This is a genomic window from Halobellus sp. LT62 (assembly GCF_037031285.1).
Classification (GTDB): Archaea; Halobacteriota; Halobacteria; order Halobacteriales; family Haloferacaceae; genus Haloquadratum; species Haloquadratum salinisoli.
On the sequence record NZ_JAYEZO010000001.1, the window covers coordinates 840,692 to 1,071,377 of the forward strand.

General features: G+C 60.1%; 212 protein-coding genes, 2 tRNA genes and 3 pseudogenes (2 of these 217 cut by a window edge). 113 read left to right on the forward strand and 104 right to left on the reverse strand.

Going from position 1 to position 230,686, the window contains the following annotated elements; genetic code table 11:
- Window positions 1-1,452 carry the 5' portion of an AAA family ATPase gene (locus U5919_RS04275; protein WP_336022377.1) on the reverse strand. 759 nt of this gene lie to the left of the window's left edge, so only the first 1,452 of its 2,211 coding nucleotides appear in the window; the start codon lies at window positions 1,450-1,452; its stop codon lies beyond the left edge, outside the window.
- Between the two features lie 103 nt (window positions 1,453-1,555).
- On the opposite strand from U5919_RS04275, the gene U5919_RS04280 reads away from it, so the two are divergent.
- On the forward strand, window positions 1,556-1,690 hold the full coding sequence (locus tag U5919_RS04280) for a DUF7128 family protein (protein WP_336022379.1): 135 nt from the start codon (window positions 1,556-1,558) through the stop codon (window positions 1,688-1,690).
- 12 nt (window positions 1,691-1,702) lie between these two features.
- On the opposite strand, the gene U5919_RS04285 is transcribed toward U5919_RS04280, so the two are convergent.
- From U5919_RS04285 to U5919_RS04295, 3 genes are all read right to left on the reverse strand, one after another.
- Entirely contained in the window at window positions 1,703-2,470 is a 768-nt protein-coding gene (locus U5919_RS04285) for a DUF7524 family protein (RefSeq protein WP_336022380.1), read from the reverse strand.
- A 64-nt stretch (window positions 2,471-2,534) separates the two neighbouring features.
- Window positions 2,535-2,723, reverse strand: a complete 189-nt coding sequence (locus U5919_RS04290) for a methytransferase partner Trm112 (RefSeq protein WP_336022381.1) — start codon at window positions 2,721-2,723, stop codon at window positions 2,535-2,537.
- 93 nt (window positions 2,724-2,816) lie between these two features.
- A complete protein-coding gene (locus U5919_RS04295; RefSeq protein WP_336022383.1) occupies window positions 2,817-4,142 on the reverse strand; it encodes an adenylosuccinate synthase in 1,326 nt (441 codons plus the stop codon).
- Between the two features lie 272 nt (window positions 4,143-4,414).
- On the opposite strand from U5919_RS04295, the gene U5919_RS04300 reads away from it, so the two are divergent.
- Window positions 4,415-4,720 (forward strand): hypothetical protein, encoded by a 306-nt coding sequence (locus U5919_RS04300; protein ID WP_049985358.1) that lies wholly within the window; start codon window positions 4,415-4,417, stop codon window positions 4,718-4,720.
- Between the two features lie 131 nt (window positions 4,721-4,851).
- On the opposite strand, the gene U5919_RS04305 is transcribed toward U5919_RS04300, so the two are convergent.
- Together U5919_RS04305 and U5919_RS04310 are read right to left on the reverse strand one after the other, a co-directional pair.
- Window positions 4,852-7,098, reverse strand: coding sequence for a DUF7527 domain-containing protein (locus tag U5919_RS04305; protein WP_336022384.1), 2,247 nt, complete (start codon window positions 7,096-7,098; stop codon window positions 4,852-4,854).
- A gap of 109 nt (window positions 7,099-7,207) precedes the next feature.
- A complete protein-coding gene (locus tag U5919_RS04310; RefSeq protein ID WP_336022386.1) occupies window positions 7,208-8,476 on the reverse strand; it encodes an amidohydrolase in 1,269 nt (422 codons plus the stop codon).
- Between the two features lie 161 nt (window positions 8,477-8,637).
- Here U5919_RS04310 and U5919_RS04315 point away from each other — a divergent pair, with 161 nt between their 5' ends.
- Window positions 8,638-10,158: a Na+/H+ antiporter NhaC family protein gene (locus U5919_RS04315; protein ID WP_336022387.1), complete on the forward strand. Its 1,521-nt coding sequence runs from the start codon at window positions 8,638-8,640 to the stop codon at window positions 10,156-10,158.
- A complete protein-coding gene (locus tag U5919_RS04320; RefSeq protein WP_336022389.1) occupies window positions 10,155-10,418 on the forward strand; it encodes a DUF7513 family protein in 264 nt (87 codons plus the stop codon). The genes U5919_RS04315 and U5919_RS04320 overlap by 4 nt, the downstream gene beginning before the upstream one ends.
- 98 nt (window positions 10,419-10,516) lie before the next feature.
- Here U5919_RS04320 and U5919_RS04325 read toward each other — a convergent pair whose 3' ends face one another.
- A complete protein-coding gene (locus U5919_RS04325) occupies window positions 10,517-10,849 on the reverse strand; it encodes a 30S ribosomal protein S10 (protein ID WP_336022391.1) in 333 nt (110 codons plus the stop codon).
- 170 nt (window positions 10,850-11,019) lie between these two features.
- On the opposite strand from U5919_RS04325, the gene U5919_RS04330 reads away from it, so the two are divergent.
- Both U5919_RS04330 and U5919_RS04335 read left to right on the forward strand, forming a co-directional pair.
- Window positions 11,020-11,481 carry a bis(5'-nucleosyl)-tetraphosphatase gene (locus U5919_RS04330; RefSeq protein ID WP_336022392.1) on the forward strand — a complete coding sequence of 154 codons (462 nt, stop codon included), beginning with the start codon at window positions 11,020-11,022 and terminating at the stop codon, window positions 11,479-11,481.
- A gap of 17 nt (window positions 11,482-11,498) precedes the next feature.
- Window positions 11,499-12,584, forward strand: coding sequence for a DUF5787 family protein (locus tag U5919_RS04335; protein WP_336022394.1), 1,086 nt, complete (start codon window positions 11,499-11,501; stop codon window positions 12,582-12,584).
- Window positions 12,585-12,637: 53 nt separating this feature from the next.
- Here the strand turns inward: U5919_RS04335 and U5919_RS04340 are convergent, their stop codons facing one another.
- Window positions 12,638-13,159: a DUF5797 family protein gene (locus tag U5919_RS04340; RefSeq protein ID WP_336022395.1), complete on the reverse strand. Its 522-nt coding sequence runs from the start codon at window positions 13,157-13,159 to the stop codon at window positions 12,638-12,640.
- A gap of 122 nt (window positions 13,160-13,281) precedes the next feature.
- On the opposite strand from U5919_RS04340, the gene U5919_RS04345 reads away from it, so the two are divergent.
- Window positions 13,282-13,605 (forward strand): transcription factor S, encoded by a 324-nt coding sequence (locus U5919_RS04345; RefSeq protein WP_336022397.1) that lies wholly within the window; start codon window positions 13,282-13,284, stop codon window positions 13,603-13,605.
- A gap of 37 nt (window positions 13,606-13,642) precedes the next feature.
- On the opposite strand, the gene U5919_RS04350 is transcribed toward U5919_RS04345, so the two are convergent.
- Window positions 13,643-14,803: a lycopene cyclase domain-containing protein gene (locus U5919_RS04350; RefSeq protein WP_336022399.1), complete on the reverse strand. Its 1,161-nt coding sequence runs from the start codon at window positions 14,801-14,803 to the stop codon at window positions 13,643-13,645.
- 148 nt (window positions 14,804-14,951) lie between these two features.
- Between U5919_RS04350 and U5919_RS04355 the strand changes: the two genes are divergently transcribed.
- Entirely contained in the window at window positions 14,952-15,560 is a 609-nt protein-coding gene (locus U5919_RS04355) for a DUF6517 family protein (protein ID WP_336022401.1), read from the forward strand.
- A gap of 35 nt (window positions 15,561-15,595) precedes the next feature.
- Here the strand turns inward: U5919_RS04355 and U5919_RS04360 are convergent, their stop codons facing one another.
- From U5919_RS04360 to U5919_RS04370, 3 genes are all read right to left on the reverse strand, one after another.
- Window positions 15,596-16,330, reverse strand: coding sequence for a methyltransferase domain-containing protein (locus U5919_RS04360; protein ID WP_336022402.1), 735 nt, complete (start codon window positions 16,328-16,330; stop codon window positions 15,596-15,598).
- Window positions 16,327-16,734, reverse strand: a complete 408-nt coding sequence (locus U5919_RS04365; RefSeq protein ID WP_336022403.1) for a nascent polypeptide-associated complex protein — start codon at window positions 16,732-16,734, stop codon at window positions 16,327-16,329. Before U5919_RS04365 ends, U5919_RS04360 begins: the two co-directional genes overlap by 4 nt.
- Window positions 16,735-16,862: 128 nt before the next feature.
- Entirely contained in the window at window positions 16,863-17,330 is a 468-nt protein-coding gene (locus tag U5919_RS04370; RefSeq protein ID WP_336022404.1) for a pyridoxamine 5'-phosphate oxidase family protein, read from the reverse strand.
- 203 nt (window positions 17,331-17,533) lie between these two features.
- On the opposite strand from U5919_RS04370, the gene U5919_RS04375 reads away from it, so the two are divergent.
- The 5 genes from U5919_RS04375 (at window position 17,534) to U5919_RS04395 (ending at window position 23,018) form a co-directional block, all read left to right on the forward strand.
- The gene (locus U5919_RS04375) at window positions 17,534-19,210 is read left to right on the forward strand and encodes an acyl-CoA mutase large subunit family protein (RefSeq protein ID WP_336022405.1); all 1,677 of its coding nucleotides are present in this window, start codon (window positions 17,534-17,536) and stop codon (window positions 19,208-19,210) included.
- Between the two features lie 60 nt (window positions 19,211-19,270).
- Complete coding sequence (gene mce, locus U5919_RS04380; protein WP_336023862.1) at window positions 19,271-19,660, forward strand: methylmalonyl-CoA epimerase; 390 nt, start codon at window positions 19,271-19,273, stop codon at window positions 19,658-19,660.
- Between the two features lie 95 nt (window positions 19,661-19,755).
- Complete coding sequence (gene menE / locus U5919_RS04385; protein WP_336022406.1) at window positions 19,756-21,453, forward strand: o-succinylbenzoate--CoA ligase; 1,698 nt, start codon at window positions 19,756-19,758, stop codon at window positions 21,451-21,453.
- A 69-nt stretch (window positions 21,454-21,522) separates the two neighbouring features.
- Window positions 21,523-22,674 carry an acyl-CoA dehydrogenase family protein gene (locus tag U5919_RS04390; RefSeq protein WP_336022407.1) on the forward strand — a complete coding sequence of 384 codons (1,152 nt, stop codon included), beginning with the start codon at window positions 21,523-21,525 and terminating at the stop codon, window positions 22,672-22,674.
- A gap of 143 nt (window positions 22,675-22,817) precedes the next feature.
- Window positions 22,818-23,018, forward strand: coding sequence for a DUF7835 family putative zinc beta-ribbon protein (locus U5919_RS04395; RefSeq protein WP_336022409.1), 201 nt, complete (start codon window positions 22,818-22,820; stop codon window positions 23,016-23,018).
- Window positions 23,019-23,065: 47 nt separating this feature from the next.
- Here U5919_RS04395 and U5919_RS04400 read toward each other — a convergent pair whose 3' ends face one another.
- Window positions 23,066-24,919 carry a bacterio-opsin activator domain-containing protein gene (locus U5919_RS04400; RefSeq protein WP_336022411.1) on the reverse strand — a complete coding sequence of 618 codons (1,854 nt, stop codon included), beginning with the start codon at window positions 24,917-24,919 and terminating at the stop codon, window positions 23,066-23,068.
- Window positions 24,920-25,086: 167 nt separating this feature from the next.
- Here U5919_RS04400 and U5919_RS04405 point away from each other — a divergent pair, with 167 nt between their 5' ends.
- The 3 genes from U5919_RS04405 to U5919_RS04415 all read left to right on the forward strand — a co-directional run bounded on the left by U5919_RS04405 (window position 25,087) and on the right by U5919_RS04415 (window position 27,896).
- On the forward strand, window positions 25,087-25,251 hold the full coding sequence (locus U5919_RS04405) for a DUF7563 family protein (RefSeq protein ID WP_336022412.1): 165 nt from the start codon (window positions 25,087-25,089) through the stop codon (window positions 25,249-25,251).
- A gap of 213 nt (window positions 25,252-25,464) precedes the next feature.
- On the forward strand, window positions 25,465-27,207 hold the full coding sequence (locus U5919_RS04410; protein ID WP_336022413.1) for a DNA mismatch repair protein: 1,743 nt from the start codon (window positions 25,465-25,467) through the stop codon (window positions 27,205-27,207).
- Between the two features lie 257 nt (window positions 27,208-27,464).
- Window positions 27,465-27,896 carry a hypothetical protein gene (locus U5919_RS04415; protein WP_336022414.1) on the forward strand — a complete coding sequence of 144 codons (432 nt, stop codon included), beginning with the start codon at window positions 27,465-27,467 and terminating at the stop codon, window positions 27,894-27,896.
- A 43-nt stretch (window positions 27,897-27,939) separates the two neighbouring features.
- Here the strand turns inward: U5919_RS04415 and U5919_RS04420 are convergent, their stop codons facing one another.
- From U5919_RS04420 to cheB, 4 genes are read right to left on the reverse strand one after another with little or no spacing between them, the layout of a single operon-like run.
- Window positions 27,940-28,827 carry a CheF family chemotaxis protein gene (locus U5919_RS04420; protein ID WP_336022415.1) on the reverse strand — a complete coding sequence of 296 codons (888 nt, stop codon included), beginning with the start codon at window positions 28,825-28,827 and terminating at the stop codon, window positions 27,940-27,942.
- Window positions 28,828-28,833: 6 nt separating this feature from the next.
- A complete protein-coding gene (locus U5919_RS04425; protein ID WP_336022416.1) occupies window positions 28,834-29,700 on the reverse strand; it encodes a CheR family methyltransferase in 867 nt (288 codons plus the stop codon).
- A complete protein-coding gene (locus U5919_RS04430) occupies window positions 29,700-32,228 on the reverse strand; it encodes a chemotaxis protein CheW (protein ID WP_336022417.1) in 2,529 nt (842 codons plus the stop codon). The genes U5919_RS04425 and U5919_RS04430 overlap by 1 nt, the downstream gene beginning before the upstream one ends.
- A 2-nt stretch (window positions 32,229-32,230) precedes the next feature.
- Window positions 32,231-33,502 (reverse strand): chemotaxis-specific protein-glutamate methyltransferase CheB, encoded by a 1,272-nt coding sequence (gene cheB / locus U5919_RS04435; protein ID WP_336022418.1) that lies wholly within the window; start codon window positions 33,500-33,502, stop codon window positions 32,231-32,233.
- Between the two features lie 283 nt (window positions 33,503-33,785).
- Here cheB and U5919_RS04440 point away from each other — a divergent pair, with 283 nt between their 5' ends.
- Window positions 33,786-34,202, forward strand: a complete 417-nt coding sequence (locus U5919_RS04440; protein WP_425604207.1) for a chemotaxis protein CheW — start codon at window positions 33,786-33,788, stop codon at window positions 34,200-34,202.
- Between the two features lie 86 nt (window positions 34,203-34,288).
- On the opposite strand, the gene U5919_RS04445 is transcribed toward U5919_RS04440, so the two are convergent.
- The 3 genes from U5919_RS04445 to U5919_RS04455 form a co-directional block, all read right to left on the reverse strand.
- Window positions 34,289-35,761: an MFS transporter gene (locus tag U5919_RS04445; protein WP_336022421.1), complete on the reverse strand. Its 1,473-nt coding sequence runs from the start codon at window positions 35,759-35,761 to the stop codon at window positions 34,289-34,291.
- Between the two features lie 102 nt (window positions 35,762-35,863).
- Window positions 35,864-36,184, reverse strand: a complete 321-nt coding sequence (locus U5919_RS04450; RefSeq protein ID WP_336022423.1) for a hypothetical protein — start codon at window positions 36,182-36,184, stop codon at window positions 35,864-35,866.
- Window positions 36,185-36,234: 50 nt separating this feature from the next.
- The gene (locus tag U5919_RS04455) at window positions 36,235-37,482 is read right to left on the reverse strand and encodes a hypothetical protein (protein ID WP_336022424.1); all 1,248 of its coding nucleotides are present in this window, start codon (window positions 37,480-37,482) and stop codon (window positions 36,235-36,237) included.
- Window positions 37,483-37,611: 129 nt separating this feature from the next.
- Here U5919_RS04455 and thyA point away from each other — a divergent pair, with 129 nt between their 5' ends.
- From thyA to U5919_RS04485, 6 genes are all read left to right on the forward strand, one after another.
- Complete coding sequence (gene thyA / locus U5919_RS04460) at window positions 37,612-38,610, forward strand: thymidylate synthase (protein ID WP_336022425.1); 999 nt, start codon at window positions 37,612-37,614, stop codon at window positions 38,608-38,610.
- On the forward strand, window positions 38,610-39,164 hold the full coding sequence (locus U5919_RS04465) for a dihydrofolate reductase (protein ID WP_336022427.1): 555 nt from the start codon (window positions 38,610-38,612) through the stop codon (window positions 39,162-39,164). The genes thyA and U5919_RS04465 overlap by 1 nt, the downstream gene beginning before the upstream one ends.
- 147 nt (window positions 39,165-39,311) lie before the next feature.
- A complete protein-coding gene (locus U5919_RS04470) occupies window positions 39,312-39,497 on the forward strand; it encodes an HVO_2922 family protein (protein ID WP_336022428.1) in 186 nt (61 codons plus the stop codon).
- Between the two features lie 107 nt (window positions 39,498-39,604).
- Window positions 39,605-40,351 (forward strand): archaeal proteasome endopeptidase complex subunit alpha, encoded by a 747-nt coding sequence (gene psmA, locus U5919_RS04475; protein ID WP_336022430.1) that lies wholly within the window; start codon window positions 39,605-39,607, stop codon window positions 40,349-40,351.
- A 110-nt stretch (window positions 40,352-40,461) separates the two neighbouring features.
- A tRNA-Glu gene (locus tag U5919_RS04480) sits at window positions 40,462-40,536 on the forward strand.
- Window positions 40,537-40,757: 221 nt separating this feature from the next.
- Window positions 40,758-41,885, forward strand: coding sequence for a tyrosine-type recombinase/integrase (locus U5919_RS04485; protein ID WP_336022432.1), 1,128 nt, complete (start codon window positions 40,758-40,760; stop codon window positions 41,883-41,885).
- Here the strand turns inward: U5919_RS04485 and U5919_RS04490 are convergent, their stop codons facing one another.
- The 3 genes from U5919_RS04490 to U5919_RS04500 all read right to left on the reverse strand — a co-directional run bounded on the left by U5919_RS04490 (window position 41,886) and on the right by U5919_RS04500 (window position 45,223).
- The gene (locus tag U5919_RS04490) at window positions 41,886-43,262 is read right to left on the reverse strand and encodes a tyrosine-type recombinase/integrase (protein ID WP_336022433.1); all 1,377 of its coding nucleotides are present in this window, start codon (window positions 43,260-43,262) and stop codon (window positions 41,886-41,888) included. It lies immediately after the preceding gene.
- Window positions 43,263-43,490: 228 nt separating this feature from the next.
- Window positions 43,491-44,609 (reverse strand): ATP-binding protein, encoded by a 1,119-nt coding sequence (locus tag U5919_RS04495; protein WP_336022434.1) that lies wholly within the window; start codon window positions 44,607-44,609, stop codon window positions 43,491-43,493.
- Between the two features lie 35 nt (window positions 44,610-44,644).
- Window positions 44,645-45,223, reverse strand: coding sequence for a hypothetical protein (locus U5919_RS04500; RefSeq protein WP_336022436.1), 579 nt, complete (start codon window positions 45,221-45,223; stop codon window positions 44,645-44,647).
- A gap of 598 nt (window positions 45,224-45,821) precedes the next feature.
- Here U5919_RS04500 and U5919_RS04505 point away from each other — a divergent pair.
- Entirely contained in the window at window positions 45,822-47,246 is a 1,425-nt protein-coding gene (locus U5919_RS04505; RefSeq protein ID WP_336022438.1) for a hypothetical protein, read from the forward strand.
- A 76-nt stretch (window positions 47,247-47,322) separates the two neighbouring features.
- On the opposite strand, the gene U5919_RS04510 is transcribed toward U5919_RS04505, so the two are convergent.
- The gene (locus U5919_RS04510) at window positions 47,323-48,291 is read right to left on the reverse strand and encodes a hypothetical protein (protein ID WP_336022440.1); all 969 of its coding nucleotides are present in this window, start codon (window positions 48,289-48,291) and stop codon (window positions 47,323-47,325) included.
- A 392-nt stretch (window positions 48,292-48,683) separates the two neighbouring features.
- Here U5919_RS04510 and U5919_RS04515 point away from each other — a divergent pair, with 392 nt between their 5' ends.
- From U5919_RS04515 to U5919_RS04530, 4 genes are all read left to right on the forward strand, one after another.
- Entirely contained in the window at window positions 48,684-49,913 is a 1,230-nt protein-coding gene (locus tag U5919_RS04515; RefSeq protein WP_336022441.1) for an AAA family ATPase, read from the forward strand.
- Window positions 49,913-51,679, forward strand: a complete 1,767-nt coding sequence (locus U5919_RS04520; RefSeq protein ID WP_336022443.1) for a 5-methylcytosine restriction system specificity protein McrC — start codon at window positions 49,913-49,915, stop codon at window positions 51,677-51,679. Before U5919_RS04515 ends, U5919_RS04520 begins: the two co-directional genes overlap by 1 nt.
- 172 nt (window positions 51,680-51,851) lie before the next feature.
- Window positions 51,852-53,303, forward strand: coding sequence for a PIN domain-containing protein (locus U5919_RS04525; protein ID WP_336022445.1), 1,452 nt, complete (start codon window positions 51,852-51,854; stop codon window positions 53,301-53,303).
- On the forward strand, window positions 53,272-53,718 hold the full coding sequence (locus U5919_RS04530; protein ID WP_336022446.1) for an ASCH domain-containing protein: 447 nt from the start codon (window positions 53,272-53,274) through the stop codon (window positions 53,716-53,718). The genes U5919_RS04525 and U5919_RS04530 overlap by 32 nt, the downstream gene beginning before the upstream one ends.
- 4 nt (window positions 53,719-53,722) lie before the next feature.
- On the opposite strand, the gene U5919_RS04535 is transcribed toward U5919_RS04530, so the two are convergent.
- The 7 genes from U5919_RS04535 to U5919_RS04565 form a co-directional block, all read right to left on the reverse strand.
- Window positions 53,723-54,106 (reverse strand): DUF8076 family protein, encoded by a 384-nt coding sequence (locus tag U5919_RS04535; protein ID WP_336022447.1) that lies wholly within the window; start codon window positions 54,104-54,106, stop codon window positions 53,723-53,725.
- 43 nt (window positions 54,107-54,149) lie between these two features.
- Window positions 54,150-54,623 (reverse strand): hypothetical protein, encoded by a 474-nt coding sequence (locus U5919_RS04540; RefSeq protein ID WP_336022449.1) that lies wholly within the window; start codon window positions 54,621-54,623, stop codon window positions 54,150-54,152.
- Window positions 54,620-56,335 carry an AAA family ATPase gene (locus U5919_RS04545; protein ID WP_336022450.1) on the reverse strand — a complete coding sequence of 572 codons (1,716 nt, stop codon included), beginning with the start codon at window positions 56,333-56,335 and terminating at the stop codon, window positions 54,620-54,622. Before U5919_RS04545 ends, U5919_RS04540 begins: the two co-directional genes overlap by 4 nt.
- A complete protein-coding gene (locus tag U5919_RS04550; RefSeq protein WP_336022452.1) occupies window positions 56,322-56,849 on the reverse strand; it encodes a hypothetical protein in 528 nt (175 codons plus the stop codon). Before U5919_RS04550 ends, U5919_RS04545 begins: the two co-directional genes overlap by 14 nt.
- 166 nt (window positions 56,850-57,015) lie before the next feature.
- Entirely contained in the window at window positions 57,016-57,318 is a 303-nt protein-coding gene (locus U5919_RS04555; RefSeq protein WP_336022453.1) for a hypothetical protein, read from the reverse strand.
- Between the two features lie 91 nt (window positions 57,319-57,409).
- Entirely contained in the window at window positions 57,410-60,058 is a 2,649-nt protein-coding gene (locus U5919_RS04560) for a DUF1156 domain-containing protein (protein WP_336022454.1), read from the reverse strand.
- A gap of 185 nt (window positions 60,059-60,243) precedes the next feature.
- On the reverse strand, window positions 60,244-60,879 hold the full coding sequence (locus U5919_RS04565; protein ID WP_336022455.1) for a hypothetical protein: 636 nt from the start codon (window positions 60,877-60,879) through the stop codon (window positions 60,244-60,246).
- A 194-nt stretch (window positions 60,880-61,073) separates the two neighbouring features.
- Here U5919_RS04565 and U5919_RS04570 point away from each other — a divergent pair, with 194 nt between their 5' ends.
- The 3 genes from U5919_RS04570 (at window position 61,074) to U5919_RS04580 (ending at window position 64,968) form a co-directional block, all read left to right on the forward strand.
- Entirely contained in the window at window positions 61,074-62,789 is a 1,716-nt protein-coding gene (locus U5919_RS04570; RefSeq protein ID WP_336022457.1) for a DUF262 domain-containing protein, read from the forward strand.
- A 472-nt stretch (window positions 62,790-63,261) separates the two neighbouring features.
- Window positions 63,262-64,089, forward strand: a complete 828-nt coding sequence (locus U5919_RS04575) for a hypothetical protein (RefSeq protein WP_336022459.1) — start codon at window positions 63,262-63,264, stop codon at window positions 64,087-64,089.
- Window positions 64,090-64,968: a hypothetical protein gene (locus tag U5919_RS04580; RefSeq protein WP_336022462.1), complete on the forward strand. Its 879-nt coding sequence runs from the start codon at window positions 64,090-64,092 to the stop codon at window positions 64,966-64,968.
- A gap of 48 nt (window positions 64,969-65,016) precedes the next feature.
- On the opposite strand, the gene U5919_RS04585 is transcribed toward U5919_RS04580, so the two are convergent.
- Both U5919_RS04585 and U5919_RS04590 read right to left on the reverse strand, forming a co-directional pair.
- Window positions 65,017-65,943, reverse strand: a complete 927-nt coding sequence (locus U5919_RS04585) for a helix-turn-helix domain-containing protein (protein ID WP_336022464.1) — start codon at window positions 65,941-65,943, stop codon at window positions 65,017-65,019.
- 136 nt (window positions 65,944-66,079) lie between these two features.
- Window positions 66,080-69,286, reverse strand: a complete 3,207-nt coding sequence (locus tag U5919_RS04590) for a DUF499 family protein (protein ID WP_336022466.1) — start codon at window positions 69,284-69,286, stop codon at window positions 66,080-66,082.
- 154 nt (window positions 69,287-69,440) lie between these two features.
- Between U5919_RS04590 and U5919_RS04595 the strand changes: the two genes are divergently transcribed.
- Window positions 69,441-69,938: a hypothetical protein gene (locus U5919_RS04595; protein ID WP_336022468.1), complete on the forward strand. Its 498-nt coding sequence runs from the start codon at window positions 69,441-69,443 to the stop codon at window positions 69,936-69,938.
- A gap of 165 nt (window positions 69,939-70,103) precedes the next feature.
- On the opposite strand, the gene U5919_RS04600 is transcribed toward U5919_RS04595, so the two are convergent.
- On the reverse strand, window positions 70,104-71,093 hold the full coding sequence (locus U5919_RS04600) for a hypothetical protein (RefSeq protein ID WP_336022470.1): 990 nt from the start codon (window positions 71,091-71,093) through the stop codon (window positions 70,104-70,106).
- 271 nt (window positions 71,094-71,364) lie between these two features.
- Here U5919_RS04600 and U5919_RS04605 point away from each other — a divergent pair, with 271 nt between their 5' ends.
- The 5 genes from U5919_RS04605 (at window position 71,365) to U5919_RS04625 (ending at window position 76,577) form a co-directional block, all read left to right on the forward strand.
- Window positions 71,365-73,116: a DEAD/DEAH box helicase gene (locus U5919_RS04605; protein WP_336022472.1), complete on the forward strand. Its 1,752-nt coding sequence runs from the start codon at window positions 71,365-71,367 to the stop codon at window positions 73,114-73,116.
- On the forward strand, window positions 73,109-74,269 hold the full coding sequence (locus tag U5919_RS04610; protein WP_336022474.1) for a hypothetical protein: 1,161 nt from the start codon (window positions 73,109-73,111) through the stop codon (window positions 74,267-74,269). Before U5919_RS04605 ends, U5919_RS04610 begins: the two co-directional genes overlap by 8 nt.
- A 309-nt stretch (window positions 74,270-74,578) precedes the next feature.
- Entirely contained in the window at window positions 74,579-74,890 is a 312-nt protein-coding gene (locus U5919_RS04615) for a hypothetical protein (RefSeq protein ID WP_336022476.1), read from the forward strand.
- Window positions 74,891-75,445: 555 nt separating this feature from the next.
- Entirely contained in the window at window positions 75,446-75,652 is a 207-nt protein-coding gene (locus U5919_RS04620; protein ID WP_336022479.1) for a HalOD1 output domain-containing protein, read from the forward strand.
- Between the two features lies 1 nt (window position 75,653).
- Window positions 75,654-76,577, forward strand: coding sequence for a hypothetical protein (locus tag U5919_RS04625; protein ID WP_336022481.1), 924 nt, complete (start codon window positions 75,654-75,656; stop codon window positions 76,575-76,577).
- A gap of 1,137 nt (window positions 76,578-77,714) precedes the next feature.
- Here the strand turns inward: U5919_RS04625 and U5919_RS15870 are convergent.
- On the reverse strand, window positions 77,715-78,065 hold the full coding sequence (locus U5919_RS15870; RefSeq protein WP_425604195.1) for a PGF-CTERM sorting domain-containing protein: 351 nt from the start codon (window positions 78,063-78,065) through the stop codon (window positions 77,715-77,717).
- A 6-nt stretch (window positions 78,066-78,071) separates the two neighbouring features.
- On the reverse strand, window positions 78,072-78,401 hold the full coding sequence (locus U5919_RS04630; protein ID WP_336022484.1) for a hypothetical protein: 330 nt from the start codon (window positions 78,399-78,401) through the stop codon (window positions 78,072-78,074).
- Between the two features lie 235 nt (window positions 78,402-78,636).
- On the opposite strand from U5919_RS04630, the gene U5919_RS04635 reads away from it, so the two are divergent.
- From U5919_RS04635 to U5919_RS04645, 3 genes are all read left to right on the forward strand, one after another.
- A complete protein-coding gene (locus U5919_RS04635) occupies window positions 78,637-78,855 on the forward strand; it encodes a hypothetical protein (protein WP_336022486.1) in 219 nt (72 codons plus the stop codon).
- Between the two features lie 14 nt (window positions 78,856-78,869).
- Entirely contained in the window at window positions 78,870-79,586 is a 717-nt protein-coding gene (locus U5919_RS04640; protein WP_336022488.1) for a DUF6338 family protein, read from the forward strand.
- Window positions 79,587-80,168: 582 nt separating this feature from the next.
- Complete coding sequence (locus U5919_RS04645) at window positions 80,169-80,324, forward strand: hypothetical protein (protein WP_336022489.1); 156 nt, start codon at window positions 80,169-80,171, stop codon at window positions 80,322-80,324.
- Window positions 80,325-80,559: 235 nt separating this feature from the next.
- Here the strand turns inward: U5919_RS04645 and U5919_RS04650 are convergent, their stop codons facing one another.
- The gene (locus U5919_RS04650; protein WP_336022490.1) at window positions 80,560-82,146 is read right to left on the reverse strand and encodes a hypothetical protein; all 1,587 of its coding nucleotides are present in this window, start codon (window positions 82,144-82,146) and stop codon (window positions 80,560-80,562) included.
- A gap of 1,570 nt (window positions 82,147-83,716) precedes the next feature.
- Between U5919_RS04650 and U5919_RS04655 the strand changes: the two genes are divergently transcribed.
- Window positions 83,717-84,601 (forward strand): serine/threonine protein kinase, encoded by an 885-nt coding sequence (locus U5919_RS04655; RefSeq protein ID WP_336022492.1) that lies wholly within the window; start codon window positions 83,717-83,719, stop codon window positions 84,599-84,601.
- Between the two features lie 3 nt (window positions 84,602-84,604).
- Here U5919_RS04655 and U5919_RS04660 read toward each other — a convergent pair whose 3' ends face one another.
- The 5 genes from U5919_RS04660 to U5919_RS04680 are packed head-to-tail and all read right to left on the reverse strand — an operon-like array spanning window position 84,605 to window position 88,350.
- A complete protein-coding gene (locus U5919_RS04660; RefSeq protein WP_336022494.1) occupies window positions 84,605-85,405 on the reverse strand; it encodes a Stp1/IreP family PP2C-type Ser/Thr phosphatase in 801 nt (266 codons plus the stop codon).
- Window positions 85,406-85,412: 7 nt separating this feature from the next.
- On the reverse strand, window positions 85,413-86,147 hold the full coding sequence (locus tag U5919_RS04665) for a hypothetical protein (protein WP_336022496.1): 735 nt from the start codon (window positions 86,145-86,147) through the stop codon (window positions 85,413-85,415).
- Window position 86,148: 1 nt separating this feature from the next.
- A complete protein-coding gene (locus U5919_RS04670; protein ID WP_336022500.1) occupies window positions 86,149-87,327 on the reverse strand; it encodes an ATP-binding protein in 1,179 nt (392 codons plus the stop codon).
- Window positions 87,328-87,345: 18 nt separating this feature from the next.
- On the reverse strand, window positions 87,346-88,029 hold the full coding sequence (locus U5919_RS04675) for a hypothetical protein (protein ID WP_336022502.1): 684 nt from the start codon (window positions 88,027-88,029) through the stop codon (window positions 87,346-87,348).
- A 39-nt stretch (window positions 88,030-88,068) separates the two neighbouring features.
- Window positions 88,069-88,350 (reverse strand): hypothetical protein, encoded by a 282-nt coding sequence (locus U5919_RS04680; protein ID WP_336022505.1) that lies wholly within the window; start codon window positions 88,348-88,350, stop codon window positions 88,069-88,071.
- Window positions 88,351-88,828: 478 nt separating this feature from the next.
- On the opposite strand from U5919_RS04680, the gene U5919_RS04685 reads away from it, so the two are divergent.
- From U5919_RS04685 to U5919_RS04700, 4 genes are all read left to right on the forward strand, one after another.
- Window positions 88,829-90,826, forward strand: a complete 1,998-nt coding sequence (locus tag U5919_RS04685) for a coiled-coil domain-containing protein (protein ID WP_336022507.1) — start codon at window positions 88,829-88,831, stop codon at window positions 90,824-90,826.
- A 144-nt stretch (window positions 90,827-90,970) separates the two neighbouring features.
- A complete protein-coding gene (locus tag U5919_RS04690) occupies window positions 90,971-91,768 on the forward strand; it encodes a hypothetical protein (RefSeq protein ID WP_336022510.1) in 798 nt (265 codons plus the stop codon).
- Window positions 91,769-91,805: 37 nt separating this feature from the next.
- Window positions 91,806-94,187 carry an outer membrane protein assembly factor BamB family protein gene (locus U5919_RS04695; RefSeq protein ID WP_336022512.1) on the forward strand — a complete coding sequence of 794 codons (2,382 nt, stop codon included), beginning with the start codon at window positions 91,806-91,808 and terminating at the stop codon, window positions 94,185-94,187.
- A complete protein-coding gene (locus U5919_RS04700) occupies window positions 94,184-96,463 on the forward strand; it encodes a beta-alanine-activating enzyme beta-propeller domain-containing protein (protein WP_336022514.1) in 2,280 nt (759 codons plus the stop codon). The genes U5919_RS04695 and U5919_RS04700 overlap by 4 nt, the downstream gene beginning before the upstream one ends.
- A 153-nt stretch (window positions 96,464-96,616) precedes the next feature.
- Here the strand turns inward: U5919_RS04700 and U5919_RS04705 are convergent, their stop codons facing one another.
- Complete coding sequence (locus U5919_RS04705) at window positions 96,617-97,276, reverse strand: hypothetical protein (RefSeq protein WP_336022516.1); 660 nt, start codon at window positions 97,274-97,276, stop codon at window positions 96,617-96,619.
- A gap of 160 nt (window positions 97,277-97,436) precedes the next feature.
- Between U5919_RS04705 and U5919_RS04710 the strand changes: the two genes are divergently transcribed.
- Complete coding sequence (locus U5919_RS04710) at window positions 97,437-97,661, forward strand: hypothetical protein (RefSeq protein WP_336022518.1); 225 nt, start codon at window positions 97,437-97,439, stop codon at window positions 97,659-97,661.
- 113 nt (window positions 97,662-97,774) lie between these two features.
- Here the strand turns inward: U5919_RS04710 and U5919_RS04715 are convergent.
- The 4 genes from U5919_RS04715 to U5919_RS15975 all read right to left on the reverse strand — a co-directional run bounded on the left by U5919_RS04715 (window position 97,775) and on the right by U5919_RS15975 (window position 99,651).
- Window positions 97,775-97,953: transfer RNA gene (locus tag U5919_RS04715), tRNA-Trp, on the reverse strand.
- An 87-nt stretch (window positions 97,954-98,040) separates the two neighbouring features.
- A complete protein-coding gene (locus U5919_RS04720) occupies window positions 98,041-98,262 on the reverse strand; it encodes a DUF5795 family protein (protein WP_336022520.1) in 222 nt (73 codons plus the stop codon).
- Between the two features lie 183 nt (window positions 98,263-98,445).
- Complete coding sequence (locus tag U5919_RS04725) at window positions 98,446-99,417, reverse strand: DUF5794 domain-containing protein (RefSeq protein WP_336022523.1); 972 nt, start codon at window positions 99,415-99,417, stop codon at window positions 98,446-98,448.
- Window positions 99,418-99,423: 6 nt separating this feature from the next.
- Window positions 99,424-99,651: a DUF8099 family protein gene (locus U5919_RS15975; protein WP_486617186.1), complete on the reverse strand. Its 228-nt coding sequence runs from the start codon at window positions 99,649-99,651 to the stop codon at window positions 99,424-99,426.
- Between the two features lie 455 nt (window positions 99,652-100,106).
- Here U5919_RS15975 and guaB point away from each other — a divergent pair, with 455 nt between their 5' ends.
- The 3 genes from guaB (at window position 100,107) to U5919_RS04740 (ending at window position 102,742) form a co-directional block, all read left to right on the forward strand.
- Window positions 100,107-101,609, forward strand: coding sequence for an IMP dehydrogenase (gene guaB / locus U5919_RS04730; protein WP_336022524.1), 1,503 nt, complete (start codon window positions 100,107-100,109; stop codon window positions 101,607-101,609).
- Between the two features lie 201 nt (window positions 101,610-101,810).
- Complete coding sequence (locus U5919_RS04735) at window positions 101,811-102,410, forward strand: HalX domain-containing protein (RefSeq protein ID WP_336022526.1); 600 nt, start codon at window positions 101,811-101,813, stop codon at window positions 102,408-102,410.
- 188 nt (window positions 102,411-102,598) lie between these two features.
- The gene (locus U5919_RS04740) at window positions 102,599-102,742 is read left to right on the forward strand and encodes a DUF7503 family protein (RefSeq protein ID WP_336022529.1); all 144 of its coding nucleotides are present in this window, start codon (window positions 102,599-102,601) and stop codon (window positions 102,740-102,742) included.
- 4 nt (window positions 102,743-102,746) lie between these two features.
- Here the strand turns inward: U5919_RS04740 and U5919_RS04745 are convergent, their stop codons facing one another.
- The 4 genes from U5919_RS04745 to U5919_RS04760 all read right to left on the reverse strand — a co-directional run bounded on the left by U5919_RS04745 (window position 102,747) and on the right by U5919_RS04760 (window position 107,587).
- Window positions 102,747-104,942: a hypothetical protein gene (locus tag U5919_RS04745; protein WP_336022531.1), complete on the reverse strand. Its 2,196-nt coding sequence runs from the start codon at window positions 104,940-104,942 to the stop codon at window positions 102,747-102,749.
- 53 nt (window positions 104,943-104,995) lie between these two features.
- Window positions 104,996-105,805: a DUF7504 family protein gene (locus U5919_RS04750; RefSeq protein ID WP_336022534.1), complete on the reverse strand. Its 810-nt coding sequence runs from the start codon at window positions 105,803-105,805 to the stop codon at window positions 104,996-104,998.
- Between the two features lie 124 nt (window positions 105,806-105,929).
- Complete coding sequence (locus U5919_RS04755) at window positions 105,930-107,102, reverse strand: pyridoxal phosphate-dependent aminotransferase (RefSeq protein ID WP_336022535.1); 1,173 nt, start codon at window positions 107,100-107,102, stop codon at window positions 105,930-105,932.
- Entirely contained in the window at window positions 107,099-107,587 is a 489-nt protein-coding gene (locus U5919_RS04760; protein WP_336022537.1) for an Lrp/AsnC family transcriptional regulator, read from the reverse strand. The genes U5919_RS04755 and U5919_RS04760 overlap by 4 nt, the downstream gene beginning before the upstream one ends.
- Before the next feature lie 164 nt (window positions 107,588-107,751).
- Between U5919_RS04760 and U5919_RS04765 the strand changes: the two genes are divergently transcribed.
- The 9 genes from U5919_RS04765 (at window position 107,752) to U5919_RS04805 (ending at window position 117,582) form a co-directional block, all read left to right on the forward strand.
- Window positions 107,752-109,560 carry a DUF7408 domain-containing protein gene (locus tag U5919_RS04765; RefSeq protein ID WP_336022539.1) on the forward strand — a complete coding sequence of 603 codons (1,809 nt, stop codon included), beginning with the start codon at window positions 107,752-107,754 and terminating at the stop codon, window positions 109,558-109,560.
- Window positions 109,560-111,956 (forward strand): VWA domain-containing protein, encoded by a 2,397-nt coding sequence (locus tag U5919_RS04770; RefSeq protein ID WP_336022541.1) that lies wholly within the window; start codon window positions 109,560-109,562, stop codon window positions 111,954-111,956. Before U5919_RS04765 ends, U5919_RS04770 begins: the two co-directional genes overlap by 1 nt.
- Window positions 111,953-112,309: an Atg14 domain-containing protein gene (locus U5919_RS04775; protein WP_336022543.1), complete on the forward strand. Its 357-nt coding sequence runs from the start codon at window positions 111,953-111,955 to the stop codon at window positions 112,307-112,309. The genes U5919_RS04770 and U5919_RS04775 overlap by 4 nt, the downstream gene beginning before the upstream one ends.
- On the forward strand, window positions 112,302-113,327 hold the full coding sequence (locus U5919_RS04780) for a DUF7502 family protein (RefSeq protein WP_336022544.1): 1,026 nt from the start codon (window positions 112,302-112,304) through the stop codon (window positions 113,325-113,327). The genes U5919_RS04775 and U5919_RS04780 overlap by 8 nt, the downstream gene beginning before the upstream one ends.
- A gap of 3 nt (window positions 113,328-113,330) precedes the next feature.
- Entirely contained in the window at window positions 113,331-114,269 is a 939-nt protein-coding gene (locus tag U5919_RS04785) for an AAA family ATPase (protein ID WP_336022545.1), read from the forward strand.
- Window position 114,270: 1 nt separating this feature from the next.
- Window positions 114,271-115,167: a DUF58 domain-containing protein gene (locus tag U5919_RS04790; protein WP_336022547.1), complete on the forward strand. Its 897-nt coding sequence runs from the start codon at window positions 114,271-114,273 to the stop codon at window positions 115,165-115,167.
- 25 nt (window positions 115,168-115,192) lie between these two features.
- The gene (locus tag U5919_RS04795) at window positions 115,193-116,443 is read left to right on the forward strand and encodes an MFS transporter (protein WP_336022548.1); all 1,251 of its coding nucleotides are present in this window, start codon (window positions 115,193-115,195) and stop codon (window positions 116,441-116,443) included.
- 75 nt (window positions 116,444-116,518) lie between these two features.
- Window positions 116,519-116,944 carry an EamA family transporter gene (locus U5919_RS04800; RefSeq protein ID WP_336022549.1) on the forward strand — a complete coding sequence of 142 codons (426 nt, stop codon included), beginning with the start codon at window positions 116,519-116,521 and terminating at the stop codon, window positions 116,942-116,944.
- Window positions 116,945-117,018: 74 nt separating this feature from the next.
- Entirely contained in the window at window positions 117,019-117,582 is a 564-nt protein-coding gene (locus U5919_RS04805; RefSeq protein ID WP_336022550.1) for a thioredoxin family protein, read from the forward strand.
- A gap of 201 nt (window positions 117,583-117,783) precedes the next feature.
- On the opposite strand, the gene U5919_RS04810 is transcribed toward U5919_RS04805, so the two are convergent.
- Both U5919_RS04810 and U5919_RS04815 read right to left on the reverse strand, forming a co-directional pair.
- On the reverse strand, window positions 117,784-118,233 hold the full coding sequence (locus tag U5919_RS04810) for an RNA-binding protein (protein WP_336022551.1): 450 nt from the start codon (window positions 118,231-118,233) through the stop codon (window positions 117,784-117,786).
- 35 nt (window positions 118,234-118,268) lie between these two features.
- Entirely contained in the window at window positions 118,269-118,466 is a 198-nt protein-coding gene (locus U5919_RS04815) for a DUF1918 domain-containing protein (RefSeq protein ID WP_336022552.1), read from the reverse strand.
- A 171-nt stretch (window positions 118,467-118,637) separates the two neighbouring features.
- Here U5919_RS04815 and U5919_RS04820 point away from each other — a divergent pair, with 171 nt between their 5' ends.
- The gene (locus tag U5919_RS04820; RefSeq protein ID WP_336022553.1) at window positions 118,638-119,306 is read left to right on the forward strand and encodes a DsbA family protein; all 669 of its coding nucleotides are present in this window, start codon (window positions 118,638-118,640) and stop codon (window positions 119,304-119,306) included.
- Between the two features lie 36 nt (window positions 119,307-119,342).
- Here the strand turns inward: U5919_RS04820 and U5919_RS04825 are convergent, their stop codons facing one another.
- Window positions 119,343-120,644 (reverse strand): DUF7405 family protein, encoded by a 1,302-nt coding sequence (locus U5919_RS04825; RefSeq protein ID WP_336022555.1) that lies wholly within the window; start codon window positions 120,642-120,644, stop codon window positions 119,343-119,345.
- Window positions 120,645-120,728: 84 nt separating this feature from the next.
- Between U5919_RS04825 and U5919_RS04830 the strand changes: the two genes are divergently transcribed.
- Window positions 120,729-121,907, forward strand: a complete 1,179-nt coding sequence (locus tag U5919_RS04830; protein WP_425604208.1) for an MFS transporter — start codon at window positions 120,729-120,731, stop codon at window positions 121,905-121,907.
- Here the strand turns inward: U5919_RS04830 and U5919_RS04835 are convergent.
- Window positions 121,898-122,875, reverse strand: coding sequence for an aldo/keto reductase (locus U5919_RS04835; RefSeq protein WP_336022559.1), 978 nt, complete (start codon window positions 122,873-122,875; stop codon window positions 121,898-121,900). The two genes, U5919_RS04830 and U5919_RS04835, sit on opposite strands and share 10 nt — an antisense overlap.
- A gap of 99 nt (window positions 122,876-122,974) precedes the next feature.
- Between U5919_RS04835 and U5919_RS04840 the strand changes: the two genes are divergently transcribed.
- A complete protein-coding gene (locus U5919_RS04840; RefSeq protein ID WP_336022560.1) occupies window positions 122,975-123,781 on the forward strand; it encodes a creatininase family protein in 807 nt (268 codons plus the stop codon).
- Between the two features lie 63 nt (window positions 123,782-123,844).
- On the opposite strand, the gene U5919_RS04845 is transcribed toward U5919_RS04840, so the two are convergent.
- The 3 genes from U5919_RS04845 to U5919_RS04855 all read right to left on the reverse strand — a co-directional run bounded on the left by U5919_RS04845 (window position 123,845) and on the right by U5919_RS04855 (window position 125,554).
- Complete coding sequence (locus U5919_RS04845) at window positions 123,845-124,480, reverse strand: response regulator (protein ID WP_336022561.1); 636 nt, start codon at window positions 124,478-124,480, stop codon at window positions 123,845-123,847.
- Between the two features lie 210 nt (window positions 124,481-124,690).
- Window positions 124,691-124,885, reverse strand: coding sequence for a cold-shock protein (locus U5919_RS04850; protein ID WP_144901135.1), 195 nt, complete (start codon window positions 124,883-124,885; stop codon window positions 124,691-124,693).
- Between the two features lie 153 nt (window positions 124,886-125,038).
- Complete coding sequence (locus U5919_RS04855) at window positions 125,039-125,554, reverse strand: metal-dependent hydrolase (protein ID WP_336022563.1); 516 nt, start codon at window positions 125,552-125,554, stop codon at window positions 125,039-125,041.
- A 150-nt stretch (window positions 125,555-125,704) separates the two neighbouring features.
- Here U5919_RS04855 and U5919_RS04860 point away from each other — a divergent pair, with 150 nt between their 5' ends.
- The gene (locus tag U5919_RS04860) at window positions 125,705-126,283 is read left to right on the forward strand and encodes an MBL fold metallo-hydrolase (protein ID WP_336022565.1); all 579 of its coding nucleotides are present in this window, start codon (window positions 125,705-125,707) and stop codon (window positions 126,281-126,283) included.
- 51 nt (window positions 126,284-126,334) lie between these two features.
- Here U5919_RS04860 and U5919_RS04865 read toward each other — a convergent pair whose 3' ends face one another.
- Window positions 126,335-127,231, reverse strand: a complete 897-nt coding sequence (locus U5919_RS04865; protein WP_336022566.1) for a DUF8054 domain-containing protein — start codon at window positions 127,229-127,231, stop codon at window positions 126,335-126,337.
- 101 nt (window positions 127,232-127,332) lie between these two features.
- On the opposite strand from U5919_RS04865, the gene U5919_RS04870 reads away from it, so the two are divergent.
- On the forward strand, window positions 127,333-128,565 hold the full coding sequence (locus tag U5919_RS04870) for a mandelate racemase/muconate lactonizing enzyme family protein (RefSeq protein WP_336022567.1): 1,233 nt from the start codon (window positions 127,333-127,335) through the stop codon (window positions 128,563-128,565).
- 79 nt (window positions 128,566-128,644) lie between these two features.
- Here U5919_RS04870 and U5919_RS04875 read toward each other — a convergent pair whose 3' ends face one another.
- The gene (locus U5919_RS04875; protein ID WP_336022568.1) at window positions 128,645-129,328 is read right to left on the reverse strand and encodes a rubrerythrin family protein; all 684 of its coding nucleotides are present in this window, start codon (window positions 129,326-129,328) and stop codon (window positions 128,645-128,647) included.
- Between the two features lie 138 nt (window positions 129,329-129,466).
- Between U5919_RS04875 and U5919_RS04880 the strand changes: the two genes are divergently transcribed.
- Entirely contained in the window at window positions 129,467-131,371 is a 1,905-nt protein-coding gene (locus U5919_RS04880; RefSeq protein WP_336022569.1) for a globin-coupled sensor protein, read from the forward strand.
- 23 nt (window positions 131,372-131,394) lie between these two features.
- Here the strand turns inward: U5919_RS04880 and U5919_RS04885 are convergent, their stop codons facing one another.
- The 3 genes from U5919_RS04885 to U5919_RS04895 form a co-directional block, all read right to left on the reverse strand.
- A complete protein-coding gene (locus U5919_RS04885) occupies window positions 131,395-131,721 on the reverse strand; it encodes a 2Fe-2S iron-sulfur cluster-binding protein (RefSeq protein WP_336022570.1) in 327 nt (108 codons plus the stop codon).
- Between the two features lie 81 nt (window positions 131,722-131,802).
- Window positions 131,803-132,246 (reverse strand): universal stress protein, encoded by a 444-nt coding sequence (locus U5919_RS04890; RefSeq protein ID WP_336022571.1) that lies wholly within the window; start codon window positions 132,244-132,246, stop codon window positions 131,803-131,805.
- Window positions 132,247-132,351: 105 nt separating this feature from the next.
- The gene (locus tag U5919_RS04895) at window positions 132,352-132,729 is read right to left on the reverse strand and encodes a DUF7964 domain-containing protein (RefSeq protein WP_336022572.1); all 378 of its coding nucleotides are present in this window, start codon (window positions 132,727-132,729) and stop codon (window positions 132,352-132,354) included.
- 167 nt (window positions 132,730-132,896) lie between these two features.
- Between U5919_RS04895 and U5919_RS04900 the strand changes: the two genes are divergently transcribed.
- Window positions 132,897-134,678 (forward strand): flippase activity-associated protein Agl23, encoded by a 1,782-nt coding sequence (locus U5919_RS04900; RefSeq protein WP_336022573.1) that lies wholly within the window; start codon window positions 132,897-132,899, stop codon window positions 134,676-134,678.
- 113 nt (window positions 134,679-134,791) lie between these two features.
- Here U5919_RS04900 and U5919_RS04905 read toward each other — a convergent pair whose 3' ends face one another.
- On the reverse strand, window positions 134,792-135,745 hold the full coding sequence (locus U5919_RS04905; RefSeq protein WP_336022574.1) for a transcription initiation factor IIB: 954 nt from the start codon (window positions 135,743-135,745) through the stop codon (window positions 134,792-134,794).
- 108 nt (window positions 135,746-135,853) lie between these two features.
- Here U5919_RS04905 and U5919_RS04910 point away from each other — a divergent pair, with 108 nt between their 5' ends.
- The 3 genes from U5919_RS04910 to U5919_RS04920 all read left to right on the forward strand — a co-directional run bounded on the left by U5919_RS04910 (window position 135,854) and on the right by U5919_RS04920 (window position 138,045).
- Window positions 135,854-136,849: a lamin tail domain-containing protein gene (locus tag U5919_RS04910; RefSeq protein ID WP_336022575.1), complete on the forward strand. Its 996-nt coding sequence runs from the start codon at window positions 135,854-135,856 to the stop codon at window positions 136,847-136,849.
- A gap of 88 nt (window positions 136,850-136,937) precedes the next feature.
- Window positions 136,938-137,261 carry a quaternary ammonium compound efflux SMR transporter SugE gene (gene sugE / locus U5919_RS04915; protein WP_336022576.1) on the forward strand — a complete coding sequence of 108 codons (324 nt, stop codon included), beginning with the start codon at window positions 136,938-136,940 and terminating at the stop codon, window positions 137,259-137,261.
- 148 nt (window positions 137,262-137,409) lie between these two features.
- Complete coding sequence (locus U5919_RS04920; protein ID WP_336022577.1) at window positions 137,410-138,045, forward strand: METTL5 family protein; 636 nt, start codon at window positions 137,410-137,412, stop codon at window positions 138,043-138,045.
- A gap of 81 nt (window positions 138,046-138,126) precedes the next feature.
- Here the strand turns inward: U5919_RS04920 and U5919_RS04925 are convergent, their stop codons facing one another.
- From U5919_RS04925 to U5919_RS04935, 3 genes are all read right to left on the reverse strand, one after another.
- Window positions 138,127-139,779 (reverse strand): rhomboid family intramembrane serine protease, encoded by a 1,653-nt coding sequence (locus U5919_RS04925; RefSeq protein WP_336022578.1) that lies wholly within the window; start codon window positions 139,777-139,779, stop codon window positions 138,127-138,129.
- A 92-nt stretch (window positions 139,780-139,871) separates the two neighbouring features.
- Window positions 139,872-140,150 carry a UPF0058 family protein gene (locus U5919_RS04930; RefSeq protein WP_336022579.1) on the reverse strand — a complete coding sequence of 93 codons (279 nt, stop codon included), beginning with the start codon at window positions 140,148-140,150 and terminating at the stop codon, window positions 139,872-139,874.
- Between the two features lie 54 nt (window positions 140,151-140,204).
- Window positions 140,205-140,414, reverse strand: coding sequence for a ribbon-helix-helix domain-containing protein (locus tag U5919_RS04935; protein WP_336022580.1), 210 nt, complete (start codon window positions 140,412-140,414; stop codon window positions 140,205-140,207).
- A 308-nt stretch (window positions 140,415-140,722) separates the two neighbouring features.
- On the opposite strand from U5919_RS04935, the gene U5919_RS04940 reads away from it, so the two are divergent.
- The 4 genes from U5919_RS04940 (at window position 140,723) to U5919_RS04955 (ending at window position 145,509) form a co-directional block, all read left to right on the forward strand.
- Window positions 140,723-141,313, forward strand: coding sequence for a sulfite oxidase-like oxidoreductase (locus U5919_RS04940; protein ID WP_336022581.1), 591 nt, complete (start codon window positions 140,723-140,725; stop codon window positions 141,311-141,313).
- A gap of 90 nt (window positions 141,314-141,403) precedes the next feature.
- Complete coding sequence (locus U5919_RS04945; RefSeq protein ID WP_336022582.1) at window positions 141,404-142,759, forward strand: isochorismate synthase; 1,356 nt, start codon at window positions 141,404-141,406, stop codon at window positions 142,757-142,759.
- Window positions 142,756-144,528, forward strand: coding sequence for a 2-succinyl-5-enolpyruvyl-6-hydroxy-3-cyclohexene-1-carboxylic-acid synthase (gene menD / locus U5919_RS04950; protein ID WP_336022583.1), 1,773 nt, complete (start codon window positions 142,756-142,758; stop codon window positions 144,526-144,528). The genes U5919_RS04945 and menD overlap by 4 nt, the downstream gene beginning before the upstream one ends.
- A 63-nt stretch (window positions 144,529-144,591) precedes the next feature.
- Complete coding sequence (locus U5919_RS04955) at window positions 144,592-145,509, forward strand: 1,4-dihydroxy-2-naphthoyl-CoA synthase (protein WP_336022584.1); 918 nt, start codon at window positions 144,592-144,594, stop codon at window positions 145,507-145,509.
- Window positions 145,510-145,700: 191 nt separating this feature from the next.
- Here U5919_RS04955 and U5919_RS04960 read toward each other — a convergent pair whose 3' ends face one another.
- Window positions 145,701-146,147 carry a universal stress protein gene (locus U5919_RS04960; RefSeq protein ID WP_336022585.1) on the reverse strand — a complete coding sequence of 149 codons (447 nt, stop codon included), beginning with the start codon at window positions 146,145-146,147 and terminating at the stop codon, window positions 145,701-145,703.
- A gap of 677 nt (window positions 146,148-146,824) precedes the next feature.
- Between U5919_RS04960 and U5919_RS04965 the strand changes: the two genes are divergently transcribed.
- The 4 genes from U5919_RS04965 to U5919_RS04980 all read left to right on the forward strand — a co-directional run bounded on the left by U5919_RS04965 (window position 146,825) and on the right by U5919_RS04980 (window position 150,840).
- A complete protein-coding gene (locus U5919_RS04965) occupies window positions 146,825-148,069 on the forward strand; it encodes an RNA-guided endonuclease InsQ/TnpB family protein (protein ID WP_336022586.1) in 1,245 nt (414 codons plus the stop codon).
- A 214-nt stretch (window positions 148,070-148,283) separates the two neighbouring features.
- Window positions 148,284-148,520: a DUF4242 domain-containing protein gene (locus tag U5919_RS04970; protein ID WP_336022587.1), complete on the forward strand. Its 237-nt coding sequence runs from the start codon at window positions 148,284-148,286 to the stop codon at window positions 148,518-148,520.
- A gap of 380 nt (window positions 148,521-148,900) precedes the next feature.
- Window positions 148,901-149,812: a 1,4-dihydroxy-2-naphthoate polyprenyltransferase gene (locus U5919_RS04975; RefSeq protein ID WP_425604209.1), complete on the forward strand. Its 912-nt coding sequence runs from the start codon at window positions 148,901-148,903 to the stop codon at window positions 149,810-149,812.
- The gene (locus U5919_RS04980) at window positions 149,812-150,840 is read left to right on the forward strand and encodes a mandelate racemase/muconate lactonizing enzyme family protein (protein WP_336022589.1); all 1,029 of its coding nucleotides are present in this window, start codon (window positions 149,812-149,814) and stop codon (window positions 150,838-150,840) included. Before U5919_RS04975 ends, U5919_RS04980 begins: the two co-directional genes overlap by 1 nt.
- Window positions 150,841-151,123: 283 nt before the next feature.
- Here the strand turns inward: U5919_RS04980 and U5919_RS04985 are convergent, their stop codons facing one another.
- The 4 genes from U5919_RS04985 to U5919_RS05000 form a co-directional block, all read right to left on the reverse strand.
- Window positions 151,124-151,963 carry a hypothetical protein gene (locus tag U5919_RS04985; RefSeq protein WP_336022590.1) on the reverse strand — a complete coding sequence of 280 codons (840 nt, stop codon included), beginning with the start codon at window positions 151,961-151,963 and terminating at the stop codon, window positions 151,124-151,126.
- Between the two features lie 333 nt (window positions 151,964-152,296).
- The gene (gene pyrI, locus U5919_RS04990) at window positions 152,297-152,767 is read right to left on the reverse strand and encodes an aspartate carbamoyltransferase regulatory subunit (RefSeq protein ID WP_336022591.1); all 471 of its coding nucleotides are present in this window, start codon (window positions 152,765-152,767) and stop codon (window positions 152,297-152,299) included.
- Entirely contained in the window at window positions 152,764-153,684 is a 921-nt protein-coding gene (gene pyrB / locus U5919_RS04995) for an aspartate carbamoyltransferase (protein WP_336022592.1), read from the reverse strand. The genes pyrI and pyrB overlap by 4 nt, the downstream gene beginning before the upstream one ends.
- Window positions 153,685-153,854: 170 nt before the next feature.
- A complete protein-coding gene (locus U5919_RS05000) occupies window positions 153,855-155,105 on the reverse strand; it encodes a Glu/Leu/Phe/Val family dehydrogenase (protein ID WP_336022593.1) in 1,251 nt (416 codons plus the stop codon).
- A 286-nt stretch (window positions 155,106-155,391) separates the two neighbouring features.
- On the opposite strand from U5919_RS05000, the gene U5919_RS05005 reads away from it, so the two are divergent.
- Window positions 155,392-156,159, forward strand: coding sequence for an IclR family transcriptional regulator (locus U5919_RS05005; protein WP_336022594.1), 768 nt, complete (start codon window positions 155,392-155,394; stop codon window positions 156,157-156,159).
- 79 nt (window positions 156,160-156,238) lie between these two features.
- Window positions 156,239-157,216, forward strand: coding sequence for an amidohydrolase family protein (locus U5919_RS05010; protein ID WP_336022595.1), 978 nt, complete (start codon window positions 156,239-156,241; stop codon window positions 157,214-157,216).
- Window positions 157,217-157,411: 195 nt separating this feature from the next.
- Here the strand turns inward: U5919_RS05010 and U5919_RS05015 are convergent, their stop codons facing one another.
- Window positions 157,412-158,197, reverse strand: a complete 786-nt coding sequence (locus U5919_RS05015) for a 2-keto-4-pentenoate hydratase (RefSeq protein WP_336022596.1) — start codon at window positions 158,195-158,197, stop codon at window positions 157,412-157,414.
- A 176-nt stretch (window positions 158,198-158,373) separates the two neighbouring features.
- Here U5919_RS05015 and U5919_RS05020 point away from each other — a divergent pair, with 176 nt between their 5' ends.
- The 3 genes from U5919_RS05020 to dmpG all read left to right on the forward strand — a co-directional run bounded on the left by U5919_RS05020 (window position 158,374) and on the right by dmpG (window position 161,968).
- Entirely contained in the window at window positions 158,374-159,858 is a 1,485-nt protein-coding gene (locus U5919_RS05020; RefSeq protein WP_336022597.1) for an aldehyde dehydrogenase family protein, read from the forward strand.
- Window positions 159,859-159,981: 123 nt separating this feature from the next.
- Window positions 159,982-160,926, forward strand: coding sequence for an acetaldehyde dehydrogenase (acetylating) (locus tag U5919_RS05025; protein WP_336022598.1), 945 nt, complete (start codon window positions 159,982-159,984; stop codon window positions 160,924-160,926).
- Window positions 160,919-161,968, forward strand: a complete 1,050-nt coding sequence (dmpG, locus tag U5919_RS05030) for a 4-hydroxy-2-oxovalerate aldolase (RefSeq protein WP_336022599.1) — start codon at window positions 160,919-160,921, stop codon at window positions 161,966-161,968. Before U5919_RS05025 ends, dmpG begins: the two co-directional genes overlap by 8 nt.
- A 24-nt stretch (window positions 161,969-161,992) precedes the next feature.
- Here the strand turns inward: dmpG and U5919_RS05035 are convergent, their stop codons facing one another.
- A complete protein-coding gene (locus tag U5919_RS05035; protein WP_336022600.1) occupies window positions 161,993-162,379 on the reverse strand; it encodes a VOC family protein in 387 nt (128 codons plus the stop codon).
- A gap of 162 nt (window positions 162,380-162,541) precedes the next feature.
- Between U5919_RS05035 and U5919_RS05040 the strand changes: the two genes are divergently transcribed.
- A complete protein-coding gene (locus U5919_RS05040; RefSeq protein ID WP_336022601.1) occupies window positions 162,542-163,324 on the forward strand; it encodes a 2-keto-4-pentenoate hydratase in 783 nt (260 codons plus the stop codon).
- Between the two features lie 154 nt (window positions 163,325-163,478).
- Here the strand turns inward: U5919_RS05040 and U5919_RS05045 are convergent, their stop codons facing one another.
- The 5 genes from U5919_RS05045 to U5919_RS05065 form a co-directional block, all read right to left on the reverse strand.
- Window positions 163,479-164,423: a VOC family protein gene (locus U5919_RS05045; RefSeq protein ID WP_336022602.1), complete on the reverse strand. Its 945-nt coding sequence runs from the start codon at window positions 164,421-164,423 to the stop codon at window positions 163,479-163,481.
- Window positions 164,424-164,597: 174 nt separating this feature from the next.
- A complete protein-coding gene (locus tag U5919_RS05050; protein WP_336022603.1) occupies window positions 164,598-166,268 on the reverse strand; it encodes an aldehyde ferredoxin oxidoreductase family protein in 1,671 nt (556 codons plus the stop codon).
- A 131-nt stretch (window positions 166,269-166,399) separates the two neighbouring features.
- On the reverse strand, window positions 166,400-167,794 hold the full coding sequence (locus U5919_RS05055; protein ID WP_336022604.1) for an SLC13 family permease: 1,395 nt from the start codon (window positions 167,792-167,794) through the stop codon (window positions 166,400-166,402).
- Window positions 167,795-168,396: 602 nt separating this feature from the next.
- The gene (locus U5919_RS05060) at window positions 168,397-169,185 is read right to left on the reverse strand and encodes an ABC transporter permease (protein WP_336022605.1); all 789 of its coding nucleotides are present in this window, start codon (window positions 169,183-169,185) and stop codon (window positions 168,397-168,399) included.
- 1 nt (window position 169,186) lies between these two features.
- Window positions 169,187-169,990 carry an ABC transporter ATP-binding protein gene (locus U5919_RS05065; RefSeq protein ID WP_336022606.1) on the reverse strand — a complete coding sequence of 268 codons (804 nt, stop codon included), beginning with the start codon at window positions 169,988-169,990 and terminating at the stop codon, window positions 169,187-169,189.
- A 206-nt stretch (window positions 169,991-170,196) separates the two neighbouring features.
- Here U5919_RS05065 and U5919_RS05070 point away from each other — a divergent pair, with 206 nt between their 5' ends.
- From U5919_RS05070 to U5919_RS05080, 3 genes are all read left to right on the forward strand, one after another.
- On the forward strand, window positions 170,197-171,288 hold the full coding sequence (locus U5919_RS05070) for an ABC transporter substrate-binding protein (protein ID WP_336022607.1): 1,092 nt from the start codon (window positions 170,197-170,199) through the stop codon (window positions 171,286-171,288).
- A gap of 26 nt (window positions 171,289-171,314) precedes the next feature.
- Window positions 171,315-172,076, forward strand: a complete 762-nt coding sequence (locus U5919_RS05075; RefSeq protein ID WP_336022608.1) for an ABC transporter permease — start codon at window positions 171,315-171,317, stop codon at window positions 172,074-172,076.
- A gap of 176 nt (window positions 172,077-172,252) precedes the next feature.
- Window positions 172,253-173,161 (forward strand): EamA family transporter, encoded by a 909-nt coding sequence (locus U5919_RS05080; RefSeq protein WP_336022609.1) that lies wholly within the window; start codon window positions 172,253-172,255, stop codon window positions 173,159-173,161.
- A gap of 33 nt (window positions 173,162-173,194) precedes the next feature.
- Here the strand turns inward: U5919_RS05080 and U5919_RS05085 are convergent, their stop codons facing one another.
- From U5919_RS05085 to U5919_RS05100, 4 genes are all read right to left on the reverse strand, one after another.
- Window positions 173,195-173,920, reverse strand: coding sequence for an SDR family NAD(P)-dependent oxidoreductase (locus tag U5919_RS05085; RefSeq protein WP_336022610.1), 726 nt, complete (start codon window positions 173,918-173,920; stop codon window positions 173,195-173,197).
- A gap of 185 nt (window positions 173,921-174,105) precedes the next feature.
- Window positions 174,106-174,624 carry a universal stress protein gene (locus U5919_RS05090; RefSeq protein WP_336022611.1) on the reverse strand — a complete coding sequence of 173 codons (519 nt, stop codon included), beginning with the start codon at window positions 174,622-174,624 and terminating at the stop codon, window positions 174,106-174,108.
- Between the two features lie 172 nt (window positions 174,625-174,796).
- Window positions 174,797-175,606 carry an ABC transporter permease gene (locus U5919_RS05095; RefSeq protein WP_336022612.1) on the reverse strand — a complete coding sequence of 270 codons (810 nt, stop codon included), beginning with the start codon at window positions 175,604-175,606 and terminating at the stop codon, window positions 174,797-174,799.
- Window positions 175,607-175,770: 164 nt separating this feature from the next.
- The gene (locus tag U5919_RS05100; RefSeq protein WP_336022614.1) at window positions 175,771-176,568 is read right to left on the reverse strand and encodes an ABC transporter ATP-binding protein; all 798 of its coding nucleotides are present in this window, start codon (window positions 176,566-176,568) and stop codon (window positions 175,771-175,773) included.
- 454 nt (window positions 176,569-177,022) lie between these two features.
- Here U5919_RS05100 and U5919_RS05105 point away from each other — a divergent pair, with 454 nt between their 5' ends.
- The 3 genes from U5919_RS05105 to U5919_RS05115 all read left to right on the forward strand — a co-directional run bounded on the left by U5919_RS05105 (window position 177,023) and on the right by U5919_RS05115 (window position 180,945).
- Entirely contained in the window at window positions 177,023-178,267 is a 1,245-nt protein-coding gene (locus U5919_RS05105) for a twin-arginine translocation signal domain-containing protein (RefSeq protein ID WP_336022615.1), read from the forward strand.
- 6 nt (window positions 178,268-178,273) lie between these two features.
- The gene (locus U5919_RS05110; RefSeq protein WP_336022616.1) at window positions 178,274-179,095 is read left to right on the forward strand and encodes an ABC transporter permease; all 822 of its coding nucleotides are present in this window, start codon (window positions 178,274-178,276) and stop codon (window positions 179,093-179,095) included.
- Between the two features lie 125 nt (window positions 179,096-179,220).
- Window positions 179,221-180,945, forward strand: coding sequence for a thiamine pyrophosphate-requiring protein (locus U5919_RS05115; protein ID WP_336022617.1), 1,725 nt, complete (start codon window positions 179,221-179,223; stop codon window positions 180,943-180,945).
- Window positions 180,946-181,013: 68 nt separating this feature from the next.
- On the opposite strand, the gene U5919_RS05120 is transcribed toward U5919_RS05115, so the two are convergent.
- Window positions 181,014-182,453 carry an aldehyde dehydrogenase family protein gene (locus U5919_RS05120; RefSeq protein ID WP_336022619.1) on the reverse strand — a complete coding sequence of 480 codons (1,440 nt, stop codon included), beginning with the start codon at window positions 182,451-182,453 and terminating at the stop codon, window positions 181,014-181,016.
- Window positions 182,454-182,625: 172 nt separating this feature from the next.
- Between U5919_RS05120 and U5919_RS05125 the strand changes: the two genes are divergently transcribed.
- The 3 genes from U5919_RS05125 to U5919_RS05135 all read left to right on the forward strand — a co-directional run bounded on the left by U5919_RS05125 (window position 182,626) and on the right by U5919_RS05135 (window position 186,342).
- Window positions 182,626-183,615, forward strand: a complete 990-nt coding sequence (locus U5919_RS05125) for an amidohydrolase family protein (RefSeq protein ID WP_336022621.1) — start codon at window positions 182,626-182,628, stop codon at window positions 183,613-183,615.
- Between the two features lie 157 nt (window positions 183,616-183,772).
- Window positions 183,773-185,116, forward strand: coding sequence for a hypothetical protein (locus U5919_RS05130; protein WP_336022623.1), 1,344 nt, complete (start codon window positions 183,773-183,775; stop codon window positions 185,114-185,116).
- Window positions 185,117-185,577: 461 nt separating this feature from the next.
- Window positions 185,578-186,342: an IclR family transcriptional regulator gene (locus U5919_RS05135; RefSeq protein WP_336022625.1), complete on the forward strand. Its 765-nt coding sequence runs from the start codon at window positions 185,578-185,580 to the stop codon at window positions 186,340-186,342.
- A 134-nt stretch (window positions 186,343-186,476) separates the two neighbouring features.
- Here the strand turns inward: U5919_RS05135 and rdfA are convergent, their stop codons facing one another.
- Window positions 186,477-187,094, reverse strand: coding sequence for a rod-determining factor RdfA (rdfA, locus tag U5919_RS05140; protein WP_336022626.1), 618 nt, complete (start codon window positions 187,092-187,094; stop codon window positions 186,477-186,479).
- A 75-nt stretch (window positions 187,095-187,169) separates the two neighbouring features.
- Window positions 187,170-189,119 (reverse strand): archaea-specific SMC-related protein, encoded by a 1,950-nt coding sequence (locus U5919_RS05145; RefSeq protein WP_336022627.1) that lies wholly within the window; start codon window positions 189,117-189,119, stop codon window positions 187,170-187,172.
- Between the two features lie 2,180 nt (window positions 189,120-191,299).
- Here U5919_RS05145 and U5919_RS15875 point away from each other — a divergent pair.
- Window positions 191,300-191,503 (forward strand): annotated as a pseudogene (locus tag U5919_RS15875) (3'-5' exonuclease); the annotation flags it as partial.
- Here U5919_RS15875 and U5919_RS05155 read toward each other — a convergent pair.
- Window positions 191,434-191,613, reverse strand: coding sequence for a hypothetical protein (locus U5919_RS05155; RefSeq protein ID WP_336022629.1), 180 nt, complete (start codon window positions 191,611-191,613; stop codon window positions 191,434-191,436). The pseudogene U5919_RS15875 and the gene U5919_RS05155 overlap by 70 nt on opposite strands.
- 72 nt (window positions 191,614-191,685) lie before the next feature.
- On the opposite strand from U5919_RS05155, the gene U5919_RS05160 reads away from it, so the two are divergent.
- Window positions 191,686-192,087: a hypothetical protein gene (locus tag U5919_RS05160; protein ID WP_425604196.1), complete on the forward strand. Its 402-nt coding sequence runs from the start codon at window positions 191,686-191,688 to the stop codon at window positions 192,085-192,087.
- Window positions 192,088-192,313: 226 nt separating this feature from the next.
- Here U5919_RS05160 and U5919_RS05165 read toward each other — a convergent pair whose 3' ends face one another.
- The 3 genes from U5919_RS05165 to U5919_RS05175 form a co-directional block, all read right to left on the reverse strand.
- Entirely contained in the window at window positions 192,314-192,961 is a 648-nt protein-coding gene (locus U5919_RS05165) for a hypothetical protein (protein ID WP_336022630.1), read from the reverse strand.
- Between the two features lie 213 nt (window positions 192,962-193,174).
- Window positions 193,175-193,678 carry a VOC family protein gene (locus U5919_RS05170; RefSeq protein ID WP_336022632.1) on the reverse strand — a complete coding sequence of 168 codons (504 nt, stop codon included), beginning with the start codon at window positions 193,676-193,678 and terminating at the stop codon, window positions 193,175-193,177.
- Between the two features lie 666 nt (window positions 193,679-194,344).
- Window positions 194,345-195,709 carry a hypothetical protein gene (locus U5919_RS05175; RefSeq protein WP_336022633.1) on the reverse strand — a complete coding sequence of 455 codons (1,365 nt, stop codon included), beginning with the start codon at window positions 195,707-195,709 and terminating at the stop codon, window positions 194,345-194,347.
- A gap of 281 nt (window positions 195,710-195,990) precedes the next feature.
- Between U5919_RS05175 and U5919_RS05180 the strand changes: the two genes are divergently transcribed.
- The 3 genes from U5919_RS05180 (at window position 195,991) to U5919_RS05190 (ending at window position 200,085) form a co-directional block, all read left to right on the forward strand.
- Window positions 195,991-197,022 (forward strand): ABC transporter substrate-binding protein, encoded by a 1,032-nt coding sequence (locus U5919_RS05180; RefSeq protein WP_336022635.1) that lies wholly within the window; start codon window positions 195,991-195,993, stop codon window positions 197,020-197,022.
- A 157-nt stretch (window positions 197,023-197,179) separates the two neighbouring features.
- Complete coding sequence (locus tag U5919_RS05185; RefSeq protein ID WP_336022636.1) at window positions 197,180-198,880, forward strand: thiamine pyrophosphate-binding protein; 1,701 nt, start codon at window positions 197,180-197,182, stop codon at window positions 198,878-198,880.
- A 428-nt stretch (window positions 198,881-199,308) separates the two neighbouring features.
- Window positions 199,309-200,085 carry an IclR family transcriptional regulator gene (locus U5919_RS05190; protein WP_336022638.1) on the forward strand — a complete coding sequence of 259 codons (777 nt, stop codon included), beginning with the start codon at window positions 199,309-199,311 and terminating at the stop codon, window positions 200,083-200,085.
- Between the two features lie 148 nt (window positions 200,086-200,233).
- On the opposite strand, the gene U5919_RS05195 is transcribed toward U5919_RS05190, so the two are convergent.
- A complete protein-coding gene (locus U5919_RS05195; protein ID WP_336022639.1) occupies window positions 200,234-201,217 on the reverse strand; it encodes a malate dehydrogenase in 984 nt (327 codons plus the stop codon).
- A 149-nt stretch (window positions 201,218-201,366) separates the two neighbouring features.
- On the opposite strand from U5919_RS05195, the gene U5919_RS05200 reads away from it, so the two are divergent.
- From U5919_RS05200 to U5919_RS05220, 5 genes are all read left to right on the forward strand, one after another.
- Complete coding sequence (locus tag U5919_RS05200; RefSeq protein ID WP_336022640.1) at window positions 201,367-202,389, forward strand: Bug family tripartite tricarboxylate transporter substrate binding protein; 1,023 nt, start codon at window positions 201,367-201,369, stop codon at window positions 202,387-202,389.
- Window positions 202,390-202,480: 91 nt separating this feature from the next.
- Complete coding sequence (locus tag U5919_RS05205) at window positions 202,481-202,984, forward strand: tripartite tricarboxylate transporter TctB family protein (protein WP_336023865.1); 504 nt, start codon at window positions 202,481-202,483, stop codon at window positions 202,982-202,984.
- The gene (locus U5919_RS05210) at window positions 202,977-204,461 is read left to right on the forward strand and encodes a tripartite tricarboxylate transporter permease (protein WP_336022642.1); all 1,485 of its coding nucleotides are present in this window, start codon (window positions 202,977-202,979) and stop codon (window positions 204,459-204,461) included. The genes U5919_RS05205 and U5919_RS05210 overlap by 8 nt, the downstream gene beginning before the upstream one ends.
- A gap of 217 nt (window positions 204,462-204,678) precedes the next feature.
- Window positions 204,679-205,755: a mandelate racemase/muconate lactonizing enzyme family protein gene (locus U5919_RS05215; RefSeq protein WP_336023867.1), complete on the forward strand. Its 1,077-nt coding sequence runs from the start codon at window positions 204,679-204,681 to the stop codon at window positions 205,753-205,755.
- Window positions 205,756-206,985: 1,230 nt separating this feature from the next.
- A complete protein-coding gene (locus tag U5919_RS05220; protein ID WP_336022643.1) occupies window positions 206,986-207,366 on the forward strand; it encodes a DUF8030 family protein in 381 nt (126 codons plus the stop codon).
- A 151-nt stretch (window positions 207,367-207,517) separates the two neighbouring features.
- On the opposite strand, the gene U5919_RS05225 is transcribed toward U5919_RS05220, so the two are convergent.
- A complete protein-coding gene (locus U5919_RS05225; RefSeq protein ID WP_336022644.1) occupies window positions 207,518-208,786 on the reverse strand; it encodes an AAA family ATPase in 1,269 nt (422 codons plus the stop codon).
- Window positions 208,787-208,885: 99 nt separating this feature from the next.
- Here U5919_RS05225 and U5919_RS05230 point away from each other — a divergent pair, with 99 nt between their 5' ends.
- From U5919_RS05230 to U5919_RS05245, 4 genes are all read left to right on the forward strand, one after another.
- Window positions 208,886-209,203, forward strand: a complete 318-nt coding sequence (locus U5919_RS05230; RefSeq protein WP_336022646.1) for a hypothetical protein — start codon at window positions 208,886-208,888, stop codon at window positions 209,201-209,203.
- A 314-nt stretch (window positions 209,204-209,517) separates the two neighbouring features.
- Window positions 209,518-209,643, forward strand: coding sequence for a hypothetical protein (locus tag U5919_RS05235; protein WP_336022648.1), 126 nt, complete (start codon window positions 209,518-209,520; stop codon window positions 209,641-209,643).
- Window positions 209,630-210,352: a DUF429 domain-containing protein gene (locus U5919_RS05240; RefSeq protein WP_336022649.1), complete on the forward strand. Its 723-nt coding sequence runs from the start codon at window positions 209,630-209,632 to the stop codon at window positions 210,350-210,352. Before U5919_RS05235 ends, U5919_RS05240 begins: the two co-directional genes overlap by 14 nt.
- A complete protein-coding gene (locus U5919_RS05245; RefSeq protein ID WP_336022650.1) occupies window positions 210,349-210,822 on the forward strand; it encodes a hypothetical protein in 474 nt (157 codons plus the stop codon). The genes U5919_RS05240 and U5919_RS05245 overlap by 4 nt, the downstream gene beginning before the upstream one ends.
- A gap of 128 nt (window positions 210,823-210,950) precedes the next feature.
- Here U5919_RS05245 and U5919_RS05250 read toward each other — a convergent pair whose 3' ends face one another.
- The gene (locus tag U5919_RS05250) at window positions 210,951-211,400 is read right to left on the reverse strand and encodes a universal stress protein (RefSeq protein ID WP_336022652.1); all 450 of its coding nucleotides are present in this window, start codon (window positions 211,398-211,400) and stop codon (window positions 210,951-210,953) included.
- Between the two features lie 238 nt (window positions 211,401-211,638).
- Between U5919_RS05250 and U5919_RS15980 the strand changes: the two are divergent.
- A pseudogene (locus U5919_RS15980) lies at window positions 211,639-211,725 on the forward strand (TraC-like domain-containing protein); the annotation flags it as partial.
- Here U5919_RS15980 and U5919_RS05255 read toward each other — a convergent pair.
- Window positions 211,724-211,819 (reverse strand): annotated as a pseudogene (locus tag U5919_RS05255) (IS5/IS1182 family transposase); the annotation flags it as partial. The pseudogenes U5919_RS15980 and U5919_RS05255 overlap by 2 nt on opposite strands.
- Window positions 211,820-211,918: 99 nt before the next feature.
- On the opposite strand from U5919_RS05255, the gene U5919_RS05260 reads away from it, so the two are divergent.
- The gene (locus U5919_RS05260; RefSeq protein WP_336022653.1) at window positions 211,919-212,437 is read left to right on the forward strand and encodes a VOC family protein; all 519 of its coding nucleotides are present in this window, start codon (window positions 211,919-211,921) and stop codon (window positions 212,435-212,437) included.
- A gap of 285 nt (window positions 212,438-212,722) precedes the next feature.
- Window positions 212,723-213,784: a zinc-dependent alcohol dehydrogenase gene (locus U5919_RS05265; RefSeq protein WP_336022654.1), complete on the forward strand. Its 1,062-nt coding sequence runs from the start codon at window positions 212,723-212,725 to the stop codon at window positions 213,782-213,784.
- A gap of 507 nt (window positions 213,785-214,291) precedes the next feature.
- Here the strand turns inward: U5919_RS05265 and U5919_RS05270 are convergent.
- From U5919_RS05270 to U5919_RS05295, 6 genes are all read right to left on the reverse strand, one after another.
- Complete coding sequence (locus U5919_RS05270) at window positions 214,292-215,281, reverse strand: ABC transporter permease (RefSeq protein WP_336022656.1); 990 nt, start codon at window positions 215,279-215,281, stop codon at window positions 214,292-214,294.
- An 82-nt stretch (window positions 215,282-215,363) separates the two neighbouring features.
- On the reverse strand, window positions 215,364-216,401 hold the full coding sequence (locus U5919_RS05275; protein ID WP_336022657.1) for an ABC transporter ATP-binding protein: 1,038 nt from the start codon (window positions 216,399-216,401) through the stop codon (window positions 215,364-215,366).
- Window positions 216,401-217,438, reverse strand: coding sequence for an ABC transporter ATP-binding protein (locus U5919_RS05280; protein WP_336022658.1), 1,038 nt, complete (start codon window positions 217,436-217,438; stop codon window positions 216,401-216,403). Before U5919_RS05280 ends, U5919_RS05275 begins: the two co-directional genes overlap by 1 nt.
- A 5-nt stretch (window positions 217,439-217,443) precedes the next feature.
- Window positions 217,444-218,349, reverse strand: a complete 906-nt coding sequence (locus U5919_RS05285) for an ABC transporter permease (protein WP_336022659.1) — start codon at window positions 218,347-218,349, stop codon at window positions 217,444-217,446.
- Between the two features lie 546 nt (window positions 218,350-218,895).
- Window positions 218,896-220,737, reverse strand: a complete 1,842-nt coding sequence (locus U5919_RS05290; RefSeq protein WP_336022660.1) for an ABC transporter substrate-binding protein — start codon at window positions 220,735-220,737, stop codon at window positions 218,896-218,898.
- A 314-nt stretch (window positions 220,738-221,051) separates the two neighbouring features.
- The gene (locus U5919_RS05295; protein ID WP_336022661.1) at window positions 221,052-222,608 is read right to left on the reverse strand and encodes a class I adenylate-forming enzyme family protein; all 1,557 of its coding nucleotides are present in this window, start codon (window positions 222,606-222,608) and stop codon (window positions 221,052-221,054) included.
- A gap of 287 nt (window positions 222,609-222,895) precedes the next feature.
- On the opposite strand from U5919_RS05295, the gene U5919_RS05300 reads away from it, so the two are divergent.
- A complete protein-coding gene (locus U5919_RS05300) occupies window positions 222,896-223,684 on the forward strand; it encodes an enoyl-CoA hydratase/isomerase family protein (protein WP_336022662.1) in 789 nt (262 codons plus the stop codon).
- Between the two features lie 108 nt (window positions 223,685-223,792).
- Here U5919_RS05300 and U5919_RS05305 read toward each other — a convergent pair whose 3' ends face one another.
- The 3 genes from U5919_RS05305 to U5919_RS05315 all read right to left on the reverse strand — a co-directional run bounded on the left by U5919_RS05305 (window position 223,793) and on the right by U5919_RS05315 (window position 226,687).
- The gene (locus U5919_RS05305; protein WP_336022663.1) at window positions 223,793-224,947 is read right to left on the reverse strand and encodes a thiolase family protein; all 1,155 of its coding nucleotides are present in this window, start codon (window positions 224,945-224,947) and stop codon (window positions 223,793-223,795) included.
- A gap of 175 nt (window positions 224,948-225,122) precedes the next feature.
- A complete protein-coding gene (locus U5919_RS05310; RefSeq protein ID WP_336022664.1) occupies window positions 225,123-225,539 on the reverse strand; it encodes a Zn-ribbon domain-containing OB-fold protein in 417 nt (138 codons plus the stop codon).
- Complete coding sequence (locus U5919_RS05315; RefSeq protein ID WP_336022665.1) at window positions 225,536-226,687, reverse strand: thiolase domain-containing protein; 1,152 nt, start codon at window positions 226,685-226,687, stop codon at window positions 225,536-225,538. Before U5919_RS05315 ends, U5919_RS05310 begins: the two co-directional genes overlap by 4 nt.
- A 206-nt stretch (window positions 226,688-226,893) precedes the next feature.
- Here U5919_RS05315 and U5919_RS05320 point away from each other — a divergent pair, with 206 nt between their 5' ends.
- The gene (locus tag U5919_RS05320; RefSeq protein WP_336022666.1) at window positions 226,894-227,637 is read left to right on the forward strand and encodes a 3-hydroxyacyl-CoA dehydrogenase family protein; all 744 of its coding nucleotides are present in this window, start codon (window positions 226,894-226,896) and stop codon (window positions 227,635-227,637) included.
- A gap of 54 nt (window positions 227,638-227,691) precedes the next feature.
- Here the strand turns inward: U5919_RS05320 and U5919_RS05325 are convergent, their stop codons facing one another.
- Entirely contained in the window at window positions 227,692-228,843 is a 1,152-nt protein-coding gene (locus U5919_RS05325) for an acyl-CoA dehydrogenase family protein (RefSeq protein WP_336022667.1), read from the reverse strand.
- 397 nt (window positions 228,844-229,240) lie between these two features.
- On the opposite strand from U5919_RS05325, the gene U5919_RS05330 reads away from it, so the two are divergent.
- The 3 genes from U5919_RS05330 to U5919_RS05340 all read left to right on the forward strand — a co-directional run.
- Window positions 229,241-230,008: an SDR family NAD(P)-dependent oxidoreductase gene (locus U5919_RS05330; RefSeq protein WP_336022668.1), complete on the forward strand. Its 768-nt coding sequence runs from the start codon at window positions 229,241-229,243 to the stop codon at window positions 230,006-230,008.
- Window positions 230,009-230,123: 115 nt separating this feature from the next.
- On the forward strand, window positions 230,124-230,330 hold the full coding sequence (locus tag U5919_RS05335; protein WP_336022669.1) for a hypothetical protein: 207 nt from the start codon (window positions 230,124-230,126) through the stop codon (window positions 230,328-230,330).
- A 134-nt stretch (window positions 230,331-230,464) separates the two neighbouring features.
- Window positions 230,465-230,686, forward strand: partial view of a formylglycine-generating enzyme family protein gene (locus U5919_RS05340; RefSeq protein ID WP_336022670.1) — the start only. It continues 786 nt past the right edge of the window; only the first 222 of its 1,008 coding nucleotides appear in the window; its start codon is at window positions 230,465-230,467; its stop codon lies beyond the right edge, outside the window.

The following is a 230,686-nucleotide window of genomic DNA, read 5'->3' on the forward strand; positions in this document are numbered from 1 at the left end:
CTTGGCGTCGTCGAGCCCGCCCACGTCGGCGAACGTCGTCGTCGGCGACTCCGCGACGTACTCGCGCATCGCGGAGGGCTCGACCGCCGCCATCGCGGCCTCGACGTCGGCGCGGGTGACTTCGAGATCCGCGATCGGCGCGTTCGCGTCCTCGCGGCGGCCGCGACGCAGCGCGATCATCGCCGCCTCAGTCGCCAGCGATTCGAGGTCCGCGCCGACGAAGCCGTGCGTCCTCGCCGCCAGTCGGTCGATGTCGACGTCGTCGGCGAGCGGCATCCGCCGGGTGTGGACGTCGAGGATCTCCCGTCTCCCCTGCTCGTTCGGGACGCCGATCTCGATCTCGCGATCGAAGCGACCGCCCCGTCGAAGGGCGGGGTCCAGCGAGTCGACGCGGTTGGTCGCGCCGATGACGACGACGTCGCCGCGGGCGTCGAGCCCGTCCATCAGCGACAGGAGCTGCCCGACGACGCGGTTCTCGACGTCGCCGCCGTCGTCGCGCTTGCCGGCGATCGAATCGATCTCGTCGAAGAAGACGATCGCGGGCGCGTTCTCGCGGGCATCGACGAACTTCTCTCTGAGCTTCTCCTCGGACTCGCCCTTGTACTTCGACATAATCTCGGGGCCGGAGACGTCGATGAACGTCGCGTCGACCTCGTTGGCGACGGCCTTCGCGATGAGTGTCTTCCCGGTTCCCGGCGGCCCGTGGAGGAGGACGCCCTTCGGCGGATCGACGCCGAGGTGAGCGAACACCTCCGGCTCCGAGAGGGGCAGTTCGATCATCTCTCTCACCAAATCGAGCTCCTCGTCGAGGCCGCCGATGTCCTCGTAGGTGACCGTCGGCGTCGCGCCCGGTGTTCCGCTCGCGGTGTCGGTAGCGCCCCCGGTCGTCGATCCGCTCTCGGAGCCGCCGCTGCTGCCGCCCGAGAGCGAGGAGACGACGCGGCTCAACCGACCGCCGCGGTGCAACCGGAGCTCCGTCGCGTCGGTGACGCGGACCATCCCGTCGGGCTCCGTTGCGTCGACGGCGAACGGGTCGTCGCTCAGCGTCTCGAAGTGGATCTGGCCGCCGGGTTGGATGGGTCGATCCCGGATCGCGCGCTTGATCAGTTCGACCGCGCGGTCCTCGTCGGAGAAGGCGACGTCGTCGGGCATCGAGAGCGTCACCGAGGTCGCGTCCTCGACGTCGATCTTTCGAACGGTGACGGACTCACCGATCTTCGCACCCGCGTTCGTCCGCGTGTCGGCGTCGACGAGGACGACGTCGTCGGGGACGCCGCCGCCCGCCGGCCACACTTTCGCGACGGTCTCGCGCTCGCCCGCGACGACGACGGTGTCGCCGCTGAGGACGCCGAGTCGCCGCCGCGCCGGTTCGGGCAGCCGCGCGATCCCGCGTCCGGCGTCCCGTTTTTCGGCCCCGCGAACGGTCAGTTCGAGGACGTCGTCCGCGCTCATACGCCCGCTTCGGGTCGATCGCTCTTTTGTCTTGCCCGCCACAGTCCGGCGAACCGACACGGTCGGGGGAAGCGTTTTGACTCGTGGCACCAATCCACACAGTATGGTGTCGACCGTCGAACGGGACGGAGGAACGTGGTACCAGTGCGACGAGTGCGGGCTGTTGCTCGACGACGAACAGGACGCGAAAGCACACGAGGCGAACTGCGACGCGGAGGACCCGTCATACCTCCAGTGAGTCGCCCTCGGCTCATTCGAGGAGCAGCCATCCCGCGACGCCGACGGTAGCCGCGACGATCGCGATCACGACGAGCGCCAGCAGTAGTTCGCGGGTGAGGAGGATCACGCCGACGCCGACGAGGAGCGCGGCGGCTGTGAGCGTGAGGAACGCGATTGCTTCCGAGGACCCGCGGCGCGCCTTCGCGACGGCGGCCGTGATCTCCTCTATCGAGAGCCCGCGCGCGATCGCGTCCCAATTCGACGCTGGCGTCGACAGACTCCCGAGCGTCGCCGACGATCCGGGGGTCCCGCGGGTTCCGCGCGTGTTCGTGTTCTTGCGACGGACGACGGTGGGCTCGCTCGCCGTCTCGGTCGCATCGGAGCGACCGTCGGCCGACTGTTCGGCGGTTCTTCGCTGTCCGGCCGACTGATTCGACCGGCTCGAATCCGGGTCCGAACCGGGCCGCTCGCCGTCGGTCGCGTTCGGAACGATCGTGAGTTCGACGTAGGAGACCTCCGCGCCGTACCCCGAGACTACCTTGAGTCGCCCGGTGACCGGCCGCCGGTCGGGGAGGACGCCGATCGGCACGCGCTTTGTCGCGTCCTCTTCGACGTAGTGGTTCACCTCGTCGACCCGCGAGACCCGCGAGAGGTCGTCGTCGAGGTGGAGGTGAACGTGGGTCGCACCGCCCGCGTTGTCGAATTCGACGTGGAACGGCCCCTCCGCGGTGAAGGCACTCGGCGCGTCGATGGCGTGGACGGATCCGTTGTTCAGTCCCACCCGTAGCGACTCTGGCACGTCGCCGACGACGCGGCGTATCTGTAAAAGGCTTTATGCGGTTACCGGGCCGAGTCTCGATCCGCTATTCGTCGTCGCGCATATCCGGCGGCAGCAGGTTCGGAATCCCGTCCTCGATCGGGTACACTTCGCCCGTGACGGTACCGATGAGTCGGCCTTCGAGGATCTCCTCGCCGTCGCGTTCGTCGACTTCGAGTTCGAGGTCGCTCTTGTCGAGGGGGTCACAGAGGATGTCCATCAGAGACTCTTTCATTAGGAGAGGGAAGGAAACCGGCGGTGAAAAGAATACGGGTTCGCGAGTCGTGGCGGGGAGACGGTCGACGGCCGAGGCGCTCGACGGCGCGGCCTACTCGCCGAACGGGTTCGCCAGTTCGATCGTCTCCGCGCGGTCGGGGCCGACGCCGACGGCGTAGATCGGCGCGTCGACCTCCTCGGAGAGGTAGTCGAGGTACGCCCGCGCGTTCGCGGGGACGGCGTCGTACCCCTCCTCGGCGACGGCGGTCCAGTCGACCTCGTCCCACGTCTCGAACTCCCGGAGGTTCGGCTCACAGCGGCCCCAGCGCTCGGTCGTCGCGGGCATCGTGAACCGCTCCTCGCCGTCGAGGTCGTAGGAGTGTCCGACCTTCACTTCGTCGAGGCCGGCGAGCACGTCGATGTGGTTGACCGCGATGCCGGTGAAGCCGTTGGCGCGCGCGGCGTGTCTGAGCATCGGAACGTCGAGCCAGCCGATGCGTCGGGGGCGTCCGGTGACGGTGCCGAACTCGCCGCCCTTCTCGCGGATGTAATCGGCGAGCTCCTCGTCGTCGTCGGTGAGCTCCGTCGGGAGCGGACCGGTGCCGACCCGCGAGAGGTACGCCTTGACGATGCCGACGACCTCGCCGCGGCCGACGACGGTCGGACCGACGCCCGTGCCGGTCGACGCGCCGCCGGCGGTCGGGTTCGAGGAGGTGACGTACGGGTAGATGCCGTGGTCGATGTCGATGGAGGTACCCTGCGCGCCCTCGAACAGGACGTCGTCGCCGTCGTCGAGATAGCTTCCGAGGAACTCCCCGGCGTTGACAGTCATCGACTCCCGCTGGAGGCGCTCGCCGATCTCTCGGTACTCCTCGAAGACGGCGTCGACGTCGAAGGCCTCGCCGGCGTCGATGCCGAAGACGTCCTCGGCGAGCGCGCGCTTCTGCGGGACGACGTACTCCAGTCGGTCGCGGAGGACGTCGGGGTCGAGCAGGTCGCCGATTCGGATGCCGCGACGGCCTGCTTTGTCCTCGTAGGTCGGCCCGATGCCGCGTCCGGTCGTCCCGGCTTCGAGACCGGAGTCGGATTTGGCCTCCTCCTCGATGCCGTCGAGGACGCGGTGGTACGGCATAATCACGTGGGCGCGTCGGGCGACGCGAACGTCGGGGTCGAGGTCGCGTTCGCGAAGTTCGTCGATCTCCGAGAACAGCGTCTTCGGGTTGACGACGCAGCCGTTGCCGAGCACGCCGACCTTGTCGCGGACGGCCCCGCTCGGAACGAGAGAGAGTTTGTACTCGTCGCCGCCTTCGACGACGGTGTGGCCTGCGTTGTCGCCGCCCTGATACCGGGCGACGACGTCGGCGTCGCCTCCCCACAGGTCGACGAGCGCACCTTTGCCCTCGTCGCCGAGTTGGGAGCCGACGATCGTGACGGTCATACACGCCGATTCTTGACGCCGCGTAAAACCCATTACGGTCCGCCGCCGCGAGATATGCACGTTCTTGGATTAGCGTGACGGTTATCGTCACCTCAGTACGCAGCTATCTGCTATTCTCCGTCTTGAGCCTGCGTTCGATAACGAGGCCGCCTCGTCGGCAGACCCGAATCGTTAATTACGCCTGCCACCGTACCCCGTGGTACCCCCTGTGATGTGGTTCTGCGGATCGGAGGGTAACATTTAAATCCTGCCCAGACAAGTTAACAGATGACATGATAGACCGACTCGAAAAGGAAGTGGATATGCTTGAACGCCACTTACAGGTCCTGAAGATGGTCATCGAGAGCGAACCGATCGGCATCGTGAAGATGTCGAACGAGACCGGCTACCCCCATCACAAAGTTCGCTACTCCCTCCGCGTCCTCGAAGAGGAGAATCTCATCGAACCGTCCAGTCAGGGCGCGATCACGACCGAACGAACCGCGGAGTTCGTCGACGAACTCGACGAGAAACTGGACCAGATCGTCGACAAACTCGACGAGATGAAGATCGAAGAAGCGGTCGAAGTCGAAAGCTGAGCACGGTCGTCGAAGGCTGAGCACCGTCTTCTGGCGAGCGCGCGCTCGCGCGCCTCTTTCTCTGTTCTGCGCTGCCTCGACGAGTGTTTCAGTCGTATTCGTCCGCCGGGACGAGAATCGACTCGACCCGATCAGAGATCGGGGACGTTCAGGTGGAACTCGCCGTTTCGCGCCTCGACGAGACAGAGGTGATAGCCGCGCTTTCGGGAGAGTTTGACGAACGAGCGTTTCTTCGACCGCGAGAGGAGCCCACCGCCGGTCTCCTCGCTGACGGTCTCCAGCGCGCCCGGCTCGTAGAACGATTCGGTGACGTAGAAGCCCGCCGAGAGCGACTCGTCGTTCTCGGCGATAATGCCGGTGTTCGTCACGAGCGACCCGACCATCGCCTCGGTCGTCGCGTTTCGGGAGTCGTTGATGTCGGCGACGAACAGCGGATCGCCCATCTTGTCGCGGAAGATGACGTCGAAGTCCCGCCGTTCGACCCCGTCTTCGGTGTCGACGCCGACAGTGCCGTACAGTTCGATGCGGTCGATCTCTGGGATCGCATCGAAGACGCCGGCCATCCCCGTTCGGTTTCCGGTCTCGCCGATCTCATAGAGCAGATCCGTCACCAGCCACTCCGCGAACGAGTACTCGGTGCTGTCGCGGAGGAACTCCGCGTACGGCCGCCCGCCGACGGCGAGTCCATCGGTCTCGAACGTGGTGTGATGTTCCAATCGGAGGTTCTTCGAGACGTCCTCACGCGACGCCTCCCCGGCGTGTGCGTGTTCGAGCGTCGCCTCTCCCTTCCGGTCATAACGGACGAACAGGTTCGTCCCCGAGAGCGCTCGTTCGGGGGACATCGACGTGTCACCGACCGATTCCGATTCGCCGTCGAGTTCGGATTTCAGCCGCTCGACTTCGGCTTTGAGTGTCTCTCGCTCGGCTTCGAGTTCCTCGATCCGATCGCGTTGATCGTCGCGCTCGGTTTCGAGCGCGGTGAGTCGCTGCTGTGTTTCCTCTCGCTCCTCTCTGAGCGACGCCCGCTCTTCTTTCAGCGTCTCGCGCTCGGATTCGAGTTCGTCGATCCGGTCTCTGGCGCGTGAAAGCCGCTTTTTCAACCGACCGGTGTCGTCGTTCCCCCGCCGTCCGCTTCGATCGCGCTGTGTCTCTCTCGACTGTGCCGAGTCGGCCGAGGTTCCCCGATCACGCGCCTGTCGCCGGGCGGCCTGCTGTTTCTGTAGTTGTGCCACCCGCTCGGTGGCCGACTGTGCCGCCGACTCGTCGGCGCGCTGTGCGGTCCCGTTGTTGCTGGACTCGCTCGGATCGAGAGACGGAATCGTCTTGGCCTTTCGCCAGCGCTCCTCGTCGGAGAAGACGCCGTCGGCACCGCCCGACGGCTCATCGGCCGTTTCGCCCCCCGAAGACGGGGGTTCCGTCGCTACCGGGTCCGCCCCGGAACCGACCGCGTCGCCGTCGCCGGCCGCTGGACTGGTGGCTGCGTTCTCAGCATCGTCGTCCGCACCGGCCGTCTCGGTCGGTTCGGATTCGACGTCCTCGTCGGATCTGCTGCCGTCGGCAGCGTCCTCATCGGACCCGCTGTCGTCGGCGTCAGCCCTGTCGTCGTCGTTAGCCCTGCCGCCGGCTTTGGACTTGTCGTCCTCGTCGGGTCCGCTGTCACCCCGTTCGACGTTTGCACCGTCGTCCGCACCCGCGTCTTCGGGCCCGTCGTCCGCCGTGTCGGCAGCGACGGCCGCGGTATCGGTGTCCGCCTCGTCGGTCGAATCTGTCCCGTCATCGGTCGAATCCGTTTCGTCGGCGGCGTCGGACTCGTCGCCGTCGTCCGGCTCCGGATCGGGCAGTGCCGGAATCTCGACGAGTTCGACGTCGGTGTCGATCACTTCGTAGATGCCGACCTCGTCCGCGGCGGTCTCGAAGGCCTCATCGCCCGTGATCAACCGTTCGGAGCTCCCCACGAACGCGGCGCTCATCGACTTTCCGCCGTGATAGACGACGTAGTAATCCCCGGAGAGAACGTTTTCGGAGAGTTCGATATACCCCGTAAAACCGCCGTTCGAAAGCGTCTGATCCGCGTCCGTCAGTGACGTCTCGTTCGTGTAGTAGCGTGCCTGCGTCTCCCCGCCGCGTTCCTGCATCGAAAACAGCAGCGGAAGGCTCGGATCTGCCGCGCGGTACGCGGTCAGTTCAGCGTCCTCGAAGTCCCCGATGTCCCCCTCGAAAACGCCGACGACGCGCCCGTTCAGAAAGAACGCCCACGTCATCCCGGCGGAGACGGCTCCACTGAACTCGGCGTCGGCGAGCTCGTGGAGCCCCTCGTATCCGTCCGGTGTGGCGACCGTCTCCCAATCGGTCACCACGTCGATAGTTCGACTGTTCATCCCTGTGTGTATCGCCGAATCCGCATCAAATACTTTCCGGAGAGTCTGACGGTCGTCGGACGGGCTGTCCGGGCTCTCGAATTGTCAGTCACGACGTCAAGACGGACAGTCAGTCACCACGTCGACTCCACGCAAGCAGCGAGCGAGCGAGGACGTCGACGGCGATTCCGATCGTTTCCTCGTCGACGTCGAACGTCGACGTGTGGTGGCCGCCCGGGTGATCGGTACCGACGCAGACGTAGGCGGCACTCCCGCCGCGCTCTTGGACCCGCCGCATCAGGTAGGTCGCGTCCTCGCTGCCGCCGAGGTGATCGGAGTCGAGGACCGAGGTGACGCCCGGCGTGTCGCGGGCGACCTCGCCGACGACGGCTCGGAGGTCGTCGTCGCTCTCCGTCGACGGTGCGACGCCGGCGCGCTCGATGTCGACCCCGCAACCGTGCATCTCCGCGGCCGATCGGATGACGCGCCGGGCCCGCTCGTCCATATACTGCATCAGCTCGGTCGTCTCTCCCCGAACTTCGCCCTCGATCCCGACGCGCTCGGGGACGATGTTGGTCGCCGTCCCGCCCTCGATGACGCCCACGTTGACGCGGGTCGCGCCGTCGGCGTGCCGCGAGATGCCGTAGAGGTTACTGACCGCAGTCGCCGCGGCCTGCATCGCGTTCTCGCCGCTTTCGGGTCGTGCGCCGGCGTGGGCGGGCGTGCCGCGGAACGTCGCCTCGAACTGCGAAACGGCGAGGAACCCGTCGATGCCGGCGACGACTTGGCCCGTCGGATGATCCAAGCCGACGTGCACCGCGAGCAGCGCGTCGACGTCGTCGAGATGGCCCGAGTTCGCCATCGGTTCGCCGCCGACGATCCGCTCTTCACCCGGTTGGAAGAACACCTTCAGCGTTCCAGCGAAGTCGCTGTCGAGGACGGCGTCGAGCACGCCGAGGCCGATCGCCGCGTGGGCGTCGTGACCACAGGCGTGCATATAGCCCTCGTTTTCGGAGCGGAATCCCTCCGACGCGGGAACGTGGTCGACGTCGCTCGACTCCTCGATCGGCAAGGCGTCGATGTCGACGCGGAGCGCGACTGTGGGGCCGTCGCCCCGCTCCGCGACGGCGACCGCGCCGGTGTAGCCGCCGTCGAGTCCACGTAAAACGTCCTCTCGCGCACCCGCGTCGCGAGCGCGTTCGACCCACGCGTCCAATTCCGCGTCATCGGGGACGCCGATCCGGTCGTCGTCGAGCACCTCGGGTCCGACGTAGAGCCCGTCGAGGTCGCGCCGTTCCAGTTCCTCGACGATCCGCGCGGTCGTGTAGAACTCACACCACGCCGGCTCGGGGTGTCGGTGGAGCTCCCGCCGGAGTTCGACGAGATCTGACTCGGTCATACGCCATCTGTGTCGGGGGAAAATAAAGCGGCGTCGGAGACGAATCGAGCGCTCGCCGGCGACTACCTCCACCGGACGGGTTCGACCGCCTCCGTCAGACCGGCTCGCTCGCTCCCAGCAGACCGGTTTGTTTATGCGGAACGCTCACAACCGTTCGGCCGATGAGTTCAGGAACCGACGATTCGACGGCGCTTCGGTTTTATGGGGGCCGTGCGGCCAGCGCGATACCCATCGGCTTCTTCATCGTGTGGGCGATCGTCCAGAGCGGACTGTTGGGAATCGGCGACACGAACGGCCTCATCGTGGGGATACTGGTCGGATTAATTGTCGGAATGTTCTTCGTTCGCGGGTCGTGGAAGACCTACGCCGACATCCTCTTCGACGGGATGACGCAGCGGGTCGCCGCGACCGCCATCGTGGCTTGGCTGTGGGCCGGAATGTTCGCAGAAACCATCCAAGTCGGCGGCTTCGTCGACGGCCTCGTGTGGGCCGCCGAGGCCGTCCGGGTCGGAGCCGCGTTGTTCCCGGCGATCACGTTCGTCCTCGCGGCGCTCCTCGCGACGGGGATCGGCACCGGGTACGGGACGGCGATCGCGTTCACCGCGCTCGTCTTCCCCGCCGGCGTCGCGATCGGCGCGAGCCCGGTCCTCCTGTTCGGAGCGATCCTCTCCGGTGCGGTCTTCGGCGACAACCTCGCGCCCGTGAGCGACACGACGATCGTCTCCGCGGTGACGCAGGACGCCGATATCGGGGGCGTCGTCGCCTCGCGGTTCAAGTACGCGATCATCGCCGCGGTGTTCGCCTTCGTGGCGTACCTCATCGCAGGCCAGTCGATGCGGGGGACGGCGGTCGACGCCGCCTCGGCCGGCGGAAGCGGGACGGCACTCGGGCTGATTCACCTCGCCTCCATTGGCATCGTCATCCTGACGGCGGTCCGCGGCCGCCACATCGTCGAGGCGATCTCGTGGGGGATCGTCGTCTCGGTGGCGTTCAATCTCGCGCTCGGGCTCTCTGAGGCGTCTGCGATACTCGCGTTCGAGGCGTCCGAGGGATCGGCGCTGGTGCGGTCGATCGACGCGATCCCGGTTCTCGGCGCGGTCGTCGTCCCCGTCGAGGCCGGAAGCACGGCGGTCTCGGGAAGTCTCTACACCGGCGCGGTCGGGTTCTTCCCGCTGATCGTGCTAGTGCTTCTCATCGTCGCGGCCGCACAGATCATGCAGCGCGGCGGCGGGTTCGAGGCCATTCAGGAGTTCCTGCTCGAACGCGTCGCGACGACCGTTCGCCGCGCGGAGACGACGATGGTGCTCGGCACGGCGCTCGTCAACGCGATGATCACGATCAACACCGCCGCGGAGATCGCCATCGCCCCGTACATCCGGACGCTCGGTCGGCGGTTCAACATCAACGGCTACCGGCGGGCGAACATCCTCGACGCCAACACCTCGGCGCTGGGGTACATCTTCCCGTGGGGCGGCGGCCTGCTCGCGGGCTACACTGCGATGCAACAGCTCCCCCAACAGTACGAGTGGTTCACGCCCGCGATGCTCGTCAACCCGGCGTCGGTGTTCCCGTTCGTCTTCCACGGATGGTTCCTCGTCGCCGTCTTCCTCTTGGCGGCGTGGACCGGCTACGGTCGCGAGTACGTGTCTGACCGCGTGAGCGAGGAGGTGAGTCGCGTATGAGCCGCCTCGAGATGTTCCTCGCCGGACTCCAGTTCCGCTCGTCGAAGCCCAGCTTCGAGGTCGGCGAGGAGGTCCCGGTGTTCGTCACCGACCGCAGCGACTCCGGTCTGCGGGCGCGCGTGGGCGACACCGTGTTGGAACTGTCCGATGTGGACCCGTCACTCCTCGACGCGAAAGTTCGGATCGAGATCGAGTCGTTCGACGAGGAAACCCATCGCGGAACCGCCCGCGTTCTCGAAGTTCTCGAAAACGAGGGCTGACGGAGCCGTCCCGCCGACGATGCACTACGGTTTTCGATAGAACGAATCCGTGCGATCCGCAACGGATCACCGTGCCGAAACGAGACGCTGGTCTGAGCCTACTTTCGCAGGTGACCTGCGGGCTTTTGCTGTTCGACTTCGATCTCGACGTGCAGGCTCTCGGGGAAGTCCATATGCCCGACCTCGCGGGCGGTATGGTCGTTGCCGTGGATTTCGAGCTTTCGGGAGTAGACGGTGTAGTCCCACGCGGAATAGGCGTCGCCGGGCTGAAGCGACTTGTACTGCGGGACGGTGATCCGCTTCGGCGGATCCGCGTGCGGGCCTTTACACTCCGCGCCCTTGCGTTCGAGCATCGATTTGAGTTCTGAAACTTCCGATTCGAGTTCGTAGCGGTTCCCCGATTGGAGGCGTAACTTTGTTACGAAGGTCATAGTGAGGTCTCGCTGGGATAGGAGATACGTCGTCACCGAGCGGTAAAAGTACATCCATCGCGCCAGCAACGGCGAACGGTTCGTCTCGTTTCGAGGTCGCTGGCACCACCGCAATCCGTTCGAGCCAACGTCCGATAGCCTCTTAACGCCTTACCCGGTTTATGCATCTAATGACAGTGGAAGCGGTAAGCGCTGGAGCGATCCTCTTCCGCGACACCCGCGGCGAACGGGAGTATTTACTCCTGAAGAGCCGCCCGGGGGACTGGGAGTTCCCCAAAGGCGGGGTCGAAGGTGAAGAGGAGCTCCAGCAGACGGCGATTCGCGAAGTGAAAGAGGAGGCCGGAATCGAAGAGTTCCGCCTCATCGACGGATTCAGAGAGGAGTACGACTACGTCTTCGAGGCCGGCGGGAAGACCATCCACAAGACGGTCCACCTGTTCATCGCGCGGTCGTTCGAGGCCAGCGCCGAACTCTCGAAGGAGCATCGCGACCTCCAGTGGCGCGACTACGAGCAGGCGCTCAACACGATCACGCAGGACGGCCCGCGCGAGATCTTCGAGCGCGCTCACGACTACCTCGACGACCTCGCCGCGGAGAACGGTGAGGTCGAAGACGGCAAGTACCTCGCGTAAGCTCGGAGCAGACACGCGTGTACCCCGGAGACGCCGAGTTCGGCTTCGAGCTGCTCGTCTGTCGGTGGGCCGAGGAGTCGTGGCCGCCCGAGGGGCCGCGGAGCGACGCCGTGATCGTCGCCAGACAGCTCGGGACCAAGCGGCGTCGCTGGGACACCGTCGTCCTCGAATGCGACCCCGCGGGACTCGCTGCGCGTCGGCAGTTCGGCGAGCGCGAGCTCAATTCGGACCTGCTGCACGTCGTTCGCCACGCGCCCGCCGACTGGGAGTGGTACCGAGAGGCGCTGCCGCACCCCGGCTACCCGTGGCGCTACGTCCGCGAGGCGATCCACCGGGCGGACGCCCGCGACGTCGTGGAGACGCGGCGCAACGGCAATCGGATCGAGATCAGACGGGTCGCGCCGTATCCCGACTGGCTCCGGCGGATCGTCGCCGTCGAGAACAAGCCCGACCTCGACGCGTCGGCCGCGCGGGCGCTCTCCGGACAGTTGGAACACGACGTCGAGACCGCCCTCGCCGACGAGGTGTGGGTCGCGACCGAGGCGACCGGCCGACGCATCGAGCCCGCGCTGCTCGAAGATCTCCCGGTCGACGTCGGCATCGTGGCGCTCTCGTTCGACGAGAGCGTCACGGGTATGCCTCACGACGTCGCACACGACGCCGCGGCCGATACCCGAGGCGACCGTCGGAGCGACGGCGTCGACGCCGCGGACGCACGGGTCGAATTCGAGGGCACCGTCGAGTGGTATCCGAGCGAGGTGACACCGACGGACGCCGAGGCCGACGACGAGCGACGGCGACGACGGCTCGAACTCGCCGAGCGCGCCTACGGCCGCGGCTGGCGCTCCTACCACGAGACGATGCGCCCGGACTGTCGACACTTCGAGCTTCGGCGCTTCGGGGCTGCGTTCGTCCCGAACTGCGCCGTGAAAGGACGATCGCAGACCGCCGCCGAGTGCGCCGGGTCGTGTCCGAAGTTCGAGCCGGAGCCGCCGCTGTGGCGGACCCGCGGCTGGCCGGTCGAGGGCGGCCCCGGAAAAGGGATCAAGCGGTTGCTCCGTCGGCGTCGCGAGTGGATCCGAGACCGAGAGTGCGGGGAGTGACGATCCGAGGGCGGGAGTCCGAGGACCGACGAGAGGCTCCTGACGGGTGTCGGCTACGACTCGGACACTTCGACGTCGATCTCCTCGCGCGGCGCGGTCAGCCGGAACGTCGGGACCGTCCGGTAGATCACCTCGACGGCCCCTTTCCGGCGAAGGCTCTGGAGCGCTTGGCGGACGTCTTCGACGGGCGGGTCGACGTCGAACGCCTCCCGAACTTTGTTGAGCACGCTCACGACGCTCTCGGAGCGCTCGTCGGGACCGGCGACGACCTCGAACACCTGCGCTTCCAGTTGCGGCACTCTGATCACCGACGGCACGCCGCCGTCCTCGTCGTCGCCGCCCTCGACGCCGGGCTCGACGTCGACGAGTTCCGCCGCCTCCGCGGTCGCTCGGATCAGGCTGTTGTCGTCGCGGTAGTAGTAGTCTTTCAGCTCTCCTTCGAGGAACTGGTGCACCTCGCTGCCGGAGTCCAGTCCCCACTGCTCTTGAAGCTCTTTGTTCTTCGTCGGCTGCAGGCGAACGACGTCGGCGAGTCGTTCTTTCGCCTGCTCCGAGAGGGCGTCATCGTCGGTCACACCACCCTGTTCGCACCGCGGTATTAAGACGTTTCAACATCTGGTCCGGAATCCGCCAGCATCCACGACCCACACTGGATCCCGGTCACTTAAGTCTCTGAAGCGTCTTCTGTCGGGGTATAATGGAGTTCTGCGACGAATGCGGTTCGATGATGAAGACCGACGGCGACGTCTGGGTCTGCGGCGCGTGCGGCTACGAGAAGCCCCGAGACGCGGCTGAGGAGGCCGATATGACCTCGACCGCGAAGCGCGAAGACAGCGAGATCGTCGATATGTCCGATGTCGACGACGCCGAGATAGGCCCGACGACGACAGTCATCTGCCCCGAATGCGGCCACGATCGCGCGCGCTACGAGATGAAGCAGATCCGCTCGGCCGACGAATCGGAGACCCGATTTTTCACCTGCGTCGAGTGCGGCCACAAGTGGCGCGAAGACGACCACTGAGGGCGTCGGTCGAATCCTCCTGTGCTGAACTGTGAACTCACTCGTCCAGCCCCGCCAACGTCTCGTGGACGCCCACGACGAGGGCGGGGACGACGATCATAAACAGGTGTTCTTCGATCGGGATCCCGGCGAGTTCGACGCCGGTCCGTAACGGAATCGCGAACACGCCGACCGTCAGCGTGTACCAGTCCCAGACGAACGCGATCGGATACAGCGCGAGCACGGTTCGCGCCGCGCGCCACACCGCGTCGGCTCGCAGGAGCAGCGCGAGGGCGACGGCACCGAATACGACCTCCGTCGCGAGGTACGTGTACGGACCGAGCATACCGATATCGGGGAGCGGAACGCCCATCAGCGGCCGGAACCAGACGGCAACGACGAGAATCGCGAGGAACACGTACGAGCCCCGAACGAGGAGCATCGTCGCCACTGACGGGCCGGCACGCGCCGCGACGGCGGCGACGAGCCCGAACGCGACCGCCGCGAGCGGAGCCGTCGGGGGAAATATTCCGTCCACAGTACATACGAGGACGAGCGTCAACCCGGCGTACAGCAGTGCGTACGCCAGCCGCCGGCCGCGAGAGATTCCGAGGGCGACCGCGACCGTCCGCTTTCCGATGGATCGATCGTACGCGTAGTCGGTCGCGTCGTCGACGATCTTCACGCCCGCGAGGGTGACGAGAAACACGAGACCGAACGCGAGCGCCTCGGCGGCGAGCGCTCCGGTCTGGGCGTGCTGTCCGCCAACGACCGCGAGCGCGATACCGAACGGATACCCCAGCGTCGTGGTGACGGGATTGGTGTCTGACTGGGGGGCGTGGAAGAACCCGAGCGCCCACATCGGGGCCGTGAGAAGGGCCGTCGCGGGACCGCTAACGAACGCGAGCGCAGCTGTCACGGCGGCGAAACAGAGCGTCGAACCGGCGAGCGCCCACCGACAGCCCGCTTCCGTCAGCGGATGATCGTCGTCCTCGCCGCGGCGGTGGAAGTCGACGTAGCCGTCTTTCAGGTGCGCGGTGTAGACAGCGAAGAAGGTCGCGGCGACGTGAAGTCCGAGCGGACCGGGGGCGAACCGCTCCGCGAGGATCGCGCCGAACAGGCTCGCGGCGACTGGCGGGAGCATAAAGACCGGGTGGACCTGCGACGCCAGCGCTGCGGCTGCGGCCCGGGAACCTGTGCCGTGGCGCGAGAATGCCATACAAATAACACGAACTCGGGTCGCAAAAGGGTTAGTCAGCGATCGGGTGTCGGAAACGCGCCCGTGCGGCAGTCTGCCTGTGCGGTGGTCTCTCGCCGGGGTCGATCGCGGCCGACAGTATAAGTCGAACGCCGCCCATCCAAGCACCGTGCCCCCCGACGTCCCGCCGCCGACGCTCGACGTCCCGGACGGGTGGCGACTCGTTTCGGAGGAACTCACCACGCCGTTCGACGTCCGCGTCGTGACCGTCATCGCGAACACGCGGATCTACGAGGACGTCGGCCTCCGCGAGCGACTCGACGACGTGACCGACAGCGACGCGACGTGGCGCTTCGTCTTCGCGAGTCGGCTCCGAATCCGCCCCGCGAAGCCGCCCTCCGGTGCGCTCTCGCGGTTGGTCACCGACCGTGCCAATTCGCGGTTCGTCGACGTCCTCGGAGAACGGGGCTTCGAGTCGATCGAACGCGCCGACGCGCACCGACTCGACCTCGGCGCTGGCCAGACTGCCGCCGGTGACGCCGTGAGCGGAGACGCCAGCGAGGGCAGTTCGAGGACGGCGGCGACGCGCTACCGCGCCCGCGTTCGCCTCGACGATCGATCGATTCCCGTCGAGGCGTACTTCGCGGCGTGGCCCGCCGGCGACGGCGAGTTCCTCCTCGGCGGCGGCGCGTATCCCCTCTCGCTGCCGGAGTCGACGTCGTTCGACCCGGAAGACGCCCGCGAGGAGCTCTTTTCGATGCTGCGCTCGATTCGGTAGGCGAAGAAACGCGTGGAACCGAAGAAAGGGCGCGCTCAGCGGCCGTTGCGCGCGAACGTCAGATAGCCCGTGTGGCCGACGCCCGCAGTCGATGGGCGGGAGCCGCGCGCGCCGAAGTCCATCTCCCGCTGGATCGTCTCGTACGTTTCGACGTCGACGAGTCCCGCCTCGCGTGCGGACTCGACGGCCTCGCGGCTGTTCTCGACGAACGGTGAGTACACGGCGGCGTGGCCGCCGTCGGCGAGGAGATCCGGCGCGCGTTCGACGATGTCGGGCGCGTCGCCGGTGTCGAGCGTGAGCGCGTCGAACGGGCCGTCCTCGACCGCGGCGTCGAGCTCGGTCGAGAGGTCGCCCGTCCTAACCTCGACGCGGTCGTCGACGCCCGCCAGTCGCATATTCTCGCGGGCGACGTCGGCGAAGTCGGGATCGATCTCGTAGCTGACGACGTCTGCGTGCATCCGGCCGAGGTACGCCGCGAGGACGCCCGTCCCGGTGCCGGCGTCGAGGACGCGGTCGCCAGCGGCGATGCCGGTGTGGCCGACGACCAGCCCGACGTCTCTGGGCATCATCGGCGCGCCGGTTCGCTCGAAGTGGTTGAAGAGGTCGGGACCGCGGAGCCGGCGGACGACGAACGCCTCGCCGAGATGCGTCTCCAAGACGTCGCCGGGTTCGACGTCTTCGGGGACGTCGAGGACGCCGAGGTCCGTCTGGAGCTCGTCGCCCGGCGCGCGCAGGTACTCGCGGTCGTCGTGAACGAGCAGGTAGCTCACTCGAGGTCGGCGATGGCGGCCGCGAGGTCGCCGTCGTTCGTTTCGAGCGCTTCCCGGGCCGTATCGGTGTCGACGCCGGCGCGCTCGGCGACGAGTTGGACGTCCTCGTCGGGAATCGCGTCACCGCTGCTTCCGGCCTCATCTGTGTCGGCGTCGTCGCTATCACCTTCGACTGCACCTGCGGCCGCGTTTGCGCTCTTCTCGCGGCTCTCGGGGTCGCCGACGACCTGATAGGTCTGCTGGCCCTGCGCGTCCATCCGGGTGACCTGCGCGTCCGAGAAGACGAGCTCTTCGTCGGCCGTCGTGATGACGACCTCCTCGACGTCGAGTTCGGTGACGTCGATGCCCATCTGTTCCATCATCTGCTTCATCTTCCGTGGGTTCATACCGCCTCCTCCGAACATAGTTGGCCGAAGGGAGGATGTCCGATAGCAAAAGCGTGGCGAACCACGGCGTTCGCGGCGGGCTCACGTCCGAGGAGATTGTCGAGTGCGAGCGCACGATGGCGACTCACACGGGATCGCTCAGCGCGTCACTCGCGCTCCGCCTCGGGACGCCGCTGCAGCCCGGTCGCTTCCTCGATCGAGAGTTCGTACCCGACGATCGACAGCTGTCGCCGACCGACCGAGGAGAGATCCGGTGACCACGCGTTGTCGTCCATCAGTTCTCCCACCGCTCCCCACTCCTCGGTCGACAGCTCGCGGAGCGTCCCGAACGCGAGCACGCTCCGCCAGTCGGTCTGGGACTCGATATCGTACACGGTCAGGCACGCGCGTTCGGTCGCCTCGCTGAACGCTTTTTTCCGGCTGTCGGAGCCGAACTGCCAGTAGGAGAACACGGCGCGACCGGTCTCGTAGCCGAACGAGATTGGGACCGCGTACGCGCGGTTGCCTTCGGCCAACGAGAGCACGCCGGTTCCCTGCTCGGACAGATAGGCGTCGATCTCCGTGTCGGTCATCCGTCCGCCGCGAACCCGATCGGGGTCGACTCGGTCCGTCATAACCACCCGTTCGTCGGCGTCCGTAATGGTGTTGTCCCTCGCGGCTCGTCCGACTCCGAGCGGTGGTGTGGCAGTCGTGGCGGTGGGGCGGTCTGGCAGTCGTGGTAGTCGTAACGTGGACATTGTAGCGGACGCGGCAATCGCGACGGCGGGTCGGTGGGTCGATGACACAGTTTCAATAGTCGCCGGACCCGACGTTTGCTATGTTCGATTCCGACGACCTCGCGGCGATCAGAGCGGGAAAGCGCGAGTGGGAGGAGTCGACGCTCGCCTCGACGCTGGACCGCTTCGGCGAGCGACGGGAGCGGTTCACCACGGACACCGGCGGTCAAACGGTCGAGCGGCTCTACACCCCCGACGACGTCGCCGGTCTCGACTACGGCGAGGATCTCGGGTTCCCGGGCGAGGATCCCTACACGCGCGGTGTCTACCCGACGATGCACCGCGGGCGGCTCTGGACGATGCGACAGTACGCGGGGATGGGGACCGCCCGCGAGACCAACGAGCGCTTTCGCTACCTCATCGAGCAGGGCTCCTCGGGGCTGTCGATGGCGTTCGACCTCCCGACGCAGAAGGGATACGACTCCGACGCCGCGATGGCGGCCGGTGAGGTCGGCAAGGCGGGCGTCGCCATCGACTCCCTCCGCGATATGGAGGTCGTCTTCGACGGGATCCCCCTCGACGAGGTGTCGACGTCGATGACGATCAACGCGCCCGCGGCGGTGCTTCTCGCGATGTACGTCGCGATCGGCGACCAGCAGGGCGTCTCCAGAGAGGAGCTCCGTGGAACGATCCAGAACGACATCCTCAAGGAGTACATCGCCCGCAACCTCTACATCTACCCGCCGGAGCCGTCGATGCGACTCATCACCGACCTCTTCGAGTTTTGCGCATCCGAGGTCCCGAATTTCAACACCATCTCGATCTCGGGGTATCACATCCGGGAAGCCGGATCGACGGCGGCCCAAGAGGTCGCGTTCACGCTCGCCGACGGCATCGAGTACGTCGAGGCCGCGATCGACGCGGGGCTCGACGTCGACGACTTCGCCCCGAAGCTGTCGTTTTTCTTCAACGCGCACAACAACGTCCTCGAGGAGGTCGCGAAGTTCCGCGCCGCCCGACGGATGTGGGCCCAGATTATGGAAGAGCGGTTCGGGGCCGAAGACGAGAAGTCCAAACAGCTGAAGTTCCACGCCCAGACCGGCGGCTCGACGCTCACCGCTCAGCAGATCGAGAACAACGTCGTCCGCGTCGCCTATCAGGCGCTGGCGGCCGTTCTCGGCGGGGCCCAAAGCCTCCACACCAACGGCAAGGACGAGGCGCTGTCGCTGCCGACGGAGAAATCAGTGCGGACGGCGCTGCGGACCCAGCAGATCCTCGCGCACGAGTCGGGCGTCGCGGACACGATCGACCCGCTCGGCGGCAGCTACTACGTGGAGTCGCTCACCGACGACATCGAGGCGGAGGCGTTCGAGCTCATCGGGGAGATCGACGAGCGCGGCGGGATGCTCTCGGCCGTCGAGTCCGGGTGGGTCAAGCGGCAGATTCAGGACGTCGCCTTCGAGCGCCAGCGCGAGATCGAAAGCGGCGAGCGCATCGTCGTCGGCGTCAACGAGTACGAGGTCGACGACGACGCCGGCGTCGACATCCAAGCGGTCGACGCGGCCGACGAGAGCCGGCAGAAAGAGCGCCTCAGAGCGGTGAAAGACGAACGCGACGACGACGAAGTCGAGGCCGCGCTTTCGGCGCTTCGGGAGGCGGCAGCGGGTGACGCGAACCTCGTGCCGCCGATCGTCGACGCCGTGAAGGCGTACGCGACGGTCGGCGAGATCTCCGACGTGTTGCGTGAGACGTTCGGCGAGTACCGTCCCAGCGTGTAGCTCACCGGCGCAACTGTCCATACCGCTTATCCCGCTCTCGCGTGAGTTCCACCTATGACGATGGCGTTCGACCACCTCGGGATCGCGACGACCGACGGCGCGAGCCTCGCGGCGACGTTCGAGGCGCTGTTCGACGCGCCGGTGGTCCACGAGGAGACGTTCGACGGGATGGCCGTCCGGTTTCTCCAACTCGACGGCGGCTATTTCGAGCTGCTGGAACCGGAAGACGGCGGGACGATCGCGCGGTTTCTGGATCGCAATGGCCCCGGGATTCACCACGTCGCGCTCCGGACAGAAGCGCTCGACGCCGCCTTGGAGCGCGCCCGCGACGTCGGCGTCGACCTCGTCGACGAGGAGCCACGACCGGGCGCGTGGGGTCACGAGGTCGCCTTCCTGCACCCCCGATCGACCGGCGGCGTTCTCGTCGAGTACGTCCAGCACGATGGGTGAGCCACTCGGTGGGATTCACGCGGAGCCGCGTCGGCCGCAGGACCCCCTGCGACAACAGTACAGTTTAACCCTTCGGCGACGCCCTCGTATGTAGGATGCGCGATTGGCTCGCTCACCGCGCGAAGATAGAGCCGCACGTTCCGGCGCTCGTCGTCGCCGAATCCGGCGACGCCTACTCGTTCGGCAACCTCGACACGCTCGTCGACGATCTCGCCGGACGCCTCGCGGCCGCCGGCGTCGACCCGGAGATGCATCTCGGCGCGGTGCTGGATGCCCGACTCGAATACGTCTGCCTGATCCACGCGGCGATGCGCCTCGGCGTGACGCTCGTGCCGATGGGCGACGGGCTGACCGCTCGGGAACTCGCGGCCCAGATCGAGACCGCGGACGTCGACGCCGTCGTCTGCGAGGCCGAAAGCGAGCAGACGGTCGTCGATGCGGTCGACGCCATCGCCGCCGATCGGGCCCCTGCAGCCGACAACACGACCGATACCGACGACACGACCGCGGCCAACGACACGACTGCCGCTACCGACGACACGACTGCCGCTACTGCCGACGCAGACGATAACTCGCCTGACGGACCCGATCTGCTGCTCACCGTCGACGACTCGGAAACCGACGCCACGAAACCGCTCTCTGACGTCGTCGCCGAGCCCGTCACGCCCGCGGAGTGGTCGCTAGAGACCCGTCAACTGCTTCTGTTCACTTCGGGGACGACCGGCGACCCGAAAGCCGTGCCGTTGACGACCGGAAACCTCCTCGCCAGCGCCGTCGCCTCCGCGTTCCGGCTCGGGTTCGATCCCGAGGACCGCTGGCTCGTGACGCTCTCGCTGCACCACATGGGCGGTATCGCGCCGATTCTGCGGATGCCGCTGTACGGAATGACGGTGCTCTTCCGCGAAACGTTCGACGCGGGGGCGGTCGCAGACGACCTCGACAGATACGACGCGACGGCGATTTCGCTCGTGCCGACGATGCTCCGACGGATGCTGGAGCGCCGCGGGACGCTCTCGGACTCGCTCCGAGTCGTGTTACTCGGTGGGGCACCCGCCCCGGCCGGTCTCATAGAGCGCTGTCGGGACTACTCGATCCCCGTGCACCCGACGTACGGAATGACCGAGACCGCCTCACAGATCGCCACCGCGCGACCGAGAGAAGCCTTCGATGCGCCGGACAGCGTCGGTCGACCGCTATTTATGACAGAGGTGACCGTCGTCGACGAGGAGGGCCAGCCACTGCAGACAGGAGAGTCGGGGGAACTCGTCGTCGCCGGGCCGACCGTGACGCGCGGGTACTACGGCGATGACGAGGCGACCACCGATGCGTTCGGGCGGTTCGGACTCCACACCGGCGACGTCGGCGTCTTCGATGACGAGGGGATACTGCGGATCCTGAACCGCATCGACGACCGCATCGTCACCGGTGGCGAGAACGTCGAGCCCGGCGAGGTGGTCGATGTCCTGCTCGATCACCCCGACGTTCGGGAGGCGGCCGTCGTCGGCGTTCCGGACGCCCAGTGGGGCGAGCGTGTCTCCGCGGTGGTAGTCCCCCGGCGCGATTCGGCGGCCGACTCCCAAGACGCGGCGGACGCCACCGAGGCCGCAGATCCCGCGGACGCCGCGGTCGACCGCGCCGAACTGATCGACTTCGCGCGGGAACGGCTGGCGGGGTTCAAACTCCCGAAAACGATTGCCGTCACCGATGCGCTTCCCCGAACCGTCTCGGGCACCGTCGACCGCGAGGCCGTCCGCGGACTGGTCTCGGAGCCGACCGCCGATAGCGACGAATAAAATAGAGAACTTGTTTTCAGTTTTTCAAAGTTCCGAGGGTTATTTGCTCGTTGGACGAGAGGGCCTCGTATGGATCTTCTCGACGAATCGGTGGTTCCGGAGCACGCTCGCGAGGTAAAACGCGAGGCGCGCGAGTTCGCCGACGAGCACATCCGCCCGAACGCGGAGGCGTACTTCCAGTCGGCGGAGTACCCCTGGGACGTCCTCGAAGCGGGGATGGACGCGGGACTCGTCGCCCAAGACATCGGCGAGGAGTACGGCGGCGAGGGGTACGACCTCGAACAGATCCTCGCGATCAACGAGGAGTTTTACGCCGCCGACGCGGGAATCGCGCTGACGTTGATGCTCGCCTCCTTCGGCTGTGAAATCGTCGAAACATACGGCACGGAGGAGCAGAAAGACGAGTACCTCCGCCCCGTCGCGGCCAACGATCAGATCTCCGGGCTCGCGGTGTCGGAACCGCAGACCGGGTCGGATATGGCCGGGATGACGACGACGGCCGAGCGGACCGACGACGGCTGGGTGTTGAACGGCGAGAAGTACTGGGTAGGTAATGCGGTAGAGGCCGACTGGCTGACCGTCTACGCGAAGACCGGCGAGGGCGAGGACCGCTACTCGAACTACTCGATGTTCATCGTCGAGACCGATGCGCCGGGCTACGAGGCCGAGCACATTCCCGAGAAGATCGGGATGCGCGCCTCCAAACAGGGTCACATCGTCTTCGACGACTGCGAGGTCCCCGAGGAGAACCTCATCGGGTCCGAGGGCGGCGGATTCTACGTGCTCGCGGACTTTTTCAATCACGGCCGCGTCGTCGTCGGCGGTCACGGCATCGGCCTCGCCGCGCACGCCATCGAGGAGACGTGGACGTTCGTTCACGACCGCGAGGCCTTCGGCCGCAACATCGCAGAGTTCCAGTCGACCCAGCACATCCTCGCGGATATGCGGATGGAGTTCGAGGCCGCGCGCGCGCTCAACTGGCGCGCAGCCCACAAGGTCGAGACGAACGAAGACGCCGGCTTCTGGGCCGCCGCGACGAAGACCAAATCGACCGAGACGGCGATGCACTGCGCCGAGCGTGGGATGCAATTACACGGTGGCCGCTCCGTGCTCGAAGAGTATCCCATCTCCCGCGTCTACCGAGACGTCCGGATTCCGGTCATCTACGAGGGTGCCAACGAGATCCAGCGCAACCTCATCTACCGACAGGGTAGCATCTGACGAAAACTCCCGGTTCCGCTATTTTCCGGCGGAGCGTCCCAATTCTTTGCCGATCTTGACAGACTCCGACGTCGACGGAAACCTAACTGTGTAGGGTTCGTGGTGAATACCGTCGCTGTCCTTCCTTCAGATACCGAAGCACGATGTCTAAGAGTCAATCGACACTCACCGAACTGACCGAGCACTGCGAGGGGTGCGGTTCCCGGACGCCTCACGAGGTCTCCATCGAGCTCAAGACCGAGAGCAAAAAGCGGACGAACCGGGAGTTCTCCCGGGAGCCCTACCGGGTCACGCAGTGTCGCGTCTGCGGCGACAAACGGTCTCAGCGGATGAACGACGCCTGAGTTCCCAATAGCGTCGTTCGACTACCCACAACTCGGCCCCGCTCTCGTTACTCGTCGTCGACGCGGTCCCCAGCGTCGGGACGCCTCGACGATTCCGCCCTCCTCGACTCGGTTCTCGCCGACTCGGTTCCGGACGGTTCAGTTCCCGACGATTCCGACACGAACGCCTCGATGAGTTTCCGCTCGCCCGAACGCAGGTGCTCGTGGAAGGTCGGTGCCGCGATGCCGAGGGAGTCGGCCACTTCCTCGGCCGTGCTCCCCCGCGGCCACTCGAAGTAGCCCGAGGCGAGCGCCGCTTCGATCACCTCTTGTTGGCGGGCGGTGAGCTTCTCTTCTAACTGGCGGCGAAAGGACGCCGTCGACTGTACCGCGTCTTCGACTTCCCGCTTTGCGACCACCGAAACGTCCGGATACGACGACTGAACCGCGTCGGTGAGCGCTCTGAGGTCCGCCTTCGGCGGCACGTGGACGACCATCGTTCCGACGCCGTTGTCGGCGGTGAGCGACTCGATCGTCGCGCCCAGTTCGACGAGGGTGACGACGACGGACGCGCCGGTCAACCGGAACTCGAACAGCGTCTCCTCGTCCTCCTCGGCGACGGTGCGTGCGTTCACGAGCACGTCGAGGGGTGCCACCGCCGAGAGCACCGCCGACGGGTCGACCGTTTCGATCGCGACGTAACAGGAGACGACGCCCTCGTCGGTGAGCGTCGTCCCGTCGAGGCGGACCGCCGTCTCGAATTCCAGCGAGAGGTCGACGAGCAGGTCGCGCGTGTCGTCGTGATCGAACTCCAGTTCGATCGCCGCGTCGCCCTGCAGTAACTGCTTGGACTCCGCGGCGTTGATGCCGTGGCCGACGCGCTCGGCGATCTCTTCGAGCATCGACTCCTCCTCGTCGGTCACGTCGCCGCGGACGTAGACCACCAACACGCCGTAGACGGTGTCTCGGTAGCGGATCGGCGCGGCGACGAGGGTCCTGTCGCCGTCGGGGGGCTCCGGCGCTTCCAACACGCTCGCGGCGTGCGCTGGGGAGACCGCTGCGGTCCGGACCGCCCGGGTCTCGATAGCGCCTCGAACCACGTCTGCCGGCGGCGTCCAGTGCTCTCGGTTCACGTCGACCCCTTCGAGCGGCGACTCGACCGAGTCGGCGCTCGCCTCGCACGCGACGGTGTCGACGACGGTGTTGTACCGGGCGATCCATACTCCGTCGTACGGGGAACCGCCGAACGAGTTACACACCGTCCGGACGATGTCCTCGCGGGTCGTCGCGTCGACCAGCGATCGGTCGATCTCGCGGAGGAATCCGTTTATCTGCCTGATTCTGGACAGCTGTCGCTCGCGGGTTCTGATCTCCGATTCGCGCTCGTCTCTGAGTTCGCGAACGCGCGCTGTCAACTCGTCGAGCGCGTCGGGATCACCGAGCTCGCCGCTGTCGCGGTCGTCGAGCACCGCTTCCGTCGACGCGAGCGCGAAGTACTCCCGCACGCGGTCGTCGAACTCCGAGCGGACCAGTAGCTCCTCGATGGTGTCTCTGACGCTCGCTTGGTCGACCGGTTTGACGAGGTACTCGTCGAACGGCATCTCGACGATGTCGGTGTCGGGTTCGACCGCGGTCATCATCGCGACGCGACAGTCGAGTCCCCGCGCGTCGATCTCGGCGAGGACCTCGTCGCCGGATCGATCCGGCATCCGTCTATCGAGGAGGACGATGTCGACCCCCTCGTCGATCAGATCGAGCGCCGCGTCGCCGCCGTAGGCCACGCGCACCTCGTAGTCTTCGCGCAGCCAATACTCACAGGTGTCGGCCAAGTCTCTGTCGTCGTCGACGACGAGGACGACGGGCGCGTCGGCCGACGCTGTCGGCTCCCCTGCGGGATCGTCTGGCGCTCCGTCGGCAGACATTCGTGCTACAGAGAGGGAGCGATTCCATCGACAAATAGTTGCCCCTCGTGGCGGTACGCTGGGGTTCGTCGTCCCGACCCTAACGACGTAGGGCACCGTGTTAGGGCCGCTGCCCCCATCCGTGTAATTAGCTATGATCGATCGAACCGTCGCCGAGGTGGAGACCCGTGCCTGAGTGCCAAAATTGCGGCTCGTTCGTCTCTCGTGATTACGTTCGCGTGTTCGCCCCCGAGAACGTCGAGAACGCGCGTGTCTGTCCCCACTGCGAGGATATGATTCGCGAGGGCGCGGCCGTCCGCGACGCCCGATCGCGACGCGTTTCGTCGCTGTAGCCACTCGTCACACGCGGCATCGACGCTCGGCGTCGACTTCCCCGTTCCGGGCGTCCTTCCTCCTCTTCTTCCCCTTCTAGGCCCCCAGCAACGAACGAGACTTTCCCAACAGCGTACGCGGTTCTTCCAACAGCCAACGCGCGACGAATTGAACCCGCGCGGGACTCCCGTCCGACCGCCAACCTACAAGGCGGTGCCGCTGGATCGGTGGGTATGCGACTGGAGGATTACTGGGGTGTCGGCCCGAAGACGAGCGAGAAACTCCGGGAAGCCCTCGGCGTCGAACGCGCGATCGAGGCCATCGAGAGCGCCGACATCAGGGCTCTCGCGGACGCCGGAATCCCCCGCGGACGGGCCGTTCGGATTCTCCGGCGGGCGAACGGTGCGGCGGGGATCGACACGCTCGGGACCCGAGACACCCGCGACGTGTACGACGAGTTACTCACGCTGGCGAGCGAGCACGCCCTCACGGCGCACGCCGCAGACCGTATTCGCGTGCTGACCCCGCTCTCTGACGCCGGTGAACGATCGGACCGACTCGACCGCGTTGACGCCGCCCGCGACGCGTGGACGGAACTCACCGAGGAGGAGCGTGAGGCGGTTCGGTCGGCCTTCGAGTCGTACGACGACGCCGGCGGAACCGATCGCGCGGCGGTCGAGACGGCGCTGTCGCTCCGCGCGGTCGGCCTGCGCGGCGGGACGTTCGACGCGCTCGACGACCTCGACGACGAGTCGTTAGAACGGGCTGCGAGCGCGCTGGGGACCGTCGGCGAGGACGGGACCGTCGCGCCCGGTGCCGACGAGGAGTTGGACCGGTTGCGCGAGCGCCGCGACGCCGTCGCCGAGATGGAGTCGAGCGCGCTCGACGTCCTCGAATCCGTCCGAGAGCGCGGCGTCCGCAGTTTCGAGGAGTTCCGCGCGGCATTCGTCGAGTACGTCGCGAGCGAGACTGACGTCCGCCGCGGGCGCGTCGAAGCCGCCGTGGCCGACGACGCCCGCGACGAGGCGGACTTCGTGTCGACCTCGCTGCGGTCGCTCCTCTCGGAGTTCGACGCCGAGGTCGAAGAACGCGAGGCCGCCGTCGCCGACGAGCTCAGAGACTCGATCGAATCCGCTCGCGAGGACGTCTCCGTCGCCGTCGATGCGGTCTCGGAGATCGCCTTCGAGCTCTCCTTGGGGAGATTTGCGACCGCGCACGACCTCCGACGGCCGCGGCTCGTCGAGGACGGCCTCGCGGTGTCGCGAGCGCGAAACCTCACGCTGTCTGGTGACGTCCAACCGGTGACCTATGCGGTCGGGACGCACGACGTCGACGGCGATCCGAGCCCGCCGTCAGGTGACCGCGTCGCGGTGCTCACCGGGGCGAACTCCGGCGGGAAGACGACGCTCCTCGAGACCCTCGCACAGGTCGTCGTCCTCGCGTCGATGGGGCTGCCCGTCCCCGCCGAGCGCGCTGACGTCGGCCAGTTCGACACGGTGGTCTTTCACCGCCGACACGCGAGCTTCAACGCCGGCGTGCTGGAGTCGACGCTGAAATCGATCGTGCCGCCGCTCTCGACGGGCGACAGAACGCTGATGCTCGTCGACGAGTTCGAGGCGATCACCGAACCCGGGCGGGCGGCGGACCTGCTGAACGGGCTCGTCGACCTGACGGTCGATCGCGACGCTCTCGGCGTGTACGTGACCCATCTCGCCGACGACCTCAGTCCGCTCCCCGCGGAGGCGCGCATCGACGGCATCTTCGCCGAGGGTCTGACGGAAGACCTGTCGCTACAGGTCGACTACCAGCCGCGGTTCGGCACCGTCGGCAAGTCGACGCCGGAGTTCATCGTCTCTCGACTCGTCGCGAACGCCCGCGACCGCGCGGAGCGACGCGGCTTCGAGGCGCTGGCGTTCGCCGTGGGCGAGGAGGCGGTACAGCGAACGCTCTCGGACGCGCAGTGGTTCGAGAAGTGAGCGAGGCTCGGAGACGGTTGTCACTACCCATGGGTGTTGGCGGACAGTCGGCACCCGCGTCGGATCACGGCGACGCACCCGTCTCAGCGTCGCCGTCCTCGTTCGTTCCCGCGTCGCCGTGCCGAGCAACCGCGAAGCGGCGCGGGGCGTCTCTCAGCGCACGCGACTTCTGGTCCCGGTATCGTATATAAACGCTCGGCAGAGCGGGCTGCCCGCCGGGCCAACGCTTTTGCGAGCGCCGGGCCAAGATCTCTCCAATGGTCAGACTCCCGTGGCGTGGGCGCGGCGCTGAGACGAACGACGACGGGAGTCACTCCACCGAGGGAGGCGACGGCGACGAAGAGAGCGCGAATGAACGCGCGGAGCCGGACGAGCGCCATTCGGACGCCCGACTGGTCTGCGAGTTTCAAGACGGCACGCTGTGCGTCTACGACGACCGCGTCGTCATCGAACGCGTGGCTCGCTCGCGGTTCGCCGACAAGACGATTCCCGCCGCCGAGATCAGCGGCGTCGACCTCTCGAAGGGGATCACGATCGGATACATACAGATCGAACAGGTGGGCGTCGCTGTCGACGAAGGCGGGCTACTCAGCGATCCGGTGAACGAGAACACGCTGCACTTCGGGCGCGGGGGACGGGACTGTGCAGCGGACGCGCGAACGGAGATCCTGTCGATCGCGCGCGGGTGAGTGATCGATCAGAGGAGACGTCCATCGATCGGAGGAGATCGACTCACATCTCCGCGCTCTGTTCGTCGATCGCGTCGGCGGCGATCGACCGGCCTCGCGCGTTCAACTCGACCTCGTGGCGGATGCGGACCTCGTCTAAGACGTCGTGGTCGATGAGGCGGACGAACAGCTCTTCGACCTGCTCGACGTCGATGCCGAGAAACGCGGGGATGTCGAACGGCGAGACGCCGGAGTACAGCGCCATCAACACCTGTTTGTCCTGCGTAGAGAGGTCTAACGACGTTTCGGTCTGCTCTTCGCCGATCCGAAGCAGCGATCCTAGGATCACCACGTGTCGCTCGGGTCCCGACACGTACGTCTGCACGCTCGTCGAGTCGTCGGAGTGTTCGACCTCGATGACCTTCCGCTGCTCTTCTCTGACCGTCCGGTGTCCGATCTCGATGTCGCCGATGTCGTCCAGCGGGATCTCGACGAACCGACCCGTGACGGTCGCGATGCTGACCACCTCCGCGTTCTCCTCCACTTTGAGCCGCGCGCCGACCCACTCGGTGTTCTGGACGACGCCGCCCTCGACCGCCGGGTGACGGACGAGAAACTGCGTCGAGGAGAGCAAGGTATCGTAGATCTTCATCTTGAACTCCTCGAACTCCGCGGGCGCGACGAGGACCACGTCCTCACCGTCGTCGAACTGGAGAGCGATGTAGTCCGAAACCGTCGCGACGCGCTGGTTCACGTCGAATCGACCGCCGACTTGGTCGACGTCGCTCAGTAAAAAGGTGCGCTTGCCGCCGGTTCCGGCCAAGACGATCCGTCGATTCGAGAGCAGAATCCGGCCGTTCGTCCACGCCGCGTCGTTGCGCTCGCGACCGTTTCTGAGCGCCTGCAAGAAGCGACCGCGCGTGTCTTCGACCTTCGTCTCATCGGGTTCCACGTCTGCTCACCTCCGCAGTGCTGACGGCTGTTTCGCTCCCGTGTCGCGGTAGATTCTGAGCCGCTTTTCGACCGCCTCGAAGCGGTCGCGGCAGGACGACGGCACGGTCTCGGTCATCCCGATCGTCAGGTATCCACCGGATCTGACGGCGGAGCCGAGCGTCTCGAAGATTGCCTCCTTGGCCTCCTTGTTGATGTAAATAAACAGGTTCCGGCAGATGACGAGATCGAACGTGTCCGGCGGTTCCTCCTGCACCAGATCGTGGCGTCGGAACGAGACGAGGTCCCGCACCTCGTCGGTGACGCGGTACGTGTCGCCGTCGCGGTCGACGTACCGATCGCTGTGCGTCAGCGGTTCGAGCTGCTCTTCGAGATCGTTCGTCTCCGAGGCGTGATACTCGCCGCGGCGGGCCGCACGGAGAATCTCCGGTTTGATGTCCGTTCCGAGGATTTCGACGCGCCTGTGATCGATCCGATCGTCGTCGAGAGCGAGCATCGCCGCCGAGTACGCCTCGCGACCGTCCGAACAGGCGGCACTCCATATTCGGATCCGATCGCGACCGGAACCGGAGTCGCTGAGATCGGCCAGCAGTTCCCTGAGACCGTCCCAGACCTCGGGGTTGCGGAAGAAGCTCGTGACGTTGACGCTGAGCGCGTTCAAGAGCGCCTCCTGTTCGTCTTCGTCGTCCCGCAGGAGCACCAAGTAGGCGTCGTACTCGTCGACGTGCCGACGTCGCATCCGCGCGGAGACCCGCCTGTCCAAGTACGACCGGTTGTACGAACTGGTTGCAAACGACAGCGAGGACTCGATGTACTCGAGTAGCTCCTCGAACGTCTCGGTGTCCGCGTCGCCGGTCTCCTCACCGAGGCCCATCAGTCGGCGGCCCCCTCGGCTTCGACGTTTTCGTCTTCCGGCGGGATCCACTGTCTCCGAGCCTGCTTTCCGCGTTCGGGGATGGAGAGAGAGTTGATATCGAGGATCGGCACGACGTTCCCGTCGCCGACGACGGCGGTTCCCGACAGCCCCTCGGTCCCCTTGAGCGGCCCCTGAAGCGGTGTGACGACGACTTCTTCCTGTCTGGCGACGCCGTCGCACCGGAGCGCCACCTGTCGATCCGCGGGGCGGACGCGGACGATCATTCCGCCGTCTTTCGATTCCGATTCGAGCGACAGCGCCTCGCGCAGGCGGATGAGCGGGAAGATGTGGTCTTCGTGGACGACGACCTCCGCGCCGTCGACGCGCTGGATCCGCTGCTGGCGGGAGATCTCGTCGATGTACTTGATCGGCACGCCGAACTCCCGGTCGTCGATCCGGACGAAGAGCACCTTGATGATCGCGACCGTCACGGGGAGTCGAATCGAGATCGACGTGCCCTCTCCGAGCGTGCTGTCGACGTTCACGGAACCGTCGAGCGATTCGACGGTGGTCTTGACGACGTCCATTCCGACGCCGCGACCGCTGACGTCGGTGATTTCGTCGTTGGTCGAAAAGCCCGGATGGAAGACGAAGTCGTACACCTCCTCGTCCGGGAGTTCGGCCAACTCCTCGCGCGAGCGGATGCCGTTCTCGGCCGCTTTCTCCCTGATCGCGTCGGCGTCGATGCCGCCGCCGTCGTCCTCGACGGTGATGACGACGGTGTCGTGTTCGCGCTCGGCGCGCAACTCGATCGACCCCGTTCGGGACTTCCCCGCCGCGACCCGTTCGTCCGGCGATTCGATCCCGTGATCGACCGCGTTTCGGAGCACGTGCATCAGCGGATCGGAGATCTCATCGAGGATCGTCCGGTCGAGTTCGATGTCCTGTCCCTCGACGGAGAAGCGGACTTTCTTGTCCTCCTCTCGCGCGAGGTCGCGAACGAGCCGCGGGAACTTATCGAAGACCTTCTTCAGCGGGATCAGCCGCATGTCCATCACCGTGTCTTGGAGATTCGAGGAGATCTTGTCCAACTCGTCGATGGTGTCTTTCCCGGCGGTTTCGTCCGTGTCCATCGCCTGCCGGAGCTTGATCCGGCTGGTGACGAGCTGCTCGACGAGGCTGTGGAGCTCGTCGAGCTGGTCGACGTCGACCCGGACCGACTTCACTTCCGAGATCGAGGGCGTCCCCTCGTCGCCCTCGTCTCGCCCTCCCGCTTCGGCGTCCGATCCCTCAGTTTCGCCCTCCGCTGTGTCCACTGAATTGCTTTCTCGGACGTCCTCGGGATCGCTTTCCGCTGTGCCTTCGGTGTCGTCGGCTCCGTTTCCGTGTTCGCCTGCAACGGCTTCGTCCGACTCGTTAGCGCCGACAGCGGACTCGTCGGTGCGTACGTCCGCGACGGCTTCGCCTTCCGCGTCGTCGACACCGGAACCTGCTGCCGCGCCGTCATCCGCGTCGCCCGTCGACGTGTACGCCTCGACGACGGCGTCGACGGCCGCGGCGGCGGATACTTCGTCGACCTCTTCGCCGGCCGCGGCATCTCCGTGGCCCTCGTCACCGCCATCGTCCACGGCGTCCCCGTGGCCCTCAACACCGCCACCGTCCCCGTGGCTCTCGATGGCCCCCGTACCCGCCGCGCCCGTGACGTCGTTGGCCTCGTCGAGGAACGCCCCGACGTCGGTCAGCGCGACCGAGTTCACCTTCCAGATGTCTTCGAGCGTCGATTCGAGCTCCGCGCGGGAGGCGTCGGCGACGAAGATGACGAAGTCACCCTCGAAGTCGCCCTCGGCGATGCAGTTCAGGTTCGGCTCCGCGCCGACGACCGCGAGATCGTCGGGGAGGCCGCTGACGAACAGCCCGCCGTCGACCCCCTTCATATCCCCCGCGTCGAGTTCGATGCGGGCGTGATAGAGGTGGCTCGCGTTCGCGAGTGCGGGATCGTCGGCGTCGAGGACGTCAGTCGCCCGATCCAGCGCCTCGTGGTTGCTCGGCTCCGCCGACGTGGAGGCCGAACCCGTCGACGTGGAAGTCGAGTCGTCGCTGGCGGACGCGTCCGTCTCGGCCGACTCGGCCGAGCCGCCTCGTTCCGCTTCGACCGACCCCGTTGCGGTTTCAGGTTCTGCGGCCGCGCGAAGCGACTCGACGAGATCGCTCGGGTCGCGACGGGACTCGCCGTGGGATTCGATCTCGCGGAGGATGTCCAGAATCTCGTCCATCCCGTCGAAGACCAGATCCATCCGCTCGGTCGTGACCTCGATCTCGTCGTTCCGGACCGCATCGAGTAGGTCTTCGACGGCGTGCGCGACGGTCGCGGCGTTGTCGAACCCCATCGCGCCGAAGTTCCCCTTCAGGGTGTGTGCCTGTCGGAAGATGTCGTCGATCGCCTCCGCGTCCTCGGGGTTCGCCTCCAGATCCAGAAGGGAGTTGTTCAACTGGGTGATGCTCTCTTCGGACTCGGTGATGAATTCCTGGTATAGTTCGTCGTCCATACTCACTCCTCCTCCGCGAAGAACTCCAGCGCGCTCGGTGCGACGTCTCCGGCGGCCGCGACGACGTCGACGCAGCCGGTCTCGATGGCTCGTCGCGGCATTCCGAAGATCGCCGAGGTCGTCTCGTCCTGTGCGACGGTGTACCCACCGCTGCGAGCGATCCGGCGCATTCCGTCGACGCCGTCGCGGCCCATCCCGGTGAGGAGGACGCCGCACAGCGGGCCGTCGACTGTCTCGACGGTCGACGCCATCGTCAGATCGATGGCGGGACGGACGCCGTGGATCTGCTCGGTCTCGGTCAGTTCGAGCTTGAGCCGCCCGTTCCTGTCACTCGTGGTGAGGAGGTGCTTGCCGCCCGGAGCGACGCGCGCCTCGCCGGCCTCGATCTGTTCACCGGATGCCGCCTCCCGGACGGCGTACGCCGACCGCTCGTCGAGTCTGGCCGCGAACCGCTCCGTGAACCCCTCGGGCATGTGCTGGACGACGAGAACGCGGAGGTTCGCCGCTCTCGGCAGCTCGGAAACGACGCGTTCGACGACGTTCGGCCCGCCGGTCGACGCGCCGACGACGAGCGTCCCGACGTCCGGATAGCACCGTTTCGAGTCGCGAGTGGAGGTCGGAGTCGGCTCTCGATCGGCCGCCGAAGCCGTTGTGGCTTCACGCGCGGTCGTCGATCCGTTCGTCGGAGGGGACCGCTCTGCGTCTCTCGTCGATCGCGCACCGGTCGATGACCGCGCCCCGGCGGACGACGCGCCGCCGGGTTCGGCGGTTCCGACCGATCCAGCGCGTGCGTCGGCCGACGCGGACGATCGATGGGGCGCGGCGGCGCGAGCGTCCGCAGAGAGGTCGACGCGGGCGGCGGATTCGACCTTCTCGACGAGTTCCTGCTTCACGCGGGGCATCGACGAGGTGACCTCGCCGCCGGGCTTGGTGACGAAGTCGACCGCGCCGCGGTCCAGCGCCTCGAAGGTCACGTCGGCGTCTTCCTCGGTGTGAGCCGACAGCATCAGAACGGGCGTCGGATGTTCGCGCATAATCGCGTCGACCGCTTCGAGGCCGTTCATCGACGGCATCTCGATGTCCATCGTGACGACGTCCGGGTCGCGTTCGCAGACCGCTTCGACCGCCTCGGACCCGTTTTTCGCCTCGCCGATGACGTCGACGCCGCCGTCTTCGAGGAGGTTCCGAATCAGCGTCCGCATAAACCGTGAGTCGTCGACGACGACCGCCCGCGTGGATCCGTCGCTCTCCCCGGACCCAGAGGCCGCGCTCATCGCCCGTCGCCCCCGTCTTGGTCGCCGCGGTCCGCGTCCTCGGCGACGCATTCGCACCCACGCATCTCTATCCGACCATCCAGTCTAGGGGACTTAAGCGCTCGCCGGCGAAAATCAGCCGTGATAATAGCGTGAGTACATTTATTGTCGATCTGTCCGGCTGAACAGACAACACCGGCGGCCGCGGGAGGTCGCCGGCGACACCACTATGGCGCAGAATCAAACCGTGGCGGCGGGCCAATCCGACTCGGCCGCCACAGACGACGACGCCACCGCCCGCCAGATGCAGGTCCTCGAATTCGAGCTGGGAGAGGAAACGTACTGCGTCGACATCGACTACGTCTCCGAGATCGTCGACCGCGGGTCGCTCACGTCGGTTCCGAACGCACCCCCGTACGTCGAAGGCGTGATGGACCTCCGGGGGAGAACCACCTCGATCGTCAACCCGAAAACCCTGTTGAACGTCGATAATACCAGCGAGGCGAGCCGGATCGTCATCTTCGATGCGAAACAGTTCGCCGACGCGGCCGCGGTCGGTTGGCTCGTCGACGAGGTCGACCAAGTGATCCGCGTTTCGATGGACGATGTCGAGGAGCCGCCGATGGAACACGGCGACTTCATCGAGGGGATCGTCCGCCGCGACGACGACCTCGTCGTGTGGATCTCACCGACGAAAACCGCGACCTCGGAAGGCGCGTAGTCGACGGGGGACGGCGTCTCTCAGACAGTGAACGGCGTCTCGTCGACGGACCCGATTCTCTCACCACTGGACTGTTCTGCACGTCATCACCGAGCCGTCCCGAGGACGATCAACACTCCGACGACGACGCAGCCACCGGCAACGACGAATGCCGGGAGGTAGCCGAATCCGTCGGCGATCGCGCCGCCGACGACGCTGCCGATACCGCCGCCGAGGCTGCCGATCGCCGTGTACATCCCGAGCGCTTCCGCGCGGGCCGACGCGGGCGCGAGTCGGGAGACGAGCCCGGTGGCGGTGACTGCGATGACCGCCCACGAGCCCCCGATCGCGAGAAAGAGCGCGACGACGACGAGCAGGCCCGCCGGCGGTGCGACGGCCGCACCGGTGACGGCGACGACCGGGAACGCGCCCGCGCGAAACAACAGCGCGCCGGCTTGGAGTCGGAACGGGTCGTAGGTCGTCGCCGCCGTCCCCGCGGCCGCGTACGTCGCCGCCGAGGCCGCCGCACTCGCGATGAACAGCGCGAACACCTCGTCGGTCGCGTAGCCCGCGTCGACGAGATACGCCGGAAGCGGACCGAAGAACGCCGAAAACCCGGCGAAGAAGACGGTCGCCGCGAGGAGATAGCGGAGCAGCGTTCCGGAGAACCTGTCTCGCAGGCGTGAAAGCACGCCCGCGGTCGGCTTCCGCTGGCCGGTTAGCCCGCGCGCGATCTCCCGGAGCGCCCAGTACATTCGTCCGGGACCGAACGGGACGGCCCACGTGGCGCGGGTCGCCATCCCGTTGGTAAAGGGGAACCGTCTGGCGAGTCGCCGAAACCGCTGCTCGGAGATCTGCGTCGGCTCGGGGTACCGGAGCAAGACGACCGCGACGCCGCCGAGTGTGACGACCGCACTGGCGACGAAAAACAGGCGCTTCGACGCGAGCGCCGGGAGGGCGAATCGCGCTCCGACGACTGTCGACCACGCGCCACCGACGACGAGTCCGACCAGCCAGCCGTACCCCTGAAAGTGGTTCAAGCGACCGAACCGCCGCGGCCACGTCGACGGTTCGTAACCCTCCACGACGATGACGTTCAAGACGGGTGCGGCGGCGGCAACGACGAACCACAGCGCCGCGTTGGCGACGAGTACCGTCCACGGCGACGAGAGGAACGGAAGCCCGAGAAAGACGGCCGCCGAGAGCCCGAGCGCGACGACGACGAACGGCCGCCGACGTCGCGCTCGCGTGACGAGTCGACCCCAGAGAATCGCGCCGGGGACGCCCGCGAACGCGGCCGTCGCGGCGATGAGACTGACGACGAGCGCGCCGGCCCCGAGATCGATCGCGTAGAGCGGCACCAGAAGCGACGCGGCACCGACGGCCGCGTAACCCATCGCCCACCCGTAGAGCCAGCCGTCCGTTCTGTGTGCGTCGCCATCGCTGCCACCGACATCGCCACCGCTGCCACCGACATCGCCATCGCCGTCACCGTTGCCGTCGATGCCTCCGTCAGCAGCCCCCGCCGGTGTCGGTTCCGCCGTGGTTGCGTCACCGGATTCAGCCCCGCGTTCGCTCACGTCCGGCGGAAGGGCGGGCCGGCCTATAGTTGTTGTCGGTCGGCACCGACCGACCCCGATCGCGTGGCGGTCGATCGGAGCGCGGAACCACTCCGAACACAGTCAGTACAATCGATCCGGGGTCGCTCCCCCCTCGTCGTCCCCGCCGCGGTCGAACAGGAGGTCGAAGGCGGGGTGTTTATCCAGCACCGCCCCACAGCGTCGGCAGCCCGTGAAGAGCGACCGTTCAGCGGTCCAGCGGTCCGCGCGCCTCACGACGGCGGTCTCGCCCGATTCGTAGCGCCCGCCGGACGTCGAGACGTGATCGAACGCGCGACCGCCGCACGCCGGGCAGGGGTCGCGCATATCCGTCCAATCCTCCCGTTCGACGTCGGTGATCGTGAACGACTGTCCGTCGGCCGTGACGCGGAACGCTCGCTCCATCGGCCCGTCTGGTAGCGCTCTCGAATAAAAACGTTCGGAGGACCGGCGTGTCAGTTCTGCCGAACCCGCCTGTAGGCACCGGCGGGCTGTTCGAGCTTCCACGGGTCTTCGAGCGCGGCCGCTTTCTCGTCGGTTCCGCGTGATGTCAGGACCCCGACGTGGTAGAGCTGCGCCTTGTATTGGAAGTGAACGCCCGATTTGTACACCGTCGGATCATCGAGGGCGGTCGTATCCAGCGTCCCGTCGCTCCGCAGCACGGCGTCGCGTTCGCGCTCAGTGAAGAACACCTCGACGGCCAGCGGCCGGTTGATCGCACACGCGGCTTCGGCCACCTCCGGGAGTCTCGCCGGGCAGACACCGCCGTGGTGGAGGTTTTCGAGCGCGTCGACGACGAGCGTCGTCGGCTCGTACTGCATCGTCACGCCGCGGGCGAGTTGCGCCCAGCGCGGCGCGAGTTCCGTGAATCGCGTCTGCTTGCCCGTCCACTCGTCGAATCGCTCGAGGGCCGATTCGACGCTCCCGTACTCCGAACGCGCGAAGCGGACGACCTCCCGCCCGAGGTGGGTGAGTCGCTCGACGCCGCGCGAGTCCACGAGGCCGAGGAGGATCGCCCCTCGGCGGCCGTCGTCGACGAGACGGATGACGTGGTCGGCGTACGTCTCGTCCGTGTCGGCGTCGGCAGCGAGCGCTAGGGCGTAGCCGAGGTAGTTCTTCGGGTGATTGACCGGGAAGCTCCCGGCGTTCAGGCGGTGGGTGCGCGCCTGAAAGCGGATCGCCTCGACGCCCGTGGAGAACTCACCCGCACCGGTCACGCGCGGCGGTTCGAGCACCGACGCGGCGTCACCGCTCTCGACGCCGACGACCCCGACGTTCAAGTTTCGAGCGAGCGCTCGCGACGTCTCGGTGACGCTCTCGGACGGGACGGCCACGTAGCCGAGGTTCACCTCCGAGAGCCGCGAGTGGACCTGCTCGATGCCGCGGGCGACGTCGACGGTCCCGGCGTTCGCTCGATGTCCCTTCGCCTCGACGGCGACGACTGGGCTGCGGGCCGCCTCCCCGTCAAGCACCTCCCCGGACGGCAGTCCCACACCGAGGAGGTCCGGTTCGCCCGAGGCCAAGCGGATCGAGTTGAACGGCCGGAGCCGCTCGCGGATCTCGTCGGGAATCGACCACTCGCCCCACGAGTCGACCGTGAACTGCGACTCCGTAACGGCGTACTGGTCGGACCGATCCGAGAGGTCGGGATAGAGCGCGTCCTTCGCGGCGGCGAGCACCACCGGTTCGGCGAGCGTCGTCATCGACCGGGCGTTCACCACGGGGCGACTTAGCCGTTCGGACGCGGCGGCAGTCCGCACTAATCAGAGACGCGCGTACGGACCCGAACAATCAAGACTGCACGCGCAACAGAGTACAGCAACCCGACCACTATGCGCCAGTATCTCGATCTCGTCACCGACGTCCTCGAAGAGGGGGGGTACAAACCGAACCGAACGGGAGTCGACACGATTTCGGCGTTCAGCCGCCACTACCGCGTGGACCTTTCTGCGGGCTTTCCGCTGCTCACGACGAAGGATCTCTCGGGAGCGCGCTGGAACTCGCTGATCCACGAGTTCGTCTGGTACCTCTCGGGCGAGGAACACATCCGGACGCTCCGCGAGGAGACGGGAATCTGGGATGCGTGGGCCGACGAGGAAGGCAATCTCGACACCGCCTACGGGCGCTTCTGGCGACGCTTTCCGGTCCCCGAGGAGGGGCTGCCCGGCGAGTCGTGGCCCGAGGACGACCACCGCTGGATGAACGACGAGGGGACGTTCGATCAGATCGCGTACGCGCTGGATATGCTCCGGGAGAACCCCAACTCCCGTCGAATCGTCATCAACGCGTGGCACCCCGCCAACGCCGCGGTCTCGACGCTCCCCCCGTGTCACTACACGTTCGTCTGCAACGTACAGGGCGACCGCCTGAACGTGCACCTGCATCAGCGCTCCGGGGACGTCGCGCTCGGCATCCCGTTCAACATCGCGGCGTACTCCCTCTTGGCGACCGCGCTCGCCCAGCGGACCGGATTCGAGCTCGGTGAGTTCGCCCACAGCGTCGTCGACGCCCACGTCTACTGCGGCGCGGGCGACCGCGGCGCGTGGTACGCCGACAATCTCGACGAACTGCAGTCGCGCCTCGCCGCCGTCGACGATCGGGCGGGGTACCGCGACGTCCGCGAGTGGCTCGTCGAGAGCGCGCCGCCGGAAGCCGACGGCGAGGAACGCTACGACCACGTCCCGGGACTGCTCGAACAGTGCGCTCGCGAGCCGCGCGACCGCCCGTCGATCGACGTCGCCGACGTCCCGCTCGACGAACTCACCTACGACGACATCGAACTGTCCGGATACGACCCCGCGCCGGGGATCGACTTCGCGGTGGCCGAGTGATGACCGAACGCGCTCCAAACCGGGGGGACCGCGGGAGTGGCACCGACACCGACCTTGAACTCGTACTGATCGCCGCAGTCGGCGAGAGCCGCGTCATCGGTCACGACGGCGGGATGCCGTGGCACTTCGGCGAGGACCTCAAACATTTCAAGCGGACGACGACGGGTCACCCGGTGATCGTCGGGCGCAAGACCTACGAGGCGGTCGTCGACGCGCTCGGCGAGCCGTTCCCGGACCGAACGAGTGTCGTGCTCACGTCGCAGTCGCTCGATCTCCCCCCGGGAGCGGTGCTCGCGAACTCCGTCGAGGAGGCGATCGATCGGGCCGCCGCCGACGCCGCGGAACGGGGCGTCGAGACGGCCTACGTCGCCGGCGGCGGCCGCGTCTACGAGCAGTTTCTCCCACACGCGGATCGCCTGATCCTCACGGAGATCCACGGGACCTACGACGGCGACACCTACTTTCCGGACTGGGACGAGGACGAATGGGTCGAAACCGAGCGGGAACCGCACGCCGAGTTCGACTTCGTCACGTACGAACGGATCGACTGCTGACTTCGGAGCGACTGTTGTACGGGCTCGACTGCTGTGGACGGAGCCCACTGCTGCGATACACGGTGTTGCTTCCGAACGACTCCCGATCCCGCATCAGTGTCGAGTGGGGTACATATTTTTACAATATGCTAACAAACGTCTCTCCGTATGAGTGCGACGTTCGAACTATTCGAGGACAGCGCAGGACAGTACCGTTGGCGACTCGTTCACTCGAACGGGAACATCATCGCCGACAGCGGCGAGGGGTACGCCACAAAACAAAAAGCGAAGCAGGGGGCCGAGAGCGTCAAACAGAACGCGTCGGAAGCAGACGTCGTCGAGGTGGATTCCTGAGTGGTTGATCGGGTTAAGCGAGGTCTCGCGCGCCGGTGCATCGACAGAGCCGGTAAAATCCCGTGGCGGTGGTGACTTTATCCGTCCACGGCTCCGAGTGAGAGCAGATGAACCGAAACGACCAGCAGGCGTACGACCGGGGGACGTCGCTTTTCTCTCCGGACGGACGCATCTATCAGGTCGAGTACGCGCGCGAGGCGGTCAAACGCGGCGCGCCGAGTCTCGGGATCCGAACGACCGAGGGCGTCGTAATCGCCGCCCAGCGCCGAACGAGTTCCTCGCTGATGGAGGGCGAGAGCATCGAGAAACTACACAAGCTCGACGACTTCTTGGGAGCTGCGTCTGCCGGTCACGTCGCCGACGCCCGTCGATTGATCGACGACGCTCGGACGGCGGCCCAGCGCAACCGCCTGCGGTACGGCGAGCCCCTCGGCGTCGAGACGCTCACGAAGACCCTCTCCGATGAGATCCAAGAGACGACCCAGTACGGTGGCACACGGCCGTTCGGGGCGGCGCTTCTGATCGCCGGAATGGACGGCGAGGGCCTCGACGCGCGCCCGCGACTCTACCAGACTGACCCCTCCGGCGCGCCGCAGGAGTGGCGAGCCGTCGCAATCGGTTCCGGTCGTGACGACATTCAAGAGTTCCTCGAAGACACTTGGTCGGAGTCGCTCACGATCGACGAGGGCGTCGAAATCGCCGTTCGAGCGCTCCTGAGTGGCGATGACGAACTTGATGCGGGCAATGTGACGATCGCGACGATCACCGCCGACGGATATCGAACGGTCTCCGAGGACGAGATCCAATCGGTGCTCGACGAACACCAAGAACCGACCGACGAAGACGACGAATAGCGGCTGACGCTGTTCGATCACCGTCCCCGTCGCGTACGCCACACCACCGCACAGCGGGGGCAAAACGGAACCGTTTTACACATCCCGGCGATATCGAAAGGTGTCGCACCGCTCCGTTGGTGTAGTCCGGCCAATCATCTTGCCCTCTCACGGCAAGGACCAGGGTTCGAATCCCTGACGGAGCATCCTTTTCCCGCCGCTGTCCGGTGGTTTTGACCAGTGAATCAGGAGTATATTCACCAATGCCATTGGGCAATCCGACTCAAGAAGTGCATCGACCCCGCCGCCGTCTTGCGATTCCGCTGAAATCACGGGCATGTAATTTCAAGCGGGGAAATCGACCGCTGTCTTGCGGTTCTGAAAATAGGGGGAGCAAGGAAGCGGGTATGATCCGAGGTGGCAGGCAATGAAAGACTCGAAGAAGGCAACCAACCCCCTCGAAGGCATCGCTATCGTGCCTGAACCGTCGGAGAAACTTCTCAACGAGCGCCAACGAGTCGATTACCGGACTGAACGGGAACAGTGTCTCGAATGGTTACTGACCTTCGGCAAAGATCCCAGTCACGCCGACGGCTATGCGTACCTGACGGTCAAGAATCGCGCCAGCCGAATCGACCAGTTCTATCGGTTCGTCTGGGAACAAGAAGACCGATACACGTCCTCGATCACGACCGATCATGCGGATGCATATCTGAACTATCTCGCCCGCGAAGAGTACTCGAATGCCCACAAGTCCGCCTGTCGGAAGGCGATAATGATGCTGTACAAGTGGCGTGCCCATCAGCGCGGTGGAGACGAGTGGTCGCCCAAGATCACGTTCACGCGGTCTAATCAATCGACCACCCCACGCGATTACCTGACCCAAGAAGAACGAACCAAGATCCGCGAGGCCGCGCTGGAACACGGGAGTGTACCCAATTTCGATGACGTGTACGGAGATGAACGGGAGCGGTGGAAGGCGTACCTTGCACAGCGGTTTGAGAAGCCGAAATCTAATATATCACGGGAAGATTGGGAGCGGGCGAACAGCTGGAAAATTCCGACGCTCGTCTGGACCAGTCTCGATGCAGGACTCCGGCCTATCGAAGTTGAACGTGCAACTGTGTCGTGGGTAGACGTGGAGAATAGCGTACTCCGGATCCCTCGTGAAGAAAGTTCAAAGAACGAGGAAAACTGGATCGTCGGTCTTCAGGATCGGACCGCGGAAATGCTTGAGTATTGGTTGTCACAGCGGCACGCGAACGACAAGTACGATGGCACGGATGCGTTGTGGCTTACCCGCGAAGCGAATCCGTATGGGTCCAAAGCACTCCGTTATATCCTGCAGAAGCTATGCGATATTGCGGAGATTTCGACTGAAAATCGGACGATGAGCTGGTATACGATTCGTCACTCCACGGGCACGTATATGACTCGTGAAGAGGATCTCGCTGCAGCACAGACACAGTTACGACATCTCAGCCCGGAAACCACAATGAAGTACGATCAAACGCCGGTCGAGGACCGTCGAAACGCGTTAGACCGGATGGGTTGATCAGGACGAACTCGACGACTCCTCATCGGAGAGGAGTTGTCGACTCACCCGAACCCGGTTCTCTGTCGTGTTCTCGATGATAGCGTTGATGTGGATCGAACCGTCGTCCCTTGGAGTGATCGCATCCTCGGGACCCGTCTCTTCGACCTTCCCGAACTCTGTCTGGAGATCAACGCCGCTGTACGGTTCGTAGTCCGGGTCGTTTGCCGCCCGTTTGGCCTTCGAGCGGCTCTTATTGAGTGTCTCGCATCGCTCTTCGACCGCCGAATTTCCGTACGTCGTTTGTGTCGTCTCCAGAGTGTCGTGCCGAAGTTGGTCGTTGGTCTGCACAAGTGAGCCGTCCGACTTCATTTGCCGGCCGACCGAGTGTCGAAGACTGTACCACCGTATCGGTCTGTTCTCGGATGTGATCCCAGCTTCCTCGCACAGCCTTCGGATGAGGTTACAGAGGCTGCTGGAACGATATGGATTGCCTACCTGATTGAGCCATAGGGAATTCGTTCCGTCATATTTTTCGAGATGCCGTCGTTCTCGGATCCACCTGCTCAGCGCTTCACAGGAGTCATCCGACAGAGAGACCTTCTCCTTTTCGCGCTGCTTAGAGGCCGCATCTGTCGGAATCACCAACATCTGTTGATCCGGTTTGTACCAACTGACTTTCGCTCGCTGGATTTCTATTGGGGTGAGTCCAGCATCGTAGCCGACTGACACAAGGGACCAGATCTTTGAGCTGTGGTCCGCTTTTCGCCAGTCGTCCCGGTTTACGTTTTCTTTTGGTTTACTGAGTCGCTGGGCGACGAGACCATTAATTCGATCCCGTTCCTCAGGTGAGGTCTCGTAATATGAGGGGAGCTTTTTGTACGACTCCGCAACCTCGAATAGTCGCCCCATCTCTTCGTATGAGAATTCGGCTGCTGAGGTGTGATTACCGTCGGAAAAGCGAATTCGTGATTTCCACTCGTATTCCAATCTGTCTGTGTGGTACTGCCACTCAAAGTACTTTTCTAACGTGTTAGAGAACTTCCGCTTTGACGACTTCGAAAACGCCTCGTCAGTTCGCTTTGTGATCGTGTTTTTAGCGAGAAGAAGCAGTAACTCTTCGCCTTGGTCCGGAGTGATTGTTGTAACGTCCGACGTCTCCAACAGCGAGATCGCCTCACGGTGTAGTTGGTCCAACCGTCGAAAGTATTTGTCTGCAGTCGAATCTGCCAAACCTTCGTACATCAGGTGATCTTTGCCACGCTCCAGCATCCACTCGTAAAACGCTTGATACTCCTCTTGAACGGGGGCCTGTTGTTCCTCAAGCATCTCCGATAGTTGCTTGGAGATCTGCTTTTCTTCGATACTGTCGCCGTCTTCGCTGGTATTTCGTGTCATCTCCGCACCCCCGGTATTATCTACTGTATTTAAAGGGTTAGGTGTATAGCCAATTCAAGCGGGAATAGGACCAAGAAATAACGAGAATGCAGGGGAAAATTCAAATACCATCTACTCAGAATCCGGATACCAGGTTGACAGCACGACCATATCATCAGGAAAACCTGCCACAGCCTGTTTTCTTTAATGACGAAAATTTCGGAATCGTCACGCGCAGTTCGAATAGAGCTACGGCGAAATAACTCGCCGGATGTCGACCCACGTGATCTGGTCGTCTCCTCGGTCTAGACTCGACCGTGCAGCGTTATCCACGAGTTGCTCCAAGTCAGCTGCACTTCGCTCCGGGGTCCAACCAGCAACCTGCTCAAGATGGTCGGCCGACAGGCTGTTTGGTCGGTCAGCCAGTTGCGCGCGCAGGATGTCTTTTCGGCCTTGGTGATCCGGTAATCCAATATGGATCTTCTTATCGAGCCGCCCCGACCGGGTACCTGCCTGATCAAGAGCGTTCAGTCGGTTTGTTGCCCCGATGAATACGATATTGTGTTCAGACGTGGTTTCCAAGTGGCGTAGAAACTCGTTTACAACCTTGCTATCTTCCTCGTGTGCGCTTCGGGTGTCTCGGCTCTTCAATACTGAATCCAACTCATCGAGGAATATGACTGCACCCCCCTCGTCTGCAGCTATCTGCTTTGCCTCGTCGAATAGTCTCTGCACCTTCTGACCGGATGCATTAATCCATTTGCTCTGTACATCGGCCCCGCTAAGCTGGGTGAATCGGAATCCGAGCTCTGACGCAAGCGCCTGCGCGAGGTAGCTCTTACCAGTTCCGGGTGGACCGTGGAACACGATATTCGACGCGGAGATACCCAGTTGCTCTGCTTGTTCTCGGTGGGTCGTCAGGGGCTTGATTACGTCCCGGCGGAGTTCCTGCTTGACATCGCCCATTCCGCCAACATCCTCGAAGGAGACGTCTATGTCGGTCTCCCATCGGTACTGTAGTTCAGATGAATCCAGTGACGTTGCATCTCGCGTTTGTGTCTGGTCTTGCTTAGAACCGTTACCGTCACTGGGCTGGTTCGGTTTCGACTGTACACGGGCCTGTTGAGCGAGATGTGGCTGTAATCGCTGTCGAGCTGATGAATCGAGATCTTGGTCCGACCACTGGCTCGTCCTCTCGCGGACGAATTCTGGATCCATTGTGTTCTCTCCCTGTTCCGGGCTACCTGACGTGATCAGATGAAACCCCAATGAGCAGATCGTAGCTAAGGCTCCCAACCCGATGAGATACGAATTAGCGAACACGATGCCGATTATCAGACTGCCGCCACCGACAAGTGCAGTGATCACTATTGGGGCGTAATTTGGTTGCATCGAGACTCCTTTTAGTCCGTCCGGACCCACGGGGGGAGAGTCAGCTCGCTCGGTTCCACGACATAGTTTTTATCGAATCCGGGGTGTCTACGCGGCTCACGGTCGGTTACTGTTTCTTCGTCTGTATATCCGTGTATCCGAACACGCACACTTTCAGCACCCCACTCGATGATGTGTGCTAGGAAATACAGATCAGCGCTGAGGTACTCATACGGCTTTACCAACAGCTCGGGCCGACGCATTGCGGTCGTAGCTGTTCCCTTCACATCTACAGTGGTATCCCATATATCGAGGTCAGTTCCATCGTCGCCAAATCGGTATGTCTGCATATCGACATCTGCAGAATAAGCCGATGCAACAGCCATCTCGCAGATAATCCCAATTAGGTGACTCATCATCGAGTCCGAACTGTACACGTCACCACCGTCAATACGCGTGTAGGAGTGATTGCGCTCGTACGCGAGGGCGGCAGCTCTTCGAAGCTGATGGACGTTTAATTCGACGACTGGGAGCGATTCAACGGGTATGTTTGCAGGTGAAAGCGTGTTCGTGCCGTCAGAGATTTGACGGTGGGCTGGCGTAGTAGACATTGCTGTTTCTTGGTTGGAACAGCCCGGTCGCGTGTTCTAGCACGCGGCCCCTTTGGCGATGATCGCCGGGGACGGGCTCCATTTAACTAGAGGGGATGTACTTAAAAATAAGCTTGGATTTCTATATTCACAGGCCTCTAGACGGCGCTATTCGGGCGAATAGCTTATTTGCGAAGATGACTAATTTGATCCGTTCTGGCCTTCGATTTATTCCCACAACGCGGCCGAGTCACTGTCTCTTATAGCCGTCCTGTCAACTCTGGCTGTCGAGGAGCGGTTTGCTCTGTTGAAATCCTATTCTTCAGACGCATTATTGTCTGAAACAGCCGGTCGCTGCCGAGTGCGTAGATACCTCTATTGGTCCTGCCAGATTCGACAGATGTCCGTGGAGTTATGCAAGATACACAGCGCGTATCTTGAACGGAGTCTGGTGCAACTCTCAGGTAATTGGATCGCTCAATACAAACGCAGCACTTACCATCGTGATTTGTAGTTCGACATCTTGTCTCTGGGCTTCTGCCCTGGGTTGCGTTGATTCCTCGCCGTTGCTGGATACACCACCGCAAAAGGTTAAAAGCTATGCGAAGTTGGGAGTCTTATGACCATTATCTACAGGTTTCGCCCAATGAAATATTTGATTGACGACGACCGCGATAACGACTACCGCGAGCTTGAGAACCAGGAGATGGCACTTTCCTCACCACGATACTTTAACGACCCACTTGAGGGATATCAAGATGTATTTTGGGAAGGAGACGAAGTCCTGTGGGAGAACCTGCTCCGACATTATCTGTTGAATCTACATCAGGCGGCCATAACGTGTGCGCTTTCTGATGACGAGGAAACTCTCGATGAATATGCCATAGAACCCAAGCTCACCCGTGGCGATCTCTCCACAGATGAGCGTCGCCAACAATTCGATTCCATCTGTCAGTCGTTTTTCGAAGCGAAAGGATTCGAAAGAGTTGCTTCAAGTCTAGCTTCCCTGCCAGAGCCACTGAAGAGAAACAATCTCAAACATATCTTGTCGGTCATCCACCGCTCGGCACTCGAGTCTGTATTAGAGAGAATGAGGGCATCGGAAGTGATTCCGGAAGGGTGGCCTGAGGTTACGAATTCTGGTGGCTCTGAAACTGTTGAGGGACTGTTGGATGCTATTTCTGCCGCTATGGCTGATGAGGATGAAGAACTGTTAGAATCAGTAGCATCGCTAGTTGGACCCTTAGAATCACACATATACCTACAGCAGGCGGTGCCGGGGGTGGAGCAATTTGAACTGCAACATAAGAAATACAACCTCTTGTACCACTCATTTCCCGACCAGTATATAAGAGAAATAACCAACTCACTCATTCACACGAATTGGCACACGTTGTGTTTCGCAAAGGAATGCGCAAGTCCTCCGATGTGGGCTACGTATGCAGACGAACATAGAGGGGCCGCGTTGATGTTCCGCGCAGACCGCCAAACTGACGGGTCATGGGGCAAGATGAATGTCAACGAGAGCGCTGGTCCGAAAGATTCGGAATCTAATTCGGGGGAGATCACAGCACGATTGTATGCCGTTGACTATGAATCTCCACCGCCAGAAGTGGACTTCTTCCGGTTTTTAGGCACGCTCCCGCTCCCGAAACTTGAGTCAGCGTGGCATTCCACGCCGGATGGAAGAACTAGTCAGATGATCGGTGAAATCGTAGACGATCTGGATGCCTGGCGAGATAACCTTTGGAACCATTTCCGCAGTATGTCGACGAGAAAGCTGAGCAAATGGAAATATGAACAAGAAATTCGTATGGTGCTTCCTGATCTGTTGGAATCAGAAGGGTCTCATCGTAAGGTCACATATGATATGTCCCAACTTGAAGGAATTGTATTTGGCCTTCGCACTTCAGTTGAGGATCGTTTTGAGGTGATGAAGATCATCTCCGAAAACAACCAAGATGGTAATTCCTCTCCTGTTGAGTTTTATGAGATGGTTTACGATGGCAAGGACTTCAGAAAAGTGAAGCTAAATGTGGCCTAGTGTTCCTCAGGTACTATGTCTCTATGAGTGTGGAATCAAGTTAAACCCAACCCCTATATTCAGCAAGCATTTCCTGTCACCCGTTATGAGTTTCGACAGCGCCAGAAAACTCAAAGAGATCGTAGGCAGCTACCAGAACAGCAACTGTAGTGTTGAATAACTTGATAACGTCCGCTTCCTCTGGCTCCTCTAAATAAGGATCAGTCTCACAGTGGATGATAGAGTCTCGTTGTTGGACAACATCATCAAAATCGTCCCATAGCTGGGCGTACGGACCAGATGTAAGTCGAGTATTAGACACTTCTTCTAAACCGTGTTTAGCAATTGTATACCGGTTCAGATGTCCTTTCTCTAAGTCGTTTGCTTCGTCAATTGCGCTGTCAAGGTCGTGTCCCTCCCACCGATAATAGATGATCATCTGTCTGATCAGGCAATTATCGACTGCTGAGCGTAGCAGGGGTATTGCAGCAAGCAGATTATCTTCTTGAATAGCGTGCTGTGCATCCACTAAGAGGTCAACCCATGTCGGGTTCGTCACTTCTCTGTGTGATACGGTAGCCCGGTATGAGACATCGACCTCGTCTCCGAAACTGAGTGGTCCCTGACCGTCTCGATCCTCACGGAGTGTTGAATTGATCGCCAGATTTGTAGGTCCAGTTCGAACAACGGTAATCAGAAGGTTGTCTCCCAGCCGTGCTTGGTTCTGGGAGTCAGCGATCTCGAAGGGTAGCCAGTTTTCTTCGTTTATTCCTTTGCGGCTTGCTCCGGTAATGAATAGCGAAGTGTATTCACAACCCTCGTGTATTTTGTGCATCGGTACTGGGCGTGTCTCACCTACGTTTACTCCGTTAAAATCGTCAATCTGTCTTCCTCCAGGAGTGAGCGGGATATTAAAATAATTTCCTTCGACACTTCCTGTCCGATGTAGTGTCTGGAGTACTCCTGTATCCAAGGTAAAACCGCTCTGGCAGTAGGGGCAGATCACAAATTGATCTGGTTCCATTGAACTTGGCTGCAGATCCGGGAAGTCGAGAATGTCAATCATAGAATCGCAGTGACGGCAAGTAAAATTCACCCCTCCACCTGAGATCCCACTGGTTCTGGTATTCATAGCTGCTTGTTGTTCTCTCTCAGGTATAAACCACTCTTACACAGCGATGCGAATGTTATCTACAGCAGTCAGAGACTTCCGTGGTCAATACGCAGGCGAATTCTTACAGCTGATTCAGGAGAGAAGGCTCAGAAATAAACGGACACCCTGTGAGGAAAACATCCTCTGTCTCTCGCACGCCGCTCCTACTCAGTAACCGATAGGTCCTCAACCGAAATGTTCCATCGCTCCCTGTATTGACCGCGACCGGAGTAATAGCCTCAGTTTCCAAGGATTTCAACAGAGCCAACGGTTTTTATATACCTCACACTACACCTCTATGTCATATGAGTGGGTCATCGGACGATTATTCGGTTGAAGAGGCGAAAGAGGATCTCGGGATTCTCCGTCGCGTTACCGATGACGTCGTCGAAGCAATCGAGAACGCAGAGAGCGAAGAAGTATTGGAGTACCTCATCGAGGATGCCGAACTCGATCGAACCCACGATGGAGAGCGTGGCCTCGGGCGAGTTCGTCGCGCCGTTCTCGAATCTCCGTTAGCATCCGATCGACTCAAGCGAATTGTGAGCCTTCGAGGCGACGAAACCCCCGAAGATATTCTCGTCCCGCGTGATGTCCAGCGGAACGCCAAAGTAGCGCTAGAGGCGGGCAAGCCGGTCGTCCTGTACGGACCGACGGGAACCGGGAAAACCACCTTCGCCAAACAACTCGCCAGAGAGACCAGCATCGGCTATAGCCTCAATACGGCGACGCCGTCGTGGACGCCGTCGGACATTATTGGTGGCGTCAGTCCGGACTATACTGGTGAATCGCTGAGCTACCGAACGAAACTCGGGTGTGTCTCCGAAGCGGTGGAGCGTGCACGCGCGTTCGACGTTGAGTACGGTGTGATCCTGGACGAGATCACACGGGCAGACATCTCGAAGATTTTCGGCCCGCTCTACACGGCTATCGAAAACCCTCACCAGACGATCTTCGAGACCGACGAGGGAGCGACGATCGAGCTCGACGAGCGAGTGAACATCATCTGTACGATGAATATGTCGGACCGGACGGTGAACGAGTTGGACAACGCGATCACGCGCCGATTTGCGATGATCGAACTCGACGAGTACGAGGACGACAAGCGTCAGCGGCTCTTCGACGACTGGATCACTACCCACGTTACCACCGACACGGATCTGGACGAAAACGAGATCCTGCGGCTGTTCGAACGCGACTACGAAGGGATCAACCACGGGAATGAATCGACATCACAGGGCGCGATTATGCGGTTCGGGCCGATGCACTACCGGGACGTTGCCGTCTTCCTCGGGGTCGGCTGCCGTGAGGGTGGCGAATACGAGTATGATCAGATGGATGCAGTCGGACAGGCGTTCCGAACCTACATCGTTCCCCGTCTACTGAACGCAGCCGCATTTCCACAGATCGAGCGTATCGCGGAACACTACCGAGCACTGAACGGTGAATTCGAGGAATTCGACCTGTCCCCGGCAGCGGAACTTGCCGAACGAGAACTCGAACAAGAGCGGCGGCAGATGGGCTCCTACGAGTAATGAGCGCCGTCGACGAAGTCTACGAGTACGGGCAAGATACCTTCAACATCCCAGAGCGGGGTGAAATCCGCATAGAGGGGTGTCCGTCGTCCATCACGGACCAGCTTCGTCGTGCGTCGTTCACACGCGAGAGTCCGGGTGTCTTTACGAAACGGCAAGAGGCACTCGACTCGGATCAAGAGTACGAGGTCGTGACGGTCACAGTTGAGGGCGACGACAACGAGATACTCCACATCGAAGCGACGGACATTATTGGGGTCGTGAGCCTGACGCCCTCGTCGAAGGTGCAGGTCGATCCGAAGATCGAGTGGGAGCACATCTTCGATATGCTGTTGGCCGTGTACGACCAGAATCGGTCGGTCGAATATCACGGCATCCCGCTACAGGATTTCCTCTCCGACGACATCCATCTCGACGACGTGTTCGTCGTTCTGGCGATCAACTATCTCGACGGACTAGAGACTATCCAGCGGCACGGCTACATTCGTGACCTCGTAATCCAACGGACGAATAGCCTCGATGGTCGTGGAAATATCGACGTCGGGGAGACATTGCTGAACCACGCTCGGGGAACGATCGAACCGCACTGGATCCACAACGAGACCGAATACAACAACGCGGTGAACTCCCTGCTCCACTTCGCGGGGAAGACATTGCTTCGGCTCTTCCGTCAGAAATCCCCCGAGAACGACCACCCGGCGTACGATCGCATTTTCTCGGAAGTCCACCGCGAGGTGGAGCGGTTGGAGAGTATGGGTGTGAACAGCGGGCTCGACCGAATGGACGAGTATCGGGGAATCTCGCTGTACGACTTGCCGAAACAGCGTCAGTACTATCGCAAGGCGTTCGACGTTTCCAAGGCGGTGATGTCGTCGTCGCTCGGTCAACAGCTGCGTGACGGCCCACGAGAGCTGGTGGTGGACTACGTCCTGAATATGGAGTCGCTCTTCGAGCAGTACTCGCAAGTCGTCATCGAGCGCGAGCTCAACTATGTCAAGTCGTACGACCACCTCGGAGAGCTGGATGACGTTACCCCGGTTCGATCACCTTCGGTGAAGCCCTTCGAGGGAGAGGGCCAGATCTACCACGAGCCGGACCACGCGCTCCAAGAAGGCGAAGAGACGATCGCCGTGTTGGACTCGAAGTACTACGCCGAAGGCCACGATCCGGTGAAAGAGTCTCCATCCCGTTCCCGGCTATTCAGTTACGCGTACTTGCTTTCCGCAGATCGACTCGCATTCCTATGTCCGTTACTTGAACCCCGTCGACGCCGGGTGGCACAAACGGGGGCCGAATTACAGATAGTCTCGCCGGACGGAGAGTTCGGACTGAGCGCATACGACGAGGTCGTTCACGAGTATCTCCACGGCGTCCTCGGCGAGAAGTGCCCGGAACTCGAAGCGTTCTACGCTGTCGCAACGCCCGAAAACGAACTGTGCCTCGATGGCGTCGACGAAAGCGATCTGCACCGGGCTAAGGAGATGAGTGGCCCGTTCACTTTCAAAGACGTTCGGGACTTCTCGCTCCGGGTGATCAAAGCCGCGGCTGACGAGTACTCTTACCAAGTCCGTAATCGGTACGATTTGGAGCAAGACGGCGACTGGACGCGGGAGCAGATCGAGATGCGGTGTGAACGTCGGTACGAGTATGCGACGACGTGCGTGCCCGTTTTCTGTCGTGACGGGAGTCAAGAGTGGATTGACCTCTACTTCCTAGAGAACGGGTCGGGAGAGGTGGAAAAAGAGGGACCGCTGAAACTTTTGTAAGATAATCTTCCTCGTGGATATTTGGATCGTGAATTGAATCGTCTATTGGGTATTTTCGGCGCTAGTATTATTAACTAGCAGCAGGACTTCAAGCTGTTACTGGTCAGCGTGGTGAACAATCTTGAATATATTAATAGATACGAACGTGTTCATCACTCGTGAACAAAACCGTGTGATTCCTGAAGCGTTACAGGAATTAGAGAACTTGCTCAAGACAGCTGGGCACAATATCTTGGTGCATCCACTCTCTGAAGGAGAAATACAGAATCATAAAAACGAACAGATTAGAGAGAAGTCTCAGTCAAAGATTGCGACATATGCGAAGCTGACTTTTCCACCCTACCCATCTCCGGACGACGACCATTTTTACAACAAAGTCAACGGTTCAGCAGATAGTGACCGTGAGCAAGTCGATAACGCACTCTTATATGCTGTATACGATGATCGGGTTGACTTACTCATCACCGAAGATCAACCGATGCACACGAAAGCCGATCTGCTTGGAATCACCGACAAAGTCCTAACAATCGAAGAAGGTGCAAAGCACTTCAGAGAGAAAGAAGATGAATTGAGATCACCAGTTTCAATTCAAAAAGTCACGGTCGGTGAGTTGGGAGTTGATGATCCGATTTTTGATTCCCTGAAGGAAGAATATGGCAAATTCGAGAAGTGGTTCGCTGATCATCCCGATCGAGATGCGTGGGTTAACTGGAATAGGGACGGCACGCTTGGTGCTGTACTCATTCTGAAATACAATGAAGCTGAAGAACTTGGTGAGAACCCCACGTTAAGTCCGAAACCGCGGCTCAAGATTAACACTCTTAAGGTATCCGAGAGAAAGCGGGGATCCAAAGCTGGAGAGTTATTGATTAGTCTTGCAGTCCGAGAATCGATTAATCGCGGATTGGAAGAGATTTACCTTACGCACTACATCGATGAAGAGTCCGATTACTTGGTAAAATTGATTTCCAAATACGGATTCCAACACGCCTCGAACAAAGAGGACGATGAGGCAGTCTTCGTAAAACGGCTCACCCCGGGGCCTGGAGATGATCCTGATCCGCTTGAAACGGTAATCCGCTTCTACCCAAGTTTCCAGGACGGCCCACATATTGAAAAGTTCTTGATACCCATCCAACCAAAATGGCACAACAAACTCTTCGCTACCTACGATAAACGACAACCGACGCTGCCAGAGGTGACTGGACAATTTATCCCCGAGTCAAATGCGATTAAAAAGGCATATCTCACTCACGCAAACATCCGACGTATAGAGCCAGCTGACATACTCATTTTCTACCGTTCCCACGATAACAAAGAAGTCACATCGTTAGGTGTGTGTGAACAGGTGAAATACGGTGTGGAAGACCCAGACGAACTTATGGAATTGGTTGGTCGCCGGTCTGTCTTCTCAATCAATGAAATAACAAAGGTTGCTCAGTCACCAACGACAGTTCTCCTTTTCAAATGGCATTTCGATTTCGCGGACCCAATACGGTATCAAGTGCTTCGAGATGAGGATATTCTTGCAGGCCCCCCACAGACTATTCAGCAGTTAGACGAATCGTCCTATGAACGACTTAAGAAGCTAGGTGACATCGATGAACGTTTTATTATCAATTAAACCAGAGTTCGCTGAAAAGATCTTGTCAAGCCAAAAGAAGTACGAGTTCAGAAAAACCCCAATTAGGAAGGCTGATTCCGTAGAAAATGTGATCTTGTATGCTTCTTCGCCGGTTCAACGAATCGTTGGTTCGTTTGAGATACAGCAGATCATCAACGAATCTCCTAGCGCGCTATGGGAACAGTATGGGGGTGACTCTGGAATAACAGGGCGAGAGCGATTTATGGACTATTACAGTGGGAAGCAAGAAGGATACGCCATCGAAATCGGCAACCCCCAAAGGCTACTGACTGCGATCGATCCAACAGAACACTTTGACGACTTCACTCCACCCGTGTCTTTCCAGTACGTAAATGGAGAATTTGAATCACTATTAGAGCAAGATGCCGAGGAACCGCCTGTAGCTAGTGACTGAAGGATTAGAACGGCGACGTGATCCAATCTCCCTGTTCTCTTCGCTCCAGTTGCGGACCGAAGACTTCCTGAAGCGAATATAGTTCGTCCTCGTAGCGTAAATCGAACGTTTTCCCCTGTCGGTGGAATGAGCCCTCGACGACGAACTGGATCGTCGGACTCTGATATTCTAGATCATTTGCTCGACGATCCATAGCGCGTGCGAGCTCAGTAGCTAGTTCGCCGTCCTCGAATGCTTCTCCGAGGCCAATAACGCTGACCTTGTCAGGTACATCATCGTCTTCGAGATGCCGAATAAACCCTTCAACGGGAATCTGGTGGTCGAACGTGTCGTATTTCCCCTCGATGACGAGATTGTATCGCCCTGGAATTTGACCTGGGCCTGCCATTCTTATTTTGGAAGTAGCCCTGCCACGTTAAGTAATTGTACTGTCAATCCTCTTCTTCTACTTCTTCCGACTCGGATTCAGTTGACAATGGCGTTCCAAGTGGGCGCTGTTTATCTTGTTGAACGTCTGGTTTTTGAACCAACTGGTTCATACTCATCTCCCCAAACTCAGAGACTATTTGTCGCATCCGATCTCGTGTGTCCTGAAATGAATCATCTAAGTACAGCTTCGTCCGTTCAAACCCACTCATATACCGTTCACCTTTCTGGGTCTCCTTTACGTCACGCGATTGTCCCTCATCGTCTGTTTCGAGCATCCCCAGATCGAGATGCCGCTTTACACTTGTTGACAAACCCTCATCGAACGGTCCACGCTCCTTGACGATATGTTCAACATCCGTTTCTTCGGCCTCACGTCGATACCGATCTAACAATTTTTGGTATTTCCCTCGCCCCTTGATTTCCCCACCGGATTCGTGTAGCAGGAGAAGTTCTGGATGATGATCTTTATCGCTCATAGGAATTCCTCAAGAGTCGAGTCTTCGGTTCTAATTCTTTCTAGGGATACAATTTCAGACTCATCATCTCGGAAGTGCGACTGGATTCTATCGAGTGGGGACGTCATAATGACCTGAACATCCGCTTCCCGGAGATAGCGTGCGGCAGCATCTTGGATGTCTGATTCCAAATTCGTCAGTGGCTCGTCAAGGACTAAAATCTCCCAATTATGAGCTCCCTCGTTTTCCTGGGCGAACTTCGCTAAGGTGAGACTGAAAGCCAAGTTCATCAGTCGCCGCTCACCGCTACTCAACCGGTCATATGAGCGCCTGCCTTCGGAACCAGTACCGGGGAATTCCAGTTCTCCTTCAGAGGTGATCCCAACGTTCGTTCCTAGATCAGGAGCAATGCTTTTGTAAACCTGAGAGAGCCGGTTAGTGAACTCTTCTCGAATTTCGTCAAACGCCTCTTGTTCGAGCCGATCTGCTGCTTCATTTGCCAGTTCTTCGGACTCTTCAAACGCCGATAGTAGTTCCCGTCGCTGCTTTAACTGCTGTTCGAGGTCTTTTTGTTTCGATTTGGACTCTTCGAGTTCACTCCGATGACTCTCCAGTTCACGAGTAGTCCTCTCCTGAAGCTTATCCAGGTCATAATCGGCCTGTTTAAGCGCGGTTCTGACGAACTGGTTCAGTCCTTCTAGGCCTGGTTCGGATTCCTGAAGCTCTGCGATTTCCGCCTTTACTGACGCCAGTTCTTCGTCCAGCTCGCTGATTTCCTCTTTCAGATCTTGGATCTGTGTATCTGCATTATCTACCTTCTCACGAAGTCGTTCACGAAGTTCAGATAGGTCCCGTGGTCGGCCGCACTGCGGACAGTTATTCGGCAACCGATTGCGCGCCACTCTCTCTTCGACCAAGCGACCACAGACCGGGCAGGTGAATTCCTCGATCGCATCGATGATTAGGTCATTCACCTCTTGTGTGTACCGAGAAGCGTCACCGAGCTCTCTTCGCTTTTGTTTGAGAGTATCCTCTAGTGTGCGGCGTTTGTCGTATAATTCACCGAGACGCTCGGCAACCTCGTCTTTCTTCTGCAGCCGGGCACTGATGCTCTCGATCTCACCGGAATCGATGAGATTCTGGAGCTCCTCAATGTCCTCAATTCTGTTCTTGATTCTCGATGTTGGGAGCGCATTTAGGTCTCTCTCAAGCTGTTTGACACTCGGCCGATCTTCCCCTCGGCGACGAATTTCTTTTAGGTGCTCTAATTCAGCTCTGGCTCTTCGGTGTCGTTCGATCTCGGACTGATGCTCAGTCTGCAATACACTTCGTATCCTGTCCAGCAACTCGTCTCCATTTAGCGTGCTTATTGGCTGATCTGCTGGATTTGAAGTGATAAACTGCAACCTGACCGTTTCTTCAGGCCCGATGAACCGTTTTACTCCCTCGGTTGCATCAAGCGTCTTGCCATTGTGCTCGTACCGATGGTGTCGTTCGCGTAGCACTGCGTCTGAGTTATCGAAGTAGGCACTAACCTCGCTACGTTGTCCTGGTGTAACGCCGAAAGTACCGGAACGACCATACAACGCGTAGAGGAGTGCGTTGAAAATGAGCGTCTTCCCGGACCGATTCCCACCGTACAACAGCAAGTCCCGACCACCAACTGCTCTCTCATTGATAGTCGGACTTTCATCGATTGCGAAGTTCTCGACTTTGAGTCTACTGATTTTCATAGTTTTCCTCGTATGGGATTGAGAGCTCTTTCGCCAGCTGGTTCAGCTCCCGATAAGACCGAACGCTTAGCCCTCTGAGCAAGATTATAGAGATTAGGAGACCGACCACGATCCCCTGCCATCCGATCACGAAATACCCCGTGATTGGGACAGTGATCGCATTGATGATGCCAGAGAGAATAGAGATATGGTGGCTATACGCCTTCTCGTCGAAGTCGTTAATCGTCTCCTGCGTTTCTTTCGAGGCTGAGTGCCAGAAATTGCGTTTCCCAGTTATCTGATCGATAATTTCCGTGGACCGCTTCAAGTGTCCGCCTGCCCAGTAATAGTTCAGCCAGTGGTTTAGAACGACAACTGCGAACATAACAATGGATGCAGGCACTGCGGCGGCAACTATTGCTAGGCGGTCTGAGGTAACGAGTGGAACGTCCCAGTAAAGGAACACAAAGAGGGAATGAATGTAGAGGAAAAGTGCACCCCACCCACCATTCTTCACTTGTGATGTAATCCCCATCTTGTAGACAGACCAACGACTATGCGTATCATAAACGTTCTGGACGTTAACACTTTCAGCACCGATTCACAGATAGGCAAACTATGGTGGGTCCGACCTCTTCGACACTCCTACACGCCTGCCACCACCCCTGAAAATTAAGCTGGAGTCTCTTTGAGGAGTCGGTCTATACAGCCGCTCGCCATTTCACGCTCGCAACAGCGGCTCCTATTAACACGGCAAAGCCAATGCTGATCAGTACTTCCTCAAACCCCGATGCTGTGAGGAATTCATCCAGCGGGAACGGTGTGAGCTTAGCGATATAGTAATCTAGCGCAACAGACAGCGCTGCATCCACCGACTGCTTCACGGCAAACGCGTTAAGAAACTCCCAGCCCGTCAGGATTCCACTCCCGAAGACGTACATCGGGAACGTATTCAAAAGAACCACCCCGATGAAGTATTTCACCATCCCCGTGTTGTAACCCATACGTCTCAAAATGGTAGAATTATCTAAATGTTTTGTGGTGCCACAAGCCATTAGCGGCTCTGTTAGGCGAAACGAGAGATCTAAGAGCGGATTAGTAACTCGTGATGTCTCGATCCCCAAGGACTCGGGTGTAGGTGTCGTCACCGGTCACGTCCGCCAGCCGCCCGGCGAGTTCCCGCAGGTCGTCGTCAACACCCCACTTATCGACGTAGTTCTGTACGGCCTGTCCTTTCTCGTACCGGTACCGAAGGAACTGTAGCTTGTCGAGGTTTGAGAGGTGATCGCCGCTGTCGCCGTTGGTACGCTCCTGGATGTAGGCTTGCCGTTTCTCGTTGTCCCACGTGCCGAGCTCGAAGCCGTCGTCCTGGTTGTAGAGGCACATCTGTTTCAGCTCCTCGGGTGTCGCGTTCGTCCCCCGGCAGAGTTTGTTCACGTCGTCGAAGGACGGGTCGTTGCTGTCGAGGAGATCGATGAACACGTCCTCGACGCCGATGTCGCTAGCCTCTTGGATGATCCCGTAAATCTCCTGGACGACTTCCTTGGCGGACATAATCTCGCCGTCGCGCTGGACCTTGCCGTGATGCTTGGAGTATTCACGGAAACACGCGCCCATCTCCATCACGCCGATGTCGCCCCGTGAGAGGTTCCGGTTCTCTTCGAGTTGTTTTCGGGTGCGACGGGCTGTTCGGTAGATGTCGCGGCGTAGCGAGTTCCACGATGCGGGTTCTGTTTCATCAATTGGTCGGGCTACGACGATGATGTCGAAGGAAACAGCTTCGCCAGAAATGAACTTATGAAGATCTGCTGAAACAGGGTAGGTCGCTGTAACTTCAAATCCAACATCACATAATGATTCGAGCAGTTCTCCCCAAGATTCGGAGTCACTGTGATGATATGTGAAGCTCAGAACTCCCTTTTTCTTGAGAGTACGGTTGATTGCAGAGAAAGCCTCATGAAGTTCTGATTCAAATTCTTCCGAACCTTTTCCAAGGAATGGATTCGCAACGATACTTTCTTTTCGTGGTGTCTTTGAACTATCAAAGCCATCATAGTATTCTTTAAGAAGGATTTTCTGCCAAACATAGAAGAAATCGGCCACCTCTGAGTAAATTATATTATCGTAGTAGGGGGGATCTGTTATGACGGCATCATACTCATTCTCATCATCAAGTAGTCGCATATCACCCTGTGTGACGGTGGCATTTTCTCCAATCGGTTGAGAAAATGGTTCAGTTTCCGTTGTCTCACCATTACTAATGTATCGCTCAGTTGGATTTTTGGCGTACTCAACACCAGTGATAACCATATCCCATATGGAGTTGAAAGTACCCATCCCGAACTTTGCTCCCCAGACGTTCCCTTCACATGGTTGATTCGGTGGGTCAAACGAATTTGTTTTAAATATGTGATTTGATTTGTTTGCTGTGAATTGATATGAGGTCATCATCGTGTTTGTTCTCAGACAATCAGAGAAAGCGAGAAGAAGATACTCTCTCAAATTTCGTTTTTTGACCTTTGATATACTTTTGAGTAAAGTGGAAAGAGAGAGGAGTTGACGTTCATTGAACATATCTTCCCATTTCTCGTACCCGTGATCAAAAAGAGGATTCCGCTCGGAAGTCATATGTCCCGGTGGGATCTCTTCGCTGGGAACGTACTCACGTAAATCATCGTTGTTCTCCCACTCTTGTTTGGCTTCTTCATATAGCGATATATCGGCGTCTTCTGCTTGTTTGTAGCCCTTATACGCGCTCGTTTCTTCTCCCGCTTCATCACAGTGCTCGCAGTAATACTCAACTGAATGGAGACACAGATTGTATCCACCCTGCTCCTGAATTGCATCCGTAATCGCGTACTTCTGTCCACAGTCGGGACAATTGTACTTCCCACCACGCGAGACGTTCCCTTCCTTCGGGACGAATCCGTGGCCACAGTCGTTGCATACGCTTTCCGACTGCCAGTCATCCACCAGCGTCACCGAGCCACAGTCTGGGCAGAGGACATTGTACTTGTCGTCGTTCTCGTAGCGACCCTTTGCCACACGGTAGTCCTTAAACAACGGAACCGTGTGCCCACAGGAGACGCAATCCAGTTCCTTCACCCAGAAGTTGTACATCACGTCCGCTTCGTGATCGCCGTTCGGACAGGGCGTCTTGTAGTACTGCGTAATCTCGTCAGCAACGTCTTCTTTGATCTGTTCGAAGGCCGCCTCTAGTTCTCCGACATCGGTCTGCCCAGCTTCGAGTTGCTTCTTCGTGACGAACCACGCGACGGGATTCAGGTCGTTTCCGACGACCTCAGCACCGAACCGCGACGCCTCGACGAGTGACGTGCCGCCGCCCATAAACGGATCCAGAATTTTCTTATCTTCCACACGTACGTCCTTGGGATACAGCTCCCAGAGGCTCTCAGGGTCGCTCAGATCGACGCGATCGATAAGCGATGCGATGTCCGTCTGCGTCTCGTCGCCCCAATCAGCGAGCGTCTCGTTGTCCTGTCCGGGCTCGAAGACCTCGACCTTCTCCGGATCATCGAGGAGCGTGTAGAGCGAGATTGCCCGGAAGACACAGCCGAGTCTTCGGGCCCACCACTTGTGCATCGTGTAGATCGGCCGGTAGTGCATCTTCGCCCGGCCTTCTTTCTCTGCGATTTCGTTCACGCGCTCGATAGGGAATCCCCGTTCGATGGGGAGCTCCGTCCGCTCGCGTTCGGTAGGTGGAGATCCGGATTGCTCAGACATAATTCAGTATGTAGTGGAGATTACGGACGAGCCTTATAATTGTGCAGTCTCGGTAAGTTGTAGAATCGTTCTGAACGAGGAATTATGATGGGTATCCTATTGAGCAATGATGAACTGTTCTGACTTCCACGACCAAGAGAGGATTCTACAGAGGACGGCGGCGATCTTCACGGGTATCCCTGAGGTCAACCTGCTAACGAGAGTACGCCAGTGACTCCGTACATAAGCGCTCGTTGTGCCATCTGTGTCGCCACGTCTTCACTTATGTTCGCTGCCGCTCCCAAAAATCGCTGCAATCGAGTCTCATCCTGCTCACCTTGCAATTCTTCTTCGAACTCAGTCAGGAGTTCTTCGAGTTCTTGCTTTTGTTCAGGCGGACGCTGAATGTGTTGAATTGTTTCTTGAATGTGCTCAATCGTGATGTTTAGTTCGACTGTTTGCTCAGTAGTCACGTCCGTTTCCTGTATGGCGTGTTGTTGAATCACGATAGGTCGCATTTCCGTTACGTCGTCAACGCGTTCGAAGTCTTGGACGTCGAGTTCGAACAAGTCTGCGATCTGCTCCGTTTTCAACTTAATTTCTCGAAGATCTTCGTTCGCTCGTTCAATTGTGTGGTGCCGGGTCAACGATGCATGCGTTCCTTCCACTTCATCAATGCTGGCTAACCGATCGTTGTCAGAGTATCCATCTTGAAAATCGTTCAGAACCTCGTTGAAGCGTTCAGCGGTGGTTTGTGACGACGTGGGTTCGGTGACTTGCAAATCGTTTGCGGCTTGATCATGCACTCGTTTCAATGAGCGAACGAGGTACGGGTCTACCATATGGTCGGCTTAGTGTACGTGGGTCATCAATCCATACGCTTGACTGGTGCAACTAACGAGAATTGTGTTCACAGCGAACAGAACTATAGTGACAGATCATCCTTGTCCTGCGCGCTATTTCTATTCATTTCTCAAGATTTCAACAAAGCTAGCGGGCCGTATTTATAGGGATAGAAAAGCCAGTAAGGGGCAAGATGCAAATAGCGGAGCAAATCCGACCTAAAGAGATCGGAGATCTGTTCAACCAAAACGAGCGACTGCGTATACCATCCTACCAGCGGCGGTACTCGTGGGAAGATGAACACTTCGAGGATCTCTGGAACGATCTGAACAGCATCGACCCAGAGGGGAGCCATTTCTTCGGAACGATCGTGTTTATGTCCGGGACACACGTCGCCGGGGGAACGAACGAGATCGACGTCGTGGACGGCCAACAGCGGATTACGACCATCTCGATTCTCCTCTGTGCGATCCGCGATCATCTCGAAGCCAACTATACCGAAAACGAGATCGGACAGCGGATGGAGTCGATAGAAGGGAACCTCTGGATCGTCGATCGGGACGGAGAGAAACGAGGAATGCGCCTCACTCTCGGTAACCTCGATCACGACAGCTACGAGAGCCTCGTCAATGGATACGTCGACGAGATCGATAACGGGAAAATCGAAGCTGCGTACCAGTACTTCCGCGACAAGCTCGATGCCGAATGTGAGACGCTTGATGCAGTCAAGTCACTACACGATCGGATCCTCGATCAGTTGATCTACGTGTCGATAACAGCGAAGGGACACTCCGAGGCGTACCATCTGTTCGAGACGATGAACAACCGCGGGCTGTCGCTCTCTCCGATTGACCTGATGAAGAACTATCTCCTGATGAAAGCTGCCAAACGAGGCGGAGTCGACGAGGACAGGGTCGAAGACCTGTGGGGGGAGATCATCAAAAACATCGATAGCCTCACCCATCTCAACGATTCTGGCCCGACGTTCTTCAGACAGTACTTCATGGCTTCGAGTCTTCTCGGCATCAATCAGAAAATCACGAAGAGCAAACTGTACGAGCCGACGTTCACCGAAATCATCGACGAGATCGATGATATGGAGACGCTGCTGACCGACATTCGGGAGAAGTCGACGCTCTTTCGGAAATTGTTACAGCAGGACATCGATCACTTCTCCCGTAGTGAAAACGCCGAGATCAACCGACTGCTCCGCGATGCCGAGATCGTTTCCATCACCCCGTTTACCTTCTTTCTCCGCGCCTTTTCTGAATCAGACGACGTCGATTTACTGAAGGGGGTGATTCGAAAGTCGAACGCCCTGCTCATCCGGAGACAGATTTGTGACCGAAACACGGGCCCACACGACACGATTTTCAATCATCTGGCCCAGAACGCGTTCGATGCCGATGATCCGCTCCAATATATGGACGACTATCTTCGGTCAGAGGGCCGATTCCCGACCGACGAACAGTTCGAACGACACTTCACCCAAGAGGATTTTTCGCGGTCAGATCGAACCAAGTACGTCCTCGGCAAGATCGAAGAGGATCATTACGGCCACGGCGGAAAAGAGGTCGTCGAGAGTCGCTACCAGGTCCATATCGAGCATATCCTGCCAGAACATCCCGGAAAGAATCTAACCAAACTCTGGCTCGAACCATTCGATATTAGCGACGACGAACACGCTGATTTCAAAAAGCGGATCGGGAATCTAACGCTCCTCGAAGAGGATCCGAATATCCGCGCCTCGAACAGGTCGCTGGAGAAAAAGCAACAGTACTACTCCGAAGACCGAACCGATTTCAAGATGACCCACGAGTTACAAGACCGAGATCGGTGGGGCGTTTCAGAAATCGAGGAACGAAGCACGCAGCTCGCTGAAATCGCTACCGAAGTCTGGAATCTCTAAATCGCCTCCAAACTGCATCAGAGTCACGTTGAAAACAACGAACGACAATCCAATTCCTGCCAATCGTACTGGGGCTGTCTAGCAAGCTGATGTGCTCTTTTCATTACTTAAAGCACACGGCTTTGTTGTAATCCTTAGCTAGTGATAGGTTCTGACGGGCTTGTTGAATACATAGGTTCGATGCAACAGAATGGTAGCGGTAGTTTGTCCAATTGTCGTTGAGGTAGTGTCTACGGTGCTGACTAGGTGGTTCTTGCCCTGTGCCTTCGCCTCGTCTTCGCTATCACCAACTACGAACCCAGAGACAATCCGGGAAGCACGATCATCACGGTTTGATATGTTCTATGACACTCTCTTACTGCATCTTAGGTACTACGCCATAGAGCCTTGAGTTACGTCGGGAGAATGTACCTTATGACCACCCATACTACTCGCCGAAGAAATAAAGTAGGAAGTTCCTATAATTTAGATGATGACTGTAGACGAGATCTCCTCCGGAATCCCCAAGTCACATAAGACGATGTTAGATGAATTCGAATGGAGTAATGAAGTAGGGCGTGTTGATATGGCTGGAAATGTCGTATATTTTGATTCGTTCTTGATAAGTGGATTAGGGAGTCGTAGTTCTCATTTCAGAGCTGTTCAAGATTTCCGAAAAAGAGGGGAGCATAAGTTAGAGTCCAAACTCTGTGACGAATTTCCCCTGATTCATATTGGTACATTTCCTCATAACGTTTCGCTGTACTATGTGTTATCGTCAGTTGACGAATTAATCAACGATAACCACCTCAAAGTAGATTTTCCGATGTTTGGTGGATACGTGGCTTACGAAAGGGACCTTGGCGAAAATGCGGTTGAATCGTTATCCGATGATGTTCGAAATAGATTTGAAGAATTACTTAACAAAACTTTGGAATATCCTGTAAAGGTTCATTGGGGGTCCTTGCCGAACGTTGAACAGTCCCCTAATATGTTCTATTTCGCCACAGACGACGGTTTTCTCACTGGTAGCGATGTATATCCCAATCAGCAGGCTCCTCACAGCATTTTCTTCAATTACAATGACATCATCAACACACCTATTTCGGAGAGAAAACCAAAGAGACTACTTCATTTTGCATCCCCTGAGACAGGCGGTTCAGGTCCAACTACAACTCCGACTGTTGAGGAAGTTTCACTCAAATTTAATCCCGCAACGGGAGATCTAATAGACTCATCTATCGAAATACCACTCCTTGAATTAGATTTAGAAATACGAGATTACCTTCAGATCCGTGTCGGCACAGAGGTGAGTTCCTGAATGTACGGTTTGGATGACGCACTTGCTTTCTATCAGGCCTATAAAGCAACTGTTGACACTCTAAGTAAACTCAAATCAGTCTACGTGAGCAGAATAGTCTCAATCGACTCTCTACAACAATCGATTCAGCAATCTGAAGTTGATTTTGGCGATGAAATCCGGGTAAGCGGTATCTTTTCAGATTTTGTGCCAATCACACGCGATCTTGCTTATGAGAGTTCCCTAAGGAATGCTCCTTTGCTACTTGGATCCCTACCATGTCGACCGTTTTCAATCGATGATCACTATTGCGCAGCAGTTCAATCTGAAGACGAGATACTTGCAGGAACTACTAATTCGATTCCAATATTTTACAAAGATGAAACACCCCGCCCGACCTATGAATATCTAAGCGGATACCGTGTCGTGGTTGACGGAAAGTTAATTAGCCTCTCCGAGGAGTGGAGTCAACTCCTTGATCTTGAAACACCTATCGGGATACAGGTGACGAATATCGAGATAGCTGGTGATCCGGTAGATGAACTCGGTCTCATCTTTTGGAAGGTGGTCAAAGATGAAGGTGAATCCGATGTTGACGTTGGACGAGCAACACTAATGATGATTCGTGAAGAAGCAGAACTTTGGATGAGCTGGATGCGCGTTGATCAGAACCGGCTTTTGGCTGTACATGGGTGGGGCTCCAACCACCGCCATGGATGTATCGATGAAGATGCTGAAGAGGTGGTCGAACTTCATGCAACAAACATTATGCATGATGACCTCTTCGATTCACAGAAAAATCATATGAATAATCGGCTTGATAAGTATCCACTTGAGCTTGGTTGGGATATGAGATCTAACCCGTCTAAATATAGTGATTGGATCCAACAGAAATTGTAGAAATACTGCTTCGTAGGATCGGGCCCGAGGCGAAGGTGGCTTCTCCGGTCATAGTTCGACTCCGTACGCATCGGCCAGCGTTTCGAACTCTTCCCATCGCGGCGTTGCTGCAGACGACTTTTCGCCTTTCGTTTCCAGAAATTCCAACAGCGGTTCGACGATTTCCGTAATCCCATAGCCATCAGCAACCGTTAGCAGACGCTCCAGTGAGAGGTCCGTCTTCGCCTCAAGCAAGAGAGCGTACTTCCGGTGACGAGAATCGTTTTCGATAAGGAGCAGATGGCAGAACAGATCTTCAGGCGTGAGCGCTTCACGATCCTCTGAATAGAAGTAGTACTGATCGGATGTCGTGAAAAACTGAAGTCCGTGCTCAGAAAAGGCATCGAGCCCTGTCCGATGGTAATCAGAATGTTCAACAGCAGTATCGGTGCGGACGAGAAATTCATCGTGTGACTCCCAGACGATCGTTCCGCTTCCAACGTCGTGTTTGATCCGGACGAGGTGGGTGTGGTGCTGGAGTTCGTACGCAAAGACGTGGAGATCATTGAACGCATCCGTGAGCCTGTATTGACTGTGTTGCTTGACGGCCATCGCTCGATTTGTGAGCGTCTGTAGTCCGCGGTAAATCGTTGCGCGTGCGTGGCCCGTTTGCTCTGCCAGTTCGGTTGCCGTCCACTCGTCGTCACTACTCAGATAATACAGGATATTCAGTATCGAAGGCGTGAGTAGATCCGGAAAGTCGACGTGAGGATTCGATTTCGTGAGTGACTGGAACACTTCAACGCAGCGGGCACTACCTGGCTTGGCGATGATTTTGTTGCCAACGCGTTCTTTGACGACGAGATCACGCCGGGCCAAGTCGTTGAGAGTATCCGAGACTGTGTCCTCTCGGTAATTTAGTTCATCAGCCAGCTCATGACGTCCCTTTGGGGTGCCAAGTGCCGAGAGGACTCGGAGTCCTCGTTCGCTTATCATGTTGTCTCATAATTGCCCGTGTAGTATTTAAGCACCTTGGCGAATTTGGGACAAATGGTAGAATTAATTATATTTTCCGAGTTACTCTAGTAGGGGCCGGCCGGCCCATCTCTTAGCAAATAGTCTATTTTGAGCGCTACTTCTGGAAACTGATCTCGATCCGCAAGCTCGTCGCTTCGTCCGGCATCCGTTCGAACATATCCTGCACCTTGGCGTAGTCCTGTCCGGATCGAAGCGTCAGGCTCACCTGCGTGCGGTCAACGTCGGCAGTCCCCTGTAGCGTTCCAGGAACGCCTTCCTTATCCGGTAGCATAAACGTGACATCGCCGTATTCGACCTCGCCAGTCTGATGCTCCTTTCGCCATTTCTTCCGCATCGCCGCGACGTCTTCGCCGTTGTACTCGAAGCGCCACGTGTCGGCTTCTGTGTCTGCCTTCCGGAACGGATAGCCGGGCACCCAGTCAGACGCCTTGTCCGATCCGGTCGTGTTGACGACGTACTCGGGCTCTTCGTCCTTGCCGATGTTCTCCAGCAAGAACGTCCGAACCATATGTTCGGTGACGCTGCTGTCAAACCGGTCGGTCACCTTGTTCACGGTGAACTGGTCGCCAGGATCGAGCTCCTCGATATACTCTAAGATTTGCTCGCCCACTCGGTCTGAAACCGTCGGCACGATCTTGACAGTCGTGGGGTCACGGTCACCGAGTGACTCTAGGTACCGACCACCGGCTTCCAGAACGTATTGGTCCACAAGGAAGTCGTTGACTGCCTCAAGTGCTACAGTCTCCGTTTCATCGGGTGGCAGGAACACGCTCTCATCGCTTCGAATTTCTCCGATTATCGTATCGAGGTTCGCGTACCCATCCTCGTCGATAGATTCTTCAATCTGTTCTGAGAGGTGAGATGCCCCGACCACGGTCGCACTCCCGACATCCCGCAGCGTCGCGTCCGACTGCGGTTTGTCGAGAATCTCGTTTCCACGGACGATGACGTATTGATCCTCGCGGTTGAGTCGACCGATGGCACGCATAATGATGTCGTGGCTGTCCCCATCGATCCAGATCTCTCCGTCCTGGACGAGTTCGAGTTCGAAGTCCCCGATGTCGAGCGCTGTCGTCCCGCTGCCGAACCGCTGTCGGAGCTCCTGTTCCACGTCGTCGACGCCCCATACCCCGACGGCATTCTTGTGGACGAGTACCGTGTCGAGCGAACTGCCGGAGAGGTCGTCGCGGAACCCACTCGAATCGCGGGCGAGAATCGGTTTCTCTTCCAGGGCTTTGACGGTAGCGTTCAGGACGTCGTTGGCGCTTCCGGGGATGGGGAGTTCGGGATCTCGCAGGAACTGTTCGTATATGTCTTCGATCGAAATCTCGCCACGCCGGTCGAGCAGATCTTCGACGATTGGCCAGACGTGGGTCTGTAGATCGAAGGGGTCGGCAGCAGCGGAGTCAGCGATATTTGACGCGCTCAGCTCAGCACCATCTAGGACGTACACATCGAGGTCCATCGGAGCTGCAAGGTCGAATTCGTTGAGTAGGTCGTCGCCGTCGAGAACCTCGCCATAGAGCAACTGGAGCTCCTCTTGGAGTTCGCTCACTTCCTGCTCTTTCATACTCTCGATGGACTCACGGATCTCTTCGTCGAGAGACTCGTCTGCGAGCACCTGTCGAGCCCCCTCGATGTACCGTGCCTTGTCGATGTACCGCGTTCCGGATTCGATGGCCTTGTCGCCAGCGGGCTGGACGAACACGAGCGTGTTGCGCCACTCGCGTCCACGACCATCGTTCGTGATGGCCTTCTCGACTTCTTCCTGTGTCCACTGGTCGTCTTTCACCACGACCTTGATTTCACGAGAGTCGGGGATGTCCCGAATGTCGTTCGTGCGGAACCCGACAGGATACGCGTTCGAGCCGAAGATGTCCGTAATGAAGTCCGCAATCTCGGCTTTCGCTGCCGTTTCGGACACGTCGGTTGCGGCGTTCCGGATGAGTGCGTTGGGGTTCTGCCGGTCGCGGATCGCGTACTTCCCGTTGAGTTTGTGCAGATGCCACGCCACCCCGTGTAACCGTTCGAGATCAAGCACGACATCGGCTACGAGGTCACCCGTCTGATACGCGCCCATCACGATTTCCGAAACGTCGGCTCCTTCTCCCTCACTCGGTTTCAGAGAGTACAGGAGAATCGTGTTCAGAACCCGGCGACCGTGTGGAACGGCGTCTGTATCGACGCGGCTTTTGATGTCGCCTGTGGCGGCGTTCAGCCGCTCATAATTGATCTTGGCCAGTTCGTCTTCGAACCCGATCGCATCTATATCGCCGTGCGTGATCAGATCCGTCTGGTCCTGCATTTCGAGGAGAACCTTCGAGAAGAGGTAGATCATCCCGCGTGTATTCTGGTTCCCCTCATCAGCGTAGTAGCGCGTTTCGAGTGCATCGAGCAGCACGGGATGGAAGGGATAGAGATCGTGCATCTCGGACAGTAGATCGTCCGGGAGAGAGACGTGGTCAGACTGGTCGTAGGCATCGAAGTACCCGTTGACGATGTCGCGGGCGGCACTCTCGTCGATGTCGTCGATCAAGCGGTGGCGCAGGACTTCCCGCTTGTCCACCTGGTTGTTCATATTGACTTCGACCGCCTGTTCTCGGTTCAGGATGTCGTGGACCTCGGAATCCTCGCGGAGCACGGAGACGATCGTGTAGAGTTCGAGATCCGAGAGAGCGGTCGATTCGAGTAGGGACTGCAGAAACGCTTTGTTCGAGCTCTTGCGGTCGCCTTGGAGCGTGTCGAACCAATCTTCGAGCTCGTCGACGAAGAACGCGACAGTCTCGTCGCCGACGGCATCCTGAATGGTCTGCATATCGGGGTAGCCGCCGGACTCGAACGTTCCAGGATCGTAATCGAGTGCTTCGAAGAAGGGCTCCCAGAGGTACTCGTACTGCTCGTTCTGCATTGCGACCGTGATCGGGATCGCAGAATCGGGGAGCGCTGACTCGAATCCCTCAACCGAGTCGCTAGCCCAATCTGCCGCAGCACCGGGATCATCGAAGCAGTGATAGAGCGCGACCATCTGGTGGGACTTCCCACTGCCGTACGGGCCATAGAGAATGTGTGTTCCGCGTGGGTCGTCGCCGGTCAGAGAATCCCGCAGGATCGTGAGAGCTTCTCGAAGCCCCTGTGTCATCAGCGTCCGTTCGAAGAAGAGCTCGGCATCTGATTCGAACTCGTCGTCGTTCTCAACGTTGTAGAGTTTTACTTGTCCGTCTATTTGGCCATCGTCTCGAAGTTCACGGCTCAGGGTAACCGTGTCTTCAAGAGTTTTGGGCAAAGCCTCAGTTCCCGACATCTTTTGATACTTAAGCAGTGTTCAGCAAGAGACAATAAACGCTCGGGTACTCCAGTTTCAGGCCTGAAAACGCACATACTGGTGTTGCTGTCTTGTGTAGTGGTTTCTGATTCTCCCGAGGTTTAAACCGTGAGTGGTAGCTATTTCCCAGCAAATGAATCCAGCGGAGAAGTTTGTCCACTCGATGGCAGATAAATCACCAGTTCATCAGTACCTGGCGGAGCACGGTCAAGTGGTGGGATCCGCAACAGAGTGTGTAACGATAGCTGGATATGAGATTACGCTTTCTGAACGTATAACACAGGATGAAAAATCGCTAATCAGTGATGCCGTTCGTGCAACGCAATTGAGCGAGAAAGAGTGCTTTACTAATGCTCTCAGATTGTGGCAGTATGATCAGAGATTCAAATATGCCGAGGGATTCGCAGCCTTCTCAGACATTACTGACATAGCATTTGAACACGCGTGGTGTATACTTGACGGTGAAAAAATCGTAGATGTAACTTCCGAGTTTGACCATCACTTTGGCACGATTATTTGCTCAGACAGTATTTTAGAACAGTATACTGGGGCGAATATGAGCCCGAACGGGATCATTGGTAATCGGTCGGATCAATACAAGTTCCTCAGAGAACGGGGCTACGTACAATAAGGACAGGCTGCCATAGAACGATTCACACACTTGTAGTCACGATTGCTCAAAACGATCAGTACAGGTGAACTTTGTGCCGCATTGGAACGCCATCTACTCAGGATCTGTCACAAACGAGCTGCTGAATATAGCGCGCATATCCACAATTCGATTGTGTGACCACGGTTATCGCTTGTCGTACTCATCTTCGTAACGGGTGATGAGGAACGTGAGAAACGCGCCGACTTGGTGCAACAGCAAGACACAGTAGTGCTGATCAATCGTCGCGTGATCTTTTCGATCACCACCACTCCGTTGGATACCAGTTTGGATTCCTCCCATTATCTGCTCCCATTCACCGACCATCGCGTCATTCGGTTCAAAGAGGCCGTTTTTACGGCACGAATTGAGATAGGAGCCAACTTGCTCATTTTCCGTATTCCAGCCCTGTTCTTCAACACAGATTCGTTCCAACACGGACTCTAGACTGTTATAGAGCTTCTCTGGAATGATCCGAGAGAACTGTTGACCTTGATATAGTTCCCAAGCTTCATTATACGGCTCTAAAGCGCCACTCCATCGCTGACTTTTGGCAAGGGCACGGACCTGCTGATCGGACTCAATAATCGATTCGTGACTAAGCTGTTCAAATCGAAATGAGAACGGCCTTGAGGGTGGTGAATCTGCCCCCCTCTGTTGATCAACCGCTTTGATCACGTGATCTCGATTTTGGTATTCATACAGTTTTCCTGCATACTCCTCAACCTCTTTTTGATCAGGACGTAAACGCAGAAGGACTCCTTCTTCTACGAGTATCCTTCTTATGTCAATATCAAATTGATAAAGTGCTTCTGCAGAGTGGCGTTCAGAACTGTAGTCACTTGGAGTCCAGAGAATATCGATAATTATTTCTAGAAACGTCAAAGAATGATCCAAGCCTTCATTCTGAAGTAGTTTGCCGACGGCATCAATTGCAGGGCCGTAATTATTCACCTCTAAATAATCGTGTTGCAGTCCGACTTCTGTCCTGTACCGTTTGTACGCATCATCTATTTCGCCGTAAGAAACGATATTATCGAGTGCGAACTTTATCCGATTTGCTGCCTTCTCTGTGAGTTCTTTGTGTACCCGAGGCTCAATTTCTCTGTGACGATTGTACCACGGAACGTTGGGCATACATCTGGTATTTGTACGATAGCACAAATGTGTTCGTTATGACTGTTGAATTCACGCTCTGTACCTTGCACGGTTATCAGAACACCTCTCTGAGCTGGAAGAAGCCTCAACGGCCAATTAGCAGTCTCTCGCTATCAGTTATTTCATTCCAAGCTATCTTTGAAGAATAGGATGTAAATAAAGGTAAAGCTGTCAATCGTGGGGATTGTAGGTGATTGATTTCTCCTCTGGTCGCATAACGTATTTGGCTGTCACCTGATTCTACATTGATATGGCCGATTACGACCTCGTTGACACAGAGGTCACTCACGAATCTGCCGACGAACTTCTTGATTCAATAAATCGAGATTCTTCTGATGACCACGTGCAGACAATTCAAGCAGTTCGTCTACAGGCAGGGCAACCAGATTCTGAACTTAGATCTCTAAAGCAGTTGGACGAGGAGTCGGTCAAGCTACTTGAGCATCAGGTCGATGCCGCATATCAGGCCCTTTTCGAGATGGACGGGAAAGCGCTCCTCGCTGATGAGGTCGGCTTGGGTAAGACGATTGAAGTTGGGATGATCCTCAAGGAGATGCATTTCCGCGAGACGGATGATTCCGTTCTTATTCTTACGCCAGCCCAACTCGCCAAACAGTGGCAGGCCGAACTCCTGGAGAAATTCGGGCTTGAGTACGTGTGTAACTACGACGAAGAGTTCCGTGGCTTCGATCGTCACGACCATATCATAGCAAGCATCGATACCGCAAAGAGCGACCGGCATCGAGCGACGGTACTGAACCGGGATTGGGATGTGCTTATCCTCGACGAGGCACACTACGTGAAAAATGAGGAGACGGACCGTTATGATCTGATTGACAATCTCCCATACCAGTACGCATTTTTCTTGACTGCCACACCGATTCAAAACGAGTTGACTGACCTGTATAATGTCGTTTCCCTACTTCGGCCTGGATTGTTCGGGACGCGCGATGTATTCCATCACTATTTCGTAGACCGCAATCAGGAGACCCTCGTTAACCGGGACGAGTTGCAGGAGCGACTGAACAAGGTGATGATTCGGAACCGACGCGCAGATACGGATATAGACTTCACAAACCGGAGTATCGATACTCGAACCTTTGACCCATCCCCTGAAGAGCGAGAGCTCTGCCAAGCTGTCTCTGATTACGTCAGAAACGCGTATAGCGAAGATCAGGGGCAAAAGCTCGTTCTAATGTTACTCCAGAAAGAGGTCGTCAGTAGTCCGGCTGCGTTGAAAGCAACTATCGAGAAATGGCTTGATGATCAGTCTGAGCTCACACATACCGAAGAGTTAGAAACGATTCTCGATCTGATTGAGGGTATTGAAACAGTCACGAAACAGGAGAAGTTACTCAGTATTGTAGAAGAAGCCCGTGGCCGGGTTGAGATGGGTCGAGTCATCGTCTTTACGCAATTTAGAGCGACACAACGGGAAATCCTTGATCGACTTACTGAGGAAGGATATACTATCCACTCTTTCCACGGGGGACACTCTAGCCAAGAGAAAGAACAGATCGTGAAGAACTTCGAGGAAGACGGTGGCGTATTAGTCTCAACGGACGCTATGTCCGAGGGGAGAAACCTTCAATTTTGCAATATTATGGTGAATTACGACCTGCCTTGGAATCCGATGCGTGTTGAACAGCGTATCGGCCGTATTCATCGGATCGGCCAAAAGCGCGACGTATACGTCTTCAATATGGCTTTGAAGGACACGGTTGAGGAGTACGTCTTAGAACGGCTATACCACAAAATCGATCTATTCCAGCAGTCTGTGGGCCAATTAAGCTCTATCCTCACACGTATGGAAGAATCCGGGACGACGTTCGAGGACGAAATCTTCGAGCGGTTGGTTAACGCCGACTCCGAGGTCGATCTTGAGAATGACTTCGACGCGATGGCTGTTGACCTACAGGAGCAGCGCGAGCTTGCAGAGAAGCTTGAGGTGTTCAACAGCGGCGTTTTCGAGGGATTCGACTTGGGGGCACGTGATGACTGACGCCGCTCTTCCGATCACCCAGTCTGCCGTCGAACAGTTTGCTGACCGGTATCTTCGTTCCCTTGGATCCACGATTGAAAAACACGGAGACAAATGGGAAGTCACGATTCCAGAACAAGCAGATACGGAGATTTCATCTGGTCAGCTTGTCTTATTCTGTGGAGAGACCGCCACAGAGCTGGGTGAGAATGAGAGACAGCTTCATCCAGACAGCTCCTTCTTCCAGGAGATCGTTACTGAAGCGAGTACGAGACAGCCAACGGGTAAGATAATTCTCTCATCAGAGGATACCCAAGTGGAGATCCCATCGTGGCTTCAGGGGGATAACATCAACGTGAACGACGCAACGTTCACGCCATACTACGATCGGTCCGCCATAGCGATCCTCTATCGAATTAGTGTCGAGACGGTCAGTGAGTATCAAACACAGTTGCTCCGTACCACTGCGATGGATATTCGGTCAATGGAACGTCTTCCGAAGCTTGAAGAAACGTTTCTCGACTCTACATTGCCTACCGAATCACAGATTGAGAGCTCACTCGTAGATATAGAGAAATCCAACCTGGATGAATCGATTGCACGTACTCGTGAGGAAATTGCTGATCGTATTCAACCGAAGGTTGATCAGATTCATCAAGAGGCATCGAGGGCAGCAGAAGCCGAGATTGAGGAGTACCGACAGATGCAGGAACAACGGATTGAGGAGTTAGAAGAGAGGAAAGTCCGACTCTCGAATCGAGTCGATGATCTAAGCAAATCAATCCAAAGTAGCGATGCAGAAGACCGTGTAGAAGCGCTCCAGAAACGGAAGGAACTCAAATTGAATTACGAAGACGTGGACACAGAACTTGAGGAACTCCGACATCGGCGTGACCAAGGCTATCCGGAGAAACAGCGAGAAATTCGAGAGAGACACGCACTGGAAGTCGGAATAACCCCACTCACGATAACACAGATCGAATACGAACGAGGAGAGATCGAGTTTGAGTTAGAGGAAGGAACGGTCACCCGAGCACTGACACTTGGCTATGGTGATGGTATTGGGATTACTGAAGAACTGGACTGTGATTACTGTAAGCAGACCCTCGGGGAGTCCAACCCACTTCGAACTATCAAAGAAGGTTTGCAGTGCTCACGATGTTCTTCGAGCTAATTGTCCCAGTGGGTTCGTAACAGCGCAGGTGGTGTAGGTGATACAGGACAGCACTATGTGGGTGATTGCCAAGAGTGAGCATCTCAATGTAGTACGGAATCGTCGCGTGCGATTCCATAATCAACGCTGTTCCGATGTGGGTACATACATCTGCAACAGTTTTTCGTGACTCAGTCAGGAATGCTGTAGCCCCGGTATTTTGTTGTGAAAATCGGCTACTATTCACCGTGCCGCTGTATTGCGGTTTTGAGAACTCAAGTTTGAAAAAGCCAAGGTGATTTATTTACCCCCAAGATACCACCCGGTGCGATGCAACGAGTAATCAACCGGAAGCTCTACAACACGGAGCACGCTGAACAGATCGCACTATACGCGCCGCTCACAGATCGTGGCGATTTCAACTACCTGATCGAGGCGTTGTACAAAACATCTAATGGAGAGTACTTTCTCCATGGCGATGGCGGGGCAGAGACCAAATGGGCTGAGAAGATCAGTAATCAACGCTTCCCTGGTGAGGAAATCCAACTATTAACTGCCGAAGAGGCGGTTGACTGGTGCGAAGAACGAGCGATCGATGGAGAGACCATCGTTGAGGAGTTCGGTGATTTGATCGAGCAATAGGTGAACTGCCGTAGTTAACTGTTTGAATTCTCTGATCCTCTAGTAGCAAGAGTATCTAGTTGGCACGCAGAGTGAGTGACGAAATCAGGGGGTTTCGGTCACACTCTCTATTAGAACCGCGATCTCGATATATTCGGTAAGTACCCCAGTTGAGAGTATTCTCGTTGCTTTGACTACGAGAAACACGAATGTTTTTTACATTCACCCACGTCGACTCAGCCGCGCACGAAAGTGCGCAAGCGAGAGGGAGTGCAGGCCTGCAAGCAAGCTCTCCCTCTCTTGCGGCTCCCGTATGGGAGCAATTGGGGATAATCGATCCGTGGATTTAGTTGTGCCGACCGCCCGACTTGTCAGGGCCTATCGCCGGGCCAGGACATAGCTGACCCTGATTGCTCCTAGTGAACGAACCAAATTCCGATCACAAATGGAATTTACACTAGAATGCACCGAATGCAACGCCACAATCACAGGCAGCGACGACAAGAGCGAATTCAACCAGAAGATCGAGTGCCCGGAATGCCCGGGTATCTACGCAATCGCGGTGACTAAAATCAGATGACGGCCGATCTAACAACTACTATTGTGCGTAGAACGAGCGAGGTAGCTGGGACTGACCCAGGCGAGTTACCACCATTGTACGAATCCATCGATCCAGACGCTCTCGAAACAGTTGCGAGCAATTCTGAGAGTGTTGTGTTCACGTACGCAGGCTGTAATATAGTCATCAAAGGTGGAGACGTATCCGTTGAACCCATCGAGTGATATGATCGTGATAGAAATGTGTCAAAGCACGCGTCGATCCAGATTGCTGGTTGGTATTGTTGTGATGTTGGTAATCGGGATCGCTGGGGTGCCGCTCACGGGACTTACTACCAATGACGGAATTGCTACAGCGCAGGAAGGGAACGACGAACCAGAGATCGAGATGCTGTCTGACGTGGAGACGTCGACAGTGTACATACATACGAACTACGATGGATCGGTCTCATTCCTTCTCGGTTTTAATTATTACTTGGAGTCAGACGAAGAACGCGAGCAGTTCGAAGAATATACTGATGATTCCGATTTACAAGAGGAGATCGCGGACTCGTTTGCAGAAGATATGCGTGGAGTGGCTACCGAAACTGACGGAGCTGACGCGGATGGTATTCACGAGCCCGGTGCGCGTATCCAGATGACCGAGAACGGTGAGGTCGGGTTTGTTGACGTGTGGGTTGAGTGGGATGGGTTGCTCTCTGTCGAGAACGGCGAACTCGTGATGACGGAGCCGTTTGCCAGCGGATTCGGCCCACAATCTGATGCGGTTCAGAGTGCTGGATTACCCGATAATGAGGAAGCGGCGGTTGGGGTCGAGCCCACGCCTGTAGAAGACCTCGTCGTGTGGGTTCCACAGCGGGGCGCTGACCAGTTCTCATCGGCAACCCCCGAACCAGTCGAAACGGCCGATGAAGGACACGTTGTTGGGCTCGATATGTCCGAGGGCTTCAGCGATGACTTCGAGATCCGGATGGATCCGGCGGATGGCGCTGAGATTGGTCCAGATGCTGGGTCCGAAAACGGCGAAGATGGTTTTAGTCTAGATTCGCCTGGTCAAATGGGGACATATATTGCATGGACGGTTACAGCGCTTGCACTTATCGGGATAGTGGCTGGTGGAGTGTTCGTAGTGAGACGGTACCGTCGGTAATCTTCACTGCTTCATCACCCTTTAGCAGTAGATAGGGTGTTTGTGAATGAGTCACGTATGTCGGGCACAGACATAAATTATTCCTGGACTGACAGTAGGAGTTTGCCTGTGCGCGGGAATGTTTCTTGAAGAAAGTATAGATCCTCAGGTATCTATTGTTCTTCAGGTTCCTTTCGAACCTAAGGTAATTGAACTCCCAGATGTTCTTTTAGTGGCTTAGTTACTCAACCTCGGATCGGATCCTAAGGCACCTGTAGATCCTAAGTAGGACAATTCAGCCGATGTAAATATGAGGAGAAACACGTCTAAGTCGGATAATCATAAAATTCTAATCATATTTCACCAAGCGAATTTCACTCAGCACTCAAAAATGTGCAAGAATATATATTTGATTTAATACAAGTAGTCGAGTGTCGAACAGGGAATTCATATTCGAATTACAAGGACCGCTATGTATGCGAATAACCAGTTTTCCTGTTGCAATTCACAATATCGGATGACCGAGTAGCTATCCCCGAAAAACGAGGAATTCATTAGCAATATACAATGAAGAATGAGACAGATTTCTACCATAAATCAAAAATTTCCTAAAAGATGTTAATAATTTATTGAGAACCAGCGATCTACCCCATACGCACTCAAAATATACCGTCCCCGAAATTCACGGAAAACATTTTCAAAATACAATGAGTCGTGAAAAATTCCATCCTCGAATATCACGGAATTCGTTTTCAATTTGCAACGTTATTAACTGCTCAGATTTCCTTGCCTGATCTAATTTGCCGAAGAATTCTATCAGGTGCCATTTTTTCGGCTCCGCTATCCCCGAATATCACGGAATTCATTTTCAATTTACAATGAAAATAGCGATAATCGCGGGTCTGGTGAAATAGCTGGAAAAATCTCTTGGTGTTTCTAAGCGGATATAAAACACCAAGAAGCTCTTAAAATCCGTAACTCCGATCTCTTGGTGTTCTATAGGTCCCTAGAATTTCCTTAGGTACCCAGGGCTATAGGGATATGGAGAGGCATTCAGCCTACGAGTAATTGGTTCGACTAACAAGGGTCAGCCCAATTTCAAACGCCAGATGGATCGGCTGCTGATTTCATTCGACTTTTTGACATAGTTTTCACTCACTACTTGTCTTCGAACATTTTCCGCTTGAGCAGATAACCAGCTCCACATAGTGTTGCTACCGTCTGCACAATACCAAAGCCAGGTTGCTCCGTAACTGTATTCTCGTCTTGGTCTGGGCCGGAATTCGAGTCCCCCGTTCGTTCAGTCTCACTTGAGGTTGAATCATCAGTTTCCTCATCCTGAGTTGCGTCGCCCTCTACTACAGTCACGGTCGACTCTGCTTGGACTCCGTTGACGCTAGCCACGTATTCTCCCGGCTCGTCAAAGGTATAGTCTAATCTCACTGCCTCGGTGCTTTGGCCTGCAACGGACCGAAAATATGCCGGCGCAAGGTGGTGTGAAAAGGTCACCTAATACTACGTCGGTGGCACCCAGACATCCTGTAGAATTTCGTGAGCTTCCGCCATAACACGAGCACGGCGCTCGTTGTTCGCGTTTCGCGCCTCTCGAAGCATCTGCAACACGTGGTCGATTTGGTCTTGATTCTCTTGGGGCGCGGACTGGATCTCTTCGAGTTCTTCAATCGCCACGAGGAAGCACGAATCACGAAGCGTCATTCCGGGCCCTGCACTGTCCGGTTCATCGTATCCAGCAGATCCGGGTTGAGCGCTCCCCTCTCGCGTCATATCGATCGCCTCTGCCAGATGCTTATTGTTCGTAACGCCATCACCGTTGACGTAATCCATATCTCATAGTTGCTATGCAGAGTAGTTAACGCTTGGTGAGAATAAACACAGAAGGACAACAAAGAATCTTGACCTGAAGTGACACCAAGATCGTATTTGTTATCGTGCTTGGTTCGTGGCCTCTGTGATAACATCGACTAGTACGGTATCGTCAACCTTCGGTCCTCAACATCAAACGTTTCACTTTCACCCAGCTCGCGGAACCATTAAAAACCGTGAATGAGATATGATTTCTATGAGTGATGATTCGAACGACTCCAACGATGAAGGCCGGAAACTTTCCGAATCACGGGAAGCGCTCAGCGGAGAATTAACAGGGAACGCAGAACGAATCGAAAAATCTGAATCCCGCGACGGCGGAGACAAACCATCAATCGAAGAGGTAGGTTTCGGACACATTCCAACGAAAGTCCAAGAACAAGCCTCGAAAAAAAGCGACGCCAACGAAGACTAACCCGGGGCCTCTAAATGGTGGTTTTCGATCCGGAATACCTTCTGCTCGCGCTCATACTCATCGTTCCCGGGTTCATCGCAGCATTCATCGGAGTGACTCTCGGAGTCGTCGAGCAACGAATCTCGAATGCGAAATGGGTGATCGTAAGCCTCGTCTCCAGCTTAGTTATCCTCTCCGGATTTCTTAGAATCGCTCAGCTCCTCGGTGACTCGATCACATCCCCAGAGTCAGTCGTTTACGTGTTTTTCACACCAGAGTTCCAGATCACTCGAATTCTAATTCTTCTAGCGCTCTCGGTTACGCTGGGACTCATATACGCAGCAGTGCTTGCTCGGAACTTCCACGTGTGGTTGCGGGGATTGATTTGGATGGGGACGGATCGGAAGCGGAATCCGTGGCAGCCGTGGGAAGGGACAATGAAAGACGCTCACTTGGTGCAAGTCATTACACAGGACGATGAGCTTGTAGCGGGGGAATTAGCTGAGTACAGTCGAGCTGGTAGAGATCGGCAGCTTGTACTTCGAGATGTTGCTTGGTTCAAGGATAATCAGGATAACCCCCAGAATCCAGAATCTAAAGAAGTTAAAGAGGTGTTTTTTGATGATGAGATCAAGCAGGTGTCGATACTAATGACGGAAAATGGGGCTGAGAAAATGGCAGCAGAAACGGATCAGAAAGAAGAGGACGATAACGGCGGTTCAGAGGCTGTTGAGCGTAGGAACGAGGAGTAATCTCGGGACCAACGGCCCTGTTATAACCGGGGGTATCACCTACGATGAGGTAGGCGTCACTGGAGCAATGATCCCTCATTGAATGGGAATGAGACTCCCGATGACGCGGATAGCGTCGTTGTGCAGCGTTAGAAGCCCGCCGCACCATCCCTTCTAGGTAAGCCGCAGTCCGAATGGACACGCACCCGGATAGATTCCGCGAGGATACGGGGATGGGGGGCCGAAACCCACACTGGCTATACGGTGTAGGAAAAATGGAAGCCCGCCGATGGCCACACGTAAGAACACGTCTCTGTAACGAAAAGAAGGTTCAAATCCTTCCACCGCACTATATAAGACTGACCCGAGCACACCGAGTTTGTCAACCAGCGTTCCCGGTTGCATCACGGATCCCTGTTTTCACGCGCGCTTCAACCCCCGGAAACGCTGGTAAGCACGCGCGAGACTCCCTCAACTATCCGGTTGAGATGAGGTATTAAACCAAACCAACAGCTACTTCGACATAACAGAAGTGCCCCGCCCGCGGTCCGGGCGGACGCGAGACGAACGACACACGACCAACAGAATCGACGAACGAAACCAATGACAACAGAAACAATCAGCATCGAACTCAACCGCGACGAAGTCATAGAAAAATACCAAGATGAGGTGCTCTCCGCTTCCAAATACAAGGTCGAAACCCGGGGGAGCTACGCGAGTCGGGGAGTTCGATCCGGTGGCGAAGAAGCGCAGAACTGAGGGAGACCAGGACTGACAGTACAATCTTTAGACTGAGGGTACGACTATTTTATTGAAGCAAATGGCTCAGTATAACTGAATACCTAGTGTATCAGCGCTGTCTGTAGAACTTAAGGTAGCTGATCAACCTGTTTTTCCTAAGCAATTTTACGTGAGCTAGCATCATATTCAACCAATCCCGGTTGACTTACTCTCAAAATAACTACCCAGACTGCATCTGTTCTAACACAATCTCTCAGTACGCAACATCAAACTCATAGAACGTCTGTAGAATATCGAAAAGAATCATAATGGACATTCCCCATTGGGAATTGCGATATGGGAGATGACCGTGAGAAATCTTGTTTCGTACATTCTGCCCCGATAAATCCGCGTACCAGTATTTCATATACGCTATCCAGTCTTCGTCGACATCGTCTTCAATCTGATAAAGCAAACCACTAAGCGATCTCCTCTTCAATTCGCCAGTCTCAGAATTGAGTTGGAGTATGCTTTTATTATTTCGAGACATTAATTTTCTTAGAACAGCTTCTAATTGTGGCATTCCGATGTGGGTTGCCGCAACTGGGTTATGGTCAAATAGATGAATAATGAAGTCAGTCAGGTATGCGAGATTATCGCTAGATAACTCGTCCCGTCTGTTGAACAGAAGGAAGAAATCGCCTTCATAAATGAGCCCTCGGTTTTGCAACCGATAATATACTGACTGACGGAGATTCTGTGTCATCTGGACCATTCCGCCATAACTCTGTGGGCGGTCCCCACTTGCCTCATCCTGCGAGTAAGACCCACCCTCTCGTGTAATCGTTCGAGTTTGAATTATATTAGTGATACTTCCTGCAGAGATGTCTCTAGCAGTTTCGATACTTGGTTTGAAGACGTCGTGATTGATGAGCCAGAGTATCGCACCAACTGTGTTTGACTCGGATTTACGCTTTTGAAATCTGTCAATGATCTCTTCTATGGCTTCGTCAAGTTCAGATATATCTTCTTCAGATGGCTCGTAGGCGAGTTCAGCCATTTGATTAATATTCTTTTTGTTACCATCGAGATATTCATGTTCCCATTCTACCCGCTGCGGATCATCAATCCATTCGATACACTCTATAATTGCTTCATGAGCGAATGTAGCACGCTGAGAATGTTGATCCCTCTCTTTGTGGAACTCGATTTGCTTCTCGTATGAGTCAATGATCGCTCCCCGTGCAGGTTTAACGTCTAGATCGTTTGTATCCCGTCGAATCTGAAGGTTTCGTCGCCATAGATGTCGGTAATCGTTATAGCCGTTTGCTCGGATTGCCTTGTCTGCTTGCGACTCTGTATATCGCAGGATGGTTTCTATGGTATCTCTTTCTTGGATTGAGTTGAGACTCTCAATTATTACGTCAAGAATTTCAAAGATTGGTCCTATCGGTATCGAATCTTCCTTCTCAGTGAGAAAGCCAGCCGCTTCACTAATCGCATCTTGTAATTCCTCAGTATGATTGAGCTGATCCAATAGCCTAATTCGCTCTTCAATGACCTTTGGGGCGATTCTCTCCCAATTCTCGTCAAGTGCCAGTTCAACGCTTTCCCTAAGACTTACTATGGCGAGTTCAGCTCCCCCTTCGTAATCCTCGATTTCTTCCCAGCGTGATAATCCATCAAGAAAATTAAGGAGTGGATGATCTCTCTCAAGTTCGTGAATTTCGTCCCGAATTTTACGTGGTGACCGTCCCCATTCTCCGCGTAATTCTCTAAGAGTGCCGTTGAACACGGTACCGAATCTGGATTCAGTCGACCCGTGTTCTAGTAGTGATTCCAATTCATCTCCGAGGCGCATACTTGTTGAGAAGATGAGCTAGTTACGGATAATTGTTCTAATGTTTGTGACCTTGTTAAAACCCTCTGAGAGTGAAGGGTTTTGATAGCCGTGCCGAAATCTACCTCTGTACTTACCGATGAAACAGAACTGGTGGTTGGTGTATGAGAACCACGGTATGATCACTGCTGCTGTATATCCTATTCATTACAACTGAAATCCTGTGCTCGATACTCTGCAATCCATATGTTGCCTGGGCAAGCCAATTGGGTGTTTATCACCGGGAGACGAATTTCCGGTTGAATTGAACTTTCCTCAGGGGCAAGTAACTGGGTCTTTTTTGTATCTCGAACCCCTACGATCTCTCACACTGCTCAAAACGGCCGCTTCAGCCGTTTGGAAAACACGAGGATGCTCGGATTTTCCGTGAGGCGGATGTTGTCCTCTCACGGCAAGGACCAGGGTTCGAATCCCTGACGGAGCATACGTCCGTTTTCAGACGCTTCGGATTGCTTCCTTGCTACTATATTCCACGCATCCCTACACACTATCGCTGGGTTACAACTTAGTCACAGCCGTCTCTTCCTTTCAGTGAGCGAGATCGAAAATGAACAATAGCGACGGAGAGATACTACTCAGCGCTACTCTCGGAAGGAACGTTCCAGCCGAAAGTGAACACTTGTACCTCGGTGAGACGCAGATCCGTTACCAAAGTGGAGAAGGAGAATCGAATTCGATCGAGATTCCGTATGGAGATATCTCCGCGGTTCAGGTCAACGAAATCGACGCTGAACAGGGGTTCGACCGGCTCGCCTCCGGGTTCTTATTGGGGGGCGTGATGTTGCTGTTTCTGTCGTACTTTTATTCGACAGTAGGCCAGAGTATGATCTCCTCCTCGGTTCTCTCTGTCCTGTATATTAGCACCCTGCTCTCGTTCCCGGCTGCTGCAGCGATGTACTTCGTCCCGAGCACCGTCTCACGGGAACTCGAGGTCGTCACTCAAACCGATCTGTTTCGTTTTTACGTTCGAGAACAGAGCGATGGGCTCGAAGAACTAGTGACGGAGTTACAGCGGGTTCGGCACCGGGCTGAACCACCTCGTACCGATAGAGCGAGTGCGGGGGTAGCCAGCGGAGCAACGGTCGATACGAGACTCGAATCGCTTCGCGGAGATATCGAGACGGCGACCCGGCAGATGGAGAATGAGCGCTTCGAGGAAGCACTCGAGCAGTTATCGATTGTCGAAGACGCACTCTCGGAAATCGAATCGTCCGCGTCTCGTCATCTCACTCCGGAACACAAAAAAGAACTATCGACAATGAAAGCGGAGACGAAGGGAATCATTCAACGAACGGAGCGGGAGAAACAAGAAGCGAGAGCGTGGCAGGCGGTTGATTCGGTGCAAGAGCAACTCGAAGCGGCACACGAGCGGATCGCAGCCGAAGAGGAGTTAGAACGGGTTCAACGCGATCTCAACGAACTCGAAGCACGCAGTTCCTCGATAGTGGAGACGGCCGAGCGGACCGATCACAAACAGTTACTGGAGGAGGCGACGGCTCTCGGTCGGACAGCCGAGAGAAAACGCGAGTCGGTGATAGAAACGCGGAAAACCCGAAACATCCCGCAGCACGTCCCGGCGTGTGTTGAGCGTTCGATCACGTACGGTGACATCACGGAGTACGAACGAATCGGTGCGGGCGGCAACGCGGATGTCCACAGGGCGGCGTTCGCTGCAGATGGCGAGGAAACGAGTATCGCAGTCAAGAAGCCTCGAATACGTGGGACACTACACACGGCTGCGGTCGAGCGTATAATGGACGAAGCGGAGACGTGGGAGCAGCTCGACGGTCACACTCATATCGTTACCCTCGTCTCCTACGGGAGCACTCCGATACCGTGGCTCGCAATGGAGTACCTCGACGGCGGCCACCTCGGAGAACGAGCACCGCAGATGGACTTCCCGCAATCGCTCTGGACCGCGATTGCCGTGACGAGTGCGGTCAGACACGCACATCGCAAGGGGGTCGCACATCTGGATCTGAAACCAGAGAACGTTCTCTTTCACTCCATCGACGACGCGTGGGACGCTCCGAAAGTCGCAGACTGGGGACTCTCGAAACACCTCCTCACACACTCTAATACTGTCGAAGGTTTCTCCCCGACGTACGCCGCACCGGAGCAGTTTGACGATTCGTTCGGCTCAACTGACGATTTCACCGATATCTATCAGCTCGGTGCCGTCTTTTATGAACTATTCACCGGTCGGCCGCCGTTCGACGGAGAGCCGGCCGAGGTAATGAAGCACGTGCTAGACGACACACCCGAGCCACCGAGCAGTGTTGCTGCGGTCCCGACACAGGTAGATGATATCGTGCTCACGGCTCTACGAAAAGAGAAGGCAGAGCGGTACGACGATATCCTCTATCTCCGGGATGATCTTCAAGCAGTGTACGACGGCCATTTCCGACGTCAGTGAGGATTATCGCACGGCGACGACGACGCTGATGTTGTCACTTCCGCCGTTCTCGTTCGCGCGCTCGACGAGCCGCTCCGTGATCGTCGCGGGATCGTCGGCCGCGCCCACGATCTCCTTGATCGCCCCATCCGAGAGTTCCTCGGTCAGCCCGTCACTGCAGAGTAACAGCGTCCCCCCGACGTCGACAGTGTCGGTGTCGGGATTGATTTCGCTGCCCGGGCCGAGTGACTGCGTGATCACGTTTCGCTGCGGATGGTCGCGCGCTTCCGCCGGAGTGAGGGTCCCGCTCTCCACGAGTTCTTGGACGAGTGAGTGATCGACGGTCAGCTGATCGACGTCATCGCTCGAAACGTGATAGGCCCGGCTATCGCCGATGTTCACGAGCGTAGCCGTCTGTCCTTCGAGGAGTGCGGCGACGAGCGTCGTTCCCATATTGTCGAGGCTCGAACCTGACGCCGCGGCCGCTTCGAGTTCCGCGTTGGCCTCCGCAGCGGCGTATCGAAGGAGCGTTTCGCGGTTGCAGTCGCTGTCAGCGGGAGTATCGGTGTCCCCGTCGAGTTCGTCTGTCGCGAGACCGGCTCTCAGCGCTGATTCGAACGACGACAGCGCCGTGGCGCTCGCTATCTCGCCGGACTGGTGCCCGCCCATCCCGTCCGCGACGGCGAGCAAGTCGCTATCGTCCGTCAACGACGTCGCGAGCACGGCGTCTTCGTTCGTCTCTCGCGTCTCGCCGACATCGCTTCGTGCGTGAATCTCTCCGCCCCGTGCGGTCTCCGTCGTGTGGTCGTTTCCGGTGGGGGTCATACGGTGATTAAGACTGCGAGTACAGTCGCTCGGCGCGGTGAGCGATCAGGCCGAGCTCGTCGTTCCACTGATCGTCCAAGTCGGTCCCGCGGAGCGCGCTCTGTGAGACCTTCTGATCCAACCGGTCGACGATCGCGTTGAGGTCGTCTTTGAACGTGGCGTAGGCGTCGCTGTCGAGCGGATGTTCCGCGGTGAACGTCTGCAGTTCGCTCGCGTATTTCAGGCACTCGTTCGGCGACTCCTGCCGGGACTTCCGAAGGTTGTCGGCGACCGATTGAACGTACGACGCGGGCGAAACGCCCTCCATCAGCGACTCGGAGTTCTCGTTCGTCAGTCCTAGCTCTTCGAGTTCCGTCTTCGAGAGCGTCTTTCCGCTGTGCTCACGCTCGACGGTGACTCTGAATGTCGTGTTGTACCCCACTTTGACCGTCGCGTCCTGCGTGAGTCGCTCGGACTCGCCCGTCTGGAGATCCCGCTTCAATACGCCAGTGTCGATACGCACGGCGTTCGAGTTATGCTGATTGGTGACTTCGATGGCGTCATCGTGCGGGACGAACGTGATCGGTGCCTTGCCGTTGGCGCGTCGGGAGACGGTCATATCGCGCACTCCGAGTTCGAAATCGCCGTTTGAGGTTGCTGCGAGAATGTCGCTTTCGGAGCGGAAGACGCCGACCGGTTCTTCCAACACGACCCGACGGACGGTGTCGCTATCGCCGTCGATCGGTGCCAAGTGACCCTGCATCTCACCCGTTCCAGTTCTCCAAACTGGACGCCGTTTCGTCGATTGCGGATTCGAGGTGTTCCTGTGAAATCCGACGGATCTCGTCGACGTCCCGCGACTCTTTGAGCGCTTTCCGCGCTGCGTTCGCGGCGATGATCTCGAGATCGCTCGAGGAGTACCCCTCAGTGAGCGCTTTGATTTCATCCCAGTCGATAGACTCGGTGAGCACCGGGCGATTCCGGAGGTGAACGCGGAGGACCGCGGCGCGGGCCGTCGGGTCCGGCGGCGGGACTTCGATCCGCTCGTCGAACCGCCGCCACGCGGCCCCGTCGATGTCGTCGGGACGGTTCGTCGCAGCAACGACGACAACCTCCTCGCCCTTGATCTCGGACATCTCCGTGAGGAACTGCGTGATCATCTGGCTCTCGCTCATCGTTTTTTGCGCACCGCCGCTGCGCTGGGCCGCGATGGCGTCGATCTCGTCGATGAACAGCAGGCACGGCTGGTTCGCCCGTGCGACCTCGAACAGTTCGGCCACGTTGCCGGCGGATTCCCCGACTAATGAACTCGTGAGATCGGCCGCGCGCGCCTCGATGAAATTGTAGCCGAGCCGCCCCGCAAGCGCCTGCGTGATGTACGTTTTTCCGGTCCCGGGCGGTCCGTAAAGCAGGACTCCGTTCACCACGCCGAGGTCGTACTCTCGATACAGTTCCGGCCGGTTGAGCGGGTCGATCACCTTGTCCTTGAGCGACTCTTTCAGCTCGGTCATCCCCCCGACGTCGTCGAAATCCATCTCGGGGGGTGCCTGCAGGTACTCGTCGGGATCGGGGGCGTCGTCGTCGTCAGCATCCGACTCGGAAGCGCGATGGGATCCGCCTCCGGACCCGCTTCGATCGTCCCCTCCAGAGCCCGTTTTGCTGGTGCTCGTCGCTTCCTCGTCCGATTCTACACTGTCGACGCTGCCGTGTTGGTCCAGTGCCGCGGCCGCCTGTTCGAGGTTGTCCGCGAGGTTCTCACGCTCCGTGCTGAGACGGTCGCTCGATTCGAGCGTCGCGATCTGTCGCAGGACGTCGGCACACTCGCGGTAGTATTTCGCGGCCTTCGACGGGTCGTCGTTCTCGCGGGCTTGGTCCGCGATCGCGCGATACTGCTCGTAGTCGTCTTCGAGGAGGTCCTTGTGGGCCCCGTCTTCGAGTGACATAAGCGAGTCCTCCAGCCGTTATAACCCGAGTTGATTCTCCGCCTCGTCGAGGTCGTCCATCTCTATGTCGGCTGACACCGCCTCCTCCTCTTCGACCTGTATCTCCGCGTCCAGATCGACCTGCTCTTCGGACATATTTCCGGCCGCCATCTCCTCCATCTTCTCCAACTCGGCGTCGCCACCTTCGACGGACATATCGCTGGACATAATGTCGAGATCCAGACTCTGTTGGACCTCCTGCATCACGTCCATATCGAGCTCGAACTGGATCATCTGATCCATCATTTCTTCTTGGACTTGGTCGGCGTTGATATCGTTGTTCTGGAGGATCCCCTCGATGTTCGACTGGTTCGCGCCGTCGTGCATCTCCATCAGCTCGCGAGCGCCTTCGACGGTGACTACCGTCCCGAGCACGAGGCTGTTCTTCTTGTACTGCTGCTTTTTGATCTTGTACTTCTTCTTGGCCATCTTGGCCTTCTGGGCGATCCGCTGGCGATCCAGTGAATCGGCCTCAGAGCCCTTTTGAAGCAGCTGTTTGTACTCCTGGGCGTAGTTATCCATCTCCTTTTGGATACCTTGGCGCTGGCGCTTCAGCCGAATTTTATCCTCTTTGAGGTCTTGGTTGCTGTACATGCTCTCATCGAGCAGCGATTCCGTGTCTGCGGTACCGAAGTAGTTCTGCAGTGGTTCGCGAAGTTGCATTGTTGGTGAACGTAGTGGATGGTCGGCTAACGGTGCGCCTCAGAGTTCGGGCTCGATCGCCATTACGGTCGTGACGACGCCGAGAACAGCGCCCATCGCGGCCGCGAGGACGAGCAGCTTCATCCCTTGGACGGTGACTGTGAGCAGTTGCTCGCCGTATGTCGCTTGGGCGTAAATTACGACCCCGCCGAGTCCGATGCCGCCGAACGCGCCGACGGCGAACTGCCGTTCCATCACGACGAAAACGGCGAGCACAAGCAGCGCTCCGAGGATCCCGTTCAGGATGAACACCCCACCGAGTTCTATTGCTCCAATTGACATTATTCTCGCTAACTAGTAGCACCCAAGTAGACCTACTTAAGCTTTCCTTAATACATATAGATGCTGTCAGAACCGGCTCATCGATACTGGACAGTAGTAACGCCTGTTATCGATGTCTTCGGGGACTAATACGGCCCGACGGGCGGTGTCTCAGGCGTCACCGGTCGGTAATCAGAACTTTCAGCTTTCTCGTCTTGATTCAACCTGCCCGTTCTGATAACTCTTGTCCGTTGTGAGTTACGTGTGTGCGTCGAGAGGGTACACGGACGCCCACTATGTCGGAAAAATTTAATTAGTATGCGGAAAACTCCTCCGTAGGGCGATGACTGCGGGTTCGACAGCCGTCGTTTCGCGAGCGCTTTCGAGCGGAAACGCCTGTCTGCCCACCACGGAACGGGATCCGTCTGAGATCCCCGCACGGACCACGCAACGTCGACTACCGACTCACCCGATCACACAATGATCACACTCCACTACGATGACTGACTGTACGGACTGGCTCAGCGATCTCACACACGCTGCGGAGATCGTTCTCGACGAGGACCTTGCGGCGTTGGAAAAGATGCCCGAGAGCTCACGTATCGACCGATACGAGGAGATCAAGGGCAACGAAGAGACGCTGCTGTGGGACTTCAGTAAGGAGTGTTCGGACTTCGTAACTGACGCCGAACGGGAACACCTCCGCGGACAGCTTCGGCTGGCGCGCCTGCTCTTGGCGGCGAGTCTCTTCGACGACGGCGACTTGCCCGACGAACTCGCCGACGACTTCATCGAGGCCGAACTCCGAGCAGTGATCGAGTTCGACGAGTACAAGCAGTTCGACGTCCTCTCCGAGGAGCAGATCGAGGGACGCATCCGCCGGATGGAAGGTGAGGTGTACGAGCTCGTCACCGAGTACACCTCGACGCAGATCGCGAACATCGACGAGCTCGTCGACAATCCCGACGTCCAACAGGACGTCATCGAGAAGCTCGTCGACAGATACGACGAGCGTCGGGAGAAGATCAGACAGGGGTTCTTCGTCTACGTGGAGACCCACGGGCTCGAACATATGGTCGATGCGATCGAGGACGCGGTCACCGCCGTATCGGCCGCCGCGACGGAACGCGAGACGGTCCGCGACGAACTCCGGACGGATCTCAGCGAGCTGTCGTCGGAGCTGGCGTCGTCGTACGATCAGCACAACAGACAGTTCCAGCGCGAGGCTCGGCAATTGGAGCAGCAGTTGGCGAGTCCGACGGCCGACGACGACTCCGTCGCGGCGCAGCTCGAACAGATCCGTGCCGAGCGTGCGGAGGTCTCTCAAGCCGAATCGAGAGCGCTCGAGCGTCTCGATGCGCAAATCGAGCGGACGAACGAACTCGAGACGCGCCTCGAACAGCAGGTCTCCGAGCTCGAAGCCGTCAGAGAAGAGACCGCCAATGCGGACCGCGAGGCCGCTCGGAACGAAGCGACTGAACTCGTCGAGTCCGAGATCGAGAACCTTCACGAGGAGCAGACGACGATCAGGACGGAACTCGAACGACTGGAGACGAAGCGGGGACAGATCGAGTTACACAGCGACCGCCTCGACGACCGCGAGGCGGAGTTCGCCGCACAAATCGAGTCGACGGACGCCCCCGTCGACACGGACGCCGGCGCTGGGGTGACGGGAGACGAGCTCGTCACCGCGACGATCGCCCGGCTCCTCGAACTCGATTACCTCGGGCGCTTCGATACGGCGATGCACGAACTGACGACGCTAAACACCGCCGACGGGCCGTTCGACGTCCCGGAGGGCTACTGGGACGGGCGCAGTCAACGGACCAGCGACCGCCCGAAGCTGAACGACCTCCTGCTGGCGGGCGAAGAGCCCAGCGACTACCCGACGAATCAGACCGCCCGCTACGAGATCACCGATTCGAAGTACTTCGGCCTCGGCGCGGAGACCCGGATGGTGGTCGAGGCGATGGTCTTCGCGCACTTGGACGCGTACGCGACCAACGAGTTCGACACGCAACCGGCAGACCTCGACGACCTCCTGTCGCTGGTCAACGACGCGGTTTATGAGGCCGAAAACGGCGATTACACCTACCTGCTCGCCATCGCGTCACCGACCGGATGGACGGATCGAGTTCGCCGGCAAATCGCGGCCGACGACCTCGCACGGACCCACTACAGCCGACAGGTGAGCGTCTGCCTCGTCGATCTCCAGTCGGGAGAGCTCATCTACGACGGCTCCGACCCGTTGGTGAGCGAAAACGCCGACATCTTCGAGCCCGCGATCGACGCCGAGCGGATCGACGCCTGCGAGCGCCTGATCCGCGAGAAGTACCTCGATGACGTGACGTGCGAGAGCGTTCTCCTCGAAGAACTGCTCGCAGATCACGGAATCGACTCTCACGTGGTCAAACGGGCGTTCAACAGGCTCGAAACCGAGGGCGAGGGCGAACAGCTCTACGTCGACGACGTCGGCCTCGCGCTCTATCTCGAGTAGGGAGAGGCTACTCGAGCGCAATCGGCAGATCGGCTCGTTCTGATCGCTTCGGCCGTCTCTCGTCCGTTCGATGAGAAACGGCGAGGCGTTCACCTTAGAATTCCGTAATTATAAGTGAATCCTATAGAGTAGTAAACAGTATCTATGGGAACTGCCGAAGAGCAGGTTGGCGGCATCGGGCTTCGTCCGCCGGGTATCAGGCGGCACCACGTTTGGTTCGCGATTTCTTTCGGAGCCGGGGCGGCGATTCTGCCGCCGACCGGTGCACAGACTATCGCGGGATGGGTCGGCGGCGTGGTCGGTTCGTTCGTCGCCGCAATTCTCATCCTCGTGGTGTCCCTCTTCGCCGTTCGCTCGCTCGACGAGTGGCGGCCACCGACTGAGTCGCGCGAAGGTGTCCCCGACACGCACGTCATCAAAGCCGTGTTCCTCCTGATCTGTGTGCAGTTGTTCGTGTTCGGCACGCAGATTTCGGTTGATTTGGGCCCCCGAGCGATCGTCTATCTGTTGGCACCGCTGAACGTTCTGGTGAGCGGGACGATTCTGTGGGATATGTACTCGCTTTCCGGTCAGGGAATCGAGTGGGATTCGACCGATTACGGATACGCCGCGCTGGCGCTGCTCGTCGGGTTCGCCGGCGGATTCGGCTACTGGTACCGTCGGGGACGGGCGCGATCGGCGTGGTTCGACGCCCGCGAGTCGGAAACGGAGGCCGACGGTGATGACGCCGAGGCCGAGACCGGAGACGTGTCCGAGGGGACTGATGAGGTGACCGCTTCGGCGGCGTCGGAGGCCGAATCCGCCAGCGGCGAGTCCACCGAGACGTCGACGGAACAGCCCGACGCCGCGTCCGGCCGAGACGAAGCGAGCGCGACGGAGCGGAGCGATCCCACCACCGCGTCGGCGGAGCAGGACGACACGGACGTAGATGATCGAGAGTGAGGCGTCGATGCCGGCGCGACGGAGTCGATAGTCACCGATGGATCGGGTAACTCGCCGCTGGACACTCGGTTCGCTCGGAGCGCTTCTCACCGCCCCGCTGTTCGGTTCGACGAGTGTCGACGCGCAGGCGGATTCCGTGTGGCCGATGTTCGGCTACGATCCCCAGAACACCTCGAGCAGTCCGTCGGTCGGACCGAAACGAGCGGTGTCTGAGACGTGGGCGCTCGAAGCTGACGACGCCGTCCAGTCGGCCGCGACCGTTACCGAAGACGTGGTGTACGTCGGGAGCGACGATGGGGGCCTCTACGCAATCGACCGCTCGGACGGGACCGAGCAGTGGGTCTTTCGGACGGACGGGAGCGTCTCCGGCGCGCCGGCGGCCGTCGACGGAACCGTCTACGTCGGCAGTACGGACGCCACGTTGTACGCGCTCGACACGGCGGCGCGGGAGACGCGGTGGACGTACGAGACCGGTGGCGGGATCGAGGCCGCACCGACCGTCACCGACGGCACGGTCTACGTCGGGAGCGACGACAACAGCCTCCACGCTGTCGATATCGACGATGGAACCGCTATCTGGACGTTCGAGACGGGCGGAATCATCACCTCGACGCCGGCGGTCGCCGACGGCACGGTCTACGTCGGGAGCGCCGACGGAAGCGTATACGCCGTCGACGCCACGTCGGGTACCGAACGGTGGTCGTACGCGACTGACAACGGCGTGAACTCGTCGCCGGCCGTCGCTGCGGGGACGGTGTACGTTAGCAGCAGTGACGGCCACCTGTACGCGCTCGACGCGGCGACCGGAGAACGGAGTTGGCGGTTCCCGCTCGAAGGGCTCGGCGGGACCTCGCCTGCGGTCGCCGACGGCGCGGTGTACGTGACTGAGGGAGTTCAAGGGACGCGGATCCACGCGCTCGATGCCGATACCGGCGAACGGCGCTGGTCGGGTGAGACCGGGGCGAGCGTGCGCTCCTCGCCGGCGGTCGCCGACGGCGTCGTCTACGTCACGAGTACGGACAGCTACGTGTACGCCATCGAGACGACCGAGGGCGACCTCCTCTGGCGACTCTCTCCGGGAGACTCGATCACCGCGTCCCCGACGGTCGTCGATGACACGGTCTACGTCGGGAGCACGGACGGGAGCCTCTACGCGTTGCGTGGCACCACCACCTCTCCGGATCCGACGGCGACAGCCGCTTCCACGCCGACGGCGACGACCCGGGCTCTCGGCCCGTCGGGCGAGACGGGCGATGGCGGCTTCCCGCTCCTCCCGACCGCACTCGGCGCTGCGGGCTTGGGTGGGGGCGGCCTCTGGTGGTACCGCGCACGTTCCGATCCCGGGGGGAGTGAGGGCGGCGGGGCCGAAGAGCCCGCCGTCTCACCCGACACAGGCGGTGGCGAGTCACCGGATCCGAGCCCCGGACCGAACGACCCTCGTGCCCGTGACCGCGGCGAGGCGGACGGTGCGACTGAGAACGGACCCGCCACTCCCGATCCGCCGATGTCGCCCGCCGATCGAACTGCGGAATCGGGCGGTGAGGTGTCCGATCCCGGGTCGGTGTCGATCGACGGGGAGCGCCGCGAACCCGACCGAATTCTGGCCGTTCCCAAGGCGTCGTTCGCCTACGACGACTTCGTATCGGAGACGCAGATCAGCGAGCGCGACACCGGAACGATAACGCGGGCGACAGTCGAGACCGCTAGCGGCCCGTTGACGGTCGCGGTCGCGAGACCACGGCTCACCGGAACGGTCGGGGCCGACGAGCTCGACAGGCTTCTCACCGAGGCCGAGACGTGGCAGAAGCTCGACGACCACGACCACATTGTCACCGTGATCGCGTACGGGGGCCAACCCCTGCCGTGGATCGCGATGGAGTACATGGACGGTGGCGACCTGAGTGACCGCACCGACGACATCGGCCTCCTCCAAGCCACTTGGACCGCGATTTCGGTTATCAACGCGGTCTACCACGCTCATCGAAGAGGAGTCCATCACCTGCATCTGAAGCCCGGCAACGTGCTCTTCCAGTCGACGGAGGGCTCTTGGGACGTTCCGAAAGTCTCCGATTGGTGGCGCGGATCGGAAACCGCCCGCGACGTCACGGGGCCGGCGCTTCGGTACGCCGCGCCGGAGCAGATCGACGACGCGTACGGCCCGCTCGACGATCTCACGGATGTCTATCAGGTCGGGGCGGTGTTGTACGAGCTGTTCACCGGGCGGCCGCCGTTCGACGAGACCGTCGAAAATCGAGCGAGAGCGAGTATCGAAGCCGAGCCGAACCCGCCGAGTGACGTCGCAGACGTGCCCGCAGCGCTCGACGACATCCTCCTGACGGCGCTCGCCACAGAGAAAGCCGATCGCTACGACTCGCTGGTCTACCTGCGAGACGCGCTCGTGGACCTCTACGAACAATGAATGGCAACGACGATCCCTCCGTGTCCCGACGGCGGCTGCTGCAGGTGCTCGGCGGCGCGAGCGTCGCGGGAGCCGGCGGCGGGGCCGTCACCACCGCGTCGGCGCAGGCTGACTCAGTGTCGTGGCGGAAGTTCCGCGGGGACACCAACAACACCGGATTCGCGTCCGCACAGACCGGTCCGACGGAGAACCCCGAACTCGCTTGGTCGGTTGAGACGGCCGTCGGCGTTCCTTCATCGCCGACTGTCGTCGACGACACGGTCTACGTCGGGAGCGGCGACGCAAACGTGTACGCGCTCTCGACGGACGACGGGTCGGTACGATGGACCCACGAGACGGGTGCGGCGGTCGCCTCCTCCCCCCTCGTCGTCGACGGAACGGTCTACGTCGGGAGCGGCGACGCAAACGTGTACGCGCTCTCGGCGGACGACGGGAGCGAACGCTGGCGGTACGAGACCGGAGAGGGTGTCTTCGCGTCCCCGACGATCGCTGACGACACGGTCGTCGTGGCCAGCCGCGATCAGCGCGTGTACGGCTTGTCGACCGATGACGGGACCGAGCTATGGCGCTTCGAGACCGACGGCGAGATCTGGTCGTCGCCGGCGATCGACGGCGGCACGGTCTACGTCGGGAGTCGCGATCAGTACGTGTACGCGCTCTCGACGGACGACGGGAGCGAACACTGGCGGTACGAGACCGGCGATTGGATCGAGTCGTCGCCGGCCGTCAGCGGTGACACGCTCTACGTCGGGAGCCTCGACGGTTCGGTCTACGCGCTCTCGTCCGCTGACGGTTCCGAGAAGTGGCGCGCGGGGCTCTCTACTGTGATCGCGTCCTCGCCGGCGGTCGACGGCGACACGGTCTACGTCGGGAGTCGCGATCAGCACGTGTACGCGCTCTCGATGATCGACGGGACCGAGCTGTGGAGCTTCGAGACCGACGGTCGCGTGTTCTCGTCGCCGGCGGTCGCCGACGGCGTCGTCTACGTCGGCAGCGCGGACACCACGGTCTACGCGGTATCGGCGGACGACGGGAGCGAAGTGTGGTCCTACGACACTGAGGGAGAGATATTCTCGTCGCCAGCGATCGACAATGGAACGCTGTACGTGGGTAGTAACGACGCGGCGGTGTACGCTCTCGCCGATCCGGAATCCGCCGGAAACGACGGGGTGACTGGGCTGATGGTCCCAGCAGCCCTCGGTGCGCTGGGCCTCGGCAGCGCGGGACTCATCTGGACGTACCGGCGCGGCGGCGACGAGAGCGAACCGGGAACCGGTGGGTCCGGATCAGGTCCGCCAGCGGCTGGCGCGACCGAGGCGACGTCCGCGGCGAGCGGGCGAGCCGCCCCCGCGCCGTCAACCGACCGCTCGTCGACGGACTGGCTGGCATCGGGCACGACGCCCAGCGTCGAAGAGCGGATGGTCCCCACGGACATTCCCACGGCACCGCCGGTCAGCGTCGAGTACGACGCGTTCACAGACGAGACGTCGATCGGCAGCGGTGGCAACGCGGACGTCACGCGCGCGACGCTCGATACCGGAGACGGTTCGGTCTCGATTGCCATTAAACGGCCGCGGCTCTCGGGGACGATCGACGCCGGCACGATCGATCAGATTCTCACTGAGGCCGAGACGTGGCAGAAACTCGACGACCACGACCACATCGTCGACGTGATCGACTACGGGGCGCAACCGCTGCCGTGGATCGCGATGGAGTACATGGACGGCGGCGACCTCGGCGATCGCATCAGCGAGATCGAAATCGAACAGGCCATCTGGACGGCATTGGCCGTTACAAACGGCGTCCACCACGCGCACCGACAGGGTATCGCCCATCTGGATCTGAAACCGGAGAACATCCTCTTCAGATCGGTCGAGGATGCATGGGACGTGCCGAAAGTCTCCGACTGGGGCCTCGCGAAGGAACTGCTCAATCACTCGAAGAGTATCGAGGGGTTCTCTCCGCAGTACGCCGCACCCGAACAGTTCAGCGACGAGTACGGAGCCGCCGACGACATCACTGACGTCTACCAGTTGGGCACGGTGTTCTACGAGCTGTTCACCGGTCGGTTGCCTTTCGAGGGATCGCCCGCCCGGGTGATGCAGGCCGTGTTGAACGAGGACCCGGCACCGCCGAGCGACTACGTCGATGTCCCCCCGGCGCTGGACGATATCCTCCTGACGGCGCTCGAAAAGCGGAAAGACGACCGATACGATTCGCTGGTGTATCTTCGCGACGCGCTCGAGGAACTCTACGACGGCCACGTGAACAAGTAACTCCTTTCCCTACTCTCTCGGCGATGACGCGCCTCTGACGGACGTCTGCGTACCGGTAGCGAGTTCTCCCTCTTCGAGCGGTACGTCACTCGGAGGAACGCGGCCGGCGGAAAAAGCGATCGGTGCCGGTTCCGAGCTGCCGGGTCGACCTGCCTACTGCAGTAGCAAGCCGTTTCTGAAGCCGTCGCGGGCGTCGTTGACGTCGCCCGTCTCTCCGGACTCGACGATCGTGTACGTCTGGACGGCTTTCCCGCCGTAGGACGTCTCGACTTCGCTCGTCGTCGTCAGGCCCTCCCAAGTGATGTCTCCGCGGCTGATCGCGGCCTGCATCGCAGACTGTCGGTCGTCGGCGTCGATGATGCGATCGATCGTTTCGCAGTCCGTCGTCGCCCGCAGAGTTGGGTCTGAGACGGCGTTGGGTTCGATCTGTTCGATCTGTGCGTTCTGGTTGACGACCACTGAGAACGTCGTCGTCGCGCCACCGGATTCGACGTTAATGTTCACGCGCTCGCCGACCATCGCGTTCCGAACCGAGTTCGGAATCCGATCGGACGACTGCTGAATCCGGGTGTTCACCTGTTGGATTCCGACCTCGTTCAACCGCTGTGTGACCTCCGATTTACTCACGTCGAGACACGACAGCGCAGTGGACTCTGCGTCCTGTTGATATAGCTGCGAGAGCTCTATGTCTGTACTCACGGTTCCCTGTGCGGCGGCTGGTGCCGTGGCTGCGACTACGAGACAGCAAATGATGAACGTCGCCGCCAACGGGATTCTGTTGGGCCCTCCCGAAGACCCCCCTTCTGATTCCATATTTTAGTTTTCTAGTAGACACATTATATATATCTGTTGTAGAACTAATCGTTTCCGAGTCGGTGAACGATTCGGGCACGGCCCTGTCCTCCGCTAAGTACACCCGCTCCGATCGAGGTCGTATCTTATAAGTAGGGGCCGACACGAGACTGGCGGCACAATGGACGACGTACTCGAAGTGGTCGACGTCGTTGCCGATTCGGGATTCGAGGGCGTCATCACGTGGGTACTGCGCTTGGTAGGGCTGCTCGTCCTCCTCGGCGGGCTCGGGCTCTGGCTCCTCACTGAGATGGGACTGCTCTGGCTTCCGGCAGTCCTGATACTCGTCGGCGTCGTACTGCTGGTCGTCCCGAGCGTGCTGTTGCTGCTGGCCGAGTTCGCGTAATTCGGTTCTCGCGGTGACACATCACGATCGTCCGTAGAACGTGCGTTTTCAGCGGTATACCCTCCGGCTTTCATCCGTCAGACTCCTCGCGGAAGTGCTCGGAGCAGAAAGTATGGGGCCGGAGGGATTTGAACCCCCGATCGACTGATATCTCCGGTACGCGCCTCGGTACTCCAGAGGGTCGTCGTCGCGAACCGATGATCAGTCGGCCGCTCGGTATATCAGTCTGGAGTGTCGTCACCGGGCGCAAGCCTCTGGAGTCAGTCGCCATGCCGGGCTTGGCCACGGCCCCTGTGCGTGCGTCTTCCCGTATGCCGATACCGCATAAAGGAATTACGATCGGCCGACGGGTCCGAACGCGTCCGATCGTCGAAGCTCGTTACCGATCGGTATCGGACCACGAACACTCTTGGCACTTGTACGCGGTGACGAACTCGGTCACGCTCGGCATATAGCCCACCGAGAGGACGTTCTCGCCGCATTCGGGACAGTCCATCTCGGCGTCTTCGATCGCCTCTGCTTCCAGCGGGCGCTCGCCTTCGACGAGTTCGGCGAGTCGTTTCGGCGTTACCATCCGCCCTTCGACGACGCGGTTGCTCATACCCTGTGGAGGAAACCGAACGTGGTAAATCCGTCGTGCCGCCGTTGCCGCTCGCGGAGTTGCTCGTGACAAAAATCGTGGGGCTGGAGGGATGTTGAACCACGAGGACTTCGCTCCGCTCGTCCTCTGGGCCCAAATCCCCGATCGACTGTTATCTCCGGTACGCGCCTCGGCGTGCGCCCTTCAGAGCCACGGGGCCCGCGAACCGTCGGAATCCGGATATCCGTAGCCGACGTCGCCGCCGGTCTCGTCGGATTCGCGCTCGTCGTCCTCCTCGTCGTGGTCGACGCCGTCGGTGACGGCCGTTCGAAGCGACGAGAGCGCCCCGCCCACGGTCACGTCGCGGCCGCGGTCCTCGCCGTCGACCGACTCGGGATCGGGCGTATCGTCGGCGTCGTCCACAACAGCAGCGTCGTGCTCTACGTTCGCGTCCGGATCGTAGGCGAACAGGGCCGTGACGCCCAGCACCGCGAGCGCGACGGGCGCTTGGGTTGGAAGCAGGCCGAGTACGTCGACGGCGAGCATTCCCAGCGCGACCGAGCTCCCGAAGCGGAAGCGGTCGATGTCGACGGCCCCGCGGAGGCTCGGCGCGAACACGGCGACGGCAAGCGCGAAGGCGACGCCGGTTCCGGCGGCCGCCACGGCGCGGGCGATCGTCCCGACGTCGGGGTCGATCACCAGCGCCGCGCCACCGAGTTCGAGGCTCGCGATCAGGCCGAAACCGATGATGACGCTCGGTGAAGGGAGGTACTCGCCGACCTTCGCGGAGGCGGTCTTCGCCGCGACTGCGAGGATGACGAGGCCGGCGAAGCGGTGGAAGACCTCGAAGTTCAGCACGCTCTTCAGCGTCTCCGCGAAGAGGGCTTCCACTCCCGCGAGCGGGAGTAACAGCGCGCCGATCAGGAGGATCGACGTCACCTGTTCGCGGCGCGTACCGTCCATCTCCGCGAGGATGACCGCGACCGTCGCCGACCCGCCGAAGATCAGCAGTCCGGTCTCGATGATCCCGAGCGGGCTGCTGAGCGCGCCCGCGATGATGAGCGCGGGGAAGATTCCGTCGACGAGCGGGAGAGCCATCACCGTCGCCAAGAGTCGGGTCGCACCACCTACCCGCTGCTCGAGGCGGAGTGCGACTGGATGCCGAGAGACGCTCATTCGCGACTAACGGCCGTCACCATCGGCCAGACGGCGATGCGGGCGCAAGCCCGGTGCGGAGACACCGAGGGCCTGCGGGAGCACTCCGAGCACGGAAGGGGTCGGGTTTCCGCGTTTGAAATTCTGCATCGCTGTAAATGTAAACGTCGCATCGAAGTCCGTGGGCTGCTGACCGACGATGCGCGATGCAGAGGGACACTCGGAGTCCATACCTAATTGCTGTCGTGACGGCATATTAAACGTTGTGTGGGACGGGGGCTCACGGTTCTGGGTCTCTTACAGCAGACGCCCGAAAAAGTCGTGATTCTGTCGAAACTATCGCTGATACGCTGATAATCTACGACTCTCCCGGCTCCGAACGGCGAATATTGCGACAACACCCGAATATTGCGACGACACCTATCGTTGCGTGTACAAGTCACCAGCATCCGATCGCACGACAGGGGGCAATCGGATGCGCAATCAGTTGCAAACGCTACTCGCTGATTTCTTGGAGACAACCCTGCCCGGATACCATACTGATCGAAGCGAATCCACCGAAACGAACCTACAGGACGACGCTGGGTGCGCGCACAGGATCCAGCGCCAATCTATGCACATTATTGCATATTCGAGCAGAGTCTATGCCAACAATCTACACGGCGATGGTCTCTCGCAACGCTTTTGTCGGTCGACTGTGGACCGTTTATATGGCGAAAGACGGTTCCACACAGGGATCCTTTTCGGAGAAACTTCGGGTGCCAGAGGCGTTGACGTTCGACGATGTGTTGCTCCGACCGATGGAGAGCCGAGTCGAACCCGACACCGCCGACGTCTCGACGCGCGTCTCGAGGAACGTCGAGTTGAACATTCCCATCCTCTCGGCGGCGATGGACACCGTCACCGAGGCGGGGATGGCGATCGGGATGGCGCGTGAGGGCGGTCTCGGCGTTCTGCACCAGAATATGCCGCAGGAGTACCTCATCGCCGAGATCGAGCGCGTCAAGCGAGCTGACGAGCTCGTGATCCGACGGGAGAACGTCGTCACGGCGAGCCCGGCACAGACCGTCCGCGACGTCGACGAGATGATGGAGCGTGAGGGCGTCTCCGGTGCCCCGGTCGTCGACGAGGACGACACCGTCCTCGGGATCATCTCCGCGACTGACGTCCGCCCGTATCTCGAGGTCGGCGAGACCGACGAGGTCCGCGAGGCGATGACCGACGAGGTCATCACGGCCGGTCGCGAGGTCGGCGCGCGCGAAGCGCTCGAACTGATGTACGATCACAAGATCGAGCGCGTGCCGATCGTCGACGAGAACGATCGCCTCGTCGGGCTCGTCACGATGCAGGGGATCCTCCAGCGACGCGAACACGAGAACGCGGCCCGCGACGAGGACGGTCGACTCCGTGTCGGCGTCGCTGTCGGTCCGTTCGATACCGAGCGCGCCCTCGCTGCGGACGAGGCCGGTGCAGACGTCCTGTTCATCGACTGCGCACACGCGCACAATCTCAACGTCCTCGACAACGCTCGCGACATCAAATCGTCGGTCGAGGCGGACGTCGTCGTCGGCAACATCGGAACCCGCGAGGCGGCCGAGGCGGCGGTCGACTTCGCCGACGGGCTGAAAGTCGGGATCGGCCCCGGTTCGATCTGTACCACGCGCGTCGTCTCTGGTGCCGGGATGCCGCAGATCACCGCGGTCGCGCAGGTCGCCGATGTCGCGACCTCCGAGGGCGTCCCCGTCATCGCCGACGGCGGCATTCGCTACTCCGGCGACGCGATCAAGGCCATCGCCGCGGGTGCGGACGCCGTGATGCTCGGCTCGTACTTCGCCGGGACGGACGAGGCCCCGGGCCGCGTCATCACGATGAACGGCAAGAAGTACAAGCAGTACCGCGGAATGGGCTCCGTCGGGGCGATGAAGTCCGGCGGCGGCGAGCGGTATCTCAAGGACGCAGACGAGGAAGAGGAGGACTTCGTCCCCGAGGGCGTGGAGGCGGCGACGCCGTACAAGGGCACCCTCGCTTCCGAGCTGCACCAGCTCGTCGGCGGGATGCGCTCGGGGATGGGCTACGTCGGAGCGGAGACGATTCCGGGGTTCAAAGAGCGCGCCGAGTTCGTCCGCGTGTCCAGCGCCGGACAGACGGAAGGTCATCCCCACGACGTGATGATCACCGACGAAGCGCCGAATTACAGTCCGGACGAAAACTGACATCGTCACAACCCGGACGATAACGCCGTTGCAGGCTCGAACACAAACTGACGCAGGCCACCGGGACCGCGAACTGTCCCGCAACCGCACGGCGGCCCGCGGTGTGAGACGACGCACCGGGGGATCGTAAGGGGTATCTTGATATGCCCTCGGGAGCCATTCCATCGTATCGGTGTCACCGAACGCACCGCAGACCTACCAATGAGCGCTGACCTGCCGATGGTGCTCGTCGTCGAAGACGAGCCGGACCTCGCCGATCTGTACGCAACGTGGCTGAAAGACGAGTATCGCGTTCGCGTCGCTTATGGCGGACGCGAGGCACTCGACGAGCTCGACGACGAGGTCGACGTCGTGCTTCTCGACAGGCGGATGCCCGACCTATCGGGCGACGAGGCGTTGGCAGCGATCCGCGAGCGGGACGTCGGGTGCCGCGTCGCGATGGTTACCGCCGTGGAACCCGATTTCGATATCGTCGCGATGGGATTCGACGATTACCTCGTCAAACCGGTGTCGCGGAGCTCGCTCAAGGAGACCGTCGAGAGCTTACTTCGTCGAAACCGCTACGACAACGGGATTCAAGAGCTCTTCGCGCTCGCCTCGAAGAAAGCGCTTCTCGAATCCGAAAAGGACGCTGCAACGCTCGACGCTCACGAAGAGTACCAGGAGTTGACTGACCGCGTGCGCGAACTGCGCTCTCAGCTCGACGAGACGCTGTCGACCTTCGACGACGAACACGATTTCACCGCGATGTACCGCGACCTCAGCGACGAGGTTGATGTCGACGACGACCAATCCGAGTAGCGACAGGTTACCTCCTTCTGTTCTGTTCGGCCGCCGAGTACGGATCCGTTACCGGATGGACACCGTCGAGAGCACTTCTCGGAGCTGTCTGTCTTTTTGTACCACGATAATAGGATTAAATTAACATAATATCATATCAGAAAGTGTCAGAAAATTTTATTTTAAAGCGCGCCTAGGTACCAATCGTCATGTCCGAAAATGACTCGAACGCTGTCGCACAGTACCTCGCCAACCACCCCCGCGCGATGGGCGTCCTCTTCACGGCGCTGCTCCTGCTCTCGCAGGCAGGCACGGTGGTTGCTGGGAATCACGGCGCGATCAATGGTCCCTGAGCGGTTAGATCCGACTTACGTCTAAATCGTCGCTCCAGACGAGTGAATTGTTGACGACGACCGGAATATTCTCCATCGATAAGAACTCGCTCAGCTCTGCTTCCGTCAGCGTGAATGTGTCAACGGTTCCGGACGACAGATAATACGATTCGTTCCCGGGAATGTATGGGACGACTAGACTACCTAATTCATACGCGGCGGCGGGGTATGTCCGATAATCGACGTCGAACTTTTGCGTATCTCCTCTGATCTCACACATATTCGGAAGGACGGCTTGCACCTGAGTTACACAAAAGCTCCCGTCGCCGACGACGATGTAGTCGCTCCCGATGTAGCTGTCGCGCTTTGCGATCTCCAGTGAGATCCGAATCGGGAATCCGTAGTTCAACAGCCGGGCGAGACTCCGGCCGATGTCGACCGCGCCGCTGTTGACGACGTCGTTCAGCGTGACGATCCCCGCGATCGCCCCGCGTTCGATGAGTTCCATCCCCTGTTCGTAGGACTGACACGCGTTGAGGAGGAACGAGTCGACGCCGAGTTCGTCGATCGTCTCGACGTCGAGTGCACCGTCGGGGCACTGGAATCCATCCTCGTCGATGTGGCCGATGTAGTGGAGAAACTCCGTCTTCTCTTTGAGTACCGACCGGAGCTCCTCGACCGTCAGTTGGTAGTGCGTGCGCACCTCGAAGGGGAGTTCCTCGCGAGAGCCGTACACCGACTCGACGGCGTCGCGCTCCTCGGCCATCTTCGGGTCGTTACAGATCACGGTGAGGCCGATGTCGCCTTCGATAGGCGCACGCGCCAACCGGTTCCGGTACGCCTGCAACGACGCCTTACTCGCGCCGATCGGGATGCCCGGGCCCAGCCACGCCTGTTCGAGCGAGTCCGTTTCCGCCGGTTGGACGTACGCCCGCTGACTGTGCGCCGCCTCTTGGCTCCGCGTGTCCGCGCTGCGAGTGCTCGCGCTCCGGGTAAACGTGTCTTCGCCCGTCGACGCGGGCGTCGGCGGCTGCGGCGGTCCTCGACGAACGAACTCCGACACGGCGTTCGACTGTATCGCCGACCCGCTCGTCGGCTCCGTCTGCGGCGTCATCACGACCGCGAGGTCGTTCGCGACGAACGGCAGCAACTCGACGTTCGAGGCCGTCGGCGCGACGTGCGCTGTCAGCTTCCACTCGGGAACGTGCGCTTCGATCCGCTCGTAGGGAACGTCGAGATAGGCGGCCAACTGCCCGCCGATCGATCGGTCGTACAGGTCCGCGAAGTCCAAGCCGAGCTCCGGTTCGAGCGTCCGCCGCTCGTGGAGATCGACCTCGTAGTATCCTTCGGTCCGCGTGAGACAGTCGAGGAAGAACGTCTGTTTGAGCGCGCGCTCTACCGATCTCTCGAAGCCCCGGGGACCGTCGAGTTCGTGGACGAAACCCTCGTCGGTCACGATACGCGGCGTCGACCCGGGGACGACCCCCGCGCCGAGGTAGTACGCCAGCGGCGCGGCGACGTAGACGTGTCGACGGGTCTCCGGCAACTCCAGTGTGACGTCCGTCTCGGGCCGTTCGAGCCCCTCGGGTGCGGCGAACCGGTCACCGCGCTCGATCAGTGGAGGATGCCCGCGGAGCGTCGGATACGAGCGCTCGACACTCGTCGTCTTCAGCGCCGAGCCGAGGAGCGAAACGGCTTCCATCGCGTCGCGCGGCCGGTCCGTCGTTCGAACGGTCGCCGCCGGACGCTTGTGATGCGAGCGCGCCCCGACCAGCACGTCGGTCTCCTCGCCGAACTCGAGACTCGTCTTCGTCGCGTTCGAGACCACGCGGAGCGGGGAGGTCACGCGGAGGTACAGCTTGATCGGTGCGAACAGTTCGACGCTGTAGGTCCCCGCCGGGAACGTCTGGTCGGCGAAGTGTTCCGCCTGTGCGAGCATCTCGCCGTCGCCGTCGCGGACGCAGACCGACACGACGGTTTCGAGATCCAAGCGATCGGTCCGAACCGTCACCGCCTCGTCGGCCGGAAAGCGGAAGGCGTCGGGGTCTGCTTGACGGAGGCGCACGCCCTTTGGCGCTGAGAGCGCGAACTGGCTCCGTTCGATGGGGTCGGAAACGACGATTTCATCTTGGTCCGGCAGGATGTCGAACGCGATTTGGAGGTGATCGGTCCCGGGCGGGGCGACCGGATCGGACCCCACACGGCGTTCGTTCCCCTTCATCGTGCCAACACATCACTCACGCGGGCAAAAGCATACTGGTGCGACACGCGCGCTCACGAATCGACCGGAAGCCACTCCGAGACGACGTCTGCGTCCCGGAAGTGCCAGCGCTGCTGTGGTTCGCTCCCGTTGAGACGTAGTTCGATGACCGCGTCGAAGAGCGGGGCGAACAGCCGGGTCGACTCGGCCTCGAAGGGCTTGGGGAAGCGGACGTGTGCCATCCCGTTGACGGTCCTGACGTCGTTCGCGAGCAGGTGAAGGAATCTGAATACGGTTCGCTCGTCGTACTCCGCGAGCAGCGTGTCCACGCAGTCGAATCCGACGCGCAATTCGGCGGGGTCGAGTCCGCCCGCTACCGAGTCGAACTGCTGTATCGCTCCCCCGATTTCGACACCGAGTTCCGTGATCGACCCGTTCACGGTTGTCGTCGCACCCTGTCGACTCCCGCTTTCGGTATCAGTTGATCGGGATGGACGATCCGTGGAAAACCGCGATGATCGAGGCGTTGGTCGGCTCCGATCCGAACCGGGTTGACCGGGTGAGAATTCGACGCCGCCGCTAGCCGCGGCCGTCGATCCGCGGGTGGCGACGTTGCACTGGAGAATCCGGGTCCACTCCGGCGTCCATCTATCGACGGACGCGTATCGGGCTTCGGGAGTGGTCGCGTCTTCAACGACGAGACGGCGTCGATCCGCCGTACAGTCGCCGCCGAGTAGACACGCGGACACTCGGGCGTACACCTCTTCCGGAACTGAACCGACGACGAGAAGCGCACTGCCGCGGGATTTCAGTTCGTCGAGAGCGGTCGCAACACCCACAGTGGCACCGACTGTCGTCTCCTCAGGCCTGCCACCTGTGCGCATTCAGCGCGATCAACACACCGCTTCCAGTAATAGTTTGTGATCGAACAGAAGTGATGGCCACAAATAGTTGCTCGCGTCGCTGTACCCGTTCGTCCAATTGGCGAGACAGCCGTGGCGAACGTGGCTAGCTTTGCTTCTGCTCTGTGACGAACGACTCGATCCGATCCATCGCCGTCTTCAGTTCGCTCATTCCCGACGCGTACGACACGCGGAGGTGGCCCTCGCCGCCTTCTCCGAACACCCGCCCCGGGACGAGCGCGACGCGCTCCTCGCGGATGAGCGCCTCCGCGAACGCCTCGTCGTCTTCCCACCCCGGCGGGCACTTCGGGAAGACGTAGAACGCGCCCTTCGCCTCGAAGCAGTCCATCCCGATCTCGTTGAACCGCGAGATGACGAACTGCCGCCGTCGGTCGAACTCCCGTCGCATCTCCTCGACGGCACCGTCGCACGAGTCGAGGGCTTCGAGCGCGGCGAACTGCGCCGTCGTGGGGGACGACAGCATCGTGTACTGGTGGATCCGGTTCATCGCGTCGATCACCTCGGGCGGGCCGAGGGCGTACCCGAGGCGTAGCCCCGTCATCGCGTACGCCTTCGAGAAGCCGTTGAACACGACGGTCCGCTCGCGCATCCCCGGCAGCGTCGCGATCGAGACGTGCTCGTCCTCGTAGCGCAGCGCCGCGTAAATTTCGTCCGAGAGGACGAAGAGATCGTGCTCGCGGACGAACTCGGCCACCTCGGCCAACTCCTCGCGCGTCATCACTGCGCCGGTCGGGTTGTTCGGATAACAGAGCACGAGCGCCTCCGCGTCGGCCGCTCCGGCGCGTTCGAGGTCCTCGTAGGTGAGCACGAAGTCGTTCTCCGCGTGCGTCTCGACGGGGACGACCTCGCCGCCCGAGAACGACACCGTCGGTCCGTAGGAGATGTACGACGGCTGCGGGACGGCGACAGCGTCGCCGGGGTCGACGAGCGCGCGCATCGCCAGATCGACGGCCTCGCTCGCGCCGGTCGTCACGAGGATCTCCTCGTCTGGATCGTACGAGAGGTCGTATCGACGCACGTGCGAGGCGACTCGCTCGCGGAGGTCCCGTCGTCCCCGGTTGGACGTATAGGAGGTCCGTCCCCGCTCTAAGGAGTCGATCGCGGCCGCTCGCGCGGCCCACGGCGCGGAGAAGTCCGGTTCGCCCACGCCCAAGGAGACGATGTCGTCCATCTCCTCGGCGAGCTCGAAGAACCGCCGAATCCCCGAGGGCGGCGTCTCCCTAGCTCGCTGGGAGAGTCGGTCCGTGCGCTCGGTCATGGCGAGACGGCGAGGCGGTCGTCGTCGTCGCCGTCGCCGAAGTAGACCCCTCGCTCCTTGTACGTCGTCATCACGAAGTGCGTCACGGTCTGGGTGACCTCCGGGATCGGCGCGATCTGCTCGGAGACGAACCTCGAGACGTCGTGCATCGACTCGCCCTCGACGTCGACGGCGAAGTCGTAACTGCCGGAGATGAGCCGCAGCGACGACACCTCGGGGAACTTCGCGATGCGCCGTGCGATCTCCTCGTAGCCCGTCTCGCGGTCGAGTTCGACGTTCAACTCGACCTCCGCGCGGACGTGCTCTCTGTCCGCGCTGTCCCAGTCGACGACCGCTTGGTAGCCGCGGATCGCGCCCTCCGACTCCAGTTCGTCGATCAGGGCCTCGACCGTTGCTGCGTCGCTCCCGAGTTGTCGCGCGATGTCCTCGGTGCTCTGACGAGCGTCGCTCAGCAACAGGTCGAGCAGTTCCCGCTTCGCTTCCATACGAACTGCGATGCGGCCCCCGTTGAAAGGGTTTGCTCTCCACTTCGAACGGCCCGTCGGGTGGCGTATACGGACACGCGAGAGACGGTGAATCGCCGCTCGGTCACCCCCGAGGCGTTCGCGGTGGGAAAGGTCCATTACCCCGGCGGACCCCCTCCCGCACGATGGCCCTCCCCGACGCCTTCCTCTCCCCGCTCGGATTCGCCGCCCTCCTCGCGGCGATCCCCGTGCTCCTCCTGTACCTCGTTCGACCGGACCCCCGCCGCGTGACGCTGCCGACGGTCCGGTTCCTGACCGACTCCGACGGCACGTCGTCGTCGACGCCGCTGCTCGAACGGCTGAAGCGCAGCGCGCTCTTACTCCTCCAACTGCTCGCGATCATTCTCTTCGCGACGGCGCTCGCGACCCCGTACGTCCCGGTTTCGGAGTCCGAAACCGTCGAAGAGACCGTCATCGTGGTCGACGCCAGCGCGAGTATGAACGTCGAGAACGGGGGCGAGACGCGCTTCGAACGGGCGATTTCGGCCGCGCGGTCGGAGACGTCGTCGACGACTTCGATCGTCGTCGCCGACGGTCGTTCCTCGATCGCGTTGCGCGACGGGACCGCCGGCGACGCCGACGAGGCGCTCTCGTCGCTGCGCGCGACCGACGCCTCGGGGGATCTCCGCTCTGCGATCTCGCGCGCACAGAGCCTCGCGGGCGAGAACGCGCGCCTCGTCGTCCTCAGTGACTTCGCGGGCGACGGCTGGGAGCCGGCAGCGCAGTCGGCGCGCGCTCGCGGACTCACGGTTGACCTGCGGCAGTTCGACGGCGGCGGCGACGACAACGTCGGAATCGTCGACCGACGCTTCTCCGGCGAGGAGGTGACCGTCTCCGTGCAGAACTTCGGCACCGAGGAGACGGAGCGGCGGATATCGCTGGGCGACGCCCGAGAGACCGTCTCGCTCGCGCCCGGCGACGTCAGAAGCGTCACGCTCCCGGTGCCCGCTGGCGGCGGCGAGATCCGTCTCTCGCCCGGCGACTCGTTCCCGAGCGACGACGTCGCGTACGTGGCCGCGCCCGAGGACGCCGCCGTCGACGTCCTCCTCGTGACGAACGACGAGAACCGTTACCTGACGACGGCGCTGACGGTGATCGATCCGGTCGAACTGACGACCGTCGAACCGCCGAATTCGGTCCCTCAGCCGCCCGGCGACGCCTACGACGTGGTCCTGTACAGCAACGTTGCGGAAGGCGAACTCAGCGAGGCCCACGTCGTCGCCGGACGCGACGCGCTCGCCGGCGGCGGCGGCGTCGGCATCCAAGCGGACGAATCGATGCCGGTCGAGGCCTACGGCGACCTGCTCCTGTTGAGTCCCGACGGAATGGGCTCGAATCCGTCGCTCGCGACGCCCGCGACCGACGAACTCACCCGCGACATTACCTTCCCGCCGCCGGAGCGGTACGTCCGCGGCGATCTGAAGTCCGGAACGGCGCTCGTCTCGACCACCGACGGCACCCCGATCATCGCGACCGCGAGTCGAGGCGGCGGTCAGCTCCTCTATTACGGTTACGTCGAGTCCGCGTCGGCCTTCAAATACGACTTCGAGTACCCGATATTCTGGAAGCGGAGCGTCTACGCGCTCGCGAACCGAGAGGCGCTCGCGGACCTGAACCGCGAGACGGGCGACCGGCTCGCGTTCGGGAACGAGACGACGATCGAAACGCCGCGTGGCGAGGTGACCGCGGCCGCGGTCGACGCCGACGACGCCGGGTTCTACGTCGCCGACGGGACGCGTTACAGCGCGTCACTGCTCAGCGCCGAGGAGTCCGCGGTGTCGACGTCGGCAATCGACGAGACGACCGACGGCGGGCCGACCGCGAGAGAGGAGGAACGGACGGTTCCGGACCCGCTGACGGAGTTCGTCGCGCTCGGCCTCCTCGCGGTCGCGCTCGGTGAAGTGGCCCTCCTCCGCCGACGGGGTGATCTGTGATGGCGGTGCTCCCGAACGTGCTCCAGGTTTCGGCGGAACTGACCGAGGGACTCTCCGTCGGCCTCCAGCGGCCGCTCTTTCTCCTCGCGCTTCCGGTCGCGCTGCTCGCGCTCTGGGCGCTCGTCTTCCGCGACGCCTCGGGACTTGCATCCCCGCGCTCGCGACGCTGGTTCTTCGCCGCGCGGGTCGCCGTCGTCGCGCTCGTCGTGCTCTCGGCGGCCGGACCGTACACCGTGCAGCCACAACTGACGGCGGGCGAGCCGAGTGTGACGATGCTGGTCGACGAATCGGACAGTATGGCCGTTTCGCCGGCCGTCGAGGAGCGAATCGCCGACGAGATCGAGGCCGAGGGCGTCTCGGTCCGTCGCGTGCCCGTCGGCGTCGAGGACTCCTCACCGATCGGCGACGCCCTCTCGGCGAACGTGCGCGAGGACGGCAACCTCGTCCTCCTCAGCGACGGCCGCGTGACGAGCGGGCAGTCGCTCACCGAGGCGACCGAACTCGCCCGGTCGGCGAACGCCACCGTTTCGACGGTCTCGCCCGAGCCGCGGACTGCCGAACGGTACGTCGAAGTCGCGGGACCGGAGAAGGTGAGCCTCGGCGTCGAGAACCGCTTCGCCGCCCGCGTCGACGGCGTCGGGCCGAACACGTCGACGACGCTCACCGTCCGCGTCGACGGCGAGCAGGTGCTCGAACGGTCGATGGAAGACGCGCCGCAGGTTGTGGAGTTCAATCACACCTTCGAGTCGACGGGCGGTCATACGATCACGGCCGAGATCGACGCGACCGACCGGTTCTCCGAGAACGACGTCTTCCGGAAGACGGTTCGTGTGGTCGAACGGCCGGAGATCCTGTACGTTTCACCCGGCGAGTACCCCTTCCGCGGCTACCTCGATCAGTTGTACGACGTCGAGACGGCGGAGTCGATTCCCGATGACCTCTCGCCGTACTACGCGGTCGTTGTGCAGGACGCGCCCGCCGATTCGCTGGGGAACGTCGACCGCCTGCAGGAGTTCGTCATCGACGGCGGCGGCCTGTTCGTCGTCGGCGGGCCCAACGCCTACGAGGGCGGCGGCTACGAGGGGTCGAACCTCGCGTCGATGCTGCCGGTCACGACCGGCGAGGGACAGCCCCGCGCGACGAACATCGTGCTCGCCGTTGACGTCTCCGGGAGCGCGGAAGAGGGGATGTCGGTCCAGAAATCGGCGTCGCTCTCGGTGCTCGAAAACCTCGGCGACGAGAACGAGGTCGGCATCGTCGGCTTCAACTACCAGGCCTATCGCGTCGCCGACGTCGAACCGCTCTCGGAGAACCGCGGGCAACTGGCGGACAAGATTCGTCGACTCCGTGCGGGCGGGGCGACCGACATCGCGACGGGGGTCCGCGGCGGCGGCGAACTGCTCGGCGACCGCTCGGGGACGATCATCCTGATCAGCGACGGTCACGACAACCCCGACGAGGCCGCGTCGGTCGCCTCCGAGCTCTCCGAGCGCGGCGTCCGCGTCGTCACCGTCGGTGCGGGCGAGCGCGTCAACGAGCGAACCCTCCAGACCATCGCCGGCGCGGGTGGCGGCAGTTACTTCCGCGCGTCGGAGACGACCCGACTCGGCATCCTCTTCGGGGGCTCGGGCGCGCCCGGTGCGTCCGAACTCATCGTGCTCGACCGGCGCGCGTTCATCACCTCCGGCGTCACGCTGACGTCGTCGCCCGCGTCGTTCAACGACGTCTCCGTCCGGCCCGGCGCGGATTACCTCGTCGCCGGCAGCAACGGTCAGCCCGCGCTCGCGACGTGGCGCTACGGGATCGGACGAGTGGCGACCTTGACGGCTCACGGCGAAGACGGGACGCTCGACGGCCTGCTCCGCGAGCCCGACTCGCTGCTCCTGACGCGGACGACGAACTACGCCGTCGGCGACCCCGAGCGGAAGGCGACCGGGATCACGGGCGTCCCCGACACGCGGGTCGGCGAGCCGACGACCGTGACGTATCGCGGCTCCGATCGACCCGGCTCCGATCGACCCGGCTCCGAGAACATCTCGTTCCGCCGCGTCGACGAGGAACTGTTCGAGGCGACGGTGACGCCGGAGTCGACCGGCTACCACGACGTGTCTGGCGCGACGTACGCCGCGAACTACCCGCGGGAGTACGCGGCGTTCGGACCCGACCCGGCCCTCGACACGCTCGTCGACGACACCGGCGGCCGAGAGTTCACCGCCGGACAGGGCGAGGAGATCGCGCGGTTCGCGACCGAGCGCGCCCGCGGCGTCCGTCCGGTGCGGACCGACTGGACGTGGCTGGCGCTGCTCGTCGGACTGCTCGTCTTCACGGCCGAGGTGAGCTACCGGCGGCTTCAAGTCCGTCGCCGAGATACCACGTCGGACGGAGGTCTCCCGTGACGTTCGTCGGCCGCCCCCTGAACCGCGCGCTCCTCGTCGCCCTCCTCGTCCTCGCCGTGGGGACCGTCGGAGCCACGCTGCTCGCGCAGTCGGCCGTCTCCGAGATCGACGCCCAAAACGAGCAGTTGCGCGCGCAGAACGACCAGCTCCGCGAGGACCTACAGTCCGCACGCGAGCGGATCGAATCGCTCGAAGCGGAAGTGAGCCGGCTGGAAAGCGCACTCTCGGACACCGAAGACGCGCTCGAAGAGGCTCGCGCGGAGCGCGACGAGCACCGCGAGGACCTACAGTCCGTCTGCGAGCAGTGGCAGGAGGAGCACGGCGATCCGCCGGAGGGGTGTGACGATGTCTGAGGACGGGGACGGGGCCTCGCCGTCGGATGGAGATTCTTCGGCGAATGACGGGGTCCGGTTCGATCCCGATCCGGGGTTCGGCAACCCCGTCGAAGAACGGGGGACCGAGACCGCGAACGTCGAGCGCGAGGGGTCGAACGCGCGAATGCGCACAGCGATCGCCGAAGTCAGACGCGAGGTCCGAAACGTCGCACTCCTCTATGCGATCGTCGAGGCCGCGCTTCTCGCGCTCCTCGCGAACCTCGCACTGGATCTTCTCGACCCGCAATGGCTCGCGATCGACGTCCCGCTCCCGAGCGTCGCGGTCGACGCTCTCGGGGGCGTCCCGATCGCCGGCGACCTCGCCCCGACGGCGCTCCCGGCGACCGCGCTCGTCGCGGTCGCAGCCGGCGCGGTCGGCTTCGCGGCAGCGTACGGTCTCAGGGTCCGTCGCCCGCTCGTCGAGCGGTTCGAGTCGGCCAATACCCAACTCGGCGAGGCGCTGCGGACCGCCCGCGATGCCGTCGACGACGGGACCGACACCGAGATGGCGCGACGGCTCTACGACGACGTGATCGAGACGCTCGGGTCGACCTCGACGCTCGAACTCGTCGAGACGCGCCGGGTGGTCGTCACGCTGGCGCTCGTCGCCCTCGTGAGTGTCGCGAGCGTGCAGGTCGCCGTCGTCAATCCCGATCTCGCCGGACTGCTCGGCGGCGGTGAGCCGACGGTCGATCGTCCGGACGACGACGGCCTGCAGGACGGCGACGAGATCCTCGGCGACCGCGAGGACGTCGACGCGGGCGACGACGACGAAAACATCTCGGTGCCGGGCACCGGCGAGGGGAGCGCCGACGGCCCGACGGGCTCGGACGGCGGGTTCGGAGGCGGCGGCGGAAGCGGGGAGTTCGACAGCCAGCAGTCGGGGTACGCCGGACAGGAGCGGATCGAAGACGCCGAACTCGTGCGAGAGTACAACCTTCGGATCAGGGAACTCGACGACGAAACCCCCGAGACGAACACGGACGACACACCCTAAATTATGAGCGGAAACCAAGAGATCGACAGTATCCAGCGCAGACTCGCCGCCCTCCGCGAGGAGGTCGCAAAGCGAATCGTCGGCCAGGAAGCCGTCGTCGAACAGCTGCTCGTCTGTCTGCTTTGTGACGGCAACGCGCTGATCGAGAGCAACCCCGGACTGGGCAAGACGACGCTGGTGCGGACGGTCGCGGAGGCGACTGACCTGTCGTTCTCGCGCATCCAGAACACGCCGGATCTGATGCCCGCCGACATCACTGGGACCGAGATCATCCGGGAGGTCGGCGGCGAACGCGAGTTCGTCTTCGAGCGGGGGCCGGTGTTCGCGAACCTCGTCCTCGCCGACGAGATCAACCGCGCGACGCCGAAGACGCAGGCCGCACTCCTCGAAGCGATGCAGGAGAAGCAGGTGACGACCGCGGGCGAGACGCGCGAGCTGCCGCGGCCGTTCTTCGTGCTCGCGACGCAGAACCCGATCGATCAGGAGGGAACGTACCCGCTTCCGGAGGCCCAGACCGACCGCTTCCTACTGAAAATCCTCGTCGATTACCCCGATCGCGACGAGGAGCGAGCGATCGTCGACCGGTACACGACGGGTGCGACCGATCCGTCCGTCGACCGCGTGCTCTCCCGCGACGGGCTCCAGCGGGCCCAACAGCTCACGCGACAGGTCCCCATCGCCGACGACGTCCGCGACGACGTGATCGATCTGGTGCGCTCGACGCGGACGGCCGAGAACGTCGAGTTCGGCGCGAGCCCGCGGGCGAGTATGGGGCTCGTCCTCGCCGCGAAGGCCCGCGCGTTCCTCGACGGGCGCTCGCACGTCGCCAGCGCTGACGTCGAGGCGATGGCCAATCCGGTGCTCCGCCATCGGATCGTCGTCGACTTCCGCGCCGAGCGCGAGGACGTCACGCCGGACGACATCGTTTCGGAACTGCTGTGAGATGCCGATCGAACCCGACTTCCTCGACCGGCTGGCCGGCTTAGAGCGCGCGCTTCGGCACCGGACCGACTCGCGGCGGCAGGGCGAACAGCAGTCGCCGAACGTCGGTGAGGGGCTCACGTTCAGCGACCACCGCCGGTACACGCCGGGCGACGACGTCCGGCTGATCGACTGGCGGGTGTACGCGCGGACCGACGAGCACTTCATCAAGCGGTACGAGGCCGATCGCGACCTCACGGTGCACGTGCTTCTCGACTCCTCGGCGTCGATGGACTTCGGTTCGGGCGCGGCGAACAAATTCGAGTTCGGCGCGCGCGTCGGCCTCGCGTTCGCGTACTTCGCGGTCGCCGGCCACGACTCGTTTCGGTTCGCGACGATCGGCACCGACGCCGAGCGGCTCGACCGCGGTCGCTCGACGCGCGGGGAGTTGCTCCGACTCGTCGACGGGGTGAACGGGACCACCCCCGGCGGCCGGACCGACTTCTTCGACGCGCTCGCGTCCTACGCGCGCACGATCCGCTCGCGGTCGCTCGTCGTCGTCGTGAGCGACTTCCTCGACGATCCGGACGCGATTGAGGACGGTCTCGCCGCGCTCGGGGACAGCGACGTCCTCCTCGTCCACCTCGTCGCGCCCGAGGAGCGCGATCCCGACGTCAGCGGCGACACGGTCTTCGAGGACCCCGAAACGGGATCGACGCAGCGCGCGTATTTTGGTGGGACGACCGCCGAGGGGTACAGAGACAGGCTCTCCGAGCACGTCGACGACGTCGAAGCGCGCGCGCGTCGCCTCCGCGCCGAGCACGTCGTCGTCGACACCGGCGCGGACTTCTTCGACGCGTTCGGAGACATCTGGACGGCGCGAGAACCGGGGACCGCCGACGACATTCGGCGGGTATAATTCGCTTCGGCGTCCAAACGCAACTGTGACCGACGCACAGGACCGCCGGGTCGTCGCCCTCGTCTCGGGGTCGCACTTCGTCAACCACGCCTACATCGTGATGGTGGCCCCGCTCGTGACCGTTCTCGCCGCGCGCTTCGACGTCAGCATCGCCGCCATCGGCCTCGCAATCGGCGTCCAAAACGTGGTCATCCTCGCCCTCCAACTGCCGATGGGCTACGTTTCCGACGCCTACAGTCGGACGCTCGTCTTGGGAATCTCGCTCGTCGTTGGCACCGCGGGCGCGGCGCTCACGGCGCTTTCGACCTCCTACGCGTGGCTTCTCGTCGCGCAGGTGATCCTCGGAATCGGCGTCGCCGGACACCACCCGGCGCACTACCCGCTTTTGGCCGCGGTCTCGTCGGCCGAAAACCGCGGGCGCGCCTACAGCACGCACGCCTTCGGCGGGGCCGTCGGGCTCGCGGCACCGTTCGCGGCCGTCGCGGCGACGACCGCCCTCGGCCTCTCGTGGCGAGTCGCTCTCGGCGTCGTGACTGTTTTGGGTGGGGCGTACACCGCCTACTGCCTGCTCAGTTTCCGCTCGATCGACGACGACGTCACGAAACCCGGGCTCGCAGAGCGCCCCGACGAGCGGCCGACGGTGGCCTCCGTTCCCGGACGAATGCGGGCGCTGTTCCGGACGCTCACGGCGTCTCCCGGAATCCTCGGACTGACGCTGCTCGCGTTTCTGACCTCGACGGCGGCGTGGACGATTCGGACGTACACGCCGAACCTGCTGGCGGCCGGCTACGGCCTGCCCGACGGGACCGCGAGTGCGCTCACCTCGGCGATGCTCGTCGTCGGCGCGGGGTTGATCCTCCTCGGCGGTACGCTCACCGACCGCGCCGGTGCCGGCCCGGTCGTCATCGTCGGCTACGCGCTGTTGACCGTCGTCGCCGCGCTCCTCTCGACGCTCGTGCTCCCGACGCTCGCACTCGGCGTCGTGCTTCTCTTCAGCGGGAGCATCAGCCTCTCCCGACCGGCGCGGTCGACGCTCGCGGACCTCCTCTCCGCGCGGGCCGACCTCGGGAAGAACTTCGCGCTCGTGACGATCGGGATCTCGCTGGGCGGCGCGATCGCCCCGCCGTTGTTCGGGTATCTGATCGAAACCGCCGGTCTCGCGCGGTCGTTCGGTGCCGTCGCCGCGTTGGGTGCACTCTCGCTCGCGCTCGGATGGTGGATCGTCCGCGACGCGGCGTTCGACATCTCGTCGACGCCGATGCCCAGCGACGATTGACACCCGGTGGCCATTGGCGTCGATCACTGACACTGGACCGAAACGGTGAACCCACGGCTGCCCGGACGAGAGTCTATGAACTATCTTCCGTGGGCGATACTCGCGCTCGTCGCGTACGCGCTGGTGGCTCCGTTTATGCGCGTCGCGACGACCGGATCGGCGCAGATCCCGAGCAACGTCGCGACCATCATCGCGAACACGATCCTCGTCGCTCTCACCGCCGGTATCATCGCGTACAACCAAGAGAACGCGCTTTCCTACGTCACGCACCCGAAAGTGGGGTACGTCGCCATCGCCGGCGTCTGTTTGACAGTCGGGATCTTGGCGTACTACCGGGCGCTCTCGCTCGGCCCGGTGAGCGTCGTCTCGCCGATCTTCGGAATGTTCCTCGTCGTGAGCTCGCTCCTCGGGATCGTCTTCCTGAACGAGTCGCTGACTGCACGGAAGGCGCTCGGGATCGGCCTCGGCGTCGTCGCCGTCTACCTCGTGAGCGTCGAATAGCCGATATAGAATCCGGATTCCGACGGACTGCCGAAACGAACAACGTCTTTTGGGCGGCGGCCCTATTCGCCGATATGGTCCTAGTCGAATCCGATTCCAAACTGTCCCACGGCGACGAGGCACCGTCGTTCGAGCTCCCGGGCGCGGACGGCGAAACGTACGCGCTCTCGGACTTCGCCGAGTACGAGGCGCTACTCGTCGTCTTCACCTGTAATCACTGCCCCTACGCGGAGGCGAAGGTCGACGAGCTGAACCACCTCACGGAGGCCTACGACGACCTCGCGGTCGTCGGTATCAACCCCAACGACGCCGAGGAGTACCCCGACGACTCCTTCGAGCGGATGCGAGAGCGCGTCACAGACGGCGAAATCCGGTTCACGGCGTACCTCCGCGACGAGTCCCAAGACGTCGCCCGCGAGTACGGCGCGGTCTGTACACCCGATCCGTTCCTCTTCGAGCGCGACGGCGACACGTTCCGACTCGCGTTCCAGTCCCGCCTCGACGACGCGATGAACCCCGACGACGAGCCCGAACGCTACGAGATGCGCGAGGCCGTCGAGGCGCTCCTCGCGGGCGAGGAGATTCCCGTCGAAGCGACGCCCTCGCGGGGTTGTTCGATCAAGTGGCTCGACGACTGAGAGGGAGTCTCGTACCTGTCTATCGATTCTCGCCGGGTACGAGCGTTTATATCCGAAAACGGGACCACGCCCCCCGTGCGTTGATTTCCGACGCAGGGCGTCCCGCGGTTGCGTAGCACAGCGCCCTGCGTATCCGCCGTGCTACCTGCTCGCCACTATTCGCGCACCGATACCCGAGAGCCGACGCTATCGGACACTACCCTACTCGGCGTCGACGTCGAGCGTCTCGGCCTGCTCTAACGCCTCACGAGCGTTCTCGACGGCGGCGTCCTTCGTGGCGGGGTAGGCCTCGACCTTCGCGCGGAGCGTGATGCCGCCGCCGCGGCGGACCTCGCCGCGGAACGCCGCCTGCTTGTCCAGCCGCAGGAACAGCTCGGTGTTCTCCGTGACGCGGTCGTCGAGTTCGTCGAGCAGCGCGTCGAACTCGGGGAGCTCTGTCAGCCGCGCGAGGACGTGTCTGACGTCGTCCGCGTTCTCGACGCGGGCGGAGAGAACGACGATCCGGTCGCCGTGATGGCCTGTGCTCTCGGCTCGCGTGAGCTCGAATTCCTCGGGCAGAAACGCTCCCAATGCGCTCTCGACTCGTTTCTCGTCTTCGGTCTCATAGCAGAAGGTCCGCAGATCGACGTAGTGAAACGGAATCCGGGGCATTGCGCGTCCTTCGCGCCGGGACGGGAAAAGTTCGATTACTCGTCGTCGACGTCGCCCTCGGCCGCTTCGAGCTGATCGGGCGAGATGCCGACCTCTTGGCCGTCCTCGAAGCTCACGGTGTAGGTCGCGTCGCCGAACATCGTCTCGACGACCTGCGTGATCGTCCCGGTCTGACCGTCGAACTCGCTGTGCTTGTCGTGCAGTACCACGCTGTCGTCCTCTTCGAACTCCATACCCAAGAGCGACGCGCGGCGGTGAAAAGTCGACTGGTTCGGAGCGGACGCGCTCGACGACGGACGCCCGGTTTCTCGCGGAAATCGATATAGTAGCGCCGTCGCAGTTCGGGGCGAGTCGAGAGGGGCCGAGACGGTACGGTAATATGTCGCCACTCCCTGATTGGAGGTATGCGATCGACACGACGGTCCTATCTCGCTGCGCTCGGCGGAACGGCGACGCTCGGATCTCTCGCTGGCTGCTTCAGTGCCTTACAGAGCAACGACAGCACGCTCCCCGAGGGCTGCGACGTCGGAACGCTCGAATCGGTATCGTCGCTCTCGCGCCCCGCATTGGGCCCGGAAGATGCTCCCGTCACCGTCGACGTGTTCGAGGATTTCGCCTGTCCGCACTGCCAGACGTTCACGACCGACGTTTACCCGCAGATCAAGTCGAACTACGTCGACGCGGGCGACGTCCGATACCGGTTCTTCGACTTCCCCATCCCGGTCGACGAGACGTGGTCGTGGGCGGCCGCCTCAGCGGCGCGCGCGGTGCAAGACGAGAGCGATATGGAGACGTTCTTCGCGTTCACCGAGCGCGTCTACGAGAATCAAGGCGACCTCGCGGAGGACGGCTACCAGATCGTCCACGACGTCGCCGACGAACTCGGTGTCGACGGCTGTACCGTCGCCGCCGCGGCCGAGCAAGAGCCGTACCGCGAGGTCGTCGAGGCCGATCGACAGACCGGATCCGACAGAGGCGTTCCCGGAACCCCCGCTGTCTACGTTGACGGTGAACTGCTCGACAGCTACAGGTGGGACGCGGTCAGCAGCGCGATCGACAGTCGTCTGGAGTAGCGGTTCGGCCGGGAACCGGCGTCCGGTGAGAAGACTTCACAGCCCCGGCGTTTCGCCGGTCGGCGTCGGCAGCGCTCGGAGCGGCCGCGGCGGGACGAGGAAGTTGCCGCGGCGTTTGACGAAGATGTACTCTAAAATTCCGTTGTTCACGCGCTGGCGAATCGTCGGTTCGTCGGCCACGTCCGTCCCGTTCATCGCCGCTCGGACCTCCTCGAAGGTCGTGATTCCTCGCTGAAGACTCGGGAAGTGTAACCCCGCCTCGTCGTCGTCGGTCGACTCGAAGTGCCGTCGGAGCGTCCGAACCGTGCCGTCGGCCTCGCGATTCGCCCGGGCCACCTTCTGTGCGTGACCGACGCGGCCGAACTCTCTGGCGTGCGCGCCGATGTCCTCGATGATTTCCGAGCTGATTCCGCTATCGTCGCCGAGGTTCTCGCCGACGCCCTCGACGAGCCTCTGCTCCGCGTGCACCGGCGAGAACAACTCCGCGACGCGTTCGTCGAAGGACTGCTCGCCGTACCAGTCCTCCAGTCGCATCCGGAGGTTCGAGACGTGCTTCGTGGTTCCGCCGGCGAACGGACCCTCCCCGAGCGTGACGTAATCTTCCGTGGCTTGGTTCTGCCGAAATCCGGAGATAAACCCCATAAAGAGTGGGGATTCGTCCGGGACCGGGTTCGATTCGGGAATCCCGCTGAGCCCGTCTTGTCGCTCGGCGGGCATCCCGGCACCGACGAACCCGCTTCGGCGGTCGTCGACCTCGAAGGCGTCCGTCAACGCGGCGTCCATCTCGCGGCCGTTCACCGTCGACTCGTTGCCTCGCAGCGCCTCTTCGGCGGCGAGAACGACGTCCGCGCGATCGGACGCCAGATGGACCAGCGCGTCCTGTCTGTCGAACGCCGGCGACTCGAACGGCGAGAGCGCCCGGGGTTCGGGGAGGTCGATCGAACCCGGGAGGTCGCCGCCGAAGCGATCGAAGTACTGCGGCGAGTACGCGATCGAGTGCAGCAGTCCCTCGCTGCTTCGCTCGTACGCGCGGTCGAGACCGTGGAGTGCCGATTCGACGGCCTCGCGCTCCGCCTCCGACGGTGGTCCCTCGTTCGGGAGCGTGAGATACAACAGCAGTTGATGTCGGGGAAGCAGCGTGTTCCCGTTCTCGTCGGTGCGGACGCGTCCGTTCCACGCGTGCTGCCGCTCCGGGGGCGACGCGGGGTCGTCGGATCCCTCGGGAACGGGCTCCGCGTCGGTCTGTTCGAGGCACGCAGACAGCGCCGCCGCGCCGCCGACCGCGACCGCTCCCTTCAGCACGTCGCGTCGCGTCGGTTCTTTTCCCCCGTCGGCCATACCCGGCGTTGGCGACGGACGGACAAGTGGATTCGGATGCGTCGCGGAAACGACGCGGATATTTGTCCGGAAGGGTAACCGGACATCGTGACTCGCCGCGGGACTCGAATCCGACTCGCGCTCGGGGTCTGGGGAGTACTCGTCTCGCAGGTCTTTCTGTACCCCGGCGTCGAGGACATCGTGGCCGCGCTCGGCGGCGGGGGGACCATCCGCGCGGGGATGTGGTTCCTCGTCGCCGAGTTCGCCGCCTTCGTCGCCTTCGCGAGCGTGTGGGGGGCCGCCAGCGACGCCGTCGGACGGCGGATGCCGCTCGCGGCCGCCGGTGCGCTGGGCGGCGCGGCGGGCTATCTCGCGCTCGCTTCGGCACCGGCGCTCGGATTCCCCTTTGCGGCCGTGCTCGTGGTTCGGGTCGTCGGCGGCGCGGCGACGATCGGCGCGTTCTCGCTGGCGATCACCGCGCTCGCGGATCTCGCCGGGGGTAACGGGCGGAATATGGGTGCGGCCGGGATCGCGATCGGCCTCGGGGCGGCGCTGGGGTCGATCATCGGCGGTCGGCTCGCCGACGCCGATCCGCTCTATCCGCTGTACGCGGCGGCCGGAACGCTGTTGGCGGTCGCGGTCCTGTTCCTCACCGTCTCCGAGGATCTGCCGAGCGGCGATCGACTCGGCGTCGGCGACGTGCTCGGCCGACTGCGCGAGCGGCCCACACTCACGGTTCCGTACGCGTTCGGCTTTATCGACCGGATGACCGCGGGCTTCTTCGCGCTCGTCGGCGTCTACTACTTCCGGGAGTCGTTCGGACTGGACGCCGCCGGAGCGGGACTCGCGCTCGCGGCTTTTTTCGTTCCGTTCGCGTTATTGCAGTACCCCGCAGGCGTGCTCTCGGATCGGATCGGTCGAGAGATACCCGTCGTTGTCGGATCGATCTGCTACGGCTTCGGGATCATTGCCGTCGGCGTCGCCCCCGCGCTCTGGATCGCTCTCGCGGCGATGATCGCCGTCGGCGCGCTGGGCGCGCTGGTTTCGCCCGCGACGATGGCGCTCGTCACTGACGTCGCCTCCGTCGAAACCCGCGGCGCGGCGCTCGGCGGGTTCAACGTCTTCGGGAGCCTCGGATTTCTCGCGGGCTTCCTCCTCGGCGGCACGACCACGGCGAGCGCGGGCTATCTCGCGGCGTTCGTCGTCGTGGGGTTGTCCGAGGTCGTCATCGCCGTCGTCGCCGCCCGGGCGGTCTGGCGGATCTCGGAATCCACCTACTCGTGACCCGAGATGCGGACCGGCTCGTAGGGCTCTTCGAGGTAGGCGATATCCGACTCCGAGAGGTCGATCGAGAGCGCCTCGACGGCGTCTTCGAGGTGTTCGATGCTCGTCGTTCCGACGATGGGCGCGTCGACGCGGTCGTCGGCGAACAGCCACGCGAGGCCGATCTGGGCCATCTTGACCCCCTTCTCGTCGGCGAGTTCCCCCACCCGTTCGTTGATCTCCCGGCCGCCGCCTTCGAGGTACGGGTGCTGGTGGGCGTAGTCGTCGGTCTCGCCCCGAGTCGTCGAGCGTGACTCCCCGTGCGGCCGCGCGAGCCACCCCCGGGCCAGCGGCGACCACGGGATCACGCCGACGCCCTGCTTCTCACAGAACGGTAGCATCTCGCGCTCCTCCTCCCGATACAGCAGGTTGTAGTGGTTCTGCATGGTCGAGAACGGCGTCAGTCCGAGGCGCTCGGCGACGTGCTGGGCGTCGGCGAACTGATGGACCCACATCGACGACGCCCCGAGATATCTGGCTTTTCCGCGTCGCACGGCGTCGTCGAGCGTCCGCATCGTCTGTTCGATGGGCGTGTCGTAGTCCCAGCGGTGAATCTGTAGGAGATCCAGCGTGTCCAATCCGAGCCGATCCAGCGAGTTGTCGAGTTCCCGTTCGATCGCCTTCCGCGAGAGGCCGCCGGAGTTGGGGTCGTCCTCGCGAGTCTGGAAGTACACCTTCGAGGCGACGACGTACTCCTCGGGGTCGTACGCCGAGAGCGCGTCGCCGAGGACGCGCTCCGATTCGCCCGCCGAGTACATGTTAGCGGTGTCGAAGAAGTTCACGCCGAGTTCGATGGCCCGGTCGACGAGCGCTTTCCCCTCCTCCTCGTCGAGGACCCACTCGCGCCAATCGCTGCTCCCGAAGCTCATACAGCCGAGACAGATCTTCGAGACGGTCATTCCCGTATCACCCAGTGTGGTGTACTCCATACCGCACGCCACACGGTCCAACGGCAAAAAGCCATAGAGGTGTCGACTACGATTCGGGCTGTGCCGTACCTTCTTGACGTCACCCCTCTTTCGACCGGTATGTACGTCGCAGATCAGACGTGGCCCGAGCTCGGGAGCTACGTCGCTGAGGAGTCGGTCGCCATCGTCCCGCTGGGTTCGACCGAACAGCACGGCCCGCACCTCCCGCTTTCGACCGATCACCTCATCGCCGAGGGGTTGGCTCGCGAGGCCGCCGAGCGGACTGGATTCCTCTGTACGCCGACCGTAAACGTCGGTGTCAGCCCCCACCACCGGCAGTTCCACGGGACGATGTGGGTCGATCCGCCGCAGTTCCGCGACTACGTCGAGTCGATGACGCGCAACCTCGCGTACCACGGTATCGACCGCGTCGTCTACGTCAACGCCCACGGCGGCAACGTCGAACACCTTCGAGAAGTCGGTCGCCGCCTCCGCGACGACGGCGCGATCTACGCGGTCGAGTGGATGTGGGACGAGTCGATCCCCGACCTCGTCGACGAGGTTTTCGAGCGCAACGGCCCCCACGGCGGTCCGAAGGAGACAGCGATGATCCAACACCTTGCACCCGAACTGGTCCGCGAGGATCAGCTTGAAGCCGCGCGCGACGGCGGGATGGCCGACGTCGAGGCGGCGGCAGAGATCCTTCGGAAATATGGTGCACGGACCTTCTACGACGCCGTCGAGAACTCCGATAACGGCGTCTTCGGCGATCAGACCGACGCGACCGCCGAGATCGGTGAGGAGCTGTTCGAGGCGGCCGCGACGCAACTGATCCACCTGCTGTCGTGGCTCGACGACCGGCGGCTCGAAGACCTCCTCGCGCCGGCCCACGTCGACCCACAGCCGGGGAGCCGCCGCTCCGAGTGAGCCTCGTCATCTCTCCGAGACGAACCACTGCCCCGCTGAGCGATCGCTCACGCTCTCGTTTCGCTACTCCGCGTCGTCGAACCCGCCGGAACCGGCAGTGGATCCGTCGGAGTCGGCTGCGGACCCGTCGAACTCGACATCGCCGAACGACGCGAACGCGTCGCGGAAGTCGTCTTCGCTCAACTCGGCGAGCGTGTCGTCGATCTCGGTTCGAAGGCCTTCCATCCGCTCGGTCAGTTCGCGGTATTCGGTCTCATTTTCGACGGAGACGTCGGGGGACGATTCGAGCGCCGCCTTCTTCGAGGCGAGTCGGAAGAACTCCCGGGAGCGCTCGTCGTAGTTCGAGCGGCGGAGCAGTACCTCTACGAGTCCGTGAAGGTCCTTTTTCGTGACCGGTTTGACCAAGTAATCGTCGAACGGCATCTCGACGATGTCGACGTTGGGTTCGACCGCTGTGATCATCGCGACCTGCGTGTCCAGCCCGCGAGCCCGCATCTGTTCGAGGACCTCGTCGCCGGTCAGATCCGGCATCCGACGGTCGAGGAGCACGACGTCCGTGTCGGCGTCGACCATCTCAAGTGCGGTTTCGCCGTCCGTTGCTGTTTGTACCTCGTAGACGTCCGAGAGGTAGATAGCGTAGAGCTCCGCCAAATCCGGCTCGTCTTCGACGACGAGAATCCGGGGTGTAGCGCCGTCCATTTCGTTCTACCGCACCCCTCGAAGCCCGCGGTCTAAATTCTTACCCTCGTTCGGGATGCGCCCTCCGTCGGGTTCGTCGCCGACGGTTCGATGTGAGAGCGCCCCCGCCCGCTGGCTTCGATGAACTACCGGCTAGCCGGGTGAGAAATGCAGAATCGTGGTGAGAATCGACGGGATCGCCGACCGCAGTACCGCTGTCGTGACGCGTCCTTACAGGCGCTGAAGGTTCGTGGCCCGTGGGCCTTTATCAGCCTGTTCGATGTCGAATTCGACTTCTTGGCCCTCTTCGAGGTCGGGGCCGCCGATGTCTTCCATATGGAAGAAGACATCTTCGTCAGAATCGTCGCTTTCGATGAAACCGTAACCGCCCGTGTCGTTGAAGAACGCAACCGTACCTTTCGCCATTGCGGTTGAACCCACGCGAAGACGATAAATAAGCCTTGTGTCGCGGAATGTCGACCGGATTCCTGCCGATCCCCGCGTTTGTTCGACGTTTTCCTGCCGATTCCTGTGTTTGCCCGGGATCCGACGATGACGACCGGCTGACTCTCGGCAGCGTCAGAACGCGGCCCCGAGGTAGACCGCCGCAGCGGTCGCGAACACACCGATCGCGAGGAGCCCGTAGTTCGCGATGGTGTTGTCCGCGCGCCAGAGGCCGAGGGTGTACGTGCGCGTCGAGAACGGCCACAGGAAGTTGACGCCCGCCGGGGTGACCGCATCTCCGAGAAGATGGGCGACGACGGTGAGCGCTCCCAATCCGAATCCGGCCGCGGCGAGCGACACGCCCCCGAGGACGGTCCCGACGTCCAACGCCCCCGCGTTGCCCGCGGCCGTTTCGAGGGCGAACCCCGCAGCGCCGAACACGCCGCCGACGAGCGCCGCGAAGGCGAACGAGTGAGTCGGCCCGCGGTGCGGGATCCCCGGGACTCGGTGGTCGAGGTCGGGAAGCATCGCGAACGAGAGCATCGTCGCGCCGACGACGACGGCGAGCTCAGCGTGCTCGAAGAGGAGCAGGACGAACGCGATCGGAGCGAAGACGAGCAGGGAGACGCCGTAGTGGCCCTTCTGATACATATTCGGGACTCGATTCGGGTACACAAAAACGTCGTGACCGAACTGTGGGGAGGGCGTTCCGCGGGGAGGTCCGGCGGGGGCGTCCCACGACCGTGCTTGGAGCACGAATCGAACGGAAGGATTTCGTCGACCGGCGGCGTACCGGCGTCCGTGATCCGAAACCTCGCACGCGACGTCGGTGCGTTCACCTCGAACGTCTTCTTCGTCACCGGCGAAACCACAGCACTCGTCGACGCGGGCGCGAACTTCGACCTCGTCGCCCGCCTCGATGAGCACCTCGACGACCTCGACCGCCTCTATCTCACCCACACACACCCCGACCACGTCGAGAACGTCGCCGCCGTCCGCGACGCGTTCGGCGTCGAAACGTGGGGGTACGACACCGACAGCGAGTACGTCGACAACGCCATCGAAGACGGGGAGTCGGTACCCATCGGCGACGACGAGTACGAGGCGCTCTTCACGCCGGGACACAGCCCCGACCACCTCTGTTTTTACGCCGAGGAGACGGGCGTGTGCTTCGCGGGCGACCTCGTCTTCGCGAACGGCTCCTTCGGCCGTACCGATCTGGAAGGCGGCGACCGGCCGACGCTCGTCGAGAGCATCCGATACCTCCACGACGTCGTCGACGGCGGCCTCAGCGCGCTCTATGTCGGCCACGGCCCGAGCGTTACCGAGCGCCCGCTCGACGACGTCGAAATCGCGCTCCAAGCGTCCCAGATGGGCTGATTTCCGCGCCTCGCGTCCGGAATTCTCGCCCCGAACTCGACACCTCCCGCCTCAGGCCCGCCGCGCCGCATCGGGCGAGAACTGCGCCTCGAACAGCCGTGCGTCGCAGTCCCCGCAGGTCGCCGCGACGACGTCGACCGATCGACAGCAGGACTCCACTCGCTCCTCACCCAGCGACACCGCTCCCGAACAGGACGGACAGCGGTCCAGCCAGAGGCGGAGGGCACCCAACAGTTCCAAGCGGGCGTCGACGCCGAGCGCCGCCCAGTCGGGACTCCACCGTCGGAGCACCGCGTCGGCCGCGGCGTCGGCGAGAAACGCCGCCTCCGCCTCCCACTTCGCGAGTGTCGCGGTCCGCGTCGTCGTGGGAACCTCGGCGAGGGCGACGAACGCGTTCGACCGTCGCTCGGTATCGATCGTCTCCGAGTCGATATCGAGACCGGAAAACAGTCGATCCGCCGTTTCGGCGTCCGCTCGCTCCGTCTCGAACCGCTCGTACCACGACTCGCGGAACCGACCCGTCAGACAGAGGTCCGCCGCCGCGGCGCTCGAACTCTCTCTGGCCGCGTCTGAACCGCCGCCAGTGTCTTCTATGCACGGTTCGAGTGCGTCCAACGACCGCAGCGCTCGTTCGATCTCTCCCGCATCGAGGGCGTCCTCGTTGAGTTCGACCGTCGGTCCCGCGTGCGTCCCGAACAACCGGTGAATCCGCTCGGGGAGGTAGCGCTTCGTGAGCGTCGGGGTTCCGGGAACGAGATACCCGCGGAAGTAGATGGCCGCGAGTCCGATGCCGACGACGGCGACACCGAACGGAAGCCACACGGCCCCGGCGACGATCGCCGCCAGCGCCGTGATAACCACGTTGACCGCGGTACACGGGAAACAGCGGTTTTCGCCGGTGTATTCGGGTTGTTTCCACCTGAACGTTCGTCCGTCGAGCGTCGTCATAGGTGCGGGCTGTGTCCCCGGACAGCATAGCTAATCGTCGATTAACCGCGTCCGAACACCGGTCTCCAAAGGTTTACCTCTCGACGAGTAAATACGCGGCTATGGGAGTAGACTACGCCGAGTTACACGACCCGAACGCGGAGTACACGATGCGAGAACTCTCCGCGGAGACGATGGGCGTGCGAGCGAAGCGCGGCGGCGGCCGCGACGTCGAGATCACCGACGTACAGACGACGATGGTCGACGGCAACTTCCCGTGGACGCTCGTGCGCGTCTACACCGACGCCGGGATCGTCGGCACCGGCGAGGCCTACTGGGGCGCGGGCGTCCCGGAGCTCATCGAGCGGATGAAGACGATGATCGTCGGCGAGAACCCCCTCGATATCGACCGTCTGTACGAGCACCTGATCCAGAAGATGTCCGGGGAGGGTTCGATCGAGGGCGTGACGGTCACGGCCATCTCGGGGATCGAGGTCGCCCTGCACGACCTCGCGGGGAAGATCCTCGATCTCCCCGCCTACCAGCTGTTGGGTGGGAAGTACCGCGACGAGATGCGCGTCTACTGCGACTGCCACACGGAGGAAGAGGCCGACCCCGACGCCTGCGCCGACGAGGCCGAGCGCGTCGTCGAAGAGCTCGGCTACGACGCGCTGAAATTCGATCTCGACGTTCCCTCCGGGCTCGAAAAGGACCGCGCGAACCGCCATCTCCGGCCGGGCGAGATCCGCCACAAAGCCGAGATCGTCGAGAAGGTCACAGAGCGCGTGAGAGATCGCGCGGACGTCGCCTTCGACTGTCACTGGACGTTCTCGGGCGGCTCCGCGAAGCGCCTCGCGGCCGAAATCGAGGAGTACGACGTCTGGTGGCTCGAAGACCCGGTTCCGCCGGAGAACCTCGAAGTCCAAGAAGAGGTCACGAAATCGACGACGACGCCGATCACCGTCGGCGAGAACCGATACCGCGTGACCGAGGAGCGCCGGCTGATCGAGAACCAAGCCGTAGACATCATCGCGCCCGACCTTCCAAAAGTCGGCGGGATGCGCGAGACGAGAAAGATCGCCGATGTCGCGAACCAGTACTACGTTCCGGTGGCGATGCACAACGTCTCCTCGCCGATCGCGACGATGGCCTCCGCGCAGGTCGGCGCGGCGATTCCGAACGCGCTGGCCGTCGAGTATCACTCCTACGAACTCGGCTGGTGGGACGACCTCGTCGAGGAGACCGTCATCGAGGACGGCTCGATCGAGATTCCCGAGCGTCCCGGACTGGGATTGACGCTCGATATGGACGCCGTCGAGGCGCATATGGTCGACGGTGAGGAGTTGTTCGACTGAGCGAAGCGAAGTCGTGCTCGATCGGCGAGCAGAGCAAGTCTATCGGTGTTCGCCGAAGCGTCGCTTCGTCGAGCTCGTTTTATCCTGTTTCGCCACTCTCGACGTCGACGCCGAGCGATCGGAGCGCGTCGGCGGTGTCGTCGTGAGCGAGCCGGACAGTGTATTCCGCAACTAACTCCGCCGCCTCCCAGTCCGCGTCGGTTTCACAGCGCGTTGCGAGTAGTTCTAAGCCGTTTTCCAGCGTGCCTTCGGTCTCCGCTCGAAGACCCGAAAACAGTTCGGCCCGTCCCGGAGCCGACGCCGTCTCCCGCCGCTCGAAGAAGTCGACGAGTCGCGCGTGGGTCTGGAGCGAGACGAGGGGGCGTCCGACCATCCCACCGGCGGCCCGCTCGATCGTCGTCTCGCGTCCCCGGAGGTACGCGTGCATCGGTCCCGGCGGCCCGCCGTCGGGCGTCCACCCGTCGAGTTCGGCGGCGACCCGCGAGCGGTGCTCGGCCTCCTGTTCGACGACCGCCTCGAAGGCGGCGCGGGCATCGCTGTCGGCGGCGTCAGCAGCCCACCCGGCGAACGTTTCACGTGCGGCGTGTTCGCTCTCCGCCGCGGCATCGAGGAGTGCGGTCGCCGCCGGTTCGCCGCCGGACGCCGCGGCGAGGAACCGCGTCGATCCGAGTAGCGCTAACTCATCCGCGAACGTCGATTCGAGCCGCGAGCGGAGTGCTGCCGCCCGTCGGAATCCGGACGGATCGCCGGTCTCACCGGTCATAGTGGAACCGCGAACGCGACGAACCTAACCGTTGCTCTCGGAGTGCGCCAATCTCTCCACCCACGCCCCTCTCGACATAATATCAATATTGATACTTCAAAGCCAACAATCTTATGCGGAGATGGCTGAACTTCGCCTATGGACGACCGAGGCGTCGTAGTGACCGAGGAGGTGCGAGCACGGGTCGACGGAGACGATCTTCTCGACGCGTTGGACATCGACGACTCGGAGATCGAGTGGCGGAAATCGTTCCTTCGCCTCGACGACGAGGACGAAGCGCGGATGCGAGACCTCGAACCCGCGTTCGACGCCGTCGCCGACGATATCGTCGATGAGTTCTACGACCACCTGCGGAGCGACGCCGACGCGACGGAGATCCTCGGCCGGTCGAGCAAGGGGCTCGATCGGCTCAAGACGGATCAACGAGCGTATCTCCGCTCGTTGGGCGACGGCGAGTACGACCGCGACTATTTCGCGCGGCGGGCTCGGATCGGGAAGATCCACGAGACGCTGGGGTTGGGACCGAAATTCTACATCGGCGCGTACAGCGTCTACTACGAGGGGCTCGTCGACGCCATCGGTGACGCGGTCAAAGACGAGTTCGCTGCGGCGGATGCGGAGGCAAACGATGTGGAGTCGGCCGAATCAGCGCGTCGTCGACGTGGGTTTCTCGCCCGGCTCTTGGGGCGCAGTCGGGTAGGGACCGACGCGGTGCCCGCCGAAGGCGAGGAACGGGGATCCGCCGACGTCGACGAGGCTGACGCGGACGATGGAACCGACGTCGACGAAGTCGACAAAACCGACGTCGATGCCGCGGTCGACGCGATCGTCGAGCGGACGACGTCACTCTTGAAAGTACTCGCGCTGGATCAACAGATCGCGATGGACACGTACGTCCACGCCTACAGCGAAGAGGCCCGTCGCGAGGCCGAACGCCGCGAACAGTTGGCCCGGGAGGTCGAACAGGATCTCCGCGAGCCCATCGACGACGTCGCCTCGGCGTCGTCAGTCGTCACCGAGCGCTCCTCGACGATCCGAGAGATCGCCGACGAGCAGGCGGGGGATATGGAGGACGTCGCCGCGGAGATCTCGCAGATGAGCGCGACCGTCGAGGAGATCGCGGCGACCGCCGATCAGGTCGAAGACACGAGCGACGAGGCGGTCTCTCGGGCGCGCTCCGGCGAGGAGGCGGCCGACGAGGCCATCGACGTGATGGAGGACGTCGCCGACGCGGCGAGCGAAGCCTCCGAAGACCTCGAACGGCTGCAGGCGCAGATCGACGAGATCGATGCCGTCATAGAGGCGATCGACGACATCGCCGAACAGACCAACCTCCTCGCGCTCAACGCGTCGATCGAGGCGGCGAGAGCGGGCGAGGCGGGCGACGGGTTCGCCGTCGTCGCCGACGAGGTGAAGAAGTTGGCCGAACAGTCCCGCGAGCGCGCGAGCGACGTCGAGGAGACGGTCGACCGCGTACAGGCCGACGCCGCCGAGACGATCGAGAGCCTCTCGGAGACGACCGAGACGCTCCACGAGGGTATCGACCGAGGCGAGGACGCGATGGACAGCCTCGAAGAGATCGTCGACGCCGTCGAGCGGACGACCGACGGGATAACCGAGGTCGCCGTCGCGACGGACGAACAGGCCGTCAGCGCCGAGGAGGTGACCGCGATGGTCGAAGACGCGCGCGAACGCGCCGACGACGTCGCGGACCGCGTCGACGACGTCGCGGAGGCGAGCCGCGAACAGTCCCAGCGGATGGAGACCATCCAACGCGCCGCCGATCGATTGACCGGCGCGGACGCAGCCGACACTGGACCACCCGAGAGCGACGGGAAAACGGCGAACAGGTCGTCGATGACGGATGAACAATCGGCCTCCGAGCGGACGGATACGCCGGGGCGGCGTGCGGCGACGACAGCACCTGCTCCGGACAGTTCCGACTCATCGGCGAGTGAGGAGAACGGGTTCGCCTTCGTGGGGACCGATGGCGGCTTCGAGCCGACGGATCCGGACGATCGGCCCGACCGCTCGCGAGAGTAGCTCGAATCGGCGGAGAGACCTGATCAGTCGTCGTCGGCTGCAGCGGCAGCGTCGGCCGCTTCCTGTTCGATGCTCGGCGGATAGACGCCGCGGTCGAGCTTCAGATCGCTCTGCGGACGGGCCATACACGTCAGCGCGTAGTTCTCGCGCTCCTCGTCGGTGAGCCCGCGGGCGGCGGGCTGGGCGACCTCGCCCTCGACGATCTCGGCGGAGCAGGCCAGACACATCCCGACGCGGCAGGAGTACTCTTGGGCGATTCCCGCATCGATACACGCCTTCAGAATCGTCTGCTTGTCTGACACTTCGATCGTCTCGCCGGTGCCAACGAACTCGACGGTGTAGTCAGTCATACCTCGCCGTTCGACGGATCGATTCAAAACTCTTTGCGAAGCAGCCGCCGATCCGCGGGCAGGTGAGCCCCGTCGTCTCGCTCACTCTTCGGTTTCTTCCTCTTGGGACCGGACGGTCATCACCGGTGCGTCGGCGGTTCTGACGACTTTCTCCGCGACGCTCCCGAGGAGGAACCGACCGACGCCGGTCCGGCCGTGCGTCCCCATCACGACGAGATCGATCCCCTCGGTTTCGACGTATTCGACGATCGATCGGTGAGCGATTCCGGTCTCGACGGCCGTTTCGACGGCGATACCCGCCGCCTCGGCCTCTTTGGCCACGCGCGCGACGGCCTGCTCTCCCTCCTCTCGGAGCGCCTCGACGACGATGTCCGAGCCGACCTCCATCGCCGAGTACGCACCGGTATCGACGACGTACAGCGCGTGGAGCGTGGCGTCGTACTGTTTCGCGAGTTCGATGGCGTGTCCGACCGCCCCCTCGCTGGCGACACTGCCGTCCGTCGGAACGAGGATATTATCGTACATTGTATGTTAACGTACGTCACCCGACGCTTAGAAGTTATCCCGTGTTCGTCGGGATGTTCGATCGAACCCCGCACCGCCGACGTGGGTGCTAGCGCGAGAATGCGCTCACTCGTCGTCGATGGTCGGATCATCGTCGACAGTCGAATCACCGTCCACGCTCGGTCGGTACGTACCGGGCGCGTCTTCGGCCGTTATCTCGTCGGGGTCGTCGCCGCGGAACTGGATAATCGAGCGTTCGCAAGCCTGCAGCCCGTCGACGCGCTCGGTTCTCGGACCCAGTTCTACCGTCTCCACGACGGACCACGATTCCGCGTCGGCGTCGAAGGCGAGGCCCTTCACCCACGTCTCGGAGGCGGCGAGGAGCCCCGAGGCCCGACCCCCGTCTTCGATCGGAACCGCCATCTCGAGGGCGTCGGCGGCGTTTAGCTGCACGAGTTCCTGCGGCGTCAGCGGACGCGGCGGCAACGAATCGACGACACTCATACGTCGAACTGCGTGGGGACGCCGCTTGTGCGTTGTGACTTGCGGATGGAGGCGTCAGAAACGGTGGGAAAGGACTTCAACGAGGGGACAGGGCGTTGGCAGCGACGAGACAGCGATCAGCAACGGCGATCAAAAAGCTTCTACTCTCGGGGCGGAGACAGGCGCGTATGTCTGGCGAGGGCGACGCCGCGTCCACCGATTCTTGGCCAACGGTCGCCCCGTCGGTCATCGCGTCCGGCGTCTCGTCTACCGCATCGGCGCTCCGGCGCGATCCGGCCCTCGTCGCTGTGCTCGCGATCGCAGCTCTCGGCTTGGCGCTCCGCGTGATCGGCCTCGGCGGGCGGCCGTTCCACTGGGACGAGGCGCGCCTCGGGTACTGGGCGCTTCGCTACCTCGAAACCGGCGCGTACCAGTACCGCCCCGTCGCGGGCGGCCCGCTGCTGTATCATCTCGATCGCGCGCTTTTTGCCCTACTCGGCGTCTCCGAGTGGGTCGCTCGACTCCCAGTCGCAGTGCTTGGTGGCGCGCTTCCGCTCGTCGCGCTGCTCTTTCGCGACCGTTTCGACGACCTCGAAACGGTCCTCTTGGCCGCGCTCTTGACGTTCCAACCGTCTCTCCTCTATTACTCGCGGTTCCTCCGCGGCGACGTCCCGCTCGCGCTCTTCGGACTCGCGTTCGTCGGCTTCGCGGTGCGCGCGTGGGACCGACGGAGCCGACGCGACGCCTATGCCGCCGCCGTCGCGCTGCCGCTCGCCGCCTCGGCGTCGGGGTTCGTCGCTGGCTATCTGCTCTGTTGGCTCCTCGCGTGGGCGCTCGTCGTCGACCAGCGGAGCGTCGCGGGCGACCGCGGCGCGAGCGGTCGAGAGACGATCGCGGCGCTCCGGGCGCGGTTGTCGGGGAGTGCAACGCCCGCGGCCCGCGTCGGACTGCTCGCGACCGGCGTGACCGCCCTGCTTTTCGCACCCCGATCGGGGCCGGGTGTCGACGTCGGCCTCACCGACCTGTCGACGTTCCACCTCGCGATCTACGAGGGGACGGTCGGTGCCGTTCGTCGGTTTGTCGGCGTCCGGATCATCCACCGGGAGCCGGAGGGGGTACACGCGTTCCTCCCGTACGTCGGTGACGCGTTCGGCCTCCTCACGTCGCTGGCGCTACCGGTGCTCCTGTTGGGACTCGCGGGGACGCTGTGGACGCGGTACGCCGCAGCGCGTCGACCGCTCGTCGAGGGCGCGGGCTACTGGGGGTTGGCCGCAATCGTCGCGTTTCCCACGATATCAGAAGTGTCGGCCCCGTGGACGCTGGTTCACGTCGTTCTGCCGCTGACGATCCCCGCGGCAGTGATACTCGCGGCGGTCGTTCGGCGGGCCGTCGCCGCCGCATCAGGGGCGGGCGACGGGACGGCACCCCGCGTCGATGCCGGGACAGGATTCGATGTCGACGGCGGAACGGTCGTCGCCATCGCGCTCGTCGCCCTCGCCATCGTGGCCCAGACGGGTGCGGTCACCGCCGGCGACGTGTACGGTCCCTTTGATCGGAGCAACGAACTGGCGCAGTTCGCACAACCCGCCGACGACCTCGAACCGCTGGCGTCGGCCGCCCGAGACGCTGCGGACGGCGACCGCTCGACCGCCGAGGTACTCTACGTCGGATCGGCGTACCACGTCTTCGACGAGCGAACGACCCGCGCGCCGCCGGTTCCCGACCAGTGGGGCAACCGCCTCCCGCTCCCGTGGTACGTCGAGTCGGCGGGTGCGGACGCGGCGAGCACGGAGAACGTCTCGACGTTCGACGCCGAGTACGCGAACGGGTCGGCACCGCCCATCGTCGTCGCCGACTCCGAACACCGCAACGCGCTCTCCGAGCGACTCGGTGCCGACTACGCGGCGGCGACCTATCGGCTGGGACTGTGGAACCGCGAAGTCGCCGTGTTCGTCGCCAACGCGTCGTAAGGAGGTCACGAACGCGTCATAAAGGAGCGTCGAGAGCGCCGTAGAAAGTCGAAAGCGTCGTGAAAACCGACGAGAGCGCCGTCAGGGAAGCCGTTATCGGAAGTGTTACTGAGTTAGCGGAATCCCATCGCTTCGATCTGCTCTTGATACCGGTTGCGGATGGTGACCTCGGTCACCTGCGCGACGTCGGCGACCTCGCGCTGCGTTTTCTTCTCGTTGCAGAGCAGCGATGCGGCGTAGATCGCGGCCGCGGCGAAGCCGGTCGGCGACTTGCCGGAGAGCAGTCCCTGTTCGGCCGAGACGTCGATGATCTCGGTCGCCTTCGATTGGACTTCCTCGCTCAGCCCGAGTGAGGAGGCGAAGCGGGGGACGAACTGCTTGGGATCGACGGGCTTCAGTTCGAGACCGAGCTCTTGGGAGATGTAGCGGTACGTCCGTCCGATCTCCTTCTGGGGGACCCGAGAGACCTCCGCGACCTCGTCGAGCGAGCGCGGGATGCCCTCCTGTCGACAGGCGGCGTAGAGCGCGGAGGTGGCGACGCCCTCGATGGACCGCCCGCGGATGAGGTCCTCGTTGAGCGCGCGGCGGTAGATGACGGAGGCGACCTCCCGTACCGACCGTGGTACCCCGAGCGCCGAAGCCATCCGGTCGATCTCCGAAAGCGCAAATTGGAGGTTGCGCTCGCCCGCGTCCTTCGTCCGGATTCGCTCCTGCCACTTCCGGAGGCGGTGCATCTGCGAGCGTTTCTCCGAGGAGAGCGACCGGCCGTAAGCGTCTTTGTCCTTCCAGTCGATCGTCGTCGTCAGCCCGCGGTCGTGCATCGTCTCCGTGATCGGCGCGCCCACGCGGGACTTCGACTGCCGCTCGGAGTGGTTGAACGCCCGCCACTCCGGACCGCGGTCGATCTGCCGCTCGTCCAACACCAGTCCGCAGTCGTCGCAGACCAACTCTCCCTGGTCGGCGTCCGTGACGATGTTCTCGGACTCGCATTCCGGACAGACGACCTGTTCGTCGTCTATCTGTTCGGTCTCCTGCTCTCGCTGGCGCTGACGACGCGAACGTTCCATTATAAGGTTTGTGGTGAAGGGTGTATTTAAGCCTTATTGACAACTATCTTATTTGTCGGATCGCACACCTCGTAATCCGTAAATGCGCTGGGGTACAGATCTGGAGGTATGCGCCGCGTCTCACTCGCCGTCATACTTCTCGTCGTCTCCGCCGGGTGCATCACCGGGACGCCCGCACTCGACGACGAGGCGTCGAACGGGACGACGGCGGGTCCGACGGCAGTTCCGAGCGAGGAATCGCCCGTTGACGGCGTCCGCGTGACGGTCACGGAGGTCGTCGACGGCGACACGATGCACGTCGCGTACGCGAATGGATCGCGCGAAACCGTCCGACTGCTCGGAGTCGACACGCCGGAGACCTTCTCGGAAAACGACCCGTCGGACTTCGAGGGCGTCCCCGAGACGGAGGCGGGGGTGGCGTGTCTCGGCCGCGCCGGTGAGGCGGCGTCGGCCTACGCAGTCGACCGATTGGAGGGTGAGAGCATCACGCTCGTCTTCGACGAGGAGTCCGACCGCCGAGGCTACTACGGACGGCTGCTGGCGTACGTCTACGTCGACGGGGCGTCGTTCAACCACGACCTGCTTCGGGAGGGCCACGCCCGCGTGTACCCGAGTACCTTTACCGAACGTGAACGCTACGAGCGGACCGAAGCCGAGGCCCGCGAGGCCCGTCGCGGCCTGTGGTCGTGCATCGACGACACGAGTGCAGCGATGACGGACTCGCCAGCGACCACGGATTCGCCCGCGACAGAGACGGCGATGGCCGACGGCGGCGGCCCGCTCGTCGTCAGCGAGATCCACGAGGACGCCGCGGGCAACGACAACGAGAACCTGAACGACGAATACCTCGTCTTCCGCAACGTCGCCGACCGGGAACTCGACCTCTCGGGGTGGACGGTCGTCGACGCCGCGGACCACGAGTACACGTTCCCCGAGGGAACGACGCTCGCGCCGGACGCGGAGCTGACCGTACGGACTGGATCCGGGACCGACACCGACTCAACGGTGTTCTGGGGCGCAGATCGGGCGATCTGGAACAACGACGGCGACGTCGTCGTCGTCCGCGACGCGAGCGGTTCGACAGTCGTTCGTCGGTCGTACTGACACCCGGTCTCTGCCGATCGTACTGACGCCGGCGCAGCCGACAAGGATCAGAAGCTATAGCCGACCCGAAGCGGTAGAGAGTTCTGAAATGTCGTGGTATCTCCTCGTCCTCGCGGGGCTTTTCGAGATCGGCTGGGCGATCGGACTCGAGTACTCCGACGGGCTCTCGAAGCCGGTCCCGACGCTCGCCACCGTCGTCGCACTCGTGATCAGTATGCTCCTCTTGGCGCAGGCCGTCAAAGACCTCCCGATCGGAACGGCGTACGCCGTCTGGACCGGGATCGGGGCCGTCGGGACCGCCTCGCTCGGAATCGTGCTCTTCGACGAGCCCGCCGGCCTCGCGCGGATGGGCTTTATCTCCCTGATCGTCGTCGGCATCGTCGGCCTTCACCTCGCGTCCGGCGGTCACTGACCGGACTTCGGCGACGTCGGCGAGCGAGCGCCGAACGGGAGCCGGGTTTTTGTATTCTCACGCCGAATCCGCTCACGATGAACCCGAACGTCGTGCCGCCGTGGGTCGAGGTCGCGGTCGCGACCGACCCGACAGGGGGGCGGTCCTGATGGCGACGAAATCGGCGCTGGAGACGCAACTCGCCGTCGTCGCGGGGTTCGAGGACCCCCGGGCGGATCTCGAACAGTACCCGACGCCGCCGGAGTTGGCAGCGCACGTCGTCCACGTGGCGGATCTGAACGGCGACGTCGAGGGTCGGCTCGTCGTCGACCTCGGGACCGGGACCGGAATGCTGGCGCTGGGGGCGGCCCTTCGCGGCCCCGCCCGGGTCGTCGGCATCGACGTCGACCGCTCGGCGCTCGTGACCGCCGTGGAGAACCGCCGGCGCGTCGGCACGCGAACGCCGATCGATTGGGTCCAAGCGGATGCGACCCGCGCGCCGCTGTGTCCGGACGGCCCGACGACGGTCCTGATGAACCCGCCGTTCGGCGCGCAGAACGGGAACGAGCATACCGATCGGGCGTTCCTCGAAACCGCGGCGACGATCGCGGACGTCTCCTACTCGGTTCACAACGGCGGGTCACAGGAGTTCGTCGAATCGTTCGCGACAGATCGCGGCGGCGAGGTGACGCACGCGTTCCGGGCGACGCTCGACTTGGACCGACAGTTCGACTTTCATACGGCCGACAGCGAGGAGATCAACGCCGAGGTGTACCGGATCGAGTGGTCCGGCGGTGACGACTGAACGAAACAACCGTGATCTGTCGGTGATGATGGAACGTAATACCGACTCACCTGCGTCGCCTGCGGGCGAAGCCCGCGGCCGTTACTCGTAGGTCTCTTTCGCGAGCAACTCTAGGTCAGTGCCGTCGTAGGAGACGTACACGCTCGAGTTGTTCCGAGTGAACGTGAGAGCGTTGAGCGTCACCGACTCGTTTTCCGCGGGGAGCTGTGCGCTGAGGGAGTTGTTACCGCGGTCGACTCGAAGGAAGTAGCCGTTCTCGGTCGGAACGACCGTCACGTTCCGGTCCGCGAGCGTCGGAGCCGCGGTGACGGGATCGGAGGTGTACACGATGCGCCCCGACTCGCTGTCACCGAGCGCGACCCGGTATGCGGTCTCGTTGCCGAGGACGTTCCACCCGTCTCGCTGGGCGTACACCGTCTCGCGCCAGCCCACGCCGCCGAGGCGGACGGCGACTTGGCCGTCGAAGGCGAGTCGACCCTTCGGAACCGCGGTCGTCCAGATGCCGCGCTCTTCGCTGCGGACGATGACGCCGGAGGTGTTGACGGCCGTCGTCTCGCCGAATGCCTCGACGTCGAACGCGGCGACGAGGTCGTTTTCGACGTCCTCGGCGTACGTGATCTCGTAGTCGCGGACGGTCAGTTCGTCGCCCGGGAGGTCATCCGAACCGGCGGTGAAGAGGTTCGCGGGCACGGCCGGCCCCGCGAGCGCCGCGGTCGCAAGCAGGAGCACGCCGGCGGCGACCTGCCAGTTGCGAACGACCTCGTTACTGCCTGCGAATTCCCACGTGAACAGCGGGTCGTCGCGCGCGACGACGCTGAAGACCACGACGAGCGCCAGCGCCGCGACGAGGACGACTCCCACGGCACGGTACAGGACGTAGGTCTCGCCGCCGCGAAACCAGTAGACGGCCCACAGAGACTGCTCGACTGAGAACAGAAGCGTCCCGAGCCAGAGGCGTGCGGCGCTCGGCCTGTCTTCTACGTTCCGTGCTCGAACGATCGCGAGTCCCACGAGAACGCCGATAAGCAGGCCCAGCGCGTGTCCTTGGATCGCGATGTCGGCCCACCACGGCGTGATGTAGCCGGGGCGACCGGTGGCGGTGATGACCGGGCTCAAGAGCGCGTTGTACACCAACCGGAGTGCACCCCCGCCTGCGAGCGCGATGACGGTACCGAGCGGGTAGTTGACGAGCGCGACGCCTGCGAACGCGAAGACGACGCCCGAGAAACCGATGATCGGCCCGAGCGCGAAGATCGACGTCAGCAGGCCCACGATCAACACCACCGCCGGGAAGACCACGAACGCGCGGACGTAGGGGTTCGTCCGAAGCGAGCCGAACGACTGAGACCCGCGTTCGCGTGGGAAGTGCCCCCACGCGTACTCCGCGAGCGGGGCCAGCGTCAGCGTCCCGACGAGGTTGCCGACGAGGTGTCCCGGCCCGCCGTGGGAGAACGCCGCGCTCGCGATACCGAGCGGGTAGTAGTACGACCACGCCCGAAACGGGATCGTCACCGGCGAGTACCAGTACTGGTATCCGCCCTGTACGAAGAGGTAGACCGCGAGCACGAACCCCGCGGAGACGACTGTTCCCCACGGAACGCCGAGGACGAACCGCCGTCGCAGCCGTGCACTCAGTTCCGAGGTTCGATCGAGAGACAGGATCACCGCGAAAGAGAGGAGAAGCGCCGCCACGACCGCGGCCCGTTGAAGGACGTCGACCGGCAGGGAATCCATCATCTGTCAGGAGTAAACGAGCAGTTAAGAAACTAGGCGGTACGGAACGGCCGGATGCGTGCGATGGGCTCGATGCGCCGGCGGTTGGCGGGTTAGAGCTTCCCTTCGGCGTCTTTCGCGAGCTCTTCCATCCGCTTGCCGACGCGCCCGGCGTTCGAGAACTCGTCCTCGCTCATCGCGGTCGCAAGCGCGTTTCCGAGCACGAAGACGGCGTGTTTGTGCTCGCTCTTGGACTTGTGGACGTGCGATGGGTCGACATCGAGGTTGTCGTACTTGTCGAAGATGCTCTCGTCGACGTCTTCGCGCGCGCCGAAGTTGTCCCTGATGATGACCATCTGTTCGTGCAGTTCCAATAGCTCGTCTTTGTGCATAGACGTGGATACGTGCGAGTCCGATTTAAGGATTATTGGTGGTTTCTGTCACAGCTAGAAGACGTACTCGTCTTCGTGACCCATCATTCCGTCGTCTTCGAAGCGGTCGTCGCCCTCCATCGGGCCGCTGGTCTTGAACGCTCGTATACCCGTCGAGAGCAACTCCTCGATGGCTTCTTCCCGACTGACGAACTCGCCTTGGTCGACGAGTTGTGCGATCTGCATCTCGAGGTGTTCGGGGACGTTTATGTTCACCTTGGGCATCTGATCATCAGGGGGTTTGAAGGGGGATTATTTAAACCCTGCGGCGGAGTTTCCGTGTTTAGAAAACTCTCGTTTCGGAAAAGTACACGTAATATTCTTAATCTGAGCATAATTGTTTATGTATCCTCTATAACTATCTCCACGCTATCAATTTTCCAGCGGCGAGCAGCTCTCTTGTCGGCATACCGTGACGCAATTCAGTTCTGCGCTGAGCGCTATGCGAGAGGCGCAATCACGAACACGCGGCGGGTCGGAACTTCGCGGCTCGGGGTCGGTATCCTCACGGTCCTCGGGCCCGTGTTCCAACCGTGGACGACGTAACCGACATCTACCGGGAGTACGGCGACGCGCGACTGCCGCCCGGACAGCGCGAGACCGACGACGTTCCGGTCCTCTCGAAGAGCGGAACGCCGTCGTGGACGCCCGAGACGTGGTCGTTCGACGTCTGGGGGGCCGTCGACGACGAGTGCACGTTCGATATTGACGAGTTCCGAGCGCTCCCGTCGACGACGCAGCGACAGGACTTTCACTGTGTCACGGGCTGGAGCACGTTCGACTGCGAGTTCACGGGCGTCTCGTTCCCGACGATCGCAGCGCGCGCGGGCCTCTCAGACGACGCGGTTCACGTGATGTTTCACGCGCTCGACGGGTACACGACCGACCTACCGCTCTCGGAGTGCCTCCGTGACGAGGTCCTGTTCGCGTACGAACTGGACGGTGAGCCTCTTCCGGAACCGCACGGCGGGCCGCTGCGCGTCGTGACGCCGCACAAGTACGCCTACAAGGGCGCGAAGTGGGTCGACGGCGTCGAGTTCCTGACCGAGACCGAGCGCGGATACTGGGAGCGACGGGGGTACTCGGCGTCGGCCAACCCGTGGGAAGAGGAGCGCTACGGGTGATCACTCGTCTGAAAGCGGAACCCGTGGCGGTCCAACGGCCGCGGCGACGCTATAGTCAAATAAAAGAGCGTGGCGTCCGCAGAACGGGTAATGGAATCGCTGCGGGCCGACACGGCCGAAACCGATCTCGTCAGCCGATCGGTCCCTATCGCGGTGCCGTCGTTTCGCGCGGTCCTCCGCGGAGCCGACGCGCCGCGGACTGTCTGGAGCGCACCCGGAGAAGCCACCGTCGTCGGGAGCGGCACGGCGGCGACGCTGACCGCTGATGGCGCGGATCGGTTCACCTCGATTCGAGAGGCCGCGGAGTCGATTTTCGCCTCCGGTAACGTCCACGCGGGGACCGAGGCCGCCCGTCCCCGGCTGTTTGGTGGGTTCGCGTTTCACGCGGGCGGCGCTTCGGGGTCGCCGTGGGAGGACTTCCCCGGCGCTCGGTTCGTGCTCCCGCGCGTGCAGGTCACGTGGACCGACGACGACGCGTGGTTGACGGTCAACGCTATTGATCCCGATGGGGATGCAGTAGCCGTCGAAGACCGGCTCGACGCCGAGCGCGAGCGTGTCGAATCGCTCCCGACCGACGAACCGACTGTCGGGCCGCCGGGCGTCAGTACTCGGCGGCGAACCACCGCGCTCCGAGACTGGCGAACCGGTGTCGACGCCGCGGTCTCGCGGATACGCTCTGGGGAGCTGCAGAAAGTCGTGCTCGCGCAGGCGCTCGACGTCGATCTCGCGGGCGAGCTCTCCCTGCCCGACGTTCTCTCGCGGTTGGGGCGGACGTATCCGGAGTGTTATCGCTTCCTCGTCGAGCCCGAACCGGCGGCGTCGCGGCCGCAGCCGTCCTTTTTCGGCGCGACGCCGGAACGGCTCGTCTCGCTCCGCGGTCGAACCGTCGAGACCGACGCGCTCGCGGGGACGACCGGTCGCGGGGAGACCCCGGCGGAAGACGAGTGGCTGGCCCAAGAGCTCGCACGCGACGAGAAGAACGCCCACGAGCACGAACTCGTGGCCGAAACGATCGAAGCCCAGCTCTCGCCGTTCGCCGGGACCGTCAGTGCCGGTCCCCGGCGAATCAAGCGACTCGCGACGGTCCAGCACCTCTGGACGCCGATCACGGCCACCCTCGACCGCGACGAACACGTGCTCTCGCTGGTCGAGGCGCTCCACCCGACGCCCGCGGTCGGCGGCCTGCCGCCCGAGAAAGCGTTGGAGACGATCCGCGAGACGGAGCCGTTCGACCGCGGCTGGTACGCCGCGCCCGTTGGCTGGATCGACGCCGCGGGCTACGGCACGTTCGCGGTCGCGCTCCGCTCGGCGGTCGCCCGCGGCGACGCCGCCACGCTGTTCGCGGGCGTCGGTATCGTCGCCGACTCGGATCCCGACCGCGAGTGGGACGAGGTACAGCTGAAGTACCGACCGATCCTCGACGAACTCGAACGGGACGAGGGATGAGCCGGGACCCGAACCGCAACACGCTCTGGGCGCGCGCGTTCGTCGACGAGCTCGCGGCCGCGGGCGTCGATGCCGTCTGCATCTCACCGGGCAGTCGCTCGACGCCGCTGACGGTCGCGTTCGACCGACACGAGGACGTCCGCGTCTTTTCGCACCTCGACGAGCGGTCGTCGGCGTACTTCGCGCTCGGTCGCGCCAAGCGAACCGGCGATGTGACGCCGCTCGTCTGCACGTCGGGGACGGCGGCCGCGAACTATCACCCGGCGGTGATCGAGGCGTCGCAATCGCGCGTCCCGATGCTGCTCCTGACGGCTGACCGTCCCCCCGAGATCCGAGATTCGGGCGCGAACCAGACGATCGATCAGGAGAAGCTCTACGGCGACGCCGTGCGCTGGTATCGCGACGTCGCCGAACCGGAGGCGACGCCGCGAAAGCTCCGGTCGCTCCGGACGACGGCCGCCCGCGCGCTGGCGCAGGCGACGGGCACGCCCGCGGGACCGGTACATCTCAATTTCCCGTTCCGGAAGCCGCTGGAACCGACGCCCGTTGAGGGCGACGTCCCGGCGGATCTCCCACCGCTCGCCAGCGAGGGACGAGACGGCGGCGACCGCCCGTTCGTCGATACCACCGCGGGCGTCCCGGAACTCGACGACGACGCGCTCCGAACGCTCGCCGAGGAACTCTCGGAGCCGCGCGGACTGCTCGTCGTCGGCCCGAGCGACGCGCCGGGCATCGATCCCGAGGCCGTCGCCGCGTTCGCGCACACCAGCGGATTCCCCGTGCTCGCGGACCCGCTCTCCGGCGTCCGCTACGGCGGTCTCGTCCGCACGACGCCCGTCATCGGCGGCTACGACGGCTACCTCACAGACCGCGTCCGCGAGGCGTGGCCGGACCCGGACGTCGTCGTCCGAGTCGGGGCGTCGCCGACGTCGAAACCCCTCCGCGAGTACCTCGCGAGCGTCGATTCCCGGCAGTACGTCGTCGATCCGGCGGCCGGCTGGCGCGAGGCGGAGTTCACGGCGACGGACCTCGTCGTCGCCGACCCGTCCCAACTGCTCGGGCGGCTCTCTCGACTCCTCGCGGGGCCGGGAAGCCAGTCGTGGCGCGATCGGTGGACTGCCGCCGATGCCGCCCACCGGGACGCGATCAGGGAGGCGACAGGCTTCTGTGAGGGTCGGATCCTCGCCGACGTGGTCGACCTCGCGCCCGACCCGTCGACGCTTTTCGTCTCGAACTCGATGCCGGTCCGCGACCTCGATCGGTTCGGCGCGCCGACAACGGCGTCTCTCACCGCGCTGGGCAACCGCGGCGCGTCGGGTATCGACGGCATCGTCTCGACGGCGCTCGGTGCCGGCTCAGCGACGACGGACGATCTGACGCTTTTGACGGGCGATCTAGCGTATTATCACGATATGAACGGGTTGCTCGCGCTGGGCCGTTGCGACGTCGAGGCGACGGTCGTCCTCGTCAACAACGACGGCGGTGGCATCTTCCATCTACTCCCGATCGAAGAGTACGACCCGCCCTTCACCCCGCAGTTCGTCACCCCGCACGGCCTCGGCTTCGAGGCGACCGAGGATCTGTACGACCTCTCGTTCGCGCGCGTTGCGGGCGGGAATCGCAACGCCTTCCGCGACGCCTACGCCGAGGCGACGATGAGCGAAGGGTCGCACGTCATCGAGGTGCGGACGGACGCCGAATCGAGTCACGAGATCCGCTCTGGGCTCCGGGAGAAAGCGATCGATCGGGTCCTCGACTCGACGCCGTGAGAGCGCGGGGGACGAAGCGACGCCGAAACGAATCTTTTTGCGGATTCCGGGCACCCATTCGGTATGGTCTCGGAACTCTTCGATTCGACGCGCTGGGAGCAGGTCGACGGCGCGGACGCCTTCGACGACGTCACGTACCACCGCGCGAGCGACGAAAGCGCGGTGCGGATCGCCTTCGACCGCCCCGAGAAGCGGAACGCCTTCCGGCCCGGCACGGTCGACGAACTCTACGCCGCGCTCGACGACGCCCGCAAGCGGGCCGACGTCGGCTGCGTCCTCCTGACGGGGAACGGCCCCTCGAAGAAAGACGACGGATGGGCGTTCTGCGCCGGTGGCGATCAGTCGGTTCGGGGTGACTCGGGGTACGAGTACCGCGCCGACGACGAGGCCGACGAAACCGACGATCCGCTCGTTCGTGAGGCCAAGGCCGGTCGGCTGCACATTCTGGAAGTACAGCGGCTCATCCGGTTTATGCCGAAGCCGGTGATCGCCGTTGTTCCGGGCTGGGCCGTCGGCGGCGGGCACTCGCTTCACGTCGTCTGCGATCTGACGCTCGCCTCCGAGGAGCACGCGAAGTTCCTGCAGACCGATCCCGACGTGGCGTCCTTCGACGGCGGGTTCGGCTCGGCGTACCTCGCAAAGCAGATCGGCCAGAAGAAGGCCCGAGAAGTGTTCTTCCGCGGGAAGACGTACTCTGCAAACGAGGCCGTCGAGATGGGGATGGCGAACGAGGCGATTTCCCATTCCGAACTCGAAGACGTCGCGCTCGAGTGGGCCGACGAGATCACCGATAAGTCACCGACCGCGATTCGAATGTTGAAGTACGCGTTCAATATGGCCGACGACGGCCTCGTCGGCCAGCAGGTCTTCTCGGGCGAGGCGACGCGACTCGCGTATATGACAGAAGAAGCGCAGGAGGGCCGCGACGCCTTCTTAGAGAAGCGCGACCCTGACTTCAGCCAATATCCTTGGCACTACTAAGCACCCACCTTTTTACTGCGGAGGGGTCCTGCGGACCCCTCCGCGCAAAACCCTGTCTTGCTGAGCGGAGCGAAGCAAGGCTCGTGAGACGCGGTGCGTCTCACGGCGGAGGGAAAAAGGCCGCTCGGCTCGCTCCGCTCGCCTCGCGGTGAACGCCGCGCTACGCGCGGCGACGTTTCACCGCAGATTTCTCACTCTATCGATTCTCGAATCGTCGTGACAGGAATCGGGGAACTTCTCACCAGTCTACGCGCGACGTCGCCAAGCAGTAGTTCCTCCAGTCTCGACTGCCCGTGCGCGCCGACGACGATCAGGTCGGCACCGTACTCCTCGGCGGCCTCGACGATCATCGGTGCGACGGGGCCGACCGCGACGCCCGTCTGAACGGTGGCGTCGTACTCTCCGGCGATGGCTTCGGCCTCCGTAAACAGCTCTCGGGCGTGCGCTTTCCGCTCTTCGAGCCACTCTTCCCACAGTCCCGGGTGATCCCCCCAGCCCCTCGAAGCGGTGTCGTCTGAGGCCTTGTCGACGACGAACAACGTCGTGATCGTGGCAGATCCGAACTCCGAGCAGGCATAACGGAGCGCATCCTTCGCGAGTGGGGTACCGTTGTACGGCACCAACACGTGAGTCGGCATACGGGATCGATCGTTTCGAAGGTCTTTGTTATAGTCGCGTTTGCAAGTCTTCACTCACTCTTCGGAGGCCCCACTCACGAGAGTACTACCACCATACTTTACCGAGGACGTCATAAGACGATTCACGCCCAGTTGATTCCGCCTCGGTTGGTGAAACAGCTGAAAGGGAGAGTGTATGTATTGAGCTATCCCCGCAGAATTCCACTCAATCAGTTGTGGACTTATCAACCTGTAGCCAATCGTCCCGGTAAATGGCTACTCACTTCGAGCTGCTTAGTCTCTTTGTGGCGCTTGAGTTCGTGGTAATGGCCTCGGTTGTGCTTTTGTTGGCTCCCCTTGACGTTGCCCTCCCCCTTCTTCCGCTCCTCCTCGTATTCGTGATCGCTTTGCAGAAGTACCGTTCTTAACTTATCCATAGATCCCCTCTCTTGAGCGATTCGCCACCCGTTATCTCACATCCACTCAGGTAGCCGTGCAAGATAGACCACACGAATCTTGCGGCCGGTTCGCATAGACGGGTCATATTCAGCATAATTCGAGGTGGAGCCTCCGACCTCAAGGAGCGAGTGTAGCGAGCGAGTAGGTCGGAGAGGAAACCGACAAAGGACGACGCAACCGCACGACGGTGGCTACCCGAATCCCAAGGTTATAAGAACCGTCAAGTATTAATCTGAAATATGGAGGTGCGTCGAACTGCGCCGGTTAAACTCGTCGTTCCCGATGAGCGGCGCGACGACCTCCACAAATCTGCGCGACAGTTCCTCTACTGTGCGAATCGTGCTGCCAAGTTCTGTTGGGACGACGACTCCTACACGAACTGCATCACTGCGAACTCAACTGCGCGAGACGCACTCTACGCGGAGCTGCGCGAAGAAACTGATCTCACTGCCAACCTCGTTCAAGAGGCCATCCGACGCGCCGTCCAAGCGACGAAAGGGTGCGTCGAACGGTGGAAGCAGGGCAAGCGTGTGAGCCAACCGGAGTTCACCTCGTGGAGCATAGTCTACGATAAGCGAAGCGCCACATTCTACCGGAACAAAGTCTCGCTCTCAACCGTCAACGGGCGTGTTGAGTGCGACTTTGAACTCCCGGCGGACAGCCCAACACCCTACGAACAGTACGTTCTTTCGGAGGGGTACGAGTTCCGGGCGAGCACATTGCAATACGACGAGGTGACCGATGAGTTCTACTTCCACATTACGACCCGGAAGTATGATGACGACGAGCCCGAGGTTTCGGTAGATACCGGGCACCAAACAGTCCTCGGTATCGACCTCGGCGTTAACAGCCTCGCAGTAGCTTCGACCGGTACGTTCTGGCAGGGAGACGACTACGACCATTGGTGCCGCGAGTTCGAGAAGCGGCGTGGTGAGATGCAACAGCGCGGGACGCAAGCCGCACACAACGCCCTACTTCGCCTCGGAAAGCGCGAAGAAGCGTGGCGGAAGCAGTACATCCACACGGTTGCCAATGAGATCGTTTCGGAAGCCGTCGAACACGACTGCGACGTGATCGTGTTCGAAGAATTAACCGACATCCGTGAGCGGCTCCCGCAGGCTAAATGGCACCACGTTTGGGCGTTCCGACGCCTGTACGAGTACGTCTCCTACAAGGCACCAGAACAAGACGTCTCCGTGGAGCAAGTCGAGCAGAACCACACGTCCCAGCGCTGTTCTCGGACGGATTGTGGGTTCACGCACGAATCGAACCGCCACGGAGAACACTTCGAGTGCCAGAAATGCGGCTATGAGGTCAACGCGGATTACAACGCGGCGAAGAATATCGGGCTACGGTATGCCCGAAAGCGGAAACACAGACTCCGCTCCTCGCCCAAGTCGGAGAGCGGAGACGCACCAGTAGACGTGCGTTTGAATGGTGGGATGTTGAACGGCGAGAGTTACCAGCCTATTGCTGGGGACTGATTGCCGGGAGTCCACATCAAAGCCCTACCCTCAAGGACCGAGGCGCAGAGCGCCGAGGGAGTAGGGTAGGGTAGTTTACTCGATCCCAATTACAGAGTCTCCGATAACCCCTGAAAGACGTACAGTCACCCGAATAAGTACGTCTTACCGGAAAATAGCTCTCAATAACTAACCGTGACCCTGTCCGATAGAGACGTGCACTATGCCACTTTATATGGACGTTCACAGGGACGTTGATGCAAGCGTTGAGGAGGTTGTGGAAGCTCACAAAAAGGACCTCGAAACACAGGAAAAACACGGTGTGAAATACCTGAATTACTGGGTGGATGCTGACGAGGGGGCTGTTTTTTGCCTCTTTGAGGGTCCCAGTAAAGAAGCAGGTGAGAAGGTCCATAAAGAAGCTCACGGTCTCACCGCAGACGAGATCTTCGAAGTTGAACAGGGTGAGTGAAGTAGGCCTACCGAGACACCGATAGTAACGCTTGCAACTCTCCCCCACTCGATCGTATGCTGCCGTGCGATTAGATGAGCAATCAGTTGCAAACGATACTTTGGGCGACCTGCACGGTTCAAACGACCTGGTTTCTGACTGACGAAGAAGTGCGTTATTCACGTATCATACCGCGAGGCGAGCGGCTTTTTTCCCTCCGCCGTGAGACGCGCCGCGTCTCACGAGCCTTGCTTCGCTCCGCTCAGCAAGACAGGGTTTTGCGCGGAGGGGTCCACAGGACCCCTCCGCAGTAAAAAGGTGGATGGCAAGGTTCATGCGCTCGCCCGCCTCACAGAGAGCTAATGAGTACGCAGGAGGTCACGAAACGGCAGGCGTGGGTGATGGCCGCGCGCCCGCAGACGCTCCCGGCGGCCGCGTCGCCGGTGGTCGTCGGCACCGGCTTGGCGGTGCACGACGGCGTGTTCGCCGCGTTGCCCGCGCTCGCAGCACTTCTCGGGGCCGGACTCATCCAGATCGGCACCAACTTCGCCAACGACTACTACGATCACGTACAGGGCGCGGACACCGAGGCGCGCGAGGGCTTCACCCGGGTCACCGCCGGGGGACTCATCGACCCCGAGACCGTCAAGCACGCGATGTATCTCACGTTCGCGGCGTCGATCCTTCTGGGCACCTACCTCGTCTACGTCGGCGGCGCGCCGATCGTCGTGATCGGACTGCTCTCGGTCGCGTCAGGGATCGCCTACACCGGCGGGCCGTACCCGCTCGGCTACCACGGCCTCGGCGACCTGTTCGTGTTCGTTTTCTTCGGTCTCGTCGCGGTTGTGGGCACGTACTACGTCCAAGCGGCTGCAGTGCTCGCAGAACCACTGACGCTCGGAATACCCCCCGAGACGCTCCCGCTTGTCGCGGTGGTCGCCGCGCTTCCGATCGCCGCGCTCTCGACGGACATCCTCGTCGTCAACAACGTCCGCGATAAGGAAGAGGACGCGACGACCGGCAAGCGGACGCTCGCGGTTCGGTTCGGATACGGGGTCGCCCGCGCGGAGTTCGTGGCGATGCTGGTGTTGGCGTACGCCGTTCCCGCGTGGTTCCTCCGGCAGCCCGAATACACCGTCGCCGTCGCGCTCCCGTACCTCACGCTCCCGTACGCGGTCGACATCACGCGGACGATGCTCGAAGAGACGGCCGGCGAGGTGCTGAATCCGACACTGGAACGGATGGGTCGACTGCTCGCCGCCTACGCCGTCCTGTTCGCCGTGGGCCTGTCGTTCACGTCACTTCCGTTGTGATGCAGTACGAACCGTTTTCGCTCGATCTGACGACGCCGCTGTCGACATCCCGGGGTGAAATCGAGCGTCGTGAGGGCTTCCTCATCCGCGTCGAGCGCGACGACGTCGTCGGCCTCGGCGAGGCCACGCCGCTGCCCGGGTGGACCGAGTCTATCGAGGAATGCGAGGCGGCGCTCACGGACTGGTCCGAAGCGCGGCAGGTCGAACCCGCTGAAATGGGGGAGACGCCAGCAGCCCGCCACGGAATCGAACTCGCGCAGGTTGACGCTGACGCGCGCGCCGCCGGTGAGCCGTTGGCGACGTTCCTCGCTGATGGGTCCCCGGCGGACTCCGTCCCAGTCAACGCCACCGTCGGGGACGGTTCCGTCGAGTCGACCGCGGGCGCAACCCGTGAAGCCGTCGAATCGGGCTACCGCGCGGTGAAAGTGAAAGTCGGGGCGCGTGATTCCGACGTCGACGCCGCCCGTTTGCGCGCCGCCCGGGAGGCCGCCGGAGACGGCGTGGAGCTCCGCGCGGACGCCAACGGGGTGTGGGACGTCCCGACCGCCGAACGCCTGCTCGACGTCGCCGCCGACCTTGACTTCGCGTACGTCGAACAGCCGCTCGCGGCCGACGACCTCCGCGGGCACGCGGAACTCCGCGGTCGCGGCGTCGGGATCGCGCTCGACGAGTCGGTCGTCTCTGTGGGACCCGACCGCGTGCTCACCGCCGACGCCGCCGACATCCTCGTCTGCAAGCCGATGGCGCTGGGCGGGCCGCGTCGCACGCTCGACGTGGCGCGTCGGGCCGCAGCACGCGGTGTGGACGTCGTCGTGACGACCACGATCGACGCCGTCGTCGCCCGTGTCGGCGCGGTCCACGTTGCGGCCGCGCTTCCGGGAATTTCGGCCTGCGGGCTGGCGACTGGCTCAGTTCTTTCGGCGGACCTCGCTCCCGATCCCGCGCCGGTCGAGGAGGGGTCGATCCGCGTTCCGACGGGGCCCGGACTCGCCGGGGACGCGTTCGCCGCGCTCCGAACGAAGCGGTGACTCGGGAGTGTCAGATCGAGGCGCTCGGGTCGACGCCAGCGAGTATTTGTGATATCGATTCCTGACACGGAGTACGGCACAGCCGACTTCGAAGCAACGCCGCTTGATGGCCGGGCTGTTCGTCTTCGCCGCGATCGTGTTCGTCGCCGGAATCGTCGTGGCGTTCCTCGCGGGCGCACTCTGAAAAGACGTTTGCGGCGTTGAGACGGAGGGGTATCGCGCGTCCTGATAGCATTCTCACCGGACGGTAGCGAGAAGCGATAGACAGGTACGAGACTCCCTCTCAGCTCTCCGGTCGGTGCGTGACGCCCGAGCGCTCGTCCGCGCTCTTCCGCCGAACCGCCGCCGCTGCGTTCGAGGCATCGTAGCCGAAGTAAACGTTCTCGCCGTACGCCTCGGCGACTTCCGTCGCTCCGATGAGGTCGTCGACGTCGACGTCGACAGCGTACAGTTCGACGGAGAAGGACGCATCGAGGGGATCGAGCAGGCTCTCGAACCCCTTGGCGATCGTTTCCAGCCAGTAGGTCGTCGCGTACTCGGTGTCGTACAGCGGTACGACGAACTCGTCGACGTGCTCGGCGAGTGCGTCGACGTCGATTCCGGCGCGCTGATAGAGATGACCGGGGTAGGGGTCGGGGTACAGCGTCAGATACGTCCGACCGGGGATTCGATCGGTCGCTCGGGCGACGAAGTCGGTGATCTCCGCGGCGCGCCACGACTCGCGGTCGTCGTAGTCGCTCTCGGCGAAGCGTCGGTCACACCGCTCGCAGCGGCAGTAGCCCTCGCGCGGGAACCCGACGTCGTCGAGTCGGACGTCGTCGTTCGCGTCCGCGCAGTCGACGACGATTTCGAGGAGGCCGTCGCGATACCGCTCGTGCGTCGGGCAGACGTGCGACCAGTCGAAATACGGCTGCTCGCGCGTCGCGGGGGTTCCGTCCGCGTCGATAGCGACGAGGTCCGGATCGGAACTCACACCCGCGTTGTCGCCGAAACACGAGATCATATTTACCGCCTCGGAGAGCGGCTCTGCGGCCCGGCCGGTCACGTCTTTGACCTCGAAGAAGCCGATGTCGAACTCCGGCCACTCGATCTCCTCGGCGTTGCGCGTGACGACACCGTACATACTCGCGATTCCGGCCCGAACGGTATCAGTCGTTCGCTCCGTTCGCGGTCGGCGTCGAAGTGCTATCGGTCGCCGCAACGACGGCGTGACATCTCATACTACGGCCGCCGTTTCCGCGGGTAGCGCGTCGTGAAAGAAATCAGGTGATTCGACCGATTATTCGTCGTCGACTTCGACTTCGACGGGGTCCTCGCCGCCGGAGACGACGAAGTAGACGAGGGCGATGAGTGACAGTACCAGGATGAATTTCGCTTTTCCGGACATACGAGTAAATACAGCCTCTCGGTACAAAGTGGTTTCCCCTCTCTCCGAACGGGCCCGCGTCGACTCGCGTCAGGACACGTCGAGGCGCGAGGGGACCTCGTCCTCGCGGACGATCTCGCCGCAGTAATCACAGCGAAGTCCGTCGTCGAGGACCATAAACCGGGTTCGGATCGGCTCCTCGGCGTTCGTGATGCAGTTTCGGTTGGGACACGAGAGGACGTCTTCGACGTACTCGGGTCGCTCGATTCGTTTCTTTTCGATCACCTCGTACTCGCGGACGATGTTGATCGTCGCCTCCGGAGAGATCACCGACAGGACGTCGACCTCCGATTGGCTCAGTTCGCGGTCTTCGACCTTCACGATGTCCTTCTTCGCGAGCTTATCCGAGGGGACGTTCATCCCGACGGAGACGCCCTCACCGCCCGAACCGTCGATGCCGAGCAGCGCGAGGACGTTCAGCGCCTGTCCCGCGGCGAGGTGGTCGATGACGGTGCCGTTGCGGATCTTCGAGACGCGGAGCTCTCTGTCGGTGTCGCTCATTGTGCTTCCTCCTCCGACAGCAGCATATCGAGGAGCGCCATCCGGACGGGAACGCCGTTGTGCGCCTGTTGGAAATACTTCGCGTGGTCGGTCTCGTCGACGTCCGAGGCGATCTCGTCGACGCGCGGCAGCGGGTGCATAATCGTCAGGGAGTCTTTCGCCGCCGAGAGGTCCTCGGCGCTGATCTGGTACTCGCCGGCGACCTTCAGGTACTCGTTCTCATCGGGGAACCGCTCCCGCTGGATGCGCGTGACGTACAGGATGTCCAACTCGCCGAGCACCTCGCCCAAGCCGGTGTGCTCTCGCACCTGCGCGCCCGACTCGTGGAGGTCGTATCGGACGCTCCGGGGGAGACGGAGGCTTTCAGGGCTGATGAAGTGCTGGCGGATGTCGAAGTTCGTCAGCGCCGACGCGAGCGAGTGGACCGTGCGGCCGTACTTGAGATCGCCCATAATGCCGACGGTGACGTCGTCGAGCCCGGCGTTCTGCCGCATTGTGTAGAGGTCCAAGAGCGTCTGTGTGGGGTGTTGACCCGCGCCGTCGCCCGCGTTGACGAGCGGGACGTCGACGAACTCCGTCGCCATCTTCGCCGACCCCTCGGAGGGGTGTCTGAGGACGAGCGCGTCGGCGTAACCTTCGAGGACGCGCATCGTGTCGGCCAGCGTCTCGCCCTTCTTCACCGACGAGGACTCGACTGCACCCATATCGATCGTGCGACCGCCGAGTCGTTTCATCGCGGTGTCGAAACTCATCCGCGTGCGGGTGCTCGGCTCGAAGAAGCAGAGGCCGAGAATCGAGCCGTCGTGTCGCCCCTGCCACGCGCTCGGATCGGCGTCGATCTCCGCCGCGCGGTCGAGCACCGCCTCGATGTCGGCCCGCGACAGCTGGGTCGCGGAGATGAGGTGGTCCTGACGCATTGTATGTATCCGCGCTCGGAACCAACTTGAATCGCTCGGGTCGGTGACGGTCGGATCGGGAGAGAGAAGAATCGAGTGAGAGCGCGTTCGATCGATCAGCGTTTCCGGGCAATTCCCACGGCGCTTCCGGGCAGTTCCCAACGGATCTTCCGGGCAGTTCCCAACGGATCTTACGGCCAGTTCCCACCCTCTGCGTACGCGTCGGCGACGCGCTGAATGCCGACGACGTACGCCGCCGTCCGGAAGTTCGGGAGGTCGTTCGACTTGTAGGCGTCGACGAGTTCGTCGAACGCGCCCGTGATCACCGATTCGAGTTCGTCGTTGACGCGCGCTTCGCTCCAAGCGAAGCGCTGTCTGTTCTGCACCCACTCGAAGTACGAGACGGTGACGCCGCCCGCGTTCGCGAGGACGTCCGGGACCACGAGCACGTCTCGTCCGGTGAGCACGTCGTCGGCGGCGGGCGTCAGCGGGCCGTTCGCCGTCTCCACGATGACGTCGGCCTCGACGGCTTCTGCGAGGTCGGCGTCGATCGCGTTCTCCAGCGCGGCGGGGACGAGGAGGTCGACGTCGAGCGTGAGCAACTCCTCGTTGGTCAGCTCCTCGGTGTCCGCATAGCCCGTGACCGTCCCGGTCTCGTTCTTGTGAGATTTCACCGCGTGGGCGTCGAGGCCGTCGGGGTCGTACACGCCACCGGAGGAGTCGGAGACGGCGACGACAGTCGCACCGAGTTCCTCGATGAGCCGCGCCGCGACCGAGCCGGCGTTCCCGTAGCCTTGGACCGCGACGGTCGCCTCCGTGAGGTCTCGATCGAGGTAATCGAACGCCTCGCGAGCGGCGAACATCGTCGACCGGCCGGTGGCCTCGACGCGGCCCTCGCTCCCGCCGGAAGAGATGGCCTTGCCGGTGATGACGCCCGGTGCGGTCGTGCGTTCGAGCGTCTCGTAGGTGTCTTTGAACCAGTTCATCTCCCGTTGGCCGGTGTTGACGTCCGGCGCGGGGATGTCGCGGTCGGGACCGACGAGCGGACGGAGTTCAGCGGCATACGCGCGCGTCAATCGCTCCAACTCGGCCGCGGAGAGTTCGTCCGGATCAACGACGATTCCTCCCTTCGCGCCGCCGAGCGGGATGTCGACGACGGCGCATTTGTAGGTCATCCACCCGGAGAGCGCCTTGACCTCGTCGCGAGAGACGTTCGGATGGTAGCGAATCCCGCCTTTGTAGGGGCCGCGGTCACCGTTGAACTGCGATCGGAACCCCTCGAACTGTTCGAGCGACCCGTCGTCGCGTTCGACGGAGAGGGTCACTTCGAGGACCCGCTCGGGATGCTTCAGCCGTTCGAGCACATCGTCGTCGATATCGAGGTAAGCCCCCGCGTCATCGACCTGTTCTTGAAGGCTCTCGAAGGGATTCGCATCCGACATACATTCCGGTTCTGCAGGTAGAAATTTAAATACTACTGTACTGGGTTTTCAAAACCCGAGTTCTTCCGACCCGTGTCGGAAGCTTCTGCTCAACAGAAAATAAATAACTATATAGTTTATTTTAATCAAGTAATCCATTAACTCGTGTATAATTCCGATTAATGGGCGTAGTATAGGTACTACAATTGGAAAAGAAAACCCCTAGTGAGTTTTGTATATATCTGCACTATCTATATAGTGTGTTTTCATACCGAAAATGTATGTGGTTCCGGGTGCATTGGGAGATATGACGAAGAAAGCGAACCACCCCGTCCGGACGACTGAAAAGACGCTGACGCTCATCGAGACGCTCGACACCGACGAGGGGTTCCGACTCACTGAACTGGAAGAACGCCTCGATATGAGCAAGAGCGGGATTCACAACCACCTCAGCACGCTCAGAGAACACGGGTACGTCGAGAAAAACGGCGACGAGTACGCGCTCAGCCTGAAGTTCCTCTCGCTCGGAGGGCACGTCCGCAGTCGCTCGCCGCTGTACCAGTACGGTCGCTCGAAGATCGATCAACTGGCGAGTGACACGGGGATGCTCGCGAATCTCGCGACCGAGGAGGGCGGCCGAGCCGTGTACTTGTACCAGTCTCGCGGCAGTTACGCGGTCAACCTCGATACCCACGTGGGCTATCGGCTCCCGCTGCACAACATCGGGATCGGCAAAGCGATTCTCGCGTCGCTCCCGCGGGAGCGCGTCGAGGCCATCGTCGACGAGTGGGGGCTTCCGAAGGCGACCGAGAACACGATCACCGATCGCGACGAACTGTTCGACGAGCTCGAGGAGATCCGCGAACGCGGGTACGCGACCGACGACGAGGAGCGGACGGAGGGGTTGACCTGCATCGGCGCGCCGGTCAAATTGGGTGGTGACGTCCTCGGTGCGATCAGCATCTCCGCTCCGACGAAACGACTGGGCAACGCCGGGTTCGACGACGACATCACCGCCGAGGTCGAGAGCACGGCCCACGAACTCGCCTTAGACATCAAATACGCGCGCCAGTAATCGCTCGCGAGGGCGAAACGGCGGTTCGTCGGACGCCAGTGAGAACTATTATCACCTCGTTCGCACGTACTACTGAGATATGCCGGAAATCGTCGACGGCTACACGCACGTCTTGACAGAGCGGTTCTTCGAGGACCTCACGGACAAGTTCGGGTTCCAAGGGCTCTCGGGCCGCCCGGAATTCCTCTGGGATCACGAACAGCGGAAGCGAGATATGGCCGATTACGGCGTCGACAAGCAGATCATCACGCTGGCGCTGCCGACGATGTTCCAAGGGATGGAACACGATCTCGCCCTCGATATCACGCGACTCGCGAACGACGAGATCAGGCGGCTGGCCGACGAACACCCCGACGAGTTCATCCCGGTCGGGACGATCCCGAAGGTGAGCGAAGAGTTCCTCGCGGAGTTCGACCGCTGCGTCGACGACCTCGATATGGCGGGCGTGCAGATCTTCTCGAACATCGACGGCCGCCCGCTCGACGACGACCGGTTCTGGCCGCTGTTCGAGCGCGCGGAGGCGACCGACACGCCGCTGTGGATGCACCCCCAACTCTGGGAGTGGTACGACTGGGCCTCCGAGTATATGGAGCACCGCCTCTTCGGCTGGCCGTTCGACACGACGCTCGCGCTGTCGCGACTCGTGTTCGGCGGCGTGATGGAGGAGTACCCCGACCTCGAAATCGTCTCGCACCACGGCGGCGGGATGGTCCCGTTCTACGGCCGCCGGATCGAGATGTTCTACGAGCAACGGATGACGTACCCCGAGAACTACAAGGGCTACCACGAGCACGCCGCAGAGCTCTCACAGCCCGCCGAGGAGTACTTCAAGAAGTTCAACGCCGACACGGCCGTCTCCGGATCCACGCCGGCGATCGAATGCGCGTCGTCGTTCTTCAACGAGGGCAACGTCATCTTCGGAACTGACTACCCCTTCAGCCCCGAGCGCGGCCGGCAGACGATCGACTACACCATCGACGCCGTCGAGCGGATGGACGCCGACGAGGACGCCAAAGCCGACGTCTTCGCCGGCAACCTCTACGAGCTGATCTCCTGATCGGGTACGTTTTCAATATCTGAATTCACCGGCCGTACGTTCGATATTTCGGGGGCGACTCCCGGGCTAAAAAACAGACGTACATATGTTATAAAAATCGGTAGTGTGACCGTAATTCCCCGATAGAAGGGCGAAAGCGTCTTGTTTCGTCCCGAATAGAGAGTTTTCGTGCAGAAAACGGTTCTGCCGGCAGCGTTATTCGGCGCGGACTTCCATCGTGCCGAGATTCGCGAACTCGATGGTGTAGACGTCGCCGGGTTCGATGTCGATGGCCGCCGTGATCCCGCCGCTCATCACGAGTTCGCCCTCGCGGAGTCCGTCGTCGACGTCGTCGAGGCGTTCCGCGAGCCACGCGACCGGGCGGGCCGGGTTGCCCATGATGTCGCCGCCGACGCCCGTCGACTCGAGTTCGCCGTTGACCGAGACGGCGACGCTCTCCATCTTCAGGTCGACGTCGGTGACGTCGCGGTACTGCTCGCCGACGATGACTTTCCCGGCGGAGGTGAGGTCGGCGATGACGTCTTGGGCCGAGGGGATGGACCAGCCCTGGAAGCGGCTCTCTAAGATTTCGACGACCGGGACGACCGCGCGGGTCGCCGTGAGCACGTCGGTCACCGAGACGGGCGCGGTGAGGTCTTCGTCGAGGATGAAGCCGATCTCGGCCTCGATGCGGGGCGCGATCATCTCGTCGGTCGGGACGGGCTCGTTTTCCAGAACCGTCTCGTGGGCGACGTAGCCGAAGATCGGCTCCGGAATGCCGAGCTGTTCCTGCTTGGCCTCGCTGACGAGCCCGAGCTTGTGACCGACGACGTCCTCGCGGCCGCCGGCGCTGAGACGGTCGAACACCTCGAACTGGATCCGGTAGGCGTCCTCCGTCGAGAACTCGACGTCGTCGGTCAGGGGCGCGATCGGTTCTTTCTGGTCGTAGGCCTCATAGAGCTTCGTCGCGAGGTCGTCGACCTCCGCTGAGCTGAGTGACATACACCCGCTACGTTCGCTGGTGCACTCATTATACTTTCGACAGACGGATTCGGGCGAGGAGACCGATCGTGACGTCGTGTAACCAAAAACAATTACTCGAACACGTTCGGATTATAATGATGGACGTTTTCCGGGGTCGACATCATTTTACTCGTGGGGTCCGTTAAAACGCGTGTATGACTGAAGCAGCAAACGGCCAAGAGATCTCGATCGACGCGCCTTGGAACGGCCTCTACATCGACGGCGAGTGGATCGCCCCCGGCGACAGAAGGTCGATCGACGTCCGCAACCCGACGACGCAGGAATCGATCACGTCCGTACCGGCGGGGACGGTCGAGGACGTCGACCGCGCGTTCGAGGCGGCGACTCGCGCGCAGGAGGAGTGGGCCGAGACGACGCCCGACAAACGCGCCGCGGTCGTCCGCCGCACGGCCAACCTGATCGACGAGTACGAAGAGGAGATCAGAGAGATCCTCGCGGTCGAGACCGGCGCGGCGAAGCCCCGACAGGACATCGAACACGGTGGGACGGTCACGTTCGTCCACGACGCGGCCTCGTTCGCCTTCCGTTCCTCGGGCGGGCACAACCAATCGAAGATCCCCGGGAAGGAGAACATCATCAAGAAAGAGCCCGTCGGCGTCGTCGGCGTGATCTCGCCGTGGAACGTCCCGCTGAAGCTCTCGATCCGCGCGGTCGCGCCCGCGATCGCGCTCGGGAACAGCGTCGTCCTCAAGCCCGCCCAAGAGTCGTCGATCTCGGGCGGCCTGCTGCTCGCTCGCCTCTTCGAGAAGGCCGGACTCCCCGCCGGCGTGCTCAACGTCGTCACCGGAAAAGGCTCGGTTGCGGGCGACCGAACCGCCGCGCACCCCGACTGCGACGTCGTCGCCTTCACCGGCTCGACCGGCGCGGGTCGACTCGTCGGCGAAAACGCCATCGAGCACTTCGCGTTCCCCGCGCTGGAACTCGGCGGCAACAACCCCCACGTCGTGCTGGAGGACGCCGACCTCGATCAGGCGGTCGCCGCCGGGACGTTCGGCTCGTTCTGGAATCAGGGGCAGGTGTGCATCTCGATCAATCGTCACCTCGTTCACGAGTCGCTCTACGACGAGTACGCCGAGCGGCTCGCCGAGCGCGCCGCGGAGCTGAAGATCGGTGACCCCACCGACGACGACGTCGTGATCGGCCCGATCATCAACGAGTCCCAGCGCGACGAGATGATCGAGTACATCGAGCGGACCGTCGAGGAGGGCGGCACCGTCCTCACCGGCGGCGAGGCCGACGGCCTGTTCGTCGAGCCGACGGTTATCACCGACGTCACGAACGATATGGCGGCGGCGTGCAACGAGCACTTCGGCCCGGTCGCGCCGATCATCCCCTTCTCGGACGACGACGAGGCGGTCGAACTCGCCAACGACACCGAGTACGGGCTCGCGGGATCCGTTCACTCGGCCGACCGCGGCCACGCTCGCGACGTCGCCGATCGGATCGACGTCGGGATGATGCACGTCAACGACCAGCCGGTCAACGTCGAACCGCACGTGCCGTTCGGCGGCGTGAAAGAGTCCGGGCTGGGGCGCTACAACGGCGAGTGGATCATCGACGAGTTCACCGAAACCACGTGGACGTCGGTCCAGCGCGAGCCGAGAGAGTACCTGTTCTGAGGCGCTGACTCGGGCGTTCAGCGCTCGTCATTTTCGAGTCGAAAACGCCGAATTGCGCGGCGCTGAGCGTTCAAACGCGGGCGCAAGCGAAGTTATTTGTACGATAGATTCATATACCAATATATGTCGTTAGATGCGGCGATCGTCGGTCCGGGTAACATCGGAACCGACCTGATGTACAAGATACTCGACCGCGGGGAGGATATCGATCTCCAGCGGATGATCGGCATCTTCCCGGTCGAGGAGTCGGAGGGCCTGCAGGCGGCCGTCGACGAGGGCGTCGACGTCGGCACCGACGGCATCGACAGCGTCAAAGAGTACGCCGACGAGTTCGACCTCGTCTTCGAGGCGACCAGCGCGGGCATTCACGAGCAGCACGCACCGGTGTACGAGGACTTGGGCCTCTTCGCGGTCGACCTCACGCCGGCAGCGATCGGCCCCTACACCGTCCCGGTCGTCAACGCCGAGGAGGTTCTCGCGGGCGGCCACGAGAACATCAATATGGTCACCTGCGGCGGGCAGGCGACGATTCCGCTCGTCCACGCGGTCGACCGCGTCGCCGACGTCGAGTACGCGGAGATGCTCTCGCACATCGCCTCGAAGAGCGCCGGTCCGGGGACGCGAAAGAACATCGACAAGTTCACGCAGACGACCGCCGCCGGACTCGAAGAGGTCGGCGGCGCGGACCGCGGAAAGGCGATCATCACGCTCAACCCCGCGGAACCGCCGATTATGATGCGGAACACGGTCTACACGATGGTCAACGAGGACACCGACGTCGACGAGGTCCGCGACTCCGTCTCGCGGATCGAAGACGAGGTGCAGGGCTACGTCCCCGGCTACGACGTCACGCTCGAACCGACCGTCAAGGACCAAGACGACGTCGCCTTCGACCTCGGCGACTCGATCATCCTCACGACGATGCTCGAAGTCGAGGGCGAGGGCCAGTACCTTCCGCCCTACGCGGGCAACTTAGACATTATGACAAGCGCAGCACTCGGCGCAGCCGAACGGGTCGCACAGCAGTCAGCCGATGCCGACGCCATCGGGGGTGTGAAAAATGACTGACGCCGACGTCCGACTCGTCGATATGACGCTCCGAGACGGGATGCACGCCGTCGACCACCAGTTCACCCCCGACGAGATGGCCGACGTGGCCGCCGCTCTCGACGCCGCGAACATGGACGTCGTCGAAGTGTCGCACGGCGACGGAATGGGCGGCTCTTCGATCAACTACGGCTTCGCCGCCGCCGACACCGAGGAGTACCTCGACGCGGTCGTCCCGGAACTCACCGACACCCAGCTCTCGGTGCTACTGCTTCCCGGCATCGGCACCGTCGAGGAACTCGATATGGCGGTCGATCGCGGAGCCGACATCTGCCGGATCGCGACGCACGTCACGGAGGCCGACGTCTCCGAGGACCACTTCCAGTACGTCAAAGACCGCGGGATCGAGGCCAACGGCCTGCTGATGCTCTCGCATATGGCCGAACCAGAGCGGATCCTCAAAGAAGCGAAGCTGATGGAGGAGTACGGTGCCGACGCCGTCTACCTGATGGACTCAGCGGGCGCGCTGCTCCCCAACGACGTCCGCGACCGGATCAGCCTGCTCGTCGACGAACTCTCGATCGACGTCGGCTTCCACGCGCACAACAACCTCGGTCTCGGCATCGGCAACACGCTCGCCGCGCTCGAAGAGGGCGCGGTGACGACCGACGGCTGTCTCCGAGGGCTCGGTGCCGGGTCTGGAAACGCTCAGATCGAAGTGCTCGTCGGCGTCTTAGAGAAGGCGGGCTACGACATCAACCCGGACTTCTTCGGCGTGATGGACGCCGCCGAGGACGTCCTCGTCCCGATGATCGACGACGACGAGATGCCGAAACTCGACAACGACTCGCTGATGCTCGGATACGCGGGCGTGTACTCCTCGTTCCTGCGGCACACCCGCCGCGTGGGGAAGAAGTACGATCTCGACCCGCGCGAGATCCTTGTCGAACTCGGCGCGATGGAGGTCGTCGGCGGTCAAGAGGACCTGATCACCGACGTCGCCTCGCGGCTCGCCGAAGAGCGCGACGCGGGCGCGGCCGCCGAGGCCGCCTCCGACGACTGAACGACGCCGCAGAATTCGTTTTATTCAGAGATCGTCGCGGGGTTCGATCAGTTCGAGCACGTGCCCGTCCGGGTCGGTGACGAAGGCGATCCGCCCGCTCACGCCCGTCGAGTCGAGCGGACCGCGCAGGAGTTCGCTTTCGGTCTCCTCGGTGAGCCGTTCGACCAGCGCATCGGTGTCGTCGACTTCGAGCGCGAGGTGGTCGAAGCGCCGAGTCGACGGTTCGCCGAGGTCGTGCTCTTCCTTGTGTTTGAACTGGATCTCCGTCTCGCTCTCGCCGCGGACGTAGACGTTGCGCGCGTCGTCGCCGCCGACGAAGTCGTTGGTCTTCTCAAGTCCGAGTTCGCCGACGTAGAAGCCGAGAGTCTGTTCGACGTCCGACACCCAGATGGCGCTGTGGATGACGTCCATACTCGTCCGTCGGACGGGTGGTCGCATAAATGTCGTGGATACTCAACTCGGCGGAGGGGAGGGGCCGTGTCCCGGTGGCGGGGAAGGGATCGTCTCCGGTGGCGACGGGGTGCGGTCCACCGGATCACCAACCTATTTGACGTCGCCCTCGGTAGAGCGCGTATGGCAGTCGAAGACGACACACGCGAGGAGTTGGCCGAAGCGCTGTACGACGCGCTGCGAACGCAGGACCCCATCGACCGGCTCACCGCCGAGCACGACCTGACGATGGAGGATGCCTACGATATCCAGACCCGGTTCATCGATCGGCGACTCGACGACGGCGCGGAGATCGTCGGCCACAAGATCGGCCTGACGAGCGACGGCATTCAGGAACAACTGGGCGTCGACGAACCCGACTTCGGCCGTCTGCTCGATACGATGTTCGTCGAGGGACGCGAGATTCCCGGCGAGGACCTGATCGCCCCGCGGGTCGAACCCGAGATCGGTTTCGTGATGGAGGAGACGCTCGAAGCGCCCGTGACGTACCTCGACGTGTTGGACGCGACGAGCGCCGTGCTCCCCGTCGTCGAAGTCATCGACAGCCGCGTTCGCGACTGGGACATCCGCATTCAAGACACCATCGCGGACAACGCCTCCTCGGCGCTCTACGTCGCGGGCGAGCAGGCGAGCCTCGCCGACACCGACCTCTCCTTGGAGGGCGTCAAGCTCTACAAGAACGGCACGCTCGAATCCTCAGGCGTCGGCGCGGCGGTCCTCGATCACCCCGCGCGGTCGGTCGCGTGGCTCGCGAACACGCTCGCCGATCTCGACGAGCGCATCGAGGCCGGACACGTCGTCCTCAGCGGGTCGTTGACGCCGGCGGTCGATCTCGCGCCGGGTGACGTCGTCTCCGTGGAGTTCACCTCGATCGGCACGGTGAACGCCCGGCTCGCGGAGGAGTAGCGTCGAAAAGTCGTATCGAAGAGTATCGTCGAAACGTCGCGTCGAAGAGTATCGTCGAAACGTCGCGTCGAAGAGTATCGTCGAAACGTCGCGTCGAAGAGTATCGTCGAAACGTAGTATCGAAGAGAAGATCCGATTCGGCGCGGTAGACGAGTTACTTGTCCGTGTACGGAATGCCGCCGAGGCTGTACTGCGTCCCGAACCACTGGTGATCGTCTTCTGAGCCGATGTTCTCCTGCCAGACGACCGTCTCCCAGTCGGGCTCGAAGTTGAGGTAACCGGGGCCGGCGAACAGTTCGAGGCGGATCCCGCTGGCTGGGTCGTTCACGTAGAGGTAGTTCGCGTTCGTGATGGCGTGCTTGCCCGGGCCGCCGTCGATCTCGACGTTGTTCTCCGCGAGGATGTCCGCGGCGTCCCAGAGGTCCTGCAGATGATCGAGGTGGTAGGCGATGTGGTGGAACTCCGTCTCGTCCTCTTCGAGGCGGTGCACGGCGAGGTCGTGCGGGAGCGGCGTCGTCGCGTGCCACCAGCCCCAGATCGTGCCGTCGGCGGACTTGAAAACCTCGTTGAGGCCCATCCCGAACTCCTCCTCGAAGAGCTGCGAGGTCGCCTCGGGGGTTCCGTCCTGCACGTGCGCGTGGTCGATGCGCTGGGGATAGACCCGGTTGGCGTACTCGGGACTGTAGCGACGCATCGGGATGTTCGAACGCTGCTCGCCGTCGATATCGGGCTTTTCCATCTCGTAGTAGATCTCGAAGCGGTGACCCGACTCCGACTCGAACATGATCGAGTCGCCGATACCCGCCTCGTGGCCGTCTTCGGTCCACCAGACGTCGAGGCCCTGCTCCTCGAAGATCTCGGCGTACTCCTCGACGGATTCGGGGTCGGCCGCGCGGAGCCCGATGTGATCGATCGCACCGCGTTCTCCCTCGGTGAGACTCATCGTGTGGTGTTCGTAGTCGCGGAGCGCACAGAGATACGCCGTGTCGTCCTCCCGCTCGACGACCTTCATCCCCATCAGGTCCCGGAAGAACCAGAGCGACTCCTCGAGATCGGGGGTCTCGAACGCTATGTGCCCAAGTTTGGCCAATTCTGCCATATAAAATTCGTTGGTAGTTCTGTTATATACATTTAGCGATCCCTCTGAGTGGCCCGTCGCACTTCGTCGACAGCGCTGTGCGTCAACGGCGTGCAACGGAACTCAGCGCGCGTGGTTCCCCGGAGAAAAATTCGTGTCGTCGCGTGAAGCGTAGGAAGCCCGGAGGTGACGGGTTCAGTCCGCCTGTGCGAAATCGGCGACGCGGTCGCTCGGAACGATGCCGTCGTCGGTCCAGCCGCGGGCCTCGTAGTACTCTTGGATCGAGGATTCGAGATCGGGAAGTTCGTAGGGCAGACGGTCGTCGTCCGTGTCGCGGCCGCGCTGGTTGTTGAAGTGGCGTTCGAGGGTGACGACGCGGTCGCCGACCGCCAGAATGTCCTCGTAGTCCTCGTCGAACAGCGCCTCGAACACCTCCTCCTCGATGATGCGCCCCAGCCCGAACTGACAGAGCACGGCGCTGTCGCGGACGGCGTTGCGGTTCTCCTGGTCGATGAGGAAGTCGGCCTTGCCGGCCGTGCCCTCCGCGGGAATGATGTCGTTGTACTCGGGGATCATCATCGTCGAGTACATATGGTCGGCTCCGCGGTTGCCGACGGCGTAGGAGAGCCCCTGCCCGTGGACGACGCGGCCGTCGTGGGCGGCGAAGTCGAGCCCTTTGACGGTCCAGTTCTCGACGCCGAGGTCCTCGTGGATTCGGTCGATTCCCTCCGCGAGCGTGTCGCCGATTCCCTCGCGGTGGGCGATCTTCTCGATGAGTTCGTGAATCAGTTCGACGTTGCCGAACTCGTCCTCGCTCGCGAGGTAGGCGGCGATGGTGTTCCCACAGGAGATGGTGTCCATCCCGAGGTCGTCACAGAGTTCGTTGGACTTCATGATGTCGACGATGTCGTCGACCAGCGAGTTGCTGCCGAACGCCATCACCGTCTCGAACTCGGGACCTTCGGTCTCCAGTCCGCTCGCCTCGTCTTCGGTGGGAAGCTTGCAGGCGAAGGCACACATCGAGCACGCCGCCTTCTTGTACTTCTTCTCCTCGACGCGGTCGCCGTTGATCTTCTCGGCGTGCTCGAAGGACATCTCCGAGAAGTACTTCGTCGGCAGCGAGAAGTTGTCGTTGAGGATCTGGACGAGGTGGGTCGTCCCCTGCCGGCGGAAGATATCGTCGCTCGTCGCCGCCTGCCGGTGGACGTCCATCTGCACGTCCTCGTTGGGGAGTTCGATCTCCGGTGCGGAGTCGCCGTCGAAGGAGACGCACTTGACGTTCTTCGAGCCGAGTATCGCCCCGAGCCCGCCGCGACCGAACGCCCGCTCGTCGTACGTCATCGCCGCGGCGAAGCGGACCTCGTTCTCTCCGGCGGGGCCGATCGTCACGAGGTTCTCGCTTTCGAGGCCGTGCCGATCGCTCATTTCCTCGGTGACTTCGGGAACGGTCGCGCCCGCGAGTTCCGGTACTTCCTCGAACTCGACGCCCTCGTCGGTGACGTGGACGGCGAGCAGTTCGTCGCTCTCGCCCGCGAGTTCCACGACCGAGTGGCCGGTTTCGACGAAGTTCCGCGAGAGGTAGCCCCCGGCGTTCGAGGAGAGCAGCCCGTCGGTCAGCGGCGAGACGCCGGTCATGTTCATCCGCCCGGTGAAGCTCATCGAGGACTGCTGGAGGGGACCCGAAGCGAAGTACGCGCGGTTTTCCGGTCCCAGCGGGTCCGCGTCGAACGGGATCCGGTCGTGCGCGAGTTTCGTCGAGACGCCGCGCCCGCCGATGAACGCCTCCAGCTCATCGTCGATGGTCGTCGTCTCCGCTGTCCGGTCTCCCACGTCGACCGTCAGCAGCGATCCGTTGGCGTGTAGCATCGTCCGTAGATACGTAACCGAATACAAAAACCCGTCGCACATACGTAACTGAATCAGAGAGCCCGATTCATCGTTAGAGAACCCGATTCATCGGCTCTCGAATCCATCCAAGGCATCACGGCGAGGGCGGACTAGCCAACGATCGCCAGAATTCCGAGTTGGATCGGAGCCAAGAGGAGGATCGTCGCGAGCGTGACCGCCGAGACGACGCGGATCAGCTCCCGCGCATCGACGATATCAAAGGCGAGGATGACGACGAGCACCGCCGATTGGTAGGGGAAGAAGGGCATCGAGAGCGCGACCGCCTCGGTCAGCGCGACGGGGAGCAACGGGAGGCCAGCGTCGGCAGCGAAGGCGAGTAGAACAGGTGTTACCACGCTCGCGGCGGCCAACCCGCTGACGACGAACATCAAGACGACGGTGAAGACGAAGACGATACCGAGGACGACGAAGAGCGACGCGTCCGTCGGGACGACGGTCAGCAGTTGCTCGGCCAGCGCCGCGGCGACGTTGGTCCGAGTCAGTCCCTCGCCGATCGCGAGCACGGCGGCGATGAAAAAGAGAATCGAGAAGTCGACGTCGGCGACGGTGTCCTCAAAGTCGGCGACGCCGACGACCGGGAGAGAGGCCAGCACCGCTACCAGCATCGCCCCGTAGACCGGGTGAAGGCCGTGAAGCACGTCGGTCACCCACACGGCTACACCCGCGACTAAGAAGAGCAGCATCCGGCGTTCGTCGCGGTTCATCGCCGCTGCCGTCGCGGCGGTGCGCTCGACGGTGAGATCGGACGGTGGTCTAAACAGCGCGTACACCACGGCAACGGTCACGAGCAGTCGCCCGAGGCCCATCACCGGGAACATCAGCACGAACCACTCCGACCACGCGATCGACGCGCCGGTCACGGACTCGAAGATCCCGAGGATCACGATGTTCGGCGATCCGCCGGTGAGCACGGCGTAGCTCCCGAGATACGTGACGAGGACGGGCCCGAAAAACAGCCCGAGTCGCACCCGCCGAGCGTCGAATCGCTCGCCGACCTCCAGTGCCACGGGCGCGAGGACGAGCACCCGAACGATGCCGACGGGGATCACCAACACGAGCAGTAGTCCGGCCGTAGACAGCCCGAGCAGGAGTCGTCGGTACGTCCTCGCCGGCGCGGTGTCCGTCCGCCGGGTGACGCGGTCGACGATCCAGCGACCCGTCCACTCCGCGAGACCGCTTCGACGGGTGGCCTCGCCCATCACCAACCCGAAGGCGATGAGCCACGTCGCCGGCGAGCGAAAGCCCGAGAGCGCGAGGTCCAACGAGAACGCGAGGCCGAGCAGTCCGAGACACAGTACGCCGGTGTACGCCGGCGAGACGACGTTACTGATCCACAGCGTGATACAGAACGCGGTGATCGCGAGCATCGTCGCGCTCGCGGGGCCAAACGGCGCACCGAACCGGACCACGACGGCCGCAACGATGCCGAACGGAACGGCGAGAGCCCTCCGGTTTCGAGGCCATCCGACGGAAGCGGCGATCATCCGTCGTTCTCACACTCCCGTTGGAAGGCCACTGTCTGCACGACTACACCCTCGGAGATTGATCATAAATATATTCGGACTGGTAGTCCGGCGTGTGTGACGAGCGATCCGGGAATGCAGTGACAGCCCTGTGGAGAAAAAGAGTTCTGAAATGGAAAACAAATATGTGGAACTACATCGAGTTTCCTCGGGAGAAACAGACCAGTTACCGGTTACTCTACTGCACAAATTGTCTTTTTCGGCCCTTAACGACGAATCTGTCCGCTCTACGACCTCACAGATGTTCTATAGTAGCGTTTGCAACCCATTGCGCATCCGATCGCACGACGGCGTTCGATCGAGTGAGTGAAGATTTGCAAACGCTACTATATTGTTTGAGTTAGTGGCGTGCCAGATTGATCGCAGGAAGTTTTCAAATGGAGAATCCCACTTATGCGGAAGATAACCGGTGTTCGTCCGTATTTCGGACGGAGAGCGGTCAGAACAGACTTAGCGAACCAATTTCTCTGAATTGGACCGCTGAACGAGCCGTTTCCGAGTGGCGCGAACGCCACAGAGAACGCGAGAGATACCGCCACGGGACGTGGGTCGCCGCTCGGATGTCACTCCGTCACTCGTACCCCTTCGGCCTCGGGTCGCCACTCCATCACTCGCTCGTGGAGCGGCGCGAGAACGCCGTACTCGACGGCAATCAGGAAGACCACGAAAATGATGAGCCAACTCATCATCGTCGGGAGGTCGTACTGGTCGAAGTACCGCCGGAACATGAAGCCGACCCCGCGCGTGAGTAAGAACGCCTCGACGAGCAGCGTGATCTTCCAGCCGATCGAGAGCCCGGAACGGAAACTGGCGAACAGGAACGGCGCGAGTTGTGGAATGATGATGTCTTTGAACGTTTGGAGCCGTCCGGCACCGAAGAACTCCGCCATCTCCGCGAGGTCGGTGTCGAGGTTCCGTGCGCCCTCCCACATATTCAGTCCCACGAACGGCGTGATCACGAGGGGGATAGCGAAGTACCCGCTACTGGCGTCGAAGCCGATCCAGATGGCCGAAACGAACACGATCACGAGCGACGGAATCGCGAGCCACGCGTAGACCCACGTCGCGAGCGTGCTTTCGAGCGTCTCGTTCCGACCGAGCGCGACGCCCAAAATCGTTCCCGCGACCATCGAGACGATGAGCGACGCGAAGAGCATCTCGATGGTCTTCCAGACGTGGAAGTAGAACATGTTACCGTACGGCCCCGGGGTGGTGAGCACGACGACGAGCGCGGCGAAGGTCTCCGGAAGACCGGGAATCACCTCCGGGAGCGTGACGCCGCCGATGTACCACAACGCCAACAGCGTGATGATCGATACGACGGTGTACAGATAGCGAGTCAGCCGGTCCATCTCAATTCACCACGTGCTCGTGGAACTCCCTGTAGAGTTCGGCTTCACGCTTCGCGATATCCGGGTCGTCGTACTGTCGCGGTCTATCGATATCCACCTCGCGTCGAGCGAACATCTCCCCGTCGGTGTTCATCATATAGATGTAATCGGACAGGAACACCGCCTCGTTGATGTCATGTGTGACGAACACGATCGTCTTCTCCTCGCGCTTCCAGATGTCGAGTAGCTCCTCGCGGAGGTCGCGGGCGGTGATCTCGTCGAGGCTGCTGAACGGTTCGTCCATCAGCATAATCTCGGGTTCGATCGCGAGCGCGCGGGCGATCGACACGCGCTGTTTCATCCCGCCGGAGAGCCGCGTCGGGTAGTTGTCGTGTTCGTCGTCGAGATTCACCATCTCGAGGTACCGATCGACCCGGTCGTCCCACTCCTCGTCGGGGACGTCGCGTGCCTCGAGCGCGAATTCGATGTTGCCTCGGACCGTCTTCCAGTTGAGGAGCCGCGGTTCTTGGAAAATGTATCCGAGCGAGAGGTCGTCCGGTGAGACGTCTTTGCCACCGCGTCGCATCGTTCCGCGATCCGGTTGAATCAGCCCGGATATCACGTTCATCAGCGTGGTCTTCCCGCAGCCCGACGGACCGAGCAACGAAACAAACGCGCCCGCCTCGACGTCGAGATCGACCTCGTCGAGGACGAGAATCTCACCCTGTCCGGGTTTTTCGAAGCGCTTGACGATGTCTCGGAGTTCTAACATACCTGTCGACGAATCGGCGCGGTCCGATTTCATCGATCGCTCTTCAGTGGCCATCACAGCGCCCTCCTTCGATGCGTGGCAGAGAATCCCCGCAGAGATCGTCTTGATGCATAAATCGTGTGAACGTGTCTCATAACACGATGGATATTTAATAATCTTACTATGGCGAGTATCCAGCGACGGCTCGTGGCCGACTATTGGTTCTAATTATACACGATCTTCCCGGTATTTTTATTACGCTCGGTAAGTTGCTCGGACATATGCAACGTGTTACCAGAAGGCGGTTCATCGTTGGATCGGGTGCGACGGGTATTGCCGGATTAGCAGGCTGTAGTAGCGGCGGCGACGGCGGTGGCGGCGATGGTGGCAGCGACGGCGGCGATAGTGGAGGTGGCGGTGACAGCGGGGGCTCCGACGGGACCACGGCCGGATCCAGCGGGGATGAGCTGACCGCCGTTCGGATTCAACTCCCGGAGGGGACGATCCACTACCCGATGTACGAGGCCGCGACCGACGCGGGCGTTTTCGAGGAAGAGGGAATCGACCTGACCGTCGATTACGCCCCGTTCAGCGCACAGGTGCAGTCGCTGACCAGCGGCGAAGTCGACGTCAATATGGTCTCGATGATCCCCTATATGGGCAACTACATTCAAGGGGAGGACCTCGTCACCTTCGGCTGGGACGGCTGTCTCCAGAGCATCAACGCGCTCTATACGCGCGCGGCGAGCGATTACGAGTCGATCAGCGATCTCGAAGGCCGGCGGATCGGCGTGTGGTCGTGGGGCTCGTCGACGGTCCAAGCGTTCCAGGCCGTCGTCGCCGAGGAGTCCGGCCTTCGGCTCCGGCAGGACTTCGGCACGACGACCGCCGCGCCGCCCGCGCTGCTCGGCCTCCTACAGGACGAGGAGATCGACGGCGTGATCAACGTGAGCGGGCTCACGATCACGATGGAGTCCGATCCCGACACCTACCGTCGGCTGACGCAGCTGAACGAGATGTGGCGCGAACGGACCGGGTACACCCTGCCGCTCACGTCGTGGTGGAGCTACTCCGATTGGTACGAGAACAACACCGAAACCGCTGCCGCGCTCCTCCGCGGCGGTCAGAGCGCGACGGAGCACTGGCGGGAAAACACCGTTTCGATACTCGAGGAGTACGGCGAAACCGCCTCGATCGACAACCAAGCGAAGATCGACGTAGTCGACGAGTGGGCCAGCGACGGGCAGATCTTCCGCGACACGACCAGTGACGACTACCGAGACGCCACGTGGGAGTTCGTCGAACTGATGAGTAGCTACGACTTCCTCGAAGAGACGCCGTCGCAGGACGAGGTCCTCCGAAACCCACAGTAACGGTCTCAACGACGCTAGATTTCCTTATGTATTCCTACGTTCAAGCCCGAAATCTCGAAAAGAAGGCGGCCGTAGCCGTCGTGCTACTCGCCGCTTGGCAGCTCGGATCGCAGTTTTTCCCCGCGTACGTTCTCCCCGGAGTCGTCGAGCTTCTCACGGCGACGCGAACAGTCATTGTCGATCCCCAGTTCGGGACGTATCAGAGCAACATTCTCGACACTTTCCAACGCCTGCTGGCGGGGTTCGTGATCTCGGTGGTCGTCGGGACCGTGGTCGGTACCGCGATGGGGCTTCGAAAGGAGGCGGAGGCGTTCCTCCGGGCGTGGATCGTCCTCGGCCTCTCCGTGCCGTCGATCGCCGTCGCGTTCGCTCTTATCATCGCCCTCGGTATCTCGGAGTGGGTCCCCGTGCTGACGGTCGTGATCGTCGGCGTTCCGTTCGTCATTCTGAATATGTGGGAGGGTACCCAAGAGCTCGATCCGGAGATCACGGAAATGGCCGATTTCTTCGGCGCAACCCGCCTGCAGCGATACCGGGATATTCTTCTTCCCCAAGTCCTGCAGTACCTCTTTCCCTCGATGTACTGGGGGCTGGTCGTCTCTTGGAAGGTACTGTTCATCGCCGAGGTGTTCGGCGCGGGCTCCGGCGTCGGCTATATGGTCAACTACTGGTTCCAACAGCAACGCGTCGACCTCCTTCTCGGCTGGATCGTCATTCCCGTCATCCTGATAATCGTCGGACAGGAAGGTCTGCGAGCCGCCGAACACCGTCTTATGCGGTGGCGGTAAGTCGATCACCGCTCTCCCGACGGCGGTTGTTTCCGCCCACGGAGGCCGGTGATGTCCCCCGAATGCCAACTATTATATCGCGACGTGGCGACGTCGAGAACGATGCATCGCAGCTCCGTCGATAGTCGCTACCTTTCGAGATGCGGTCGTCCCGATACCGGCCCGGGAGCGGTAAGATGATTCCCGGCGGCGAGGTCCTCACTCTCGGCGTGTTCTTGGCCGCGTTCGGTGCCATCGCCCTCGCGGTACAGTCGTTGTCGATCCGCTACGGGACGATCACAAGCGACTCCTCCGACGCGCTCGTCGTCGTCCTCGCGGTGAACATCCTCGCTCTCGTGCCCGCAGCGTTCCTTTTCGGCTCCCCGATCCAAGAACTGACGCTCAGAGCGCTCGCGGCGTTCTCCGCTGCTGGGTTACTGGGCACGATGGTCGGACGGGCGATGCACTTCGAGGGAATCAAGCGGATCGGTTCGAGCCGGGCGGAACCGATCAAGGCCTCCCAACCGCTGCACGCGTCGCTCATCGCCGTGGTCGTGCTCGGGGAGGTCGTCACCGGCGGCCACCTCGTCTCGATGATCGCCATCGTCCTCGGCATCGCGATCATCACGTACGAACACGGTCGCTCCGATCGGAGCGACGCGAAAAACGGGTACGTCGGCCTCGCGTTCCCCTTCACGGCCGCATTCTTTTACGGGATCGAACCGACGTTCGCGAAGCTGGGGTTCGCGGAGGACGTGACGGTTCTCACTGGGTTGACGGTCAAGACGGCCAGCGCGAGTCTCGGGTTTCTCATCTACTTGTGGTGGACACAAGGGCTCCCGGATCTCCGAGAAGTAGAGAAGCGCGAACTCCCGTGGTTGGTCGGTGCGGGCGTCGCAAACACGCTCTTTCTGCTCGGCTACTACGGCGCACTGGCGTTAGAGCCGGTTTCGCTCGTCGTCCCGCTGGTCCAGTCGAGCCCGCTCGTGATCATCTTACTCTCCGTGCTCTTCGTGAGCGACAACCTCGAACGAATCACTCCGCGGCTGGTGATCGGCGCGCTCGTCGCCGTCGCGGGCGCAATCGGTGTAACGCTTCTGAGTTGAACCACTACACAGGATTCGGTTCGGACCCCCGATTCAGTAATACGAGAGGCCGGGATCGGCGTTGACCGCCTGTCCGGTCATAATGCCGCTGTCGGCCCCGGCGAGAAACGAGACGACGCCCGCGATGTCCTCGGGTTCGACCACACGATCGAGGTCCTGTTTGTCGACGTACTCTTCGAGATACTCATCGCCGGCCTGCTGGGACGCCTCAGACCACGTGAACCCCGGCATTACGGCGTTCACGCGAACGCCGATGTCGCCGACTTCGGCCGCCATCGCGCGCGTCATCGCGAGCACCGCGCCCTTCGAGGCGACGTAGTGCAAAAAGCCCGGCACCCCCATCGTGACGACTGACGAGGAGATGTTAACGATGCTCCCGCCGTCGTCGAACGCCCCGAGCGCGTGTTTCGAGGCGAGAAAGGTCCCCTTCGTGTTCACCGCGAGTACCGTGTCCCACTCCTCAGCGGTGATCTCATCGAAGCGTTTCTTGTCCGTGACAAGCGGCGCGTAGTAGGCGGCGTTGTTGACCAAAACGTCGAGTTCGAGCCCGTCGAACAGCGACTGCATCGCGGCTTCGTCGGTCACGTCGGCCTCGCGGAACTCGGCGCTCCCGCCCGCGCTTTCGATCCGCGAGACGGTCTCGCTTCCGTCCGCGATGTCGCTGACGACGACGTGCGCGCCGTCGGCTGCGAGGCGCTCTGCGATCGCCCGTCCGATGCCGGTGGCCGCTCCCGTCACCACTGCGGTCGTCTCGTTCATCTCGAATCCGGAGTTTGCGCCGAACGGCTATAATCGTTCGGTCGACGCAGATGGTACTGTTTAGTTAGGAACGAACTGGTCGAGATTGATACAGAGAAGGTGACGGAAGCCCACCCATTGGCGGTTTTTTGGCTTGCCATCGCTTAACTAAACACGACCGCGCAGATCGACCGCGGGCCGTATTATCACTCCTCAGACATCACGGACACCACTGGGCGGTCGGCTTCGAGCAGGACCGACTGGGTGACGCTCCCGAAGATCGCCTTTCCGACGGGCGTTCGCCTTCGCCCGCCGACGACCAGATACCGCGGGTCCTCCTCGCTCGCGACGCGGAGTATCTCCTCGGTGACGTTGCCAACGTGCCCGCGATAGGAGACCGCTCCGACGTCTTCGACGGTCCCGTTCGTCACGTCCTCTGCGACACCCGCTGCGTCGCGCTGGGCGTGTTCGAGCGAGTACCGTTTGTCGCTGCCACCGGGCGTCCCCGTCTGGTCGCCGAGTTCGCGGTAGGTGATCTCCGGGGCGAACGTCAGCGCGAGATCGGACGTGCTCTCGACCGACGACTTCCGCTGCTCCTCGAAGACGTCTGTGGGAATTACGTGGAGGACAATGAGCTCCTCGCCGTGCTGTGCTGCGAGTTCGGCCGCCACCTCGACGACGCGGTCCGGGACCGACGATCCGTCGGTTGCTGCGAGAACGGACATAGTTCCCGTGTTCTCCGCCCATATATTTAATACTCCCTCTGAAGTGGATCGAGCGTCGCTACCGGAAGTGACCGAGTGCCGTCAAAGGGAGTGAGGGCGTTCCCGACGGTGAGTGAGAACGTCAGCAGAAGGGAGGGAGAACGTCGGCAGAACGAAGTGAGAACGCCGCCGGTCAGAGGACGCCGAAGTCCGCCTCCTTTCGGTAGGCGAACACCTTCCGTTCGAGGGGCCGTAAGACGGCCATTTCGAGGAGGAAGACGATGACGACGAACACGGCCGCCCACGCCATCGCGGTGTCGTACTGATAGCGCGAGAACGCCTCGATCGCTCGATAGCCCACCCCCGAGTTCGAGGCGAAGATCTCCGCTTGCGTCTCGATCTTCCACGAAATCGCCAGTCCGAACCGGACGGCGGTGAAAAGCGCCGGCGCGATGCTGGGAAGGATCATCCGGCGGAGCAGGCGTACCTTCGAGATATCGAACGACCGACTCATCCGAACGAGGTCGGGATCGATGTCCTCGACGCCCTTCCAGATCCGAAGTGAAATGTACGGGAACACGGTGACGGCGGTGGCGACGACCGGAGCAGCCACACCGAACCCGAAGATGATCGTGGTGATCGCCGCCCACGCGATGCCGGGAATCGAGAGCGCGATAATGATGATCGGCGTCGAGAAGTGTTCGCCGAAGTTGTTTATCCCCATCGCGACGCCGAGTGCTCCGCCGACGAAGAACGCGCCGATGAACCCGAGGAACGTCCGGAAGAAGGTGGCCTCCATGTGGGTCCAGACGATACCCGAGGCGAGCAGTTCCACGGAGGCGTTCACCGTCTCTATCGGTCCGGGAAAGAGTCCGCGAGGGAAGATTACGGTGACCAACCACCAAGCGGCAAGGCCGAGTATGCCGCTGATGATCGCTGCGGCCCACTTGTCTCCGAGTGTCGAACGCAGCGGCGTCGGCAACGAGCGGTTACTTGTCGACATCGGGTGTCACTCCACCGACCCGGTCGACGATAGTTCGGCACCGTCGCCGGTCGGTCCTTGCTCTCGGAGCAACTGTGATTCTCTCGCACGCATACGATCACGAATTACGCTTATAGACTTAATACTTTGCTTCAAGTCCGTAGTAGCGCGTCTCATCTGACGTCTCACTTGATCGAGTGGAACCGGTTGATCGCGTCCTGTCGGACTTTCAGGAACTCCTCGGAATCGACGTCGCGAGGTCGTTCGAGATCGATCGACATGTCGTCGAAGATCGTTCCGTTCCCGAGCATCAAGATTCGATCGGAGAGCTCGATCGCCTCGGTGATGTCGTGAGTGACGAAGAACACCGTCTTCCCGAGTTTCTGCCAGATATCGATGAGTTCTTCGCGCAGCGACTCGGCCGTGATCTCGTCGAGGTTACTGAACGGTTCGTCCATGATCAGGATCTCGGGGTCGATGCTCAGCGCGCGGGTGATACCGACGCGCTGGCGCTGCCCGCCCGACAGCTGTGATGGGTACTTGTCGTAGTGATTCGAGAGTCCGACGAGATCCAGATACTCCTCGGCTAACTCTCTGGTGTACTCGGGGTTATTCTCGTGGACGTACTCGATGTTCTCGACGCAGGTGTTCCACGGCAGCAGTCGCGGCGATTGGAAGACGTGCCCGAGCGTCACTTCCTCGTCCCGCGTTGCCTCGAACTCGACGCTTCCCGCCGTCGGTTCGAGGACGCCGCTGATGATGTTCAGTATCGTCGACTTCCCGCTGCCCGAGCGTCCGATGAGTGTCACGAACGAACCGGGTTCGATGTCGAAACTCACGTCCTCGAAGACTCTCTCGACCCCCTCCTCGGTGTCGAACTCCTTCGTGAGGTTCTTGACGTGGATCGCACCGGCCGCCGAGGTCCCGTGGGCAACCCCCGCGGAATCGTCTGATTCGGTCGATTGCTGTACTTCAGACGCCATCGGCGTCACCCCTGCCACTCGAAGCCTCAGAAGACGGTCGAATACGGGCTGAGTGAGAGTTGCTCTCTTTCATAGCTGTGACCGCCTATAGATAGTCGGTGTACTTTAGATTTGCTACGCGATATCATCCCAAGCCTCCGAATTTTTGAAACCGAGTTGACCTGTCGCGTCTGGGTGCGGTTCAGTTCGTACTATCGTAGCATTTGCAACTATATCATTCTCTACTTCTTTGTCCACTCATGTCTATCATTCCGCATACGCACGTGCGATCTCCGGCAGTCAGACCGGCATTCGACGTGAGACAGATACGAATCTAGACGACGTTCGTCCCGAACGATTGTCTACGACATTCCGCGGTGATCTCGCGGTCGCGTTCCCGTCAGCAGTCGCGTTACTGTGGTGTCCGTACCCATAATCGATGGGTTTATAATGATCGATACTGATTTGCTACCGTATGCCACGGGATGACCAGTCGTTTCGATCAGTCAGTCGTATAAACAGACGGAAATTCATTAAAGCCACAGGTGCCAGTGCGGTTGCCGCGACACTCGCCGGTTGTACCAGTGGCGGAGACGGCGGCGGGGACAGTGGCGGTGACAGTGGCGGCGACGGCGGCGGTGACGGCGGTGGGGACAGTGGTGGAGACAGCGGCGGTGACAGTGACGGCGACGGCGGCGGTGACCTGACCTCCGTGTCGTTCGCGACGCCGCCCGTCGGGATGCCGGTCAACATCGTGATGGAGTACTACCTCGCGGAGAACGACCTCATTCAGCCCCGCTTCGAGGAAGACGGGTATCAACTCGATTACGAGCTCACCTTCGAGGACGCGACGCTTTTCGCCTCCGGGCAGATCGATATGGGGACTGTGAGCTGGGTCGAGGACGCACGGCTCGGCGTCGAGCAGGACCAGCAGTTGGTCACGTTCGGGAACATCGAGGGTGTCGTCTCGACCCCGTGGGTGGAAGTCGGCGGACCGTACGACCCCGACGAGACCGGCAGCGTTCAGGCGTCGCTCGACAAGATCGTCGAGGAAGAGGCCCGGTTCGGCATCCCCGGCTGGGCGGCCGGTGCCGTACCGCACCTCCAGAACATCATCCAAGAGAAGTACGGGTACAACCTCGCGCAGGACGGCGGCGATTTCAACGTCCAGACAGCCGACCGCGGAACGATGCCGCAACTCACGCTCCGCGGCGACCTCGCGACGGCGGTTCACTCGGCCTCGTCCGCCGGACTCACAGAGATCGTTAACGGCGAACTCAAGCCGCTACTGTGGATCTGGAACGATTACCTCGAACAGGGCTGGGGCCGGCCGCCGCTCGTCAGCCTCTCGACGCGGCTCGACTTCGCCGAGGAGAACCCCGAAGTGCTCCTGAATATGATCAATATGTGGAGTGAGGGTCTCAATTACGTCCAAGACAACATTCCGGAGATCGCCGAAGATCCGGCCGGACAGGAGACCCTCGAAGCCGAGAGCCAAGAGGAAGCGCGGTTCCTGATGGACCTGTTCTCCGGTAACGACGTCGAACAGATCGAGAGCCTCACACAGTCGGCTCTGTACTCCGAAGTCGGTCTGGACGACCAGTCCGTCGAGGACGCTCGGAGCGTCATGAACGTGATGGAGGATCTCGGCCAAGTCCCCTCGGGTTGGCAGGATCACCTCACGTTCATGACGGTCTCCGATCTCGAAGAGATGGTCTGAGGTCAGATGAGTACTTCACAGTTACGTGGGACGATCGAAGGCATCCTCTTGGGCAACCGGAGAGTCATCTTCGTCGAATCGATCCTCCTGCTCGTCCTCGTCTGGGAACTGGGCGCTCGCGTCTTCGGGATCACCGATCTCATCGCATCCCCGCTTCTCGTCGGTTCGTCGATGTACGGAATGCTCCAAACCGGCGATTGGGTGATGCACTTCGTCGCTTCGATGAAGCGGATTCTCTACGGGTTCGCCGCCGCCCTCGTCGTCGGCGTGATCGGTGGCATCGTCCTCGGTGTGAGCAGCTTCTGGGGGCGAGTACTCCGGTACTACGTTCTCGTTGGGATGGCCGTACCGGGCTTGTTCGTTGTCATCTTCACCGCGATGGCGTTCGGTATCAGCGACACGACGCCGATGCTCGCAACGGCGATCATCACGGCACCGTTCGTCGTCGATATGATCCAGAGCGGCGTCGAGAACGTCGACTCGGACCTGCTCGATATGTCGAGCGCGTTCGACGTGTCGCGAGCGCGGGTGTACAGGCGAGTCCTGTTCTCGTCGATCCTTCCCGAGGTGTTCTCGAGCATCCGATTCACCTTCTCGGTCGCGTGGAAGGTCACCATCCTCGCGGAAGTCGTCATCTCGAACATCGGTATCGGGTTCCTCATTCGTGACAACATGAGTCGGTTCTCGATGGTCGGCGTGCTCCAGTACGTCGTGTTGTTCGTGATCGTGATGATGCTCATCGAGTACGGCGTCTTCAGCAAGGTCGAGAAGTATCTCTTCCACTGGCGCGAGGACGTCAAGTCCTCGATGGGCACTGGTCCGCGGTAATCGCAGCTGTCAGGCACCCCTCTCTCCGGGCTTTTGGCACCGCTCGTTCACTGATTTTCGTCCCGTTGGCGACATAGTTATATCCGGGTCCATTGTGGATGTTTCACGTTGGAGTGAGTAATCCCGTGTCAGAATCCGATTCGAATCCCACGACAGCCGACCGTACCGCCGCAGAGCGATTCCTTCGAGCGTTTCACAGCTACGGTGTGGACCGCGTCTTCGCGAATCTCGGGACCGATCACACGCCGCTCTTGGAGGCGGCGGCCGCCGTCCGTCGCGCCGGCGATGACGACGAAATCCCCGAGATCGTCTCCTGTCCGCACGAGTTCGCCGCGATGAGCGCGGCGCACGGATACGCCGCCGTGACGGGCGAACCACAGGTCGTGCTCGTCCACGTCGACGTCGGGACCCAGAACCTCGGGGCCGCGATGCACAACGCCCACCGGGCCGGTGCCCCCGTCTTCGTCCTCGCCGGTCTCGCACCGGTGACGGACGCCGGTCACTCCGGTTCCCGCGATCACCCGGTTCACTACTTCCAAGACGTGTTCGATCAGCCGGGAATAGTGCGAGAGTACTGTCGGTGGACCGACCAGTATCGGCCGCCCGCAGATCCCGCCGAGACCGTCCGCCGCGGATTGGAGCGCGCGGTCTCCGAACCGCCGGGTCCGGTCTACGTCACGGCTACGAGAGAGGCGCTCAGTGAGACGGTGGCTGACAGGCCCGTCACCGCCGCTCGACGCCGTGTCGGCCCGGGCGGAGCCGACGGCCGCGAAACCGAGCGACTCCTCTCGTACGTCCGAGAGGCTGACAGACCGGCAGTGATCACGAGCGACATCGGACGGGCTCCGGCCGATGACCGCGTCGAGGCGCTCGTCGCGTTCGCCGAGGCCGCCGGCGCTGGGGTGGTCGAACAGACGCCGACGACGCTGTGCTTCCCGCGCGATCACGACCGGCACCTCGGATACGATCCGTCGGTGGCCTTAGACCGCGCGGACCTCGTGATCCTCGCGGAGACGGACGTTCCGTGGATACCCGATGAGAGCGAGTCTCCGACGGACGCGACCGTCGTGCAGGTCGATCCCGACCCGACGAAGCCTGCCTACCCCCGGTGGCCGTTCGCGATCGACGAAACCGTCCAAGCCGACGCGGCGACGACGCTGGAAGCCGTCGCCGACCGACTGGATTCGACGACGGACGCGAGCGAATCCGGATCCTTTTGGCGGGAGGTCGCCGCCGAATGGCGCGCGGACGCCGCAGACCGACTTTCCGCAGACGAGTCGGCGGGGCGGCTCACCCCGACCGTGCTCTCTGCTGCCATCTCCTCGATCGTCGACGACGACACGATCGTCGTCGAGGACGCGGTCACCAGCCGCCCCGCGATTATGTCTCAGATCCGGCTCTCGGAGCCGGGAAGTTACTTCTGGAAGGGCGGTGCCGGACTCGGTTGGGCCGGCGGGGCGAGCGTCGGTGCGAAACTCGCGTCGCCGGATAGCCGGGTGCTCTCGCTCGTCGGCGACGGCTCCTACCTGTTCGCGAACCCATCGGCGTGCGCGTTGCTCGCCGCCGAATACGGCGCGCCGACGCTTACTGTCGTGTACAACAACCAGGGATGGAACGCAGTCGAGGGCGCGACAAGGGCGCAGTACCCCGAAGGTGCGGCGGCCGCCGATGCGGTTCCCGAGAGCCACATCGAGACGCGCGTCGACCTCTCAGCGCCTGCGACCCTCGTCGACGCACATACGCGCACCGTCGACGACCCCGACGAACTGCCCGCGGCGTTAGAGGAGGCCGCCGCCGCGGTGGACGGCGGAACGCCGGCCGTCCTCGACGTCGCGGTCGAACGCCCGTAGCCCCCCGAACGCTCGTAGCATCCCGATCACATCGATCACCTCCCTCCCTGAACGACGAACGACAGCGACTACTCGTCGCCGGCGATGTCGATGTTGATCGTCTTCTGCTGCGTGTAGTGCTCGACGGCCTGCATCCCCTTCTCCCGGCCGAGACCGCTCTTTTTGTAGCCGCCGAACGGCGTCTGCGGGCGAGAGCCGGCGTACTGGTTGATCATCACGCTACCGGCCTCGATGCCGTTGGCGACGCGGTGGGCCCTGCCGAGCGTGTTCGTCCAGACGGTCGCGTAGAGACCGAACTCCGTGTCGTTCGCCCGGCGGATGACCTCCTCCTCGTCGGAGAACGAGTAGAGGTTAATGACCGGACCGAACACCTCCTCACAGGAGATCGGCGCGTCGTCTGCGGCCCCCTCGATGACGGTCGGTTCGTAGAAGTTGCCCTCGCGGTCCGCGGGCCTGCCGCCGGTGAGGGCAGTCGCCCCGTTCTCGACGGCGCTCCGGACGTAGCCGTCGATCTCTTCGACGGCGTCGGCGGAGATCACGGGACCCAGATCGGGGTTCTCCGAGCCGGGCCCCAGCGTGAGGGATTCGACGGCGTCGACGTAGCGATCTCTGAACTCGTCGTAGACGTCCTCGTGGACGAAGATCCGCGTCGTCGCGAAGCATACCTGCCCGTTGACGAGCGTGATCGCCTTCATCGCACCGTCGAGCGCGGCGTCGAGATCGGCGTCGTCGAAGACTACCGCGGGGCTCTTTCCACCCAGTTCCAGCACCGTCGGGATGACCTGATCGACCGCGGCCTTCCCGACGATCTGCCCGGTCGAGACCGAGCCGGTGAAGGTTATCTGTCGGACGCGAGAGTCCGTCGTCAGCGCTTTGCTGGTTTCGACGAGCCCCGGAACCACATTGAACAGACCGTCGGGCAGCCCCGCCTCGCTCGCGATCTCGGCCAGCTTGAGGATGATTCCCGGGGCGAACGGGGACGGTTTGACCACAACGGCGTTGCCGGCGGCCAGCGCCGGAGCGACGCCCCGGAAACAGAGCAGCACCGGCGCGTTCCACGGAACGATCTGTGCGCTGATTCCGATGGGCTCCTTCCGACTGAAGGCCTGATTCGACTGCGTTAGCGGATACGTCTCGCCCTCGACCTTGTCGGTCATCCCCGCGTAGTAGTCGACGTAGTCGACCGCGTTGGCGACTAAGCCCTTCGACTGCCCGATCGGGCGGCCGATCTCTCGGGTCGCGAGTTCGGCTAATTCGTCGACGTGGGCTTCCAGTCCCCGGGCGACGTCGCGCAGTACCCGACCGCGCTCGACGGGGTCCATCGCGGCCCATTCCGATTGGGTGCGTTCCGCGGATTCGAGCGCGGCGTCCACGCCGCTCTCGCCCGCGTCTGTCACCGACGCGATGGTCTCACCGGTCGACGGATCGTCGACCGAGAACGTTTCGTCGGTGTGGTGGTACTCGCCGTTGATAAACATCCCTCGCTGCTCGATGCGCTCCTGAGACATATCTCCCAGTATCCGGGTAACGGTATTAGGCTTTGCGACCAACCAGCACGCGTGAACCGCGCTGCGATCGTCGACTGAGGGCTCCCCAAAATCGGACCGACCTATCATCACTGGGGGTGAATTCACCCGAGGCACACAATAATTTAAGTATTATTACGCCAATCGGCGAACGATGCCCGAGATCATAGACGCGACCTCGCACATAATGTCGTACGAGGCGCTCGACGAACTGGAGAAGGTCCACCCGAGTTCCGAGCTGGATAGTCTCCGGAACGCGCCGCGGATGTTCGAGGTCGACGGGCGACTCGAGTACCTCGATAAGAACGGAATCGACAAGCAGGTGATCAACCTCGCCGCACCGATGCTGTGGCAGGGGGCCGATCCCGACGACGCCCTCGAAGCCACCCGCGTCGCGAACAACGAGATCCGACGGATCGCAGACGAGCACCCCGATCGGTTCATCGCGACGGGAACGGTCCCGTTCCTCACCGACGAGTACGTCGACGAAGCCCGTCGCTGCGTCGAGGACCTCGGAATGCACGGCATTCAGATCTTCTCGAACATCGACGGCAAGATGCTCGACGACGACGATTTCGAGGAGTTCTACGCCACCGTCGACGACCTTGACGTCCCCATCTGGATCCACCCGCAGCTCGCCGATTGGCACGACTACGACCAGTCTCACACGTGGATCTACAAGATGCTCGCGTGGCCGTTCGACACCAACATCGCGCTGGCGCGGCTCATCTTCTCCGGTGTGCTCGATCGCCACGAGAACTTGGAGATCATCTCACACCACCTCGGCGGATCGTTCCCCTACCTCGTCGGTCGGATCCGATCGTGGTATCAGACCCGGAGCGAAGAGCCGGAACTGTATCAGAACCCCGCGATCGCCGACCTGTCGGAACCGCTCGACGCCTACTTCGACCGGATCTACGGGGACACGGCCGTCAGTAGTCAGGGCGAGTCCTATCCGCTGGAGTGCGGCTTGGAGTTCTTCGGCGCGGACAACGTCGTCTACAGCGCCGATTACCCGTTCGGTCCCGACAAGGGACAGTACTGGGCGACCGAAATCATCCCGCTGATCGAGGATCTCGACATCTCGGAGGCCGACAAGGAGAAGATCTTCTCCGGGAACATGAAACGCCTCCTCGACCTGTAGCGCTCCGTCGGATCGACCGGTCGCCGGCCCGGGGTTCGACCGCGCCGGTCAGATCGAGATACCGATCGCGTATACATCAGCGAGGTCGAGTATTCTCGCGATTTCGACCGTTTCCTCGTAAGATATATTTAAGTATATGGGGTGACCCTCTCGCTGTATGGACCCCGAAGCCATTCAGGCGTCAGGCGATCCTGTCGAGGTACTGCGCCAGAAAGGTGGCGACTACACGGACAACTTCCCGGTCGTCCCGAACGAGATAACGAACTGGCTGGACGAACAGCGGGCGGTCACTGAGTCGGTCTCACTCGCGAACCTCTCGCATCATATGACGGCACTCCGCGTCACCGGTCCCGACGCGGCGGACCTGTTGCGTGATCTCAGCGTCAACAGCTTCGAGAACTACGACGTCGGTCGCGCCAAGCAACTCGTGATGTGCAATCCGAACGGACACATCATCGGCGACGGTCCGATGCTTCGGCTCGACGACGAGGAGTACTACAGCGCCGGGATGCTCTCGGCGAATTGGGTTCGATACAACCTCGAAACGGGCGATTACGACGCCACCGTCGAGACCGAACCCCGCACGTCGGCGCACGAGGGCGACCCCGAGAACTTCGTGTTCCAAGTGCAGGGCCCGAACGCGCGGCCGGTCCTCGAAGGGGTCACGGACGCGGATCTAGACTCGATTCCGTTCTACCACTTCGAGACGATCGATCTCGCGGGCGTCGAGACCATCGCGCTCGGACACGGGATGTCGACGGAGTTCGGATTCGAGTTCATCGGCCCGTTCGAGCACGCCGATCAGGTCCGCGACGCCATCGTCGAAGCGGGCGAGGAGCACGACCTCAAGCAGCTCGGCTCGAAAGCGTACCATACCCTCTCGGTGAAGCTTGGCTGGGTACCCCCGGGCGTACCGCCGATCTACGACGTTGACGAGATGAGCGATTACCGCGAATGGCTCGACGCCGACAGCCGCGAAGCGACGTACTCGATCGACGGGAGCTTCGTCGCCGACGACATCTCCGCGTACTATATGGACCCGTTCGAGCTCGGCTACGGGAAGCTCATCAGCTTCGATCACGACTTCGTCGGTCGCGAGGCGCTCGAAGGGATGGCGGGCGACCCCGACCGGACGCTGGTCTCGCTCGCGTGGAACGAGGACGACGTGATCGACGTCTACGCCTCGCTGTTCCGCGCCGGCGAGACGAAGAAGTTCATGGACCTCCCACGAATCGGGTGGGGACGAGCGAACTACGACGAGGTGCTGATCGACGGCGAGCGCGTCGGACTGTCGCACTCGCGCTCGTACGAGTACGACGCCGGCACCGTAATTTCGCTGTGTAGTCTCGATACCGAACACGCCGAACCCGGGACCGAGGTCACGCTGATCTGGGGGGAGGACGACTCGCCGAACCCGAAGGTCGAGCGGCACGAACAGTGCGAGATCACTGCCACCGTCGGCGACGTCCCGTACTCCGCGGACCGCCGGAAAGGCGAGTAAGCCCGCGAACAGTCCCGATTCGGTTCTTTTACCGCCTTAGCGACGCGCCCGCGTTTCGGTGTGATTCAACTCCCACACTACTTTCCGACAATATCGGAAAAATTGCTCTGATTGATAATGAAGGTATTCCGTGTGTCTGCGGGACAGATAACAAGTGTACAGTTGTTTTCTATGGGCTATAGGTAATGAATAAGGGGCTAGCGGCCGAAAATATATGATATTTAATTCCGAGATGGTCGGAAATAGCCAGATTACAGTTGCTACCAATTAGCACACTACGCCATCGACTGGCGCTCGTAACCTCGATGTATTCCTCAGAAAATTCGGCGAATAGAAGCGATCTAACCGCCAAACAGTGTCGTCACGACACGGAGCTACGATCTCTTATCCGATAGTTTCGATTCCGGAATTCACTGTCCGAGACCGCAACAGTAACGGTGTGTGACTACAAATCGTGCCATATGACGATGACAGACCAACCCATTAAATTACAATCTGTCGAGCGGGTATCCGAGATTATCGAATTACTGCAGCGGAACGGACCGCTCGGGGCCACAGAGATCACCGAGGCGCTCGATATCCCGACGAGCACCGCACACGACTACCTCTCGTCGCTGCACGACCTCGAGTACCTCGTAAAGACCGATCGGAAGTACGATCTAGGGCTCAGACTGCTCGATCACGGGATGGCCGCCCGGGACCGCCATCCGATCGCGTCGATCGGCAAGCAGACGCTCGCGTCGTTAGCGAAAGACACCGGCGAGGCCACGTATCTCGTGACCGAAGAGCACGGCCGAGCCGTCTACCTCGATTACGCTCACGGAGAGCACGCCGTGCAGACACACGCACGTATCGGTACTCGATCGTACCTTCATCAGTTGGCTTCGGGTAAGAGCATCCTCGCGTACCTCCCGGAGGAACGGGTTCACGAAATCGTCGACAGACACGGCCTGCCGCAGCGCACCCCCCGAACGATCGATACCCGCGAGGCGCTGCTCGAAGAGCTCGAAGCGACGCGTGAGCGAGGCTACGCGATCAACGATCAAGAAGCGGTCGAGGGGGCGCGAGCGGTCGGGAAAGCGGTCGTCGTCGCCGGTGAGGTCGTCGGAGCAATAAGCGTCGTCGGCCCGGCGAACCGGCTGACGGATCAACAGCTCGCAGACGGCCTCGTCGATCAGATCCGAGGTGCCGCGAACGAACTAGAACTGAAGCTGAGTCAGAGCTGAGTCGGACGAGGCGGATACGTAGAACGGGTTTGTGTTGGATTAGCGCGGATCTGTGGCGACTCAGGGCGAACCCGTGACGGAGTCGAACGAACCAGTAGCGACTCAGAGCAGATCAGTAGCGATTCAGCGCGAGCTCACGACTGCTGGCAGTCGCACCCGCGCTTTTCGAGAAATTCGGCGACGGAGTACTGTGACCCGCAGCGCTGACACAGGACCTGCATATCGAGGAGGACCTCGAACTCGTCGACGTCGACCCGACCGGTCTCTCGGAGCTTTTCGATCCGCTCTTCGGTCACCGAGAGCGTCCGTGTCATCAGCCGCTGGATGCTCTGGAGGTCTTTCTCGACCTTTTCATCGTCGGAGAGCTGCCGATACTCCGCGTCGCGATACTCGGTGAGGTACGAGCGGATCGCCTGATAACTGACGAAGTTCGATTCGAGTGTGTCAACATCGATACTATTCTGCTCGAGTCGACTCCGTGCGTCGGTTTTTACCCCCGTACTCACGTCGTCATCTGTGAGGTTCTGATATGTCGTTGAAACGTCACTTTCGAGGGCGCTCATTCCAGCGTCGATGAGCGTCTGTTCGAGCAGGCGTTCGTTGAAATAATCCGCGAGATCGCGGAGACTCATCCGCTCGACACCGTCCCCGGTCCACAGAGCCTCCAGTTCATCCCCCAGACCGTCGAGGTCGTACTCGTCGATCAGCCGCGCCACCTTGCTCGACGGTCGGTTGTCGGTCGCATCTGTCATTGCCATCCTTTCGCCGAAGAGGCTCAAAAATGTACTGGGGTTCGTCGATCGAGGCGGTTCCCGATTGAAACCGCTTCAGATGGACGTCACGCGCGCGAATTCGTCGGCGAGTGCTTGGGCGTCCTCGGGCAGCAGCGCGACGACGAGGAAGTCCGCGTAGTCCGCGAAGTACTCGACCAGCGCCGCGATTCGGTCGGAGTCGATCGCTTCCAGCGAGTCCAACAGCATGAACGGCACCGTCTCGTGGAGGTCGTGGACGAGATAGCCCGCCAGCGCGAAGATCAGTCCCGTGACCTCGCGTTCGCTCTCCGAGAGGTGGTCGATCGTGTCCTCGTAGGCCGCCCCATTTTCGGTCGTCCGCACGATGTGCAGCTCGAAGCGCGTCTGGCCCTCGTTCGCCCCAGTGCCCTCGATCCGCTCGATCCAGATCCGTTCGATGTTCTCGTAGCCCAGCAGATCCAGAATCGACTCCATGTGCTCGTTGAACGAATCGACCGCCTCGGCCTCGATCTGATCGATCTTCGTGCGCTGATCGGTGAGTTCGTCGACGAGTTCCGTGCGCTTCTCGCGAAGTTCCTCAGCTCGCTCGACGTCGTCTTCGATCTCCTCGATTTCCTCGGTGACCGAGTCGAGATCGGATTCGAGGCTGTCGATCTCGAATTCGAGTTGATTCGCCTCCTTGTGCAGCGAGAGGATCTCGTCGAAATCCGCGGATTCGAGGTTTTCGACCTCCGATTCGAGCGATTCGACGTCTTCGGTCAGCGATTCGCGATTCGCTTTCAGCGCGTCGATCTGCTCGTCGCGGCGGTCCAGCTCCGCGTCGATGTCGTCGAGCTTTTCCTCGATGTTGCTGCGCTGGCGCTGCTTCTTCGTCGCCTCCTGTTGCTCCTGTTTCTTCTCTTCGAGCGCGCTCTTGACCTCGTTGAGGTCCTCGACTTTCTCCGTGCGGATCGATTTCAACCGCTCGATGGTGGACTCGATCTGCTCGCGCTCGACCGAGGAGCCGCAGGTCCAACAGACCACGGTCTCGTCGTCCGCGTCGACGAGCTGGTCGGTGACAGAACCACCACCGCTTTCGGCGGCCGCGCCGCCGTCGCCCTGTAAGAGCTCGTAATCCTCGGCTTCGAGGCGTTCCTCGTTGTACTGGATGAGGCTCCGGAGCTCGTTGATCTCGGTGTTCAGGTCCTGTCGCTCGCCGCGGAGTCGATCGATCTCCGAATCGAGATCGCGATGATCGCCCATCGGCGTCTCGGGCAGCTCGTCGAGGTCGGCTTCGAGTTCGTTCTGCTCGCGCTTGAGCGAGGAGATGCTCTCCTCTTGGCGCTCGATCTTTCGGCGGATGGATTCGAGCTCCGAACGGGTCTCGCGCAGCTCTTGGAGCTTGTCTTCGAGTTCCGCCTGCTCTTGACGGCCCTCCTCGACGTCGCGGCTGCTGTCGTCGATATCTTCTTCGAGCTCGGCGAGTTCCTCGCGCTTGTCTTCGATCTTCTCGCGGAGTTGCGTCCGGCGCTGTTCGAGCTCGGGAAGCTCTCGCTTCTTCGATTCGATGCGCGCGAGGGTGTCGTTGATGTCGCCTTTTTCCTCTTCGAGGCGGCTGATCTCCGAGCGGATGGCGTCGACGTCGACGGGGCGCATAATGACGTCGCGGAGCTGTTCGCCGCGGGCGGCGGCCTGTCTGGCGTCGTTAGTCTCTAAGAGGAACGCGAACAGATCCGCGACCTCGGGGTCGTCGAGGTAGGCGTCGCCCTCGAAGCTGACGCCGTCGCCCGCGCGGGTGAGCGTTCGCTCGTAGGTCGTGCCGTCGAGCGTGAGTTCGACTCGACCCTCGTCGGCGTCGCCTTTCAGCGAGACGCGCTGGCTGCCCATCGCGCCCATAATCGAGCGAAGGAACGAGGTACGATTGGTCGCGTTCTTGCCCGTGAGGACGGTTACGCCGGGCGGAATGTCTACCTCAGTACTATCGATACCGCCGATGTTCTCGACAGAGAAATGAGCGGCGTCTGCCAGTTGTTCTGATGTTGCCATTGTTTTCTATTTAAACCACGACTACAAAATAATTCGGACCAATTTCGGAAATTGGATTTGTTGAAATACTCTTGTTGTCTTGCAGTTTGATGAGAATCCAGTTTTCATCGGACCCGTGTTATCTGGTAGCGAAGTCTCTTTCTTCAATGTTAACGCTGAAGTATTTCAACTGAGTCGGCATTACAGATACGCTTACAATTGTCCCGAAAGCTGGGGGGTCGCGACGCTCTTTTGAGTACTCTATCAAGACACCCTCTGAAGTCAGAAATATACTACGTAGGAGCGGTATTTTATACCATTGCTATAAAAACGTATAGAAATTATTAGCGAATCTGTTTATTTAATTTAGAGCCTGTCCTCTATATGGTTAGTATTTATGAAAACTCTGAATGAAATTAAAAGAACAAAGTTACACCGAGGTAAATTTAACATTCCATAACACACATTTTAATTTTTGCACTTATGCTCTCTCCATATTGCGTCTATCTGCTGTGCGAAATAGTATTATTGTGATACTATTCCATTGCTGGTATGCCATTTTCTATACTATCTTATGCCATTATTCCCTGCCACCGACCCCTTCCTATGAGGGTCTCCTGTTACTGGGAACTTTTCAGAAGACACACTTTATCGCACTAACTCCGATATTCCTGCAGTACTCACGCCTGCTATTGGTATGAAAATAGCCAACAATAATCTCTAGAATAGTTTCTCTTCACTTGAAAAGCGGGACCAAAGAGAAACTTCTATACGTCTGTTTTTGAACTTAATTTTCCAACAAATAAAATATCTCACGACCACTAAAACTGAGACAACAAAAACTGCTTTCCAAAGTCTACCTTCCCCCAGCTATACTTACTACTCACTGATTGTCTAGGAATAGAACACAAACGCTGTCTGAAACGCTCCCATCAATGTCAAATCTATTTTAATACATACTACATCTAGCTTATCTACTACTCTTTAGGTAGTCCACTCACCACGTCCCTATGGGTAATCCTTGAATAGTATTGGAAAATCGATATCGGCAATTACGATATTTTATTCAGCTTGCAACCCACTGTCAAAACGGCCCGCCGAAGGCTATGGTTCATCAAGTTGGGTTTCAAAAACGAGGACTGCTGTAACTTTCTCCCTCTCACGCTCTCAGACGGATATTATTTGGATTTGCTAATACCGACTGATATGCGTCGTCGATATCCTGGTCAGAAAGATAGACGTGTCAACTTGGCACACGTGAGCTTGGAATCCACCCAAACCACATACACATCTGAACTTCCGTGAAGTAGTTCGCCAGATACGTCGCCCTACTCTGTCTGACGTGATGTAGGTTCACTGGTTTCTCGATTCCTGCACATTCTCTTGCTTTATCAAATACTTTGAGTCGAATATACTGATAAGGATGTGTTGAAATCCTCTTCTTCGGACATATTCTTCTCCAAAACAGCTATTCGCTGAAGATTATGCACTCGCAGTATGTCACTGAACTCACCGAATGCATCGAGATCCTGCAGGCTGCCGGTGACTTGGAAGTCGCTGATATCGGTCGAATGACGGCTTGTTGCACCGTCCGCGGATGTTGAGGACGCGATTGCGGCCTTGTTTGATCATCACGAGCGTCAATGGCGCACACGAACTGGATCGATGATGCCCGGCGGGGAGGATTTCAACTAACCGCCTGTCTTGATTACGTGTCTCGATCTAGGTTTCAGTAACTGGTTACTGGTTACGTAATCAGTAATTGATCACTGATGAGCAGAGAGGGCAAGTTGGTTTCTCGTAATATGATTCGGTCACGGATGTGCGAGTTTCCAGAGCCCCATTGGACGACACCAAGAACGGAAGATACACCGGGAGGAGTACCCACGGGACGGACGGGCCGAGCGGCGTGGCGACCACGAGGACGCTACCGACGGCGATGAGGGCGACCGACCCGACCGCAGCGCCAACGAACCGCCGGTTGAGCGGTGAGAGGTCGGTCGACTGGAGCGGGATGTCGATGACGATTCCTGCGCGGATGGTCGGGGCCTGTGGCCTCGTTGTCAAAGAGACCGAAGATGTGACGGCGGCAGAGTCGCACTTAGCGGTTGAGGGCCCGATGGCGCTGCTGCAACTCGATGAATCGGAGCGGACCTCACTGTGCAACTCCCCGAGCCCCCGGAGGATGTCCCTGAACCCGAGGCGTCCGGATTATGACGATCCATTCCGCGAAGGGACTCGAGTTCCCGATCGTCACCGTCCCCGATCTCGGGAGTGACTTCAACTTCGGTCGTTCCGTCGACGACCATAGCTACGTTCGACTCGTGAATGGAACTTATGACGCGCCGCCGGTGCCGGCGGTCGGTGGGCCAAATCCGAGCGATGTGTTCTCGATCGAGAAGACGCCGACCACGTCCGGGATCTCTATGAGGCCGCCGAATCGGACACCGAACGCTTCCTGCTGCTCGCGCTCGGGGCGTGGGGGCTTCGCCGCAGCGAGGTCGCTGCGTTGCACGTCTCACAGTTTATCCCAAACGCCGACCCACCCCAGATTGAATTCGAAGAGCGAAAGAATGGCCCCTCCAGCGTGCAGCTGCTGTTCGGCATCGATCTCTACCTGAATCGTATTGAGGAACTCGACACCGATGATTGGAACGGCTATTTGTTCCCCTCCCCGGCCGCCGAGAGTGGGCATATCACGCCGGGGACGGTGAACAATCGGTTTCGGTCGCTCGTCGAGCGTGCCGGGGTCACAATCGAAGGAGAGGAGCCGACCCCGCACGCCTGTCGGAGCTTCTGGTATCGAGTCAACCAGGGCGCGATCGCTGACCTCCAAGAGAGCGTCGACGTTGTCGCCGAGGAACAAGGGAGTGCCTCCTCACAGGTCGTCAGCGAGAACTACCTCGGTGAGGAACAGGCGCGTCGGGCACGCCGCGAGCATATGCGAGCGCGTCTGTCTGAAGCCTTCTCAGTGGTCAACTCGGTGTAAGTATCACACTACAGAGTCAGATCGAGTGATGGGATCTCATAAAAGGTTGTCACGGAGTCTATTTCACGATCTCATAGCTGAATCAGCCACACGAATCTGCTTGCGAACTTACCAGCGGGTCCTATGAATTCTGGTTCTACAACTACTTAACCACCTTAAAAAGGCATACCCTCAAACTTCTCTTCAACTGCGCAATATCTAATTAATACGCTTCGTCATAAGCCTATTAGATGGAATCCTTGACAATAGGTGGGGTAGGTCCACTTGAATTTTCAGGGTAGTATTCTTCACAGATATCTGTCACTTCTTCTTGTGATGGGATTTGGTTATCATCTATTTTGACAACATCATATGGTTCAAGTATGTAGACTAGTTCGCCGATGAGTTTTGCATCTTCATCATATGGCCAGAAGTCAGCGTACAGAGCGTTCATCCGATATATTGCATCTGGGTCATCGATTTCAGCATCCTTGAGATAGAAACTGTCAGACAGTCCGGAAGATCTCAATTCTTCTCCACTCTGGTACATAACTACCGAAAGAAATTCGGCTAGCCCCCATTCATTGACAAATGTTTGATGATAATCGTCGGCAATAAGGAAGAAGTTTAACTCCTCTGCCTCTTCATAAAATGCTTTAACTCCCTCTGCACTGTCGATGACGATAGTTTCCTCAGGCCCATTTCGGACTTCGTAATGTGGATCGTCAACGATTAATTCACGTGTGAAGATTTCCTCCCACTCCCCACCTTGTTCCAGAGCGACATGGTGCAGGTAATTCCAGAGGATTGCACTACGGTGTGGATTCTCTTCTTCCTGTGCTCTGTTTTCTACGTTCTCCATCCATCTCTCAAGACGCTCTAAATCTTGCTTCATATTGCTCCAGTGTCATAGAATGTGCCAATTAATAATAAATGTTTGGATAATGACAAGGCGTGTTTAGTTAAGTAGTAGAATAATATGCCATCCAGAGTCTCTGTACGGTGGATAATGCCAAGTTAGATGAGTTTGTAGCCTAAGTTAGTAACTCAATCAACGCAGACTCGCACTCAAAGTAGATTGAGGGTATCCCGTTTGCATATCCACCTATTAGTCGAGATTATAGACACGGTCTGGTTCGTCATTGGCGACATCTACGATCTCTAAGATCGTGCCATTCATTACGTCACGTGTATCTAAGTACCAAAATTCTCCATCACCAAATTCCGCCTGTTGAAGAAGTGGAACTCCGGCGTTCTTGTATTCGTTGACAGCATTATGCGGGTCATCAAATGAGAAACATACAATATGGTGAAGTCCTTCGCCATAGGTTTTGAGATGATTAGTATAGGCGCTTTCCCCCTCTAATGGTTCGACCAATTCGATTTGAAAAGAACCAATGTTGGCCAGTCCTGCACGAAATGTGTAGTCTACCTCTTCTCCTTGATACGTTGTGTTCTTTAGTTTTGGTGGCTCAAATCGGAAAACAACCCAAGAGTCTAATCCGAGGATCGCACTAAAGCGGTCCATTCCGTCGTCAAGATCCTTTACAACAATTCCAACCTGATCGACACTGGGTATGCTTATATCCTCAGATTTGTAACCGGATTCCATAACCGTCGATCGTGTCTAAAACAGATAATTCTTTCGGCAAAGCAATAGACCGTAAAGAGGTACCCGAGACAGGCGATGCTCTCGTTGATACGATGTTCGGTGTGGACTTCACAAAGGGATCCTCAGGGCCTCAGAACGGGATCTCGCTACCGATCAGCTCGCAAGACAAGAAACGAGTAGAGCCGACCTCATCCACACAAAAACGGCGAATATAAGACACTATGCCTGTATGAATTTATATAACGGTTGTTAGGTTTCTTTGAAGCCAATACTGAATATGTGGAGGCAGACGCGGAACACCCCTCCCATACGTTTTATTCAATCGCAACCCCCCAACATTCTTTAAACTCCCTTGCAAATAGTAGTTGAGCAGGTCTACGATTGGCATCATTAACTAACTCTACGACCTGCTCATTTCTAAAAATGTGTAACTAGATAGTGCGTGGTTGAGTCTGTTATCAGTAACGGGGCTAGTATGGAGTCTCGAAAAGCATCATCGTTTGTTGAATGACGCTTCATTACCCCTGACCACAAATACTCTACCTAGCTGCCCAGTTAGACCTTCTCCTTAACGATTGGTCGAGTATGGCTAACCGATTTTGAGGATAGTATTCTTCGAGATGACAATGAATTCCTCTTGTGGGGGGGACGTCGTCTTTGTGTATCTTAATTTCGATCCTTGTGTAGTGGGGAAGGAGCGACTGTTGCAGTAATTTCTGTTTCAGTGTGCCGTTCGATACTCGAATTCGACGATTTCTGATCTCCCCAGACCATCGTTAGTTCAGTCTCTGGCTCAGCGAATTTCCTATCGATAACAGCTAAGGACAACATTGTCCGTTCGTTATAATTGTAACTCGGGACTTTCGAGATACCCACAATTTCTCCGTCCTTCAGTACCTTATCGTTATGGTTGTAGTCCCACTGATAATATGTGTCAGGGATATCGATGAACTTGCTAGTTTCTCCCTCGTGGAATAGTGACGCGTAGACGTCGATTACGTCTTGGTCGTCCCAGATGAGGGTAACCCGCTTCCGCCGCGGATTATCTACAATCTCGCGAAGGGATTCCTTTCCGACAAAGTCGTGGTCAAAGTCGATCAGATGTTCGTAACCCATCTCAACAGGGTCGAGGTAATAATCTGTGATATCGTCGGAGTGGTAGCTTCCGCCGATAGGAAGGTATCCCTCAGGACTGTGGATGTCTAGCCATTCACGGTACTCTTCCAACTCTTCGTTATCGTAGATCGCCGGCAAGAGAGTCCCGAACCACCCAATTTCAGTAGTAGTAGTCTTGTAGGACTTCGTACCAAGCTGTCTGATCCCGCGGTCCTTCCCCACTTCAAGTATTCGGTCTCTGATTTCGTCGTGATAATCGTATGGACCAGCGATTTCGACTCCGAAGGATCCGGCCATTCCGTGTCCCAAAGCGTACAACTCCCGATCGTCGATGGTGAGTTCTTTGATTTCGAACAGAGAAATCTCCGGGACACCCCCGTCAATCACATCGTCCATCACCGCCTTCGCATTTGGGCCTTGTACTTGGAATCGGAACTCTCTCGGGTCGTCTGCCGAGCCTGGATTGTTGCCTACCTCTATAGATACATCGTATTCTCCGGTCTCGATATGGTATTCGAGCCAGTGTTGCAGCATTGCTGTACTTGTAGTCACGTACTCATCTTCGTCTAAATAATAGAGTGCTCCGTCGCTGATCACGTAGCCATCGGGATTACAGCAAACGAGCTGTTTAGCCTGAGGGGGTTCCTGAGTTCTGAAATTCTCGAAGCTATTTACGCCCAGATCAGAGAAGAGATCAATTGCGTCTGGACCTTCGATGTACAGATTATTCATATGATACGACATATTTCTGAATGCGCACCCTTCCCGCCAGGACCGTTGTTCCTCGATCCAGTTTGTGTATTCGTCGGGTTGGGTCCAAATCGTCCTAGAAGGCATATCTAGGTCTCGGAACCATTCGACGATGTTTTCTTGCTGTGCTAGAAGTTCCTCTAGGCTTGCCGGTGAGGAAGACATTTGTGCTCTCCCTTGATCGGTCTCTGTAGATAACTATAAAATTATTGGAGATCGGCTTCGATGAGCAGCACATACGGTATTACCTCCTATCGACGGTAACACAGATCGTTTCTCAAGCCTCGGTATGATCGCTTCACTATCGGTTTCCGATCAGAAATGACGTCGACGCCCTACGTGGAGTCTAAGATTGGGTAGTTTAGGTGGCCCGTGGAGAATAGCTGCCGAGAACTTGTATCTGAAATTTCAAAATGTTTATAAACTTTTGGAGGATCGTTTCTATGATGTCATTCGAAAGGTCCCAGCGTCGTTCATTCCTGAAACGAAGCGCAGCTATCGGTACCGTCGGTCTCTCCGGCCTCGCTGGTTGTTCGAGTATTTCCAGCGTCACTGGTGGAGGAACACCAGAACTCGGACTGGCATTCACAGTCCCTATCGAGAATATCGCCTCACTGTTTGCGATTCCAGAAATCCAAGATCAACTCTCGAATCTTGGCTCCGAGTACGAACTCAACGTTACACGCGATCAGAGCACGCCGGACTCCCTGAACAAGATGGCCGCGGGTGACGCCGATATGGCGCTGCTCTCAACAGTGAGTTTCGCTTCAGCGGTTTTACGAGAAGCCGTTCCCGGCAACATCAAGATGATTGCAGTTGACGTTTGGGACGCTCACCCCGAATGGTTCGGTATCTCTGTGTTCTCCGGCCCTGACTCGGGCATCACTAATCCTGAGGACCTTCAGGGCAAAACCCTCGGCGTCAATGCCAAGGGCACTGGCGTGCACGCAATCTATGCGAAGCAATTCCAGCAGATTGGGCTGAATCTAGAAAATGACGCAGAAATCGTCGAACTGCCATTCCCAACGTTCGTCTCCGCCGTCAAGGAGGGACGCATCGACGCTGGTATCTTCCCCGCCCTCTTCTCCCTCCAAGCTCGTTCAGAAGGGTTCAACAATGTGTTCACTAGCCATGATACGTGGGACGAAGAGTACCCATTTGCATACGTGGTAGCCTCCAACAACGCTATCGACGAGAAGAGCGACGCCATCAGCGCTTGGGGTGAGGACTTCAGAGAGATGGTCAACTACTGCTACGACAACCGCGACGAAGTCGTCTCCCTCGCCGCCGAGCACTTCGAGCTGCCAGAACCACTCGTCGACGGATTCTTCCTCACGGAGAACGACTACTATCGGTCTCTCCCAATCGGGATGGATCGGCTCCAATATTCGATGGACGAGATGGTGGATCTCGGATTCGTCGAAGAAAGCTTCGACGTCACGGAGTACGCTACCAACGAATTCGTCCCTTCGAACTGAACACTTCGTCTATCACCTGATTCGCTAGAACAAACACGAGTGCGTTGGCAACACCAACGCCTTACAGTTACTTTTCTTGGCGTCGTAACTTCCACAAATCCCTAACGTTAACACTGATTATGACGTACTCCCAGTATGCACGGAGCCTAACCGTCTAATGACTGGAAATCAAATTTTACTCGAGATACTAGAAGCCGAAGACGTCACGACTGCGTTTTCGCTCCTTTCTGAAGAGCTTATGGGGATTACTATGGCAGCTGAGGAGGAACATAGTAACATAGAAATTGTTCAGACCCGGCACGAACAGTCTGCCGTCGCAATGGCCGACGGCTATGCCCGGGTAAGCGATGAAATCGGTGTGGCGGTAATCGGTCGCGGCCCGGCCATCGCTCAGACGGGCACCGCACTTACTACAGCATACAATCACGGGTCAAATATTCTCGTTATCATTGCAACGCGCCCTCGTCACTCCTTCAATGACGAACTAAACAAGGGATTCCGTCAAGAGTCCTTCATCGATTCCCTTGTCGATGAGTTCTACACAGTCTGGGACGAGGAAACATTTGTTCCATCGTTTGCCGATGCATTCAGAAAACTTCACGCTGACTCTGGACCAGTTGTCGTCCAAATTCCGTGGGATATTTTAGACGCTGAACTCGGCGACAAAGGAGAATGGCGTGAAACATCGATTGGGTCGCCGCGCCCCGATCGCTCCACCGCTTCTCTCCGCCCTAATGAGGACGACGTCGTGGAGGCGGCCACGATGTACGAAACGTGTTCACTATCGAATCCACCAGTAATCTTGGCAGGAGCGGGAGCCGTCAAAGACGATGCCGGTGACGCAATAGAATCCCTTGCAAAGCGGTTGAACGCAGTTATCGTCACAACGATGCAGGCACGGTCATTCCTCGCTGACCACCCCTATATGGCGGGGTTCGTTGGGGGATTAGGCGATCCCAACGCGAACGCTTACCTCAAACAAAGTGAGTTCGTACTCGCTCTCGGTGCAAGTCTGAATAATCATACGACCCAGCATGGAGAACTTCTAGCGGAGGGCATCACAATCCAATCTGATATTGAACCGGCTCACTTAGATCGGTATAGTTCAGTCGATCTCAGCATTGTTGGCGGGGCTACGGCTATGGCAGAGGCATTAGACAATGAACTCGACCAGCGTGGGATCAACGAGCAAGATTGGTTCTGGACTGATACATTGGTCGAACAGTTGAACGAATCTCCACAGGTAGATACACGCGAATTTTCGCCCAAGGCAGATTGTGTTGACCCTCGCGCGCTTGTGTCCGAACTAGACAGTCTTCTTCCGGACGAACGCATTGTGGTAACGGATTCGGGGCAGCTCACCACTTGGGTGATTAATGAGATCAGCATCACACAGACTGACGATTTTATCTGGCCAATGGACTTCGGATCGATCGGTCTTGGACAGCCCATTGCCCTCGGTGCAGCTCATTACGACTTTGAAAAGCCAGTTATTGTTTTCTGTGGCGATGGCGGCTTTCAGATGTCTCTTCAAGAGTTGAATACGGCTGTTCGTTCTGAACTCCCTCTCATAATTGTCGTAATCAACGATGGCGCCCTCGGAGCTGAGTACCAGCGAATGCGAAATCACGAGGGGTCGGCTGCTCCTGCTCTCATCGATACTCCTGATTTCGAAACTATTGCTGAAGGATTCGGGGCACGTGCACATACAATTCGCTCTCTGGATGATCTTGGGACTGTTGCAGAGGATGTTTCAGTTACGCCGTTTGGGCCGATTGTCCTCGATTGCAAAGTCGATCAGAGAATTCAGATCCCGAAGTTCGACCCGGACTATGAATCAGAAAGCGGGGTGGAATAGGAAATAAGTGCGGTATTTCTTGGAAGAGGTTCACGGCAATCTTGGTGCAGTATAGCGGGTGACTACGCAAGTGTGGATAGAGAAGCGTCGATAAACCTGATTCGGAGGTTATAATGTGGCCGTGCTACCTTTGCGACTTTGATGTCGAGATATTATAGCTTGTAAACGTAAGAATAGATTCGTTCGACTATTCCGACTAGCCTAAAACAGCCTTCCTTACTTAAAATTCTCTCAAATGCCACCAATAAGATTACAATACTACGTTTGTAAAGAAGGTCCAATTGTTGTGGTCTTTCCTTATGATTGCGTGTGCGGGATATCCAGACAGACATCTTGCAGGGAAGTACAAAGGAAGAAGCGGTTCCAACTTTCATTGCTTGTTCGGAATGACCGCACGATTTATGTTAGAAGCTACCCAAAGAGAATCTATGTCCGAACCACGTGTCCCTCTCAAAACAGTCAAGCGGGCATTCGATATCATTGAGCTTCTGAAATCGATGGATAGTGCAGGGCCTACCGAAATTTCTGAACGAATGGATCTTCCGAAGAGCACTGTTTACGAGTCTCTGTGTACATTAGAGTCAAGGGGATACTTAATCAAGGAAGACGGGAAGTATAAAATTTCGTATAAATTTTTGACTATTGGAGGCCATCGGTTACTCAGGAACCTCCCATTCCAAGTTGCTAAGCCTGAACTAAGCAGGTTAGCAAAGGAGACAGGGGAGCTCGTTAATTTCCACATCGAAGAACGTGGTCAATCGATTATCATTCATCAAGTAGCGGGAGAGAACTCATTAGGTATTGTTGTCCACCCGGGGATGGAGGGACCGCTTCATACTCAAGCCGCCGGGAAAGTACTACTAACCCACCTTCCCCGAGATTATTCGCAAAAAACCCTTAACAGCGAGTTGGAAAAAAGAACTGAGAAAACGATCACGGACAAAGAACAGCTACAAGGCGAGTTGGAGCAGATTCGCGAGCAAGGATACGCCATAGATTGGGATGAACAATTGATCGGGATGGGAGTCGCATCCGTCCCGGTTTTTACCCAAGATGATCTTATTGGCGCTCTTGCTATCGTATGTGAAACGAATAAGCTAAAGGATCAGGAGTTCCAGAAAGAAATAGTGTCAAAACTACAAGAAGCGTCTAATACAATCTCGCTGAATGTCCAATACGGGACGGATCGTGCACTGTCCAGATAAGCGATATTTGAGACGCTGAGAATTTTCATTGAGGTGGCTAGATCATTGAGGAACTTCCTAGAACGAACGTGAACGACTCAAACGAACATCCACGGACAAAGGAGATCCTTTCCCTCTCGGAATTCAATTCTCTATCCGTTTCTGCCCTCTAGCTATTCTGCTGTAATTCTTCAATGGCATCAAGTACTTCTGTGTGTGCAGCCGATAATTCCTCCATCTCTTCAGAGGAGATTTCCCACTCGATTATCTCCTCGACGCCGCTGTTAGTTAGCGTGAACGGAACACTTAGACATCCATTTGAAAATCCGTATTCGCCGGAAAGCGGAGTCGAAAGGCAGAGCGGTCGATCGTTTTCTTCTTCGAACATCGCCCTTAGTATCCGTAGAATTCCAGCGCTGGTCACCCAACGAGACGAATCTTGAACCCCTCGTTTATCGGCGATATCGAATGGAATGTCCAAGACGTACTCACGAATCTCTGCTTTCTCTGAGTCCGTTAATTCAACTGGTTCTCCGTCAATCGTTGCTTTCGAAAAGACTAGAACGACATTTTCGCCGTGCTCACCCATTGTCGGGCAGTATACACGGTTTGGATGAACGTCTTTCACTTGTGCGATAGCGTCAGCGGCTCGGGCAGATTCCGAGAGAGCATATCCGATGAAATACTCCCTCGACCAGCCTAGTTTAGACCAAAGGTAGTTGGTCACACCATCAATTGGATTCGTGACCACGATCGACGGTAATGGTCCGAAATCCGCTAGCTGGCTAGAAATACTATCACAGACGGTTCTGACTTTATCCAGATCTTTGACACGGTCTCCCCTCCCTGCAGAGTCTTTCGGCTGTGGAATGCCGGCGGCGACGATGGCGATATCGGGATCAAGGTCTGCTGTCGCATCAGTATGGATGCCTCGAATAGTTCCAAGTGTTGGTTTCTCTCCGGATCTGTTTGGGGCGAATTTCGGCGCATCGGAGTGATGAAAGTTTCCGTGGGTCACATCTTTCGCGTGCCCCCACGCTGCGTCTTCGTTGATGTCGATCAACGTGATGTCGATGCTTGGATCGTACGCAGTTATCGCATTAGCCGTGGTTGAACCAATAGTGCTAGCACCACCGATGATAGCAATATGCATACTACAAAAATACTGTAATGGAGTAAACTTATATGTGTGGGTTAGTGGCATTTCACCGAAGTTTCCAATAGTCTTGAAGGACGGTCAAATGTCATCAAATAATAGATAACCTTTATTTATTAGTTGAATCTGTGTGAGTATGGGTACCGATGACTAACGAGTTCACAGCGAACACAACCAGACGTAGAAACTTCATTCGAACACTCGGGGCCACCGGGCTCGTAGGAATAGGTACATCTCTCAGTGGGTGTCTTGGAGGGGGCGACGGCGAATATCCCTCCGAAGAAATCAGAGCGCTTGTTACAGCGCCCCAAGGGGGTGGCAGTGACACCTATACGCGTCAGATCTGGAACCAGATTAGCGACGAGTACGACGTTCAAGTTGCCGTCGAAAACGTCACCGCCGCAGCCGGGGTTCAGGCGAAACAACAGGTGTATAGCGCTGATCCAGACGGCTACCACGTCGTCATTTATAACTCGCCTTTTGGGATTCAAAACGTCTTTCAGGATCATGGATTCTCAATGGACGAGTTCCGGTTCCCAGCTGCGTTCACCGAGAGTGTCTGGGTGCTGTGCGTCGATCCCGATCTCGAAATAGAAAATTTCGACGATTTCGTCGAACGCTACCGGAACGGCGATCTCGAAAACGCGGCTGCGCAGAATCCGGGTCAACAGAATCATCTCATCTGGGAAGTGATGAAAGAGGACTCCGAATACGACGTCCCGTGGGAGCAGTATATTGCGTACGACGGATCCGGCCCAATCCTACAAGCGATCGTTTCGGGAGAAGTGCCTGCGGGTATCGTCACAGAGACGGCGGCCGAGTCCGTCGTTAGCTCAGGCGACGTCGATGTCCTCGTCTCGTTCGGTAGTTCCGGAAGCTCCGTTTTCCCAGATATTGATTCTGTGACGGATATTGGCTATCCCAACATTGACCACGTGGGTGCGTTCTGGCGGGGCTTTGCCACGACTCCTGACGTTCCGGATGACGTCCTCGAAAAACAGGCAGAAATGATCGAATCTGTCGTAACGGGCGAGGAACTTCAATCGTGGTCTGAAGAAACCGGAAACCCGCTTGGATTCCTCTCTGGACCAGAAGAAACGTACAATCGAGTAGAAGAGGAACTCCAACAATTCGAAGAACAGATCGATCCTGACTGGTTTATGGACTAAGTTGGTTTTGACAATGCATTGGAATCGCATACGGAGTTTGGTAGATCGGGTAACGACGTCCATAACATCCGATCAGCTGCTGGTGGTCTCGATGGGAGTGTTTGCGTTGTACACTTTCATCGACTCGTACAATCACGGATGGGAGGCCGCCATTTTCCCCCGGTTCGCATCCGCCGTCGTATTGGTCGGCTGTATATTGATCCTGTTGAAAGCCTATCTACCGTATCCGCTGAACCTTCTCTTTAGTGAGGGGGGTGATTTTCTGAGTACCGACGAAATGGAATCTACGGAGTCAGAGGATTCAGCGATGGACAAGCCCGAGGAAACGGGACCGGAAAACCCAGTGTACGTTATGATGGGATTAGTGACCGCATTTGCCGTCCTCGGCTACCTGTTCGGGCTGCTCTGGGTCGCGCCGTTGTTCGTACTCGTCTTCGGACGGTACTTCGATCTGCCAACAGCGATAACCGTGGTATTGATCGCTCTCTCGATGGTTGTCGTCCTCGGCTTCCAGTGGATATTCAACATCCAGATGGGAGAGGGGCTCCTTTTCGAGCCGGAGTTCCTGATGGTAAGTGGGGGAATCAATGGCTGACGTCGGCGTCCTCTTTGAGGCGATAGAACTGGTGTTTTCGTGGCCAGCGATCGGATGGTTGGTTGTCGGAATCCTCTTTGGGACCATTCTCGGCGTCATTCCCGGTCTCGGTCCCGGTCTAGGTATGGCCATCGTCCTTCCCTTTACGCTACTTCTCGACGGCTTTGCAGCCGTCGTATTGTTGATGGCGATTTACTTAGGAACGACTTACGGCGGGTGCGTCACCGCGATTTTGATCAACACGCCGGGAACCGCACAGGCTGCGGCAACGTGTCTGGACGGCTATCCGATGTCGCGCCAAGGAAAGGCGAAAGAAGCACTAGTCATCTCGGCTGCGTCGTCGTCTATCGGAGGCATAATCGCCGGACTCGGTATTCTTGCGCTCACACCCGTGCTCGTCACGATCGTACTGCTATTCGGATCACCTGAATACTTCTTGGTGGCGCTACTGGGAATCTCTCTGATCGCGATCGTTTCACGCGGAGAGATGGTGAAGGGGTTAACAGCTGGCGCGTTCGGATTGCTTCTTTCGACAATCGGGTATCCTGTTGCGAGCGGACAACCGAGATTCACATTCGGCTCGTTTATGCTATACGATGGTATCTCGTTTATTGCAGTCCTAATTGGGTTATTCGCTATTGGTGAGATGATCAAACTTTCCGCGGAAACCGGAGGAATTGCTGAGTCTGACTTCGAGATAGAGGGACCAATTCTTCCTGGACTTCGAACCGTTCTCAATAATCCAATCACACAGCTCAAATCAGGGGTTATCGGCGGCTTAGTCGGGGCGGTACCTGGAGCTGGAGCGTCTATCTCGAACTTCGTCTCCTACGCTGAAGCGGTTCGGAGTGACAGTGGAGACGTTCCCTATGGCGACGGAAACCCAAAGGGCGTTATGGCCTCGGAAGGAGCAAACAACGCTACCGTTTTTGGTGCCCTCGTTCCAACTCTGTCATTCGGTATCCCAGGTAGCGGATCGACCGCAATTTTGCTCGGTGGCTTACTGATGCACGGGATTCGACCAGGACCCCAACTGTTCGAGACAGAACTGCAATTCACTCAGGGATTGGTGATTGCCCTTATGGTCGGCTGCGTCGTCATCGGCTTCATCGGCGTCTTCCTCGTCTCCAAACTGGCCGCCTTCACAAAAATCGACACGAATTACATCATTCCCATCATCGTCGTTCTCGCTCTCGTCGGTTCATTAACGTTCAGGAACAATTTCATTGACATTTTCACTGTCGTGTTATTCGGCATCATCGGCTTCATTATGGTGAAAAACAACTTTTCCATAGTCGCACTGGTGTTAGGTGTCGTTCTCGGGCCCATCGCTGAAGAAAATCTCATTCGTTCGCTGCAGTTATCGCAAGGGTCGCTGGATATATTCGTTTCAGAGCCGCTTTCCATTTTTCTCGTGCTCCTCATCGTAGTTGCGATACTATCACCGTTTATTGATCAATTGATGAACAAAGTCTGACAGGGTAAGTTCATTTGAGGTATTCAACACCTCTCAACTAGATACGCCTACGACAGGTCATCAGATCAGGTAAGTTATAATACCGGAACTACTGGAATCCTAATCCTCAGTTTAGAGATGAACAGCTTCCTATACACTTCTTCGAGCCACGATTTATGATTGATCATATACAATAATAGTTTTTAGGAATCAAGTTCGATTAATCAGCGTGAGCTCTATGGAGATAACAAGCATCGATGCGACTACCGTCACCGTCCCTGTTGAGTTACCGCCTGATTTAAACACCGTTGAATTTACCATCGTCCTCGTCTCGGTGGAGACAAATACGGGAGTTGTTGGCTACGGTGAAACAGGTATGGTCACACCAGAAGCCACCGTTTCATACATTGAACAGCAAATAGCGCCACGCCTCATCGGGCGAGATCCAATACGGACTGGCCACATATGGACTGACCTGCAAAAGGAACTAAACCCCCGAACCCAAACTGGCGTCTGGAGCACAGCGGTCAGCGCTGTTGATATCGCTCTTTGGGATATCAAGGGGAAACACTACGGTGACCCAATATGGCGGCTTCTCGGCGGTGCAAGTGAAACTTTACCAGTATACGTGACCGTTGGCGGTCACTTTGAGGAGACGGAGACATTGATCGAAGCCGTCGAGAAGTACGTCTCAGACGGCTTTAACCGAATCAAAATTCGGGTTGGAGAGGGTACACCGCCTGATCCACTTGAGGATGCAAAACGGATTACCGCTGTGAGAGAGGCAATCGGTCCAGAAGTCGAATTGATGATCGATGCAAATTACCAGTATTCGTTTTCGAAGGCTCTCGAACTCTGTAATCTGATAGAAGACGTCAATCTCACTTGGTTCGAGGAACCAGTATATGCGAATGATGCATCATTATTATCCGATCTCCGGACGCGAACAACGGTTCCAATTGCCGCCGGGCAGAACGAGGGAAGTCGACATCGGCACAATAGTTTGATTGAATCCAGGTCGGTCGATATTAGCCAACCGAACGTCTGTTTTGTGGGTGGTTTTACCGAAGGTGTGAAAGTCGCTGCGACGGCGGAATCATCGAATATTCTCCTCGCTCACGGAGGTGGCTGGCCGTTCCAAAATATGCATCTCTATGCAGGAATCCCGAATGGGTGGCGTCTCGAACTACACGATATTGTCTGGAATTGTGCTGAGAAAGTTTATCAGTCCATTCCCGAGATTGCCGACGGGTCAATTACCCTTCCCGAGGCACCCGGAATCGGACTCGAACCAGATGAAGAAGCGATAAAGTAATTTAATTGAATACTACTCTTAGAGAACTAGAGGATGAGCACTCTCGCAGAGGCGGAGATCAAAGGTTGCTATGAAGGTAACCAAGGAATGACTTGATCGTGTATGGGCTGTATAAGCAAGATCAATCTTCTTCCTTAACTCTCTGCCAACACAGAACAGGTTGATTAGATCTATCGTCATTCCCTATCTGTTAGTCCCATCACCGGACCTCCAACTTCTTCATCGATAGTTCATCCTCACCTTCTTTACCTCCCCAACCGACAGAATTCTCCTCCGTGATATGGAGTTGCTTGGCTGCCTCTTTTGGATCGTAAGTCGACAGAGGACCTATTCAAAACATAATTAATGGTCGAAATATAAAATTAAAATTATAGATGTATATAATGTATTTACTATAAAATATAAAAATATATCTCCGGTTATAGTGCTTAATTACGTTATTTACGGCTTCTTACGTAGCTATTATTGTTATCAGAAATAATATATAACACGTATATTTTAATATTCTAGTATGTTGGCGAATATATCCAACACCATCTCTTGGCCTCCGAATAGCTCCGATAAAACCGCTTCTTCAGATACAATTCTGGATGAACCAGCCGGTCACTCAATTACCTGTATGAGCGATTACCCACAGAAAGTTGTCTCAGACTTTATGGAAGATTCGCGCTGTCTAATCAGCACGCTGGCTGCAACCTGTTGCTGATAGAGGGTTACAACAAATCCGCTATAGAGTAGAAACAGATCCTTCCGAATCCCGTCGAGCAATTTTCAGCGTCTAACATAACCGGAATCGAGGGAATCGGGAGTATTTCACTATTAGAAGTGCTGAGCTGGAAACCTCCAAGGACTCAGAACAGGTGAAGTAGCAACCCGAAAAAATCAGATATGCCCGATATCACGCTCGTTACCCCGCCGTCGAGCAAATTTTGAATCTCAGAGTCATCCCCGAACTCGTCGAGGTACTTTCTAGGCTCTCAAATCGGCCCGACGGGGTTCTTCCGCGATTTGAGGTCGCTATTTCGTCTTGCATATCGCGAATTTCGTCCAAAGAAAGAGGCGATATGCAATGTGCGAAGGCCGCTGGCTCTCTCAGGCCGAGGGGCCATTACAGAGGTAATGGACTCAAGAAAATATCAGATTTATCGCATAGAGAAAACGGGTGCATATCGGTGGTGTCTATCGCCCCCGCGAGGGGTGACGGGGCGCATCACGTGCCCCCGATAGACGATGGCTTCGGAACGACGCAGCGAAACACGAGCAGCGCATCAAGCGGCAAGTACCCCTGACGGTCAGGCGCCGTGGGCAGACCTCGAGGTGGTGGTCCCGACCGACCGGGATCACGCGTCGGTCGTCGCCCGCCAGGTCGGGCGGTCGACGCGGACGCAGTACGTCGCGGCCGACGACGTCGGCGAGCAGTTCCAAAAACGGCACTTCGACGACCGGCTGGGCTGGAACGAGACCAGCGTCCCTCGACGAACCGTTCGCGACGACCTCATCACCCAGCTCACGCGGTCGCCCTCGACGCCGGCGGAGCGGTCAGGTGAGAGAGCAGCCAGCGAGCCAGACACCTTCGTCGTGAAGCCAGTTCGAGATCTCCAGACCCCATAGCCCACAATCTTAACCAACACCCCGGGCCAACCCCGCGTTTTGTTGGTTAACAGTAGATCGATGCGTGATTTCTTAATTCAGAACGAGGACTGGAACATCCGTTACGGACGTCAGTATATACGATTCAATCAGCGAGGGCATTTGGTGAGGTCTAGGCGGTCATATTAGGACTAACCCCAACTACCCCACGATGTCGAATTGAGGTCCACATTGTCGGGTTATGTGCGGGTTCGCTCGCTAATAGAAAGTGGTCAGTTGCACCTTGCTCAACAGCCCACGATTTCGTTTGGTTGCCGTGAGCGATGGCGGGTGCATGCACAAATAGTGACTTTCCACCTTGGTGTCCAATAAGAGTGCTCCCATCTGTGAGGACGAACGTTAGACGTTTCATCAGAGGGTCCGTCAGGATCATCATACATCCCACCAGCCAGTTCAGCAACTCGTTCGACGACGGAACTGATACTCTCCCAGAGAGGAATTCTTGGAATAGGTCGTGGACTTTGAACACTCTATCTCCGGTGTCTTCTGAGCGACCTAATTCCTGAACGACTGCCTTGGTGCTCAGAGAGTCAAGAGTGCGCCGGGCCTGTGTGCGACTCACGTCATCCAATACTGCCGAGCAGATGTCTTCGTCCAACTCAGCAAGTCCCGCAGTCTTCCGAATGAACTCCTCTTCAGCCTCCGACATCGAGTCAAGGTACGCGCTCTCGATGAAGTCCCGTGTGTCCTCTTTGGGAATCTCGAATGTACCGTCGTCACCTGCAGCCTCCCTGAGTAGACCGAGATAATAGGGATGGCCGTCCAACTTCTCGTAGACGCCGTCTATCGTTTCGTTGTCGACGTCTGGGTGCTCCTCTTGGAAATAGTTCGCAGTTTCCTCGCGTGAGAACGTTTCCAGATGGACGGTGTAGTCAGCGTCATCAAATGAAAGGCGTCCTGCCGTGATGAGGTGGACATTCTCTCCGAGAGTGGAAGATAATTCACGGAGGAAGTCCCGCGTGACCTCCGGTTCGTCGAGCTTGTGTACGTCGTCGACGAAGAAAATGAGCCGTTTGTACTCGTTGACGGACTCCGAGAGACTGGCTAACTTTCGAAGATGGCGTGCGCGGTCGTCAGTGGATACCCCAGCACTCGCAGGACTGATTCCTACACTCATTCCAGTCGCTTTGTTAATCAGAGCACTGAGAGTTCCGACCGCGTCACGGGCTTCGATGAGGAGATCTTGCGAGAGTGTTGTAGGAGTGTTGCCTTCACGAACGTAGAGTACTCGGGTTCGGTACCACTCCAAAAGTTCTTCTTCCAATTCCTCCAAGAACGTACTCTTCCCGACGCCCGGTTGCCCCGAGATGTGAACAGACTGGACACCGTCATCCACAGCTTGAAGAACCGCGTAGAACTCGTCTTCGCGTATCCAAGGCATTTCTTAGAATTCTGTATTACTCTGATACGAAAGAACCTTCGGACACACCGACTCTTCTGCTCGTTAGGTTAATGGGTGTAAAGGAAACATTCTGATCTAATGAATCGAGAGGAGTTCGTCGGAGATGTGGTCCGGCACACAAAGGGTGGCGTCGTCCACTGTCAAGGACACCCACAGATGGGGAAGGTCGATTACGGTCCCCACAACTGCCAAGAGAGTATGGAGGCCGGAGATGGTGTCATCATCTACTACGTGAAAGACCACGAACGGGGTGATGAAGAGTTGTACCAGCGGTTCCGATTCTGTGCGAATTGCGATGATGCCCGCCGACTCCCAGAGGAAGGTCGGCAGGTCGGCAAGGAACAGGCAGTAGTCGAGGGGCTTCTGGAGCACTTTGAGGGAACTGTTGAGGGGTAATTCTACGATGACGCGGTTCGTCTCATCGACGCTGAAATACGGACATACAGCCCCGAAACCGAGGGATAAGTCGAGGACTGTCTCTGCGGTCTTGCGAAGTCACTCAGTTACTTTGAGGTAGGGCAGTCCCACAAAACGAAAGCGCATCTCAAGGGATTCAATCCCGTCCCTCAGGCCGGCGAACTCACGGTATAGTTCTGATCACTCCGAACCAGAAAACTAGTGAGCCAAGATTAGCAGGTAGTGTCGCATCAATGGGACTTCCGTATCTTCGCCGAAACGCTCATTCCGTGCCCATCCATTTGTGAGAAAGAATGTCAAGGGCCGAAGAACGAACTGATACCGCGAAGGTGGGGGCGACGCTACAGGAGCTCCACGCCCTCCGTGACATCATCGGGCCGCACATCCGCGCACTCAGCGAAGAACATGCCAAGAGCTGAGAGCGCGGTCGGTGTCGATGCCTGCCCATACGGGTGGTTCGCGACTGTCCTTACCGGGGGCAGCATCGAAACGGAGCTATACGAGGACTTTTCCGAAGTTCAATCAGACTACCAAGAGGCTCGAGTATTCGTGGATATCCCAGTCGGGCTCCCGACGGGGAGTAGGCGCCGCTGCGACATCGAGGCGCGTGACCTACTCGGTTGCCGTGGTAACTCCGTGTTCTTTCCGCCGTGCGAGTCTGCAGCCGCCGTTGAGGATTACGACGAGGCGAACGCAATACATCAAGAGGATATGGTACACGGTCTCTCCCAGCAAGCCCACGCGATCAGCGACAAAATCAACGAGGTACGAGAGGTCGTGGGCGAGACCTACGACGGGCCAATCTACGAGAGTCATCCGGAGCTCTGTTTCTACGCGCTCAACGGACAGCCGCTCGCTTACTCGAAGTCTTCGAAGAGAGGCCTCGGGTTCCGTCGGCACCTCCTCAAACAGAAGCACTCTGGCATGGATGACGAGTACGAGCAGGTACTTGACGACACTCTCCGGAAGGACGTCCGGCGAGATGACATTCTCGATTCGATGGCTCTCGCACTCGCCGCGCAGAGTGAGGAGTTACAGAGTGTCCCGGAAGATCCAAGACCGGAGGCCCCACGTATCTACTACCCGACCACATCCGCGATTGCAGATAGCTCGTGGAGTAAACCATGACGGTTCAGGAGGCAATCAAACGACTGGACGCTGAATTTCAAGAGACACCTCTGGGGTTCACAGTCGAGACCGCGCTTCAAGCCCGGCTCCTCGAACTCCTGCGGGCCAAGGTGGGAAAGACGATTCAGGTACGCGGTGGCTACAACACGGCCGACGCGACCGGGTACAAGCGAAAGTATCTCGACCGGATCGCGAAGCCACAGTCCATCAGTAGTGTCCAACCGGAGGTGAACTTCGGCATGTCCGGCGACGGGAATCGGAACGCCGTCAAACGCCTCTCCAAAGAACTCAAAAGCCGAACCGACCAGTTCGCCACTTACTACCGCAATGTGAATCCAGCAACCGCCGAAATCTGGCTGTTCTCACGAGACTTCTGTCAAAACCAGCTCATCGGGACAATGTCTTGGACTAGCGTCACACTACCATTGATCCAGCGGCACGCTTACTTAACGATCAGAGGAGGAGTTTAGACACATTCACCCTTTCGCTTCGCTTCCACCTTTAGAACTACGCTATCCCCTCTCTACGGATTCAACAGAGTAGTACCAAGCTACTACGGCGCTCTCATTTTTCGATCATATTTGGACACTGTGATTTACTATTTGTCACTTAATTGTGTGACAACGGGACATTCAGCATTCAACAGAATTTGTTGAGCAGTATTCCCAAATACTGCTTTTCCAGTGGGCGACCGACGACGCCCGCTAATAACTAGAAATCGTGGTTCTAGGGATGCAGTTTCGGCCAAGATTTCATCAGTAGGATTACCCACGCGTCCTCGGGCTTCTAATTTGTTCAAATCAACGTTATCGACAGATTCCTGAACGAATCTTTTGGCAAATTTTTTGCCGCTTTCTATCTCTTGTGTAATTGAATAGTTCTGAAACTCAGGAATACTTTGCAAGGAATTCCTATGAGAATCAAAGCCCTCTTCGGGTACAACGTGTAACGCCACTAGGGTATCATTATACGTTTCAGCGAGGTCGGATGCTATCTTTGCGACTGTTTTGGAACGTTCGTTTTCATCGATGGCAGCAAGTATCGACATATCTTGGCTATGTGGCTGTAGCTTCAAGAGTATTTATCAACAATCTCCAAGTCACAAATTGCGATCTTCTCTTGAAAAGCTTGTTGAAATTTCCCAAAATAGACATAGAGCAGTGCGTATATCATCATCGACTTTCGTATATTCTGTTGGAAACGAGATCTTTAGAAGATCGTATGATAGGGAGAGTTTCAACAAGGCGACTCTACTGAAGCGGATGTCAACCTTAGCGTGAAGGATGCGGCCGAAGGAGATGCGCGAGCGGGGCATCCAGCAGGTGCGGTACTACATCGGCGTCGAGGTTACGCCGCTGGAAGTCAGCTCCCGACGCGGTAGTGCGTGCGATTGGCGTAGTGGCGACTGGGCTGGTCGCGATCGAAGCCAGTAAAATCGATGGCGGCGTGGCCGGTGCGTTTCTCGGCGCGTCACCCGATCAACGAGGACTCACGCGGTATTCGGAGGGACGCACGGCACTCTTCTTGGGAAAGATATATATAACATTTCGGCCCAAACTTAGCGTTATGGTCGGAGTAGACTACTCTCATGTGACGATCGTGGTCGACGATCTCGACGAAACCGCCGAGTTCTATCAGGAGGTATTTGACCTCGAGGAGTTACCGACACCTAACTGGGACACCCCAGTCAGGTGGTTCCGGATCGGTAATGGGCAGCTTCACCTCCTCGACGATGACTCTGACCCGGCAGCGGTCAGTCACTACGGGCTGCACATTGACGAGTTCGAGCCGGTGTACGAAGGGGTTCTCGACCACGACACTGCGACCGTCGAACCGTTCACTGACCGAACCGGTCACGGGATTGTCGACGGACATCCACCGGTGTTCTACCTTCCCACCGGCACCGTGCAGTGGTACATCCGCGATCCCTCGGGGAACCTAATCGAGATCAACTATCCCAATGTCGACGATATCGACGAATCGGTAGTCCCCAACATCGTCGAACGGGAGGACGTGGAACCGGGAGACGGGCCCCATCCAGGAGATATCTACGGGGAGTTCGGTTTCCAACCCGCTGACGACTGAGGAAGTACGCAGGCACTCGATCATACCGAAACCTGAATTTCTGCGGACGCAACGGCCGATAACAGAGGTGCGAGCTTCTGCGATCGACAACTCACACCGACTGTTACCACGAGAGGCCGTGGCGAAACTGGTCTCCCATCTGCATCGGTGAGAAGAGCATGTGGTAGTAACCCGGCAAAAAAGTAGCCGGAGGGGGTCAGCGTAAGAAAAACAACTGCGGTCCCGAGAATCCCGAGCGAGTAACCCAAAAGAGTAAGGCAGGGTCTGCCGAACTGAGATTCGACGATGGTAACTAATAGCAAGATGACGGTGTTGGAGAAATCCAAACCGGGTGAAGGGATGAATCTCGCAGAGCGACCGATCCAATCGCCGGGAGAGGGAGAAGTTCGAATCGCAGTGAAGTCCGTCGGCATCGATGGCGGCGTCGAAGCGCCTTTTTATCGCTGGGAGGACTCGTACCACCGCTACGAGCCACACCTTCCGCAGGTGTTCGGACACGAGTTCGCGGGCGTCGTTGACGCTGTGGGGCCGCGTGTCGATGACTGGGAAGGCGGCGAGCGCGTCGCCGTCGAACCACGGATCTCCTGCGGGCGCTGTCGCAACTGCCGGGACGGATACAGCAACCTCTGCGAGAACGAAACGGGGTTCTCGCCGCACGGCCGGAAAGCCATCGGGATCGACACCGAGGAACCCGGTGCGCTCGCAGAGTACGTGAACGTCCCCGCACGGAATCTCTACACGCTCCCCGAAGGTGTCACGTTCGACGAAGGCGTCTTCTTGGAATTGCTCGCGATCGGCGTTCACGGTCTCGAGGTCTCGTCGTTCGAGGTCGGCGATCGCGTCGCAATCACAGGGCCCGGTTCCGCGGGACTAAGTGCACTGATCGCGGCCGAGCAAGCGGGTGCAAGCGAAATCGTGATGATCGGGGCTGACATCGACGAGGAAACGCGACTCCCGATCGCCGAACAGATGGGTGCGACGGAAACCCGAAACGTTTCCGAAGGGCCGCTCGAAGAACCAGTCGACGTGTTCCTCGAAGCGTCCGGCCACGAGTCCGCCCTTCATCTCGCGGAATCGAGCATTCGTCCGAACGGCGAACTCATCCAGATCGGAGCCTATCACGGAGCCGACCGCGTTTCAGTCGACTTCAGCAAATTTCTCACCGACGAGATATCGATCCAATCGGTCAACGCCCGTCGCGAATCTGACTGGCGGCGAACCCTCGCGATTGCTCCCTCCGTCGATCTCTCCCCCGTCGTCGGACCCGCGTTCGATATGGAAAACTACGAAGCCGGATTCGCCGCCGAGGCGAACCGCGAAGGGATCAAAATCATTCTCCGCCCCTGAGAAAACGTCTCTGACTTACTCGGGACCCGCTCAGCCTTTCGAGAACTCATCACCGCGAGAGGAGAGTGTCGTCTTCGCACAGCACGTTCGTTCCGGGCAGAAATATCAACTGTGGACGTCCGACGGAGCCGACGGAAAGCAGTGAGCAGTCGTCCTTCGACTATACCCGAAGGCCCCTAATGTAGCGGTTGCAACTGAGAATTCATCCGACCGAATGCCGCCGTCCGGCCGAGTGGGTGAAGACATACAAGCGCTACAACACGATGCATTGTCGCTCCTGTTCGCGGACAGCAGCCCGCGTCCAATCGTGAAAATCTCGGCTCGAACCGATTGGGAACCGAGACGCGGCGCGTGCGCGCTCTTACGGGAGACGAGGATACCGGACAAGTCGTCCGCTGGAAACGAAAAACGGCTGTTTATGACGATCTGCAACGCCTTCGAGGTCTGCTCTCGGATACGAAGGGGACGTTTTGTCGTCCCCACATCTGACAAACGTGGAGGTCGAAACTACGCCTCCTCCTCCAAGGAGATTCGTGGGTCGATATACATATACAGGATATCCACGATGAAATTCGAGATAATCACCAGCGCGGCAGTGATGAAGAACAGGAACATCAACACGGGGAAGTCCCTGGCGAAGACCGCTTGGACGATCGTGTATCCGATCCCGGGCCAATTGAACACCGTTTCGATGAGGACGAGTCCACTCATCGACTGCGCGATCGAGATCGGATAGAGCGTGATGACCGGCAGGATCGAATGCCTAATGAGCCGTCGCAGTTGATCGGTCGAAGGCAGCCCACTGACTTCGTGATAGAACATAAACTCTTGATTAGACACTTCGGTAAGGCTCGTTCTCATCGTCGTCGTCGGCAAGAAGAGATACCGGAGGACAACCGTCGCGGCTGGTAGCGTCCAGTGCCACAGGAAGTCCTTCGTGAGATACACCTCATACCACGCCATATCGGTCGTGAGCGTCTCGACGGATGCCAGTCCACCAGTCGGGAAGATCCCCAAGATCCCCGCGAATACAATGACCATCACCATCGCGAGGAAGAAACTGGGGAACGATCCGACGAAGAGGACGCTTACCAGACCCGTCCGTTCAATCTTCGACCCCTTGTCGAAGCCCATATAGGAGCCAAAGAGGGTGCCGAGGACGTACGCCAGCGTGATCGCCGGCACCCCGAGGAGGAGCGTGTTCAGAATGCGGTCTTTCGTATACTCCCAGACGGGTTCGCCGTTTTGCAGGGAGTTACCCATATCCAGCGTAAGGAAGTTCTTGAGGTACTGGTAGTACTGCACGTACAGCGGTTGATTGAGCCCCCACTTTCGCTCGAACGCGGCGATCGCCTCCTCGCTCGCCCCATCCGCCAGCAGCACCGAGGTGATAGACCCCGGCATCAATCGAAGTAGGAAGAAGAGGAACGTGAGCACTACAAATAGCAGAAATACAGTCTGTGCCGTCCGCTTCAGTAGGTAGGTGATGCTACTCATACGAACTCACCCCCGAACGGATCACGGAACTCACCGTCGGCGATTCCCCCACTCTCGACTGAGTCAGTGTATGCAAGCATCGTCATACCTCCCCCACCACTTCTTGCCCGACTTCATCCGTTTCACTCTCGTACTCCTCGTGGTCGTAGTACAGATGACACGCGGCCTCGTGACCTTCCGATTCGACGAGATGTGGCGTCTTTTCGCAGATATCCATCCGCTCCGGACAACGGTCCCGGAATCGGCACCCTTCACCCATATCGATCGGATCTCGTGGCGATCCCTCGATCTTCGTCCGTTCGCGGTCGTGATCCAGACTGTGTGACGGAATTGCCTGAATCAGAGCCTGCGAGTACGGATGCTTCGGGCTTTCGAGAAGGTCGCGCGTCTCCGATCGTTCGACAATCCGTCCGAGGTACATCACGTTGATGATATCACAAACGTGCGAGACTGTCGAGAGGTCGTGAGAGATATAAATAAGCGCGAGGTCACGCTTCTCCCGCAGTTCCGAGAGCAGGGTCAAGACGGACGCTTGCGTAGACACGTCGAGCATCGAGGCGGGTTCATCGGCAAGCAGGATTTTCGGCTCGACGATCAGGGCTCTCGCGATCGCCACGCGCTGTAGCTCCCCCCCACTGAGCTGATCGGGGACTCGATCCAAGTACTGATCCGGGGGATTCAGCTCCACCTCCTTCAGCGTGTTATGTATCCGCTCTTCTTTATTCCCCATATCGTGAATCCCCAGCTGTTCTTCCAGCGATTCCTTAATCGTCATCTTCGGATTCAGCGTATTGAACGGGTCCTGGAAGATAATCTGGACGTCACCCCGATAACTCTTCAACTCGCTTTTGTCGAACTCCGCCATATCCTTGCCCTTATATCGTATTCTCCCCGCTGTCGGGGCCTGCAATCCGATTAAGGTTTCTAACAGCGTGGATTTTCCGCAGCCACTTTCGCCGATGATTCCGATTGATTCGTTCTCGTGGAGCGTGAATGAGACGTCGTCTACTGCTTGTATCTGTTCGCGATCTCTCCGCAGCAGTGTATCGACGATACTGGTTGATTGGTCGAAATACCGTTTCAAGTTCTCGACTTCGAGGATGGGGCGAGCAGTCGACATTACAGACTACCTCCCTGTTTCTGCTGGTCTTGCACAGCCTGCTCGCCAGCGTATTCGTCCCGGTACACCTCATCGAGTCTGAAACAGGCTGCGGTATGCAAGTCACTGTCGCCAATCTCTTCAGGGGACGGAGCAACCTCAGCGCACTCCTCCGTCGCCCACGGACATCTTTCGGCGAAGGTACAGTAGTCGACCTCGCCCATCGTTTTCGGCGGGGTGCCCTTGACCGTCCCGAGTTCCTTGTCGGGATTGTGAACGTCCGGAAACGCCTGCTTCAGTTGGATCGTGTAGGGATGACGGGGGTTGGCTAAGACATTGTTCGTGTATCCGTACTCTGCAACCTGTCCCGAGTGCATTATCGCCAATTTGTTACAGTTTTCGTAAATAATGCTCATATCGTGGGTGATCAACATCATACTCGTATCCAGATCCTCCCGCACGTTATCCAGATACTTGAACAATTGATCCTGCATAATCACGTCCAGTGCCGTGGTCGGTTCATCGGCCACGATCAGGTCCGGATCGAGGAACAGAGCCATTGCAATCACAGCTCGCTGTTGCATCCCGCCGGAGAACTGATGGGGATAATCCGAGATTCTGGCCTTCGATAGGCCGACGATCTCGAACATCTCGGCGAGACGCTCGCTGGCCTCGTTTGGCGACATATCCGTGTGGATACTCGCGAGCTTTTTCGCCTGTTTTTCAATCCGAAGAAGGGGATCAAGATTGTTCATCGAACTCTGAGGGATGAACGAGATCTTTTTCCACCGAATTCGTTCGTTCATCTCTTCGGTGGAGTAATCCTGGATCTCTTCTCCGTTGACGCGAATTGTGCCGGACGTTACCTGTCCGTTGTCGTCGAGCGCACCCATAACCGCACGGGCGATCGTACTCTTTCCGCACCCTGATTCTCCGACCAGCCCGAAATACTCACCTTCGTCAATTGTAAAGGAGGCGTCGGAGACGGCGGTCACGGAGCCTCTATCTGTACTGTACTGGATCGTGAGGTCAGACACATCGAGTACTGGATTTGACATAGTAACTACCCCTGTGCGATCGCTGCTTCGCTATCTTCAGATTCCAGTTCGCGTCCGAGCAGGAACGTCGAGACGACCGTAAAGGCGATGAGGAGTCCTGGCGTCATAGACCACGCGAGCTGTCTGGCCATAAATCCGGAATCGTAGGCGTTCCGCAGCATAACCCCCCACGAGGGCAAGAACGGGTTAGATGCGCCCAGGAATGCGAGACTCGCCTGGAGAATGATAGAAAGCCCGATCGCAATAGCGAAAAAGAGGAACGCCATCGGTGCGACGTTTGGCAGAATATGGCGAACGATGATATGCGGCGTACTCGCGCCGGTCGCTTGGGCCGTCTTGACGAACTGTCGGTTTTTGATTTGGAGGACTTGTGAGCGGAGGACACGGGCATTGCCTCGCCAGAGAATTATTCCGATAATGAGAATCGACGTGTAAAATCCAATGCCGAAGATAGCCGACATCACAAGTGCGAACGGGATGAACGGCATACTGTATGCCATATCTGTGAACCGCATCAGCAGACTGTCCACGCGGCCGCCGACGTAGCCGGCGGTAATTCCGATTGTCATACCGATTGTAATAGCCATACCTCCGCCCAAGAGACCAGCAATAACTGTTGGTCTCGCCCCGATGATGACGCGGGATAAGACGTCGTTGCCCAGTGAAGTCGTTCCGAGAGGATGAGCCAGGGACGGCTGGGCAGTCTTGATGATGTCTCCACCCCTGATGATCGTTTCTTGGTAACCATAGGGCGCGATGTAGGGACCAACGAATCCGAGCGCGATCACCGAACAGAGGAAAATCGACGGAATGAGCGTTATTTTTTGCTCGGCCATTCTGGATAGGCCGGAAACTAAATTCCGGAGGAGGAAACTGTCCTCATAGTTGAATGGTAAGGTACGCCTAGCCATAGTCGCTCAATGAGAACCTTCGTAAATAATCCTTTGGTCTGGCGCAAGGGTAGTGTTTAGTTAGGAGTGGATTCGGTGTGAACGGGGGAGACAAGCCCGTGGAAGCCCCCGCGGTCTCGACTCGATGGGCTCGCTGTCGTTCGAAAGACGCAGAGCACCCTTCGTGATGTGGCCAGAACGCGGAGCGTTCTGGCTGCCTGCCGGACGTCATCCGGCACTGACGAGAGAGCTTTGCTCTCTCGAACCACGGTCCTTGTCGCTCACTGCGTTCGCGCCTGCGGTCTCTACTCACGGGCGTGAAGCGCCCGTTCGTATCCGCGAGGCGGCAACGCGGCCTCGTGGCTTACGTCGCCCGTCTTCGTCGAGACGGCGGCCCCTTCTATTCCCGCCTCAGCAGTTTTTCGGCCGCTATCGCGTAACTAAACACAACCGGCGCAAGAGTGAAGGAGGAAATATTACGTTCGATCTCCGATCGGCGCGCACGATTGCCGCGGAGGCGATGGTGAAAATCTACAAGAAGAGTCCCTGCCGGTGAGCAAAGGTAGCTCAGGGCTCTTGATACACCACTTCTCCGCCCTCCTCAGTGAGACAGGAGAACTCATCCGGCGAGGGGCGGCCGCCCAGCTCAAACACCGGACTGAGATCGGCATCCGGGGGGTAATGCAGGTTGCCGTTGTCGTCCCATCCCCACCCGGCGTCGCTGAGAACTTGCCTTGCGCCCTCGATATCACCGGTCGGGTCTTCCGTGAACTCCGGAATCATCTCGTCAGGCGCGAGGTAAGGGTAGGAATCAGCGTAGATCTCCGAGTGAAGGATCGGTTCAGACATCCCATCATACGCCAGCTGGTTGTGCCGCTGGCGGTTCATCGCTTTCCCGATCGCATGGCGGAACTCGGGGAACATACAGGGCCCCCTCGAACAGTTGGGGTAAATAACGACAGGCGCCCATCCATTGGTCGCGGAGAACTCTCCCCAGTCGTTCTCATTAATTCGCTCTCTCGCGTTGCTGGACGCATCTGTCGCGACATCCAAGTCCTCGGCCAAGAACGCCTGCATCGCTGCCTCCGCGCCCTCGTAGCCAACGTGGATGATTTCGTGCTCCGGAGACCACCCGTCCTCCCCGTACATCGGATGGCCTTCGTGCGGTGAGACACGCACCGCTTGGCTCGAATTGAAATTCTCTATTTGCCAGAGTCCCGACCCAATGATCTCATCCGGGTGCGCCTCCCCGGGATTTTCCATCGCACCCGCCTCTCTCCAAGAGTCGCTGTGAAGGATTCCCCAGTTGGGGAGGCGAGCCGTTTGGAGTAAGATATCGGGGTCCTCGCCCGTGAATCTCACCGTCTTATCGTCGACGACCTGTATTTCGTCGTACTGTGGCTCTCTCGCCAGTGGATACGAGCCAGGGTTCCCCAGAATGAGGTCGAAGGTGAACTTGACGTCTTCCGCCGTAATCTCGTCTCCGTTGTGGAAGGTCGCGTCTTTGAGCGTGACAGTCACCTCTCGACCTTCGTTTGCCTCTTCGACCGATTCAGCGAGAACATTCATCAGCTCGAAGTCCTCGTTGTACATCGTCAAGGGTTGGTGAATCCCGTGTGACCAGAACATAATATGTGGGGCCGCCGTGAGGGTCAGGAAGTTTCTCGAAGAGATCACCGTGGGATTGAGACTGCTGGTGAACGAGTCCCCCGAGGTGGGTTCCGACTGCCGCCACATATGCGTATTCGCGTACGTGAGACCCCACGATCCCAACCCATTGAGATTCACAGTACTGGAATTATATGTGCCGAAGTTCGGATATTTGAGTAGCGGAATCGAGAAGTACTCGTTACTTCTGATCTCCATCGCCCGATTGATCAACTCCTGTCGTTCTTCGGACCGACCCTCAACGCTCTGTTGGTAGACCGTGTTTGTGTATTCACAGTTTGGATAGTCAGAGGGGTTGTCGGATCCGGTGTTACCGACACGGTCTATCCCGAATCGATGTAGCATCTCATCCGGGTCGAGGCGGAACGGATTTGTACCGTGAATCATAAGTTCCATATCACTTTCACGTTCCCCTGACGCCATTTGAGAGATCTGCGTTGGGTAACTCTTTCCCTGTGCATTCAACGAAACACCGAGTTCAGACAAGGTATCGGTCGCCGTCGGGATGATTGATTCGAAGACTCCGGTAACGCCTGGCACTCCGGTCCAGTAACCGATATTGACCTCTTCGACTGGTTCACCGAGATTTTCCGAACTCCCACCAGACCCATCTCCGCCGGACCCACCGTCACCGGATCCATTACCGCCACATCCCGCCAACCCGCCGATCGCTCCCGTGCCGCCAATTATTTTGATAAAATTCCGACGCTGCTGAGTGTATTCCTTGTTATCCCTTGGCATTCCGATTCTGACGTTAGAGTGCTGATACTTAAATTTTGTCTCTATCGGGGTTGTGTTCAGCTACGCAGTTGGCCGTTTGACCTCCGCTGAGTGGAATAACGGAGTCGCGTACCCGACCCGCGAACAGGGAGCCGAGTTGCGGGACTTTCACAGCTTCTCTTCGAGACTCGCCGCACTACGTTTTCGGTCGTGTTTGCACGTCATCACTCACTCGATCGGGCGACAGCGTGCGATCGATTGCACCGCTACTACCGCACAACAGATGCTGTGAGCCTGCGGGCCGCTTCCTAACCCACGGTGTGGCTGCCCTTCGGCTACTCTTCGAACTGCCGGATGGCGCTCTGTCTATCGAGCTTCCCGCTTGCCGTCCGCGGGAGGAGGTGGTCGACGAAGTGATACGCGCGCGGCCGCTCGAAGCGAGCGATTTCGTCGCTGTCCAGGCAGTACTGGTCGAGTTCGTCGGCACCGACGTCGGCATCTTCTCCCGTCCGTTTTACGATTGCAGTTACCCGTTCGCCGTACTCCTCGTCGTCGATGCCGACGACGATCGATTCCTCGACCCCTGGGTGAGAGTTCAGCCGCTCTTCGATGGGCGACGGGAACACCTTCATCCCTTTCGAGGTGATCATAAAGTCAGCTCGTCCTTCGAGATACAGGTAGCCATCTTCGTCCTTGTATCCGAGGTCGCCGGAGTACCACCAGCCGTCGGTAAATGCTTTCTCGGTCCGTTCGGTCTCATCCCACGCCCACACGGGCGCGTCCGGTCCTTTAATGATGATCTCGCCGATCTCGTTCGCGGGGACGACGTCATCGGGATCGCCTCCCTCTTCGATGATCCGCAACTGCTGTCCGATGATCGGCTTCCCGACGCTTTCGATCCGGTCGCCCTCCATCTCGTGATTCGTGATCTCAGTGCCGACGATTTCCGTCGAGGAATACCCGTTCTTGATCGTATCGCAAATCCGCTCTTCCAGTTCCGACAGCGTCGTCGGATCGAGTTTTTCGCCGGTCGAGAAGATTCGCTGGAGCGACGACAGATCATACGAGTCGAGGTCATCACGGCGTAGGATCTCGCGCCACATCGTCGTGACGAACCCAGCGTGGGTTAGCCGCTCCTCCTCGATCAGCGAGAGTACCGATTCGGGGTTCCACTCCTGACGGTACACGATGGTTCCGGTGGCGAGCATCGTCGCCATCGTCGTTCCCCACCACGCGGCGAATCCCGGATCCAGAACCATCAATCGGCGCGCATTTCGCATCTTTGTCGTCGCGCTCTTGGTCGCTTTGAGCATAATACCACGATGAGTGTGACACCAGCCTTTGGGTTTCCCTGTCGTTCCAGAGGTCCACCATACTGCGGCGGTGTCCTCTTCACGGATCCGGATGTCGACCGGTTTCTCGCTTCCTTCACTGAGGAACTCACTGTACGGTTGCTCGTACGGTTGCATCGGTTCACCCGTGGTGACTACCGCTGAGATGTCCGTTTCGAGTTCAGGATAGATTCGATTCGCGAAGCGCTCAGAGAACTTTTCGTCGATGACGACGACCCGTGGGCGGAGCGTATCGATACAGTAACGGAACGTATCTGGTGACGCACGTACGTGTAGGTTCGAAGGGATTGCCCCGGCTTTCGAGGCACCCTGCATCATCACGATGTGATCGACTGACGACTGGCAGATGAATGCAACGCGGTCGCCCTGTGTGAGATGGTGTCGAAATGCATTCGCCGCTCGCGTACTCTCCGCATCGAACTTCTCCCATGTGAGATCACGGTGTGCGTCACTGAACGCGACACCGTTCGGATTGTTTTCTGCACCGATTCTGGCTAGTTCGTCCACTCTGGGAATCTCGATTGTCGAACGAGTATGCATACTAACGTGGTCGAGTCTCGTTGCCTACCGTATACGTATTTCGGATCTATGGCTCTTGTTCACAAGCCTCTGACTTTGCGGTGCGATAGTAGCGTTTGCAACTGATGACACATCGATCGCACGACAGCGTGCGATCGAGTGAGTGGGTGAAGACTTGTAACGCTACCATATTGTCGATCCTGTTCGGAGGAATAATCCGCGAGAAGATGCTGATGAAGCGGCCTCGCTCCGAGCGGGACCGATCGACAACCGATAAAAAAATTTACCAGGAGGTTATTGGCCTGGATATGGATGAGTTAGAGACCGTCCTAGTTGATTTTGACGAAAATACCGGTATTGGAACGCTCACGCTGAATCGCCCCGACTCGATGAACGCGTTGAATGCTCAGTTGCGGTCGGATATCATCACCGGGTTGGAGCAGTTAGAATCCCACAACACCGACGGGGTTTCGCTCCGAGTGGTCGTGCTCGAAGCCGCGGGGGAGAAGGCGTTCTGCGCCGGTGCGGACGTCAACGAGTTCTCTGATGAAGCGGCTGGCGGGTCCTCCGAACGTCCGATGACGAAATTCATCCGCGACTTCCCCGCACCGGTTATTGCGAAGGTTCACGGATACTGTCTCGGCGGCGGACTGGAGACGATATTGGCTTGCGATCTCAGGTATGCCAGTACAGACAGCACGCTGGGCTTTCCCGAAGCCGACCTCGGGATCATTCCCGGAATGGGCGGTATCCAGTACGCCTCGGCAATAGCGGGACCTGCGGTTGCCAACGAACTGGCTATGACGGCGAAACGGTTCTCCGGGGAGGAGGCGGACTCCTACGGATTAGTAAACGATACGTTCGAGAGAGAAGACCTCGACGAAGAAGTCGAAGAGCTCGCAGAAACCATCGCATCGAAGGCTCCGCTTGCCGTTCAAGAGGTGAAGAAGTCGACCCAGCTTTCGACGCAAGTCGGCGTCGAAGAAGGCGTTGCGCACGATCAGCAGGTTGGCGAGCTATTGTTAGCCACCGAGGATGCCAGCGAAGGGATGACCGCATTTGCCGAGAAACGTGATCCGGAGTTCGAGGGCAAATAGGGCGTTACATCCGCTCATACCGCTCTGACAGCTGAACTACCGTCTCGTGGCGACAGGGTCGTCGTACGTGCAGTCGGAGAAACAGTCACTGTGACGGCGCGCCCTCAGCTAGAGACGTTCGATGATGGTGGCGATCCCCTGACCGTAGCCGATACACATCGTTGAAAGCGCAAAGTCGTTCCCCGTTCGTTCAAGTTCGTGTGCGAGCTTCCCGAGAAGCATCGTTCCGGTTGCTCCTGGAGGATGGCCGTGGGCGATTGCACCCCCGTTCACGTTCGTCTTTTCCCACGGAACGCCCGTTTCTTCCAACCACGCCCCTACGACAGACGCGAACGCCTCGTTGACTTCAAACAGATCGATATCTTCGAGATCGAGATCCGATTTGGCCATCACCTCTTCGGTTGCCGGAATCGGCCCCGTCAGGTTCAACAGCGGATCGGCTCCGACGACTTGCGTTTCGCGTATTTTCGCTAACGGATCCCACCCACGCTCTTCTGCGATCTCTCGGCTCGTAATGAGCGCGGCTGAAGATCCATCAACGATACCGGAGGAGTTCCCTGCGTGATGGACTCCGTTTCCTTCTTCCCGAAACGCCAGCGGCAACTCCGACAGCGTCTCCATATCAGTTCCCGGCCGGGGATTCCCGTCTCGTTCCACCGTGACCGCTTCACCGTCGACTTCGGTTTCGACGGGGACGACCTGATTATCGTAGTAGCCCGCTTCCCACGCCTCGCTCCACCGTTTCTGGGAGTCGACTGCGATCTGGTCGACATCCTCTCGGGTCAGATCGTATTTTTCCGCGATCCGTTCTGCTCCCTCTCCCTGGTGGGTGATTTCGTCGAACTCCTCGTAGTAGGTATCGGACATATCGGACAGCTCACCGTCGGAACCCATCGGGATTCGGGTCATATGCTCGACGCCGCCAGCGACGACGACGTCCTGTCGTCCGGATTCAACATTTGCGGCGGCGAAGTTAACCGCCTGTTGCCCCGAGCCGCAGAATCGGTGCAGTTGCACGCCAGGGATCCCATCGCCCCACCCGGCGACCATCGGGGCGAGTCGGCCAATATTCTTCGACTGTTCGTCAACGGGCGTGATACAGCCGTAGATGACGTCGTCGACGATATCCGGATCGAAACCGTTCCGATCCTCCAACGCTTTGAGCGGCTCGGCGGCGAGATCCTGGGGATGCGTATCGCGCAGGAGCCCTCCGTGTGCCCCGAACGGCGTCCGGACGGCATCAACAATGACAGCGTCTCTCATAGAAAGATATGATGATCAATATCTGTTAGGTGTTTCGGTCGCTAACGGTCATATTTCGTGGAATGGTCGCAACTGGAACAAGCGCTACTGGGTGAAATGAAGGAGGCTCGGTCTCTTCGACGGCCTGTGCTCCGGTACTTGCGGCTACATTTCGCCTCCCGAAAGTCGAATCTGACTACGGACCACGCTCATCTACCGGCGCAAAGCGGGGAATTTCGTATTCATCGCCTCCCGTGAACGTAACCGCGACCTCTTGGCCGATAGAGATAGCACTCGGATCACAGTCGACGATATGAGTCATCATTCGGGGGCCCTCTTCCAGTTCGACGTAGGCGAGGACGTAGGGAGTTGCGTCGGCGTACTCACCGCGCGTACGCCTGACGACAGTGTGCGTGTAGACTGTCCCGGTACCACTTGCTTGGACCCATATAACGTCGGCACCGAAACAGTGCGGACAACGGGCGCGAGGATAGTGATGGAATTCGTCACAGTCTCGACACTGGCGGATCAGGAGACGCCCGTCGGCGGTCGCCTCCCAGAACGGCTCCGTCTCGGGATGAACCGGCGGCGTCGGATTCAGGAGGTCGCTCATACGGTCTCTCTCCCCAGGATCGCCGTCACGCTCCCCATACGCGTTCCGATGCTTCCGCCCGTCCCGTGGACGAGTGCCGTCTCGCAATCGGGCACTTGCAGCTCCGGCGCGGCCTCGCCGCGCAGTTGCCTGACTGCTTCGATCACTTTCGTCATCCCGCCGCGGTTCCCGGGGTGGTTGTTACAGAGGCCTCCGCCGTCAGTGTTGTACGGGAGGTCCCCATCGGGGGCTTTGAGCGTTCCTCCTTCGACGAAGGACCCTCCGTCGCCTTTCTCGCAGAATCCGAGATCTTCGAGCGTTTCGACGACCGTGATCGTGAACGAGTCGTAGATCGAAGCGTAGTCGATGTCGTCGTGATCGACGTCGGCCTCGCTGAAGGCTCTCGGACCTGAGTCGACCGCAGCCGTGTATGTCAGGTCGACAGCTCCGCCATGTGGATGTTTGACAGCCTCGCCACAGCCGAGGACCGGGATGCACTTCCGCTCAAGTTCGGCTGCCCGCTCATCGCTCACGACGAGTATCCCACCTCCGCCGTCGGACACGACACAGCAATCTAGGAGGTGAAGCGGGTCACAGACCAACGGCGACTCGACGACATCGTCGACAGTCACTGGCTCTTGAAACATCGCGTTTTCGTTGTACTGCGCGTGATGGGACGCCGCGACTCGAACCTCCGCGAGCTGTTCGGAAGTTGTCCCGAACTCGTGCATATGTCGCCGGGCAGCGAGGGCATACGTGGCGGGAGCAGACAGCCCATACAGGTCTTCGAATCCTGCTTCCGGTGTCTTGTTTTCGGGCGGGGAAGAGCTGTTCCGCGGTCGCCCTGCCATCGTTAACAACGCAACCTCACAGTCTCCGGCTTCGATCGCGGACGCAGCGTGCCCGAGGTGGGACACATACGACGATCCTCCGATGTCGGTGCCTTCGATATGAGAAAGGTCCTCCAGACCGAGGTAGTCGATCATCGATAAAACCGAAAACATCCCCGCTGGATCGCCTGCGGTGAAGTAGGCATCGACGTCGTCGATCGTCAACCCCGCGTCGTCGAGCGTTTCAGCAGTAATCTCTGCGTGTAATTCCGTTACGGACGTGTCCGGTGCATCTCTCGTTGGGTGTTCGTACACGCCAGCAATGGCGGCGGAACTCATTGATTCTGGATTTCCCGGGACGTGACTTATACATACGCCATCGAGAATCGGTGTTCCGTTCTGGTGGTAGAGCCAACCGGGCGAGTTCCCTGACGATGGTACCGTATTACGGCTAAGATAGCCGGTATCCCGATTTCGTACCGTTCGAAACTGTCAATAATATTTTAGCAGAAATTATAGCCCCCTGTTACAATTTACCGGACACAATGTCGGATTCAATCGAATCAGTGGCAGTCGTTGGTGGCGGAATAATGGGCGGCGACATCGGACAGGTTCTGGCGCAAGCAGGATACGACGTCAACCTTCGGGACGTAGAAGAGGACGCACTCGCGGACACGGAAGATCGAATCAAGAACGGCAACTACGGACTCGGGGCGTCGGTCGAAGGGGGGTATATCACAGCGGAGGAGCGCGATGCGACACTCGACCGGCTCACCTTCACGCTCGACCTCGATGAGGCCTTGGACGACGTCGACGCGGTATTTGAGGCCGTTCCCGAGGATCTCGCCCTCAAAGGTGACGTTTTCCGCGAAATCGACAACCACACAGAGGGGATTCCGCTGTTCTCGAACACGAGTGGGCTGTCGGTCACGGCCCTAGCAAACGCAGTCGAGGACCGATCACGATTCGCGGTGACGCACTTTTTCAGTCCGGTCCCGGTTATGGACTTAGTCGAGATCGTCCGCGCACCACAGACGGACGACCGGGTGATCGAAGTCGCTCAGTCTATCGCTGAGGATCTCGATAAGACGTACATCACGATCGAGGACACGACCGAGGAGTACGGGTTCGTCGCCAACCGCTGTTACTTCGCCCTGATGGAGGAGGCCGAGCGCGTGGTCGACGAAGGAATCGCGACCGAAGAACAGGTCAATACCGCGCTCAAGGAGGGGTTCAACCATCCGATCGGTCCCTTCGAGCTCATCGGAACCGGAAACGAGTGGGACTGATCTGACCGAAACGGACGTCTAATAGCGCTGCTGTGGTCGTTTTCGGTCGGGTACTCACTTCGATTGCTTGTAGATGAGATCCCGTTGAATGTCGTTGACTCCCTCGTAGATCATCGGAGCGCGAACGTCTCGGTAGACTCGGGTGATCCGGCGGTCGTTGAGAATTCCGCGCCCGCCGTGGAGTTTCACGCCGGTCTGTGCGCACTCCGCGGCGACTTCCGTGGCCTTGACTTTCGCCATCGCCGCCCACGCACTCGCGTCGTCGACGTCGGCTTCGGCCATTCGAGCGGCTCGCCAAGTCATTGCTCTGGCGCTCTCGAACTCTAATCGCATATCCGCCAAGTCGTGCTGGACCGACTGGAAATCGCTGACCGTTTTCCCGAACTCCTCTCGGTCGTGGACGAACGCCCAAGCTTCCTCTACCGCTGCCGCTGCGAGACCGACGCCGTGTGCCGCGACACTGATACGACCCTCGTTGAAAAATTCGGTGAGCATCCGGAACCCCTCTCCCTCATCCCCGAGGAGATTCTCCGTCGGGACTCGACAGTCGTCAAAGACGATATGCGCCTGCTGGGAGGCCCGCATCGACATTTTCGCGGGAATCTCTTCGGCGTCATAGCCGTCTACGTCCGTCGGGACGATAATCAACGAATAGTTTTCGTAGGGGTTTTCGCCGTCTCCAGTCTTCGCGTACACGACGACCCAGTCGGCATCGACTCCGTTTCCGATCCAGTATTTTTCACCAGTTATTATCCACTCGTCCCCGTCTCGCTCGGCTGCCGTTTCCATCCCCGTGAGATCGCTTCCCGTTTCGGGTTCGGAAATCGCGCCGCCGCTGAACTCCTCGCCCGACGGAATCGGAGGAAGATAGCGGTCTTTCTGTTCGTCGGTCCCAAACAGTTCGATCATCGACGCACCGAATGCACGGCCGAGTAATGCCATACTTAGCCCAGCGTCCGCACGGAAAAATTCCTCGTGTACCGCGATGTCTTCGATGAGCGAGGTCCCACGTCCACCATATTCCTCACTGATTCCTTTCCCGACGAAGCCTGCTTCGACAGCGGGATCGACCAGTTCGTGGGGATATTTTCCACTGTTGAAATACTCTGCTGCGTTGGGTGCAATATATTCTTGAGCAAACTCACGGGCCTCACGTTTGATCTGTTTGGCCTCTTCCGGGAGGCCAACATCGGTGAGCAATTCCATACCGCGTTGGTTCAGTGATCCGACGTAAAATAGTTGTTATGGTAGTCAATTACTCACACGATATGTGTCTCGGAGTGCGATCTCGTGGGGGTCCGGATGCCAGTATGCCCTGCAATCGCGATAATCGACACCCTCGATACGTCTGGTCACCGTCGAGGAGTGAGTAATTGGAAGCAGTGAGCCAAGTTAGTGGCGTTTGCAACTGACTGCTCATCCGATCGCACGAAAGCGTGCGATCGAGTGAATGAAGACTGGCGTACGCTACGATAACAAAGGCTACGACAACTCTGTGAGGCTCGAGATGGTACGATAGCGGCTGTCTCACTCACAACCTTACCGAAACACGACCGGTCCCATGCCCCGTAATTTTAAGCCGTGAGTGATAGACCTATCCGATATGATCACGATCGATATGGACGGAGAGACGGCAATCGTCACTGGCGCGGCACAGGGAATCGGCCGCGGGATCGCGTCGCGATTGGGAGAGGCCGGCGCGAACGTGGTGCTTGCGGACATCCAGAGGGACGAAGTCACCGAAACCGCCGATGAGCTCGCAGCCGACGGCGCTACCACCGAGGCGGTGGCCTGTGACGTCACAGACCCCGACGACGTGGAGGCGATGGTCGAGGCGGCTGAGGAGTCCTTCGGCTCGGTCGAGATCCTCGTCAATAACGCCGGCGGTGCGGGTGGTCAGGCGATACAGGAACTCGAGCACGATGCCTGGGAGGACGCACTCGAACTGAACCTCACGGGGACGTACAACTGTACGCGTGCGGTGATACCGGGGATGCTGGAGCGCGGCGAGGGCCGGATCGTCAACATCTCCTCGATGGCCGGTCGGAACGTCAGCGTCAACGGCGGGATCCACTACACTGCTGCCAAGTGGGGAGTCATCGGCTTCACCAAGCACGCCGCACGCGACCTCGCTCCGGATGTGCGGGTCAACGCCGTCTGTCCCGGCGGCACCCTCACGCCGATGCTAGAGGAGAACATCACCGAGGAGTGGCACGAGGAGTACGCCTCACGCGTACCGCTCGGGCGACTGGGGCGGGTGGAAGACCAAGCCAACAGCGTCCTCTTTCTCGCCTCTGAGCTGTCCGCCTATATGACTGGAACAGTACTCGAAGTCGACGGCGGCGGACAACTCAGCGAAGGCCGGAACTGAGCGAGCACTCGGGCAGGTCGTTCTCTGGCCGGTCGCCACATCCGGAGAGGGAGTTTGTATTTGCTGCAATTGGCGGTTCCGAAACATTCAATCGAAATTAACAACAGTAGGTACTATGGACGAAAGCAGTTCGCGATACGTCTGCTCTGCTTGCGGCTACTCGCGGGAATCGGTCGAAGCAGTCGTGAAACATATCGATAGATCCCACAAAGACGAGTCGGCGGCTGTGTTGGAGTACGAATCTACTGAGAGCGATGGGTCGCCAACGTGGATCGGGAAGATCGTAAGATGGGTCGAGGACGTGGTGGGAATCCGGATCTAACCGATTATAGTGCGTTGCAAGTCTTCTTCTATGTGACCGCAGTCAGTGGCGCGGTCGGATGAGCAATCAGTGACAAGCGCTACGATAGCTGGCGAGCACAACAATTAATCCCAACCTCCACGCTTGAAACGGGTATGAAAGAGAAAGACCCAGCGTGTTGTGCCGCAACGCGCTCATCCGACAGTTCAGCCGACGGCGCAGACGACACAGAACGACGAGAGCAACAAGGAGTACTCCGTACCAAGCCTGCGACCGAAGACGACGACCGCACCGCCGGGATGATCCACCTAGACGGCGACACCTTTCGGATGGGCACGGACTCAGGTGAGGGATTTCCACAGGACGGCGAGGGGCCC

Coding starts and splice junctions, on each gene's coding strand:
- U5919_RS05240 (WP_336022649.1), top strand. CDS start 209,630: ATGCCAAGAGCTGAGAGCGCGGTCGGTGTCGATGCCTGCCCATACGGG.
- U5919_RS04465 (WP_336022427.1), top strand. CDS start 38,610: ATGACCGAACGCGCTCCAAACCGGGGGGACCGCGGGAGTGGCACCGAC.
- U5919_RS04710 (WP_336022518.1), top strand. CDS start 97,437: ATGGACGACGTACTCGAAGTGGTCGACGTCGTTGCCGATTCGGGATTC.
- U5919_RS04840 (WP_336022560.1), top strand. CDS start 122,975: ATGTACGTCGCAGATCAGACGTGGCCCGAGCTCGGGAGCTACGTCGCT.
- dmpG (WP_336022599.1), top strand. CDS start 160,919: ATGACTGACGCCGACGTCCGACTCGTCGATATGACGCTCCGAGACGGG.
- menD (WP_336022583.1), top strand. CDS start 142,756: ATGAGCCGGGACCCGAACCGCAACACGCTCTGGGCGCGCGCGTTCGTC.
- U5919_RS04810 (WP_336022551.1), bottom strand. CDS start 118,233: ATGCCCCGGATTCCGTTTCACTACGTCGATCTGCGGACCTTCTGCTAT.
- U5919_RS04565 (WP_336022455.1), bottom strand. CDS start 60,879: ATGGTAGACCCGTACCTCGTTCGCTCATTGAAACGAGTGCATGATCAA.
- U5919_RS05075 (WP_336022608.1), top strand. CDS start 171,315: ATGTATTCCTACGTTCAAGCCCGAAATCTCGAAAAGAAGGCGGCCGTA.
- U5919_RS05245 (WP_336022650.1), top strand. CDS start 210,349: ATGACGGTTCAGGAGGCAATCAAACGACTGGACGCTGAATTTCAAGAG.
- U5919_RS04920 (WP_336022577.1), top strand. CDS start 137,410: ATGGCGACGAAATCGGCGCTGGAGACGCAACTCGCCGTCGTCGCGGGG.
- U5919_RS04875 (WP_336022568.1), bottom strand. CDS start 129,328: ATGACCGGTGAGACCGGCGATCCGTCCGGATTCCGACGGGCGGCAGCA.
- U5919_RS04540 (WP_336022449.1), bottom strand. CDS start 54,623: ATGAGCGATAAAGATCATCATCCAGAACTTCTCCTGCTACACGAATCC.
- U5919_RS05135 (WP_336022625.1), top strand. CDS start 185,578: ATGACGATGACAGACCAACCCATTAAATTACAATCTGTCGAGCGGGTA.
- guaB (WP_336022524.1), top strand. CDS start 100,107: ATGGCGAAAGACGGTTCCACACAGGGATCCTTTTCGGAGAAACTTCGG.
- U5919_RS05080 (WP_336022609.1), top strand. CDS start 172,253: ATGATTCCCGGCGGCGAGGTCCTCACTCTCGGCGTGTTCTTGGCCGCG.
- U5919_RS04695 (WP_336022512.1), top strand. CDS start 91,806: ATGGATCGGGTAACTCGCCGCTGGACACTCGGTTCGCTCGGAGCGCTT.
- U5919_RS04395 (WP_336022409.1), top strand. CDS start 22,818: ATGTCTAAGAGTCAATCGACACTCACCGAACTGACCGAGCACTGCGAG.
- U5919_RS04740 (WP_336022529.1), top strand. CDS start 102,599: ATGTCCGAAAATGACTCGAACGCTGTCGCACAGTACCTCGCCAACCAC.
- U5919_RS04800 (WP_336022549.1), top strand. CDS start 116,519: ATGAACTATCTTCCGTGGGCGATACTCGCGCTCGTCGCGTACGCGCTG.
- U5919_RS04505 (WP_336022438.1), top strand. CDS start 45,822: ATGACCATTATCTACAGGTTTCGCCCAATGAAATATTTGATTGACGAC.
- U5919_RS04295 (WP_336022383.1), bottom strand. CDS start 4,142: ATGACCGTCACGATCGTCGGCTCCCAACTCGGCGACGAGGGCAAAGGT.
- U5919_RS04970 (WP_336022587.1), top strand. CDS start 148,284: ATGGACGTTCACAGGGACGTTGATGCAAGCGTTGAGGAGGTTGTGGAA.
- U5919_RS04425 (WP_336022416.1), bottom strand. CDS start 29,700: ATGGGCCTCGGTGAGGAGACCGGCGACGCGGACACCGAGACGTTCGAG.
- pyrI (WP_336022591.1), bottom strand. CDS start 152,767: ATGAGCGACACCGACAGAGAGCTCCGCGTCTCGAAGATCCGCAACGGC.
- U5919_RS04470 (WP_336022428.1), top strand. CDS start 39,312: ATGAGTGCGACGTTCGAACTATTCGAGGACAGCGCAGGACAGTACCGT.
- U5919_RS05120 (WP_336022619.1), bottom strand. CDS start 182,453: ATGTCTCAGGAGCGCATCGAGCAGCGAGGGATGTTTATCAACGGCGAG.
- U5919_RS04575 (WP_336022459.1), top strand. CDS start 63,262: ATGACTGTAGACGAGATCTCCTCCGGAATCCCCAAGTCACATAAGACG.
- U5919_RS05230 (WP_336022646.1), top strand. CDS start 208,886: ATGAATCGAGAGGAGTTCGTCGGAGATGTGGTCCGGCACACAAAGGGT.
- U5919_RS05145 (WP_336022627.1), bottom strand. CDS start 189,119: ATGGCAACATCAGAACAACTGGCAGACGCCGCTCATTTCTCTGTCGAG.
- cheB (WP_336022418.1), bottom strand. CDS start 33,502: ATGAGCGCGGCCTCTGGGTCCGGGGAGAGCGACGGATCCACGCGGGCG.
- U5919_RS04310 (WP_336022386.1), bottom strand. CDS start 8,476: ATGACCGAGTCAGATCTCGTCGAACTCCGGCGGGAGCTCCACCGACAC.
- U5919_RS04685 (WP_336022507.1), top strand. CDS start 88,829: ATGACTGACTGTACGGACTGGCTCAGCGATCTCACACACGCTGCGGAG.
- pyrB (WP_336022592.1), bottom strand. CDS start 153,684: ATGCGTCAGGACCACCTCATCTCCGCGACCCAGCTGTCGCGGGCCGAC.
- U5919_RS05295 (WP_336022661.1), bottom strand. CDS start 222,608: ATGCATACTCGTTCGACAATCGAGATTCCCAGAGTGGACGAACTAGCC.
- U5919_RS04535 (WP_336022447.1), bottom strand. CDS start 54,106: ATGGCAGGCCCAGGTCAAATTCCAGGGCGATACAATCTCGTCATCGAG.
- U5919_RS05085 (WP_336022610.1), bottom strand. CDS start 173,920: ATGAACGAGACGACCGCAGTGGTGACGGGAGCGGCCACCGGCATCGGA.
- U5919_RS04790 (WP_336022547.1), top strand. CDS start 114,271: ATGCCGATCGAACCCGACTTCCTCGACCGGCTGGCCGGCTTAGAGCGC.
- U5919_RS04490 (WP_336022433.1), bottom strand. CDS start 43,262: ATGACACGAAATACCAGCGAAGACGGCGACAGTATCGAAGAAAAGCAG.
- U5919_RS04345 (WP_336022397.1), top strand. CDS start 13,282: ATGGAGTTCTGCGACGAATGCGGTTCGATGATGAAGACCGACGGCGAC.
- U5919_RS05215 (WP_336023867.1), top strand. CDS start 204,679: ATGGAGATAACAAGCATCGATGCGACTACCGTCACCGTCCCTGTTGAG.
- mce (WP_336023862.1), top strand. CDS start 19,271: ATGGCGTTCGACCACCTCGGGATCGCGACGACCGACGGCGCGAGCCTC.
- U5919_RS04965 (WP_336022586.1), top strand. CDS start 146,825: ATGGAGGTGCGTCGAACTGCGCCGGTTAAACTCGTCGTTCCCGATGAG.
- U5919_RS04925 (WP_336022578.1), bottom strand. CDS start 139,779: ATGGATTCCCTGCCGGTCGACGTCCTTCAACGGGCCGCGGTCGTGGCG.
- U5919_RS05175 (WP_336022633.1), bottom strand. CDS start 195,709: ATGTCTTCCTCACCGGCAAGCCTAGAGGAACTTCTAGCACAGCAAGAA.
- U5919_RS05070 (WP_336022607.1), top strand. CDS start 170,197: ATGCAACGTGTTACCAGAAGGCGGTTCATCGTTGGATCGGGTGCGACG.
- U5919_RS05020 (WP_336022597.1), top strand. CDS start 158,374: ATGACTGAAGCAGCAAACGGCCAAGAGATCTCGATCGACGCGCCTTGG.
- U5919_RS04555 (WP_336022453.1), bottom strand. CDS start 57,318: ATGGGTTACAACACGGGGATGGTGAAATACTTCATCGGGGTGGTTCTT.
- U5919_RS04885 (WP_336022570.1), bottom strand. CDS start 131,721: ATGACTGACTACACCGTCGAGTTCGTTGGCACCGGCGAGACGATCGAA.
- U5919_RS04280 (WP_336022379.1), top strand. CDS start 1,556: ATGGTGTCGACCGTCGAACGGGACGGAGGAACGTGGTACCAGTGCGAC.
- U5919_RS05325 (WP_336022667.1), bottom strand. CDS start 228,843: ATGGAATTGCTCACCGATGTTGGCCTCCCGGAAGAGGCCAAACAGATC.
- U5919_RS04500 (WP_336022436.1), bottom strand. CDS start 45,223: ATGTCTACTACGCCAGCCCACCGTCAAATCTCTGACGGCACGAACACG.
- U5919_RS05100 (WP_336022614.1), bottom strand. CDS start 176,568: ATGGCGTCTGAAGTACAGCAATCGACCGAATCAGACGATTCCGCGGGG.
- U5919_RS04595 (WP_336022468.1), top strand. CDS start 69,441: ATGAATCCAGCGGAGAAGTTTGTCCACTCGATGGCAGATAAATCACCA.
- U5919_RS05210 (WP_336022642.1), top strand. CDS start 202,977: ATGGCTGACGTCGGCGTCCTCTTTGAGGCGATAGAACTGGTGTTTTCG.
- U5919_RS04390 (WP_336022407.1), top strand. CDS start 21,523: ATGGATCTTCTCGACGAATCGGTGGTTCCGGAGCACGCTCGCGAGGTA.
- U5919_RS05000 (WP_336022593.1), bottom strand. CDS start 155,105: ATGTCGGATGCGAATCCCTTCGAGAGCCTTCAAGAACAGGTCGATGAC.
- U5919_RS05010 (WP_336022595.1), top strand. CDS start 156,239: ATGCCGGAAATCGTCGACGGCTACACGCACGTCTTGACAGAGCGGTTC.
- U5919_RS04645 (WP_336022489.1), top strand. CDS start 80,169: ATGACAACAGAAACAATCAGCATCGAACTCAACCGCGACGAAGTCATA.
- U5919_RS04585 (WP_336022464.1), bottom strand. CDS start 65,943: ATGATAAGCGAACGAGGACTCCGAGTCCTCTCGGCACTTGGCACCCCA.
- U5919_RS05200 (WP_336022640.1), top strand. CDS start 201,367: ATGACTAACGAGTTCACAGCGAACACAACCAGACGTAGAAACTTCATT.
- U5919_RS04365 (WP_336022403.1), bottom strand. CDS start 16,734: ATGTTCGGAGGAGGCGGTATGAACCCACGGAAGATGAAGCAGATGATG.
- U5919_RS04605 (WP_336022472.1), top strand. CDS start 71,365: ATGGCCGATTACGACCTCGTTGACACAGAGGTCACTCACGAATCTGCC.
- U5919_RS04815 (WP_336022552.1), bottom strand. CDS start 118,466: ATGGAGTTCGAAGAGGACGACAGCGTGGTACTGCACGACAAGCACAGC.
- U5919_RS04650 (WP_336022490.1), bottom strand. CDS start 82,146: ATGCGCCTCGGAGATGAATTGGAATCACTACTAGAACACGGGTCGACT.
- menE (WP_336022406.1), top strand. CDS start 19,756: ATGCGCGATTGGCTCGCTCACCGCGCGAAGATAGAGCCGCACGTTCCG.
- U5919_RS05165 (WP_336022630.1), bottom strand. CDS start 192,961: ATGAAGCAAGATTTAGAGCGTCTTGAGAGATGGATGGAGAACGTAGAA.
- U5919_RS05110 (WP_336022616.1), top strand. CDS start 178,274: ATGAGTACTTCACAGTTACGTGGGACGATCGAAGGCATCCTCTTGGGC.
- U5919_RS05225 (WP_336022644.1), bottom strand. CDS start 208,786: ATGCCTTGGATACGCGAAGACGAGTTCTACGCGGTTCTTCAAGCTGTG.
- U5919_RS04960 (WP_336022585.1), bottom strand. CDS start 146,147: ATGCCGACTCACGTGTTGGTGCCGTACAACGGTACCCCACTCGCGAAG.
- U5919_RS05335 (WP_336022669.1), top strand. CDS start 230,124: ATGGACGAAAGCAGTTCGCGATACGTCTGCTCTGCTTGCGGCTACTCG.
- U5919_RS04805 (WP_336022550.1), top strand. CDS start 117,019: ATGGTCCTAGTCGAATCCGATTCCAAACTGTCCCACGGCGACGAGGCA.
- U5919_RS15975 (WP_486617186.1), bottom strand. CDS start 99,651: ATGCCGTCACGACAGCAATTAGGTATGGACTCCGAGTGTCCCTCTGCA.
- U5919_RS04820 (WP_336022553.1), top strand. CDS start 118,638: ATGCGATCGACACGACGGTCCTATCTCGCTGCGCTCGGCGGAACGGCG.
- U5919_RS04320 (WP_336022389.1), top strand. CDS start 10,155: ATGAGCCGCCTCGAGATGTTCCTCGCCGGACTCCAGTTCCGCTCGTCG.
- U5919_RS05270 (WP_336022656.1), bottom strand. CDS start 215,281: ATGAGTAGCATCACCTACCTACTGAAGCGGACGGCACAGACTGTATTT.
- U5919_RS04610 (WP_336022474.1), top strand. CDS start 73,109: ATGACTGACGCCGCTCTTCCGATCACCCAGTCTGCCGTCGAACAGTTT.
- U5919_RS05310 (WP_336022664.1), bottom strand. CDS start 225,539: ATGAGCGACCTCCTGAATCCGACGCCGCCGGTTCATCCCGAGACGGAG.
- U5919_RS04545 (WP_336022450.1), bottom strand. CDS start 56,335: ATGAAAATCAGTAGACTCAAAGTCGAGAACTTCGCAATCGATGAAAGT.
- U5919_RS04935 (WP_336022580.1), bottom strand. CDS start 140,414: ATGCCCAAGGTGAACATAAACGTCCCCGAACACCTCGAGATGCAGATC.
- U5919_RS04625 (WP_336022481.1), top strand. CDS start 75,654: ATGATCGTGATAGAAATGTGTCAAAGCACGCGTCGATCCAGATTGCTG.
- U5919_RS04735 (WP_336022526.1), top strand. CDS start 101,811: ATGAGCGCTGACCTGCCGATGGTGCTCGTCGTCGAAGACGAGCCGGAC.
- U5919_RS04375 (WP_336022405.1), top strand. CDS start 17,534: ATGTTCGATTCCGACGACCTCGCGGCGATCAGAGCGGGAAAGCGCGAG.
- U5919_RS04450 (WP_336022423.1), bottom strand. CDS start 36,184: ATGGAGCGAGCGTTCCGCGTCACGGCCGACGGACAGTCGTTCACGATC.
- U5919_RS05265 (WP_336022654.1), top strand. CDS start 212,723: ATGGTAACTAATAGCAAGATGACGGTGTTGGAGAAATCCAAACCGGGT.
- U5919_RS04580 (WP_336022462.1), top strand. CDS start 64,090: ATGTACGGTTTGGATGACGCACTTGCTTTCTATCAGGCCTATAAAGCA.
- U5919_RS04760 (WP_336022537.1), bottom strand. CDS start 107,587: ATGGAAGCGAAGCGGGAACTGCTCGACCTGTTGCTGAGCGACGCTCGT.
- U5919_RS04720 (WP_336022520.1), bottom strand. CDS start 98,262: ATGAGCAACCGCGTCGTCGAAGGGCGGATGGTAACGCCGAAACGACTC.
- U5919_RS04660 (WP_336022494.1), bottom strand. CDS start 85,405: ATGACCCCCACCGGAAACGACCACACGACGGAGACCGCACGGGGCGGA.
- U5919_RS04400 (WP_336022411.1), bottom strand. CDS start 24,919: ATGTCTGCCGACGGAGCGCCAGACGATCCCGCAGGGGAGCCGACAGCG.
- U5919_RS05130 (WP_336022623.1), top strand. CDS start 183,773: ATGGACCCCGAAGCCATTCAGGCGTCAGGCGATCCTGTCGAGGTACTG.
- U5919_RS04455 (WP_336022424.1), bottom strand. CDS start 37,482: ATGACGACGCTCGCCGAACCGGTGGTGCTCGCCGCCGCGAAGGACGCG.
- U5919_RS05050 (WP_336022603.1), bottom strand. CDS start 166,268: ATGCTACACGCCAACGGATCGCTGCTGACGGTCGACGTGGGAGACCGG.
- U5919_RS04955 (WP_336022584.1), top strand. CDS start 144,592: ATGGTCTCGGAACTCTTCGATTCGACGCGCTGGGAGCAGGTCGACGGC.
- U5919_RS05205 (WP_336023865.1), top strand. CDS start 202,481: ATGGGAGTGTTTGCGTTGTACACTTTCATCGACTCGTACAATCACGGA.
- U5919_RS04770 (WP_336022541.1), top strand. CDS start 109,560: ATGGCGGTGCTCCCGAACGTGCTCCAGGTTTCGGCGGAACTGACCGAG.
- U5919_RS04845 (WP_336022561.1), bottom strand. CDS start 124,480: ATGGACGGCGCTACACCCCGGATTCTCGTCGTCGAAGACGAGCCGGAT.
- U5919_RS04705 (WP_336022516.1), bottom strand. CDS start 97,276: ATGGAATCAGAAGGGGGGTCTTCGGGAGGGCCCAACAGAATCCCGTTG.
- U5919_RS04440 (WP_425604207.1), top strand. CDS start 33,786: ATGCAGGTCCTCGAATTCGAGCTGGGAGAGGAAACGTACTGCGTCGAC.
- U5919_RS04600 (WP_336022470.1), bottom strand. CDS start 71,093: ATGCCCAACGTTCCGTGGTACAATCGTCACAGAGAAATTGAGCCTCGG.
- U5919_RS04640 (WP_336022488.1), top strand. CDS start 78,870: ATGGTGGTTTTCGATCCGGAATACCTTCTGCTCGCGCTCATACTCATC.
- U5919_RS04370 (WP_336022404.1), bottom strand. CDS start 17,330: ATGACGGACCGAGTCGACCCCGATCGGGTTCGCGGCGGACGGATGACC.
- U5919_RS04515 (WP_336022441.1), top strand. CDS start 48,684: ATGAGTGGGTCATCGGACGATTATTCGGTTGAAGAGGCGAAAGAGGAT.
- U5919_RS04560 (WP_336022454.1), bottom strand. CDS start 60,058: ATGTCTGAGCAATCCGGATCTCCACCTACCGAACGCGAGCGGACGGAG.
- U5919_RS04850 (WP_144901135.1), bottom strand. CDS start 124,885: ATGGCGAAAGGTACGGTTGCGTTCTTCAACGACACGGGCGGTTACGGT.
- U5919_RS05315 (WP_336022665.1), bottom strand. CDS start 226,687: ATGAGTTCCGCCGCCATTGCTGGCGTGTACGAACACCCAACGAGAGAT.
- U5919_RS04745 (WP_336022531.1), bottom strand. CDS start 104,942: ATGAAGGGGAACGAACGCCGTGTGGGGTCCGATCCGGTCGCCCCGCCC.
- U5919_RS04855 (WP_336022563.1), bottom strand. CDS start 125,554: ATGTATCAGAAGGGCCACTACGGCGTCTCCCTGCTCGTCTTCGCTCCG.
- U5919_RS04550 (WP_336022452.1), bottom strand. CDS start 56,849: ATGGGGATTACATCACAAGTGAAGAATGGTGGGTGGGGTGCACTTTTC.
- U5919_RS05300 (WP_336022662.1), top strand. CDS start 222,896: ATGGATGAGTTAGAGACCGTCCTAGTTGATTTTGACGAAAATACCGGT.
- U5919_RS05195 (WP_336022639.1), bottom strand. CDS start 201,217: ATGCATATTGCTATCATCGGTGGTGCTAGCACTATTGGTTCAACCACG.
- U5919_RS05330 (WP_336022668.1), top strand. CDS start 229,241: ATGATCACGATCGATATGGACGGAGAGACGGCAATCGTCACTGGCGCG.
- U5919_RS04825 (WP_336022555.1), bottom strand. CDS start 120,644: ATGGCCGACGGGGGAAAAGAACCGACGCGACGCGACGTGCTGAAGGGA.
- U5919_RS04865 (WP_336022566.1), bottom strand. CDS start 127,231: ATGACGACGCTCGACGGACGAACGTTCAGGTGGAAACAACCCGAATAC.
- U5919_RS05320 (WP_336022666.1), top strand. CDS start 226,894: ATGTCGGATTCAATCGAATCAGTGGCAGTCGTTGGTGGCGGAATAATG.
- U5919_RS05090 (WP_336022611.1), bottom strand. CDS start 174,624: ATGTCCGTTCTCGCAGCAACCGACGGATCGTCGGTCCCGGACCGCGTC.
- U5919_RS05250 (WP_336022652.1), bottom strand. CDS start 211,400: ATGTCGATACTTGCTGCCATCGATGAAAACGAACGTTCCAAAACAGTC.
- U5919_RS04765 (WP_336022539.1), top strand. CDS start 107,752: ATGGCCCTCCCCGACGCCTTCCTCTCCCCGCTCGGATTCGCCGCCCTC.
- U5919_RS04675 (WP_336022502.1), bottom strand. CDS start 88,029: ATGCAACTTCGCGAACCACTGCAGAACTACTTCGGTACCGCAGACACG.
- U5919_RS04290 (WP_336022381.1), bottom strand. CDS start 2,723: ATGAAAGAGTCTCTGATGGACATCCTCTGTGACCCCCTCGACAAGAGC.
- U5919_RS04785 (WP_336022545.1), top strand. CDS start 113,331: ATGAGCGGAAACCAAGAGATCGACAGTATCCAGCGCAGACTCGCCGCC.
- U5919_RS04315 (WP_336022387.1), top strand. CDS start 8,638: ATGAGTTCAGGAACCGACGATTCGACGGCGCTTCGGTTTTATGGGGGC.
- U5919_RS05220 (WP_336022643.1), top strand. CDS start 206,986: ATGGCTTCGGAACGACGCAGCGAAACACGAGCAGCGCATCAAGCGGCA.
- U5919_RS04620 (WP_336022479.1), top strand. CDS start 75,446: ATGACGGCCGATCTAACAACTACTATTGTGCGTAGAACGAGCGAGGTA.
- U5919_RS04725 (WP_336022523.1), bottom strand. CDS start 99,417: ATGAGCGTCTCTCGGCATCCAGTCGCACTCCGCCTCGAGCAGCGGGTA.
- U5919_RS05190 (WP_336022638.1), top strand. CDS start 199,309: ATGTCCGAACCACGTGTCCCTCTCAAAACAGTCAAGCGGGCATTCGAT.
- U5919_RS05015 (WP_336022596.1), bottom strand. CDS start 158,197: ATGTCACTCAGCTCAGCGGAGGTCGACGACCTCGCGACGAAGCTCTAT.
- U5919_RS04635 (WP_336022486.1), top strand. CDS start 78,637: ATGAGTGATGATTCGAACGACTCCAACGATGAAGGCCGGAAACTTTCC.
- U5919_RS05275 (WP_336022657.1), bottom strand. CDS start 216,401: ATGTCGACTGCTCGCCCCATCCTCGAAGTCGAGAACTTGAAACGGTAT.
- U5919_RS04880 (WP_336022569.1), top strand. CDS start 129,467: ATGGACGACCGAGGCGTCGTAGTGACCGAGGAGGTGCGAGCACGGGTC.
- U5919_RS04670 (WP_336022500.1), bottom strand. CDS start 87,327: ATGTCACTCGAAGACGGGGCCCACAAGGACCTCCTCGAAGACGACTAC.
- U5919_RS05095 (WP_336022612.1), bottom strand. CDS start 175,606: ATGTCGACAAGTAACCGCTCGTTGCCGACGCCGCTGCGTTCGACACTC.
- thyA (WP_336022425.1), top strand. CDS start 37,612: ATGCGCCAGTATCTCGATCTCGTCACCGACGTCCTCGAAGAGGGGGGG.
- U5919_RS04890 (WP_336022571.1), bottom strand. CDS start 132,246: ATGTACGATAATATCCTCGTTCCGACGGACGGCAGTGTCGCCAGCGAG.
- U5919_RS05045 (WP_336022602.1), bottom strand. CDS start 164,423: ATGGCAGAATTGGCCAAACTTGGGCACATAGCGTTCGAGACCCCCGAT.
- U5919_RS04835 (WP_336022559.1), bottom strand. CDS start 122,875: ATGGAGTACACCACACTGGGTGATACGGGAATGACCGTCTCGAAGATC.
- rdfA (WP_336022626.1), bottom strand. CDS start 187,094: ATGACAGATGCGACCGACAACCGACCGTCGAGCAAGGTGGCGCGGCTG.
- U5919_RS05005 (WP_336022594.1), top strand. CDS start 155,392: ATGACGAAGAAAGCGAACCACCCCGTCCGGACGACTGAAAAGACGCTG.
- U5919_RS05260 (WP_336022653.1), top strand. CDS start 211,919: ATGGTCGGAGTAGACTACTCTCATGTGACGATCGTGGTCGACGATCTC.
- U5919_RS04510 (WP_336022440.1), bottom strand. CDS start 48,291: ATGATTGACATTCTCGACTTCCCGGATCTGCAGCCAAGTTCAATGGAA.
- U5919_RS05105 (WP_336022615.1), top strand. CDS start 177,023: ATGCCACGGGATGACCAGTCGTTTCGATCAGTCAGTCGTATAAACAGA.
- U5919_RS04430 (WP_336022417.1), bottom strand. CDS start 32,228: ATGGACGACGAACTATACCAGGAATTCATCACCGAGTCCGAAGAGAGC.
- U5919_RS05305 (WP_336022663.1), bottom strand. CDS start 224,947: ATGAGAGACGCTGTCATTGTTGATGCCGTCCGGACGCCGTTCGGGGCA.
- U5919_RS04410 (WP_336022413.1), top strand. CDS start 25,465: ATGCGACTGGAGGATTACTGGGGTGTCGGCCCGAAGACGAGCGAGAAA.
- U5919_RS04520 (WP_336022443.1), top strand. CDS start 49,913: ATGAGCGCCGTCGACGAAGTCTACGAGTACGGGCAAGATACCTTCAAC.
- U5919_RS04985 (WP_336022590.1), bottom strand. CDS start 151,963: ATGTACGGTGTCGTCACGCGCAACGCCGAGGAGATCGAGTGGCCGGAG.
- U5919_RS04895 (WP_336022572.1), bottom strand. CDS start 132,729: ATGAGTGTCGTCGATTCGTTGCCGCCGCGTCCGCTGACGCCGCAGGAA.
- U5919_RS05170 (WP_336022632.1), bottom strand. CDS start 193,678: ATGGAATCCGGTTACAAATCTGAGGATATAAGCATACCCAGTGTCGAT.
- U5919_RS04945 (WP_336022582.1), top strand. CDS start 141,404: ATGGAATCGCTGCGGGCCGACACGGCCGAAACCGATCTCGTCAGCCGA.
- U5919_RS04690 (WP_336022510.1), top strand. CDS start 90,971: ATGGGAACTGCCGAAGAGCAGGTTGGCGGCATCGGGCTTCGTCCGCCG.
- U5919_RS05180 (WP_336022635.1), top strand. CDS start 195,991: ATGTCATTCGAAAGGTCCCAGCGTCGTTCATTCCTGAAACGAAGCGCA.
- U5919_RS04305 (WP_336022384.1), bottom strand. CDS start 7,098: ATGAACAGTCGAACTATCGACGTGGTGACCGATTGGGAGACGGTCGCC.
- U5919_RS05185 (WP_336022636.1), top strand. CDS start 197,180: ATGACTGGAAATCAAATTTTACTCGAGATACTAGAAGCCGAAGACGTC.
- U5919_RS04980 (WP_336022589.1), top strand. CDS start 149,812: ATGCAGTACGAACCGTTTTCGCTCGATCTGACGACGCCGCTGTCGACA.
- U5919_RS04905 (WP_336022574.1), bottom strand. CDS start 135,745: ATGGAACGTTCGCGTCGTCAGCGCCAGCGAGAGCAGGAGACCGAACAG.
- U5919_RS05065 (WP_336022606.1), bottom strand. CDS start 169,990: ATGGCCACTGAAGAGCGATCGATGAAATCGGACCGCGCCGATTCGTCG.
- U5919_RS04780 (WP_336022544.1), top strand. CDS start 112,302: ATGTCTGAGGACGGGGACGGGGCCTCGCCGTCGGATGGAGATTCTTCG.
- U5919_RS04755 (WP_336022535.1), bottom strand. CDS start 107,102: ATGACCGAGCGCACGGACCGACTCTCCCAGCGAGCTAGGGAGACGCCG.
- U5919_RS04350 (WP_336022399.1), bottom strand. CDS start 14,803: ATGGCATTCTCGCGCCACGGCACAGGTTCCCGGGCCGCAGCCGCAGCG.
- U5919_RS04485 (WP_336022432.1), top strand. CDS start 40,758: ATGAAAGACTCGAAGAAGGCAACCAACCCCCTCGAAGGCATCGCTATC.
- U5919_RS05290 (WP_336022660.1), bottom strand. CDS start 220,737: ATGCCAAGGGATAACAAGGAATACACTCAGCAGCGTCGGAATTTTATC.
- psmA (WP_336022430.1), top strand. CDS start 39,605: ATGAACCGAAACGACCAGCAGGCGTACGACCGGGGGACGTCGCTTTTC.
- U5919_RS04300 (WP_049985358.1), top strand. CDS start 4,415: ATGATAGACCGACTCGAAAAGGAAGTGGATATGCTTGAACGCCACTTA.
- U5919_RS04570 (WP_336022457.1), top strand. CDS start 61,074: ATGCAAATAGCGGAGCAAATCCGACCTAAAGAGATCGGAGATCTGTTC.
- U5919_RS04680 (WP_336022505.1), bottom strand. CDS start 88,350: ATGTCAATTGGAGCAATAGAACTCGGTGGGGTGTTCATCCTGAACGGG.
- U5919_RS04330 (WP_336022392.1), top strand. CDS start 11,020: ATGACAGTGGAAGCGGTAAGCGCTGGAGCGATCCTCTTCCGCGACACC.
- U5919_RS04630 (WP_336022484.1), bottom strand. CDS start 78,401: ATGGATTACGTCAACGGTGATGGCGTTACGAACAATAAGCATCTGGCA.
- U5919_RS04900 (WP_336022573.1), top strand. CDS start 132,897: ATGTCTGGCGAGGGCGACGCCGCGTCCACCGATTCTTGGCCAACGGTC.
- U5919_RS05125 (WP_336022621.1), top strand. CDS start 182,626: ATGCCCGAGATCATAGACGCGACCTCGCACATAATGTCGTACGAGGCG.
- U5919_RS04615 (WP_336022476.1), top strand. CDS start 74,579: ATGCAACGAGTAATCAACCGGAAGCTCTACAACACGGAGCACGCTGAA.
- U5919_RS05280 (WP_336022658.1), bottom strand. CDS start 217,438: ATGTCAAATCCAGTACTCGATGTGTCTGACCTCACGATCCAGTACAGT.
- U5919_RS05025 (WP_336022598.1), top strand. CDS start 159,982: ATGTCGTTAGATGCGGCGATCGTCGGTCCGGGTAACATCGGAACCGAC.
- U5919_RS05235 (WP_336022648.1), top strand. CDS start 209,518: ATGTCAAGGGCCGAAGAACGAACTGATACCGCGAAGGTGGGGGCGACG.
- U5919_RS04870 (WP_336022567.1), top strand. CDS start 127,333: ATGGGAGTAGACTACGCCGAGTTACACGACCCGAACGCGGAGTACACG.
- U5919_RS05060 (WP_336022605.1), bottom strand. CDS start 169,185: ATGGACCGGCTGACTCGCTATCTGTACACCGTCGTATCGATCATCACG.
- U5919_RS04910 (WP_336022575.1), top strand. CDS start 135,854: ATGCGCCGCGTCTCACTCGCCGTCATACTTCTCGTCGTCTCCGCCGGG.
- U5919_RS05285 (WP_336022659.1), bottom strand. CDS start 218,349: ATGGCTAGGCGTACCTTACCATTCAACTATGAGGACAGTTTCCTCCTC.
- sugE (WP_336022576.1), top strand. CDS start 136,938: ATGTCGTGGTATCTCCTCGTCCTCGCGGGGCTTTTCGAGATCGGCTGG.
- U5919_RS05035 (WP_336022600.1), bottom strand. CDS start 162,379: ATGGACGTCATCCACAGCGCCATCTGGGTGTCGGACGTCGAACAGACT.
- U5919_RS04700 (WP_336022514.1), top strand. CDS start 94,184: ATGAATGGCAACGACGATCCCTCCGTGTCCCGACGGCGGCTGCTGCAG.
- U5919_RS04930 (WP_336022579.1), bottom strand. CDS start 140,150: ATGCACAAAGACGAGCTATTGGAACTGCACGAACAGATGGTCATCATC.
- U5919_RS05040 (WP_336022601.1), top strand. CDS start 162,542: ATGGCAGTCGAAGACGACACACGCGAGGAGTTGGCCGAAGCGCTGTAC.
- U5919_RS04325 (WP_336022391.1), bottom strand. CDS start 10,849: ATGACCTTCGTAACAAAGTTACGCCTCCAATCGGGGAACCGCTACGAA.
- U5919_RS04665 (WP_336022496.1), bottom strand. CDS start 86,147: ATGCAGGGTCACTTGGCACCGATCGACGGCGATAGCGACACCGTCCGT.
- U5919_RS04975 (WP_425604209.1), top strand. CDS start 148,901: ATGGCCGCGCGCCCGCAGACGCTCCCGGCGGCCGCGTCGCCGGTGGTC.
- U5919_RS04750 (WP_336022534.1), bottom strand. CDS start 105,805: ATGCGCACAGGTGGCAGGCCTGAGGAGACGACAGTCGGTGCCACTGTG.
- U5919_RS04590 (WP_336022466.1), bottom strand. CDS start 69,286: ATGTCGGGAACTGAGGCTTTGCCCAAAACTCTTGAAGACACGGTTACC.
- U5919_RS04415 (WP_336022414.1), top strand. CDS start 27,465: ATGGTCAGACTCCCGTGGCGTGGGCGCGGCGCTGAGACGAACGACGAC.
- U5919_RS05055 (WP_336022604.1), bottom strand. CDS start 167,794: ATGATCGCCGCTTCCGTCGGATGGCCTCGAAACCGGAGGGCTCTCGCC.